The 194934-nt window shown below is 47.0% G+C and carries 170 protein-coding genes and 1 pseudogene (1 of these 171 running past the window's edge); 92 read left to right on the forward strand and 79 right to left on the reverse strand.

Annotated elements, in window-relative coordinates; translation table 11 throughout:
- The 11 genes from GZ78_RS10885 to GZ78_RS10935 form a co-directional block, all read left to right on the forward strand.
- Nucleotides 1–2147: the 3' portion of an autotransporter domain-containing protein gene (locus tag GZ78_RS10885; RefSeq protein ID WP_034835358.1), read on the forward strand. It extends 2365 nt beyond the left edge of the window; only the last 2147 of its 4512 coding nucleotides appear in the window; its start codon lies off the left edge, out of view; its stop codon occupies nucleotides 2145–2147.
- Between the two features lie 76 nt (nucleotides 2148–2223).
- A complete protein-coding gene (locus GZ78_RS10890; RefSeq protein ID WP_034835360.1) occupies nucleotides 2224–3744 on the forward strand; it encodes a hypothetical protein in 1521 nt (506 codons plus the stop codon).
- Between the two features lie 179 nt (nucleotides 3745–3923).
- Nucleotides 3924–4706 (forward strand): DUF3450 domain-containing protein, encoded by a 783-nt coding sequence (locus GZ78_RS10895; protein ID WP_051786057.1) that lies wholly within the window; start codon nucleotides 3924–3926, stop codon nucleotides 4704–4706.
- The gene (locus GZ78_RS10900) at nucleotides 4703–6127 is read left to right on the forward strand and encodes a MotA/TolQ/ExbB proton channel family protein (protein ID WP_051786058.1); all 1425 of its coding nucleotides are present in this window, start codon (nucleotides 4703–4705) and stop codon (nucleotides 6125–6127) included. Before GZ78_RS10895 ends, GZ78_RS10900 begins: the two co-directional genes overlap by 4 nt.
- 19 nt (nucleotides 6128–6146) lie before the next feature.
- Complete coding sequence (locus tag GZ78_RS10905) at nucleotides 6147–6782, forward strand: MotA/TolQ/ExbB proton channel family protein (protein ID WP_051786059.1); 636 nt, start codon at nucleotides 6147–6149, stop codon at nucleotides 6780–6782.
- Nucleotides 6783–6794: 12 nt separating this feature from the next.
- The gene (locus GZ78_RS10910; RefSeq protein ID WP_034835361.1) at nucleotides 6795–7208 is read left to right on the forward strand and encodes an ExbD/TolR family protein; all 414 of its coding nucleotides are present in this window, start codon (nucleotides 6795–6797) and stop codon (nucleotides 7206–7208) included.
- A gap of 1 nt (nucleotide 7209) precedes the next feature.
- Nucleotides 7210–7890: an energy transducer TonB gene (locus GZ78_RS10915; protein WP_051786060.1), complete on the forward strand. Its 681-nt coding sequence runs from the start codon at nucleotides 7210–7212 to the stop codon at nucleotides 7888–7890.
- Nucleotides 7883–9097 (forward strand): tetratricopeptide repeat protein, encoded by a 1215-nt coding sequence (locus tag GZ78_RS10920; protein ID WP_034835363.1) that lies wholly within the window; start codon nucleotides 7883–7885, stop codon nucleotides 9095–9097. Before GZ78_RS10915 ends, GZ78_RS10920 begins: the two co-directional genes overlap by 8 nt.
- 152 nt (nucleotides 9098–9249) lie before the next feature.
- Nucleotides 9250–10527, forward strand: coding sequence for a hypothetical protein (locus tag GZ78_RS10925; protein WP_034835365.1), 1278 nt, complete (start codon nucleotides 9250–9252; stop codon nucleotides 10525–10527).
- 3 nt (nucleotides 10528–10530) lie between these two features.
- Entirely contained in the window at nucleotides 10531–11325 is a 795-nt protein-coding gene (locus GZ78_RS10930; protein WP_034835366.1) for a hypothetical protein, read from the forward strand.
- Nucleotides 11326–11769: 444 nt separating this feature from the next.
- Nucleotides 11770–13557, forward strand: coding sequence for a lipoxygenase family protein (locus tag GZ78_RS10935; RefSeq protein WP_034835369.1), 1788 nt, complete (start codon nucleotides 11770–11772; stop codon nucleotides 13555–13557).
- A 37-nt stretch (nucleotides 13558–13594) separates the two neighbouring features.
- Here GZ78_RS10935 and rnr read toward each other — a convergent pair whose 3' ends face one another.
- Nucleotides 13595–16117 (reverse strand): ribonuclease R, encoded by a 2523-nt coding sequence (gene rnr, locus GZ78_RS10940; RefSeq protein ID WP_034835371.1) that lies wholly within the window; start codon nucleotides 16115–16117, stop codon nucleotides 13595–13597.
- A 407-nt stretch (nucleotides 16118–16524) separates the two neighbouring features.
- Between rnr and GZ78_RS10945 the strand changes: the two genes are divergently transcribed.
- Entirely contained in the window at nucleotides 16525–17196 is a 672-nt protein-coding gene (locus tag GZ78_RS10945) for an OmpW/AlkL family protein (RefSeq protein WP_034835373.1), read from the forward strand.
- A gap of 41 nt (nucleotides 17197–17237) precedes the next feature.
- Here GZ78_RS10945 and GZ78_RS10950 read toward each other — a convergent pair whose 3' ends face one another.
- The 8 genes from GZ78_RS10950 to miaA all read right to left on the reverse strand — a co-directional run bounded on the left by GZ78_RS10950 (nucleotide 17238) and on the right by miaA (nucleotide 26213).
- Entirely contained in the window at nucleotides 17238–18530 is a 1293-nt protein-coding gene (locus tag GZ78_RS10950; protein WP_034836459.1) for an adenylosuccinate synthase, read from the reverse strand.
- Nucleotides 18531–18630: 100 nt separating this feature from the next.
- Entirely contained in the window at nucleotides 18631–19839 is a 1209-nt protein-coding gene (locus GZ78_RS10955) for an ATP phosphoribosyltransferase regulatory subunit (RefSeq protein WP_456236226.1), read from the reverse strand.
- A 275-nt stretch (nucleotides 19840–20114) separates the two neighbouring features.
- Entirely contained in the window at nucleotides 20115–20300 is a 186-nt protein-coding gene (locus GZ78_RS10960) for a DUF2065 domain-containing protein (protein ID WP_034835375.1), read from the reverse strand.
- Nucleotides 20301–20542: 242 nt separating this feature from the next.
- Nucleotides 20543–21421, reverse strand: coding sequence for a protease modulator HflC (hflC, locus tag GZ78_RS10965; RefSeq protein WP_034835377.1), 879 nt, complete (start codon nucleotides 21419–21421; stop codon nucleotides 20543–20545).
- The gene (gene hflK / locus GZ78_RS10970) at nucleotides 21418–22596 is read right to left on the reverse strand and encodes an FtsH protease activity modulator HflK (RefSeq protein WP_034836465.1); all 1179 of its coding nucleotides are present in this window, start codon (nucleotides 22594–22596) and stop codon (nucleotides 21418–21420) included. The genes hflC and hflK overlap by 4 nt, the downstream gene beginning before the upstream one ends.
- Nucleotides 22597–23025: 429 nt before the next feature.
- Nucleotides 23026–24315, reverse strand: a complete 1290-nt coding sequence (gene hflX / locus GZ78_RS10975; RefSeq protein WP_034835379.1) for a ribosome rescue GTPase HflX — start codon at nucleotides 24313–24315, stop codon at nucleotides 23026–23028.
- A 374-nt stretch (nucleotides 24316–24689) separates the two neighbouring features.
- Nucleotides 24690–24947 (reverse strand): RNA chaperone Hfq, encoded by a 258-nt coding sequence (gene hfq / locus GZ78_RS10980; RefSeq protein WP_034836467.1) that lies wholly within the window; start codon nucleotides 24945–24947, stop codon nucleotides 24690–24692.
- Nucleotides 24948–25241: 294 nt separating this feature from the next.
- Nucleotides 25242–26213, reverse strand: coding sequence for a tRNA (adenosine(37)-N6)-dimethylallyltransferase MiaA (gene miaA, locus GZ78_RS10985; RefSeq protein WP_051786062.1), 972 nt, complete (start codon nucleotides 26211–26213; stop codon nucleotides 25242–25244).
- Between the two features lie 340 nt (nucleotides 26214–26553).
- Between miaA and GZ78_RS10990 the strand changes: the two genes are divergently transcribed.
- Together GZ78_RS10990 and GZ78_RS10995 are read left to right on the forward strand one after the other, a co-directional pair.
- The gene (locus tag GZ78_RS10990; protein ID WP_034835380.1) at nucleotides 26554–27054 is read left to right on the forward strand and encodes an autotransporter domain-containing protein; all 501 of its coding nucleotides are present in this window, start codon (nucleotides 26554–26556) and stop codon (nucleotides 27052–27054) included.
- An 82-nt stretch (nucleotides 27055–27136) separates the two neighbouring features.
- Complete coding sequence (locus GZ78_RS10995) at nucleotides 27137–29017, forward strand: autotransporter domain-containing protein (RefSeq protein ID WP_081869792.1); 1881 nt, start codon at nucleotides 27137–27139, stop codon at nucleotides 29015–29017.
- Nucleotides 29018–29055: 38 nt separating this feature from the next.
- Here GZ78_RS10995 and GZ78_RS27405 read toward each other — a convergent pair whose 3' ends face one another.
- Nucleotides 29056–29712: a TetR/AcrR family transcriptional regulator gene (locus GZ78_RS27405; protein WP_051786063.1), complete on the reverse strand. Its 657-nt coding sequence runs from the start codon at nucleotides 29710–29712 to the stop codon at nucleotides 29056–29058.
- A 361-nt stretch (nucleotides 29713–30073) separates the two neighbouring features.
- Between GZ78_RS27405 and GZ78_RS11005 the strand changes: the two genes are divergently transcribed.
- Nucleotides 30074–31471, forward strand: a complete 1398-nt coding sequence (locus GZ78_RS11005) for an MBL fold metallo-hydrolase (protein WP_034835383.1) — start codon at nucleotides 30074–30076, stop codon at nucleotides 31469–31471.
- Nucleotides 31472–31529: 58 nt separating this feature from the next.
- On the opposite strand, the gene mutL is transcribed toward GZ78_RS11005, so the two are convergent.
- The 6 genes from mutL to GZ78_RS11035 all read right to left on the reverse strand — a co-directional run bounded on the left by mutL (nucleotide 31530) and on the right by GZ78_RS11035 (nucleotide 39195).
- Nucleotides 31530–33470: a DNA mismatch repair endonuclease MutL gene (mutL, locus tag GZ78_RS11010; protein WP_034835385.1), complete on the reverse strand. Its 1941-nt coding sequence runs from the start codon at nucleotides 33468–33470 to the stop codon at nucleotides 31530–31532.
- Between the two features lie 104 nt (nucleotides 33471–33574).
- Nucleotides 33575–34576, reverse strand: coding sequence for a hypothetical protein (locus GZ78_RS11015; RefSeq protein WP_161787362.1), 1002 nt, complete (start codon nucleotides 34574–34576; stop codon nucleotides 33575–33577).
- Nucleotides 34577–34922: 346 nt separating this feature from the next.
- Nucleotides 34923–36329: an N-acetylmuramoyl-L-alanine amidase family protein gene (locus tag GZ78_RS11020; RefSeq protein ID WP_081869793.1), complete on the reverse strand. Its 1407-nt coding sequence runs from the start codon at nucleotides 36327–36329 to the stop codon at nucleotides 34923–34925.
- Nucleotides 36314–36805: a tRNA (adenosine(37)-N6)-threonylcarbamoyltransferase complex ATPase subunit type 1 TsaE gene (tsaE, locus tag GZ78_RS11025; RefSeq protein ID WP_034835387.1), complete on the reverse strand. Its 492-nt coding sequence runs from the start codon at nucleotides 36803–36805 to the stop codon at nucleotides 36314–36316. The genes GZ78_RS11020 and tsaE overlap by 16 nt, the downstream gene beginning before the upstream one ends.
- Nucleotides 36806–36858: 53 nt before the next feature.
- Nucleotides 36859–38394, reverse strand: coding sequence for a bifunctional ADP-dependent NAD(P)H-hydrate dehydratase/NAD(P)H-hydrate epimerase (locus tag GZ78_RS11030; RefSeq protein WP_034835388.1), 1536 nt, complete (start codon nucleotides 38392–38394; stop codon nucleotides 36859–36861).
- A 228-nt stretch (nucleotides 38395–38622) separates the two neighbouring features.
- Nucleotides 38623–39195: a hypothetical protein gene (locus tag GZ78_RS11035; protein ID WP_051786064.1), complete on the reverse strand. Its 573-nt coding sequence runs from the start codon at nucleotides 39193–39195 to the stop codon at nucleotides 38623–38625.
- A 556-nt stretch (nucleotides 39196–39751) separates the two neighbouring features.
- Here GZ78_RS11035 and queG point away from each other — a divergent pair.
- Nucleotides 39752–40843: a tRNA epoxyqueuosine(34) reductase QueG gene (gene queG / locus GZ78_RS11040; RefSeq protein WP_034835389.1), complete on the forward strand. Its 1092-nt coding sequence runs from the start codon at nucleotides 39752–39754 to the stop codon at nucleotides 40841–40843.
- Here queG and GZ78_RS29435 read toward each other — a convergent pair.
- Nucleotides 40840–40989 (reverse strand): hypothetical protein, encoded by a 150-nt coding sequence (locus GZ78_RS29435; protein WP_161787363.1) that lies wholly within the window; start codon nucleotides 40987–40989, stop codon nucleotides 40840–40842. The genes queG and GZ78_RS29435 overlap by 4 nt on opposite strands.
- Nucleotides 40990–41279: 290 nt before the next feature.
- On the opposite strand from GZ78_RS29435, the gene GZ78_RS11045 reads away from it, so the two are divergent.
- Nucleotides 41280–41666, forward strand: a complete 387-nt coding sequence (locus GZ78_RS11045) for a YybH family protein (protein ID WP_034835391.1) — start codon at nucleotides 41280–41282, stop codon at nucleotides 41664–41666.
- A 38-nt stretch (nucleotides 41667–41704) separates the two neighbouring features.
- On the opposite strand, the gene GZ78_RS11050 is transcribed toward GZ78_RS11045, so the two are convergent.
- Nucleotides 41705–43060: a DEAD/DEAH box helicase gene (locus GZ78_RS11050; protein WP_051786145.1), complete on the reverse strand. Its 1356-nt coding sequence runs from the start codon at nucleotides 43058–43060 to the stop codon at nucleotides 41705–41707.
- 283 nt (nucleotides 43061–43343) lie between these two features.
- On the opposite strand from GZ78_RS11050, the gene GZ78_RS11055 reads away from it, so the two are divergent.
- On the forward strand, nucleotides 43344–43868 hold the full coding sequence (locus tag GZ78_RS11055; RefSeq protein WP_034835393.1) for a P-loop NTPase family protein: 525 nt from the start codon (nucleotides 43344–43346) through the stop codon (nucleotides 43866–43868).
- A 44-nt stretch (nucleotides 43869–43912) separates the two neighbouring features.
- Here GZ78_RS11055 and GZ78_RS11060 read toward each other — a convergent pair whose 3' ends face one another.
- The 4 genes from GZ78_RS11060 to orn form a co-directional block, all read right to left on the reverse strand.
- Nucleotides 43913–44161, reverse strand: a complete 249-nt coding sequence (locus GZ78_RS11060) for a DUF2442 domain-containing protein (RefSeq protein WP_034835394.1) — start codon at nucleotides 44159–44161, stop codon at nucleotides 43913–43915.
- Nucleotides 44142–44459, reverse strand: coding sequence for a DUF4160 domain-containing protein (locus tag GZ78_RS11065; protein WP_034835396.1), 318 nt, complete (start codon nucleotides 44457–44459; stop codon nucleotides 44142–44144). Before GZ78_RS11065 ends, GZ78_RS11060 begins: the two co-directional genes overlap by 20 nt.
- A 134-nt stretch (nucleotides 44460–44593) precedes the next feature.
- Nucleotides 44594–46672 carry a prolyl oligopeptidase family serine peptidase gene (locus tag GZ78_RS11070; protein ID WP_081869794.1) on the reverse strand — a complete coding sequence of 693 codons (2079 nt, stop codon included), beginning with the start codon at nucleotides 46670–46672 and terminating at the stop codon, nucleotides 44594–44596.
- 196 nt (nucleotides 46673–46868) lie between these two features.
- Nucleotides 46869–47411, reverse strand: a complete 543-nt coding sequence (gene orn, locus GZ78_RS11075) for an oligoribonuclease (RefSeq protein ID WP_034836483.1) — start codon at nucleotides 47409–47411, stop codon at nucleotides 46869–46871.
- A gap of 403 nt (nucleotides 47412–47814) precedes the next feature.
- Here orn and rsgA point away from each other — a divergent pair, with 403 nt between their 5' ends.
- Genes rsgA through GZ78_RS11095 form a run of 4 tightly spaced genes read left to right on the forward strand, consistent with a single transcriptional unit; the run spans nucleotide 47815 to nucleotide 50509 of the window.
- On the forward strand, nucleotides 47815–48834 hold the full coding sequence (rsgA, locus tag GZ78_RS11080) for a small ribosomal subunit biogenesis GTPase RsgA (RefSeq protein ID WP_034835397.1): 1020 nt from the start codon (nucleotides 47815–47817) through the stop codon (nucleotides 48832–48834).
- Nucleotides 48835–48878: 44 nt separating this feature from the next.
- Nucleotides 48879–49199, forward strand: coding sequence for a M81 family metallopeptidase (locus GZ78_RS11085; RefSeq protein ID WP_034835399.1), 321 nt, complete (start codon nucleotides 48879–48881; stop codon nucleotides 49197–49199).
- 38 nt (nucleotides 49200–49237) lie between these two features.
- Nucleotides 49238–49648 carry an MlrC C-terminal domain-containing protein gene (locus tag GZ78_RS11090; RefSeq protein ID WP_152558662.1) on the forward strand — a complete coding sequence of 137 codons (411 nt, stop codon included), beginning with the start codon at nucleotides 49238–49240 and terminating at the stop codon, nucleotides 49646–49648.
- 48 nt (nucleotides 49649–49696) lie between these two features.
- The gene (locus tag GZ78_RS11095; RefSeq protein ID WP_034835402.1) at nucleotides 49697–50509 is read left to right on the forward strand and encodes a sulfurtransferase; all 813 of its coding nucleotides are present in this window, start codon (nucleotides 49697–49699) and stop codon (nucleotides 50507–50509) included.
- A 31-nt stretch (nucleotides 50510–50540) separates the two neighbouring features.
- Here GZ78_RS11095 and GZ78_RS11100 read toward each other — a convergent pair whose 3' ends face one another.
- Nucleotides 50541–51035 (reverse strand): hypothetical protein, encoded by a 495-nt coding sequence (locus tag GZ78_RS11100; RefSeq protein WP_152558663.1) that lies wholly within the window; start codon nucleotides 51033–51035, stop codon nucleotides 50541–50543.
- A gap of 155 nt (nucleotides 51036–51190) precedes the next feature.
- Between GZ78_RS11100 and asd the strand changes: the two genes are divergently transcribed.
- The 9 genes from asd to GZ78_RS11145 all read left to right on the forward strand — a co-directional run bounded on the left by asd (nucleotide 51191) and on the right by GZ78_RS11145 (nucleotide 60762).
- Entirely contained in the window at nucleotides 51191–52051 is an 861-nt protein-coding gene (gene asd, locus GZ78_RS11105; RefSeq protein WP_034835405.1) for an archaetidylserine decarboxylase, read from the forward strand.
- A gap of 64 nt (nucleotides 52052–52115) precedes the next feature.
- Nucleotides 52116–52682: a lipid-binding SYLF domain-containing protein gene (locus GZ78_RS11110; RefSeq protein ID WP_034835407.1), complete on the forward strand. Its 567-nt coding sequence runs from the start codon at nucleotides 52116–52118 to the stop codon at nucleotides 52680–52682.
- A 36-nt stretch (nucleotides 52683–52718) separates the two neighbouring features.
- Nucleotides 52719–53672, forward strand: coding sequence for a glutathione synthase (gene gshB / locus GZ78_RS11115; protein WP_034835411.1), 954 nt, complete (start codon nucleotides 52719–52721; stop codon nucleotides 53670–53672).
- A gap of 526 nt (nucleotides 53673–54198) precedes the next feature.
- Nucleotides 54199–55065, forward strand: a complete 867-nt coding sequence (locus GZ78_RS11120) for an energy transducer TonB (RefSeq protein WP_051786146.1) — start codon at nucleotides 54199–54201, stop codon at nucleotides 55063–55065.
- A gap of 70 nt (nucleotides 55066–55135) precedes the next feature.
- Nucleotides 55136–55708 carry a YqgE/AlgH family protein gene (locus GZ78_RS11125; protein WP_034835412.1) on the forward strand — a complete coding sequence of 191 codons (573 nt, stop codon included), beginning with the start codon at nucleotides 55136–55138 and terminating at the stop codon, nucleotides 55706–55708.
- Nucleotides 55709–55735: 27 nt separating this feature from the next.
- Nucleotides 55736–56176, forward strand: coding sequence for a Holliday junction resolvase RuvX (gene ruvX, locus GZ78_RS11130; RefSeq protein ID WP_034835414.1), 441 nt, complete (start codon nucleotides 55736–55738; stop codon nucleotides 56174–56176).
- Entirely contained in the window at nucleotides 56154–57011 is an 858-nt protein-coding gene (locus GZ78_RS11135) for a hypothetical protein (RefSeq protein ID WP_034835415.1), read from the forward strand. The genes ruvX and GZ78_RS11135 overlap by 23 nt, the downstream gene beginning before the upstream one ends.
- Nucleotides 57012–57417: 406 nt before the next feature.
- Nucleotides 57418–58620 carry an ISL3 family transposase gene (locus GZ78_RS11140; protein WP_081869796.1) on the forward strand — a complete coding sequence of 401 codons (1203 nt, stop codon included), beginning with the start codon at nucleotides 57418–57420 and terminating at the stop codon, nucleotides 58618–58620.
- A 219-nt stretch (nucleotides 58621–58839) separates the two neighbouring features.
- Nucleotides 58840–60762 carry a hypothetical protein gene (locus GZ78_RS11145; protein ID WP_034835419.1) on the forward strand — a complete coding sequence of 641 codons (1923 nt, stop codon included), beginning with the start codon at nucleotides 58840–58842 and terminating at the stop codon, nucleotides 60760–60762.
- Between the two features lie 14 nt (nucleotides 60763–60776).
- On the opposite strand, the gene GZ78_RS28875 is transcribed toward GZ78_RS11145, so the two are convergent.
- The 3 genes from GZ78_RS28875 to GZ78_RS11155 all read right to left on the reverse strand — a co-directional run bounded on the left by GZ78_RS28875 (nucleotide 60777) and on the right by GZ78_RS11155 (nucleotide 63426).
- The gene (locus tag GZ78_RS28875) at nucleotides 60777–60980 is read right to left on the reverse strand and encodes a hypothetical protein (RefSeq protein ID WP_152558664.1); all 204 of its coding nucleotides are present in this window, start codon (nucleotides 60978–60980) and stop codon (nucleotides 60777–60779) included.
- A gap of 248 nt (nucleotides 60981–61228) precedes the next feature.
- Nucleotides 61229–62365, reverse strand: coding sequence for a PilT/PilU family type 4a pilus ATPase (locus GZ78_RS11150; RefSeq protein WP_034835421.1), 1137 nt, complete (start codon nucleotides 62363–62365; stop codon nucleotides 61229–61231).
- Nucleotides 62366–62391: 26 nt separating this feature from the next.
- Nucleotides 62392–63426: a type IV pilus twitching motility protein PilT gene (locus tag GZ78_RS11155; RefSeq protein WP_034835423.1), complete on the reverse strand. Its 1035-nt coding sequence runs from the start codon at nucleotides 63424–63426 to the stop codon at nucleotides 62392–62394.
- A 188-nt stretch (nucleotides 63427–63614) separates the two neighbouring features.
- Here GZ78_RS11155 and GZ78_RS11160 point away from each other — a divergent pair, with 188 nt between their 5' ends.
- The 6 genes from GZ78_RS11160 (at nucleotide 63615) to GZ78_RS11185 (ending at nucleotide 71737) form a co-directional block, all read left to right on the forward strand.
- Nucleotides 63615–64316: a YggS family pyridoxal phosphate-dependent enzyme gene (locus tag GZ78_RS11160; protein WP_034835425.1), complete on the forward strand. Its 702-nt coding sequence runs from the start codon at nucleotides 63615–63617 to the stop codon at nucleotides 64314–64316.
- A gap of 2 nt (nucleotides 64317–64318) precedes the next feature.
- On the forward strand, nucleotides 64319–65143 hold the full coding sequence (proC, locus tag GZ78_RS11165; protein ID WP_034835426.1) for a pyrroline-5-carboxylate reductase: 825 nt from the start codon (nucleotides 64319–64321) through the stop codon (nucleotides 65141–65143).
- A 165-nt stretch (nucleotides 65144–65308) separates the two neighbouring features.
- Entirely contained in the window at nucleotides 65309–65860 is a 552-nt protein-coding gene (locus GZ78_RS11170) for a YggT family protein (protein WP_034835428.1), read from the forward strand.
- A gap of 61 nt (nucleotides 65861–65921) precedes the next feature.
- Nucleotides 65922–68393, forward strand: a complete 2472-nt coding sequence (locus GZ78_RS11175; protein WP_034835429.1) for a hypothetical protein — start codon at nucleotides 65922–65924, stop codon at nucleotides 68391–68393.
- A gap of 20 nt (nucleotides 68394–68413) precedes the next feature.
- Nucleotides 68414–70366, forward strand: a complete 1953-nt coding sequence (locus GZ78_RS11180) for an anthrax toxin-like adenylyl cyclase domain-containing protein (protein WP_034835431.1) — start codon at nucleotides 68414–68416, stop codon at nucleotides 70364–70366.
- Between the two features lie 42 nt (nucleotides 70367–70408).
- Nucleotides 70409–71737, forward strand: coding sequence for a pentapeptide repeat-containing protein (locus GZ78_RS11185; RefSeq protein WP_034835432.1), 1329 nt, complete (start codon nucleotides 70409–70411; stop codon nucleotides 71735–71737).
- Nucleotides 71738–71842: 105 nt separating this feature from the next.
- Here the strand turns inward: GZ78_RS11185 and GZ78_RS11190 are convergent, their stop codons facing one another.
- The gene (locus GZ78_RS11190) at nucleotides 71843–73933 is read right to left on the reverse strand and encodes a dihydrolipoyllysine-residue acetyltransferase (RefSeq protein WP_034835434.1); all 2091 of its coding nucleotides are present in this window, start codon (nucleotides 73931–73933) and stop codon (nucleotides 71843–71845) included.
- 142 nt (nucleotides 73934–74075) lie between these two features.
- Nucleotides 74076–76733 (reverse strand): pyruvate dehydrogenase (acetyl-transferring), homodimeric type, encoded by a 2658-nt coding sequence (gene aceE / locus GZ78_RS11195; RefSeq protein ID WP_034835436.1) that lies wholly within the window; start codon nucleotides 76731–76733, stop codon nucleotides 74076–74078.
- A 1104-nt stretch (nucleotides 76734–77837) separates the two neighbouring features.
- Here aceE and GZ78_RS11200 point away from each other — a divergent pair.
- The 6 genes from GZ78_RS11200 to GZ78_RS11230 all read left to right on the forward strand — a co-directional run bounded on the left by GZ78_RS11200 (nucleotide 77838) and on the right by GZ78_RS11230 (nucleotide 85268).
- Nucleotides 77838–78326, forward strand: coding sequence for a hypothetical protein (locus GZ78_RS11200; RefSeq protein ID WP_034835438.1), 489 nt, complete (start codon nucleotides 77838–77840; stop codon nucleotides 78324–78326).
- 105 nt (nucleotides 78327–78431) lie between these two features.
- Nucleotides 78432–80024 (forward strand): ankyrin repeat domain-containing protein, encoded by a 1593-nt coding sequence (locus GZ78_RS27410; protein ID WP_051786065.1) that lies wholly within the window; start codon nucleotides 78432–78434, stop codon nucleotides 80022–80024.
- Nucleotides 80021–80344, forward strand: coding sequence for a hypothetical protein (locus GZ78_RS11210; RefSeq protein ID WP_051786066.1), 324 nt, complete (start codon nucleotides 80021–80023; stop codon nucleotides 80342–80344). The genes GZ78_RS27410 and GZ78_RS11210 overlap by 4 nt, the downstream gene beginning before the upstream one ends.
- Before the next feature lie 43 nt (nucleotides 80345–80387).
- Entirely contained in the window at nucleotides 80388–80870 is a 483-nt protein-coding gene (locus GZ78_RS11215; RefSeq protein ID WP_034835440.1) for a hypothetical protein, read from the forward strand.
- Nucleotides 80836–83763 (forward strand): bifunctional [glutamate--ammonia ligase]-adenylyl-L-tyrosine phosphorylase/[glutamate--ammonia-ligase] adenylyltransferase, encoded by a 2928-nt coding sequence (glnE, locus tag GZ78_RS11220; protein WP_051786067.1) that lies wholly within the window; start codon nucleotides 80836–80838, stop codon nucleotides 83761–83763. The genes GZ78_RS11215 and glnE overlap by 35 nt, the downstream gene beginning before the upstream one ends.
- 569 nt (nucleotides 83764–84332) lie before the next feature.
- Nucleotides 84333–85268 (forward strand): branched-chain amino acid transaminase, encoded by a 936-nt coding sequence (locus GZ78_RS11230; protein WP_034835450.1) that lies wholly within the window; start codon nucleotides 84333–84335, stop codon nucleotides 85266–85268.
- 75 nt (nucleotides 85269–85343) lie between these two features.
- Here GZ78_RS11230 and GZ78_RS11235 read toward each other — a convergent pair whose 3' ends face one another.
- Both GZ78_RS11235 and GZ78_RS11240 read right to left on the reverse strand, forming a co-directional pair.
- Nucleotides 85344–85826, reverse strand: coding sequence for a hypothetical protein (locus GZ78_RS11235; protein ID WP_152558665.1), 483 nt, complete (start codon nucleotides 85824–85826; stop codon nucleotides 85344–85346).
- A 56-nt stretch (nucleotides 85827–85882) separates the two neighbouring features.
- Nucleotides 85883–87202 carry an LVIVD repeat-containing protein gene (locus GZ78_RS11240; RefSeq protein ID WP_152558666.1) on the reverse strand — a complete coding sequence of 440 codons (1320 nt, stop codon included), beginning with the start codon at nucleotides 87200–87202 and terminating at the stop codon, nucleotides 85883–85885.
- Nucleotides 87203–87625: 423 nt separating this feature from the next.
- Here GZ78_RS11240 and waaF point away from each other — a divergent pair, with 423 nt between their 5' ends.
- Genes waaF through GZ78_RS11280 form a run of 8 tightly spaced genes read left to right on the forward strand, consistent with a single transcriptional unit; the run spans nucleotide 87626 to nucleotide 95049 of the window.
- Entirely contained in the window at nucleotides 87626–88669 is a 1044-nt protein-coding gene (gene waaF, locus GZ78_RS11245; RefSeq protein WP_034835456.1) for a lipopolysaccharide heptosyltransferase II, read from the forward strand.
- 2 nt (nucleotides 88670–88671) lie between these two features.
- The gene (waaC, locus tag GZ78_RS11250; RefSeq protein WP_236631531.1) at nucleotides 88672–89673 is read left to right on the forward strand and encodes a lipopolysaccharide heptosyltransferase I; all 1002 of its coding nucleotides are present in this window, start codon (nucleotides 88672–88674) and stop codon (nucleotides 89671–89673) included.
- The gene (locus GZ78_RS11255; protein WP_034835459.1) at nucleotides 89670–90812 is read left to right on the forward strand and encodes a glycosyltransferase family 4 protein; all 1143 of its coding nucleotides are present in this window, start codon (nucleotides 89670–89672) and stop codon (nucleotides 90810–90812) included. The genes waaC and GZ78_RS11255 overlap by 4 nt, the downstream gene beginning before the upstream one ends.
- A gap of 41 nt (nucleotides 90813–90853) precedes the next feature.
- Nucleotides 90854–91567, forward strand: coding sequence for a glycosyltransferase family 32 protein (locus GZ78_RS11260; protein ID WP_051786068.1), 714 nt, complete (start codon nucleotides 90854–90856; stop codon nucleotides 91565–91567).
- A 33-nt stretch (nucleotides 91568–91600) separates the two neighbouring features.
- Nucleotides 91601–92410, forward strand: a complete 810-nt coding sequence (gene rfaP / locus GZ78_RS11265; RefSeq protein ID WP_034835461.1) for a lipopolysaccharide core heptose(I) kinase RfaP — start codon at nucleotides 91601–91603, stop codon at nucleotides 92408–92410.
- Nucleotides 92411–92425: 15 nt separating this feature from the next.
- Complete coding sequence (locus tag GZ78_RS11270; protein WP_201772702.1) at nucleotides 92426–93190, forward strand: lipopolysaccharide kinase InaA family protein; 765 nt, start codon at nucleotides 92426–92428, stop codon at nucleotides 93188–93190.
- Nucleotide 93191: 1 nt separating this feature from the next.
- Nucleotides 93192–94121 carry a lipopolysaccharide kinase InaA family protein gene (locus GZ78_RS11275; RefSeq protein WP_034835462.1) on the forward strand — a complete coding sequence of 310 codons (930 nt, stop codon included), beginning with the start codon at nucleotides 93192–93194 and terminating at the stop codon, nucleotides 94119–94121.
- The gene (locus tag GZ78_RS11280) at nucleotides 94114–95049 is read left to right on the forward strand and encodes a glycosyltransferase family 2 protein (RefSeq protein WP_034835464.1); all 936 of its coding nucleotides are present in this window, start codon (nucleotides 94114–94116) and stop codon (nucleotides 95047–95049) included. Before GZ78_RS11275 ends, GZ78_RS11280 begins: the two co-directional genes overlap by 8 nt.
- Before the next feature lie 223 nt (nucleotides 95050–95272).
- On the opposite strand, the gene GZ78_RS11290 is transcribed toward GZ78_RS11280, so the two are convergent.
- The 4 genes from GZ78_RS11290 to GZ78_RS11310 form a co-directional block, all read right to left on the reverse strand.
- A complete protein-coding gene (locus GZ78_RS11290) occupies nucleotides 95273–95530 on the reverse strand; it encodes a PIG-L family deacetylase (RefSeq protein ID WP_034835466.1) in 258 nt (85 codons plus the stop codon).
- Entirely contained in the window at nucleotides 95502–96068 is a 567-nt protein-coding gene (locus tag GZ78_RS11295; protein WP_034835468.1) for a hypothetical protein, read from the reverse strand. Before GZ78_RS11295 ends, GZ78_RS11290 begins: the two co-directional genes overlap by 29 nt.
- 404 nt (nucleotides 96069–96472) lie before the next feature.
- Nucleotides 96473–97600 carry a glycosyltransferase gene (locus tag GZ78_RS11305; RefSeq protein ID WP_034835471.1) on the reverse strand — a complete coding sequence of 376 codons (1128 nt, stop codon included), beginning with the start codon at nucleotides 97598–97600 and terminating at the stop codon, nucleotides 96473–96475.
- A 46-nt stretch (nucleotides 97601–97646) separates the two neighbouring features.
- Nucleotides 97647–98498, reverse strand: a complete 852-nt coding sequence (locus GZ78_RS11310; RefSeq protein WP_034835476.1) for a glycosyltransferase family 2 protein — start codon at nucleotides 98496–98498, stop codon at nucleotides 97647–97649.
- 222 nt (nucleotides 98499–98720) lie between these two features.
- On the opposite strand from GZ78_RS11310, the gene GZ78_RS11315 reads away from it, so the two are divergent.
- The 4 genes from GZ78_RS11315 (at nucleotide 98721) to GZ78_RS11330 (ending at nucleotide 102301) form a co-directional block, all read left to right on the forward strand.
- Nucleotides 98721–99968, forward strand: a complete 1248-nt coding sequence (locus GZ78_RS11315) for an O-antigen ligase family protein (RefSeq protein WP_034835477.1) — start codon at nucleotides 98721–98723, stop codon at nucleotides 99966–99968.
- A complete protein-coding gene (gene rfbB / locus GZ78_RS11320; protein ID WP_034835478.1) occupies nucleotides 99965–101032 on the forward strand; it encodes a dTDP-glucose 4,6-dehydratase in 1068 nt (355 codons plus the stop codon). The genes GZ78_RS11315 and rfbB overlap by 4 nt, the downstream gene beginning before the upstream one ends.
- 1 nt (nucleotide 101033) lies before the next feature.
- Nucleotides 101034–101900, forward strand: coding sequence for a glucose-1-phosphate thymidylyltransferase RfbA (gene rfbA / locus GZ78_RS11325; protein ID WP_034835479.1), 867 nt, complete (start codon nucleotides 101034–101036; stop codon nucleotides 101898–101900).
- 161 nt (nucleotides 101901–102061) lie between these two features.
- Nucleotides 102062–102301, forward strand: coding sequence for an acyl carrier protein (locus GZ78_RS11330; RefSeq protein WP_034836500.1), 240 nt, complete (start codon nucleotides 102062–102064; stop codon nucleotides 102299–102301).
- A 27-nt stretch (nucleotides 102302–102328) separates the two neighbouring features.
- Here GZ78_RS11330 and GZ78_RS11335 read toward each other — a convergent pair whose 3' ends face one another.
- The 3 genes from GZ78_RS11335 to GZ78_RS11345 are packed head-to-tail and all read right to left on the reverse strand — an operon-like array spanning nucleotide 102329 to nucleotide 105992.
- The gene (locus tag GZ78_RS11335) at nucleotides 102329–103183 is read right to left on the reverse strand and encodes a GNAT family protein (RefSeq protein ID WP_034835480.1); all 855 of its coding nucleotides are present in this window, start codon (nucleotides 103181–103183) and stop codon (nucleotides 102329–102331) included.
- On the reverse strand, nucleotides 103183–104409 hold the full coding sequence (locus GZ78_RS11340) for a pyridoxal-dependent decarboxylase, exosortase A system-associated (RefSeq protein WP_034835482.1): 1227 nt from the start codon (nucleotides 104407–104409) through the stop codon (nucleotides 103183–103185). Before GZ78_RS11340 ends, GZ78_RS11335 begins: the two co-directional genes overlap by 1 nt.
- Nucleotides 104406–105992: an acyl-CoA ligase (AMP-forming), exosortase A system-associated gene (locus GZ78_RS11345; RefSeq protein WP_034835483.1), complete on the reverse strand. Its 1587-nt coding sequence runs from the start codon at nucleotides 105990–105992 to the stop codon at nucleotides 104406–104408. The genes GZ78_RS11340 and GZ78_RS11345 overlap by 4 nt, the downstream gene beginning before the upstream one ends.
- Before the next feature lie 517 nt (nucleotides 105993–106509).
- On the opposite strand from GZ78_RS11345, the gene GZ78_RS11350 reads away from it, so the two are divergent.
- A complete protein-coding gene (locus GZ78_RS11350; protein ID WP_236631532.1) occupies nucleotides 106510–107019 on the forward strand; it encodes a lipopolysaccharide kinase InaA family protein in 510 nt (169 codons plus the stop codon).
- A gap of 25 nt (nucleotides 107020–107044) precedes the next feature.
- On the opposite strand, the gene GZ78_RS11355 is transcribed toward GZ78_RS11350, so the two are convergent.
- From GZ78_RS11355 to argH, 4 genes are all read right to left on the reverse strand, one after another.
- The gene (locus GZ78_RS11355; RefSeq protein ID WP_034835487.1) at nucleotides 107045–108052 is read right to left on the reverse strand and encodes a glycosyltransferase family 2 protein; all 1008 of its coding nucleotides are present in this window, start codon (nucleotides 108050–108052) and stop codon (nucleotides 107045–107047) included.
- Nucleotides 108053–108286: 234 nt separating this feature from the next.
- Nucleotides 108287–108589 carry a capsular polysaccharide export protein, LipB/KpsS family gene (locus GZ78_RS11360; RefSeq protein WP_236631533.1) on the reverse strand — a complete coding sequence of 101 codons (303 nt, stop codon included), beginning with the start codon at nucleotides 108587–108589 and terminating at the stop codon, nucleotides 108287–108289.
- Nucleotides 108590–108614: 25 nt separating this feature from the next.
- Entirely contained in the window at nucleotides 108615–109436 is an 822-nt protein-coding gene (locus GZ78_RS11365) for a hypothetical protein (RefSeq protein ID WP_034835490.1), read from the reverse strand.
- 144 nt (nucleotides 109437–109580) lie between these two features.
- On the reverse strand, nucleotides 109581–110966 hold the full coding sequence (gene argH / locus GZ78_RS11370) for an argininosuccinate lyase (protein WP_034835491.1): 1386 nt from the start codon (nucleotides 110964–110966) through the stop codon (nucleotides 109581–109583).
- 258 nt (nucleotides 110967–111224) lie between these two features.
- On the opposite strand from argH, the gene GZ78_RS11375 reads away from it, so the two are divergent.
- The 8 genes from GZ78_RS11375 (at nucleotide 111225) to trmB (ending at nucleotide 119119) form a co-directional block, all read left to right on the forward strand.
- The gene (locus GZ78_RS11375; protein WP_152558668.1) at nucleotides 111225–112325 is read left to right on the forward strand and encodes a sensor histidine kinase; all 1101 of its coding nucleotides are present in this window, start codon (nucleotides 111225–111227) and stop codon (nucleotides 112323–112325) included.
- The gene (locus GZ78_RS11380; RefSeq protein ID WP_034835493.1) at nucleotides 112303–113037 is read left to right on the forward strand and encodes a LytR/AlgR family response regulator transcription factor; all 735 of its coding nucleotides are present in this window, start codon (nucleotides 112303–112305) and stop codon (nucleotides 113035–113037) included. Before GZ78_RS11375 ends, GZ78_RS11380 begins: the two co-directional genes overlap by 23 nt.
- A 362-nt stretch (nucleotides 113038–113399) precedes the next feature.
- Nucleotides 113400–114320, forward strand: coding sequence for a hydroxymethylbilane synthase (gene hemC / locus GZ78_RS11385; RefSeq protein ID WP_034835495.1), 921 nt, complete (start codon nucleotides 113400–113402; stop codon nucleotides 114318–114320).
- Nucleotides 114321–114362: 42 nt separating this feature from the next.
- On the forward strand, nucleotides 114363–115151 hold the full coding sequence (locus GZ78_RS11390; protein WP_034835496.1) for a uroporphyrinogen-III synthase: 789 nt from the start codon (nucleotides 114363–114365) through the stop codon (nucleotides 115149–115151).
- Nucleotides 115148–116551: a uroporphyrinogen-III C-methyltransferase gene (locus GZ78_RS11395; protein WP_034835498.1), complete on the forward strand. Its 1404-nt coding sequence runs from the start codon at nucleotides 115148–115150 to the stop codon at nucleotides 116549–116551. The genes GZ78_RS11390 and GZ78_RS11395 overlap by 4 nt, the downstream gene beginning before the upstream one ends.
- Nucleotides 116548–117795: a heme biosynthesis HemY N-terminal domain-containing protein gene (locus GZ78_RS11400; RefSeq protein ID WP_034835501.1), complete on the forward strand. Its 1248-nt coding sequence runs from the start codon at nucleotides 116548–116550 to the stop codon at nucleotides 117793–117795. Before GZ78_RS11395 ends, GZ78_RS11400 begins: the two co-directional genes overlap by 4 nt.
- Before the next feature lie 90 nt (nucleotides 117796–117885).
- A complete protein-coding gene (locus GZ78_RS11405) occupies nucleotides 117886–118266 on the forward strand; it encodes a DUF423 domain-containing protein (protein ID WP_034835503.1) in 381 nt (126 codons plus the stop codon).
- Nucleotides 118267–118399: 133 nt separating this feature from the next.
- Nucleotides 118400–119119 carry a tRNA (guanosine(46)-N7)-methyltransferase TrmB gene (trmB, locus tag GZ78_RS11410; RefSeq protein ID WP_034835506.1) on the forward strand — a complete coding sequence of 240 codons (720 nt, stop codon included), beginning with the start codon at nucleotides 118400–118402 and terminating at the stop codon, nucleotides 119117–119119.
- Between the two features lie 56 nt (nucleotides 119120–119175).
- On the opposite strand, the gene GZ78_RS11415 is transcribed toward trmB, so the two are convergent.
- The 7 genes from GZ78_RS11415 to GZ78_RS11450 form a co-directional block, all read right to left on the reverse strand.
- Nucleotides 119176–119505 (reverse strand): DUF3392 family protein, encoded by a 330-nt coding sequence (locus GZ78_RS11415; RefSeq protein WP_034835508.1) that lies wholly within the window; start codon nucleotides 119503–119505, stop codon nucleotides 119176–119178.
- A gap of 83 nt (nucleotides 119506–119588) precedes the next feature.
- On the reverse strand, nucleotides 119589–120722 hold the full coding sequence (gene hemW, locus GZ78_RS11420; protein WP_081869799.1) for a radical SAM family heme chaperone HemW: 1134 nt from the start codon (nucleotides 120720–120722) through the stop codon (nucleotides 119589–119591).
- Nucleotides 120723–120874: 152 nt separating this feature from the next.
- Entirely contained in the window at nucleotides 120875–121483 is a 609-nt protein-coding gene (locus tag GZ78_RS11425; protein ID WP_034835514.1) for an XTP/dITP diphosphatase, read from the reverse strand.
- Nucleotides 121480–122073 carry a DUF4426 domain-containing protein gene (locus GZ78_RS11430; protein ID WP_051786071.1) on the reverse strand — a complete coding sequence of 198 codons (594 nt, stop codon included), beginning with the start codon at nucleotides 122071–122073 and terminating at the stop codon, nucleotides 121480–121482. The genes GZ78_RS11425 and GZ78_RS11430 overlap by 4 nt, the downstream gene beginning before the upstream one ends.
- Nucleotides 122074–122079: 6 nt before the next feature.
- Entirely contained in the window at nucleotides 122080–122682 is a 603-nt protein-coding gene (metW, locus tag GZ78_RS11435) for a methionine biosynthesis protein MetW (protein WP_034835517.1), read from the reverse strand.
- The gene (gene metX, locus GZ78_RS11440; RefSeq protein ID WP_034835519.1) at nucleotides 122683–123840 is read right to left on the reverse strand and encodes a homoserine O-succinyltransferase MetX; all 1158 of its coding nucleotides are present in this window, start codon (nucleotides 123838–123840) and stop codon (nucleotides 122683–122685) included. It lies immediately after the preceding gene.
- A 627-nt stretch (nucleotides 123841–124467) separates the two neighbouring features.
- Nucleotides 124468–124695, reverse strand: coding sequence for a hypothetical protein (locus tag GZ78_RS11450; protein WP_034835524.1), 228 nt, complete (start codon nucleotides 124693–124695; stop codon nucleotides 124468–124470).
- Nucleotides 124696–125240: 545 nt separating this feature from the next.
- On the opposite strand from GZ78_RS11450, the gene GZ78_RS11455 reads away from it, so the two are divergent.
- Nucleotides 125241–125474, forward strand: coding sequence for a cell division protein ZapB (locus GZ78_RS11455; RefSeq protein WP_034836518.1), 234 nt, complete (start codon nucleotides 125241–125243; stop codon nucleotides 125472–125474).
- A 41-nt stretch (nucleotides 125475–125515) separates the two neighbouring features.
- Entirely contained in the window at nucleotides 125516–125638 is a 123-nt protein-coding gene (locus GZ78_RS30650; protein WP_269078758.1) for a hypothetical protein, read from the forward strand.
- A gap of 56 nt (nucleotides 125639–125694) precedes the next feature.
- Here GZ78_RS30650 and GZ78_RS11460 read toward each other — a convergent pair whose 3' ends face one another.
- Nucleotides 125695–127605 carry an ATP-binding cassette domain-containing protein gene (locus GZ78_RS11460; RefSeq protein ID WP_330217606.1) on the reverse strand — a complete coding sequence of 637 codons (1911 nt, stop codon included), beginning with the start codon at nucleotides 127603–127605 and terminating at the stop codon, nucleotides 125695–125697.
- A gap of 280 nt (nucleotides 127606–127885) precedes the next feature.
- A complete protein-coding gene (locus GZ78_RS11465) occupies nucleotides 127886–128416 on the reverse strand; it encodes a hypothetical protein (protein ID WP_034835525.1) in 531 nt (176 codons plus the stop codon).
- 422 nt (nucleotides 128417–128838) lie between these two features.
- On the opposite strand from GZ78_RS11465, the gene GZ78_RS11470 reads away from it, so the two are divergent.
- Complete coding sequence (locus GZ78_RS11470) at nucleotides 128839–129525, forward strand: FKBP-type peptidyl-prolyl cis-trans isomerase (protein ID WP_034835526.1); 687 nt, start codon at nucleotides 128839–128841, stop codon at nucleotides 129523–129525.
- A 74-nt stretch (nucleotides 129526–129599) separates the two neighbouring features.
- Here GZ78_RS11470 and GZ78_RS11475 read toward each other — a convergent pair whose 3' ends face one another.
- Both GZ78_RS11475 and gshA read right to left on the reverse strand, forming a co-directional pair.
- Nucleotides 129600–130070, reverse strand: a complete 471-nt coding sequence (locus GZ78_RS11475) for an Rsd/AlgQ family anti-sigma factor (protein ID WP_034835529.1) — start codon at nucleotides 130068–130070, stop codon at nucleotides 129600–129602.
- A gap of 536 nt (nucleotides 130071–130606) precedes the next feature.
- Nucleotides 130607–132181, reverse strand: a complete 1575-nt coding sequence (gshA, locus tag GZ78_RS11480) for a glutamate--cysteine ligase (RefSeq protein WP_034835532.1) — start codon at nucleotides 132179–132181, stop codon at nucleotides 130607–130609.
- 505 nt (nucleotides 132182–132686) lie between these two features.
- Here gshA and GZ78_RS27415 point away from each other — a divergent pair.
- The gene (locus tag GZ78_RS27415) at nucleotides 132687–133061 is read left to right on the forward strand and encodes a BLUF domain-containing protein (RefSeq protein ID WP_081869800.1); all 375 of its coding nucleotides are present in this window, start codon (nucleotides 132687–132689) and stop codon (nucleotides 133059–133061) included.
- Between the two features lie 35 nt (nucleotides 133062–133096).
- Here GZ78_RS27415 and GZ78_RS11490 read toward each other — a convergent pair whose 3' ends face one another.
- Nucleotides 133097–135436 (reverse strand): Tex family protein, encoded by a 2340-nt coding sequence (locus GZ78_RS11490; protein WP_034835535.1) that lies wholly within the window; start codon nucleotides 135434–135436, stop codon nucleotides 133097–133099.
- A gap of 224 nt (nucleotides 135437–135660) precedes the next feature.
- A pseudogene (locus tag GZ78_RS30280) lies at nucleotides 135661–136005 on the reverse strand (DUF6506 family protein).
- Nucleotides 136006–136235: 230 nt separating this feature from the next.
- Between GZ78_RS30280 and GZ78_RS11500 the strand changes: the two are divergent.
- Both GZ78_RS11500 and GZ78_RS11505 read left to right on the forward strand, forming a co-directional pair.
- On the forward strand, nucleotides 136236–137516 hold the full coding sequence (locus tag GZ78_RS11500; RefSeq protein WP_034835539.1) for a neutral/alkaline non-lysosomal ceramidase N-terminal domain-containing protein: 1281 nt from the start codon (nucleotides 136236–136238) through the stop codon (nucleotides 137514–137516).
- 15 nt (nucleotides 137517–137531) lie between these two features.
- Complete coding sequence (locus GZ78_RS11505; protein WP_034835542.1) at nucleotides 137532–137711, forward strand: oxidoreductase-like domain-containing protein; 180 nt, start codon at nucleotides 137532–137534, stop codon at nucleotides 137709–137711.
- A 219-nt stretch (nucleotides 137712–137930) separates the two neighbouring features.
- Here GZ78_RS11505 and pckA read toward each other — a convergent pair whose 3' ends face one another.
- Together pckA and hslO are read right to left on the reverse strand one after the other, a co-directional pair.
- Entirely contained in the window at nucleotides 137931–139559 is a 1629-nt protein-coding gene (pckA, locus tag GZ78_RS11510) for a phosphoenolpyruvate carboxykinase (ATP) (RefSeq protein ID WP_051786073.1), read from the reverse strand.
- A 392-nt stretch (nucleotides 139560–139951) separates the two neighbouring features.
- Nucleotides 139952–140875, reverse strand: coding sequence for an Hsp33 family molecular chaperone HslO (hslO, locus tag GZ78_RS11515; protein WP_081869801.1), 924 nt, complete (start codon nucleotides 140873–140875; stop codon nucleotides 139952–139954).
- Between the two features lie 293 nt (nucleotides 140876–141168).
- Between hslO and GZ78_RS11520 the strand changes: the two genes are divergently transcribed.
- Nucleotides 141169–142734, forward strand: a complete 1566-nt coding sequence (locus GZ78_RS11520; RefSeq protein ID WP_034835546.1) for a hypothetical protein — start codon at nucleotides 141169–141171, stop codon at nucleotides 142732–142734.
- A 23-nt stretch (nucleotides 142735–142757) separates the two neighbouring features.
- Nucleotides 142758–144464, forward strand: coding sequence for a hypothetical protein (locus GZ78_RS11525; RefSeq protein ID WP_034835549.1), 1707 nt, complete (start codon nucleotides 142758–142760; stop codon nucleotides 144462–144464).
- 4 nt (nucleotides 144465–144468) lie between these two features.
- Here GZ78_RS11525 and ptsP read toward each other — a convergent pair whose 3' ends face one another.
- A complete protein-coding gene (gene ptsP, locus GZ78_RS11530; RefSeq protein WP_034835552.1) occupies nucleotides 144469–146982 on the reverse strand; it encodes a phosphoenolpyruvate--protein phosphotransferase in 2514 nt (837 codons plus the stop codon).
- Between the two features lie 132 nt (nucleotides 146983–147114).
- Between ptsP and GZ78_RS29440 the strand changes: the two genes are divergently transcribed.
- Nucleotides 147115–147255, forward strand: coding sequence for a hypothetical protein (locus tag GZ78_RS29440; RefSeq protein ID WP_161787365.1), 141 nt, complete (start codon nucleotides 147115–147117; stop codon nucleotides 147253–147255).
- A gap of 61 nt (nucleotides 147256–147316) precedes the next feature.
- On the opposite strand, the gene GZ78_RS11535 is transcribed toward GZ78_RS29440, so the two are convergent.
- Both GZ78_RS11535 and GZ78_RS11540 read right to left on the reverse strand, forming a co-directional pair.
- A complete protein-coding gene (locus GZ78_RS11535) occupies nucleotides 147317–147619 on the reverse strand; it encodes a PTS fructose transporter subunit IIB (RefSeq protein ID WP_034835555.1) in 303 nt (100 codons plus the stop codon).
- 425 nt (nucleotides 147620–148044) lie between these two features.
- Entirely contained in the window at nucleotides 148045–149415 is a 1371-nt protein-coding gene (locus GZ78_RS11540) for a TolC family outer membrane protein (RefSeq protein ID WP_161787366.1), read from the reverse strand.
- A 590-nt stretch (nucleotides 149416–150005) separates the two neighbouring features.
- On the opposite strand from GZ78_RS11540, the gene pilG reads away from it, so the two are divergent.
- From pilG to GZ78_RS11575, 6 genes are all read left to right on the forward strand, one after another.
- Entirely contained in the window at nucleotides 150006–150365 is a 360-nt protein-coding gene (gene pilG, locus GZ78_RS11545; protein WP_034836532.1) for a twitching motility response regulator PilG, read from the forward strand.
- Nucleotides 150366–150603: 238 nt separating this feature from the next.
- The gene (pilH, locus tag GZ78_RS11555) at nucleotides 150604–150978 is read left to right on the forward strand and encodes a twitching motility response regulator PilH (protein ID WP_034835560.1); all 375 of its coding nucleotides are present in this window, start codon (nucleotides 150604–150606) and stop codon (nucleotides 150976–150978) included.
- On the forward strand, nucleotides 150975–151520 hold the full coding sequence (locus tag GZ78_RS11560; RefSeq protein ID WP_034835563.1) for a chemotaxis protein CheW: 546 nt from the start codon (nucleotides 150975–150977) through the stop codon (nucleotides 151518–151520). Before pilH ends, GZ78_RS11560 begins: the two co-directional genes overlap by 4 nt.
- A gap of 257 nt (nucleotides 151521–151777) precedes the next feature.
- Nucleotides 151778–153862, forward strand: a complete 2085-nt coding sequence (locus GZ78_RS11565) for a methyl-accepting chemotaxis protein (RefSeq protein ID WP_034835565.1) — start codon at nucleotides 151778–151780, stop codon at nucleotides 153860–153862.
- 316 nt (nucleotides 153863–154178) lie between these two features.
- Complete coding sequence (locus GZ78_RS11570) at nucleotides 154179–160379, forward strand: hybrid sensor histidine kinase/response regulator (RefSeq protein ID WP_034835567.1); 6201 nt, start codon at nucleotides 154179–154181, stop codon at nucleotides 160377–160379.
- A gap of 16 nt (nucleotides 160380–160395) precedes the next feature.
- Complete coding sequence (locus GZ78_RS11575; protein ID WP_034835570.1) at nucleotides 160396–160881, forward strand: chemotaxis protein CheW; 486 nt, start codon at nucleotides 160396–160398, stop codon at nucleotides 160879–160881.
- A gap of 341 nt (nucleotides 160882–161222) precedes the next feature.
- On the opposite strand, the gene GZ78_RS11580 is transcribed toward GZ78_RS11575, so the two are convergent.
- The gene (locus GZ78_RS11580; RefSeq protein ID WP_034835571.1) at nucleotides 161223–161948 is read right to left on the reverse strand and encodes a 16S rRNA (uracil(1498)-N(3))-methyltransferase; all 726 of its coding nucleotides are present in this window, start codon (nucleotides 161946–161948) and stop codon (nucleotides 161223–161225) included.
- A 438-nt stretch (nucleotides 161949–162386) separates the two neighbouring features.
- Here GZ78_RS11580 and GZ78_RS11585 point away from each other — a divergent pair, with 438 nt between their 5' ends.
- Nucleotides 162387–162752 (forward strand): hypothetical protein, encoded by a 366-nt coding sequence (locus GZ78_RS11585; RefSeq protein ID WP_034835573.1) that lies wholly within the window; start codon nucleotides 162387–162389, stop codon nucleotides 162750–162752.
- Nucleotides 162753–162813: 61 nt separating this feature from the next.
- Here the strand turns inward: GZ78_RS11585 and metF are convergent, their stop codons facing one another.
- The 4 genes from metF to GZ78_RS11605 form a co-directional block, all read right to left on the reverse strand.
- Nucleotides 162814–163665 carry a methylenetetrahydrofolate reductase [NAD(P)H] gene (gene metF, locus GZ78_RS11590; RefSeq protein WP_034835575.1) on the reverse strand — a complete coding sequence of 284 codons (852 nt, stop codon included), beginning with the start codon at nucleotides 163663–163665 and terminating at the stop codon, nucleotides 162814–162816.
- A gap of 425 nt (nucleotides 163666–164090) precedes the next feature.
- Nucleotides 164091–165488, reverse strand: coding sequence for an adenosylhomocysteinase (gene ahcY, locus GZ78_RS11595; protein WP_034835578.1), 1398 nt, complete (start codon nucleotides 165486–165488; stop codon nucleotides 164091–164093).
- A 112-nt stretch (nucleotides 165489–165600) separates the two neighbouring features.
- Nucleotides 165601–167289, reverse strand: coding sequence for a T3SS effector HopA1 family protein (locus GZ78_RS11600; RefSeq protein WP_034835581.1), 1689 nt, complete (start codon nucleotides 167287–167289; stop codon nucleotides 165601–165603).
- 91 nt (nucleotides 167290–167380) lie between these two features.
- Nucleotides 167381–167575: a DUF4250 domain-containing protein gene (locus tag GZ78_RS11605; RefSeq protein WP_236631534.1), complete on the reverse strand. Its 195-nt coding sequence runs from the start codon at nucleotides 167573–167575 to the stop codon at nucleotides 167381–167383.
- Between the two features lie 225 nt (nucleotides 167576–167800).
- Here GZ78_RS11605 and GZ78_RS11610 point away from each other — a divergent pair, with 225 nt between their 5' ends.
- The 4 genes from GZ78_RS11610 to GZ78_RS11625 are packed head-to-tail and all read left to right on the forward strand — an operon-like array spanning nucleotide 167801 to nucleotide 170176.
- Nucleotides 167801–168055: a BufA1 family periplasmic bufferin-type metallophore gene (locus GZ78_RS11610; protein ID WP_034835587.1), complete on the forward strand. Its 255-nt coding sequence runs from the start codon at nucleotides 167801–167803 to the stop codon at nucleotides 168053–168055.
- A gap of 23 nt (nucleotides 168056–168078) precedes the next feature.
- On the forward strand, nucleotides 168079–168891 hold the full coding sequence (gene bufB, locus GZ78_RS11615; protein WP_152558699.1) for an MNIO family bufferin maturase: 813 nt from the start codon (nucleotides 168079–168081) through the stop codon (nucleotides 168889–168891).
- Nucleotides 168888–169646, forward strand: a complete 759-nt coding sequence (locus tag GZ78_RS11620) for an HvfC/BufC N-terminal domain-containing protein (protein ID WP_034835590.1) — start codon at nucleotides 168888–168890, stop codon at nucleotides 169644–169646. The genes bufB and GZ78_RS11620 overlap by 4 nt, the downstream gene beginning before the upstream one ends.
- A gap of 56 nt (nucleotides 169647–169702) precedes the next feature.
- Nucleotides 169703–170176: a DoxX family protein gene (locus tag GZ78_RS11625; protein WP_051786075.1), complete on the forward strand. Its 474-nt coding sequence runs from the start codon at nucleotides 169703–169705 to the stop codon at nucleotides 170174–170176.
- Between the two features lie 62 nt (nucleotides 170177–170238).
- On the opposite strand, the gene GZ78_RS11630 is transcribed toward GZ78_RS11625, so the two are convergent.
- The 3 genes from GZ78_RS11630 to GZ78_RS11640 form a co-directional block, all read right to left on the reverse strand.
- Entirely contained in the window at nucleotides 170239–171504 is a 1266-nt protein-coding gene (locus GZ78_RS11630; protein WP_034835593.1) for a hypothetical protein, read from the reverse strand.
- A 224-nt stretch (nucleotides 171505–171728) separates the two neighbouring features.
- Complete coding sequence (gene metK / locus GZ78_RS11635; RefSeq protein WP_034835596.1) at nucleotides 171729–172892, reverse strand: methionine adenosyltransferase; 1164 nt, start codon at nucleotides 172890–172892, stop codon at nucleotides 171729–171731.
- 46 nt (nucleotides 172893–172938) lie between these two features.
- Nucleotides 172939–173907 (reverse strand): ArsR/SmtB family transcription factor, encoded by a 969-nt coding sequence (locus GZ78_RS11640; protein ID WP_034835599.1) that lies wholly within the window; start codon nucleotides 173905–173907, stop codon nucleotides 172939–172941.
- A gap of 372 nt (nucleotides 173908–174279) precedes the next feature.
- Between GZ78_RS11640 and GZ78_RS11645 the strand changes: the two genes are divergently transcribed.
- Nucleotides 174280–174642: a hypothetical protein gene (locus tag GZ78_RS11645; protein WP_034835602.1), complete on the forward strand. Its 363-nt coding sequence runs from the start codon at nucleotides 174280–174282 to the stop codon at nucleotides 174640–174642.
- Between the two features lie 30 nt (nucleotides 174643–174672).
- On the opposite strand, the gene GZ78_RS29980 is transcribed toward GZ78_RS11645, so the two are convergent.
- The 3 genes from GZ78_RS29980 to tnpA form a co-directional block, all read right to left on the reverse strand.
- Nucleotides 174673–174909, reverse strand: coding sequence for a hypothetical protein (locus tag GZ78_RS29980; RefSeq protein WP_201772703.1), 237 nt, complete (start codon nucleotides 174907–174909; stop codon nucleotides 174673–174675).
- A 276-nt stretch (nucleotides 174910–175185) separates the two neighbouring features.
- Nucleotides 175186–176250, reverse strand: coding sequence for a DUF3541 domain-containing protein (locus GZ78_RS11655; protein WP_034835608.1), 1065 nt, complete (start codon nucleotides 176248–176250; stop codon nucleotides 175186–175188).
- A gap of 213 nt (nucleotides 176251–176463) precedes the next feature.
- Nucleotides 176464–176898, reverse strand: a complete 435-nt coding sequence (gene tnpA / locus GZ78_RS11660) for an IS200/IS605 family transposase (protein WP_034833922.1) — start codon at nucleotides 176896–176898, stop codon at nucleotides 176464–176466.
- Nucleotides 176899–177341: 443 nt separating this feature from the next.
- Between tnpA and GZ78_RS11665 the strand changes: the two genes are divergently transcribed.
- Both GZ78_RS11665 and GZ78_RS11670 read left to right on the forward strand, forming a co-directional pair.
- Nucleotides 177342–178397, forward strand: a complete 1056-nt coding sequence (locus tag GZ78_RS11665) for a sterol desaturase family protein (RefSeq protein ID WP_034835611.1) — start codon at nucleotides 177342–177344, stop codon at nucleotides 178395–178397.
- Entirely contained in the window at nucleotides 178394–179512 is a 1119-nt protein-coding gene (locus tag GZ78_RS11670) for an acyltransferase family protein (RefSeq protein ID WP_034835614.1), read from the forward strand. The genes GZ78_RS11665 and GZ78_RS11670 overlap by 4 nt, the downstream gene beginning before the upstream one ends.
- 59 nt (nucleotides 179513–179571) lie before the next feature.
- Here GZ78_RS11670 and GZ78_RS11675 read toward each other — a convergent pair whose 3' ends face one another.
- The 8 genes from GZ78_RS11675 to GZ78_RS11705 form a co-directional block, all read right to left on the reverse strand.
- Entirely contained in the window at nucleotides 179572–180186 is a 615-nt protein-coding gene (locus GZ78_RS11675; RefSeq protein ID WP_330217607.1) for a tripartite tricarboxylate transporter permease, read from the reverse strand.
- A complete protein-coding gene (locus tag GZ78_RS30790) occupies nucleotides 180183–180596 on the reverse strand; it encodes a tripartite tricarboxylate transporter permease (RefSeq protein ID WP_330217608.1) in 414 nt (137 codons plus the stop codon). Before GZ78_RS30790 ends, GZ78_RS11675 begins: the two co-directional genes overlap by 4 nt.
- A 15-nt stretch (nucleotides 180597–180611) precedes the next feature.
- Entirely contained in the window at nucleotides 180612–181043 is a 432-nt protein-coding gene (locus GZ78_RS11680; protein WP_034835617.1) for a tripartite tricarboxylate transporter TctB family protein, read from the reverse strand.
- A 254-nt stretch (nucleotides 181044–181297) separates the two neighbouring features.
- Nucleotides 181298–183415, reverse strand: a complete 2118-nt coding sequence (locus GZ78_RS29445; protein WP_034835620.1) for a hypothetical protein — start codon at nucleotides 183413–183415, stop codon at nucleotides 181298–181300.
- Between the two features lie 316 nt (nucleotides 183416–183731).
- On the reverse strand, nucleotides 183732–184265 hold the full coding sequence (locus GZ78_RS11690) for a DUF1800 family protein (protein WP_034835623.1): 534 nt from the start codon (nucleotides 184263–184265) through the stop codon (nucleotides 183732–183734).
- Nucleotides 184266–184652: 387 nt separating this feature from the next.
- On the reverse strand, nucleotides 184653–185669 hold the full coding sequence (locus GZ78_RS11695) for a type I glyceraldehyde-3-phosphate dehydrogenase (protein ID WP_034835626.1): 1017 nt from the start codon (nucleotides 185667–185669) through the stop codon (nucleotides 184653–184655).
- Between the two features lie 144 nt (nucleotides 185670–185813).
- Nucleotides 185814–187130, reverse strand: a complete 1317-nt coding sequence (locus GZ78_RS11700; protein ID WP_051786076.1) for a Bcr/CflA family multidrug efflux MFS transporter — start codon at nucleotides 187128–187130, stop codon at nucleotides 185814–185816.
- A gap of 311 nt (nucleotides 187131–187441) precedes the next feature.
- Nucleotides 187442–188212 carry an AraC family transcriptional regulator gene (locus GZ78_RS11705; protein ID WP_051786077.1) on the reverse strand — a complete coding sequence of 257 codons (771 nt, stop codon included), beginning with the start codon at nucleotides 188210–188212 and terminating at the stop codon, nucleotides 187442–187444.
- A gap of 92 nt (nucleotides 188213–188304) precedes the next feature.
- Between GZ78_RS11705 and GZ78_RS11710 the strand changes: the two genes are divergently transcribed.
- Both GZ78_RS11710 and GZ78_RS11715 read left to right on the forward strand, forming a co-directional pair.
- A complete protein-coding gene (locus GZ78_RS11710) occupies nucleotides 188305–189498 on the forward strand; it encodes a multidrug effflux MFS transporter (protein WP_034836547.1) in 1194 nt (397 codons plus the stop codon).
- Nucleotides 189499–190149 (forward strand): thiopurine S-methyltransferase, encoded by a 651-nt coding sequence (locus tag GZ78_RS11715; RefSeq protein ID WP_034835629.1) that lies wholly within the window; start codon nucleotides 189499–189501, stop codon nucleotides 190147–190149.
- A gap of 539 nt (nucleotides 190150–190688) precedes the next feature.
- On the opposite strand, the gene tkt is transcribed toward GZ78_RS11715, so the two are convergent.
- Entirely contained in the window at nucleotides 190689–192686 is a 1998-nt protein-coding gene (tkt, locus tag GZ78_RS11725) for a transketolase (protein WP_034835634.1), read from the reverse strand.
- Between the two features lie 441 nt (nucleotides 192687–193127).
- Here tkt and GZ78_RS27420 point away from each other — a divergent pair, with 441 nt between their 5' ends.
- The 3 genes from GZ78_RS27420 to GZ78_RS30970 form a co-directional block, all read left to right on the forward strand.
- Entirely contained in the window at nucleotides 193128–193946 is an 819-nt protein-coding gene (locus GZ78_RS27420) for a DUF547 domain-containing protein (protein ID WP_051786079.1), read from the forward strand.
- Between the two features lie 223 nt (nucleotides 193947–194169).
- Nucleotides 194170–194781, forward strand: a complete 612-nt coding sequence (locus GZ78_RS11735) for a hypothetical protein (protein ID WP_034835636.1) — start codon at nucleotides 194170–194172, stop codon at nucleotides 194779–194781.
- 59 nt (nucleotides 194782–194840) lie between these two features.
- Nucleotides 194841–194934 (forward strand): helix-turn-helix domain-containing protein (locus GZ78_RS30970; protein ID WP_152558700.1); only part of this gene is annotated, 94 nt, incomplete at its 3' end.

Raw genomic sequence — 194934 nt, forward strand, 5'->3', positions numbered from 1 at the left:
AGCCAAGATCGCCAGAGATGTCTGATACGGACTGGGGAGCTGGTTTTTCCCGCTGGGTTGTGGGTAACTCAGCCTGGATTGCTCCGGCTAACAAGGTTCTGGTCAGGGGGATGATTGCCTGGTATACCGCTTCAAGCGCCTATTACGGACTGTTAAGCTGGTATGAAGGCAGTCAGGAAAACTATTCAAAAACACAAGCCGAGGAGGCCTTGACAGCCGCTCTAAGTGATGACAACCTGGCTCTTTATGGCACAACACCCGCTCCACAACCCAAACCCGCTGTAAACAGTGTGGATTCCTTGAGGGTTAATCAGACATCCGAAGAAGCCCCGGTATGCCTGGCTCCCCAAACCCCCCCTAATGACAAACACAATTTTCATGAGTTTATTCTGAAGCGCCCTCCTGTTTCAGAAGTAAAACCAGTGACGCCACCACCTATCAACACAAACGACACTTGCCCAGCAACAGAAATAAAACCCGAAACGCCCCAGAAAATGGATCAACAGTCTTTACCGGTTACATTGAACAACCCAGACAAAGTGAACTCGAAAAGGACAGATGGCTTTACCGAAAAGTTTGACTTCAAAAAGTATGCCGACTCATTCCGAAAACCCGCTTTTTCTAAACCAGTAGCACCTCCGCCTGTAAAACACACGAAGCTGGAAAGGCCTGAGGCTTCCGATGGGTTCAGCCAAAAATTCGACTATAAAGTTTATGCTGATTCTTTCCGCCCACCCGAATGCCCGGCACCTGCGAGCATTAATACGGAGACAGTGTCGAATACAACTCAGCTTCATCCAGCCTCTGTCAGCCAGCCCGAAGATGTTCAAGGCTTTACCAAAAAGTTCGACTTTAAGGCTTATGCCGACTCTTTCCGGCAACCCACAAGCCCTGTACTGCCTGATTCAGAAGCTGACGAGAACCAGCAACTTGAACCTGCTAAGGCTCAGGAAGAGAGTTTGAATAGCGAACACGAAAGTGACCCCGAGCTTTCAGAACCTGAAGAGAACCCGGAAGAGTTACCCGAACAGAACGAAGAGCAGGCTCCAGAAAATGACCCTGAACCAGCGCCTGATGAGCCACAGTCAGAAGAACCACAAGTCGCACCCACTTTTGATCATCAAGCCCTACACCAACAAAGTATGCGTGATCGCAGTCATTCCATACAGTCGATGAATTCAGTGACTGGTCTCTTCACCTTGTCTTTCATGTCTGGAGTCTGGGACTCCTGCCATGCTATCTGGAACCAACATGCCTCTGAGGAACCTCTTGCACCGGAGTTCACTCATTTGTCCGGCTTTTCTTATGGCGACATGACGCTGGCGTCTAATGATCAGACAGGTCAGTGGTACACTTTTTTGCAAGGACACAGCCAATCAGGCTCTCATGAATCGACTCATTGGCAGGGCAGTACATTCTCCTGGGGAACTCTGGGTTTTATCAACGATAACTGGTTGGCCGGCTTGATGGTTTCCCGACAACGGGTCTCTATAAATCTTGATGTCAAAGGCGACTCAGTAAAGACAGAAGCCACCCAGTTCAGCTTGCTTTCATCCTTTCAACATTCTGCCTGGCGCCATAACTTGATGCTCGGACTGGGCTGGCCTGAATACCGTGTTAAAAGCCCGATCACCGGTGAAGATGACTTCCAAACCTTACAATGGCAGGGATACGCTTCCACAGGCTACCAGATTAAGCCGGGCTGGTTTAGCGACACTTTCAGTATTGAACCTCGCATTGAGATACTGAAAATCTGGAACAAGCCGACTCAACACAGCTTGAATATTGATCAGGATTCATCAGCATCCAATCTGAAATCAAACTCAGGGGCTGAGGTCTATCAACTGGGTGTTCAACTGGAGCTTCTGCTCCCTGGCATCAGCCAACAACAGCAATGGTTACTTTACGCTGGACGCCAACACGTCAGGGGCAGTGCTGAATTGAGCTATGAGCTGGTAGAAAGCTCAACCCTTGCCGAAACCCACAACAAGATCAGCAGCAAAGAGCAGGTTGATTACACTATTCTTGCAGCCAGCTTCCGCCATGAGCTCAGCAATGTTTTATCCATCAGCTTCAAGATCAACGGTCAATGGAGTCATGCTGGCAGCAACAGTGGTTTGAATTTGAATTTCACCCGCTCATTTTAAGATCAAAAAACCGGCAAGCAGCTGATCTTTAACTATGCTCTTTTGCTTGATTATAAAAAAAGAGCCGTCATCAATCATGAATAAAAAACATTGGTTTCTTGCCAGCAGTTTCGCAATTCTGACTCAATCAGCAGCCGGCTTAACGCCTCTGTTTCTGGAGCTTAAATTTCCAATTTGGTCACCGGCACTGAAATTTATTGAAGATCACAGGCTGCTTCAACTCAAAAAACCTGTGCCTTATCTGGACGCTTTAAACCACTCCTTTTTTATGCTCCCGATCCAGAGTGATTCACCTCTCTATATTCTGTTCAATGAAGACGCTGCCCCAAACACAGAAGAATGGAACATCAATCAATTTCTCACCCAAATGAATCAGAGCGATACAATCGTTCAAGCTCTGGAAGAACTCTTTGCGAGCCATTCAGACAGCCATCTTGATGCTATCTGCGAGATTATGCAGTTATTAGGTGCTCAGCCTCATACAGCCCAGTATCTGAACACTCTCAGCTTTAATATCAACACCCAGATACTGACCCATGCACTGCATCAAACCAATATCATCAAGCTTCTTCAAGCACTTTTAGACGGCTCTGATACCGGATGGCAAAACCTGATTTTAAACCTGGATGCCGCCGCCCAGCTATTGCACCTGGCATCACAACTGGTTGATCCACAGGTGCAAACAGTCTTGATCAATAGCATCGCAAGCCACCTTAACAGTGAGCACCTGTACGACTACATCAACAAACAAAAAGTGGTGGGCTTCCTATACCTCATCCACCACACTCTGGAGTTTTGGCCCATTAACGATGTTGACCCTTATGATCCAGTTTTTATGTCCAGCGCCGAGATTATTCTGGATTATTTACAAACCAGAAGCACCATATCCAGGTTTGGCCCTGTGCATGATATGCTCAACCTTCCAGCCAGCTTTGCCCGTATTTTTGCTTTTCGACCCGAGATAGTCGGTATTTATTATCAGGCTTTTGGGCAATGGGACTTTGACCCCAGGGCTTTGTATCAAGCTATGGCATTTTTTAAAGATGCTTTCATGGGTCATCCAGCCCAGATGAATAATGCCTCTCATTTATGCCTGTTGCGCTTCATTCAATTTTTCAAAAATCCTGAGCTTATGAGGATATTGACTCGACTCGCTGCTATTTCCCTCTATCAACCTATCATCTTTCAACTCTACCCAGTCTTTGCTCGATCAGCAGAAGAAGTGAGCAGCTGGTTAATAAACCCTCAAACTCCCCAACTGGCAATCGTTGGTATCTCTTTGCTGCACGTTACCAGTGCGAATATCTATCAGATACCCTCAACAAATAGGCGTTCAATGGCTTATTCTGTTATATCCACGATGGTCACACAGGCATTATCTGAAATTTATTCCGATGATACATTGCCCGATATTATTCACCATACCACCGCATTAATTCTGGATGTCTTTCCCGAGCTACAAACCTTGGATACTCCCGAAGCGTTATCGGAGCACCTCAACTCACTCATTCAGACGAACGAATTTAACCTGAGTCAGGTTATGAATTATCTGGAGATACCCGAGCTGGGTAAAAATGAGGCAAACACTCAACAATAAGTGAATATTGTCCACTATTGTTGAAATTTTTTTGAAATAAATGTGAAAAGTAAACATCATATAAATACAACATAATGCTCGCAGTAGAAGCCTTGTAAGAAATGAACATTTATTTCCCCCTTGGCTAGTGCAGTTCATAGACGCCTGTAGCGAATAATTAACAGCCCATAACAGTACTAATGAATAAAAATAAATGTTTATGGCATGTCGGACTCTTCCTTGCCGCCAGTATTTCAGGGAACGTTTTGGCATCCACTATTGATGATGTTACCCGTACCGGTCAGGATCGCATCCAGTCCGGCCAAAAAGCCCAGCAGCAGATAGAATCGATTGATAATCAGATCACATCTCTGGAAACAGAATACCTTCACCTCAGCAAGATTACAGAAGGTATCAAGACCTACAATTCCGTCCTCAAGCAACAGCTGGACAATCAGACGGCAGAAATAGCGGATATTCAGAACTCCATTGAAAATGCCGCCGAGATTGAACGACAGATCATTCCTTTAATTGATCGCATGATCGCTGCACTGGACTCTTTTGTCACACTGGACACGCCCTTTCTGCCTGAAGAACGGCTGCAGCGTGTCGAGTCCCTGAAAACCTTGCTGGGTCGTCCTGATGTTTCGACCGCAGAGAAGCTACGAAAAGTCTTTGAAGCCTACCAGGAAGAAAATAAATACGGTCGAACGATCGAAGCTTATCGTGGCCAACTGGAACTGGATGGTTCAGCTCGCGATGTCGACTTTTTAAGAGTGGGTCGGGTGGCTTTACTGTATCAAACGGCTTCAGGTGATCAGATGGGTGCCTGGAATGCGGCAACCAAGCAGTGGCAAAGCCTTGAAGCCTCTGACTACCAGCGTCATCTCAGTCAGGGTCTGAAAATGGCCCGAAAACAGACGGCTCCGGACCTGCTGTCTATCCCGGTTTTTAATGTTGATACCCAAGGAGAAGCCCAATGAGATTCATCAAGGCTATACTCCTCAGCGCAGTATTTATTCCTTCAGTGTTATCCGCCAATGAGCCGGTCACTCTGGACGCTCTGCTGGAACAAATTAAAAAAGGCAGTATTGAAGATCAGGCACTGCACAAAACCAGACTGGCTGACTTCAGAAAAACCAGAGCTGAGCAACAACAAAAGCTCAACAGCCTCCAACAGGAAAAAACCAGACTGGATCAGGTCAGTCAGGACTATGAACAGCAATACGAGCAAAACAGTCAGGCACTGGACGAACTGAACGAAGCTCTGTCCCTGAAACTGGGCACCATGAAAGAACTGTTTGGTGTGCTGCAGCAAACAGCCAATGAAAGTCGCTCCCAGTTCAATGGTTCTATTACCCAGGTTCAATACCCTGAGCGGGACCTCTTTCTGGAAGCCTTTTCTGAAAACATGGGCAAAGCCACCCGTCTTCCCGACTTACAGGATATAGAGCGACTATGGTTTGAGCTCCAACAGGAAATGACTGAATCCGGTAAGGTCGTGCGCTTCCAGGCTCAGGTCACCAATACTTCAGGAGAGATAGAACAGACAGACGTGACCCGAGTAGGTCTGTTTAATGTCGTCAGCCATGATAAATACCTGCAGTACATTGCCGAAACAGGCCGACTGATTGAGCTGCCACGCCAGCCACAAGGCCGCTATCTTGACTCAGTTGCAAAGCTGAATAGCTTTTCTAACAACACTGATAATACGACACCCATCACTTTTTCTCTGGACCCAACCAGAGGACAACTGTTGTCCATGCTGGTCAATGTGCCAGGACTGCAGGAACGTATTGAACAGGGTGGTATCGTGGGCTATGTCATTCTGGCTCTGGGATTACTGGCACTCCTTGTGACTCTGGAACGCCTGATGACGCTTGGGCTGATGGGAAGCAATATCAGGAAACAGATCAAGAACCCAGGCACCCACGGCAACAACCCACTGGGAAGAATTCTGGCATGCTATGAGAAGAATCGCTCTGCAGACCCCGAAACACTGGAATTAAAAATCGGCGAAGCCTTGATGAAAGAGGTGCCCGCCATACAGAAACGTCTGACCCTTCTTAAAGTGATTGCCGTTATCTCTCCCCTTCTGGGATTGCTGGGAACCGTTACCGGAATGATTGTCACCTTTCAGGCCCTCACTCTGTTTGGAACCGGTGACCCACGACTCATGGCTGGAGGTATCTCCCAGGCACTGGTAACCACTGTTCTGGGTCTGGCTGTAGCCATCCCAACCATGCTGCTGCACTCTCTGGTCTCCAGCAAAGCCAAAGTCCTGTCCCAAATTCTGGAAGAACAGGCAGTCGGTATTATTGCCGAGCAGGCGGGCAAGGTTCAGTCAGCACCTGAAACGACTGTTACCAGCCGTCCGAAAACCCCGGCTGAAGCCATAGCCTGATATCAGTGGGGAACAAGGAATGGAACAGATACTGATTTCGATCCGGGACTTTCTGGAGCTGGGGGGCACGGTTTTGACCGTCATTGCCGTGGTCACAGGAGTGCTCTGGATACTGGTTCTGGAAAGAATCTACTACCTGAAATTCCACCATCCAAAAATGGTGAAAAAAGCACTGACACTCTGGCAGGCTCAGGACCACAGCGAACCCTGGTTTACTCAAGCGTCTGCGGCCCAGGATAAAAATATTTCGAAAGCCACCTATGAAAATGACAAAAAAACGAAATATTTTTTCCAACAAAAGCTAAAACGAAGACTGATGTCTCTGGTCAACCTTAAATTGGAACGCAACCTTGCCTTGATCAAAACCCTCATTGCAGTCTGCCCTCTTTTGGGACTGCTTGGCACGGTTACAGGGATGCTGGAAGTGTTCGAAGTAATGTCTTTCACAGGTACAGGCAATGCCCGGGCCATGGCGTCTGGCGTGTCAAAAGCGACAGTGCCAACTATGGCCGGAATGGTCACGGCCCTGTCAGGCATTCTGATCATTACCTGGTTGCTGCGCACAGCGCAGAAAGAAAAACGGCTGCTGAATGAACGCATGCTCAACCAGGCACAAAGCCCTCAGTCCATAACAACAAAGCCCCTTTCTGTTTAGGAGATCCATACAATGAGAAAATTTTCCTGGCAGGAAGGCATGGGTGATGAGGAGTTGAATATTGATGTCACTCCCATGCTGGATGTGGTGTTTATTCTGTTGATCTTTTTTATCGTCACTGCCAGCTTCGTCAAGGAAGCTGGCATAGACGTCAATCGCCCACAGGCATCGACGGCCACACAACAGGACAATGCCAGCATTTTAGTGGCATTAACTGATGACAACAGTATATGGATTGATGGCAGAAAAATTGAGCAGCATGCCCTGAGAGCCAATATTGAGAGACTTCACGCTGAGAACCCTAAAGGTTCAGTGGTTATTCAGGCCGACAAGGATTCCCGCAATGAATTATTGATCGCAGTGATGGACTCTGCCAGAGCAGTAGGCGTCAGTAATGTCGCTATTGCTACCGTTGAGGGTGAATGACGTGAGTTCTGAAACCTTAATAGATATAGAGCAGAGCTTTCGGGAGCCGCTGTTAACAAAACGACTCTTCACGGTCGCTATTCCCGGTGTTGTGATCACTCTGGCTCTGTGCTGGGGAATGAAGGCTCTCATTGACCTGCCCTCTGGGAATACTGAAGCCCAGCCCTATGGTGATGTTCTGGACTTTGTCCGGGTCAAACCTAAAGAGGAGCCGGTAAAAAAGAAAAAGCGCCCTGCCAAACCGGAAACACCAGAAGCTCCTCCACCACCACCCGCAATGCCACAAGTCAGCACCGATGCTCCGGTTCTGGAAAAAATCGCTACTGGCCGCCCTTCTATCAACCCTGCCATCAATATGGATGGACTGGGCTTTAATCTGGGCAATCTTCAGGAAGGCGAGTACCTGCCTATTGTAAAAGTCGCTCCTATCTATCCGGAACGGGCCGTCAATCGAGGTATTCAGGGTTTTTGTACGGTGGAATACACCGTAACCCGGGAAGGAACGGTTAAAGATGTTCAAGTAGTCGAGTCACTTTGCGACAGCTGGTTGTTCCAAAAGCCATCCATCAATGCGGCTAAACGTTTCCGATACCAGCCAAAAGTAGTGGGCGGAAAAACTCAGGAAGTGAAAGGCGTTAGAAACCGCTTCACCTATCTCATTCAGGGAGGCGACAATGGTTAAGTTTTCCACACTCCGCAATACTCTGGCTTGCCTGGCTCTGGCTGCTTCAATGGAGCTACATGCTACGGCCATGTCTGAATCCGTTTATCGGGCATTAGAAAGTATTCGTGATCAGGTCAATCAAACCCAGTATCAGGAAGCCCAAACTGAGCTGCAATTACTTTTAAAAGACAATAGCCGACTGTCCTCCTACGAGAAGGCTCAAATCTGGAACCTGACAGGCTATACCTTCTATCTACAGGACAACTATCCCAAAGCAGTCAATGCTTATAAGGAAGTCCTGAAACAGGAAGACCTTCCCGATGCACTCAAACTCAGCACCGGAAGAACCCTGGCTCAACTCTGGTTCAGCACCGGAAAATATCAAGAAGCTCTCCAGCAAGCCATAGCTGTCACGGCCAACCAAAAGACCCAGGATACCGGCCTGAATGTTCTGATGGCTCACTGCCTTTACCAGCTAAAAGACTACCAAGAGTCTGCCAAGATGATTCAGTCAACCATTAGCGCTTCAGATAAGCCAGAAGAAGGTTGGTATCAGCTGCTGCGGGCCAACTATCAGACACTGGAAGATTATCCAGCTGTGGAAAAAGTGCTGGAAGAGATGGTGGCACGCTATCCGAAGAAGGAATATCTGCTGGCTCTTTCCGCCATATACAGTCAACTGGAGAAGCCCAAAAAACAACTGGTACTCCTTGAAGGTGTCTTTGAATCGGGTCAGTTAGACAGCGCCCCCCATCTCAAAGCACTAGGCACACTGCTACTCCAACAAAACCTTCCAATAAAATCTGCACAGGTGCTGTCCCGGGGTTTGAAAGCAGGCTACATGGAGTCATCTCTTGATAATCTGAAACTGTTGGCACAAGCCTGGTTACAAGCCCGAGAAGATGAGAAAGCGCTTCAAACTTTGAAGAAAGCAGTCATTCTTGATAACAGCGGTAAGTCTTCACTACTGATAGCTCAGCTGCATCTTCGATCCCAACAGTGGCCACAAGCAGAACAGGCTTTAAAAACCGCTCTTTCAAAAGAGCTGGATGATAAAGCCTCTGCTCAACTGATGCTGGGTATGACCTTGTTCAACCAGAAAAAGTATCAGGATGCTGTGGCCTCACTGGAGGCCGCTTCCAACCATAAAAAGACACGGACTTCTGCTCTACAGTGGTTGGACTATACCCGTGCAGAGATAGAGCGCAGTAAGGCTGAGATATGAAGTCGTCATAAAGTAAAGATGCTTTAAAAGACTTCTGCCTTTTTGATAGGATCGGACGCATTCATTTAAGGACAACAATATAAAAGGGAGTTTTAAGTATGGGAGCCTCACACCCTCTACTTTCACAGGCGTGTAATGGTTAGTCCGACTTTATGCTATTCGACAAAGACACTAATGGTGCCTGTGGTAGAAAAGTCTATGTAGCTTCTCACCTCGCTGGAAAGTTTGCCGAGCTGGTCAGTAATGATTCCAAAGGCCAACAAATCATTCATGGTATTAAACAGCTGAAATCTACTGCTGGTGGAATTTCATCCATGTCAGCCGCTGACGATGCCAGTGTTCACATGAGTGCTATTGGTTCAGTTCAGATCACTTACTTTATTCAACAAGCTATGCGTTATGGTGATCTTAGTGGTGTGATGATTACTGATATTTCTTCAGGCGACTTTGGGGATGATAAAGTACCTGGCGCATACCACATCAAATACAGTAAAAAGAGTGAGCGTTGGACAACCGATCATATTCAAGACCCGGAGCCATCCATTTCTACTAAAAAAGTAGCTATAAATGGAGTTTGTCCCAGATTTGAGGACACAGCAATACGAGTAATGCCGGAGATGGTAGAGAAGGCTTATGGAGATGCAAAGGACACTGGCTATACATTGATGTATCACCCCGAGAAATCATGTAAACAAGGTCGTTTATGGATAACACCTGACCAAAAAAAAACCAACTTCAACGTAGCTAGCTTAACTTTGGCAAAACTACTAAAAGATGCCCAACAAAGAAATAAAGAAACTCAATGGGTCATTCACGGTAGCGGCTGCCAGCTTTTTAAATCAGCTCTCTCTTCTTTAAAGGGACACTCCCTTGACAAAGTAGAAGTATTATTTGCAGCTCCTACCAAAGCATCTCTTGAAGAACTTCTACCCATGATACGCCATGCAGGAATAAGTCTTCATAAAGATATAGTAAAAGTAAATGGAGATGACTGGACAAGTGTTTCCAACCGACTATTAAGAAAAGGCTTCCAAAAAGAGCTGCAAGAATTTGGTGAAGAGTACAGCGAAAAGCTCGCAGTTATTCGAGAGCAGGTTGCTCAAGATAGAGTAACATTCAATGGTTTTGTTACCAGTGCCTTCAAAAATTCATTCGCAATAGCAGGTGGCTTTGCTGCAGGACAAGCTGTAAACCCTTCGATAGGTGGACTAACTGGAAGTGGCGTAGCTGGTGCTGTACTAGCCTATCCTGCAATGAAGCAAAAAGCTAAAAAAGTACGAAATATAATGGGAAATCTAACCACCAACCCCGATCTTAACCCTCACTTACATCCTTTCAAGAGCGCTCATGAGTTTAATGCGCACGTAGCTACTCAGAATGGGGGACATGCGAAATCATTCTTAGCAGTTGTAAAGAGTCTATGGAGTTAATGTATGTTAGGCATTTGGTTTCGACGTCTTTTTTCCACGCCACTCAAGCCTGCAGGGCAACCTAACTTCCAGAGTGCGCCAGAACAACAATTCGACTTATCAGGCACAAAGTTAATATTTCGAAACCCTCCACAGACGACAGCAGTTCCAAGAAAAATCTGGCCTGAATCACTTAATCTCTATACTCCAAGCAGGTTTAACGAATGGCCCGATGGAAAGGGTTCTACTACAACTTTATTCGAAAATGGTTGGTCTTACTTCGATCAACCTTGGGGTTTCGGAGACATTGGGGGCATAGCTGTTCAAATTATTATTCAAAGGCTCACTCCAAAATACAGGGAGATCGATTCTTTGTTCAAAAAGCAGGAGGCTATCAAATTAATTCTTAATAATTCAGAAGAATTCAGGGGGACACAGAACCAGCAGCTCATGGATGATTATGAGCTTCGCAGAAAAGAGATGCCATTCCTTGAACCACCTACTCTAGTTGTTTATCCAAAAACAGATGATGACTTAGTAGAGTTTAGGGTCAACAACCATTTCTGGCTTGTCAGTCAAGAGTCTGGGGGTATAAAAGGTAGCTGGACCCGAGATTACCACCTCCCTATAGGAGACCGACATATGTTGGTGATATCTATGAGAGCTACAAGCTATGGAGAATTCTACAGCGATAAACACAACGTCCCCCAGGAATGTGAAAAAACAGTCAAAGCATTCATGGAAAATGTTCATGTAGAGCTTTCGGATGAAGCAAAGCGGCAAAAAGAAGAAGCTCTCCGTCGGCTTGATCATCATTAAATCATTAATTTGATATATTAGACTGAAAATATGGTCATACCGAGAAGGAGCAATAGCTCCTTAATCAGGAAGACAAAATCAGAATAAAACATCATTTTATCTGAGTCACGGCACCTCTCTGGCTCTTAACTTTTTAGATATGTGACTACCCCTTCATAATCCACGCTCTATTCTTTTCTGTCGTGATACCCCCTGCTTTGGCGGTACAAGCCTGAGCATTCTTTTGTTTCTTACCTGGTGGGTCGAATCTATGCACTCTTTACTCAGAGTTGTTAGTAGTTCAACCATTGTCCTGCTATACCTTCTTACCCCCCCTGCCTGGGCGGGTCCCAAAGTAGCCAAAATTGTTGATACCCATCGTCCGGAAGAGCACGCATACAACCTCCCGAGACCAGAAAAGAAAACGATCCACCGTATTGCAACCCACCAGTCTCGCGTCGTTCAATGTCGATCCCCAGCTTGCCACAGCAGGACGATCCAAAAACCACAGAAATGCGTAAACGAATGCTTACCCGCGAGAGAAAGCAGTATCAATGGAGTTATGACCTTGAGTCACTGAAAGGCATCCCAGCCTTAAAAGAAACGCCCTACGAAGTACAACCGAATGGCCGCTGGCATAAAGAAGTGGTCAAAACGGTAGCCAAATTAGGTGCCAATGCAGCGGCTAATGGCGTCGCGTCTTACTTTGCGGGAGAAGGAGAGGAAGACCAACTGGACGAAGACGGCGTACCCACGTCCTTTCGTGAAGAAGTCTTAATGGATATCGTTGGTTTTTTGACCGATGTATTAAGTGATGAATCAGCCAGGCACTCAAGAAAACTGGACGAATACGATCAACTCTTCAGCATTATCTCCAAGCCAACAAGCAGCAGTATTTTTCATTCTGACCGGTACTTCGCTCAGCTGAGACTGGCAGGCCCAAACCCCATGCTGATAACTCTTATCCATGAATTACCCAGCAAACTGGCAGTCACTGAGGTTGGTTTTCAACAGGCACTAAAGTATGCAGACACTTTATCCACAGCGCTGTCTGAAAAGCGGGTATTTATTGTCGACTATCACGAGCTACTGCCCCTGGCTAAACATCCCAATGATGCAGTCAGGCAAGTCTTTGCCCCCATAGCACTTTTTTGCCTGACGCCAGATAGAAAGGACCTTTTGCCGGTAGCGATCCAATATGGACAGGATCCAGAAAAAACCAAAGTGGTCTATGTCGAAAGTAATCGTAGTGCACCAGGCTACTGGCCTTGGCAAGCAGCAAAAACGATTGTTCAGGTCGCTGATACCAATCATCATGAAATTCTTGTTCATCTCGGTCGCGCTCATCTGGTCGCAGAAGCTATTTCCGTCGCAGTCCATCGAGACCTGGCCCCTATACACCCTCTCTACAAGCTATTGATCACGCATTTCGAAGGGACTCACACAATCAATGCTCTGGCTGCTGCCACCCTGATCAATAAGGATGGCATCATTGACAATATTTTTGGCGCTAAGATCGAGTGGATACAGCATCTGGTTGCCATGGATCGACATAAGTTCGACTTTACGTCCAACATGTTGCCTGAAAACCTTAAACTCAGAGGTGTAGACACGCTGTCTGTATTACCGGATTACCCATACCGTGATGACGGTTTGTTAGTCTGGAAAGCCATTCAGGAGTGGGTCAATGAATACATTACTCTCTATTATTTTTCTGATGCAGATGTGTTCGGAGATAAGGAACTGGGCAGTCTACTGGAAACACTGGAGCTGAATGGCCAGCTCAGAAATCTGCCAGCTGTCTCTACCCGAGAAGCCTTGGGAGACTTTTTGACTATGGTTATTTTTACGACATCGGCTCAACATGCAGCAGTTAACTTTCCTCAGAAAGACCACATGACATACGCGCCTTCTACCAGCGGTGCCGTCTGGGGGAATAACACCGAACAGGTAGAAAGTCAGGAAGACTGGCTAGGTATGCTCCCACCCAAAGAGGTAGCCAGAAGACAGTTCAATGTTCTATATGCTCTGGGCGATATCCGTCATACACAACTGGGTGATTATTACGATAACAAAGAGCCTTATGCTCTTATTTTTCAGGATCCACGAGTCACAGAAGCAGGCGGCCTGCTGGAGAGATTCAGAGAAAAACTGAAGAATATCGAGTCCGTTATCAATAAGCGGAATGCAAAGAGATCGCTGGTATACCCTTACCTGCTTCCCAGCCAGATTCCCCAGAGCATCAATATCTGATTTATGATGACTTGAAAGGAGGGCTATATGCCCTCCTTTATTTTGCCTTTCTCTTTCTTGGTTGCTTGCTGGCCGGTTTGCTTGCAGCAGGCTTTGCTGAAGGCTTATTACTTGCTGATGGCTTTCCGGTTTTTTTCTGAGCGGTTTTGGCCTTGTCCTTCTGCTTGCGGGCAGGCTTTCTCTTTTTGTCCGATTTTTTACCTGACTCTTCAGACTTGGCAGCATCCATCAAGGCTTTTTTCGCGGCCCTGCTTTTAGCCACGCTGGCCAGTTGCTTTCCACCCTTGCCAGGGCTTTTTCTCGATTTACGTGCGCGAGGTTTGAGCGAAGCACCTGTGGATAACTCAAAGTCTATTTTCTGATCATCCAGATTGACACTGGCAACTCTCACTTCAATATCATCGCCCAGACGATAACTTTTTCCGGTTCTTTCACCGACCAGACGGTGATGAACAGGGTCGTAGTGGTAATAGTCACCAGGCAAACCGGTAACGTGAACCAGACCTTCGACAAAAATATCATCCAGCGCAACAAACAGACCAAACCCAGTGACGGATGCAATCACCCCCGAGAATGTCTGCCCTATATGCTGCTGCATATATTCACACTTCAGCCAGTCCATAGCATCACGGGTAGCTTCGTCTGCTCGGCGCTCAGTGGCTGAACAGTGTTCACCCATAGCCAGCACTTCGTTGCCATCATAGGGATAGATGGTCTTCTTATTCATCTCCTTTGCACCAACACGAGTGACATGTCGTGTTTCTACAGCAGAGCGAACAATATGACGAATAGCCCTATGCACCAGCAGATCGGGATAACGTCGAATCGGCGAGGTAAAATGCGCATACTCATCAAAGGCCAAACCAAAGTGCCCTTGATTATCAGAGGTATAAACAGCCTGACTCATGGAGCGCAGAACAACGGTCTGGATCACTTTGTAATCAGGCCTCTCTTTCACAGACTCAAGTAGCGCCTGAAAATGAGCGGGTTTTAGTTTACCTGCAGGAAGTGACAACCCCAGACTGGCAATAAAGCTGTTCAGATTAAGCCGCTTTTCCATCGTCGGCCCTTCGTGCACCCTGTAAAGTCCTGGAATTTTGTGCTTATCCAGAAACTTCGCAGCACATACATTCGCACAGAGCATGCACTCCTCAATGAGCTTATGAGCATCATTACGAGCAGCTGGAATAATCTTTTCAATCTTTCGGTTACGACCAAATACGATCTGGGTTTCAACCGTTTCAAAATCAATAGTCCCTCTTTCAGAACGAATGCTCTTCAGAACCTTGAAAAGGCCATAAAGATCTTCAATATGAGGGACCAGAGCTTTTCTTTCCTGTCGTAAGGCCTTGCCCTCATCACTGAGAGGCTTTGACAGCATTTCCCAGACCTGGGTATAGGTCAGTCGGGCATGGGAGCGAATCAGGCCCTCAAAGAACTTGTAACCGGAAATTTTACCATTGGCGCTGATGGTCATTTCGCAGACCATGGCCAAACGATCCACTTCAGGATTCAGAGAGCAGAGACCGTTAGACAGCACTTCCGGCAACATGGGAATAACATGCCCCGGGAAGTACACAGAAGTGCCCCGGTTATAGGCTTCCTTGTCCAGCGCAGTGCCTGGCTTCACATAGTGAGAGACATCAGCAATGGCAACAAATAAACGCCAGCCGCCGCTTTTCTTTGTTTCGCAGTAGACTGCATCATCAAAGTCACGGGCATCTTCACCATCAATAGTGACAAATGGAGTCTCTCTCAGATCAACCCGGTTACTCTTATCTCGTTCTGTCACTTCTGGTTTGAACTTTGCCACCTGCTCTTCAACTTCAGGTGGCCACTCGTGGGGAATGTTGTGAGTGCGCACAGCGACATCCACTTCCATGCCCGCATCCTGCCGTTCACCCAGAACCTCCTTGATCAGACCTAATGGCTGAATTCGCCTTCCCGGCTGTTCAAGAATTTCAACCAGAACATATTGCCCGTGACTGGGCATCAAAGGACCCGGTTTGATATGAATCTCACGATCAATTCTGGAGTTTTCCGGTACCACAAAAACATTGTCGTGTTCCATATAGAAACGGCCTACCAGCTGAGTGGTATTACGCTCTATGACTTCAACAATCTGGCCTTCTTTGCGTCCCTTGCGATCAACACCTGTTTCGCGAATGACAGCACGGTCACCATCAAAAGCCTTTCGCATTTCACGCCAGGAGAGGTAATAGTCTTCCCCACCTTCATCAGGAATAAGAAAGCCAAAGCCGTCCTTATTACCCTGAATACGCCCTTTCACCAGATCCATTTTACTCAGCAGGCCGTAAGCTCCCTTTCGGGTTTCCAGCAGCTGTCCGTCACGGATCATGGCTTTGAGGCGGAATAGGAGGGCTTCCTGTTGCTCAGGAATCGTCACTCCCAACTCACGACACAATACTTTATGGTTCGCCGGAGCCCCCCGCTTTTCCAGGGTTTCCATAATAAACAGACGACTGGGAATAGGATTGTCGTAGCGGGCCGCTTCGTCAGAAGCCTGGGAGTCCAGCTCTTTCCACCCTTTTTTGGGCATGGGGTCTATCAACCTCTCGGTGTTCTTAACATGTCTATCGGTACATAGCAGTGTAACCCGATATGGGAAATAAGCGCTGCATCTTTGTCCAGGAGTCTGGCTGAGAATAGCGGTCGAGAATAAAATTCAGTAGAACGAGGCCATTTTTTCGATGAATTTGTGCGAATAGTGGCCTATTCAATCAAATTCATCGGAAAAATGGGCCGTTCTTTCTGGATTTTAGGCCGACCTGTCTATTCTCGGTCAGACTCCTAGTATGCCCACAGTTTCAACTGAATTCCTACCGCATATGTACTGGGACTCGAGGGAGTGCTTTGATTCAGATCAATATTTTATCACTCATAATTAATTAAAATATTAACAATCAAAAAGAAAAACCCTTCTACACCCACACATAAAGGACCATCATGAACAGAAACGTTCTCTCATTGGCTATTGCTGCAGCTGTTGCTGTTTCTGCTACATCTGCCCAGGCTTATGAGGCCGGAGACTTTATTTTCCGAGGCGGAATCGCCAGCGTTCAGACCGATGTCGACAGTGGAGGCCTGAAAACCAACGGAGTTGAGGACAAAAATGCGACGGTTGATGTCGATAATGACACTCAGCTGGGTCTCTCCTTCACTTACATGCTATCGGATAAATTTGGCGTTGAGCTGTTAGCCGCGACACCGTTTCAGCACACTCTAACCGGTAAGGGAAACCTGGCCGCACTGGGAGACATTGCTGAAGTTAAACATCTGCCACCAACAGTAAGTTTGCAATACTACCCAATGGATAAAAACTCCAAGTTCCAGCCTTATCTGGGCCTTGGTTTGAATTACACCGTTTTCTTCAGTGAAGATTTTAAAGGCGCAGCCGGTGATAGTTTCAGGGATCTGGAGCTGGACAGCTCAATGGGTCTGAGTGGACAGTTGGGCTTTGACTATCGCCTGAACGAAAACTGGGCCATCAATGCCGCAGTCTGGTATATGGATATCAATACCACAGCCAAGTTCAAGGATAGTGACGGCAATCGCTACAAGCTGGATGCAGAACTGGATCCACTGGTTTATATGGCCGGTGTTTCTTACAAGTTCTGATAAAAGGAAATCCCCGCCAGTGATCCTGGCGGGGTAACGGATCAACCGAAAGGCTGTTCCAGAATAATCGTTTCTACACGATCCGGGCCGGTAGAAACAATGTGGATAGGTGTTCCCACTACTTCTTCCAGACGACGGATGTAGGCACGGGCATTCTCAGGCAGATCATCCAGATTCCTGGCTCCGAAAGTAGATTCACTCCAGCCCGCTACTTCTTCGTAAACCGGTTGAATTTCTTCATACTCTTCAGCATCCACAGGGGTCGTGATGGACTCACCCTGAGCATTCTTGTAGCCAATACAGATCTTGATGGCTTCCAGACCATCCAGAACGTCCAGCTTGGTCAGGCAAAGACCTGACACAGAGTTGATCTGAACAGCCTGACGCAGTGCAATGGCATCAAACCAACCGCAACGACGTGGACGGCCGGTTGTCGCACCAAACTCGTTACCTTTCTTGGCAAGGTGCATACCTACATCGTCAAACAGTTCGGTCGGGAAAGGACCGGAACCAACACGAGTCGTGTACGCTTTGGTAATACCCAGCACGTAGTCCAGATACAGAGGACCAAAACCACTACCGGTGGATACGCCACCAGCCGTTGTATTGGAAGATGTCACGAACGGATAGGTACCGTGATCAATATCCAGCAGAGAGCCCTGAGCACCTTCAAACAGGATATTGTCGCCCTTACCGTGATGCTCATGAACCTTGTCGGTGACACGCTCGATCATCGGTTTGATCTGCTCACCCATGGCCAGAGCTTCATCCAGAGTTTTCTGGAAATCAACCGTATCAGCCTTGTAGAAATGCTCCAGAGCAAAGTTATGGTATTCCATCACTTCTTTCAGCTTCTGGGCAAAACGCTCCGGGTGCAGAAGATCAGCTACACGTAGGCCACGACGAGCGACCTTATCTTCATAGGCAGGGCCAATACCACGACCTGTGGTACCGATTTTCTCCTTGCCGCGAGCAACTTCACGAGCCTGATCAAGGGCAACGTGATAAGGAAGAATCAGCGGACAGGATGGGCTGATACGCAGACGTTCGCGCACAGGAACGCCGCCTTCTTCCAGCTTGTGAATCTCTTTCAGCAGTGCCTCAGGAGACAGTACTACGCCATTACCGATGTAGCATACGACACCTTCACGGAGAATACCTGAAGGAATCAGGTGCAGAACGGTTTTTTCACCGTCAATCACCAGTGTATGGCCGGCGTTATGGCCGCCCTGGAAGCGCACAACCGCCTCAGCCTGCTCAGTCAGCAGATCAACGATTTTGCCCTTACCTTCGTCACCCCATTGAGTGCCCAGTACGACAACAGTCTTACCCATGGTAAACGGTCTCTTACTTTCTAAAATAAACAGACATGACAAAGTGCGGCTCCAGAGTTTTTCTGAGCCGACTCTCATGCATCTGTGACAGGCCGGAGGGTTATACTACAACCCATTCTCCGTCACGGCAGACCAGCTGCCGGTCGCAACCCGTGCCCGCAGCGTCTGTCTCTTGTTCAGGCAGTTGGCAAACTACCCGTTGTCCCTGGCGACGCAACTTCTGCACAACGGCAGGATCAGCATCAACAGGGGCAAATATTGTCATTCGTTCTTCACTGGTTTGAGCTTTCAGATCCAGAAGAGCCTTCAGCTCAATTAATGTTTTCAGATCTGTACTGAAACCAGTCGCAGGACGAGCTCTACCAAAGACTCGTCCTATGCCGTCGTATCGACCCCCTTTGGCTATTGCCTGTCCCTGTCCGGGGACATAAGCAGCAAATACGACGCCTGTATGATAGTTATAGCCGCGCAGCTCACCTATATCGAGATAGAGGTTAGCTGACGGGTAAAGCTCAGCCACTTTGCCAGCAATCATTTCGAGCTGGTCGAGCGCTTTAAAAACAGCTTCTGGCGCTTCTTTTAATAACGCACGGGCTTCACCAATGACACTGGCATTGCCCGCCAGAGACGTCAGCGCTTTAAACATGTTTGCAGTACCTGAAGCTACCTGCCAGTCGGCTAACAGTTCAGACACTTCGCACGCTGCTTTTCTTTGCAGGGCATCAAAGAGCTTTTGCTCCTGATCTTCACTCAGCTCGGCGTACTCCACCAGTGAGCGATAGATCTGAACATGCCCCAGATCCAGGTTAGGTGATTCAATACCCACTGCAGCAAGCGTTTCCAGCATCAGGGATATGACTTCTATGTCACTCTCTACACCGGCATGCCCATACAGTTCAGCACCCAGCTGAATGGGAGACCTTGAAGCCCCCAGAGAGGCAGGACGAGTATGAAAAACACTGCCCACATAGCAAAGTCTTACTGGACCTTTGTCTTTCAGGGTATGAGCATCGATTCTTGCCACCGCAGGGGTTGTATCCGCTCTTAACCCCATGGTGCGACCTGTGAGTTGATCCGTCACTTTGAACGTTTGCAACTCTAGATCATGACCTACGCCTGCTGTCAGCGACTCCATAAACTCCAGATGAGGAGGAATCACCAGTTCATAGCCCCAGCGATCGAATAAATCCAGCATCTCACGACGCAACATTTCTGCCTGGCGTGCTCTGGGTGCCAGAATTTCTTCAATACCATCTGGCAACAACCAGCGATCTGCGACGGTCATAACAGCCCTCTTTTTTTCGCTCATAGAGACTGCTTCAAAAGTAGCCTCTCACCACTATTGCTCACAACGAAAGAAAAATATTTGGCGTCACTTTTACTATGAAAATACATCGCTATCAGACCCGTAATCATTTTCATGTTTCGGGGCGAGCTGCATTTCCCGCTCATGGCTGTTTATACAGCGAATATTCCATGAACAGTTTTTCATTCCCATAGGGAGGAAAAACTGATTTCAGCTGCCCACAGCTATATCCCTGAGCAACAGTAAAGCCAAATATTTTTCCCGATCAATTCACGCTACTACGTGAGCATACTCAGAATAATGAGTCCCACCAACATGCTGCCAAAGCCTGCAAGACGCAGCTGTCGATTATCAATCTCTGACAATTTTGTGACCATATTTCGCCAGCGCTGGGGGTACATAAAAGGCACAACGCCTTCCAATATCAGCATCAGGCTGAAGGCTATGCCCAAATATTGCAACATATCCACAGAATGACTCCGTTATGCACTTAGCTCAAACAGGCCCACAAAAAAACCGGGCAGAACCCGGTTTGCGGTATCATACCACTGGCTGAAGCAGAGTTCACGACCAGCTGTCGATTATTTATCAGTTTCTGGCCAACCACTTGAAATAGCTACTCTGCCTCAGTTTATCTAAATTGCTTCAGAGCAATGCCCAGCAAAAAAATGCCACCTTAAAGGTGGCATTTTCGGGTTTTGACAGGTTACTTCTTACTACCTGACTTATTGTTCAGGTAGTTAAAGAAGTCGCTGTCAGGCTCCAGCAACAGGATATCACCCGTACTGTTGAAGGATTCTTCATAAGCCTTAAGACTACGGGTAAAGGCATAGAACTCAGGGTCCTGGCGGTAAGCTTTGGCATACACGTCAGCAGCCGTCGCATCACCATCACCTCGGACAATCTCAGATTCTTTATAAGCATCTGCCTGAATAATACGCTGCTCACGATCGGCGTTAGCACGGATACCTTCAGCCATTTCCTGACCTTTGGAACGGTACTCCTGCGCCTCTTTCTCACGCTCGGAAGACATACGCTCAAATACGGAGTCACTCACCTGAGGAGGTAAATCAACCCGTTTAACACGCACATCAACCACGGTGACACCCAGCTCTTCTTTGGCCACTTTATCCAGATTACCGGTGAGGTCATTCATCAGTCGGTCACGCTGACCTGAAACCACCTCGTTCAGTGTCAAAGCACCAAACTTGTTTCTCATTCTGGACTCAGCACGCTGAGACAGCAGAGTATTGGCACGGAAGATATCACCGGCTGTAGCCTTGTAGAACTTGGCTACATCAGCAATACGCCACTTAATGTAGGAATCTACAATGACTGCCTTTTGCTCCAGTGTCAGGAAACGCTCGGAGGGCACTTCCAGATGCTGAAGACGAGCATCAAAGATGCGAACGTTATCCACAAACGGGAATTTGAAGTGAAGACCCGGTTTCAGGTCATCACCCACCAACTGTCCAAATCGGAGCTGGACAGCACGTTCACGCTCGTTAATGACAAACAGGCTACCCCAGGCGAGTATCAGAACGACCAGGCCAACGATAAGGGCTGTAAAACCTTTCTGACTCATCGTCCAACCCTCCCGCTGCTACGTGCACTGTTCACTCGTTTATTTAGCTCCTCTGCAACCCGGTTGCTGATATCTGACAAATCCTGACTGCTCAAATCTGTAGACTGTCCGGAAGGCATGGATGACTTACCCTGAGTCAGACGATCCAGAGGCAGATACATCATGTTATTACCTCCCTTGACGTCTACCAGTACCTTACTGGTGTTACTGAGAACAGTTTGTACGGTATCGATGTACAGACGCTCACGGGTCACATCAGGAGCACGATGATATTCTGTCAACAGCTTGGTGAAACGTTCAGCCTCACCTTCAGCTCTGGCTACGGTTTCGTCACGATAAGCATTGGCTTCCTCAATAGTCCGCTGAGCTTTACCACGAGCTTCCGGGATTACTTTGTTAGCGTATGCTTCTGCCTTGTTCTTGGCACGCTGCTCGTCTTCACGGGCACGGATCACGTCATCAAAAGCTGCCTGAACCTCTTTGGGAGGCTGGGCACTTTCAATGTTGACCTTACCAATACGCAGGCCTGTTCCATAGTTGTCCTGGTAATCCTGAAGTCGCTTACGGACTTCCTGCCCCATAACCTCACGGCCCTGAGTCAGTACCTGGTACATTTCAGAGCTGCCGACCACATGACGCAGAGCACTCTGAGTAGCCTGCTCAAGACTCATCAGAGGCTTGGCAACATTCAGAACATACTTTTGAACATCATCAATGTTGTACTGGACCGACATGGACACTTCTACAATGTTCTCATCTTCCGTCAACATCTGCTGTCGCAGGTTATAGGTACGAAGCTCTGTTACCTTTTCCTGATATTTGCTTTCTATTGGTGGGAAGTACATGTGCAGACCGGGTCCAACGGTCTCCGTATATACTCCGAAGCGCAGAATAACGGCACGCTCTTTCTCATCGACGGTGTAAACCGCATTCCAGAGATAAGCGACAATGGCTAGCACAATAATTCCGATGAACATTCCAGAAAAGGAACCAGAATCATTGTTACCACCTGAACTGCCTCCACTCTTGCCGCCACCGAACATAGAGTTCAGCTTATCCTGCAGCTTGCGAAATGCATCATCCAGGTCAGGCGGCCCTTGATTTTTACCACCGCCTTTATTATTTCCACTACCCCATGGATCCTGGCTGTTTCCACCCGGCTCGTTCCAGGCCATATATGTCTCCGTAGAGTCAGTAACGAATTCACTGCCCAGCTGGTGCGTCAGGACTTGCATCGTCCAAACTGGCTCTGTGAGCAAACTATTTACTGTAAAGCCAGAACCTTACCATCAGGCATAGCTCTTTTTTTACAGTAGCTAAATGACAATCCATAAGGCGATCGGCCAGACAGATCAATGAACGTGACCTTGCCCGGCCAGGCGTAGTGCCGCTATCAGAGTGCCCCAGCCAACCCATAAAACAAAGGTATGACAAGGACAGGAAATATTCAGCACTTTTCAGGCACCACGACTTTCGGCGACGGACTAAGGCTAATTATGTCGTTCTAGGCCAGATTGTAGAGTTTGGATAGCAGGAAGTGCAAGCTCATATTAGTAATCTCCACATCTTCCTGGCACAGGAATAGTCATCAAACCGGTGCAAACCTACCCTTCTCTCAGGCAATCTGCCTGCAATCCTTCCTGTTTAGCGACCCGCTCAAAGTCACTTCTGGGCATACGAATATCAAGCAGCAGCTCACCATTATCAGAATACTCTTCTGACTGGATTGCTCCTAAACGGTACAAACGTGCTCTAACCTTTCCCTGAGCAGCCTGCAGTTGCAAGCGCCCCTGAACCATATCATCGCCCAGCAGCTCGGTAATCGCCTGTTCAATGAGTTCCAGACCCGCACCGGTTTTGGCCGAAACCCAAACTCTTTCAGGCAGACCATTATCGTCACGCTGAATCTTTGGCACAACTTCAGCCAACAGATCGATCTTGTTGTAGATCTGTAATGTTGGCACGTCATTGGCATCAATTTCTTTAAGGACCTCATGGACCTCTTTGATATTTTCCAGACGTTCAGGGTCGTGGGCATCAATCACATGCAACAACAAGTCAGCCTGACGGGTTTCTTCCAGCGTCGCTCTGAAAGCCTCTACCAGCTTATGCGGCAAGTGACGGATAAATCCAACGGTATCGGCCAGAATAACAGGCCCCAGATCAGCAAGGTCCAGTCTGCGCAACGTAGGGTCCAATGTTGCAAACAACTGATCCTGAGCATAAACATCTGACTGGGTCATGCTATTGAACAAGGTCGACTTGCCAGCATTGGTATAGCCTACAAGAGAGACCTGTGGCACCTCAGCACGCTTTCGAGAACGACGTCCCTGCTCACGCTGTTTACGCACTTTTTGCAATCTACGGGTGATGCTCTTAATTCTCGCCCGGAGCAATCTACGGTCTGTTTCCAGCTGGGTTTCACCCGGCCCCCGAAGACCAATACCGCCTTTTTGTCTTTCAAGGTGAGTCCAGCCACGAATCAACCGGGTACTCATGTATTCCAGCTGGGCTAACTCGACCTGCAACTTACCTTCAAAGGTTCTGGCACGCTGGGCAAAAATATCCAGTATCAGCCCGGTACGGTCGATGACCCGACACTCCAGCTCTTTCTCAAGGTTTCTGGCCTGACTGGGAGACAGAGCATGATTCACCAAAACCACTTCGGCTTTGTGCTGTAAAACAGACTGACGAATTTCTTCTACTTTGCCAGGACCGACAAAATAACGGGGAGAGGGAGATCGGACATTCACTGTGATAAATGCGAGGGTTTCAATTCCTGCAGAACGGACCAGCTCCATAAATTCCTGCGGATCTTCCCGTTCCTTGTCTTCACTCATATCCGGATGAACAAGGATTGCACTTTCACCACCTTCATGGCGCTCAAAAAACAAACAGAACTCCTGAAATTATTCTCTTCCGCGATGGTATAACCATGAAAATATAAGACACCGGTATTTTAAATATCAGCAGTGCACAGTATTTTTCTTTCGCTAGGGGTCAATAACCATGAACAGGCGTCGCTCTTGAATGATTCAGCCTTTGGCGGCATGCAGCAGGACGACACATTTTCTCATGGCTGCTAACTGTCACTGTACTTCATATACAGAACAGGATGATATCGGAACGGTCTGAATAGATTGCCGAAAACAGACTACCGGTGGTTTAACAGTATACTGCCCGGTTCTTATTCTACACAGCTGTTTTTCATAAAACTCATAAACGCCAAAAGGCGCTATAAAGCGCCTTTCAGTCAACCAGCAAAAAATTATTCCTGCTCGTCGTGCTCGGCCATACCTTCCTGACCCTGCATTGGCAGGCGTACCGGACGGCTTGGCACTACAGTGGATACTGCGTGCTTGTAAACCATCTGGCTAACAGTGTTTTTCAGAAGGATTACGAACTGATCGAAAGATTCGATCTGCCCCTGGAGTTTAATGCCGTTTACCAGATATATGGAAACTGGCACGCGCTCTTTACGCAGCACATTAAGGTAAGGGTCTTGTAGAGAATGCCCTTTTGACATTTCTGTACTCCTTATTAATTCTCGGATTTTGAATAGCCTTTGTTCACTTCTAGGTGGGCTATTCGTTTGACCGGCAGCGCCAGTACCTGATTGTTCAATCTGTGTACAGCCCAGAAATTTAGCTGGGCAACAGTAAGCGATGCCCCGCACTGCCATCAATAGGTAATACTAGCTACTCATGCCGGACCTGCAGAAACTATTGCAGGTGCTTACGTACCAGTCTTTTCCAATGCTTTAAACCAATACAAAGCCGAGGTCAGGAGACTCGTACAGAAATCACTCGCTTATTATCCCTTATATATGGACGGGATTCAGCCATTTCAAGGCATCTTCTACCCTGTTTTCTGACAAGCTGTCCAGCCAGTGGACATCCGACCAGCTTCTTAACCAGGTCAACTGCCGCTTGGCCAGTTGTCGGGTAGCGATCACACCTCTTTCCACCATGGTGGAATAGTCCATCTCTCCTTCAAGATACCCCCAAACCTGGCGATAACCAACTGCCCTGATGGAAGGCAGTGAAATATCCAGGTCACCCCGTTCATAGAGGGCTTTCACTTCATCGATAAAGTGTCCGTCCAGCATCTGTTTGAAGCGCGTTTCAATCCTTTGGTGAAGGACTGCGCGGTCTTTGGGGGCAATGGCCAAGTTCACGACATTATAGGGTAAACGACTGGATTCCTGCTCTTGATGCCAGAGTGAAAGTGCCCTGCCTGTCGCATGGTAGACTTCCAGAGCCCTTTGCAGCCGCTGGGTATCTGTTGGCTTGATACGAGCAGCCGCCACAGGATCAACCGTTTTCAGCTCTTCATGAAGTGCATGCCAGCCTTCGGACTGAGCTCTATTCATCAGAGCTTCTCTGATCTCAGGGTCAGCTGCTGGCAAGGTAGCTAACCCGTCTCGAAGCGCCTTGAAATAGAGCATGGTACCTCCCACAAGCAGAGGTATATTTCCCCTATTAGTAATTTCCGTCATTTCCCTGAGAGCGTCCACACGAAAGTCTGCCGCTGAGTAAGGTTCGGAAGGATCCCGAATATCAATCAGTCGGTGTGGGACACGTGCCAACTCTTCTGCCGTGGGCTTGGCGGTCCCGATATCCATACCTTTGTAGACCAGAGCGGAATCAACGCTGATCAGCTCACAAGGCAACTTCTCTGCCAGCTGAATAGCCAGATCCGTTTTGCCGGATGCCGTGGGCCCCATCAGAAAAATAGCCGGTGGCAGTTTTTCTTCAGAAAGGTCTGTCTGTGTATTCGGATCGGATGCCATAACCAGAAAAATAAAGCATTATTAGAAAAAACGGGGGCTGAGTGTACCTGAAGCGTTCCCGGGATCAAAAGCGATAGACTGAAAACCAGAAAAATAGTTCCTTAGCCAACTGAATTTTAATCCCATAGATAAACGACAGAGGGTATCTGGAACTGTACAAAAACAGTCTGCTATTGAGCCCATTGCAAAACCCCTTTGAGCCAATACCTCATTGGCATCTCTCGATAATGCCCATAATCTGATTTTTTTGACCATACTTACTGCTGTTTGATCTGAGCACTCAGACACTCCATCTTCCTTTTACTCTCATACAGAGAGTCCTATTCAGTATGAGTCAATCATGAAACATCTTTCGCCCTTCAAAACTTCCGGTTTAAAGGCACTGACCCTGGCCATTACCGGTGCAATGACTACCGCTGCTCTAGCCTCTCACCCTCTTTATAAGTCTGTTTACAGCTTTGGAGACAGTTTGTCAGACACGGGCAACCCGGGCCCTAGCCTGACTGAAGCCAGTATTGCCACGAAAATCAACATCAAGGCACAGAGTTCTGGTGGCAGCGCTTTTGCCAACATCACCCGCGAACGTTTCTTTTCTGACCTGACGGTAAACTACCTGAATCTCGACCATCACAATAAACGTGGATTTAACCTGAGCTCACAACAGCGCAGGGAAAGCAGCTCAACCAGCGGCAAACTCTATGGAGCTGTTCTGGATGCCGGACATGCACTATACGACGACGGTTTAATAAAAGCAGACCCCATTGTTACAGGCAGTTATCAGCTCGCCAAAGCCAACGACCATGAAACCGATTACCAGATGATTCAACTGGGCATTTCCTAGTCCTATAAGCCCCTTTCCGGACTTTCTGGTATTCACTGAGTAAAACACCCAGCAAAAATGTTAATGCAAACAAAGGTTTATCATGAAATCTTTTTCTTCTTTCAAGCCCTCTTTGCCAAAAGCTATTTCAGCAGCATTGCTCTCCATAATGATATCCCAGGCTCATTCGGATGAGCTTTTCAGTCAGATCTTCGGGTTTGGAGACAGTCTTTCTGATATCGGAAACCTCAAGGCACCTGTCATGGGAATGGAAGTACCCCTTATTTTTACCGATAAGACCGTCACATTTCAGAACGTATCCAGCACTTTAAAGCTTAACCTTCGCCCTTCAGTGGATGGTGGTAATGACTACGCCGTAGCGGGCAATACCAGCAAAGAGATCCTGTTATCCGTTACGTCTGATACCCCCTACACTCCGAATGCCAACCAAGCCTTCATTCAGGCTCAAAAACAAAATACCTTTTTCATGAAATACCAGGGACAGGCGGATAGGAAAGCTCTCTACCTACTAATGGGCGGTGGCAATGATGTAAAAGATATCGTTAACAAATCACGAACACCGCTCCATGCCGCCCAGAATCTCATCGAAAGCGCCAATGCTCTTCACAACTTTGGTGCCCGCTATATCATTATAACGAATGTACCCGATGTTGGAGAAACACCGGGAGGCGAAAATCTGCTCAAGGACTCCAGAGCTCAGCTGAATCTGGCCAGCAATCAAATAAACAGCGCCTTACTCAATAATCTCCATAAATCCCAGGCTAATATGCTTTTCCTGAACCTGAATGGACTGGTTAAAGAAGTATCCCAAAATCCGGCTTCTTTCGGCTTCGTTGATTTACCCCCGCAAAATGTTCCAATTACCTGCATGGTTAACAAAGACCCTGGCGTTCCCTGCGTAGCTCCCTCCAACGGGTCTGCCAGAATCATTACTGGCGATGCACAGAAGTCCGTTTACTGGGACGGATTTCACGGCACCAGTGTCATGAATAGAATTGCCAGCGACTACATTCTGCAGGCGATCAGAGGGGCCACCGAAATAGGCAGCCTCCCAAGAATTGCGGATTCTCATTCAACGACTCTGGACAACAGTATTTTTAATGAAATGGCACAACATCGCTGGCAAGAACTGGAGCCTGGTACTTTGTCATTCTTTGGCGGCGGAGCCGGAGTAGAAAATCAGATTTATGATGCTGTTGATAATAAAACCAATGACAGCAAGGGCTATTTCATCCATGCAGGTCTTCACTACCAGCTGACTGAAGGACTCAAGCTGGGTGCGGCCCTGCAAGGAGCTGAAACCCGGCACGAACCGGAACAGTCCAACTATAAAACCGACAGCGTCGGTGGCAGTCTTTTTGTCAGCTATCAACGGGAAAGATTCTTTTCCAACGCCGCAGTGAACTATCTTGATCTCGATTACAAAAATAAGCGCGGCTTCCATTTAGGTGCTCATACTCGTAAAGAAAGCAGCTCCACTTCAGGCAAACTCTATGGTTTAACACTGGATGCTGGCTATGCGCTCTATGACAACGGACAACTCAAAGCAGGCCCCATTGTTTCGGCCAGCTACCACAAATCATCAACCGATGGCTTTACCGAGTCCGGAGATAACCAGACCGCTATGGTATTCGGGGATCAGGAGCTGGATTTCAAGAATGCTGCAGCAGGCGTTTTTCTGGATGCCATTAACGACAAAACACGTTTAGGTATCCAGATTGATTACAACAAAGACCTCAATAACGATGATCTGAGAACAATCAATCTACAACAGAAAGGCATTTCCCGTATGGCTTACTTACCAGCAGATATCAGCAACAACGATGCTTTGCGAATGAAAGTTAGATTAGGACACAACTTGACACCTGAAGTGGAAGTTTACGGCAGCTATCAGGTCAGCAAGGCGGATGACTATCAGACTGATTATCAGGCCTTGCAACTGGGAATATCCTGGTCTCTCTAAAACCAGACCGCTCAAGAATGGCAGGATCTGGTCTGAGATCAGTGTTCAAGAAGTTCTCTTAACTCTGCTGACGGCTGTTTCGTCAGCAGAGCTTCTACACTCTCAACCAGATCCTGAATGAACAGGTCATTATTCACACCTGCTGGCAGTTTTTTTCCAAACTCGGATATCTGGGCATAGTTAGCCAGCCCATTAAACAATGTTGAGAGAATGACGACTGTACGGGTAAATAATAAAGGCTCAGGCAGCTCCAATCCGGCTTTCCTCATAAACTTCCACAGTCGCTCAGATGAAAAGTGGTTGGCAATATCATCCTGATGCAGATAGGGAAATTTTCTATCGCCAAACAGCTGGGCCGTGATCCTGATGTAACTAAGCCCTCCTTTGGCACTCAACCGGTTCGCCAGCGGGATAACAATAGCCCTGGCAATATCCTTTCCAGATACCGACCGTTGCTTCTCAAACTCATCGAGCATCTTGTTTCTGTCTTCATCGATACAGAACAGATGCTTGTGGATAATCGCTTCTATCAACTCTTTCTTGCCACCGAAATGATATTGCAGTGCCGAGCGATTCTTCTGACCCGCTTTATGATTAATCTCAGTCAGGGTGACGTTTTCAACCCCTTTGGTAGCAAACAGCTTTTCGGCAATGGCGATAATACGCGCCTTGGTCGCAGCGGTATCCTGACGCATGGGCAACTCCTTTTTATCCAGACTACTATAGACGTGTATTACAGAACCGCAGCGGCCTGATCATCAGAACTGAAAACAAAGCAATAATGGCTGCATTTTCAAATCGAAAGCCGAAGTTTACACCCAGAAGCCAAATCCACTAAACGATAAAGTCGAACAGCAAAATGCCACTGACTGCAAACGTAACGGCTGAACAGATGTTTACAACTAATATCATATTTTGTATGGTTCAACCTAATATTTAAGTCTTAACTCTTAAGTTCAAGCATGAAGACGTTGTACATGCCAGGCGGTCTTGAGGACAGAAGGGACATTGATAACCAACCCTTTACCTAAAAAGCCAAGCAGATGGAAAATAAGAATGAAAAAGACATTACGTGCTGTTCTGATGGCAGGCGTTGCCGTTGGACTGGCAGGCTGCGGATCAGATGAACCCACCACAACATCCCAGGTAAAAGCAGAAGGCGAGACAAAAGAGCCTATTTACCAACCCCATGACTGGCAGCCAAAAACAAGAGATTTGGATGGCTTTGGCAGGGAGTACACCGATGCCATCAAAATAGTCGATGGCATTTATCAGGCTCGAGGGACTGCCAATGCAGTCATGGTTGAAACGGATGAAGGAAACATTCTGATTGATACCGGTCTGGCAGGTCGTCCTCTGCAGGAAAATACTCTGGCCGACAAGCTTAACCGGGTGAATGGTAAGCCTTTCTCGCATATTGTCCTGACACACGCTCACGCTGATCACTATTCCGGTATTAAAGAATTTGCCAACGATGATACTGAAGTCATTGTTCAAAGAGAGTTTCTGTTCAATCAGCAATACCTGAAAGATCTTATTCCTCATGTTATGCCAAAGAACAAACTGTTCTTCCCTAACGACATTCCGGACCTGCCTGACTTTGGTGGACTGACCACCAAGTTGATTCAGAAAGCCTACCCGATTGTGGAGCCGGAAACCGTTATTGACAGCGAGCCTTATGAGTTCACTACCGGAGGTCAGAAGTTCGTCGTATACCATACGCCTGGTGCAGAAGGTTACGACAACGTCTCTGTCTGGATGCCTGAACGAAAAATCCTGTTTACCGGTGACGTATTCGGTCACATGTTTGGTATGTGGCCAAACCTGACTACGATACGGGGTGAGCGGGCACGCTTTACTCGTCCTTATGTAGAGTCATTAAACCTGATGCTGGAGCTGGAACCGGAAATGATCATTCCCAGTCATTTCTATCCTGTACAAGGTAAGGAGTACATCAAGGAAACCATCACCCGCACCCGTGATGCCGTTCAGTATGTGGACGATGCTGTTATTGAAGGCATGAATGCCGGTAAAGATGTTTATACCCTGATGGAAGAGATTAAGCTGCCAGAAGAACTCTATCTGTTCGAAGCTCATGGCAAGCTGTCCTGGGGCGTTAAAAGTATCTGGGAGGCCTACACAGGCTGGTTCAAAATGGAAACCGCTAATGAAATGTACAGTGTTCCCATGCAAGCCACATACCCGGAGCTGATTGAACTGGTAGGCAGTACTGGCCCTATCATTAATAAAGCTCAATCCAACCTGGACTCAGGTGAACTGGAAAAAGCGCTCTATTTCATTGAAATGGTAGAAGCCGTTGAGCCCGAAAATGCCCAGAATAAAAAGCTCAAGTACGATGTTCTTGTCGCTATGAAAGAGCGAGCTAATGATATTAATCACTATGAAACCATGTTCCTGAACGATCTGGTTACTAGAGCGAAAGCTGCTCTATAAGCCTTCTCAGAGCACTGATGGCAGCTGTGATCCACAACAGCTGCCATTCACCCTGATTTTATCGTCCTCTCAAAAACAACTTATCCAACTGATCCAGTGTCAGCAAAGTCCAGGTCGGCCTGCCATGATTACATTGCCCACTGCGCTCTGTTCGCTCCATATCACGAAGCAATGCATTCATCTCTTCGATTGAAAGACGACGATTGGCTCTTACAGAGCCATGGCATGCCATTGTTGCTAAAACTTCATTGATCTGACTTTCTACACGATCACTGCCACCGTGCTGCATCAAATCAGAAAGAACATCACGAACCAGCTTTTCTACGTCGGCATTGTGAAGCATGACGGGTACTTGTCGGACCAGAAGCGTTTCTGGCCCCATACGCTCCAGAGCCAGCCCAAGCTTTTTGAAATACTCCGAGTTTTCTTCTGCACAGGTCGCCTCACGATCACTGACGGCAATGGACTTGGGCACCAGCAGTGGCTGAGCTTTGACCCCATCAGCATGCCATGAGACCTTCATTCGCTCATAAGTAATGCGTTCATGGGCTGCGTGCATATCAACCAGAATCATGCCCTGCTCATTTTCAGAAAGAATGAAAATACCTTTCAACTGGGCGATGGCAAAACCCAATGGCGGTATATCCGCCGTCTGCTCAGGTAAATTAACGGGTGCAGCTTGCATAACGGATACATCATTGACAGCTAACGACTGACCTTCCTGAACTGACGCCTGTTCTGACGCGCCAGAAGCATACAGCGAGCTGTATGCTTGCATCTGTTTCTGAACCTGACCAGGCTCAGGTGTTTCTCTCACCAGTCTGGCTCCGGAGCCGGCTGAAGACGATCCAGACGCATTTTCAAAAGAATAGGAGGTCGTGGCAGGCACCGATGACAAGTGCATGCTTTCCTGGTTTTTGAACTCTCCACCTTCAATACCCGACGCCCGTGTTTGTGGCTGTGAAGACAATGCCCCGGAAGGCAGCTGATCTTCTGGCGACACCTCACCTAAAGCACGGTGTAATGTACTGAAGAGGAAATTATGTACGGTGCGGCCATCTCTGAATCTAACTTCATGCTTGGTTGGGTGTACGTTGACATCGACCAGAGCTGGGTCCAGATCGAGATACAAGACAAATGTTGGATGTCTACCGCCGTATAACACATCACGATAAGCCTGACGAACAGCATGGGCTACCAGTCTGTCCCTGATAACCCGACCGTTTACAAAGAAATACTGCAGATCAGCGCTGGATCGAGAAAAAGTCGGTAATCCAACCCAGCCCCAGAGTTTCAGCCCTGATACTTCAACATCAACAATAACCGAGTTTTCTATAAACTTTGGTCCACACAATGAGGCCACTCTGCGATCTTTCTCTGCCTGAGTATTGCAAGGTCTCAACTGATGGATGCTGCGCTGGTTATGCCTGAGACTAAACCCCGCATCGAACCTGGAGAGAGCCAATCGCTTAACCACCTCTTCAAGATGTGAAAACTCTGTTTTTTCAGTTCTCAGAAATTTACGGCGGGCTGGCGTATTGAAGAAAAGATCTTTCACTTCAATCGTGGTACCCACCGGATGGGGGGCCGGATTCACAACAGCCTCCATATCTCGCCCTTCGGTACGAACCTGCCAGCCAGATTCCTGCCCTTCAGTATGAGAGGTGAGTGTTAGACGAGAGACAGAACTGATGGATGCCAGAGCCTCTCCCCTGAACCCCAGAGTCCCCACGCCTTCCAGATCTTCCAGTTCAGAGATCTTGCTGGTTGCATGCCGTGACAAGGCCAAAGCCAGATCATCTTTGGCAATACCGTGACCGTCATCACGAATTCGGATCAGTTTGGCTCCACCGCTTTCCACCTCAACATTGACTCTTTTTGCCCCGGCATCAAGACTGTTTTCCAGCAGCTCTTTAACAACCGATGCAGGGCGCTCAACCACTTCACCAGCAGCAATCTGGTTAGCAAGGCGGGTATCGAGTAAACGAATAGGTTTCATAGAAGAAGCTAAATCAGTCCAGTCTTATGAGAATTGAAGAGTTGCCAGAAAGACTATCAGTGTCTCTCTGCTTTTGCCAAGTATGGGCAAGCCATTAACTTGCGCTAATACCCCAGCAAACTATACACCAGAGTTGGAGCCCAACTCATTGTCAGATCAACCAGTGCCGGAGCTGCGTTACGGTCATAGTAAAGAGCCGACATCTCGTTCTTGAAATCCTTGAGCCGCCACAGAGTCAGCATGGCAGGTATAAACTGACAACCAGGAATGGTGTAGCCCAATAATGTCAGAGCCGGAAGTAAAGGACTGGCTGAACCACACAATTTAGCCACCTGAAGAATGCGTCGGCCGAGATTTTCACTGACTTCATAATGTACCCTGTCTTTCATGACGCCTTTCAGTAACTGCTGCAGTTGATCTATTTTTTCCTCTGAGACAATCTGGGTAGCAGCCCCTTTCACCTTTCCCCCTGCCGGAGCCAGAATATCAGCTGACTTGACCAGAAACTCCCAGACTTTATTTTCAAGTTCAGGAACGGGTAAACCGGTAGTTAAATCAACCGCCGGTGATTCTGCAGACACTTCCTCCAGCTTCATTTCTTTTGACAAGGCTTCCAGCTCTTTTGCCAACTTTCGTTGCTCTTCTTGAGCTTCAATTTCTTTTTGTATTTCTTTCTGTTTCCAGACTTGCTCTGGCACTAGTTGCTGTCGCCTGAAACGCGGACGGTTTTCTACCGGTGGCTGCTGAGGCCTCCGTATGGAAGGACCAGGCGGAGCTATTGCAGACTGATCTCTCCTGACCACCTGTTCACAAATTTCAGGCATCAGCTCAATCAGAGTTTCCGCCTGTTTTTTTCTCTTGGGAACATATCCCAGTGTTGAGTAATGGATCAGGAGAGAAGCGATATCTTCCAGCCAACCCAGTAGTCCCTTTGAAGACGGCTGAACAGCAGAGTCAGGTACTGGGCATTCTGTAATGATCTCATACGATTCCAGTAAATCAGACAGGTCGACTTCCGGCGCTTCAAGCGCTGGAGAAGAAATAGAAAAGTTCTCAAATTCAGCAATAGATCGATTATCCAACTTTTTAACGGAATCGCTAAACACGCGGTTTTCAGGTCGGCAGATCCTGTTATCCTGGTTGAAGAGACGTTCTGATCTGACATGGGGAGACAGCTCATCATTTAATGAGCTGGTTGAACTGACTGGCAATGGATTGACTGAAGCCCCCACATGCATGGCCATTCCCCCGTGAATTTATTTCCACATAACGACACTGTATGGGAAAACCCTCAGGATGGGACTGACCAGACTGTCAGCACATCTGACAATGAAGGACCTTCTAATGCAAATGGTTATAAATACTCCGTTCATCCTGAGCTTGTCGAAGGATGCTGGTCATGCACTTCGACAGGCTCAGTGCGAACGGTATGGGATATAACACTTGTCTGCACTAGTTCGGAATAACCAGCACCTGCCCGGTTCTGATCCGATCAGAGCGGCTGATCTTGTTGGCTGTTTTCAATGAGCTCAGACTGATACCAAAACGACTGGCAATCTCTGACAGGGTGTCCCCTGCCTGGATCACGTACTGATCTGGACGAGTGTTTACCTTACCGTCTGCTTTGAGTTTCGCCAGCAAGGTGCCCGGTGGCGGCTTTTTCACAAAATAGCTTTTTACACCTTTGTGAATTTGTCGCGCCAGAGCACGCTGATGGTTACGGGTTTTCAACTTCCGACCTTCTTTAGGGTTGGATATAAAACCTGTTTCAACCAGAATCGAAGGGATATCGGGCGACTTCAGAACCACAAAAGCAGCCTGCTCTACCTGTTTTTTATGCAGCCTGTTGATGGTACCAATATTTTTCAACACCTTATCTCCCACTTCCAGACTGGAAGACAGTGTTGATGTCATGGACAAATCCAGTAAGACGCCCGCCAGAACATCGTCTTTATCACTCAGAGAAATCCCACCTTCACCACCAATCTGATCGGATGAGTTTTCTCTCTGGGCCAGCCACCGAGCCGTCTCTGAAGTTGCGCCACCTCGAGACAGGGCAAACACAGAAGCACCGTTCGCCCTTCGATCCGTAAAGGCGTCGGCGTGGATAGAGATAAACAAGTCTGCTCCCGACTTTCGGGCAACACTTGTGCGTTCACGCAGTGGGATGTAGTAATCTCCGGTTCTCACCAGCACAGGTTTAAAACCAGGCTCTTTTTTCAACAAGGCCGCAAGGTCTTTGGCAATGTTCAGAGTCACCGATTTTTCATGTCCTCCGCCATAGGCCAGAGCTCCCGGGTCTTCACCACCATGGCCAGCATCAATTGCCACAACAATGTCTCTTCTGGAAGAAGGCTGACTGGGCTGCTTGATAGGGGTTACCGCTTTCTTCTGACCATCAAAGAGATCAACAACAAGACGATAGCCGTAAGTCGCATTAGGCTTCAGCAGAAAGCTTTTACTGGTGACCTTATTCTTAAGATCCAGGACTATGCGTAAATCCTTGTTATTTCGAACACCGTATCGAATTTTACTGATCGGCGTAGTACTGAGGCTGGGGGTGCCAACAGTGGCAGGCTTTCGAGTGCCACGAATATCAAGCACAAGCCTTTGGGGGTTCTCCAAAAAAAACTGCGAATGAGCAACTTCGTCAGATACATCAAATACCAACCGGGTTTTATCCGGCGAACGCCAGACACGAATATCATTCACCTGAGTCGCAAACAGATGCAGTGGAAGCAGCAAAAGCGCGGCAAAAAGAAAAACAGATCGACGAACAGCCGCTCTCGGCTTTGATCGTTCGGTGTCTGTTGACCTGAAATTGCTATGACTGAACCACGTCTTTATCCCTGACGACATTCTCCCTCCTGCCGTCCCAGCAGCTGTTTCAGCATCACCTTCCCACGCTCAGTCCCCGCTTTAATCAGGGCTTTACGTCCGGGTAGGTTGTAATCCAGTTGTACTTCCAGATCCGCATCGGGCAGAGCGCCTTCACCTTTACATGGCCATTCAATCAAGCACAGGCAGTCTTCCTCGAAGTAATCCCGCCCCCCGATAAATTCGAGTTCTTCAGGATCCGCCAGTCGATACAGATCAAAGTGATAGATTTGCTGACCATCAACACTATATGGCTCGACCAATGTATAAGTAGGACTTTTAACGGCACCCTGATGGCCGAGGCTATGCAAAATACCCCGGCATAGAGTGGTCTTTCCGGCTCCCAGATTTCCCACCAGATAAATGACGGCATGACCGCCGCTGACTTCAGCCAGTTCCCTACCCAGCTGCACCATTTCCTGCTCATTATTAATTAGCAGCTCAATCCTGCCTTCCATACACTCTCTATTACGTTGACTGGAACTGACACCAGTTCAGTATTCATGACTTTCTACAGCTCAAAGCTGTTTGCTATTCTGTTCAGCTGGCTTCTTATATGAGGAACTGTTTCCAACGCCAGCATGCCTCGTTCACCCTGCTGCTTTGCCAGAAGATCGGCTCCGGTTGCATGCAACCAAACGCCCAGCGCGGCAGCATCATTACTTTTTATTCCTTGGGCAGAAAGAGCCGCAATCACCCCACTCAGCACGTCCCCCATACCTGCAACAGCCATCCCGGGATTACCGTCGGAACACAGACTTACGATCTGACCATCATAAATCAGAGTGCCTGCGCCCTTTAATACGACTGTTGCATCGTATTTATTGAATAATTCTTTTACAGCCTGTATCCGGTCAGCATTGATCGTTGAAATTTGGGTATTCAGTAATCGTGATGCTTCACCAGGATGAGGCGTTAGAATCATCGGGCACTTTCGATCTTTTAGCAATGCAGGATCTTCCGAGATAATATTGAGGCCATCGGCATCTACCACAATAGGACACTCGGATTTTAGTACTTCAGTGAGTAACTCCCGGGTCCATGAATCTCTTCCCAATCCAGGCCCTACAACCACTAAATCTTTGCCTTCCATTAATAAACGAAGGTCTTTCGCACCTGAAACTGCCGACGCCATCAATTCTGGTCGACGGGCTGCCAGAGCCAATAGATGTTCTTGACGAGTGGCCACCGTGACTCGGCCAGCCCCACAATACAATGCTGCTTCTGCCGACATAATGGCAGCTCCCGGCATGCCATGATTCCCTCCCACCACCATAACATGCCCATTGTCGCCTTTGTGTAAATCTCTGGCCCGAGGCTGAACCCAGCCACTCAGTCTATTTTCTGACAGCCGTATAACTTCACTGGGGACTGCATCATAAACGGCTTTCGGCACATCAAGATCGGTAAACTCAACGTGCCCGGACAGCTCTTTTCCCCTACCTGTAAGAAGGCCTGCCTTCATACCAATAAAAGTCACTGTCACATTTGCTTTTATAGCGGTTCCCAGAGCAACGCCTCTATCAGCACAAAGACCGGATGGAATATCAAGTGCCAGAACCGGTCGTTCTGATTCATTGATACGTATAATAACCTCGCGGTAATTCCCTGTGACTTCTCTTGCTAATCCGGTGCCTAACATGGCATCTACAAGAACATCTCCAAACAGCTGGGTTTTGGGTGTATATGATTCAACTTCAACGTCTTCCGCCAGACATGCCTCGTAGGCTGACCGGGCATCCCCTGACAATTTATCTGGAGAGGACAAGGCACACACAGAAACCTTAATACCGCGTTTGGCAGCCAACATGGCTACCAGATAGCCATCACCACCATTATTACCGCTACCACAAAAAACTTGCAGACAATGGCCGTCCAGAAGATCAGGCCAGTGATTCATCAAAGATCGGAAAGCTGTCCGGGCAGCCCGAATCATCAATTCAAAACTCTTAATCTGAAAATCATTGATTGCCGTGTAATCAAGCTTACGGACTTGCCCGGCAGTATAAATCCGATCTTCTGGTGCGATTGGGTCGCTTTTCTGCATCAGCTTTTACCTCTATTAAAAAGCTTACCTGCAATAGCGCTGATCGAACAGCCAAAGTCAGTGGGAAAGGATAGATCGAGGTGTCAGGAGATGCACGTTTTCTGACAATAGAGAAATGGCTGAAAGACACTGTAATCGTGTTTTTCAGTTATAGGAATCCACTGCCTTCTGAATCGAAAGCCTTGAATGTACTCTAAGACGGCTGAAACAGCCTGGGTTATCGTTAACTCAGGCCACCTGTACGTCCCGGATATTCTCCAGACGAGAAACGATTGACTGTTTAAGGTCTTCACGCTTGAAAGGCGACAGTCCCTTGAGGCGGGTTACATCCAACATGTGAAGATGAAGCAGGGGAGCTCTTTTGTTGAACTCTCGCAGATCTCCTGTCGTCACAATAGGGACAAAATACTTACCGGGGTAACGGTTTTCATACGCCTTGGCAAACAGTTCAATGCCTCTTTCAGCAAGGACGGGTTTAGTTTTACGCCCTTTGCTTTTGGGTAGAGCGACATGCAACTCTTCCCTACCGAGGATTTCACCAGGAATAACAAAGATACCGGAAGCTCGGGTAGCATCCTGCTCTATTTCAAAGAAGGTGTCATGATGAGCATGCTGGTTGGGTAGAACCACCAGTTTTTCCTTGTTATAGGTGCTCCAAAACACATCATAGTTGGTGTAAATCTGTGAAGTTCCAGGACTATAAACCGCAAAGACTGTTCTCAATGAATCAAAAAAGTCTGCGGCTTTTTTCTTTTCGTTAAAATGCGAAATATCCCAAACTACGCTACTGGCACTTTCCATTTGCACTGCCTCTAGCTAAATACCTACATTAAGCGGAGAGAATTATAATAATCTGATCCAGGTTTTTCTGACACAAAAATCGGATTTATGACTTACTTCTCAAGCTTTTTTATTTTAGTACTGCAAATTGTTCATTTAATCATGATTTACAGGTACAGGAGCACTTACTTTATCGTTTTTTAGGAAGCCTCACAAAGAGGCACTTCGCCCAAACTGACATGTTTTTCTGGCTACGATCCACTGGTTTTGTTGTAACATCTGCTATATCGCCACCAAAAACACTGCCTCGATAGCTCTACCAATCCACGAAACGGCTCTGTACCAAGACTTCTTTAGCCCGATATCCACTCGTCAGTTTTACTGCCACAACATCGATGACTTTGGATTAAGAAAGATTCAATAATTTCTTATTTTTAGATAATTCAATCGACTTAGCATCATACACTTGTCTCCAAATTTACCAAACCTCAAATTCATTAGGGGGCGTTCTCAAGAATGGGTGTGTTAGAATGCTTGCCTACACTCATAGATTCTTTCCCGGCAGCAACAGATTAACGTGTCCAACACCAATACCTCCCCTGAAAGCCTTGATTATCAAAAACTGGCTGACGATATTCGCCTCTGGGCCAGAGAATTAGGTTTCCAGGCTGTGGGAATTACTGAAGCCCGAATTCCAGAACAGGACAAGAAGCACTTTCAGGAATGGCTGGATCAGGGCCTTCATGGTGATCTGGAGTATATGGAGCGACATAAGGAACTAAGGTGCCATCCAGAGAAGCTCCATGAGGGGGTCATTCGGATCATTTCTGCCAGAATGGATTACCTTCCTGCTGAAACAGAAACCATAAAAATTCTCCAGGAGCCCGAAAAAGCCTACATCTCACGATACGCTCTGGGACGTGATTACCATAAACTGATTCGCAAGCGACTCACTCGGCTGGGTAAAAAAATAGAAGAGGTGACTGGAGAGCACGGTTACCGGGCTTTTGTGGACAGCGCTCCCGTTATGGAGAGGCCACTCGCTCAGCAAGCGGGCCTGGGGTGGATGGGCAAACACTCACTAATCATTAACCGTCAGGCAGGTTCTTTCTTCTTTCTGGGAGAGCTGTTTACTAATTTACCCCTGCCTACCGATGATCCCTATGACAAAAATCATTGCGGTCGTTGCAGTGCCTGCATAGATATCTGCCCTACCAGCGCCATTGTCGAACCTTTCAAGGTCGATGCCCGAAAATGCATTTCCTATTTAACCATTGAAAACAGCGGCCCTATTCCTGTGGAGTTACGCAGTAAAATGGGGAACAGGGTATTTGGCTGCGATGACTGTCAGCTGACCTGCCCCTGGAATCGATTTGCCAAACATACTCAGGAAAGCGACTTTCAGCCTCGTCATCATCTGGATAACAGCGACCTTGCTGATCTGTTTCTGTGGACTGAAGAAGAATTTCTGGAACGAACGGCAGGCTCACCTATTCGGCGAGCAGGCTTTGAATGCTGGTTGAGGAACCTGGCGGTAGGCCTGGGAAATGCCCCAACAACCGAGAAAGTACTGGCCGCTCTTCACCAGCGTAAGGACTACCCTTCAGAACTGGTAAAAGAACATGTGGACTGGGCTCTTAAGCAGCACAGCCCACAAAGAGACAATTAAATCTGCAGACCCGGAATCGTGCGATGATCCAGATCACTGGTTGATGCTTCGGTATTCAACTCAGTCGCCATAAACGTATCAGTACGTTCAAAGGCATTCAGGTAATCCGCTGTTTGCTCAGGATAGCGCTTCCCAAAGTCAGCCATAAGGGTCTGATAGCCTTCCAATGAGCATGGCAAGCTGGACATAAGACCAAGACGAAATGACGAGTAATGGCTAGCTATTGCGAGGAATTCCAATACTGGAATTGTGTTCAGTTTGCCAGCGCAATAGCGTAGTTAGAATATGTGATGGGTATAAGCACCATAATAAGCAGCGTCTGAACAGACAGAGTTGATACACATCAAAGAACTAAAGCCAGCTTCGGTTATCCACACACCGACACATGGACTACCCTTAGGAGCTACTGAGCCGATGATTCCAAAGGTTTTGAGCCATGTCTGTAAAGTTATCGGGTGATTCACTCACCCCCTTTCTTCACCTTGTTAAACAATACGATCACTACATTCAGAATAAAGACGTCCATGGCATCATGTCGCTATTTGTAACGGATGATGAGCCCCACAGTTTTGGTTTACATGTCAATTTGAATGAAAGGGAGACCCTGAGAAAGAGGTTCACTGAATATTTTAACTCCAGCGAACCTTTTGAAGCCGACATGGGAGAGCCTGATGTTTACCAGTTTGGCGAAGCCGCCTGCCTCTGCATGATATTACATGTCAAAGGCTCTGAAGAGACTCGCATCCGGGTCACTGTTTTTCTGGAGAATCATTCTGGGCAATGGCTGATCCGACATCAGCATATTTCGCAGTCCCCCATTTAGTCATTGATAGCCAGTCTATCGGTATGACTGGCCACTCTCTATGAATCTGAACTTTTTGGTCTGGGCTTCCTTCGCCTTGGCTTTTGACCCCCTTCCCTCTTTTCCGTTGTCGGTTTGCCTTTTGCAGAAGTTGTTGGTTTATGCCCTCTGGAAACCTCCCCGGAGCGCTGACCATCATGATGCTCAACCTTAGGCTGCTTTAGCTTTTTAGGTTTCTTGCGTTTGGGAGGACGTGTATCCAGTTTGGATTCAGGTAAAGCATTGACTGGCTTGAAACCAGGAATGATCTCTCTATCAATAACCTGCCGAGTCAACTTTTCAATGGCCACCAGCTCTTTCAATTCGTCTGCACACACCAGAGAAACGGCCTGCCCGGTTGCACCCGCTCGACCTGTTCGTCCAATTCTATGAACATAGTCTTCAGCTACATTTGGCAGGTCAAAGTTAACGACTTGCGGCAACTGGTCAATATCCAGCCCCCGAGCAGCGATATCAGTAGCGACCAGAATCCGAATTTTGCCACTTTTAAATTCAGCCAGAGCTTTGGTCCGGGCATTCTGACTCTTATTGCCATGAATCGCTGCGGCCTGAATCCCCTTGTCTTCGAGGTGCCGTGTCAGACGGTTTGCACCATGCTTGGTGCGAGTAAACACCAGCACCTGATTCCAGTTATTCTCTTTGATCAACTGAGTCAGCAAAGCCGCTTTTTTGCTTTTATCCACAGGACAGACGCATTGATCTACCGACTTAGCGGTGGCGTTTCTGGGAGTGACTGAAATTTCTACAGGCGAACGCACCAAGCCTTTAGCCAGGTTGCGAATGTCGTCCGAGAAAGTGGCTGAAAACAGCAAGCTTTGTCTGCTCTTGGGCAGGACCGCCAGAATTTTGCGAATATCGTGAATAAAGCCCATGTCCAGCATGCGGTCTGCTTCATCCAGTACCAGCACTTCCAACTGCTTGAACTTCACCGCATTCTGGTTATAAAGATCCAGTAGTCGGCCGGGCGTTGCCACCAGCACATCCACACCTCTTCTCAGCTTCATCATCTGAGGGTTGATCTTTACCCCCCCAAATACCACGGTTGACCGGAGAGGAAGATGGCGACTGTAGGTCTCTACACTATCTGCTACCTGGGCAGCGAGTTCTCGCGTGGGCGTCAGGATTAATGCCCGAACCTGATTAGGCTGAACACGTGGTCCTTTCGACAGTTTTTCCAGTAATGGCAGGGTAAAACCTGCAGTTTTTCCAGTACCGGTCTGCGCAGCTGCCATGACATCATGGCCTTCAAGCACTGCGGGGATAGCCTGCAATTGGATCGGCGAAGGAGTGTCATATCCCTGTTCTGCAACAGCTTGAAGGATGGGAGCTGATAACCCCAGCGAGTCAAAACTCATGAAACATTCTCGGTTGGCGTCATTCAGCAGAACGGAGCTGAAGACATGGAGGGGTGGGCAGCTTACAGTATCTGCCTGATTGAAGCTATCAGACTGATATTGCCTCAAGTACCAGGGTAAACAAACATACTACTTTGGATTAAAGTATAAATAGGTACAATAGTGCACATCATATCAAGGACGACTCAACTGCTCTGACGGAGAATCCTGGCAACGACTGGCACCCCGTTTATGTCTCTGCCTTAAACTACCTTCGAGCAAAGCTCCAAGCCTGAATAGTACAATGAAAATAAATATCATAGGCACCAGTGGCAGCGGTAAATCAACACTGGCTAAACAAGTTGCTGAGAAACTCTCTATCCCTCATATTGAAATCGATAGCTTGTTTTGGGGGCCAGACTGGACTCCGGTTGAAGAGCAGATCTTTCTGGACCGACTCAAAACAGCGTTAGATCAACCTGCCTGGGTTATGGATGGGAATTACACAAAAACCTATGATCTCAGATTTCAGCAAACCGATATGATTATCTGGATAGACTTTTCTCTGGCCAGAACGCTCTTGCAAGCCTTAAGGCGAGCTATTTTCAGAATTATTTCAGGCAAAGAGCTTTGGCAAGATACCGGTAATGTAGAGACGCTTGGAAAGCTCTTCAGTAAAGACTCTATCCTGCTATGGACATTGAAGACTCATAAGACAAACCGGATCAAGTATCAGAATCTAATGCAAGATGAACATTATTCACACATCCAGTTTATACATCTGCGTAGCTCCAGAGAAATAAAGCAATTTCTGACGGAGCTAGATTGAGAACCTGCTCTCATCCATGAAATATACAGAGAAGGCCTCCCACACTATCTAATGTGATTTTTATACAAATCCTCTACAGGAAATATCATCGTGTAATCATCCCAGTTGATATTTCCATCAACAATTTCAAATGTCAGAAAGCCAGATTCTGATTTGTACTTCTCATAGTCTGGATGCCCATCAGAAAAAATAAATGGGGCAAAATCTACTATTTGCTTATGGCCATCCGAGAACTCAATCTCAAGAATATGACTCTTGATGTGTATGGCAGCCTTAACCGATACGTTTAACATTTTTCACCTTTTTGGTAATAATCTGGGAAGTGATGGACTTTTTCATAACAAAGAAGTCAACCCACTTCTCCACGATATCTTTCGCGTAAGAATGAACAAACTCTTCAAACTTTTTTCTCTTCTTTCCTTCAAGTCCAGGCCCTTTATCCTTAAGCTTAATCTCTCGGATCACACCATCAAATAAAATGATTTCAGCTTTGGTTTCCCTACCTCCAAATGTACCATGAACATGTATTGGCTCATGTTCATTGCTGTAGAAGAAAATAGTGATTCCAAGATAGGTGAATAACTTAGGCATTTTTAAAACTCCTTTTTATTTTTCCTACCGCACCTACCCCTCTCCACGATCCTTGTATAGGCACCTACTTGCCAGTGCCATTAGAGAAAGCAAAAAATAGGGACTCAGATCATTAGCCTGAGCCCTATATTTCATCAAACCAAAGATTTTATTCCCATATTGAACAGCGCAAAGCCAAACATATCTGCATATTCTTCAATCAACTTACTGGTGGGTTTACCCGCCCCATGACCCGCATCGGTTTCAATACGAATCAGAGTGGGATTCTGCCCAGACTGCTTTGACTGAAGCTCAGCTGCAAACTTGAAAGAATGAGCCGGTACTACCCGATCGTCGTGATCACCGGTAGTTACCATCGTGGCCGGATACTCTACCCCTTCCCGGATATTATGCAGAGGCGAATAGCCAAGAAGGTACTCGAACATTTCAGTATTATCTTCAGAGGTACCATAGTCGTATGCCCAACCTGCTCCAGAGGTGAACTTGTGATAGCGCAGCATGTCCAGAACACCCACAGCAGGCAAGGCAACCTTGAACAGATCCGGTCTCTGGGTCATACAGGCTCCCACAAGCAATCCGCCATTAGACCCCCCAAAAATAGCCAGCTGATCGCTGGATGTATACTTTTCATCGATCAGGTATTCAGCTGCAGCAATAAAGTCGTCAAACACATTTTGTTTCTGAAGTTTGGTACCCGCCAAATGCCAATGCTTGCCATACTCTCCGCCCCCTCTCATGTTTGCCACCGCATAAACACCGCCTAGCGACAACCAGGCGGCTATGGTTGAACTGTAGTAAGGAGTAAGACTGACATTAAAACCACCATAGCCGTATAAAAGAGTGGGAGTACTACTATCCAGCTTTAGATCTTTGTGATGATTGATTGTCATCGGGACTTTTGTGCCGTCTTTGGAGGTATAAAAAACCTGCCTGCTAACGTATTGATCACTGTCAAAAGCACACTCAGGTATTTTGTATACTGAAGACTCACCACTGACCGGATCCAGAGCATAGACCCTGCCCGGAGTCTTAAAATTAGAAAAGCTGTAAAAAAGCGTTTTCTGTTTGCTCTTTCCGGTGAATCCTTCTGCAGTACCCTGGTCTGGAAGACTGATCTCACGAATCAGCTGGCCTTCAATATTGTACTGAAGCACTTTTGAAACAGCGTCCACCATATAATGGGCAAAGATAAATCCTGAGCCGTAACAAGCATCCAGTGTATGTTCAGTTTCAGGAATCAGATCTTCCCAGTTTTCTTCCTGTGGATGATCCAAAGCGGCTTTGACGACTCGCTGATTAGGGCTATTCCTGTTGGTCAGGAGATACAAAAACTGTTCATCGCTGTGAAGTAATTCGGTATCAGACTCCAGATGACCCACTATTGTGACCAACGTTGAATCTTTATCGGATAGATCTTTCACATAAAGCCGGTTGCCAGAGGTAGACTCCTGGGCACTCACCAATAGATAACGACCATCTTCTGTAACATCGCCACCGACATAACGATGCTTTTCAGAGTCCGCAGCACCAAAGATCACTTGATCATCAGCCTGCGAAGTTCCCAGCTTGTGAAAGTACAGCTTATGCTGATCGGTTTTGGCAGTCAGTTCACTGCCTTCCGGCTTATCGTAGGAGGAATAGAAAAAGCCATCATCACCTAACCAGTTGACATCACTGAACTTAATATCGGTTAACGGCGGCTCGAGAAATTCACCTGATTCACAATCAATCACATGAATGGTGGTCCAATCACTACCAGCTTCGGATTTCTGGAAAGATGCCAGCTTGCCAGACTTTGAAAAGGTGATGCCGGCAAGAGCAGTGGTTCCGTCTTCACTGAAAGTATTTGGGTCCAGAAAGACCTTTGGCTCACTGCCTTCCTTTTGGCGATAGAGTACAAACTGATTCTGCAACCCTTCATTCCTGAAAAAGTAGGTCACTCCACCTTCCACAAAAGGGGTCAGCACTTTCTCAAAATCCATCAGCTCTTTCAGCGTTGACTGAATCTTGTCCCGGTAGGGAATCTGCTCAAGGTAAGTCTGTGTCGTCTTGTTTTGGACCTTGACCCATTCCGCCGTCTCTTCACTGAGATCATCTTCCAGCCAGCGGTATGGATCACTGACTTCAGCACCAAAATAATGATCAACAGTGTCGTCTTTTCGAGTCTGGGGATAAGCCAAACTGCTCTTTGACTTGTCACGGGATATTGTCATGGTATGACCTTTAAGATGTTTTTATTGTCAGTGCTGCGGTAACAGCTGAATGCTTGAAAGAAACATTATAGAGAGAAGGGGTTAAAGTCTATTTTGAAGAAGGGTTAGCCGATCATGGAAAAGAACAGCCACACCTTTCAGAGTGACTGCCTTGACTGTTTTTCTAAAAATATTTCAGAAAAGGTAAATTAGCTATTCAGGATTGAATAAAGTGCTGACGGTAGAAGCGTAATTCTTCTATAGATTCACGGATATCTTCCAGCGCCAGATGCGTGCCTTTCTTGGTGAATTGATCAAGAATTTCTGGTTTCCACCTTCTTGCCAACTCTTTAAGTGTACTGACATCCAGATTCCGATAATGGAAGAAGCTGTGAAGATCCAGCATATAACGGTTCAGAAAACGACGATCCTGCCCAATACTGTTTCCACACATGGGAGATGCCCCCACGTCAGAATATTGCCTGAGAAACTCCAGAGTCATCTGCTCTGCTTCAGTCAGACTGATCCTGCTCTCACGAACTCTTTGGGTCAGCCCTGTTTCTCCGTGGGTTTTGATGCACCACTCGTTCATATTCTCCAGAACGGCATCACTCTGGTGCACAGCAATCACCGGACCTTCAGCAATAAAGTTCAGCTGACCATCTGTGACAATCGTCGCAATTTCCAGAATTTGGTCATGTTCAGGATCAAGACCCGTCATTTCCAGGTCGATCCAGACAAGGTTGTCCGCTTTAGCCATCAAGCACCCGATTTCATTAGAGAGATGCGCCAGCCCGGCTGCAGTGATACGTTCCGAGGCTTTCGATTTCCAGTGTACTTTTACCTGAAACCGCCCTGAATCCAATCCTTTGACATTCTCATAGAAAAAATAATTGCAAATGAAGAAAGCCATGGCTGACTTATTAAGTTTAACCGATCATAATCCCTCCGTGAAATCTACTCTCGCTCCCAACTGACCGCATGGCGGCTCAACATCCATCGGTATCTTCTGCCTACCCAGACTAAGTCATGAAATTTTTTAATTATTTCAGCTAGTTGCAGTTAGAATTGTAGGTATCAGCGAGATAAGGGCTATTCTTGGCAATTTACCATGAACAAGCCAGAATCCTATTCAGCAGACCAGGTAAAACCTTGAGCAAAGCATGAGTAAGCGCAAACTAACGCGCAAACAGAAGTGGCGCATAGAAAAAGTTCAGCAGGAACGTATTGCCCGGGCCCAAAAGAAGGAGCAGCTCATTGAGCAAGAACTTCAAGACGATAGTCTTGGCTCCGAACAACAAGGCCTGATCATTGCCCACTATGGTGCAACACTGGATATCGAGGCCATCGGTCAGCCTGGTGTTATCCGTCGTTGCCACCTCAGAACCAACCTCCCGCCACTGGTTACAGGGGATAAAGTGGTATGGCGCCCGTCTCTCAAGGATGACACCGGTGTAGTCGTAGCACTTGAAGAGCGTTACAGCCTGCTAACCCGCCCTGATAATCATGGTCGTATCAAGCCTGTAGCTGCCAATATTGATTACATTGTGCTGGTGATTGCGCCTATCCCCATGCCTCACCTCAACCTGATTGATCGTTATCTTGTAGCGGCTGAAACAGTCGGCATTGAGCCTGTACTGTTGCTGAATAAGACAGACCTTCTTAATGACGAAGGCATGGAAATGCTGAACGATATGCTATCGATTTATGAGGATATTGGTTATCGGGTGCTGAGAGCTTCTACGCGCACGGCAGATGGTCTTGCTCCTCTCAAAAACTTTCTGGATGAACATATCAGTGTTTTTGTCGGTCAGAGTGGTGTGGGCAAATCATCACTGGTGAATGTGTTGTTACCCGGAGTCGATACCCGTGTTGGCGACCTTTCAGAAACCACCGGTAAGGGCATGCATACAACCACAGCAGCCAAACTGTTTCACTTTCCAGCAGGTGGCATGCTGATCGACTCCCCGGGTATCCGCGAATTCGGTCTCTGGCATATTGATGCTCAAGCGGTTCTGGAAGGCTTCAGAGAATTCAGACCTTACCTGGGTTATTGTCGATTCAGAGACTGTAAACACGAGAAAGAGCCGGGCTGTGCCTTGAAAGAAGCTCTGGAAAACGGTGAAATTCTGGAAGAGCGAATGTTTAGTTACAAACAGATTTTAGACTCACTGGAATCCTGACTGGTCTATTCTCATCTTCGCACGTTGATCGACAGGACGAGAGGATGAGAATTTTTGCCGGTGGCATTATTACAGAAACCAATACGTTCTCACCCGTACCGACTGGCTACGAAGACTTTATTTCATCGAATGAACAGGATCAGGACTTGCCCAATGAGTGCCTGATCATGCGTCACCTGCAAACAGCCGCACAACAACGGCAATGGGAAATCACCCCGTCATTTATAGCTGTTGCTGAACCAGGAGGCGTAACAACCCGCCAGGCTTACGAGCAACTTCGGGATAATCTTCTGGAAGATCTCCGTCAGGCACTACCGGTTGATATATACCCATTGGATTTCAAGATGCTACTAGGCGACAAGTGAGCGAAGCCCTGTGAGCCTACAAGTAGTAGGTGATCAGGGTGAGCGAACGCTGGCAACAACGTAGCATCTTGAAAGGCGATGGGTATATTCCCAACATGGTACAGCGTTTTCCACAATCGGGCGGAACCGCTATCCCTGTTCCCTGTGGTGACAGTGTCTGTTTGAAGTCCCAGGGTATTTATATCGTTGTAAACAGTATAAGAACCCAAGTTTTCCATCCTGAAGTTTTTACACATTTTGGGCTCTCACTGGAAACACTAGCCATTGTGGTTGTGAAATCCATTTTCCATTTTCATGCCGGCTTTGCTCCGGTATCAGCCTCGATTTTCTTAATGAGCCCTCCCGGCGCTTTAAACATGAACTTCACAGAGATCCCGTATACCAAGCCGGATCTGAACAAATTCCCCTGGCAGGACACCCCGACTCTCCCCTACCCATCACTCCTTTGATGACTTATGCTTTCACTCCATCTGATGAGCCATGAACGAAGAAGATAAATGAACCCGATTGAAGATCTTCCGCTGATCCTAGAAGCCGATCAATTAGTCCCCCTCCTGGGACATGAGGAGCTGTTGATAGTCGACCTGTGCAATCCACGGCTGTATAGCCAGACCCACGTTCCCGGTGCTGTTAATGTTGCTCCACAAAGTATGGTTTCAGGTATTCAGCCTGCTGCAGGAAAGCTTCCTTCGGTTGAGCAACTGGAGCAAATGCTCTCGAACATTGGCTACAGCGAAAATAAACACATCGTTGTATATGATGACGAAGGCGGAGGCTGGGCCGGGCGTTTTATCTGGACTCTGGATGTTATTGGTCACAAGAAGTGCAGCTATCTGAATGGTGGTGCACACGTTTTGCTGAAAGAAAAAAAACCAACCGAGAGCACGATTAATCACCCTGAGCCTACCCAGGTCAATATCCAGATTGATGACTCTTTTATTGCCAGCAAAGATTTCATTATTGACTCACTGAAAGATTCAGACACCGTGATCTGGGATGCCCGTTCAGCTGCTGAGTACCATGGGGAAAAAGTTTTCTCTCAAAGGGGTGGTCATATCCCTGGTGCCGTGAACCTTGAATGGACATTGGCAATGGACCATGACCGTAATCTCAGAATTCGCAGCGACATCGCCAACGTTCTTGAACAACTGGGCATCACTCAGAATAAAAACGTGATTACCCACTGCCAGAGCCACCATCGTTCTGGCTTTACCTATCTGGTGGGCAAGTCTCTTGGCTTATCCATCAAAGCTTACGATGGTTCCTGGTCAGAATGGGGCAACCTGCCAGACACTCCAATCGAAAGCTGAAGGTTTCAGCCATGAAGCCGTCATTGTTGTTTCATGGCTTGGTCAGGCAATCAATAGGAAGGGACTCCATGGCAACATCAACAGGCTTGCCATTGGCCTCCAACAGCATAGCGAACGGAACACTGGTAAATTGCCTGTTAACTATCTGACAGGTCGATCTGGGCCGAATTAACACAACGGTCAGCCTGCCATCTCTATCTATAACCTCTTTGACGCTGACATACGCTCCACCAGTGGTAGTGACAAAGCTAACATTGGCTGCCACCAGCGTGTATCCCTGATCGAGATAAGACTGTATCTCATCAGGCATCGGATTCCCCGGAAACTGCTCAAACCAGTGAATCAGGCTCTCAACCACCCAAAGCTGCCGCTTTTTCCCCCACACTCTCTGTCGGTCAGCTTCAGCTCTCTTCAATATTTTTACTGCTGACTGAGGCTCGATAACACGATAGCTCGCGCCTGAAGCTATTACCGATCCAGACCCAGGCAATAAAAAGACGATGATCCAAACAGCAATAGGCTTCATGACACTCCTCATGACACTCTCCCTGTCATCACTGAAAAAGCCGCACCGTTTAATCATAGACAATGAAACAAGCCGTCTTTCTCAGAGCTTACTTGTGAGATTATGTCTGCATCATTACAATCCAACATCACTCAAAAACAGGATGAATCCTGACTGTGAAAGAACGATTATTCGCTTTTATCCAATATATCCTGCCGCACCACCTTGTTTCACGGGCGGTATACTGCTTTGTTGAGAGCACCTGTCCCAGGTTCAAGAATGCCCTGATCCGTCGCATCATCAAACAATATGATGTTGATATGAGCGAAGCTGAGCGTGAAAACCCTGAAGACTACCTCCACTTTAACGATTTCTTCACCCGATCTCTGAAAGAAGGCATGCGCCCTCTGCCAGAAGACAACAACCTGATTGTCAGCCCTGCTGATGGCGAGGTCAGCCAGCTGGGTGACATCCAGGATGGCAGAGTCTTCCAGGCCAAAGGGCACGATTACAGCCTGATTGAACTGCTGGGTGGAGACAGTGAGCTTGGTCAGGAATTCATGGGGGGCAAGTTCGCTACGATCTATCTTTCGCCTCGTGACTACCACCGGGTTCATATTCCTTTTGGCGGCACCCTTCGCAAAATGATTCACGTACCGGGTCGTTTGTTTTCAGTTAATCAGGGAACGGTTGAAAACATTCCCAACCTGTTTGCCCGTAACGAACGCGTAGTGGCAATTTATGACACAGAGCGTGGCCCCATGGCTGTAATCATGGTGGGTGCCATGATTGTTGCCAGTATTGAAACCGTCTGGGCTGGACTGGTCACCCCTGTCAGAAAGAAGGTACGCACCTTTTACTACGGAGAAGATTCAGCCGAACATATCTCGCTGAACCGGGGTGATGAAATGGGCCGCTTCAAGATGGGATCCACAGCCATTGTTCTCTTTGGCAAAGATCAGATTGACTGGCTTGAGCAATTCGAAGCCGGGTCTAAAATCAAGATGGGGCAGGCACTGGCCTCACCTGTAAAGTAAGCTTACCAGGCTCCTATGCAGGTAGTTAACCACTGCCTGCCAGTTCTTTTCCAAGGAGCCATTCATGCAGTCTCTCCGCATTATCCCTCTGATACTTGTTCTTTTTCTTTCTGGTTGTTCCGGTATCCAGGGAAAGTCTAAACAGGATAAGCAGGCCTACATAAACTCCATGCGATCTGAAACTCTGGCCATGCTGTTCAGAGCCAAACCCAGTACAGAAGCACAGTTGAAAAACGCTGCCGGTTATGCTGTTTTCAGCAACATCAACAGTAACATTATTTTTCTCAGTGCTGGCAGTGGCTATGGCGTAGTAAGAGACAACGACGATGATTCAGATACCTATATGAGAATGGCCAGCGCAGGCATTGGACCCGGACTGGGTATCAAGGACTTCAGAGCAGTCGTTATTTTTGAAAATCATAATTCTCTGGGAAAGTTTATTAAAGATGGCTGGGACTTTACCGGCCAGGCCGATGCCGCAGCAAAATCAGGCGACAAGGGTGGTGAATTGATTGGTGGTGTAGCCAACGCCAACCTGGGGATTACTGTCTACCAGCTGACAGAGAGTGGTCTTGTTGCTCAAGCTACCTTGCAGGGAACCAAATACTGGGTCGATGAAGGGCTCAATTAAGGATACACTGCGAGTTTTGATCGGCTCGGACTAGTAATGACTATTAAACTTGGCGTCGTGATGGACCCTATCGAGTCCATTGAATACAAAAAGGACAGTACTCTGGCGATGCTGGTCGCAGCCCAGAAAAAAGGCTGGGAGCTGTTTTATATGCAGCAGGAAGACCTGTATCAGTCAGAGGGTGTCGCTTATGGCAGTATGCGTCCGTTGCAGGCTCGCTACAATCCGGAAGATTTTTACTCTCTCGGAGAAAGAGAAGAACAGCCTCTGAGCTCTCTGAATGTCATTCTGATGCGTAAAGACCCTCCTTTTGATATGGAGTTTATTTACAGCACTTATCTGCTTGAACAGGCAGAAGCCAGCGGAACACTGGTAGTGAACAAACCTCAGAGTATTCGTGACTGCAACGAGAAAATGTTTGCAACCCTGTTCCCTCAGTGCACACCTCCGGTCATGGTAGCCCGAAGCGCAAAACATCTGAAAGCCTTTGCAGAAAAGCATGGTGATGTGGTGCTCAAACCGCTGGACGGTATGGGAGGATCATCCATTTTCAGAACTCACCCTGACGATCAGAACTTCAGCGTAATTATTGAAACCCTGACCCAGCATGGCCAGCAGCAGGCCATGATTCAAAAGTACATTCCAGAGATTACTGCGGGTGACAAACGAATCCTCCTGATCGATGGAGAACCTGTCCCCTATGCTCTGGCTCGCATTCCCGCAGAAGGTGAATTACGAGGAAATCTGGCAGCAGGTGGAAGTGGTGTAGGCCAGGAGCTGACAGAAAAGGATTACTGGATCGCTAAACAAGTAGCCCCTGTTCTGAAAGAAAAAGGCCTGCTGTTTGTGGGACTGGACGTCATCGGTGAATATCTTACCGAGATCAATGTCACTTCTCCCACCTGTATACGACAACTGGATGACCAGTTTGGTATCAGCATTGGTGACATGCTAATGGATAAAATCGAAGAGAAACTATCTGTTCAATAACCGACTATGACAGCGCCTGCCAACGACTGAATGGAAAGGCGCTGTTGCAGTACTGCAACATGAAAAACATTTCAGCCTCTGAAGATGCAGCAATTTTTGAACAGATGGCTGCTCCACACTGGAAATAAGTTCCCAAATCCTGCAAGGAATACTTGCGCGCCCTATGTTCATTGATGACAATGCGAGTGAGGCTGACCTGTAATAGGTAGCTTGGCCTATACCCATTGGATTTCAAGATGCTACCAGGCGACAAGTGAGCGAAGCCCTGTGAGCCTACAAGTAGTAGGTGATCAGGGTGAGCGAACGCTGGCAACAACGTAGCATCTTGAAAGGCAATGGGTATAAAGCTCAGAAAGAACGGCCCTCTTTTCACTTAATGTGTTTAAATAGATCAACTATTCACTCGCATGAAGTGAAAAAATGACTCGCTCTGCTGAGCTTAATGCTCAAGCGCAATTCCTGGCCCGCCTCCAGGGAGATCAACAATAAGATCCAGGATGCAGTATTCAAGAGGCCCGCTCCGTCAATGACGACCGTTTCTTCCGCCGACCGTTTAGGCTTTACCCTTTTCATGGCAGCCGCTATTCATGCCGTGACTGTGCTCGGTCTGTCTTTTGGACTTGAAGACAAGGCCCCACCGCCTAAAACACTTGAAGTGACCCTGGCAACCTACAAAAGCCAGACAAAGCCGGAAGATGCAGAATATCTGGCTCAACTGAATCAGCAAGGTAGTGGTACGCTTGAGAAGAAAGCGACACCGACTACCGATCGTAAAACAGATATCCAGGACAACAAAATCAATGAGGTTGAGCTTCAGCCTCAGGAAGCTGCCGCTCCTAAAACACAAGCTAAGAAGACACCACAGGTCGTCACTCGAGCTGAGAGCAAAAAGAAGGTTCAGGACAGTGAAGAGATCAACCAGCCTACCCCTGAACAGTCTAAAGAAGCAGAGCCTCGTAAACATATAGACTTACGTCAGGAGATTGCGAGCCTTGAGGCGCAGCTCAGTGACCAGCGTCAGGAATATGCCAAGCGCCCCCGCGTCAAAAGGCTCACAGCAGCATCCACCATGCTCGAACCAGGTGCGGCTTATAAGAATGCCTGGCGCCAGAAAGTGGAGCGCATTGGCAACCTGAATTACCCTGCACAAGCCCGGCAACAGAAGCTTTATGGAGAGCTTCGTCTGATGGTAGCCATTAACCGTGATGGAACGCTGTCTACTGTCGAGATCTTGAAGTCTTCCGGTTACAACGTTCTGGATGATGCTGCAATTAGAATCGTCAGACTCGCTGCTCCCTATGCACCTTTCACTGATGATTTGAGAGATTATGATATGGTGGAAATCATTCGTACCTGGCGCTTTGAAAAAGGCGATAGACTCTTCAGCCAGTAACGCGCTCAAAGCCTGCCGTAATTTAGTGCTTTATTTGCTATCGGGGCAATTTGCCCCGATACTCCCCCCTATGAGCAGTGAAACCTTCCAAAGCCTCAGAAACCACTTCCTGATCGCTATGCCCCGCATGGCTGATTCATCTTTTGCTGGTACCCTGACTCTGATTTGCGAGCACAGTCCCGGTGGTGCCTTGGGCATCATTGTTAATCGCCCTACGGAACTGACTCTCGGTGAGATTTTCAGCCAGGTAGGCATCAGGGAAGCGGACGAGTGCTTTCTCAGTCCCGACGCCGTATATTCTGGAGGGCCTGTAGCCGTTGAGCGGGGGTTTGTACTTCACTCTGGCCCCGACCATTGGGAGTCCAGTCTGGAAATCAGCCAGGGCCTACAGTTAGCCACTTCAACGGATATCCTGCTCGCCATGGCACGGGATGAAGGCCCAGATGATTCACTGGTTGCCCTGGGCTATGCCGGTTGGGGCAGTGGTCAACTTGAGAAGGAGTTATCAGATAACACCTGGCTCACCTGTAAAGCCCACCAACAAATTATTTTCGAGACACCTTTCCAGCGACGCCTGGATGCTGCCGCCGAATCACTGGGCGTCGATCTGCGACTGCTCTCCGGTCAGGTAGGCCACGCATAACTCTGCTGTAACAACATTAAAGAAAGTATGACTGATAAAAAACTGAATACCGTAATGGGTTTTGACTTTGGCACGCGGAACATTGGCGTAGCCGTGGGTCAGGCGGTTACCCGTACAGCATCCGCTTTATCTCCCATCAAAGCACGAGACGGTATTCCTAACTGGAATGATGTAACCGCTCTGCTGGAAGAATGGAAACCTGATGCTGTCGTTGTGGGTATCCCCCTGAATATGGACGGCACCGAGTCCCAGATGTCAATGCGAGCCAGAAAATTTGGAAAACGCCTGCATGGTCGTTACAACCTGCCTTTCTATGAAGCTGATGAGCGTCTAAGCTCTTTTGAAGCCAAAGACTGGGCAAACAAGTTGGGGCATAGTGGGCACTATGGTTCTAATCCGGTCGATGGTATGGCAGCACAAATCATACTGGAAGGCTGGATGAACGATGAGAATAACCCGGTGCTCTAGCGACGCATTTTCTTCTGTATTTGCAAGAAACTCTTACTTATGGCTGTTCATTCTGACATTGGGCATTCTATCCCCGGAATCTCAGGCCAGAGAGAAGGACATCATCCACCCACTTTGCTTTGAGCCCTTCGCCAGTCTGGAAAAAGCGACTCAGTCGTCGGGTAAAAAAACCATCAACCTTGATGACTGTCTGAATAAATACATCAAGTACCCTTTCAAAGAACCTGCCCCTTGGCAGGCTCTTTTTGAAAAAAATGATCAGCCAAAAGATAACAATGAGATCGACTTACCGACTCTCTCCAGTTACAAGTTCATTGGCCAGATGGAAAACCAGCAAGTTCTGATGAGCTATTCTGCCAACTACGGTGGCAGCGGTACTTTCAGTCACGCCTTTCTGGTAGACGGTATTTCCCTGCAAAAACAGGTTCCCAATAACAATACATTAACTCAAACGTTATTTGTTGAAGGCGGCGACCGTTGCTTTGGAAGTATTGAACAGCTGTCAATTGTTTCTCCGCAAATGTTCAAGGTTCGTCGCAAAATGACGCCCAGAGCGCTTGTGGGGTACGGGATGGGTGCGGATTATGCAGAAAGAGTGACAAAGGGACTGTCTGATTGTGCTCTGTGTTGTATAGGCAGTTACGAGGAGCAGGTCGATCTTAAGGGTAACAAGGAACTGGTCAATGTCATTTTACTTCCAAGAGAAATGCGTGAAACGGATACCGAGCAGGAACGCTGCCTGAACCGCCTCACGAAAGCAGATACCCATACCGATATCATCTCTAAAGAAAACTTAAAAACCCTTCAACAGAATTACATTGACCGATGTCTTTAAATCTTCGAGACGTCTTATACCCATTGAATTTCAAGATGCTACTAGGCGACAAGTGAGCGAAGCCCTGTGAGCCTACAAGAAGCCCTGTGAGCCTACAAGAAGCCCTGTGAGCCTACAAGTAGTAGGTGATCATGGTGAGCGAACGCTGGCAACAACGTAGCATCTTGAAAGGCGATGGGTATATTTCAGCCTACCTATAGCTGTAGCCTTACTGCACAAGAATTTCTAGAGGTACTCTCTGAATGAATAAAAGCAGTGCCGCCCACTATCGGAACACTTGTATTATTTATGCCCAATTTTTTACGGGGCTTTCGCAGGTTGGCTGATGAAAAGTGAAGGGTTGCAACAGAAATAACCTTCAGGGAATGATTGATTTGAATGGATCAACACTTCTGAAGGATCAGCCATGTGTGCAACACCCTCACTTCGTCCTATGTTCGCATTTTCTGGTTGGGTAATCGACCGTATTGATATTGATTGGGATACCTCTGAAGCATTCGTGTACCTGCACAGAGATGGTCGTATACAGCAGTTCAAATGCAGCCAGTGTCACTGGTCTATGGGCAAGATGCGCGAGAGTGACAGAAGCGTTCAAGACCTGCCGTTAGGGACGATCAAGGTTAATCTGTTATTTACTGCCTATCAGGGACGATGCTCAAACTGCAATCACATCGAAACCGTGACGATTCCGGGCCTTGCACCTAAATCTCAAGCTACAGAGCGTCTGAAACAACATGTCAGTCACTTATGCCGTTACATGCCCAGCGACAAAGTGCCTGAATTCATTGCTATATCCCACGACACAGCCAGACGCTGGGATAAAATGGTGCTGATGAAAACCCTTCCAGCTCCTCAACTGGATGGCATACGAGCATTGCTGATTGATGAAAAATCGATAGGCAAAGGCCATCACTATTTAACCGTTGTTCTTAATGCCGACACGGGTGAAACCCTCTTTCTGGGTGAAGGCAAGCGAAAAGCAACACTGGATCGCTTTCTGAGTGGCCTAACCCTGGAGCAAAGAGCTTGTATTCAATGTGCTGGAATAGATCGCGGAGGCAGCTACAAGGCATCGGCCAAAGAGCACTTGCCGGATGCCGATATTATCCACGACAAATTCCATATAATTGCCAACTACAACGAAGTTATCGACAAAATTCGGCGAAGGGAATGGCGACAAGCTGAGGAGGAAGACAAACCCTTCATTAAAGGCCAGCGATTCAATTTGTTTATGAATGTAGAAAACCTGACTCCAAAGCGTGAAACCAGCCTGCATGAACTTCTGTCTATGAACGAAGGCCTGTATCAAGCCTACATCCTGAAAGATATACTTAGGCAGCTATGGACGTATACCTATAAAGCCTGTGCCAGCAAGTTCCTGGATAAGTGGATTGAATTAGCCAAAGAGACTGGTATTGATGAGCTAAAACGCTTTGCGAAAGGGCTGGACAGAGCGAGAGAAGGGTTGCTGTCCTACTGCCAGCACCGTATAACCAGTGCGAAGATAGAAGCGTTCAATGGCGTCATCAAACGAATTGTCTACAAAGCGTGTGGCTACAATGACCTTGAATATCTTGATCTAAAAATTCGGCAGGAGGCACTGAAATGATCAGCCAACCTGCGAAAGAGCCAATAGTTGTGCATTTTCATAAATATAAACTAGAATTTTCAATGACTAGTTAAAGACATTATCTTGCTAGATGATGAATGTGTTACAAATGCTTGTAAGCACTCTGTTGCAATACAGATTCGCAGGAAGCCGAGCCTAAGAACGATAATATGAAAGGATCAAAAACGCCTTGCAAGTCTATTTATTGAGGCTTTCAAAATGTTTTTTCAATCTCCGTCAAAGCGATCTGCACTAGCAGCATTGCTTTTTTATTGCCAATCCATTGCTTATCTCTCCATATCAGCGAATAGTTATGCCAGTCCAGATTACGACCCAGTATTATGGTCTGACAAAACTAACAGCCCATTGACGTTATTCCTGAGTCAGAACAACCGGAAAAGAAATCTCTGTCGAATCGTTTTTGAAGATGATGATGACAATACTCTGTATGCGCATGGCGATGTTGTTGAAGCTCAAGATGGCAATTACTGCCTTGCCTTAATCCCGAGCTCCATTACCCATAAACTAAAGAATGAGTTTAATACTAAAGTCATCCCCTCAGCTGTGATTTTTGAGGAGGATTTTGTACCTCTGAATATCCCCCAGAGTAATTATTCACTCTATACTGTCGCAAGCTACAGCTACGAAGTTTTACAAATCTTCCCAAAAAATACTGTTATGGCTGCCTATTTACTTAGTGAAGAAGAGCTGACCAAATTATTTTCTACAGGGAAAACTCAAGAGCATCTGCCTGCGACCGGAATAGATTCATCTCAAGATATTGGTGTCAATAATTTTCACATTAAAAGATTATCGCTTCGTCAACCTCAGCGATATTTTGAAGCCTTATTACAGCCCTTTTATAACGGCAGTGCTTATTATGATAATCTCTGTCCTTCCGGAACTAGTGCCAGAGGGCTAGAAGACTATCAGCTACAACAAGATGGAGGATCCCCCAAATTTGAGTGCTCAGCCTGCCCCGACAACACTTACCGCTATGGACACCCAAAGCCTGAGAACAGTGACACAGAGCAACAGAACGCCATTCCCGTCAGTAGTTATTACACACCCAATTCCTATTGCTGGAGTTTTCATGAACCTCCTGTGGAATGTTCAATATATAACTGCCTTGAACCCGGCTCGTGCTCCCTCCCCTTTTCAGTTACTCAAAATCACACGAAACAACACGACACTGTTTGCGGCTGCGCGGAGGGTACTCCGTTCTACGAGATCGCACCAATCAAGATTGACAAAACATTCAACATTACCGAAGACTCTATCGAGCTGGTTGATGCGGAAACTATCTCAGCCAATTATCAGACATCTGATTTCTTGTGCATAGCCGCAACATACCCCTGTCTGGCAGAGACTGACGACCCGAACGGAACGCCTGGCTTTCTCGTGAAAATACAAGATGCTCACAAACTCTGTTATTATTTCAGCCACACTAATGGCACACATATCGAAGCCGCTGAGCCACTTTCTATTGATCAACAATATCTTGAACCTCAGGCTTTGGGGAGTTGCATCAACCCCCTTAACTCACAACCTGATAATTCTGAGCTTATCCAGAAATCTTCTGTCGCCTACACACTTAATTCTGAGTTTATCCAGAAAGCTTCTGTCGCCTACACACTTAATTCTGAGTTTATCCAGAAATCTTCTGTCGCCTACACATTGTCTGAATACTCTGAACCCACCATCGATGCCACATTAATCACTGGCTCCACACCAACCGTCAGTCCCACTGTCCCCCTTCAGGCCACCCCCTCTCAGAGCGCTTTCTTCGGCACGAGTATCGAGACTGAAGACAATACAGACCCGATGATGCTGGTAATAATAGGCATATCAGCATGTTCAGCGGCTGCCATCGTAGGGTTAACTACCACAGTCGTGATCTTGCTAGTAATGAATAGAACCAACAAAAAAACAATAATAGGACTTTCACAAAAGGTTACTTTCTTGACATCTCAACTCCAAGAGTCTCAAAAACATCCACCGGAAGCTCTGCCAGATAACACCCTAAATCCATCTTATAACCAACATTCATTATCTCCCGAAAATCCAATTCATTACGACTATATACTTCATAAGGGAACTTCAGGTGCGTCCGAAAATCCACTATATGAAACCGTACGATAGTACTCGAAACCCATTTATTTGTCGTGTTCATCGGCTGAGAGAGGGCTCAGAACAAGGCGCAACCGTGCAGGAATATCAACATCTTTCAATCGGTTGGAACGCAGTAATGAGACCTCTCTCAGTCGCCCGGAGGGTGCCCCATAAAGCGGCCAACTGCTCCTGCGTTGCTCTAGCTCCTGCATCCATGCAGTCGTGACTGGGTTAGTCTTGATTGACATAGGAAAGCTATGCCTGCACAAGACTGCCTTGCATCTGACCGCTTTATGGGGCACTGAACCGGACAAACAAATGGGTTTCGAGTACTAGGAGGCTGACCGAGAATAGCGTCCGAGCATAAAATTCAGTAGAACGAGTCAGCTTTTTCACTGGATTTGTGCGAATAGTTGACCTATTTAAGCAAATTCAGTGGAAAAGATGGCCGTTCTTTCTGGATTTTAGGCCGAGCTGTCTATTCTCGGTCAGCCTCCTAGAACTTATGATAAATTTCCTCATGCTGCAGACTGAGCTTGTCTGCCATCTCGGTCAGATGCTCACCGTCAGCTTCTGACCCGAGCTTAATCAGAAGGCGCAGATCGTTAGGTGAATCTGCATGCGCCAGGGCTTCCTCATAAGTTATCTCACCATTGTTGTATAACTCAAAGAGCGCTTGGTCAAAGGTCTGCATGCCCAGTTCTCTGGACTTCCTCATAATTTCTTTCAATTCATGAACATCACCATTGCGGATCATATCCTGAACCAAAGGTGTAGTGAGCAAAATTTCTACAGCAGCCCTTCGACCTTTACCTTCGCGAGCCCTCACCAATTGCTGAGCAACAATACCTTTCAGGTTCAGGGAAAGATCCATCCAGATTTGGGCATGACGATCAGCCGGAAAGAAATGAATAATTCTTTCCAGAGCCTGGTTGGCGTTGTTGGCATGCAGCGTTGCCAAACAAAGGTGACCGGTTTCTGCAAACGCCATGGCATATTCCATGGTTTCCCGGGTGCGAATCTCACCAATCATGATGACATCAGGAGCCTGACGCAGAGTGTTTTTCAAAGCAACACCATAGGACTCTGTATCGATGCCGACTTCACGCTGGGTAACGATAGAATTACGATGCTGATGGATGAATTCTATCGGATCCTCAATACTGATAATGTGACCGGATGCATGCTCATTGCGATGACCCACCATCGCTGCGAGAGAGGTAGACTTACCCGCCCCCGTGGCTCCGACAAAAATCACCAGCCCCCGCTTGGTCATGGACAGATCCTTGATCACCCTTGGTAACTGAAGCTGATCCAATGATGGAATTTCTGTCTCAATCCTTCGCAGTACCATGCCTGCAAGATTTCGCTGATAAAAAGCACTGACACGAAAACGGCCTATGCGAGAAGCTGATATTGCAAAGTTACATTCATGTTCCCGATCAAATTCAGCTTTCTGATCTTCATCCATAACTCCATACACAATATCCCGTGTCATGGCCGGAGTCAGAGGCTCCTTACTGACAGGTACAACCCTGCCATTGATTTTAAAACTGGGGGGAAAACCAGCAGTAATAAACAGGTCAGAGGCCTTCTTGTCGACCATGACTTTCAATAAACGATTGATATCCATAGTTTTATATCTACAGTGTCACGACCTTAAAAATTATCCGGATCTCTGGCTTTTTCCTGAGCCACTTCTTTGGCCACTACGCCTTTTCTCACCAACTCATGAAGGCACTGGTCAAGCGTCTGCATACCCAGCGAACCACCCGTCTGGATCGCGGAATACATCTGGGCAATCTTGTCTTCACGGATCAGGTTTCGGATAGCAGAGGTACCCACCATGATCTCGTGAGCGGCTACACGCCCACCACCGTTTTTCTTGAGAAGGGTTTGAGAAATAACCGCCTGCAGAGATTCTGAAAGCATGGAGCGAACCATGGCTTTTTCTGCCCCGGGAAACACATCCACCACACGGTCAATCGTTTTAGCTGCCGAGGTGGTGTGCAAGGTACCAAACACCAGGTGACCGGTTTCTGCTGCAGTGAGAGCAAGACGAATAGTTTCCAGATCTCGCATCTCACCCACCAGAATAATGTCGGGGTCTTCACGAAGTGCTGAGCGGAGTGCATCACTGAAACTGTGAGTATCCCTGTGCACTTCCCTCTGGTTCACCAGACACTTTTTCGAGGTATGAACAAACTCAATGGGGTCTTCGATGGTCAGGATGTGCTCGTACTTGGTGTCATTGATGTAGTCTATCATTGCCGCCAGACTGGTACTCTTACCGGAACCTGTTGGTCCGGTTACCAGTACCAAACCACGGGCTTTCATGGCAATATCCTTGAATACCTGCCCCATACCCAAATCTTCCATAGAGAGGACTTTACTGGGAATGGTACGAAATACTGCACCGGATCCACGACTTTGATTGAAGGCATTAACACGAAAACGAGCGACTCCCGGCACCTCAAAAGAAAAGTCAGTTTCCAGCTTCTCTTCGTAATCTTTGCGCTGTTTGTCGTTCATGATGTCATAGATCAAGCCGTGAACTTGCTTGTGATCCATGGCTGGCAGGTTAATACGGCGAATATCCCCATCAATACGAATCATGGGTGGAAGGCCAGATGAGATGTGAAGATCCGAAGCGCCTTGCTTATAACTGAAGGCCAGCAGCTCGGTTATGTCCATGAATTTCCCCCTGAAACCCGGACGCAGGTAAAATAGACCGGGACATCTTCTTATTTTCGACCGAAACAGCCATGAGCCAAATTTTTCAGCTCAGCCTGCGTCATGAAAATTGCTGCAAAGCGAGCATGAGCTGAATTTTTCAAGGTAAATAGCAGTTTCTACTTATTAACGCACTACTGTACAGTCTGATGACCTTATTAAAAAGTCAATTCGACCAGGTTTTTGAAAGAATTCATGAAGCTGAACGAGCCAACGGCCGGGAAGGTCTAGTGAAACTTCTGGCCGTCAGTAAAACCAAACCCGCCGAGATGGTATCCGAAGCATGGCAGCTGGGTCAGAGAGATTTTGGCGAGAACTATTTGCAGGAGGCTGTGGATAAAATCACCCGACTGAGCGAGCTGGACGGATTGGTCTGGCACTTTATCGGACCTATCCAGTCGAACAAGACCCGTGAGATTGCCACCCACTTTCACTGGGTTCACAGTGTTGATCGACTAAAAATAGCCAAACGCCTGAATGATCAGCGTCCTGACGACCTTCCTCCCCTGAATATCTGCCTGCAGGTGAATATCAGTGATGAAGAGAGCAAGTCCGGAGCGACTCTGTCAGAACTGCCTGAACTGGTAGCGTCTATATCTCAGTTATCGAGGCTCCAGCTGCGCGGGTTAATGGCCATACCAGCACCAGAAGAAGACGCGCTTAAACAGCGAGTTCCTTTTAAAAAGCTGGCAGATACCCTTGAATCTCTCAACCGTGAGCACCATCTAAATATGGACACATTATCCATGGGAATGACAGGAGATCTGGAGGCAGCCATTGCTGAAGGAGCCACCATGGTTCGCATTGGTACAGCTCTTTTTGGGGCTCGAGATTACTCATCAAGGAATTAAGAATGACCGACAAGACCATTGCATTCATCGGTGCTGGCAATATGGCCACCAGCATCATGGGTGGATTGATAGAGCATGGCTGGCCCAAAGACAGAATATTCGCTTCCTGCCGAACGGAAGAAAGTGCCAGAAAACGTTCAGACGAGCTCGGTATTCACACTTCTACCAGCAACCTGAAAGCTGCAGCAAAAGCCGCTATTGTGGTGCTGGCCGTTAAACCTCAGATGATGAGATCTGTTCTGACCGAATTGGCTCCTGCTTTACAGAAGCAGAAACCTTTCATCATTTCTGTAGCGGCGGGCATCCGCCTGAAAAGCCTGGATGACTGGAGTGGTGGCGGACTGCCGATTGTTCGCAGTATGCCTAACACCCCTTCATTACTGCATTGCGGCGCTACAGGCCTTTTTGCCAATACGCGGGTAAATGATGCTCTGAAAGCGACTGCTAATGAGATTTTTGAGCCGATTGGTATTCTTCAGTGGCTGGAAAGAGAAGAGCAGGTCGATACCATTACAGCCTTGTCAGGCTCAGGCCCTGCTTACTTTTTCCTGTTTATGGAAGCGATGACAGAAGCCGGAGTCAAGCTCGGGCTGGATCATGAAACGGCCGAACGCTTTTCATTGCAAACCGCTCTGGGAGCTGCAAACATGGCGGTACAGAGTGATGTTGATGCTGCTGAGCTGCGCAGAAGAGTGACCTCTCCTGGCGGCACCACTGAACAGGCATTAAAAACCTTCCGTCAGGAAGGCTTTGAAGAAGTGGTTTACAAAGCGGTTAAGGCGGCAAAAGACCGAGGGGCCGAGCTGGCGGAACAGCTGGCTGACTAGCCACTCATACAAGAGGCTGTATTTCCCGCATCATGAAGTTTCATAGTAAACTGGTTGGGATATAGAGCACAGCCTCATAAGCCACCACGCTTTCCCGGCTTGTCAGCTTTTACTTAACATTCATGTTATTTTTCGTTCATGACTGCTTAAACACGAAGGATTTTTATGTCAGCACTCTCATCCAGCCTCGTCTTTCTGATACAGACCCTGGGAGGTCTGTACATCATGGCTGTTCTGCTGCGCTTTCTGCTTCAGTTGGTTAAAGCAGACTTTTACAACCCGATCTCCCAAGCCATTGTTAAAGTGACCTCACCATTACTGAATCCTCTCAGAAAAGTGATTCCGGGAATGGGTGGTCTGGACTTGGCTTCTCTGACGCTCGCCCTGATACTGCAAATTCTCCTGGTCTATGTACTCTTTATGGTTCAGGGCTTTTCTGCTGCAGCTATTCCTTTGCCTCAGGTATTGATTGTCAGCCTTAAAGAACTGGTCAATGAATTATTAAATATCTACATGTTCAGTCTGATCGTCATCGCAATCGCTAGCTGGGTAGCTCCAGGCAGCTACAACCCGGGTCTGATGCTTCTACACCAGCTGACAGAGCCTCTCAGTAGCCGTATCAGAAAAGTCATTCCACCTCTGGGAGGCCTCGACTTTTCTTTAATGGTACTGGTTCTGGTGATTATTACTCTAAAGAACTTTGTTGCTGCCCTATAACCTCTCCGCTCCGGTGCTATAGTTTTCCTGTATAACCTCTTTCGTTTTTCAGGGAATTATCATGGCACCGGATGCTCGTTTCAGCTGTAGCCTGTCACGCTGTTTTCTGGCTTTTCTTTTTCTAACCGTCTTTCCAGCTGTTCAATCAGATCAGTCTCTGATTGATGAAAGCACTGAATTGTCTTTTAAGTATGAATTTGATGATCAGAAACTGGAAGCCGGTCATGAACTTCACCTCGAAGGTTTCAACCAGTCAGATTCTGCTCTGATCCTCATCATCAGGATTGATAATGAGGCTTCCAATAGTTATAGAACCCGATTCAACCGGGAATTCAGTATTCAACCGGGGCCTTTTTCTCTCTCCATTCCTGTTACTGCATTGAAAACTTCGGGCAACCACCCTCTTCCACAGCCTTATTCCAAAATGATCATTTTCATTGCAGGGAATTCAGACGGTGTCGTACTGAACAAAGCCTTCTTCAAACAGCCACCTCCACCTGAAAAAAATGTTCTGGCTCTCGATTTTGGCCTGATGGACAGCCCTGTTTTTCCCGGATTTGAACTCATTCTCCCAGATGACCGAAGGATAAAAGGCGATTTACGTGCCCGAAACCGCCCTTCAGGGGACCCTCTTATTCAGGATGGATTCGAAGGCATTCAGAGCTTGACCCTTCCCTGGCCAAACGGCACCTGGAAACTCAGCCTCTGGACTCAGGAACAGGGTGAGTGGGAATATTTACCCCACCACTTGAGAAAGAAAATCATTGCTGAAAACAACATACTGACAGATCAGAGCCTTACGCCTGAGCAGTGGGTCAGTGAATATTATCTTGAGGGTATGAAAAAAGAAGCCATCATTGATGGTGATCTCTGGGCTCTGATTGGAGAAAGAAGAAGCGGATTTCTCCAAACCACCATTAAAATTTCAGATGAACAATTGAACCTGTTTCTGGAAGGAGACAAAACCGCACAGTTTCTTTCCGGACTGGTACTTGAGCCTGTCGATGGCCAGTTTGCTACCAAAGTTGAAGAAAACAGGAAAGCTCGGCTACTTTCTCAATGGCCCGTTTCAATACCTGAATACCATGCTCCGGAAGCATTGGAAATTAAGGACATTTCAACAGGATCTTTCGAGCCATCAGAACAGCTCAATACCTACCCAGCTCCAAGAGGCTCCCAGCTTAACCTGACTTTTCAGATTCAAAGCCCTGTAGATGATGCCTCTCCCGTCATCGCTATTGCCCAACCCAGAAAGGCCAATGGTAAAAAAATAACCGTTAGCAAACGATATGGCCACTGGCGCTTTGAACGCCCTCAACCGAATGCAACATCACTGATTGCCAGCGACAGTCTTCTGCGCGGGGATATGGAATCCTTAACCCTATCTTCCAAACTGCCAAGAAAGATTCACCTGCAGGTCAGCATTCCCTCTGATGCCGAGCCCGGGGTTTACTCAGGCAGTATTCAGTTATTCAGCAAAACCGCCTTACTGGTTCAGGATTACAACATCCAGGTACTCCCCTTTGACCTGCCAAGACTGGAAAAACCCGTCGGGCTCTATCTGGAACCTGCTCCTTTCTACCAATGGTTTGAAGAGTTACAACGCTGGCAACCTTTTTCAACAGCCTGTGACCTTTCTCTACTGGCCACGATGGGATTCACCAATGTAGCTCCGGCACTGGATACTCCCAATACAAGAAATTCCAGAAAAAGCTTCATCCGACAACTGGCTCAACTTCGACGCTTCGGATTTGACCAATCAATTCTCGCCTACGCCCCTCTGAAACGTTTGCTGGTTGCCCAATCTCAGGAAGAGGCCATCAAGTCCCTGACACAAGTCAAAATGCTCCTGAGTCAAAGCCAACTGCCAGAGCCTTATTGGTCAATTTATGACGAACCTGTACCGGAGAAAACACCAGAGATAATCAACACGGCCCGACAAATCCATAACCAAACACTGGAAATGAAAACGGCGGGACACCTGAATAATCCTGGACAGGCTGACCTGATCGAAGCCACTGACCTTGCCATCATCAACCATGGCTTTGGCGTTAGTAAAGATTCGATTACGGCTATGAGAAACAATCGGGAAGTCTGGTTGTACAACATGCCCAACCCAAGACTGGCAGCCGGATTCTATCTATGGAAGTCCGGTGCTGATGGTTACCTGCAATGGCATGGCCGTATGCCTACAGCAGATCCTTTTGACCCCACGGACGGTCGTGAAGGGGATGTAATTTATATGTACCCCTGGGCAGGCAGCTGCCCGTCCACCATGACCATTCACCAACGCCTGTTAGATCTTCAGGAAGCGGTAACGGACTTGCGTTGGATGCAATGGCTGGAAGCCAGAGCCACAAAGGATACCAAAGCACAGGAATTACTGGATCAAATCAGTAGACAAATACCTGGTCAATGGAAAGCTGCAGAGAAGAGCCTTTCTAACAAGGAAGTACTTAAGATCCGGCAACTGATCCTTGAATACGCACAAGACAAACCACAAAAAGAAAAAGATACCCCTTCAGACCAGTAACGACAAAGGAGTGCAGGATCATGAAAATAGGTCCGGGCCATCATCAGGTTGACGCCTCCTCAGACAGGTCTTCACTGAAGACCTCATCCAATGAAGCCTCTGCGTCCTACCAATTCAAGCCGGTTCATTCAGGGCCTGGCCACAAAAAGATTCCAGCTCCCTCTGGTGACTTAGACAGCAAAGATCTGGGCCAATACTCTATCAAACCAGAATCGGGCACTGCCAAGTTGCTCGACCTTGAAGATTTTGCTGAACCTGAACCGACTCTTATTGTGGGCTTGGAAATGGTCAATGCTCATCCAAAACAAGGCCTGCCCCGCGATTACTTAACTCGATTTATGAAATCCTGTTCCAAGAGACAAATGCCATTTTTCAGCCGCTTTGTTGAACCTGTCAGCAAGTCTCTGATAGCCAGAGCATGGCCAACCAAGAACTACATGATCAAAACGAAAAGCGCCAATAGTGGTCTACCCGCCGGCACCATTCCCAGCGACCAGAAATACAGTAAGAAAGCGGGAGATCCCAAAAAAGTTGCCCGTTTGAATCAATTGACCCAGAAATGCCTTAAAAGCACCTGGAAAGATGGCCGCAGAGTCGCCGTCAGCATCCCCCTAAAGCTCGACTTTGAACGTATCGAGGAGCTTGAATCACAGGGATATGTTTTTGATCGAGAAGAGATGAGGGATGAGCAGGGCAAGTTACTCGCTCTTCGTTTCAAAGCGTTTGAAGGCAATAACCCGAAAGGCAAAATCCAGATTCAGGAAGCCTGGCTCGAAGAGGATGACGAATGGGCTATTTACGAGGGTCCTGACAGGAAGAGCTCCATCGAGGTTCTGGCCAAACCTTCAGAAAAAGAAGGTGCAAAAGCGCTTCCTTATACAGCCGACGTCGATCCATTACTGGAAGCTTTCCCGCTTTCAGACCTTGATCTTGGAGGCAAAGACAAACTACCACTGCCTCTCATTTCTGATGTGATAGTGCGTAAGCAGGTAGAAACTTACAAAAATCGCCTCAAGTCTCAATTTATGGAAGACACAATCACCGCCGAACAATTTGTGATGAAACTCAGTCACTACCATGATCTGGAGAAAGAGCTGCTTAAAGACTTTTTCACCGGGATCACTGCTGATGGAGAACATTTCGAAAAAGAAGACCCTGAGATGGGTAATGTGACCCAGAGAACACGAAATATGGTCTCTCACTACAAAAGAGAGTTACAAACACAAGAAGACGTTGTTCACCACAATGTTGATGCTCACAGTCTGGCCACTGACGAATCCGCTAATTATCCGGTTACCGCCTTCTTCCCAGAAAGTATGGGGATACACGATGGTATCTGCATGATCTTCAACGAACAGCAGCTTCTGGACGTCATGTTTGAATTGATGGAAGCAGGGTATGAACCTGAGAAGAACTTGCTCTGGGGTAAAACACGAGCCCGACGCCCTTCATTCAATCAGGCCCTCCATCATCTGGAAGGAAAAACCCTCTCACAACAACAAAAAGACAAGCAGTTGGGAGAAGAAATCGAGAAATATTGGGATTCAGGCATCTCATCTGAAAGCAATGAGCTGGAAGAAGAAGTGATGGACTTCCTGTTACAAGCTTCAGTTCAACAACAAACTGAAATCGAAATGGCTATGCGAAAACTGTCTCTATCGAGTCAGGGCAGTGAGGGCAACCTTAGCAGCTCCGACTCTGCTATCGAGCTTGATAGTGATGACGATCTAATTAGTTCCGACTCGGCCATCAGCTTAGAGAGTGAAGATGAAGAACTCTCTATCTCTACATCATCCCTGAGAAGCACAAAACATCGTCCTTCCCTCGATAGCATCAGTGAAGAAAACGATCCTGGATACGGTTCGGACAGTGAGCCTGAAGATCTGCATGATAATTTAACACGCGAACAGCTGAGAGCGAGGGAAAACCTCAGGTCATCGGGTCAATCAGGCCAGGAAATCAGCGACGAATAATTCGAATTTCAGGAGTTAATAAAAACTCAGAGAGAACTTTTCATGTCACATCCAACAGGGCCTACACCACCTGGTCAACGACCACAGAATGATTATGTCACATTTTCTCCCAGGTCCGGCTCTAGTGAAAATGCGTCCAATGAAAAAGTAGGCCAACTGAGCGGTATGCAGGTCAAGACTGCAGATGTAGAAAAAAAGATTCCGGAAAAAAGGTCTGAGGAGGCTAAAGCACCTCACAAGCATCTGGCAGAACGAGACGTTGTAGAAGCGAAAGGTTCTCGCTTTCCCAGACTGCAAAAATTATTGATAAGTCTGAAAAAGTGGGCAACTAAACATCATATCTATACCCCAAAATTTGAAGCCAAAGCTTTGTCAGCCGAACAGCTTGGGAGCTCTCTAAAGCAATGGCAAAGTAATCCTAAAGTGCAACAGATGCTGGCTGGCAGTCAAAACGTACTGGATATGAGTGGCTTAAGGTTATCCACAGGTTTCCCTGAGAACACAAAACTGAGCAGTTTCTTCTCTGATGACTCTGGACAAGTGAGATTACCCGTCGTTCTCAAACATGTTGATTTTTCAGGCGCCGACTTAAGTGATCTGGACCTCACAGATGTCATCTTCGAAGAGTGTGATTTCAGTCATGCAACGCTCAATCGCACTAAGATGGGAAATGCTGCCTGTACTCGCTGCAATTTCGACAGTGCCGATATGAAAGGTCTCATAGCTAACAACCTGACACTGGGTGACTGCAGGCTGAATCACACAAAAATGGGAGGCGCCAGAATGACTGACTGTGTTGCCTATGGCTGTAAAGTGGACAGTCATACTGATCTGACAGCTGCCATTATCAACGATAGTGATATTCGAGGTATAGATGTCGGCACCGCAAACTTTTCGCAGGCTCGAATGACCAAAACCAGAATCAATCAGTTAGCTTTAGGGCATACCTTAGCCGGAGCAACTCTGGATACCGTTAAGTATGGCTCCGTTGTATTACCCACAGATATCGGAGGAGTAAACACCCTGACACTGAGAAACATGAAGCTTCATTTGGGAGTGGGTCGAGGTGATGCCAACATGCAGGATCCTGTGGGTAAAATGTATCACTGTCATTTCGAGAACTGTGACGTAAAGCTGCATGGTTATCACTATATTGCCAGGGACTGCACCTTCAATGACTGTGATCACCTTAGCCTGCAGGTCGGCGAACGTTCAATAATTGAAGGCTGCACATTCACTAGTAATAAAGGGATGGAAACATCCAAGTTAGGCTACAGCTCTTCCTTTTCTGACAATATCGTTAGCGACTGTAACTTTCCTTCTCAACTTCTTGAGCATGTCAGGCAGAAAACAGGCAACACAGGGATATAACTCTGAATGGATAAAGCCATTCTCTGGATATAGACCAGCCCTGACCATAAAAAAGCCCGCTACTGTATTCCAGTAGCGGGCTTTTTATTCACCGGAGTGTTGGGATTACAACAGCAGACGACGAATGTCTGCCAGCAGGCTACCCAGCATGGTAGTGAAACGAGCCGCATCAGCACCATTAACTACACGATGATCGTAAGACAGTGACAATGGGCACATCAGGCGCGCATCAAAGTCTTTGCCATTCCAGACAGGCTTCATGGATGCCTTGGAGATACCCAGAATAGCCACTTCAGGCGCATTCACGATTGGGGTAAAGGCAGTGCCACCGACTGAACCCAGGCTGGAGATGGTGAAACAACCGCCTTGCATTTCTGCAGGCTTCAGCTTCTTGTCACGGGCCTTGCCAGCCAGCTCGATGCATTCTCTGGACAGATCCCAGATACCTTTCTGATCAACATTCTTGATGACAGGTACCAACAGACCGTCTGGCGTATCTACGGCTACACCAATGTTGATGTACTTTTTGTAGATAACAGACTCGCCGTCTTCACTCAGGGAAGAACAGAAGATGGGCATCTCTTTCAGTACATAAGCGACAGCCTTCAGGAAGAACGGCAGCGGAGTCAGCTTGGTGCCCTGAACTTCCGCCAGCGCCTTGTTGGCCTTACGGAAAGCTTCCAGTTCAGTGATATCAGCTTCATCAAACTGGGTCACGTGAGGCACGTTCAACCAGGAGCGCTGGAAGTTCTGAGCCGCAACTTTACGCAGACGGTTCAGAGCCTTTTCTTCGATCTCACCCCACTTGGCATAATCCTGCGCCGGTACCGGAGGAATACCTGCCCCACCGGTTGCAGCTTGAGGCTTGTTCGCTTCTGCCAACTTGGCCTTAACAAAGGCTTGCACGTCTTCTTTCAGAATACGGCTGCGTGGACCAGTGCCTTTTACAAGCTCCAGGTTTACGCCAAATTCGCGGGCAAGTCTGCGAACTGCAGGGCCTGCGTGGAAGTTACGATTAGCTTTTTCCAGTTCAACCAGATTCTTGGCAGGTGCCGGGGCCGCAGGAGCTTTGGCAGCCGGAGCTGGAGCTGGTGCAGCGGCTTGTGGTGCCGGAGCAGGTGCAGCAGCACCGCCCTTGGTCTCAACCTTAACAATCAGGTGACCCTGACTCAGCTTGTCACCTTCTTTAACGCAGATCTCTTTGACGGGCACGTCTTCTGCACCAATATCAGGAACAGTCACTTCCTGAACACCACCAGCAACAGGTGCAGCTACCGGAGCAGGTGCAGCAGCACCGCCCTTGGTCTCAACCTTAACAATCAGGTGACCCTGACTCAGCTTGTCACCTTCTTTAACGCAGATCTCTTTGACTACGCCAGAGAAAGGAGAAGGTACTTCCATCGTCGCCTTGTCAGACTCCAGAACAATCAGGGAGTCTTCTTCAGCAACCTCATCACCTACCGCTATGCAGATTTCGATGACGGGCACGTCTTCTGCACCAATATCAGGAACAGTCACTTCCTGAACACCACCAGCAACAGGTGCAGCTACCGGAGCAGGTGCAGCTGTCGGTGCCGGAGCAGCAGCTTGTGGCGCTTGAGCCTGAGGCGCAGCAGCAGCCACTCCACCGGTCGTTTCAACGCGAACCACCAGGTCACCCTGATTCATCTCGTCGCCTTCTTTAACGCAGATCTCTTTCACTACGCCAGAGAAAGGAGAAGGCACTTCCATCGTCGCCTTGTCAGATTCCAGAACCACCAGAGAATCTTCTTCAGAGATCACGTCACCTACGGCAACACAAATCTCGATCACAGGCACATTTTCAGCACCAATATCAGGAATCAGCACTTCCTGAATACTGCTGGCTGCAGCTGCCACAGGAGCAGCAGGCGCAACTGGCGCAGGGGCTGATGCCGGCTGTGTAACCGGGGCTGGGGCTGGAGCCGCTTCTACAGCAGTACCGGCTGCAGCCATTTTCAGCATGTCATCACCTTCAGACACACTGTCGCCTACCTTCAGCATGATCTCAGTGATCTTGCCATCACGTGGAGCAGGCACTTCCATGGATGCCTTGTCAGACTCCAGAACAATCAGGGAGTCATCGGCAGAAACGGAGTCGCCGGGAGCAACGCAGATTTCAATAACCTCTGCACTGCCACTGCCGATGTCCGGGACCTTGATAATTTCATCGCTCATTCGGGATAACCTTATGTCGTAAAAAACACTTTACCGCGCAGCTTTCCATATCTGAAGATGGCGCAAAAATGTTTTCCTCTCGCTATGTGCATTGTGCATGTCATCCGGCGCCACTCTCATCGTGGCGCCGGACTGCATAAAATCAGCAGTACAGTGGGTTAGCTTTGTCGCCGTCAATGTTGAACTTCTTCATGGCGTCTTTCAGTACAGACGCTTCCAGTTCACCATCTTTAACCAGACCGTACAGAGCAGCAATGACAACAAAGTAGCGATCCACTTCGAAGAACTCACGCAGCTTCCCACGGGTATCGGAGCGACCGAAACCATCAGTACCCAAGGCAATAAAGGTACCAGGTACGAACTCACGGATCTGGTCAGAGTAAATCTTCATGTAGTCTGAGGCAGCAACGACTGGCCCTTTACGGCCTGCCAGTTTTTGCTCTACCCAGCCTACCTGCTTCTCAGCATCAGGATTCAACATATTGTAACGAGCTGCCGCCATACCATCACGACGTAGCTCATTGAAGCTTGTAGCACTCCAGATGTCAGACTCAATACCGAAGTCATCACGCAGGATGTCGGCTGCTGCACGTACTTCCTCAAGAATAGTGCCACAACCCATCAGCTGAACTTTCAGGCCATCGTTCTTGGAGTTTTCCTCGAAGCAGTACAGCCCCTTAACAATGCCTTCGATAACGTCATTGCCTTCTGGCATGGCGGGCATCTTGTAGCTGTCGTTCATGGTGGTGATGTAGTACCAGACGCTTTCATTGTCGCCGTACATGCGACGCAGACCGTCTTGAATAATCACCGCCAGCTCGTAACCGTAAGACGGATCGTAGCTTATGCAGTTTGGAACAGTAGAAGCCAGAATGTGACTGTGGCCGTCCTGATGCTGCAAGCCTTCACCATTCAGAGACGTACGGCCAGAAGTAGCCCCGATCAGGAAGCCGCGAGCCTGTATGTCACCTGCAGCCCAAGCCAGATCACCCGTACGCTGGAAACCAAACATGGAGTAGAAGGCATAGAAAGGAATCATCGGTACGTTATTGTTGCTGTATGACGTTGCAGCAGCAATCCAGGCAGCATGGGCGCCTGCTTCGTTAATTCCTTCTTCCAGAATCTGGCCTTGCTTGGATTCTTTGTAGAACATCACCTGATCGGAATCAACTGGCTCATACTTCTGACCTTCTGCAGAGTAGATGCCCAGCTGGCGGAACATACCTTCCATACCAAAAGTACGAGCTTCGTCAGGAATAATTGGCACAATGTGCTTACCAATTTTTTTGTCTTTCGCCAAAGCAGCCAGAACACGAACGTAAGCCATAGTGGTAGAGATTTCGCGCTCGCCACTGCCTTTCAGAACAGCTTCAAAAGCAGTCAGCTCAGGAATCTCCAGCTGTACTTCAGACTGCTGACGACGCTGAGGAATGAAGCCACCCAGTTTTTCACGATGCTTGCGCATGTAAACCATTTCCGGGCTGTCTTCTGCTGGCTTGAAGTAAGGCAGGCTGGCCAGATCTTCGTCTTTGATTGGCAGGTCAAAACGATCACGGAACTGCTTCAGATCATCGATAGGCAATTTCTTAACGTTGTGACTGACGTTGGACGCTTCACCGGTGGTACCTGTACCGTAGCCTTTAACAGTCTTGGCCAGAATAATAGTCGGTTTGTCCGTTGTATTTACAGCCGCGTGGTATGCAGCATAAACCTTATAGGGATCGTGACCACCACGGTTCAGACGCCAGATGTCGTCGTCTGACAGATGCTCTACCATCTTTTTGGTTTCAGGATAACGACCGAAGAAGTTTTCGCGAGTCCAGCCGCCACCTTTGGCTTTACAGTTCTGATAGTCGCCGTCTACGGCTTCATCCATCAGTTTCTGCAGCATGCCATCTTTGTCCTGGGCAAACAGTTGATCCCAATGACGTCCCCAGGTCACCTTGATAACGTTCCAGCCAGCACCCCGGAATACACCTTCCAGTTCCTGCATGATCTTGCCGTTACCACGAACCGGTCCGTCCAGACGCTGAAGGTTGCAGTTAACAACAAAGACCAGGTTATCCAGCTTTTCACGACCAGCCAGAGAAATGGCACCGGTGGACTCCGGCTCATCCATTTCACCGTCACCCAGAAAAGCCCAAACCTTACGGTTCTGCTCTGGCGCCAAACCCCGGTTGATCAGGTACTTCATGAAGCGCGCCTGATAGATGGCCTGCAGAGGACCCAGGCCCATAGATACGGTCGGGAACTGCCAGAAGTCGGGCATCAGATGTGGATGCGGGTATGAAGACAGACCTTTGCCTTCTACTTCCTGACGAAATCCATCCAGCTGTTCTTCACTCAGACGGCCTTCCAGGAAAGCACGGGAGTAAATACCCGGTGCAGTATGACCCTGGTAGTAAACCAGATCACCTTCACGGTTGTTGTCGTATCCGTGGAAGAAGTAGTTATAACCAATGTCATACAGAGTGGCACTGGAGGCAAAGGAAGAGATATGGCCGCCCAGAGAGCTGTCTTTCTGGTTGGCACGCATTACCATTGCCAGCGCGTTCCAACGAACCAAGGAACGGATTCTGCGTTCCATGAACAGGTCACCCGGCATTCTCGCTTCTTTTTCAGGCGGAATGGTGTTGCGATAAGGGGTAGTAATCGCATAGGGCAGCTGGGTACCTTTCGCCCTGGCATGCTGAGAAAGACGAGTCATCAGGTAATGAGCTCTGTCTTCTCCTTCTTTTTCCAGTACGGAATCCAGGGCTTCCAGCCACTCCTGGGTTTCGATGGGATCGATGTCGTGCATATAGTTTGCTCCGAGAATTGAGCGCTGTGATCGGTTCGAAAAGAGGCATCAACTGAATGGGTCATCTACCGGCTGATGAGTCCTTCCCTTTCGATTCCCCAGACAAAAGCACACTATGGTTATACAGTCCTGAGTTGGAAATACCGTCTCATTCTGTCCTACAAAAACGCCACAACCTTTCATATGACGGCATTTTCATAGAAACACCAGTGAAATTCTGTTTGTCAGGATAGTCGAGGCTTACCTCTGATGGACTGCTTTTTTCAGCCCTGGTCATCAGTGAAAACCAATGATCGAACGACGTGAGCCTCAGGAGTCCGGACAAAGGCAGACAACTCAGCCTAAATTCCAATAAAACGGTTAGATTACTCAATGAATTTGATTAATCTGAATCGCTTTACTGAACTCTATGCTCGCGCACTATCTTTGTCGTGGCTCCCAGCGCCAAACTGTTATCCAATGTTAACTGTCTGAGCCTTCAACCAAACTCCACACCCAGGAGGGTGATGAGTGAAATTGTTCACCATAAGCCTTTGCAAATAAAGGGGTCTTTTGCAGCTCTTGAGCAGCCCTGAGCACATACAGCCCTGAGCCCGAACAGTGCCAGGCATTCTTTGCAATGAATTTGAGTGGGGCAAGCCTCAGCCTGAAACAAATCCAATGAAAAATCTGCCCTGTCTGTTGGAGCTTAATGTTCGACCACCATCGCCATCAGGCTTCCAGCCGGGTGATCGCGCCCGGGTGGATTTTTAACTTGGTGAGAAGAAGACAGAGTTTAAACCTTCAAAAAATTGATATCGATCAATTTTGTAATTGAACTACAAGATAAGCAAAATCCGCAATGAGTACCAGTACTTAGGTGTAGTAAAGTTACAAAAATATATCAAAAGCTGCTACAAAATCACATACCTCGATGAAATCTGCTTACAAACCCTTCAAAGGACAAGAAAAAACACTGCCAGCGCATACCCTCATAACAATTTCCGCCCTGATTCTCACCTCGCCTTTACGAAATAAGAATTCTTCAGAAAGAGACTGTCTGTTCGGTTTTTTAACTATAATTGGCCGCCAAACCGAGGTTCTTACCAATTTTTTAGGTATTTTATGGCTACCACTCCTGCTTTTTCTTCAGTTTTGCGGAGTACACCATACTGCCTGTATCTGTTCCTGACATTCATCTTCATCTCATTCAACCTCTGGGCAGACAGTCATGGCAGCGTTATTAACAGCAGCCCCCTTTCCGGATATTTGCACAGCACAAACCAAATTTGCGAGGCCTCTGCCGATCATCCCGCCCTTGAGCATTTTCAGGAAAACAGCCATTACTTACTTCCTCCTACAAAAAAAGATTCAAAAAAGGAAGGGCTCTGTTTTGGTATGGCCTGCGCCTATCTCCAGGCCGCCCTGTCAGAACCGGACAGCCGCCCAACGTTCAGCCAGCGGCTCCAGATCTGTAGCCGACCAACCGAAACAGGCTGGCAGTATAACAACCATCACTGGGACAGCCTTGAAGCCGCAGCGACCGAAGCGGTATCTCAATATAACCGGTTCAGGATGACCCTGGGTTTACCCGACAGCACGGAATCTCTCTAGGCTTTTTCTGAGCAGTCACCCGAACTGGCTGAGCTGATCAATATTCACACCTGGGTCAGATGGCTCTATCAGGTACAAAAGCGTCAGCAGGGGTGTCCAGCCGTTGTGGATGAAGCTGACACCCACGAAGCCGAACGCAATTTGAAAATGACTCAGGCCTGGCCGGTGGCAACAACACGGGCCAGCATGAAAGGGTGGCTCAGGGAGCTCTCAAAATTACCTACACCTTCTCACTATCTTCTGACTACCGGACGCCATGCTATCGCCCTGAGCGTTGAGGAAGAGCACCTTTTGCTGTTCGATCAGAACAATCCCTGCTACTTTCTCCAGGTTAAACGATCTTCCCCGGATGACATAGCCGAAGCCCTGTTTAATGCGCTGCTGCCACCACTGAGCTGCGAAAACGTCCATATTTCGGGTGAATATGCGAAAGTGGAATGCGGAACATTTAAAAGTCGACCGCCTTCCAAGCAAGACGAACCCCGGAACGTCAACCCTCACAGTTTTCTTAAAGCCTTCCAGACTGACGCCGTTTTTACGGTTCAGGCAGCCTTCTCCCACGGTGCTCCACAACAATCTCTGGACGAAGCGGATGAGAATCTGGAATGGCTGAGTGCACGCATTGACCAGGCCTTTCCTTCGCCCGTCGATGCAGCCGACGCCCTGGGGGTAACCCGCTTGCACCTGGCCAGCCGTTCCGGCAACCGTGACGTCGTTGAACATTTGTTGAGCATGGGCGCTAACCCCAATGCGGTGACGGAGGATGGCATAACGGCCCTGACTCTTGCCAGAAGTCGAGACCACCAGGATATTGTCCAGCTGCTGGAAGAAAAAGGCGCGATAGAACAGGTTATTGAAAAGGGGCATTCATTTCAGCCTGAACTCTATCAACGGTACTCTCCGCCAATGGAACGCGAGGTGCCGGACAACCTTCAGGACTACCACGCCCAGGAACGGCAGAGAGGCTTGCACTTACCGGGCGACTCACCGTCTGCCCAGAATAGTTTTAACCAACATTGCACAGCAGGTGACTGTGGGCTAAGTTCACCTGTCATTGGCGACAGTCCCCGTGGATTCCGTTTTCGCAAGGCTTTGGGCTCTATAGGCCGTGGAGAAGATCCTGTATCCCGGTTTGTAGACAGGGTAGAACAGGTTCAGGACAACGTTGTCAAACTGGTCACCGAACGACACCCGACGCTTGCAGCCATATCCATCGTCTCAAAACAGGTGGCTGGTGAGTGGGTTGCAGAGCAGGTAGACTTGCTGGACAGGGCGACCGGGAGGGTTGTCGTTGACAGCTGGAACAACCTGGACCCAAACCTGAGGGATGAGCTGAACGGGCTGCTGAAGGTGGCTTCGGTAGTGCCGGGTGGTAAGGGGTTGACAATAATAAAGTGGACTCCTCATGCTTATAAACACTTTCCTCCTGGCAACAAAAAATGGAGTCAGATAATTGATTCCACAAGAAATGGCCCTGCCAAATACAAACCTGAAACTCAAATAGAAGAACTTGAACGAAGTGTCTGGAAAAGCGGAAAAAAAGTTTCCAACGGAAAAAATTGGAAAATTCAAGAATTTGAGCACGAAATTGGAGCAAGCAGAGGTAAGTCAAGCCGCTGGATCAGAGTTGAGAACTCAGGTGATACCATACACGGCCACCCCATAACCAGAGAAGAATACCAAAGGCTGGAAAAATGACTCCACAGAGCTTCCTCACGACTAAGGATTTTTACCCAGGAACTATCGAGTTTTTTGATTGTGATATTAATCCTGAAATAAGCTTAGATGAGCAGTTAGACTCTCTTAAGGAAGACATGTGTCAAGTTCGCTATGGCAATAATCTAATATTGGATTTCGGGTGGTATCCTTCTTTTAGCGCACCTGGTTGCTTTCAGATCAGAGTGATCAAGAACTACAACTGGGAAGACCCCATCTTAACCAAAGAAGCAAGAAACTTGGTCAGCCTCAAGCAAATGATAATTGATGCTGTAAAATTAATATGCAAATTAAATGAGTGATTCAGCTGTACACATTTATACGAACTAAATAGACCGAATAGGAATGATGAAGGCCTCAACATCCCGATTTACAGACAGGGTAGAACAGGTTCAGGACAATGTGGTCAAACTGGTCACCGAACGACACCCGACGCTTGTAGCCATATCCATCGTCTCAAAACAGGTGGCTGGTGAGTGGGTTGCAGAGCAGGTAGACTTGCTGGACAGGGCTACCGGGAGGGTTGTCGTTGACAGCTGGAACAACCTGGACCCAAACCTGAGGGATGAGCTGAACGGACTGCTGAAGGTGGCTTCGGTAGTGCCAGTGATGCCTGCCGGGGTAGGCTTGCGTGTTATTACCGGAAGGGGGAAATACCTGCAGGATACGCTCGCTAAAGCAAAACCCAACGCCCGACACCTTCTCTATCAGGCTATTGCCTCGTTCCTGTACTCTCACTTTCACGGTAAACTAATCCTCTATACACGTTCCCGCCTATGGAGAGCTTCCACTCATGGAGTTGCCTGGTCACAACCTTGGGCTAATTAACAGTCCTGCATCGGTTAAAACAATTATCAATAACCAGTGGGACGAGTTTGTGGACACCTGCCGGACGAAAAATCTGACCGACAGGCCTGACACACTCTCCTCCGAATTTCTCTCACAACTCTTCAAAACCTGGGCAGGCAGTGACTTTGCTTTTGAGCAATGCCTGAAACACCCGGATCTGGTATTCAAACTTCATCAGAATCAGGATTTATTGCGATTCCCCAAACCCAGCCGGCATCAAAATGCACTCTATAAACTGATTCAGGAAACGCTCAACGAAAACGACCTGATGCACAAGCTCAGGGTTTACAGAAATCGCGAAATGGTCAGAATCATTTGGCGTGATCTTAACCGCTTATGCACCATGCAAGAAACGACACTTGATTTATCGGCAATGGCCGACGCCTGTGTTGATCAGTCACTGGGCTGGCTCTATGAAGACGCTTGCAAAACATTGGGGACACCCATGGGGTCCGCCTACGGGGCGGTTCCACAACCCCAAAAAATGGTGGTACTCGGCATGGGCAAGCTGGGTGCACACGAACTAAACCTTTCCTCTGACATTGACCTGATGTTCACCTATCCCCATAAAGGTGAAACGGTAGGTGGCACACGCACTTTAGATAACCAGGAGTTTTTCATCAGGCTTGGTCAACGACTGATCAAAGTACTGGACAGCCAAACGGTCGACGGTTTTGTTTTCAGGGTAGATATGCGACTCAGGCCTTACGGTACCAGTGGCGCTCTGGCCATGAGCTTTTCTGCAATGGAGCAGTATTATCAGGATCAGGGGAGAGACTGGGAACGCTACGCCATGATCAAAGCCAGAGCGATTGCCGGAGACATCAACGAAGGTCAGAACCTGCTCAACACGCTCAAACCATTTACTTACAGGCGATATATCGATTTCAGCGCCATTTCTGCCCTGAGGGATATGAAAGCCCTGATTCAGAGAGAAATAAAACGCAGAGGAATGCAAAGCAATATCAAGTTAGGGCCCGGCGGTATTCGAGAGATCGAATTCATTGCCCAATCCTTTCAGCTCATCCATGGTGGTCGTGATCGAAGCCTTCAGGAAAAAGCGTTGCTGACCGTCCTTACACGCCTCTCACCTCACCATTTACCTGCGGAGGTCACCAAAGAACTGCACGAGGCGTATGTATACCTCAGGAATATAGAGCATGCTATTCAGGCACTGCAGGATAGACAAACTCAGGACTTACCAACAGATCCCATACAACAAGACCGGATTGCTTTTAGCATGGGTCATGAGGACTGGCCCGCGCTGATGTCTTCACTGGACCACTACAGGAAACAGGTCGCCCATCACTTTGATCATGTAGTTTCAGCACCTGAAGAATCTAAAAATCAGCAGCACACCATTCAGGAACAATGGAAACTGTTATGGCAGAACAGCCTGACTGAAGACGAAGAATTAAAACAGTTTCAGGAAAACCACTTTTCTGAAGCTGAAGAGTCCAGGCGACTCTTGTTAGCACTTAGAGATGGTAAAGCCATTACCAGAGTTCGACGCCAGAGCCGGGAGCGGCTCGATAACTTCATGCCATTGCTGCTGGAATATATAACCCATAGCAAGCAGCCAGATTTAGCTCTGGCACGCATCCTTCCATTGATTGAAGGCGTTGTGCGCCGGACCGCCTACCTTGTTCTGCTAATGGAAAACCCCAAAGCACTGGGACACCTGATCAGCCTCTGTACTGCCAGTCCCTGGATCGCAGATCAAATATCTCGACATCCCGCTTTATTGGACGAGTTTCTTGATATCGGAGACCTGTATAATCCGCCAGAAAAAGCCGAACTGGAACATGATCTCAGACAACAGCTGACTCATATCCCCGAGGACGATCTGGAAGCCCAGATGGAAGCCCTGCGCTACTTCAAGATGTCACATCTTCTGAAAGTCGCTGCCGCTCAGGTCGCAGGTACTTTGCCACTGATGAAAGAAAGTGATTACCTGACCTGGATTGCCGAAGCTCTATTAGATCAGGTCGTGGGCCTCGCATGGAAAACTATAATTGAACGTCACGGACACCCTGTTGGTGAAGATGGCTCCCTATGCGAGCCTGGTTTTATTGTCATTGGCTATGGCAAACTCGGTGGTATAGAGCTCAGCCCAGGCTCCGATCTGGACCTGGTATTTGTGCATAATGGCGCGACCAACAAGGAAACAGACGGCCTCCGACCCATTGAAAGCTCAACGTTCTATACCCGTCTGGGCCAGAGAATCATACACATACTCACTACTCATACGCCTTCTGGAAGGCTTTATGAAGTGGATATGCGACTGCGCCCTTCAGGTGCATCAGGCATGCTGGTCAGCTCTCTGGCCTCTTTTGAAAAGTATCAGCGCAATGAAGCCTGGACCTGGGAGCATCAGGCTCTGGTTCGAGCCAGAGCTGTGGCAGGCGATAAACACCTGACCACTCAATTTGAAGCGCTTCGAAAAAGTATTCTGGCCATTGAAAGAGACCCGGTCAGCTTAAAGAAAGATGTCGTTCAAATGCGCCAGAAGATGCAAGAACATCTGACAAAGTCCCGGCAAGACAAGCAGGGGCAACCACTTTTCCATTTGAAACACGATCGTGGTGGTATTGTTGATATCGAATTTTTGATGCAATACGCAGTATTAGCCCATTCCCACGCCCATCCGGAGGTTGCCCACTTTCCAGACAACATTCGAATCTCCGAGTCTCTGGAAAAAGCAGGTTACCTTACTCATGAAGAAGGTAACGAGCTAAGAGAAGCTTACAAAGTGCTCAGAAAAGCGGCTCACTCAAAAGCTTTGCAAAATGAGCAACCTTTTGTTGAAACACTTTTGGTCGAACCCTTTACTCAGCATGTTGAAGCGCTCTGGCAGCAATGGATGGAATGATTCTTCCGGCACAGATATCAACCAGGTATCAATGCAGGCAGAGCGGTTTGGAATCAGTAGCAAAATATGATCCAATACTCTCCTGTCTGCAGATAACCGAAGTGCCAACAGCCCATAGTGCCAACAGCCCATAGAGAGCAGACAGAACCATGGCCGCCCAATCCAAAGCGGCCTGCCGGCCAGGACTGAGACCCGCCCAGCCGAGCAGTCACATCCCTGAAGTCCGGGAGCGCCCCATTGGCTATGCTCTATCTGACTTCTGAAAACAAGTCGGGATTGTTCTCGGACATCATTTGAACTGATGTCCAAAACAGCCATGAGCGAAGAAAATCATTTCGTCACCCAAAGGGATGAAAGACATTTTCACTATAAACAGCCATGAGCGGGAAATGCAGCTCACCCCGAAACATGAAAATGGCTGCAGGGTCTGAGAGAGCTGTATTTTCATAGAAAACAGGGTCTTCAACAAGATCACAATACCGCCATGAGAAAACAAGGCTGCCCATTTGATAATGAAAATTGCAGCATTCTTATGGTTAAAATAACTGGATTGCACCGGGAGTTTTCGCATGTCCTTCGCCGATAGAGATGGCGTTATTTGGTTTGATGGCAAGCTGGTTCCATGGCGAGAAGCACAAACCCACGTTCTGACCCATACCCTGCACTACGGCATGGGCGTCTTTGAAGGTGTCCGCGCCTACAACACAGACGCAGGTCCCGCGATTTTCCGACTGGAAGAGCACACTGATCGACTGTTTAGAAGTGCTCACATTCTGGGAATGACCATCCCATACTCCCGTGAAGAGCTGATAGAAGCCCAAAAGACGGTAGTCCGTGAAAACGGTTTGGACAGTGCCTACCTCCGCCCTATGTGTTTCCTGGGCTCTGAAGGTATGGGGCTGCGCGCCGAAGGTCTGAAAGTTCACTGCATTATTGCTGCATGGGACTGGCCATCTTACATGGACCCTGACGCCAAAGAAAAAGGCATTAAGATCCGCACCTCTTCCTATACTCGTCACCATGTCAACATTACCATGTGTAAGGCAAAGGCCAATGGTAATTACATGAACTCCATGCTGGCACTTCGTGAGGCTCTGGACAGTGGCTGCGAAGAAGCCCTGCTACTGGATAATGAAGGTTACGTGGCCGAAGGCAGCGGTGAAAACATCTTTATTGTGAAAGAAGATGGCATTCTCTACACGCCAGAGCTGACCTCCTGCCTGGAAGGTATCACCCGTGACACGATCATCCGGTTTGCCCAGGACCTGGGGCTGGAAGTGAAAGAAAAACGCATCACCCGTGACGAAGTCTATATTGCCAAAGAAGCGTTCTTCACAGGCACTGCCGCCGAGGTACTGCCCATTCGCGAACACGATGGACGCACCATCGGCAATGGTCAGCGAGGCCCAATCACTGAACAATTACAAACCATGTACTTTGACCAGGTGACAGGCAAGCGTGAAGTCTATCCAGAATGGCAGGCCCATGTAAATCAGGCTGGCTGACCAAGGCTTGATCGCTACACAACCCCAATGACACTTCCATCGTTATTCTCTCGAAGTGTCATTGGGGCACTCACTTCATTTTTCTTCTTTCAAGAATACGTATGAATCAACGTCGTTGGTTCCATACAGCTGCGACCCCTGGAACTGGAAGGTCAGCACAACATTACTGTCATCCGAGTGGTGGTCTGATATTGATACCTTGAACTTGGTGCCATCCCGGCTCAAGGTCATCGTATTTGAAAAAGAGTGACCATCGCATGAAGGCAGCAAATCCTTGCAGGCTTGAACCTTCTTGGGAACATTACTTTTCTCGGTAGGATCAGAGAGTGTTATTTCAACATTATTGGGATCATCTTTCGTGGTACCAATGTCCATATCAATCTTACAGTGGCAATCAAGATGACCCAGGTCCTCTGTCGACTGCAGCGACTCATAGGTTCCATCCCACTTGCCCTGAAAGGGCTCACTGCTGGCATTTCCGGGATCAGCATTCGTCTGGGCCCAGCTTGCAGCCACCAATGCACAGACAGAAGTTCTTTTTAAGATGCTCAACAACATAGCAGCCTCCACTCATGGGTAAGCTTGATGGGATTAATTGAAAACACGATGCTGGATTAATCAGCGGTCAACTGAAGAATAGCCATGTTTGAGTCTGTAGCCCCGAAAATGTACGCATAAGCAGACTTATCATCATGGCTTTTGATCATCATGGCATAAGGGTGATTGATCACCTGCCCATGGTCGTCAGCAATCTTGGGGATAACTTTGATCAATTCAGGCTTTTTAGGGTCAGTCACATCCACTATGCCTAAAGTGCCAGGTACCGCTTCTTGTGGGAGGAAGGCAAAGTTATTCCATAACTTGACCCGATTCGCCTTGCTCAACTCAGGCTTGACCACCCGCGCTATTTCGACAGGATTAGCAGGTTCTGCCAGATCAAACACCAGCAAACCACCGGGACTTCCCCAGCCAGCGGAATAGAGCAGGTTATTATATTCATCACGGGGTTCGATCATCGATACCATTTGATCATAATCCTTGTCATCCAGACTCTTAACTACTTTTAACTGCTTATGCCCAATCTGACTCAGATCGACCACAACCAGTTTTGAGCCGTGGAATGCGCCACAATAGGCATAGTGATCATGAATATAAATCCCCTCTGCACCCTCGCCGTCAGGCAAGGGACTAAAGCCCAGATCGACTTCAGCGATTTTGTCCGGATGTTCTGGATCAGTAATATCAATGGCAATAAGGCTGTGCCTTTGTGGCGAAGTCACCAATGCATACTGTTTATCATCCGTGACATAAACTTTGACATGCAGTAGCTGCATAAAAGGAATGGAGATAAACCCGCCAATACTAAGGTTGCCCTTTTCAACCGGCTTGGCCGGATCTGAAACATCCAGAAGATGCACTGTTCCCGTATAAATAGAAAGGACGATCAATATATCTTTATATTTATCCTGCCCTTCCATGACGTTCTTCAGGTAAGGCCAGGCCACAAACTGGCTATTTGTTGAGTTGCCGACCGTTATGGCCAAAGGTGTACCTGCTGTTGGTAACTCAACATTATCCAGAGACTCTGGCTTCCAGCTGGAGAGGCGCTTGGGCTCTTCAGGCTTGGAGAGGTCAAAGATACTTAAACGACCATGATTACCCAATTCATCACTGCCTCTTGAAGTGGTAAAGAGCAGATTGGGATGATCAGAATAGCTTTTTGCCCGCGTCACATAGTTGGTATTGTCCTGATCCTGAATAATTTTCAGGACTTTGACATCGACATTCCGGGCATAGCTTTGATGACTACTCACAACCAGCCCAAGGGTGAGCGTCATCAACCCCCATATTCGGAACACCCCATGATGCTTTAATACCTTGAATAAATAATGAAACTTGAGGAAAACCGTTTGGCAGTTCAGTGAGATATTCACATCAGTTGCCTCCAGCTAGGGAAGAGAAAAATGGCCAGCTTAGTATAGCGTCTTGAAAGTGGGTGATCGGAAAGAAAGAAGCACACTAGTACCAATATAACTTCAACAATTTTTGTCGACGTCAATCCAGCAGGGTGTCCATTTCGCTGGACTCCAAGCATCATTACATGTACAACCCCTCAGAGATCAGTAGGTAGATTGTGGCGATACGGCATTGGCGTATAATCTTCACCATACCTACTGTATGGAAAGGCTTGGCCCATAACGCTTTGAGTAAGTTATAGCCAAGTGTTTAAAACTGAACGCTTTCCAAACAACATAACTCTGCAATCGGTGACAGCTTGCTCTCACTGAGGGCGGTAGCGTGCCAAAATTTTAAGCAGCCACCCTCAAAAAGTGGCTGGAAACAGGAACTGCTGCAACGTGAAGTACTTGATTGTCGGTCCCTCCTGGGTGGGGGATATGGTGATGGCCCAGACCTTGTTCATTGCCCTGAAACGACAACATCCGGATGCCATCATTGATGTTCTGGCCCCGGCATGGAGCCGCCCTATTATTGAGCGGATGCCTGAAGTTCGTAGCGGGATAGATATGCCTGTAGGACACGGCAGTCTGAATCTTGGTGTGCGCAGTAAAATAGCCAAAAACCTTAAAGCTGAAGGTTATGATAGAGCCATTCTTCTGCCTAACTCATTGAAGTCAGCCCTGATTCCTTTCCTTGCCGGAATTCCCGTAAGAACCGGTTGGCGGGGAGAAATGAGATACGGGCTGCTCAATGACCTGAGAGTTTTAGATAAAGCACAATACCCTCTGATGGTTGAGCGCTTTATTGCTCTGGCTTACCCGGATAAATCCCCCTTACCATCACCTCTCCCAAAGCCATCACTGAATGTAGAAAGCGATAATGTTGTCAATGCATTACATCGCTATCAACTTTCTAAAGATTTACCCATCCTTGCTCTTTGTCCTGGTGCTGAATTCGGCCCTTCAAAACAGTGGCCAGCCGGTTATTACGGTGAAGTGGCTTTGACAATGATCCAGAAGGGCTGGCAAATATGGCTATTCGGTTCAGAAAAAGATCAGCCTGTAACAAATGAAATCATGGGATATCTACCCAGGAACTTGCAGGAACGCTGCTTTAATCTCGCGGGGCAAACCACTCTGGCCGATGCCGTTGACCTGATGTCTCAGGCCAGCGCGGTGGTTTCAAATGATTCTGGTCTTATGCATATTGCCGCAGCGCTTTCCCGACCATTAGTTGCTGTTTATGGCTCAACCACTGCTGCTCATACTCCTCCCATGAATGACAACAGTGAAACTCTCTGGCTGGGACTGGATTGCAGCCCTTGTTTCAAACGTGAATGCCCACTGGAACACCTTAACTGCATGAAAAAGCTGGGACCGGAAATGGTGTTGGATGCCCTGGAACGTTTGTCTGGTGAACAGACTCTGGAGATTCAGGGTTGAGAGTGCTTATTGTTAAGACTACTTCTATGGGAGATGTTATTCATACTCTTCCCGCCCTCACCGATGCAGCTGCAGCTATCCCGGGCATTCGTTTTGACTGGGTAGTAGAAGAAGGATTTGCAGAAATCCCCCGCTGGCACCCTGCCGTTGATAAAGTCATACCAGTAGCCGTACGTCGGTGGCGAAAATCGATCCTGAATACAGTGCGATCAGGAGAATGGCGCAGATTTCGAAAAGACCTTAAGGCCCGAGAATATGATGCAGTCATTGATGCTCAGGGCTTGCTGAAAAGCGCTCTGATTACCCGCATGGCAAAAGGTCCAAAATACGGGCTGGATAGAAACTCTGCCCGTGAGCCTGTCTCAGCAAAGCTCTACGATCACCCAAAAACAGTTCCTTGGGGACAACATGCAGTAGAACGTGTCCGACAACTGTTTGCTCAAGCTTTAAACTATGAGCTGCCAGAGCAACCTGGACAATTTCTGCTCGACAAATCCAGATTTGATAATGACATGGTAAACAACAAACCCTATATCATGTTTATCCACGGCACTACTTGGCCTACGAAGCACTGGCCAGAGGCCTACTGGTGTCAACTTGCCCAAAAAGCGGAAGCGGCAGGGCTTCATATTGTCATTCCATGGGGCAGTGAAAAAGAGAAAGAGCGCGCAAACTGTATCGCTAAAAGTTCAAACAGCATCGAAGTGTTACCCAGACTCAGTCTGGCAGGTATTGCTGGTGTCATAGCCAATGCCAAAGCGGTTGTTGCAGTAGATACAGGATTAGGCCATTTGACAGCAGCTCTGGAAACACCTGCCGTTTCTCTTTACGGGCCTACTAATCCAGATCTTGTGGGTGCCTATGGAAAATCTCAGGTTCACTTGACCGTCAACCAATGTCCTAAGAGCCAGCTTCCGAAAGCAGACCCTGAAATCTTCACTCCTATGACACCGGATTATGTCTGGTCTTACCTGGAGAATATTCTTCAGGAGGGATCCTCATGACTCTGGCTTTTGCCCTGTATAAATACTTCCCTTTTGGTGGGTTACAAAGGGACTTTTTAAGAATTGCGCTCGAATGCCAGAAAAGAGGACACAATATCCTCGTTTTCACTACCAGCTGGCAGGGTGATCAGCCTGATGGCTTTGATATCCGCTTTCTGGAAGTAAGTGGCAACTCAAATCATGTCCGGATGCTGAATTTTCAACAACAAATCAGCAGTACTTTAAAGAATCAGCCAAAAGTAGCCCTGGTAGGATTTAATAAACTGCCAGGACTGGATATCTATTATGCGGCAGATACCTGTTATCTAGATAAAGCTCAATCGAAAGGCTGGTTATACCGACTGACATCACGCTTTCGTTATTACAAAGCATTTGAAGAAGCCGTATTCTCTCAACAAAGCCATACTGTCTCCCTCCTGATATCAGCCTTGCAAAAGCCTGTTTTCCAGCAGTATTACCACACCCCTGACGAACGCATTCATTTGCTTCCCCCCGGCATCTCAAGAGATAGATGCCGACCTGATAATGCTGAAGCAATAAGAATGGATTTCAGAAAAGAGTTTGGACTCACGAATGAGGATAAACTGATCTTGATGGTAGGCTCTGGATTCAGAACCAAAGGTTTAGACCGGGCTATCAAGGCTGTCGCCTCACTACCGAGCTCTTTGAAACAAAAAACCCGGTTCTTTGTAATCGGTCAGGACAAACAAAAACCCTTTGCCTCCCTGGCCAGGCAGGCAGGTATTCAAAATCAGTTGCATTTTTTTGCCGGTCGCGACGATGTTCCCCGCTTCCTGTTAGGTGCCGACTTGCTGATTCATCCTGCTTATAACGAAAATACCGGCACCGTCCTTCTTGAAGCTCTGGTAGCAGGATTACCTGTACTAACTACCGATGTTTGTGGCTATGCGCACTATATCAATGACGCCAATTCTGGAACTGTAGTACAAAGCCCTTTTGCACAAGAGGCTCTTAATCAGTCTTTGTCCACAATGCTTACTTCGAAGACTTGGCAAGCATGGCAAAATAACGCCATCGCATTCAGTCATCAAGAAGATCTGTACAGCATGCCAGAACGTGCTACCGATATCATTATTGAACAAGCTCAACAAAAATCTGACCATGCTTCTTTTCTATGAACCTTCCAACCTAAAGACAATAGGAGTCAAAATGTGTGAGTATGCACACTAAAAAGATTCATTACTGCTGGTTTGGCGGGCCCCTCCCAAAACAAGAACAAGCCTTTATTAAAGAGTGGCAGACTGCCTTTCCTGATTATGAAGTCATCCATTGGAATGAAGACAACATTCCCAGAGGTCATCCATATCTTGAAAGCATGCTAAAAAACTGCCAATGGGCCTTTCTTGCTGATTACGTCCGCCTTTATGCTCTCTACCATCACGGTGGTATCTATTTCGATACAGATATTGAAGTTAAACAGAATTTTGAACACGAACTGCAAGACGATACCAGCTGTCTGTTTGGATTTGAATCCGACGAAACCCATCGCAGGTGCTACGTAGGAACTGCAGTGATTGCTGCAAAAAAACAAGATCCTTTCATCAAAATTTTTATGGATCAGTATGATATAGGGCTCGCCAAACGAGTCCTCCGAAAGGACCACCTAACTGGCCCTAAGTTACTGACCCGATTATTACAGGCAAAAGGGCTTAACAGGGCTACGACCCAGAAGATTGACGGGATAAAACTGCTCAACAGGGCGTTAATGTACCCGGATCAGAGCAGTCCTTATGAGACTGAGCATTGTTACACCATCCATCATGAAGCAGGTTCCTGGGTACTCCCTTCAAGTACAAGGTCCCTCAAAGAAAAGTTTTTCAAAAAAAAGAGAAAGCTTTCTGACTGGTTCGACAATTCCTTCAAATCCCGCTGATGACTTTTCCCCGGATACTGAATTCCAAGCCTTATGCTTTACCTTAGAGATGATTTTAAAAAAGCCTGGCAGGGTAAAGACCCGCAAACACTGTTGGAAACAATGGATGGCGAGGTCTACAGAGCCCTTGAAGCTCGACGCACTTTTCGATTTGAACTGAACGGTAAAGGCTACTTTGCCAAAGTTCATGGTGGCGTGGGCTGGTATGAAATTCTGGAAAACTTTCTGCACCTGCGTAAACCCGTTCTGGGTGCCCGGCATGAATGGGAAGCTCTGAACAAACTCCATGAGGTTGGCATTGATACCATGACGCCCGTGGCTTACGGAGAAACCGGTAATAACCCTGCCACTTTGCGCTCTTTTCTGGTGACAGAGGAGCTTGCGGATATGGTGACTCTGGAAGATTTTTGTGAGCAATGGAAGAACCATCCGCCCTCTTTTCGATTGAAGCAAGCCATCACTTTGAAGTTGGCTGAAATCAGCAAAAAACTCCATGACCATGGCATCAATCATCGTGATTACTATCTCTGTCACTTCATGATGCCCAACACTGACACCCCTGACCCAGAATGCCTGAAATTCTATTTGATCGACCTTCATCGCGCTCAAATCCGGGATGAGATACCCGACCGTTGGCGATTAAAGGACCTTTCGGGCCTGTATTTTTCAGCCATGGATTACGGCATCACACGGAATGATATTTTTCGTTTTCTAAAAGCCTATACCGGGCTGCCTCTTAGAGACACATTAAAAAAGCACAACACCATACTCGAACAAATTGAAAGAAAAGCAGTAAAACTGTACCAACGAATGGAACGCAAAGCGGGACAAGGCGGCTATTAAGCCTCAAAAATAAACATGCAAATACCTTTTTTGATGTCGTCCAGTTGGACGCTGATAGAGTCCTATAAGAATACCCCTGTCGGTAAAGCTGTCTCTACATTAGAAAGCACCTTTGCCATGGAGGGGGTAGAGATTACCCGGGATATCATCAGTTCCATGAGCCGCACCCAGATCGATGGTAAAGGATACTATCTAAAGCGATATACCGGAGGAGGCAAAAACCTTCGCCGGTACATTGGCAGAAGTCGTATTCGGGGAGAATGGGAAAGCATGCTGTTTTTCCATGAAAACGGTATTCCAGCGGCAAAAGTGGTCGCGTTTGGGCAAGATATTCAGTGGGGCATCATGACTCGTGGTGCCTTGGTCACAGAAGAAGCGCCAAACACTCTGGATCTTCGCCAAATGGTCAGGGACAGTATCCCCTGGCTGAAAGACAGAAACTGGATAGCAAAGGTCATTGAACAACTGGCTCCAGCGGTCAAAACCATGCACAGTCAGAGCTTTATTCATACCGACTTGAAATGGCGCAATATCCTGGTCACCCAGGAAAAAAACCCGGAGATCTGCTTCATTGATTGCCCTGCCGGACAGAAAGTTCTGCCTTTTTTTATTGAACGGGGCATTATTAAAGACCTCGCTTGTCTTGATAAGATGGGTAAACAACACCTCTCACGCACTCAGCGTCTGAAGTTTTATTTACTCTATTGCGGTGGCCAGTTGAAGCCAAGTGACAAGGTGCGTATCCGGAAGATTCTGAACTTTTTTGAAGGCAGAGAATAATATGCCTGACGCATTCCTTCAAAAATGGCAAACACTGAACACCCATCAAGACAGATCCGCCTTCATTCATCAGGCTCTTTCTGACAAAGAATCACCCAATAGCTTTGCCAGACTTATGCCAAAGTTTGATCGCCTGCTTGAAGAGAATCAGGCGCCACCTGAACTGCTCAATGCAGTACAGCGTGTTCGTAAGCAGCAAGAGCTAAAGCTGGAAGACTGTCTGAAGCCTAGACGGGGGTTTACCTGCCAAAAAAGCTGGGACCAGCTGGTCATTACTGACCAGAGAGATGAGTGCCCGGAGCTTTCAAATATCATCAATCATCCAGACACCTTCATTCAGCAAGGCAAGATTATAAAGTCAGGAAAAGCAACGACTGTTGCTATTATTTCATCCGGTCAAAAGCAGTATTTCATCAAAAGGTACAACCCCAAAGGCTTTCTTTATAGCCTGACCCGTAGCCTGATTCCGTCACGAGCAGCAGTGACCTGGCATGCTGCTCAGCTATTGGAAAGTATTGGAATTCCTACGGCACGACCGGTAGCTTTGCTGGAAAAACGCTGGGGGCCCTTTAAGCAAACCAGTTATGTAATCCATGAGTACATAGACAGTATTCATGCCATGAAATACTTTGCAGAAGGGGCAAATCCCCAACCAGAATGGAAAGAGGCTGCAAAAGAAATCAGTGATATTCTTTATACACTAAAGCGTTCAATGATCATTCATGGCGACCTGAAAGCCCATAATTTCATTATCCAAAATCATCATGCTTACTTGATTGACCTTGACTCATTACAATCTTTTCAATCAGTTAGCCATTTTTCCAAAAAACGTTCTAAAGACTTGGAACGTTTTCAGCGAAACTGGAACGAAGAGCCTGAAATAAAATTACTATTTTCAAGACTAGATAAAGAGCTTCGTGATTATGCATGAGAGAAAAAAACCTAGTGAGAAGCCTCTTTTCAGTATAATTATTCCGGCTTATAACTATGCACACACACTTGAAAGAGCTATTCGATCCGTATTAAATCAAAACTCAAACAAATTTGAGCTACTAGTAATCAATGATGGTTCTAAAGATAACACTACTGAGACTCTAAAGGGATTACAAAAAAAATTAACTGATACATTTCGAGTCATTAATCAATGCAATAAAGGTCAGTCTGCTGTCAGAAATTTGGGTATAAAGGAAACTTCTGGTGAATATCTTATATTTCTAGATGCAGATGATGAGCTAGCAGAAAATGCGCTAAAAAATCTCGAGACATTTATCAAAGAACACAAAAATACTGATGTTATCATCGGTGCACACATTTCAGTAACACCAGAAGGAATACAGCGATACCGACCTAGGCTCCCTTTACCACTAGACCCAGAAGAAAGATTTAAGAAGTACTTGATTAAAGATGAGATTCCCGTTTCTCACGGAGCATCAATGATGCATCGTCGTGTATTTGATCAATACGAGTACCCGGAACACTTTCGATGTGTTGAGGACATTCCTGTGTTTGCTTATGTGCTAGCCAATTTTAATTGCCTAGCACTTAACAAGCCAATAGCTAAAATACACAAACATTCAGCTAGTATGAGACATAATGTAGACAGAGATCTATCTATTGGACTTGAGCTTGTCGATGAAATATTTTCAAATGGTAGGATTCCAGAGAACATGATGAAGTACAAATCAAGTTATACTGTACTACGCCTATTATCTCTATCTAGATCTCTATATGCAGCAGGCAGATATAACGAATCCATCTCTTACTATTGCAATGCAATTAAATTGTCACCTTCAGCCCTACTACACTTGTCGTCCCTAAGAAAAGCCATCCGTTCAGTAATATATTATATATTCAAGTAACACCTAGTGTAGAAGCTTATAAAAGAATATTTCATTAGCTCTAACTGACTTCCTAAAAAACTCATCCTCCCCATAGTCAGGTTGATAAGAGCTTTTTGAAGACGCTTTCTCAACCACTTCTTGAATCGAACAGGCCTTCTAAGATCATGATTCATCTCAAGCGCCATAATCTTATCTTTTTGTTCTGCTTCATTCAGGGTGTATGAGAACACACCTGAGAGCTTCACTGTATCCCCTGTGACTGGGGGCAAAGACACAAGTGATCCGGAAGGCCGAATGGATGCATATTGGTATTTGAAAGATGGTTAGCATAAAACATAACAAATACATCAGTATGCCCACTCTTAATAATCGCCTCACGGACAGCCATAGTACTGTATTGGTGATCCTGATGAGCATCAACATGGATATGAGGCGTTACCACATAATCCGGTCGAAAATGGTCAACGATTTCAGCCAGATCGTCTACTGGCTGAGTCATGGCTGTCTGAAGCTAATTTGAAGTGGTTAAACTCCCTGGAAGTTCTGGAATCTGCAACCCCTGCATACTCGGAAGTCACAACCGTCTCAGGGCTATCATGCATTTTCTTCAGGTGCTCGCAAAAATAACCAAGCTGAATCACCCGGTCACTTTTTAGCCCTGCCCACTGGGGGATCGTAATACTGTCCCAGGCTCGTACTCTGCCTTTCAAAATAGAAGCCTGCTTTCTATCACGAATATAACGATCAAATGCTTCTGGCTCTGCTTCTCCCGCAGTAATCGTAACCACAAGACTGTCTGTATTCTTGTAAAGACCAAAAGCAGCGATTTCAGCATCATCAGCATGAGGGGAGATGTAAAGAACTTTCTTTCCGGCTAATTCTGGCTTTTTAAAAGCAATTAGTTCAGCCCCTTCTTTGGTGAAATGACAATGCCTTCCTCTCAGACTTAATGTTTCTTCACCTTTAAGCATTTCTATAGCAGGGGTTAAATTGATATACCGGTAACCTTTACAGCCACGCTCAAAAAAATTGAACATGTCTCTGTGCAACTGACAGTATTCTGAGAGCTGGATCAAAGAGCTTTCCAGAAAGCCTTGCCCTGACTTTAATCTTGAGAAAAACACTAAACTCCTCAGATCTCAATGTTTCAGGCAACAGCAATACAGGACCATCAAAAATAGCTTTCTGACAGTCTTTATCACTCACTTTCCACTTATAGTCACAGCACCGGCGATAATAGATATGATCTGCAAACAGCGTCTCATGCAGAATATACGTAATGAAGAAAAAAACGATCCAGAGCAAACTGGGATACAGATAAATTCCTGCGCCCAATATAGTGACCACTGACTGTAAGAATACTTAACAGTTTTAGAGCCCTGAATAACGATTTCATCTTCTAATTTATCCAGTATTTAGGTGCATTGTTTATAGCTGAGCTTTACTGCATAAGCATCTTATCCATCAGGTCACGATAGGCTTCCCGGAAATCAGCAATATTATGCCTTTCACAAAGTGCCTCATATAGCTGTTGACCTTGCTCTTCCAGAGCTTCAGCTGGACTGGAAAGATAATACCCCATCGCCTCAGCCAGGCTCTTTGAGTCACCTACTTTACATATTTGCCCCAGACCCTGGATATAAGGCTTGATAGTATCAATATCAGAACCAATGACAGGTAAAGCCCCAGACATACCTTCCAAGAGAGCAAGCGGTAAGCCTTCCGTGAACGAAGGCAGAGTAAATACATCAAATGCTCTGACATATTTAATGGCCTCTTCTCTTTTTCCCAAGAGAAAAACACTGTCTTGCAAGCCAAGCCGAGCAATCTGTTGTCTAAGATTTTGCTCTTCTTCACCCCACCCAATAATAGCCACTGCAGCGTTAGGGTATTGCCGGATAATGTCAGACAGCGCATCAATCATCACAGCATGACCTTTTATCTCTACCAACCGTCCTATGGTACCAAAGATAAAGCGATCTTCAGGCAGCCCAAGCTCTGACCTTGCCTGCTCCCTGCTCAATTGAATGGAAACGGCCTGGTCAATATCAATGGCATTATTGATCGCCAGAGTGTTTTGCTCATTCATGCTGCCAGTCGTGCTGATGAGATAACTCTTGACTGGCTTAGAGACACCGACAAAGCACCAACGTTCATCAATCAGCCTGTTGACCAGCTTTTGCCGATAGGAACGATCGTAATCACCAAACCCATGAGCAATACTTATAAAAGCTTTGGTTTCCAGCTTTTTAGTCAGGTTAAGCATGATATGAGTGGGCTTAAATCGATGACATATTATGCCGTCAAAATGATTATCCCGACAAAAACGAAACAGTTTTCGTATAGCAAACCAGCGACGAATACCTTTTAATTGCTTGCTATTAAAGTCGAAATAGACGGAGCGCCCGGCAGCACTGACCGCCTGACCATCTTCCGGCTTCCCTTTCAGAAAAGCGGTTGTAATTTCATACTGGTCGGCAGGCAGTGCCTTAATGATTTGTTCCGCCAGATCAGAGGACATGACGTTATAACTATTTTGAAGCTGTAAAATCTGCTTCCTGTCACTCACTGTGATAGGCCTCCGGACTCTATAACCTGATTAACCCAGCCAGGGATTACCTCCCAACCAAGAGTTTAAAAATTCCCCTGAAGGTTTTACCACAGTAAGCACTAAGGGGAATCATTGAGAGGATTTTTCTGGCAAGCTGTTTATCTGACTTTGCGGCCATTAACAAATAACTGTGCAAAGTTCGCTGCCTCATTTGTTCATATTGCGGGTGGTCAGAAAAACAGTCATAAGTAGCCAGCACTGCATCAAGCATAAGCTCAAGATTCTTATAAGTATTAGTATCGTGTATACGATAATAGGCGAGAACATCATTGAGCATACCTATCTGATAGCCCATAGAGGCGATCTTGAACTCAATGTACAAATCTTCCAAACGAATATCTGGATTGAAGCCCTCTGCTTCAAGCAACACCTTTTTCCTGAACATTAGAGTAGGTGCAGGCACTCCTTTTTCGCGATTCATATAAATATCATCAAAACCTAACACTCGTGCCGGGTAGATTTTCTGCACCTTATGAAGCTGACTCTGTCCATCTATGCAAAGTATATTCCCTCCGCTGATACCCAGTTGAGGAGACAACTTCATATAGCTGGCCTGTTTTTCGAGCCGATCCAGCATCATAATATCATCAGATCCGAAAGGAGCTATAAACTCGCCGGATGCCAGACTCACCGCCTTATTGAGCGTTTTAGCCAGCCCCATATTATCTTGCACGATAAACTGAAACTTATGCTTTTTCTGTAAAGCCTGAATAACCTCAACACTGTTATCCGTTGAGCCATCATCAATCACGATCAGCTCGAAATCCTGAAAAGTTTGCCTGACTACACTCTCAATCGATTGAGCTATGTATTGAGCATGATTGTAAGACGCTATGATGACAGATACTGATGGCATTTTTCTGTTTTACTCGAACTTCGAAGCATCATCATTGTATCATACAGTCTTGCCTCTAACAGAAAGGCCACGCACTGCTGTGCCAAAACAATTTCTGAAGAGCCTTTGCACATTAGAATATGGTGCAGACTTAAACTTTACCTGTCACTGACTACTATACTCTCTTGCTTGGTTAATTATTAACACCCTCTAATGATTGCTTCTCGAATAGACAATAACCTGGTGCGGTTCATACTCCCGCTAGGGCTTCTCATCCAGATATCTGGTATTCACTGGCTTGGCCGTGGGGCTGATATCAGCCAAACCTACACCTGGTTACTGTTTCCTGCACTGGTTTGCTTTCTGCTTAACATTAAAAGTCTTAGAGACTGGCGGCCGGATTGGCAAGAAATATGTATTGCAGGCTTCCTTATTACGGCTCTTGCATCCTGGTGGTGGAGTCCATCTGAGAAACCCTGGATAGATGTGCTGAAAAAATGCCTGTACATATCTATGTACCTCTACGCACTGGTCCGGTTGTCTCAAAAAGGGCGCTTGCTCGAAAAGACACTGGTTGCCTCTGCCATTATTGCTGTACTGGGAGCAGCTGTTGCCCTGATCAATCAATACGTAATTCAGGATCACAGTTTAAGCTACCGATCCTACAGAATATCCAGCATGGGGATCGCCCGGTTTGGCGATATGGGCAACCCTATACCTGCAGGCATTTACTTTGGTGCTATTGCAGCCCTGCTCTTCAGCTGGACCTGTACAACTTTGCTTAAGCCATGGCAGTTGATCCTTTCCATAACAGGTGTATGCACTCTACTGCTTTATGTTCTTATGACGGGTTCCAGAGGCCCACAGCTGGCAACAGCAGTAGCATTTCTCGCTGCATGCCTCGTCATTAGAAACAAACGAACCAAGCTGTTTCTGGGTTTAGGTCTGATTACAGCCATCATTGGCCTGTATCTTTTCCAGGAAAGTTTTTTCGAAATCAACAAAGATTCCACCCTTAACGGACGAGTTCCCATCTGGCTGTCGACCTTAAAGCACATCTCTGATAGCCCATGGATTGGTCACGGGCTGGGCTATAAAATGTCCAATCTTTGGCAAGGAACTCACTTTATCTATGCCCACAATTACTATCTACAGTCCGCCCTAAATTACGGACTTCTGGGTTTTTCTTTATTTGCCGGCATCATTGGCTCCACTTTGTTCTTGATAAGAAAACATTGGCACAACACACTGATAAAAATCAGCTTCTTTCTTCTCATTTACGGAATGACCTGTATGTTGACGGAAATATCCCGCCTTATCATCATTCCAGATGAAGCCTGGCTGATTTTCTGGCTACCTGTTGGTTTAGTGGTCGGAGCAAAATACCGATCAGACAACAATACCCGGTACAAGAGCGTTCATACGGCTGAATACAGCGTATCTCAAAATATTAAAACTGCATCGACTGAAAAAAAGGCCTTCAACAAATGAAAATCATGATCACCGGAGGAGCCGGATTTATTGGTGCAGCCTTGGTGAGGCATATCATTCGCCATACCGAGCATCAAGTGATCAACGTTGACAAGTTGACCTACGCAGGGAATCTTGATTCATTAGCTGAAACCGTTGAAAGTCCTCGCCATAACTTTCATCAGATTGATATCTGCCAGACTCAAGCCATTGAAGAACTGCTGGCCCATTACCAGCCTGACGCCATTATGCACCTTGCTGCTGAGTCTCACGTGGATCGCTCCATTGATGGCCCTGCAGACTTTATTCAAACGAATATTGTAGGCACATTCACCCTGCTGGAAGCAGCCAGAAAATACTGGCTCGGACTATCAAAAGAGGCCAGAGAGCATTTCAGATTTCACCACATCTCTACTGATGAGGTGTACGGCGATTTAGGCGATACAGGTCTCTTTACGGAGCAATCCCCCTACGAACCAAGCTCTCCCTACTCAGCCTCCAAAGCCTCCTCTGACCACCTGGTACGGGCCTGGCAGAGAACCTATGGACTCCCGATACTGATTACTAACTGTTCGAATAATTATGGACATTACCAGTTCCCAGAGAAGCTAATTCCTTTAGTGATCCTCAATGCTTTGGAAGGAAAGCCTCTGCCTGTGTATGGTGAGGGGCAACAGGTTAGAGACTGGCTCCATGTTGACGACCATGCTCGTGCACTTCTTAAAGTTCTGGAAGAAGGAAAAGTAGGCGAAACCTACAATATCGGCGGACATAATGAGCGTCAAAACATTCAAGTTGTTGAGGCTATCTGCTCTTTACTTGACGAGCTTCATCCAGAAAAAAAAGATGGTATCAGCAGCTATTCAGAACTCATCACATTTGTAAAAGATCGTCCGGGACATGATGTTCGTTATGCGATTGATGCCAGCAAAATAGCCAGAGAGCTGGGCTGGACTCCGGAAGAAACCTTTGAATCCGGTATTCGCAAGACGGTCATCTGGTATCTGGAGAACCAACCTTGGTGTCAGGCTTTACAATCTGGCAGCTACCAGCGGCAACGTTTAGGTACAGGGAGCGCACCATAGTATGAAAGGGATTATCCTTGCAGGCGGGTCTGGTACACGCCTTTACCCAGTCACTCAGGCTGTATCCAAGCAGTTAACTCCTGTTTATGACAAGCCCATGATCTATTACCCTCTCAGCACGCTCATGCTGGCGGGTATCAGAGAGATTCTTGTCATCACGACACCTGAAGATCAGATTCAATTCCAGCGTCTTTTAGGCGATGGAAAGCAATGGGGATGCTCTATCCAGTATGCTGTGCAACCATCTCCCGACGGCCTGGCACAAGCTTTTATTATTGGTTCCGAATTTCTAGGTAACGATCCCTGTGCTTTGGTGTTGGGGGACAACCTGTTTTTTGGTGACAAGCTCGCAGGTATGATGCAACAGGCTGTTCAGCGCAGCAATGACTGCGCCACTGTCTTCGCCTACCCTGTTCAAGATCCAGAGCGCTATGGTGTTGTTGAGTTCGATGATGAAGGCACCGCTATATCTATTCAGGAAAAGCCCGCTCACCCAAAGTCACGGTACGCTGTGACAGGGCTGTATTTCTATGACAATCAAGTCATTGATATTGCAAAAGAAGTACGCCCTTCTGAGCGAGGAGAACTGGAAATAACATCAGTAAACCAGATGTACCTGGAGCAACAAAAGCTTAAAGTCGAAGTGATGGGTAGAGGTATGGCCTGGCTCGACACAGGTACCCACGACGCTCTTCTTGAAGCTAGCCACTTTGTACAAACCATTGAGAAACGTCAGGGCTTAAAGATTGCAGCCCTGGAAGAAATTGCGTGGCGAAATGGCTGGATTAACGACTCAGAGTTCCAAGAGCAGGCCACTGGCCTTCTAAAAAGTGGTTACGGTCGATACTTGCTTTCTCTACTGGACTGAAAGTCTATTTTTATCAGGCATGTTAATCCACTGATCATGATTGGCATGCCAATATCCGTGGCTTGATGCTAACTCTGAAACTCTATAAAGTTGCGCGACAGATTTATTTGTACAGCTTGTTCATGGGCCAAGCTCCAGTTCAACAGTACCAGGAAACATACATGGCAAAGATTGACGAACTCAAAACGATACTGGCGGAAGTGCTGGAAATAGATACCCAAGCCTTTGATGAAGAGACCCCACTTTTGGGTGACCTTCCTGAGTTTGACTCTATGGCCGTGGTAGGAGTGATTACAGCAATGGAAGAGTCTTTTGGCATCAGCGTAGCCGATGATGATATTGATGCTACTATCTTCGAGACTGTTGGTAGCTTGCTGAACTATATCAACCAGACTTCCTGAATTATCGGTTATTCTGAACATCCTCCTTCAGGGTGTTGCCAGTACTACGAGTTCTGAATAGCTGGCATTCACCCTTTCGGCAGGAATGCTTCCTTTGTACTGTTTAGGCTGAGGAAAGTGCTTCAAACGAGAAAGTAACAGCTTTTTACCTTCAAGAAATCGCTCATCCACCTGCAGGCTCTTAACATCAATTTCTTTGCAGAGACGCCACCGAACCTGAGCTATTGACTCTCTGAACAGCTCAATGTCTCCTACTCTTTGTATATGTCCTCGCCCTAGACGACGAAAGCCTAATAAATAACAGATACAATCTTCTTTCTTAATCACACACTGCCAAACGTCCAGAGAAGCATGGTCATCAAAACTCTGACGCTCCTGCTCACTTAATAAGCTCCTAACTTGTTCGGGTTCTGTGATCAACTCAACATTACTCATAAAAGCAGGGAATGGATAAATAACTCTTGCCGCAGTATCAAGATCTTTAAAGCCCAGCTTTTTATAAACAGCGTAGGCTTCTGGAGAAGAAGTCAGACTGGTCAACACCACTGTTTTTTGACGTAAAAAAGGCATTAATAACATCATTGAGGCACTGCGATATTCTTCCTCAACAATCCAGGCGGTTAGATTACAAACAACCTGACTTTGGTTCCCACTCATTGTTTCGGAACAAATCCCACCCAGAAAACCCACAATCTTTTCGCCTGTGTCGAGCACATAGCCTGGTGACCCATTTTCTTGCTCCCACAGATTGGTAAAAAGCCTTTTCCAAATAGCTTTGGTAAAGCGTGTGTTATTCAGCTGCTGCAACAATGGATAGACTTGATCAAAGTCTTCAGCAACCGCCGCCCTCACTTTGGCTTTTGGTAAATCTGAAGCCGGCATTACACCAACAGCTCCCTAACGTATGGGTGGCTGAGAAAACCCTGAGGGCTGGCTGTTGCTCCGTAAGCACCCGACTGGAATACGACGACAAGATCGCCTACTTCAGCAATAGGTAGATCAAGCTTTGCCCCGACAATATCCAGTGGTGTACATAAAGGCCCTACAATCTCGACCTGTTCTTTTTCTTCGCTATCAACCCGATTAGCGATCAATACCGGATAGTTCTTTCGAATCACCTGGCCAAAATTACCTGAATTTGACAAGTGATGATGCAGACCTCCATCAGTCATCAGAAAAGTCTGTCCCCGGGACTCTTTTTTATCGGTAATCTGACAAAAATAGTAGCCAGCCTCACCAACCAGATATCGCCCCAGCTCCATCACTATCTCGGAATTCTTAAAACATCCGGTACGGGCAAGCATCAGTTCTTTAAGGTGCTCAGCAACAACAGCAACATCAAGGCTCTGTTCACCAGGGAAATAAGGAATACCTAACCCCCCTCCTATATTGACATGCCGTACAGGGACTGGGGCTAGTTCGCAAAGTCGTTCGGCTAATTCAAATGTTTTATCATGTGCATCGATCAAAGCCTCTGGCTTGAGATTCTGAGACCCAGAGAAAATATGAAAGCCATAAAAGTCTACTTTACCTGTATCCAACCCAGCTAAAACTTCAGGCATTAACTCGGCATCAATACCAAATTGCTTTGGGCCTCCGGCCATTTTCATTCCAGAAGACTTAAGCTCAAAATCAGGGTTAACCCGAAAAGCCACTCTTGGCTTAATTCCAAGTTCCTCAGAGAGCTCATACAGCCTTTCCAGCTCCAAACAGGATTCAACATTGATGACTATATTGGCAGCAACTGCGGACTTAAGTTCTTCGACTCTTTTTGCAGGCCCGGCAAAACTGATGGCTTCAGGATCAATACCTGAACCAATAGCAACCATCAACTCCTTCTGTGAAGCTACATCCAGGCCATCCACAAGAGCAGCCATATGCTGAACAACAGCAGGCATAGGATTAGCTTTGATAGCGTAATGCAGCTTCAACTCAGAAGGCATCATTGAGCGGAGAGTCTCTACACGCTTAGTAAGAAATTTCCTGTCGTATATATAGCAGGGTGTGCCTCCGGCCATGGTCACCAATTGACCAGCAGAACGTCCCGCCACCTGCAGAACATTGTCTTTCACTGTAATTCTTTTTAGACGATCATGCTCCTTGCTCATTCATTTTCTCCGGATACAAACAGATTTCCATACTCTGAAGCCAGTGCTTTTCGGTCTATTTTACCATTAGGATTTCTGGCTAGAGCATTTTGGGTAACGACTCTGGAAGGCACCATATAAGACGGCATATACTTCTGAAAATGTTTGATAACTACTTTTTCTTCGAACGGCTCATCATTGACAGGCACAACAATCAGAACAATTGCCTGACCCAGACGATGATGGGGGACACCAATAGCCACTACTTCTGAGACCAGCCCAGAAGCGTACAATAATTCTTCAAGCTCACTGGGACTCACTCGATAGCCCGAAGTCTTGATCATGTCATCCTTACGCCCTACAAAATAGAGATACCCTTCTTCATCCTGGGTCACAATATCTCCTGACCAAACCGCCAGCTCTGATGTTGGAATTTCCTGAATGGATAAAGGTGCGGGTTTGAAGCGCTCTGCTGTTCGTTCAATATCGTTCCAGTAACCCAAGGCCACCAGACTTCCCCTATGAACCAGCTCTCCCGGTTCATGAGCCTTACATGGCTGCCCATTCTCATTAATGACCAACAACTCAGCATTAGGAATCGCTTTTCCCATGGAATTCGGACGAGCATCAATCTCTTCTGGTGGAAGATAGCTGGATCGAAAAGCTTCTGTAAGGCCATACATTAAATAAGGCGATGCTGCCGGTATTTTATTTCGAAGAGCAGTCAGTGTTGACGTTGGCATGGCTCCCCCCGAATTAGTGAAATACCTCAGGCACGCAGCAGCTTCTTCAGGCCAATTCATTTCAGAGAGTTGCACCCACAGAGGCGGAACCAGAGCCAAACCTGTAATTTTTTGCTGAGCCACCTGCTTGATAATATCAGTGGGCAAGAGATATTCCAGCAGATAACAACTGGCACCAGAGGCAAAAGCGGTGGTCAACTGACTGAAACCGTAGTCAAAGCTGAATGGCAGTACACAGAGAAGCTTGTCTTGCTCGTTGTTCTCAAGATACTCAGCAACACTATGAGCACCTGCAACCATATTTCGATGGGACAGTATTACCCCTTTGGGTTTACCCGTACTGCCTGAGGTGTAGAGAATAGCTGCCATATCCATATCTATAGCCGCTGACTCGTCCCAAAGCGACGCTTCCATAAGGAAATCTGTCCAGTTTGTAACCAGGCTGGTTCTTTCTTCTTCTGAGTGCCCATCCACCAAAATGACATGATATAGATCAGGGCAGTCTTGCAGGCTGCCTTCCACTTGCTTATAACGAGCTTTATTAGTAATCAGGATTTTGGCTTTGCAGTCTGTCAGAATATGGAGAACCTGAGGTGCCTTTAAAACCGGGTTAACCGGAACCATGACACCGCCAGCCGCCGTTGCTCCAAAGTAACTGAAAACAGCTTCAGCCGTTTTTGGCAAATAAACAGCTACTCTCTCAGACCGTAACAAGCCCAAGCTTTGTAGGCCTGCCGCTACACTTTTCACATGTAGGGCAACCGAAGCGTAATCATAGCACTGAGATTTCACTCCCAGAGCCTGGGATAGAGGTCTTTTCTCAGCCTGATCAAACAGCAAATGGTGTAACAGCTGGCTCATGCAGGAATCCGTAAATACCGATACTGACCCGCTATTGTATCAAACATCATTTCACCATGTAGCTACAAAGTACCAACATGCATATTCTTGCCGAAACAGTCATGTTCAAGAAAACATAGACCTTCAGGAGCAATATTAGAGCTCTGCCAGCATTACCTGCTCATAGTAAAAAGCGCTTGCAATTTTACCTGAACACTGGATTAATCGTCGATCCATCAGATGGTTTGAATTTTAATCATTCCTCGCCATCTACTACCTCCAGACTCACGAAACCCTGAAAGAAAACAGCCGTTCTATGCAGCATAATTTTGAGCCCGATGTATCCCAACTTGAAAAAAACATTCTTCCTGAGAATTGGGAATGGATCCGTTGCTCCAAACAGGCAAAAATGGCGCGATATAAAAGTGACCCTGTTTGCTATTTCAAGGAATTTATCCCTAAAAGTCAGCTGGAAGTCATTAAATCAAAATTCAGGGGTAGCCGATGTGAAATCTGGGTAGAACAGGCAAAAGTGGCTATGAATGCAGGCTTTGATGTACCAGAAATTTTAGCCTATGGCATTCTTCAGAATAAACATCACTATCTGATCACTGCTTCAGGGCCTGATGGGGCTGCTTCAGACTATCTGATCAAGAAGCCAGACAACAATGAGACAAAGAGACAGCAATGGATAAAAGCCTTCGGTGAATATATTGGCCAAATGCATAAAGCAGGCATTGTTCATGGCGACTTACGTGCTGGAAACATTCTAATGGAACCCAGTTCCCCCCCCCATTTTGTCATGATTGATATTGAACGAAACAGCCATCATAAGATTGTGCCCCTTTCACTTGTCAGAAAGAATCTGGTACAGCTGATAAAGAGAATATCTTTCAAAGATTTTACAGCAAAAGACCGAGTCTTGTTTTTCAAACATTATAACCAAAGCTATAACCGATTTGATAAAAAAGATCAGAAGAAACTCGCAATCGAAGTCATAAATCTTGTAAAAAAACAAAACCTTTGGGGTGGAAACCAGAATATATAGCGGTATTCCACCCAGTGCTTTTGTCTTAACCGATCACTTTTATAGGTATTTTATAGTGCCTACATACCATCTTAGCGATTAAAACATTAAGGGAAAGCCTACTCAGACTTCCGTCAACCCAAAGCTCAGTTGTTTTAGTATATGGCCTTTTTTTACCACGAATGACAGAGCGGTTGAGAAAGCTAATAATTCGACTTAGACGAAGCTGCCGATATTCAAATCGTTTATTGGGTATAAGTGACTTTTCATCGTTTGAAAAGAAAGAAACCCTTCCTCCTTTAAGACAAATATCGTAACACTTTTCGCCCGTTATACCATGAGTCGAGAGACTTAAATCTTTTGTAAGAAACATTATCTTTCTAGTCGATTCTGGATACATATTTCTGAAGATAGGGGCATTCCTCTCTTCCAGTTTAACTCTCTGCTCTGTAGGAAAAGATTTTGACCCTGCATGATGAAGAACGGACTTAATACATACACCAGTATAACATCCCCCTTTATTAAGCTCACGACCTAAAGCTGCATCTTCAAAATACCCTTTACCAAAAACAGAATTAAAACCACCAACATTTAAAAAGGCATTCTTCCTGATTAAAAATGCATATCCTGAAAGCATGAAAGTTTTTACAACATGGTGGTGATTTTCATATTTATTAAAACTATCGACATCGAAAGGAAACATGGGATTCAAGGCCATAAGGCCTGACAAATTCTCCATAGATTTAATGAGTGGGCCAAGGAAATCATTTTGGGCTAATGTATCCGAATTCAAGACAAGCACCAACTCTTTTTCAGAAAACTCGAACCCTCTGTTTACATTGGCACCATAACCCAGATTTTCCTCATTCCTCACCAGCATGATCTCAGGATTAATAAGTGACTCCAGATACTTTCTGGTTTCATCTCCTGAGCAGTCGTCCATAATGATAATTTTATTCACATGATGAATCACATGCTTATACAACGATTCAATACACGCCTTGGTGAAATCCAAAGCATTGTACACAGGAATAATTACATCGACTTTTTGCATAGAAATGCCATTAATTTTATCATTTAATTATCCTTAAAGACGCTATAAATCCATATATAGAGGCTGATTATAATGCATACCCGCTGCTTTCTAATCATGAAAAATGTTGCTCTCTGTTAAAACGCATCGTATTTTTCCATTTTCACCAACTCTGTACATTTTAACCATCAGAGAAGCCTTTAATGATATAAAAAAGGTTACTTAACTCTAACAAGTAAATTAAAATTGATCTATTTACAAGAAACCATCCTCTCGTATTTCAACCAATCTTTCTTCAAGCTTATTAAAGTGTTTTAAGTTAGGCTTAGTCCACAGACCAGGAATAGAATATACATTTTCCAAATAGCCTAAAAAAGACCTTCTTAACTCCTCATTCACAACCCATTCATCCAAACAATTTACTAACGATGCCAATTCAACTTCTGAATCCGCATGATTAACTAAACCGTCAATATTATAAAAAGCATCTCCTATCGTAATAACCTTTTTCCCATAAATAAGGGCTTCAATACCAACCGTTGAATTAATTGTCACCACTGCCTCAGCTTTCCTTATCAACCACTCAGTGCTTAAGTTGTTTAAAAAAAAAACAATTATCCGTTTGATCGTCTTCTAGCTCTTTATATTCGAATGGACTTGAGGGGTGCTCTTTAAACACGAATTTTATACTTTTATCATCAAGTATTTTATGAGTCCTCAAGGCAACAACAAATAGATCCTTCATGTTTTTCACCCACTTGGAGTGATTAATAATTTGCGAATCACTATCAACCTGAAATGGAAAGAAGACATACTTACCTTCCAGCTTCTTGCTAGAACCAATTCTTTCAACACCCTCAATTTGATTTCTTAAAGACAACCCTTCTTCTCTTTCAATATTAAAACCAAAACAATTACTTTTATAAAAACCACTTTCTCTTGGAACTGAATTATTAAAGTTAACACCTTTTCCGTCTGCAACTGTTGTTCTTGGGATAATACCATTTTCCATATAGGCAACAGATACACCCATCAATTTAGCCACTTCCGACACCAACCTTTGTGTCATCCGGCTGCCGTTCCAAATTACAACCAGGCTGTATCCGCCAGAATTAATCAAATTAAATATTCTCAGAGCACTCAAAAAACAATTAAACTTGTATTTTTCCGCTCTAACTCTCGATATCTTCTCCTTTCCACGCATGATGCTTTTATATTTAATCTTGAAGTCAATTATTTCCCCAAGGTCAAGACGTAATGCTAATTTAATGAACTTGAAGTCTGGCCCAGGAAGACCCTGTCCAAATCGAAATACTTCACACTGAAGATTACTGGAGACATTTTCAGAAATTGACTGATAATACTCATCCAGTCGATGGCTGGTCGAATAAAGCAGTACCTTCATAATCACTACTCAATTGCCTTCAAAGACATAGCGAATAAAGCAGATGGCGCCTATCAATGAAGGCGCCAGACCATGAAAGTATAAGATGATTTACGAGAAAGCTAACTATAAGCGACAGATATCACATAAAGACCTGTCAAAAACTTACGATTCCTCCCCTCGTGCAGCCTTAACAGCCAGCCTCACCTGATTGGGAGCAGTCCCTCCGATATGATCCCGAGCAGCTACAGAACCCTGTAAAGTCAGTACGTCAAACACATCTTCTTTAATTGTGTCTGAGAATACTGCCAGTTCTTCCAGGCTCATCTCTGACAGGTCTTTTTTCTCTGCAAGACCGTAGGCCACTGCTTTGCCTACTACTTCATGGGCATTACGGAAAGGCATTCCCTGCCTTACCAGGTAGTCTGCCAGATCAGTAGCTGTGCTGAATCCACGCCGGGCAGCTTCTTCCATACTGTCCTTCTTCGATTCTATATGTGGAATCATGTCAGCAAAAGCACGCAGGCAGTCTTTGAGAGTATCCACTGTATCAAACAAGGGTTCCTTGTCTTCCTGGTTATCCTTGTTGTAAGCCAAAGGCTGCGACTTCATCAAAGTCAGAAGACTGATCAGATGTCCATTAACTCTTCCTGTCTTCCCTCTAACCAGTTCTGGCACGTCCGGGTTTTTCTTCTGAGGCATAATAGATGAGCCGGTGCAGAAACGGTCAGGTAGATCGATAAAATCAAACTGGGCCGACGTCCACAATACCAGCTCTTCTGACATACGCGACAGGTGAGTCATAATCAATGCGCCCACTGAACAGAACTCTATTGCAAAATCCCTGTCGCTTACAGAGTCGAGCGAATTTCTGGTTGGACGATCAAAACCCAGCGATTTTGCGGTAAATTCACGATCAATAGGGTAAGTAGTCCCCGCCAGTGCTGCAGCTCCCAAAGGAGATACATTTACTCTTTTCCTGCAATCTTGCAGACGCTCACTGTCTCTTACCAGCATCTCATACCAAGCCATCAGATGATGCCCAAACGTCACTGGTTGTGCGGTTTGCAGGTGGGTAAACCCTGGCATAATAGTGTCTGCTTCTCGCTCAGCGAGATCCACCAACCCCGTCTGAAGTCTCTTCAGTTCAGCTCCCAGTTGATCAATCTCTTCCCGAAGCCATAAACGAATATCGGTAGCCACCTGATCATTTCTTGAGCGCCCAGTATGCAGTTTCTTACCCGCATCACCAATCCTGTCGGTCAATCTGGCTTCAATATTCATATGAATATCTTCCAGCTCGATAGACCAGTCAATTTTGTCGTTTTCTATATCTTCCAGAATACCTTCAAGACCACCAACAATTGCAGACAGTTCATCCTGGCTCAGGATACCTGACTTCTGCAGCATACGCGCATGAGCAACCGAACCTTCAATATCGTGACGATACAGACGGCGATCAAAGTCTATCGAGGCTGTAAATCGTGCGACAAACGCATCCACACCTTCGCTAAACCTTCCGCCCCATTGCTGATTGCTGCTATCAGACATTATCTACCTCTTATCTCATCTGGTTGCGCAGACAAACTTCTTTCAGTCTGCAAGCGTCATTATTCTGATTTTTCTGGCCAGCCTGTGGATGACTGAAGCTGGCTACGGCATTATAGGGGGAACCGGGTTACTTTAGATAGCTCACCCAAACCATAGAATAATTATGCAAAATAACTAAATTTTTATAAATATTCAAACAACAAGAAGCTGTGCCTTCGTTTTCTGGTCAGCTCCCTTATTTAAACAGGACGTTTCCTTTTGCCATTTAAAGTGACCATGACCAAAGATGAAGATGACTTTTTCCTGCCGGACTTATGCTCTCCCGGCGCGGTCTTTATGCTGGTATTGGTCTCTGAGCTATTTGTCCTGATTCAGGTACTCGCTCTGCCTGGCCCCGGGGACCTTGACTGGAACCGACTGGCCATGACCTCCATGTTTGTACAATGGATATCTCTGGTGTCAGGTGCCGTTCTTTGTCGGCTAAGACCAATCCTGTCGGATAAGAAACTGGTCGTTATTGTCAGCAGTTGCCTGGGGGTTGTAGGCACAATCACCCTGATATTCACTCTGGCAGCTCAATGGTTTCTTTGGCGCGATGCTTTTATAGATACTTATCCTGAGTGGACCCAACTGGTCAGACACATCACCGTTTCTCTGATCATCACCGCTATGTTGTTGCGTTACTTCTATGTTCAGCAGGAAGCCAAAAAGGAACAGAAAGCGAGCCACGCAGCCCGCTTTGAAGCTCTGCAGGCCAGAATCCGCCCACATTTCCTGTTCAATAGCATGAACATCATCGCCAGCCTGATACATATTGATCAGGACAAGGCAGAACAGGCCGTAGAAGATTTGTCAGATCTTTTTAGATCCAGCCTTCAGGATCACGGTAATAGCATTGCCCTGAGCCGTGAAATCGAGCTCTGTCAGCGATATTTGAGAATTGAACAGCACAGACTGGGAAGCCGTCTGCAAACCCAGTGGAATATTGAGTTAATCCCTGAAGATGTTCACATTCCACCGCTAACATTACAGCCCATTGTTGAAAATGCGGTTTATCATGGCATCCAGCCGCTGGAAAAAGGTGGCACTGTGAGTGTAGATATTGCCAGGAGCAACGATAACATCATTATCAGAGTACGAAACCCGGTTCATAGTGCCCCTTCCAGCTTTGCAAAAGGGGCCCAGGGAAATCAGTTAGCTCTGGAAAACATCCGCTCCAGACTGAACATGCTTTTTGGCAACAAAGCCAGTGTAGAAGCTCAGCTGTTTGAAGGTGAGAGTGGACATACTCAGGAGTTTGAAACATTGATCACTTATCCTTACGGTGGCGATAACCATGAACATACTGATCACCGATGATGAGCCGCTGGCAAGAGACCGCCTGCGCCACCTGCTGGGACGATTGGAGGGCTTTCAGGCTCTGGAGTACGATGCAGGGAATGGTATAGAAGCTCTGGAGCTTTGTCGTAAGTACCAGCCAGATATTGTCCTGATGGATATCCGCATGCCGGTTATGGGCGGGCTGGAAGCCGCTGCTCATATCAGCAAGCTTGAACGTCCACCGGCAGTGATTTTCTGTACAGCTTATGACACTCATGCCATTGAAGCTTTTCAGGTTCAGGCTGTGGGTTATTTGTTAAAACCGGTAAAGCTAGAAGACCTCCAGCAAGCCCTGAGCGGTGCAGCTAAAGTAAATCGACTGCAACTGGCCAGCTTGAGAGACGAGCTTAATGATAATTCCCGAAGCCATATTGCAGCCAAAACTCTCAAAGGGATAGAGCTCGTCCCGCTGGACGATATTTCCTACTTTATGGCTGACAGTAAATACGTCACCGTCTATCACAAGAATGGTGAAGTTCTCATAGACGACCCCTTGAAAGATCTGGAATCAGAATTCAATTCAAGATTCGTAAGAATTCACAGGAATGCTTTGGTAGCCAGAAAGGCAATAGAAAGAATGACTCGTGACGAACAGGGTCACTACTTTATTCAACTCAGTGGTGTTGAAGAGCCTCTTTCGGTTAGCCGTCGACATGTCCCCTTGATGAAAAAATTCATGCAGTCGCTCTAGGAGCCTGGCCAAGAGTGCCAGACTAAGCCTTCCCAAAGAAATGCTTTTCCTGTCTGATGTGGAAAAGTATTTCTATCCCACCCTATTGCTCCCTCCTTTCGCTTTCCAACAGTGCGGTGATTTTTCACGTTAAATGTTGGTCACACTTACAGACTATCGTATTATCCCAAACACTGAATCTCGTCAGTTATAAGTGAATTTGTATACTGGCTTTATCCTGGTATGGAGCAGACAACTCCACAGGAATCTGATCGAGAATAGTGCTTGAGCTTAACGTTCAGCAGCACTGAGCTGTCTATTCTCAATCAGGTTCCCAATGCAATTCAGCAACCGTTGTCCTTTTTATTATTGAAAACCTCTTCATGAAAACCGTCCGCATCGCTACAAGAAAAAGTGCCCTGGCCCTCTGGCAGGCTGAATACGTAAAAGAGCGTCTGGAGCACTTTCATCCGGGTATCCAGGTGGAACTGGTTAAAATGACCAGTAAGGGAGACCGGATTCTGGATGCCCCCCTCGCCAAAATTGGTGGCAAGGGTCTGTTTGTCAAAGAGCTGGAAACCGCCATGCTGGAGAACAGGGCCGATATAGCCGTGCACTCCATGAAAGATGTTCCCATGGAATTTCCCGAAGGGCTTGAACTGGGGGTTATCTGTCCTCGTGAAAACCCGCTGGATGCTTTTGTTTCCAATACTTACAACCATCTGGACCAACTTCCTGAAGGCGCTATCGTAGGCACCTCCAGCCTTCGCCGCCAATGCCAGATACTGGCCAAAAGACCGGATCTGAAAATTGAGTTCCTGCGAGGCAATGTCAATACACGCCTGGTCAAACTGGATGAAGGTCAGTATGACGCCATTATTCTTGCCGCAGCCGGATTAATACGGCTGGGCATGGAAGAGCGGATTAAAACAACGCTGCCATCAGAGCTGAGCCTGCCGGCTGCAGGTCAGGGTGCAGTCGGCATAGAGATTCGCACCAACGATGATGCAATCAAACAACTCTTAGCGCCACTGCACCACGAAGAGACCGCCATACGGGTTCTGGCAGAAAGAGCTATGAACCGAAAGCTGAATGGCGGCTGTCAGGTACCAATTGGCTGCTATTCCGAGCTGGTTGATGGTCAACTCTTCATCCGTGGACTCGTAGGCCAGCCCGATGGCAAGTTATTGCTGAGTGCAAAAGTCTATTGTGCTCCTTCAGAAGGAGAAAAAGGCGGCATCCAGCTAGCGGAATCCCTGTTAGAGCAAGGTGCAGACCGTATTCTCTCTGAGTTGCTGCATTAACATGAGCCATGCCATGATTAACAGCCATGAGGCAAAGTTCGAGTGACACTGTCAGGAAGTGATATCAGGGCTCTGGTCACGCGCCCACAGGAGCTGGCTGAGCCACTGGTTACCATGATTCAACAGCTGGGCGGCGGCGCGTGGTCTTTGCCCATGATTCATATTCAGCCCATGGCAGAAAATCAGACGCTTCGAAACCAGGTACTGCAACTGGATCAATACAGCAAAATCATTGTCATCAGCCAAAACGCTGCAAGGCTTGGTCTGGAACATATAGAGAATTACTGGCCACAGATGCCTTTAAAGATGACTTGGTATGCTGTGGGTTCAAAAACACTTCAGTGGCTTAAAAGTTATGATATTGAGGCTACCTGCCCAGAAATATCTATAGAGAAAAATAAGTCAGCGGACAGCGAAGCTCTGTTGCAGCTGGAAGGCCTGCAGCAGGTCAGTGGTGAGAAAATTCTGATTCTGAAGGGAAAGGGTGGCAGAGAGCTGCTTGAGACTACCCTCAGAAATCGGGGAGCCCAGGTGGATTGCCTGGAGCTATATGAGCGTCAGAAACCGGATTATCCGGAAAATTGTCTGAACAGACTGATCAAAGAGCATGCTATCAATGTCATACTGACCAGCAGTGGCGAGATTTTGGCCAATACCGCGGACTACCTTTCTCCGGCATTAAGTCAGGAGTGTTGCCTGGTAGTCCCCAGCGAAAGAATTGCCAGAATGCCAGAAGCTCAAGCATTCAAAAGGGTCTATACCGCCCAGGGCGCCGACAATCACGCCATGATCTCGGTATTGAACCTGATTAACAGCGAAGGGTTAACGTGAGCAAGAAAGATCAGAACTCCAGGAAACTCGAGCAAACCGAACTGAAAGAACCGGCAAAGCCTATAGAGCCCTCTAAAAAAGAGGCCGCCAAACCGGCTTCAACAGGCTCCAGAAAACAGCCTCAAAAGTCAGCTCCAAAATCAGGACAAGGGCTGACTATCCTGGCCTTGCTGATTGCCATCATTGCACTGGGATTGAGTGGTTATATTGGTTGGCGTGCGATGCCGCTGGAGCAGAAACAACCGGCTCTGATAGAAGGGCAGGAGCAACAGCAAACCCAGATTGCCCGGCTACAGGCAAGACTGACTGAAGTTAACCGTGAGCTTTCTCCGATTAACACCGGACTCAATGAACTGGAAGATCGAAGTAAACGCTTGCTCAGTCGAACCGATAAACTGACCAGGAGTCTGCAGGAAGTTTCTGGCACCAGTCAGGAAGGCTGGAAGCTGGCAGAAGTCGAATATTTACTCAGGCTTGCCAACCAGCGTCTATTGATGTCCTCTGATACCAAAGCAGCGAAGGCTCTGCTCAACAGTGCCGACCAAATACTGCTTGAGCTGGACAACTATAACCTCTATTCCATGCGGGAAGCTCTGGCAGAAGATATTGCATCACTCAATAATCTTCCGGACTTCGACCAGGAAGGTCTGTACCTGAAACTTGAAGCACTCACCCGCCAAGTCTATCAACTCCCCCTGATGGAGAAAGAAACCCTTCAGGCTCCTTTCGAGAAGGCATCAGAAGCATCCAAGCCCTCTTCAACAGACAGCTCTAACTGGCAGACCATAGCCCTCTCAATGCTTAACAACACCTGGGAAAGCTTTGTCAGCCTGTTCAGGTTCACACCTGATCGTGAGCAAACCGTCACATCACTGTTATCACCTGAGGAAAACATTCTGATTCGTCAGAATCTTCAGCTGATGTTGGAACAAGCCAAACTGGCCGCACTTTCCAGAGATCAGGCTATATACAACAGCAGCCTTCAACAAGCTTCTGACTGGATAGAAAAATACTTCTCTCTGGCCGGGCCAAAAGCAACGGCATTATTAGACGAACTGAAATCACTGGGCGCCATCACGGTTAAGCCTGCCACAACAAATATCAGCCGCGCTTTGGACTTACTCAAGTCTCGCCAGGTAGCAGAGCCCCTTAAAAGTGAGCAGGCCTCTTCTGTGAAGAAGGCTGCACCGACAGAAAATAGTCAGCCCGTTCAGACAAGCCCTGTCAGCGAAGCATCTCCAGTTACAAAAGAGTCTGCGGCACAAGACCAGATAGAAAGCCCACAGACCTCCTCTGAGAGCCTTCAGCCACAAGATAACGCTCAATCACTGAACGAGCAAAACAACAACTCTCAGCCCTCTGAAGCGCCTGCAGAATCAGCAGAGGAGCCTCAGGCATGAAGAGCTTTATAATCTTCCTGGTGATATTAGGCATTACCTTTGGCTTGGCTAACGCCATGGTCAGTGACAATGGCTATGTGCTGATCTCTTACAACACAGCGACTTTTGAAAGTACTTTGTGGGGGTTATTTCTACTCATAGGGCTTGCCATAGGCGCTGTCTGGCTGGTCTGGATCATCCTCAAACTGATCTTTGGCATCACGGGTTTTATCTACCCAATGACGCCCACTGCCAAAGAGAGACAAGCTCGGAAAATGACAACTCGTGGCTTTGTTGAGTTTACCCAGGGACACTGGAAAAAAGCAGAGCGGATGCTGTCTCAAGCCGCTGATTATGGCAGCTCACCGTTGCTGAACTATCTGGCTGCGGCCAGAGCTGCTCATGAAAACGGCGACCTTGAAGCTTCTGCTGAATACCTTCGACGTGCCGATCACAAGGAGCCTGGCGCCGAGCTGGCAATAGGGATTACCCAGGCTCAGCTGCAGCTGGCATCAGGTCAGTTAGAGCAGGCATTAGCTACCCTGACAAAACTGCACAAACAGGTTCCACGGCATGCCTACGTCTTGAAAATGCTGAAGCAGTCCTATAGCCGTCTAAATGATTGGCAGTCGCTTGCAGCTCTGCTGCCCAAACTAAAAAAACAGAAAGTCGTTTCCGATGAAGAGTTTCGCACTATTGAGCTTCAGTGTTTTGAAGCACTCTTCAAGCAGGCTTTTAACAATGGTCGTAGTTTCACCTCATTGGACCAGAGAATAAAACCTGCCGCTCAAGTCTGGAACAGCCTGTCGTCTAGTCAAAAACGCCATTCCGCCATGATATACCGTTATGGAAAGTGTCTGACCGACCTGGGAGCGGAAGACAAGGCCGAGGCTTTGCTTCGCGATAACCTGAACAAGCATTACAGCAGCGACATTGTTCTGCTGTACGGAAAGATCAAAGGCAAGGATCTGAGCAAACAACTGCATTTTGCGGAAGCCATGCTAAATGAAAGACCAAACGACGCTGATTTATTACTGACTCTGGGTCGCCTTGCTTTGCGAAACGAACTCTGGGGTAAAGCCAGAGAATACTTTGAAGCCAGCCTGAGACTCAGCAAGCGTATTGACACTTATAACGAGTTAGGACGCCTGCTGGCTCATATGGAAGATCACGAGAGCAGCTCTTTGTTCTTCCAGGAAGGTCTTCGTTTGGCAGCCGGCAGTGTGGTTGACCTCCCTCTTCCAGGTAGCCATACACGACTTTAAATAAATAATTTTAAGCGGCAGTTGAGTCCAGATACCCCTTCAGTGTCTGGACTTATTCTCATCAACAGCCTTCTAATCTGAATAGCCACTATGACTCGATTTTATCTGTTATCTGGGGCCCTTGGCGGGCTTCTGTCTGTCGCTCTGGGAGCTTTTGGGGCTCATGCGCTGAAAGCACAGTTGTCAGAGCGCTATCTCGAAGTCTGGGGTACCGCAACGGATTACCAGCTCTATCACAGCCTGGCTCTGGTTTTGGTTGCTGTTCTTTCAATACTGTTCAAAGACTCCAGAAAACTGAGATGGAGCGCCAGGCTGTTCTTGACGGGCATCATCCTTTTTTCCGGCAGCCTCTATATTCTCGCTATCACCGGAATTAGCTGGCTGGGCGCCATTACACCGCTGGGTGGCGTTTCGTTAATGCTGGGCTGGCTTTTTCTAGCCATCTTCTCAGTGACAGAAATTTCAGATTAGGTGAGCCCCTGGGACCAGGTTAGACACAAGAAAAATAGCAACCACCCCTATGTAAAACCGACGAGTTGCTATTTTCAAATGCATCATCAATCGGTATCGTACGACCCATTTTTAATTCAGATGATATGCCTTCATGAGTGACTCTGTTGTCGACGAAGCCCTTGAACACCCCCCGATAGTAAAGAGAGAAATCAAAAGTTTTGTCCTGCGCGCAGGCCGTATGACCACAGGACAGCGCCGTGGCTGGGATGAATGCTGGGACAAATGGGGCCTTCAAAAAGAAGACGGTCCCTTAAACATCAGCGAGGCATTCGGTCGAGAGGCGCCTGTTGTTCTGGAAATCGGATACGGCATGGGTCTGTCACTGGTCGCTATGGCTGAGGCCGAAAGCGACAAAAACTTTATCGGTATCGAAGTTCACCGCCCGGGTGTTGGCTGCCTGCTTAACGAATGTCAGTTGGCTGGCGTCAATAATGTTCGCAGTTATTGCGACGATGCTGTTGAAGTCCTGCGCGACTGCATAGCTGATGGCAGCCTCTCCAGGGTTCAGGTTTATTTCCCTGATCCCTGGCACAAAAAGCGTCATCAAAAGCGTCGTTTGATCCAGCCTAAATTTATTGAAGCGATCAAACCCAAGCTGGCTATGGGTGGAGTCATTCACCTGGCTACAGATTGGGAAAACTATGCTGAGCAGATGATGGAAGTGATGACTGCAGCTAAAGGTTTTAACAATCAGGAAGGTGAAGGCCAGTACTCACCAAGACCTGATTTCAGACCTCTGACCAAGTTCGAAAAACGTGGTCACCGGTTGGGCCATGGTGTATGGGATCTACTGTTTGAAAGAACGGAATAAACTCTACACCCCGTTCAAATGAGCAAAAGGCTTTAGAAAGTCTTTTGCTCGTCTCCTTAACGCCCCAGCTTTTCTGCCAGCATCCCCACACAAAAGCCTATAACCAGTAACACAGGCGCCAGAGTGTAATTATTAAAGTAACCCAGGAGATTTTCCAGCCAGTGGGGAACAAAGTAAAAAACAGCCCCAAACAAGGCAAGATTCACGACGGCTCTGGCAGGAATTCTCAGTACTGCATGAAGGCGATTTAGCCAACTGCTGCTCCATGAAGCAATAAATCGGCCTGAAAACACCACAGCAACCGCTGTCAAAGCCATAGCCAAGAGATCAAGATGATCCCGGGCCAGTTTTGACAGAAAGATAATCCCGTCTGTTATCCACTCCATAGGTTCCCCTTAATCGTAAAAATCTTTCATCTCTGCTGTTTCACAGCAGATAGCGAAAAATGGTTTCTACGGCTTATGGTTGCTCAGGAGAAAATCTCCAGTAAGTTATTCAAAAACAACCTTCCCTGCTTCGTTGGCTGTAGACGATCAGGTTCCAGTAAGCCTTTCTGAATGGCTTGCCGACACTGAGATTCTATATCAGAAAACATCATCCCTGTTCTCTCTTGAAACAGCGAAATATCAACACCCTGATTCAGTCGCAGGACATTCATCATAAACTCAATCGGCAGATCATTCACATCCAGCACTCTACTGCCAGCCTCATAAGGCTTATCCTTTGCCAGATAATCAGAAGGCACCCGGGTTTTCCAGTTTCGATAAATTTTGCCAGACTCTTGCTCAGTGATCTTGCCATGAGCTCCAGCACCAATTCCAATATAATCACCAAACTGCCAATAATTAAGATTATGTCTTGCCTGCTTTCCCGGCTGACTATAAGCAGAAATCTCATACTGGCGATAACCCGCATTGTCTAACAGGTCCCACCCCTCTTCCTGAATAGACCAAAGCGTATCATCCTCAGGCAAAATCGGTGTTTTTGAATAAAAAACAGTATTGGGTTCAATAGTGAGCTGATACCAGGAAATATGGGTAGGGTTCAGTGCAATCGCTTTCTGAAGATCCATGAGACCATCGTTGATACTCTGGTCCGGTAATCCATGCATCAGATCAATATTGAAATTGTCAAAGCCCATACCCCTTAGAGATTCAATCGCCTTGCACGCTTCATCCGAGCTATGAATACGACCTAATGCCTTAAGCTTTTCATCTTGAAAGCTCTGAACCCCCAATGAAAGTCGGTTGATTCCAGCTTTTCGGTAATCTCTGAAACGATCATGCTCATAGGTGCCAGGATTAGCTTCCATGGTGATCTCAATATGTGGGGAGAAACGAATCCTCTTTTCCAGTTCTGAGAGAAAACGATCAAAACCTTTGGCCGACATCAGGCTGGGAGTACCACCACCAAAGAAAATCGTATGAAGCTCTCTCCCCTGGATTGTAGTGACTTCACTGTCAAAATCTTCCAGCAAGGCATCAACATAAGCCTCTTCAGGAATGCCGCCACTGAGGGCGTGGGAATTAAAGTCACAATAAGGACACTTTTTCACGCACCAGGGAATGTGCACATAAAGGCTCAGGGGAGGGAGTTCGGGCATATAGGGAGTCAAGCCAAATGATTGAGGCAGCCAGATGACAGAACCGACTGCAGAATGAAAAAGTAAAAATGCTTCCAGGAGCCTGTCGAAGGGCGCTGGTCATGCACTTCGGCAGGCTCAGTGCGAAAAACACTTGGCTGTAGCAGCTTCTATCAGGAACGTTGCTTTAACTGTTCCAACAGAAGCGCCATGGCTTTAGCCCGATGACTCACACTGTTCTTCTGTTCACGACTCAGCTCAGCCGCAGCACAGTTCTGATCAGGCACATAAAAGAGGGGATCATAACCAAACCCCTGATCACCAGAAGGTTTGTCCAGAATATAACCCTCCCAGCTGCCATGACAAATCAGAGGTGTAGGATCTTTTGCATGACGCATAAAAACCAGAACACTGTGAAAGCGAGCAGTACGTTGCTCTCTCGGCAACCCTTCCAGTCTTTGCAATAGCTTCTGGTTATTTTCCTGATCCGTTGCCTCTTCACCGGCAAAGCGTGCTGAGTATATGCCTGGCTGACCATTCAGGGCATCCACTTCAATACCAGAATCATCAGCAATGGCGGCAAGGCCAGAAATTTCTGCCGCATTTCTGGCCTTGATCAAAGCATTTTCTACAAAAGTCAGTCCTGTTTCCTCAACGGAATCTACATTAAACTCACTTTGTGGCAGCACTTCAAAATCAAGCCCTGAGAGCATTTGCTGAAGCTCTCTTAACTTGCCTTTATTCCCACTGGCCAATACGACTTTTTTTTCGAGTGACTTCACTTGCCATCCTCGTAGAATGTCTGGCTGAATTGAACGGTCTGACTCAAACTGGAGCCTTCAGGTTGCACCTTGACGCTGAATTTTAGCATTTCCTCATGACTGAACCGGAAGCCCGCCAGATAATAAATAGCATCACCTTCTTTGATTTCTTTGAATTTCAGAGCAGACTGCTGACCGAGCAGGTTGACAGTTTTCCCTTCAAAAGTGGCTTTTACTGCCTTACCTTCTGCACTGTTCTTAACATTTCTAACGGCAATGTTAACCAGACCATTTTTTGGCCCTCGTTCAAGGTCATACGTTTTGGCGATATCGGGCTGAATAAATGTACTGGGGAATGCACTGTAGAACACTTCGTAATCGCCAAACCGGACCGGTTTGTCATTCATGACCCGAGCCTCTGGAACCGGAGCTGCATGAGCGACAGAAATAACAGAAAAAGCCAGCAGAAAACTGAACAGCCTTGAGCGAATAGAAATAGTTTGCGAGTCTCTTGAATAGGACAAGCAATGAATCAAACTATTTTTCACGGTCAATGCTCCGTTTCCCATATAACGTTTTAACAATAAACCGGCCAGCGCAATGCTTTTCATGAGAATTCACTCCCCTCGGGTCAGGTGATAGATAGCAACTTCTCCCATCAGATTGGGAAACAAGTGAGTTCTCCAACCTCCCCTGTTGGCGTTATCCGTCACCATTCGATTAATGATCTTCAGCTTTTTCTGACGACAAAGATCTTCAAAATCCTTAAACGTACAGAAGTGTATATTAGGCGTGTCATACCAGGTGTAAGGCATAAATCTGGACACAGGCATTCTGCCTTTGGTGGCCAGATGCCAGCGGCACCGCCAATGACCAAAGTTTGGGAAGGTAACGATACATTCACGACCTACTCTCAGCATTTCATCCAGAGCCAAATGCGGAAATTGCAGAGCCTGCAGAGCTTGAGCCATCACAACAGTATCAAAACTCTGGTCTTCAAAGTTTCCCAACCCCTGATCAATATTTTGCTCAAGAACACTCACACCCTTCTCAATACAATTCTGGATATTCTGGGGGTTAATCTCCAAACCATACCCCCTGACCTGCTTGTCTTTACTCAAATCAGCCAGCAGAGTGCCGTCGCCACAGGCCAGATCCAGGATGTGGCTGCCCTGGTCAATCCAGTCACTGATGATGGCAAAATCAACACGAGTACTCATTCAGACAGAAGCCTCCTTGCACTCGTCGGCGACTCGTTTCATATAGCCGGCAACAGCATTGACATATCGGGGAATGTTCATCAGGAAAGCATCGTGCCCCTGAGGTGCATCCACTTCCATATAAGAGACCTGTTTACCTGCTTTCAGAAGTGCGTCTGTAATCTCTCTGGAACGCTCTGGAGAGAATCGCCAGTCCGTAGTGAAAGAGACCAGCAGAAAGCGCGCTTGAGCCGGAGACAGCGCCTGAGAGAGGTCATCATTAAATTGACGAGCCGGATCAAAGTAATCCAGCGCCCGGGTCATCAACAGATAGGTGTTGGCATCAAAACTACCAGAGAAGTTTTCTGCTTGATAACGCAGATAACTCTCTACCTGAAACTGAACCCCGTAATCAAAACTGAACTCTTCATTCTTGAGTTCACGTCCGAACTTCTGTCCCATGGCATCATCAGAAAGATAAGTGATATGCCCTACCATTCTTGCCAACCCCAAGCCACTTTTTGGAAGTGTACCTTGTTCAAGATACTGGCCGCCCCGGAAGTTTTCATCAGACATAATGGCCTGACGAGCGACTTCATTGAATGCAATATTCTGTGCAGAAAGTTTGGAAGCAGAAGCAACCACAATAGCATGTCTCAACCGGTCAGGATAAGCCATGGACCAATAAAGGGTCTGCATGCCACCAAGACTGCCTCCAACGACAGCAGCCCATTGTTCGATACCCAGATGATCAGCAAGCCTCACCTGGCTATCAACCCAGTCTTCCACAGTTACGATGGGAAAATCTGAACCATAGAGTTTGCCCGTTACCGGGTTACTGCTGGTAGGGCCGGTGCTGCCATGACAGCCCCCGAGGTTATTCAGACTGACAATAAAAAAGTGATCGGTATCCAGTGGTTTGCCCGGACCAATAAAGTTATCCCACCAACCTGGCTTTCTATCCTCCATAGAATGGTAGCCTGCTGCATGGTGGTGGCCACTGAGAGCATGGCAAATCAAAACACCATTATTTTTTTCGGTATTCAGTTCACCATAGGTTTCAATTACCAGGTCATATTCATTCAGTGTCTGACCACAACTTAACTGCAGGGGCTGATCAAAATGAACCGTTGTCGGTTCAACCAGGCCCACCGAGTCAGCGGGAATAGTGTCTGGCATAATTACTTATCTATCACTTGTTACCGTGAAACACTTTTCACCCTGTTGAGTGATGAAAAATTGTTCTTCTGCTCATGGTGGTTTCCACGGATTACCCATCGGCATGCAGGATCATCAGAAAACCAGGAACCCACAAGCTTAAGCGCTTGAGCATAAGTCTGAAGGTTCTCCGGGTATACGTTACCCCAGGAGGCTGTCGGACTTAAGACAAATTCGGTCTAAAGTCCGACAGACTCCCAGCCACAGCATCATACTGACAATACCTGTGGCAGTTTTCTGGATAATGGCCCAGCCCCTGATCATCAGACTGATCACACTCAGTCTGGAAGCCCGATCTGCATTTACATTCGGAACGGGGGAGTGTATCGATTTGGCAGATAGTTGTCAGTATGCAGCAAGATATCAAAAGGGGCTGATCCAACAAACCCCCCCCAATACATCGATTCTATCGTTTGGACCTTTCATACAGGAATCGTGGATGATAGAAACGATTCTTGCCCATAGGGAAAATCATTGGCTCATTCTTGGCCGCATACTACGTAATAAGAAATGCTTTATTGATCTCTTTTTCCGAAAAAAAAAGAATCATTGAATGTAAATACTGAGTCGTGATTTCAGGTTTTACATTTATCGAGTGTGCAGAAAACAACGATCAAGAGCCAGCTCAGTCAACGCTAGCAAATGGCTTAGAAAGACACCTTCAACCTGACGTGAAGAAAAATAAAGATGCTGATCCTGAATGTATTCGTCCACACTTTGATTGCAGGTCAGGGAGATATAAAAAGCCCTCATAGCCTCATCCTCAACATTGAGGATAGAGACAATCGTTGCGGAGGGTATTGTCGTTTCGCTCATGCAAAACTCCTTGAGGCATTCCACCTCATACACAGGTGATACAAGTGTCCTGTGCAATTCAGAAGAGCATCAAGGTTTCCGGTCGGCATTTAATAGAGTTCTGACGAGCCATTTTTACAGCCCTGTTGTCCAAAAAACGCCTTCGGTGATCTGATTTTTGAATAGAACCCGCAGCAAAAAACAATTGGCCGCAACAGGTATTTGATTAGTATCAAACAGTCAAATTCAGTATCCGATGCCCGTCGTTTTTTAAGTCACTTCAGAAGCCATAACAATGGTCACTGAAATAAACCCATAAAAATTCGCTTACCACTCACTCTCTTTTGTAATTACTTCGCAAGTATAGCCTGCATATACGTAACTTATCTGAACTTAGCCTGAACTATGTGCTATCGTAGAGCTCAGTGCAAAAGCCACTCTGAACCTTTGCAGAAGCTTGCCAGATTAATGCTTTATGAAAATCTATCGGAGAGCATGGCGGGTAGCGGTTGGTTGCAGGCAGGCTGATTTCGTCCGAACTATTTCCTGGTGATAAAGTAACAGTTATGTCCATTGAATCCTTAGGTCAACTGGAAGCCAAACTTCAGAATCTTATCGACAAACTTGAGCTCACTCGAATGGAGCTTGAGGAACTGCGTTCATCAAACACTCGTCTTGAAGATGAAAATTCTCATCTGAAACAGGAGCTAAGCTCTTGGAGTGACAGAGTTGGAGCTCTGCTCGGCAAGCTCGATAGCGTATCTGACGAAGCTGAAGAAGTCGCATACGAGCAAGCATAACGGTCATTTTCACATTTACGACCCATGTCTTCAGGAGTGTAATGTCTGCTTTCATCGCACCAGGCAATGAGAAAGCCAGAAAGCCTATGACGGCTTATAGCGCATTACCTCTCACATACAGAGACACTCCTGAACTTTACCGCCTGATCACTCTCAGGCGGTAACCATCAATCGCAGTTCATCACTAAAATTGTAAAGTGATATATAAACTCATAATGGTTTATTCACTTTCCATTTCTTCAAGTTTTTCCAATGCTTCCATCCACTCTTCTTCGATATCGCCGATGGCCATTTTGTATTGCGTTTGTTGATCCAGCAAAGCTTTTAAACGCTCTTTTGCAGAATGCTCATAAAGCTCTGGATTCGCCAGTTCAGACTCTATATCAACCAATAAAGACTGCTGCTTCTCGAGTTTTTTCTCCAAAGACTCGACTTTCTTTTTCATCGGTCTGAGTTGCTTGCGACGCTCGGCATCCAGGCGTTTCTGCTCTTTTCTGGCTTGTGCAGAGTTTGAAGACTGGAGTGTTTCAGAAGCTGGTTCTGACTTTTCTTCCTGCCGCTGTTGAGTCAGCCAGACACTATAGTCTTCCAGATCACCTTCAAACGCTTCCACCCTGCCACCATGAACCAGGAAAAGATCATCCGTAGTGCTGCGCAGGAGATTACGATCGTGCGACACCAGAATCATAGCGCCTTCAAACGTCTGTAGAGCCATCGTCAGAGCGTGACGCATATCAAGATCAAGATGGTTGGTCGGTTCATCAAGCAATAACAGGTTGGGCTTATGCCAGGCGACGATAGCCAAAGCCAGCCTTGCCTGTTCTCCACCAGAAAAACCTTCGATCTTTTCCAGCGCTTTGTCACCATGAAAGCCAAAACCACCCAGAAAGTTTCTTAACTCCTGCTCTCTTGCTTCAGGCGACAATCGTTGTAGATGAAGCAGTGGGCTGGCGTCTGCATCCAATTTTTCCAGCTGATGTTGAGCAAAATACCCAATTTTCAGATGCTCACCGTCATGCCGCTCTCCCGCCACAAGAGGAAGTTCACCTGCCAGTGTCCGGATTAATGTTGATTTACCAGCACCATTAGCCCCCAGCAAACCTATACGACTGCCGGGCAGAATGTTCAGCTTCATCTTGATCATAGCGTTGCCTTCATACCCCAGCTCTGCTTTATCCAGAGTCAATAAGGGCGAAGACATTTTGTCGGGATCAGGAAAACTGAAACTGAAAGGGGAATCCACATGCGCCGGAGCAATTTCTTCCAGCCTGGCCAACGCTTTTAATCGACTTTGAGCCTGCTTGGCTTTAGTCGCCTTGGCACGAAATCGTTCAACAAACTTTTCCATGTGTGCACGTTGCTTTTGTTGTTTTTCAAAAGCAGCCTGCTGTTGCTGAAGACGTTCTGAACGCATACGTTCGAAAGCAGAATAGTTGCCTCGGTAGGTATTCAGCTTCTGATGTTCAATATGAATGGTGACATCAATCACCTCATCCAGAAAATCACGGTCGTGAGAAATAATAATCAGCGTACCCTGATAACGCTTCAGAAAGCTTTCCAGCCAGACAATGGCATCCAGATCAAGGTGGTTAGTAGGCTCGTCCAGAAACAGTAAGTCAGAGGGACACATCAGAGTACGTGCCAAATTCAGCCGCATTCTCCAACCACCGGAGAAATCTTTTACGCTGCGCTCGATTTGTTCATGGGAAAATCCAAGACCATGCAGTAATTGTTCTGCACGCGAACGCGCAGTATAACCATCAGCCTGCAGCAACTTTTCATGAAGTTCAGCAAGCTTGCCATGCTCTTCATCGCGTTCAGCCTGCTCAATCGCTTTTTCTATTTTTCGAAGTATTTCATCGCCATCCAGCACATAATCCACAGCTTTCTGATCAAGGGCCAGTACTTCCTGGGCCATATGGGCAATCCCTCGGCCAGGATCGATGCTGATATCACCCTTATCCGGTTGAAAGACACCCATAATCAGCGCCAGCAAACTCGACTTGCCGCACCCATTGGCACCGACCAGTCCGACATGCTGGCCGTGATGAATCATTGCACTGGTTTCTTCCAGCAAAACCTTGCCAGAACGCAATAAACTGACTGAATTCAAATTAATCATGGCGCGCATTATAAACACTGTTTCACTGGCATTCCTACGGGAATATCAGACACGAATAGATTCAGGGTTCAGGAAGCACAATGGAGTGAATAAGCAGTAGACGAATCAGGATATTTTCAGGGTCTGGGAATATAGTGGTAACTCAGCTTGTACACCTTCCCTAGACAGAAAAAGTGGCAACTGGAAGATTGCCACAAGGAAGTACTCGCTGATAGCGGGCGAGAGGGAGACAGGTATTTGGAATTATTGCAGGAGAGGATACCCCCTCCTGCAGAGACTGCTAGAGCGATTAACGCTTCGCTTTCTTCTTAGCTAGAGCCTTTTTAGCAGCAGCCTTGGGAGCTGGAGCTTTTTTCTTAGCTACAGCTTTCTTGGCAGCCGCTTTACGGACTGGGGCTTTTTTCTTAGCAGGCGCCTTTTTCTTGGCAGTGGCTTTTTTCGCTACAGGTTTCTTTTTAGCAGCTGCCTTCTTAGCGGGTGCTTTTTTCTTGGCAGTTGTTTTCTTAGCGGTAGTCTTTTTCTTAGCCGGTGCCTTTTTCTTGGCTACTGTCTTTTTAGCGGTCGCTTTTTTAGCAGGCGCTTTTTTCTTGGCGGGTGCTTTCTTCTTGGGAGTGGCTTTAGCTTTAGCCTTTGCTTTCTTCAAAGACTCTTTAGCCTTATCCAGTTTTTTCTTAAGAGCTTCAATTTCTTTTTCTAGCGTCTTAACTGGATCTACCTTGCGGGTAGTCTTCTTAACTGCAGTTTTTTTAGCTGCTGGTTTTTTAGCTGCTGGTTTTTTAACAGCCTTCTTAACGGCTGGTTTCCTTTTAGCTACAGGCATTTGTCATCCCTCGTCATTGCCTTTAGAAGTACTTCTATATAAAAGCTGAATAATTTATATCCAGTTTTAATTAGAAAAATAGAGTGCTTATCACACGACTGCAAATTTTTTTATACATTTTTTTTATATAAGATGAAATTATTTCTTCAAAAAAAACTTGTCGTATTTAATTTTATTTTTTAGAAAAGTCATTTTACCCTTAAATTTAAGGCCTTTTTGTAAAACTGCTACTTCTGAACACTTGCTATCTCTTAACGTTTGCACAAAGATGGATTATTACCTGTGCTAAAAAAAAATTTGACTCATCTGTGTCGAGCTAACACAAACAACCATGAGCCGGAAATACAGCTCAAACCGGAATATGAAAATAGTGACTGCAAAGTCTGAGTGAGCTGAATTTTCATAGTAAATAGAGAGACCCCATGAGACTAAAAGTGCTTGCTGGCATCGCCCTGATGTCCTATTCCCTGCAATCAGTTGCTGCTTTGGATACGAAAGCAGACAAGCTCAGCTATAGCCTGGGTGCGATTTTGGCTGAGCAACTCAAGCAGTTCGAGAGCATTAACGCAGACGCATTGTCTCAGGGTATCAAAGATACTCTTGAGAACAAACCTCTCGCTCTGGACAAGCAAGAAATGTTTAAGCTGATTGAAACAGCTCGTCAGGAACAACTCACTGATGAAGCTAAAAAGAACCTTGAAAAAGGTCAGGCCTTCCTGAAAGAGAATGCAAAAAAGCCCGGCATAAATACACTGGAAAGTGGCCTTCAATACAAAGTAATAAAAAATGGTCAAGGTGTTAAACCGCAGGAAAACAGTGAAGTGACTGTCAATTACGAAGGACGCCTTCTGGATAACAAAGTCTTCGATAGTTCTTACAACAGAAATCAGCCTGCAACCTTCAAGCTGAATCAGGTTATCAAAGGCTGGACAGAAGGCCTGAAACAGATGTCAGAGGGTTCTGTCTGGGAACTCTACATTCCTGCTGATCTTGCCTATGGACCCGGAGGCATTCCCGGAAGAATAGGGCCAAACGAAATGCTGACTTTCAAAGTTGAGCTGCTGAGTGTGAAAAAAGACTCACTGGGAAAAGAAGAGAAAAAGAAGTAAACAACCCGTCATAGACTGAGCTGTTTCCTTCATACTGCTGGCAGATATCCATGCTATCTGCCACTTCTGCAGCATTACTGCGAAGAGAGCAATTCTCTGTGGGATTCGTGTAGCACTTCAATCATTTGATCTTCCAGAGAAAACCTTTCCTCCAGTGCTTCACCCAGGTCGGAGAGGTGGGTCTGTAGCATGGCAACACTGCTGACGGACTCACAACCGTCGTTAAAATCCAGACAAATCTGTGTATTTTTTTCCAGTCTGGGCAGAATAGATTGAGCCATTTCTACTCCCCCATCATTAAATTCCATACCTTCCTGAACCAGTTGTTCATAGACTTCAAAATGCCCAGCTGAAACATAATCAACCAGGATCTGGCACATTTCTTTCAATTTATTTGCAACAGGCCTTTTATCATCGTGAAATTGATTCACTCCATTGATTGAGCAGTAAAGAACAATCAGTTCCTGCCGCTCGTTAAGCCAGCGATCAATAATTTGTGATACGCCACCCCAACGTTCTCTGGCCGTTTTGCACCCCTCCAGCATGACAATTCCTCTTCGTTTGGATCTCATCTACTCGAAACGGGATCACTTTCTCGCCGCTTGAAATGGCGACTCAGTTGCTAGGTTATGACAGTGGATTTTTTGCGGCAAGGGGTAATTTCAATTTACTGTAAATTTCGATATTGATTATATTTGGACACTCGCACTAAAAGTCGTTTTTTTCAGGGTTTTAACCGTTTTTTAATTCTAATACGGATAAGAAAGGAAGCTTTGATTAAAAAAGATTATTTAAAAAAGAAGCAAAAAAGACAGATTATCGTCTCAATCCGGCTAATTTCAATTGCATTCAAAAACCTGAAAGCAAACCTTTTACCTGCTTCCATACTAAAAAAAACCAATAAGACCTCTTTAAATCAAGCTTTACTTTCTATTTAAAAAAGCCAAGCAACCCAGAATTTCACCCAATATAGAAAATAAAAATATACTCAGGCTCTGGGAAGAGCTCTTCTAAAAACCTCAGCAGGTTCCAGTAGGAATAGACCCACTCTCAAGAACCTGCCCATGAGATTTAATTTCAATTACTCTGACTCAAAGTAATGTTTCAAAAATTCATCAAAGTCAGTGGTATCTAATGCTTTCAGATGCTCCTGGTCTGCTCTTGACTCAGCAGCTATTCGTCCGAAATACTCCAGTCTTTCAGGCTGAATTTCCTGTTGACTGAAGTAGTGAGAATGTATTTCTGATTGCTTAAGCATCCAGTCGATATAACTGTCTCCACTGCTTTTCAGTGCCTGCAAAATTTTTGCTGATGGCGTACTTTCTGAATCCAGTAACTTCTCTCTTTGCTGCTCCAGAGACTCTGAGAACAGGCTCGAATCATTGGCTTGATCGAGCATTTCAGCAACCGGAACCATTTTGTCGATCAACCGAAGTCCCCAGTGAGTGAGAACGACCGGGCCTTGTTCATCATTTAACTCCAATCCCGGACGCCTTCCTTCTGAAACCGTTCGAGCAAAGTTTTCAGTCACTCTTTGGCATTCTTCATGATCAATTTCAGGGCTATCCATCAGTGCTACAAAGACCAGAAAAACATCCAGAAAAGCAGCATCAACCGATGACAAACCCAGAGGCTCCAGAGGATTGATGTCCATACAGCGCACTTCTACATACTCAACGCCATATTTCGATAATGCGGTCAGAGGCTTTTCACCCCGCTTGGCAATTCGCTTGGGCCGAATGTTGCTGTAATACTCATTTTCAATCTGGAGCAGATTGGTATTCAGCTGTAGATAACGATCCTGATTTTTGAGCCCAATCGCTTCATAAGGCTCATAAGGTGTTTTAATCGCTGCTGAAAGACTGGAGACGTACTCTCCCAATGTGTTGTAACAAATACTTAAAGAAGACTGCGCGTTATTGGTATAACCAAGATCACTCATTCTCAGTGAGGTTGCCCAAGGCATATAGAGCGTATCCTCATCGAGCTGGTCGAGAGTCTCGCTGGGCGCTTCCTGAGTAAAAAAGCTTTTACTCACCGCAGGAGACGCTCCGAATAAATACATCAGTAGCCAGGAATAACGGCGAAAATTTCTAATTAAGGCCAGGTAGGACTCTGACTGGAAATCTTCCAGCGAGTGATCCATTGACTCAGCATCAGACAGTAACTGCCAGAGCGACTCGGGCAATGAAAAGTTATAGTGAATTCCGGCAATAGTTTGCATGGCCTTACCATATCGATGAGCCAGACCTTCACGATAAATATACTTCATCTTGCCTGGATTGGAGTCACCGTAACGGGCAATAGGAATACTTTGCTCACCTTCCAGAAAAGCCGGCATACTGCCTGCCCAGAGCGCTTCACCGTCAAGGTTTCTACAGGTATAACTGTGCAGCTCTTCAAGAAACTTCATGACATCTTCTACCTTGCAATAAACCGGAGTAATGAACTCCAGCAAGGCTTCCGAGTAATCGGTCGTAATATAGGGATGCGTCAGAGTCTTGCCCAGCACTTCCGGATGAGAAAGCTGTGACAGGCGTGCGTCAGCCGATACCCGCAACCCTTCCCTTTCGATTCCGTGTCGTATACCACTGAACAGGTTTTGGTTGGACGACTGCTGAAGTAGTTGCAGACGACTCTCATACTGGCTAGTCAAAATACAATTCCAATCCAGGTGCGTTTTTTCGAGATAAACCTTTTGCTCTGTCGCCCTTCAAATTTGAGGGCAGTGAAAAGGCTTGTCTTCGCTCATGGCTGTTGTGTGAAATATCTGTAAGCGAGCAAAAAATGTTTGCAATCGCTAAAGGCTATAAACATGTCTTGAGGCGGACTATATAACGTTAGAATCTACCTTGCACCTATCGAGATAGATTCATTCTGAAAAGACTCTTTACAAATCAATGGTTCTTTATCCCATATCACCATCGGTGCAAATGAATTCAAACTATTCAGAAGACCTGCCTGAACATCAGCATTTCATTCTGACAATCACAGACCTCAAGCATCCCGAAGTCGTTTGAACTTTAGCGAACACTGCCGATGAAATCATTCACAAAGCTCACAAATACCCATTGCTCAAAAACCACTTAAAGGGAGCCCGGCCATTATGGAAAACACGCTTTTCTGTATGGTTTATACCAGCACAGCTTCTGAGCTTTTCGATGAAGATGCCTTGGAGAAACTACTCAGTGTGGCAAGAGAGAATAATAAAAAAACAGACCATCACAGGGATGCTGCTATACAGTGAGGGCGTTTTCATCCAGGCTCTGGAAGGAGAAAAACAGCAGGTTGCAGCACTTTATAAAGTCATTGCCAAAGACCCAAGACACTTCGGCGTCATCATGTTAAACCAGTCTTTTATTGAGACTCGTCAGTTTCCTGAATGGCAGATGGGATTTAAAAAAACCAGCCGAAAGAAACTGGCAGAAAGCAGTAGCTTCACAGACTTTCTGAGCCCGGATTTTGATACCCGGCTCTTGCAGAAACAACCTTCAATAACCATGAAATTGTTTCTGTCCTTTCGCAAAAACATATAAAAGAGGCTGCCCGCAAAGACAGCCTCTCGATCAGCTTACTTTCTCAGCTTTTTAGCATTGGCAAACAGATCAGCAAATGAGCCTCCGGCAGACTCTTTTTTACCCTGATTACTGCTTTTTTTACCGCCACGGTTCTGCTGTGGTTTTCCAGCACCAGAACGTTCCCCTCTGGGCTGCTGTCTTGCCTGAGCCACTTCTTCAGCTTTGTCACTCATACGCATTGAGAGACCAATACGCTTGCGCTGGACGTCTACTTCCATCACTTTTACCTTGACGATATCACCTGCCTTAACCACTTCAGCCGGATCTTTCACAAAGGTATTAGACAGGGCCGAAATATGCACCAGACCGTCCTGATGTACGCCGACATCAACAAAAGCACCAAAGTTGGTGACGTTGGTGACAACACCTTCCAGCTCCATGTTCAGCTTCAGGTCACTGATCTTAACAACACCTTCCTGAAATTCCGGAGCCTTGAATTCAGGTCTGGGATCTCGCCCTGGCTTATCCAGTTCTGAAATAATGTCAGTGACTGTTGGCAGTCCAAAGGTTTCATCTGTGAAACTTTTTGGATCCAGAGATCTGAGGAACAGAGAGTCGCCAATCAGGCCATGAACCGCACGCTCGGACTGGCTGGCAATTTTTTCCACGACAGGATAAGACTCCGGGTGAACTCCAGAAGCATCCAGAGGATTTGCACCATTCATGACACGAAGGAAGCCCGCTGCCTGTTCAAAAGCTTTAGGTCCAAAGCGATCCACTTTCATAAGTGTTTCACGATCTGAAAACACACCGTTCTGATCACGAAATGCAACAATGTTATCTGCCAGCGTTCTGTTCAAACCGGAAACACGAGTCAACAGGGCACTGGACGCGGTATTTACATCAACACCTACCGCGTTTACACAGTCTTCTACTACTGCTTCCAGAGAACGTGACAACTGAGTTTGGCTGACATCATGCTGATACTGACCTACACCAATCGCTTTTGGTTCAATCTTCACCAATTCAGCCAGTGGATCCTGAAGACGACGGGCAATAGATACCGCGCCTCGGATAGAAACATCGAGATTAGGGAATTCACGCGCCGCAAGCTCAGAGGCAGAATAAACCGATGCGCCGGCTTCACTGACGACAATTTTGGTCAGACCCAGTTTTGGATAAGCTCGCATGAGCTCAGCAACAAGACGATCGGTTTCACGGGACGCTGTACCATTACCAATACTGACCAGCTCTACACCGTGTGTCAGACAGAGCGTTGCCAGTGTTCCCAAAGATTCTTTCCATTGACGTTGAGGAGCATGTGGAAAAATAGTCGTATACTCTACCAGCTTCCCGGTACCATCAACCACCGCCACTTTCGTTCCCGTACGAAGACCCGGATCCAGTCCCAGAGTAGGACGCAGGCCTGCCGGTGCAGCCAAAAGAAGATCTTTCAGGTTTTTAGCAAAGACTTTGATCGCTTCTTCCTCTGCACTTTCACGTACACGAGTCATCAGATCAGTTTCCAGCTGGGTCAGGAGTTTGACTCTCCAGGTCCAGCGCACAACATCTTTAAGCCATTTGTCTGCAGCTCTTCCCTGATCAGAGATTTTCCAATGATCAGCAATCACTTTTTCGCAGGGGTGCGTTTCCAGACGAGATTCTGGCTCATTATCCAGACGGATATTGGATTGAAGAACACCCTCATTTCGACCACGGAAAATAGCCAGGGCACGATGAGAAGGTACCTGCCTGATGGGCTCATCATGCTCGAAATAATCTCTGAATTTCGCGCCTTCTTCTTCTTTGCCTTCTACACCATGACTGGAAAGAATACCCTCACCCCAGAGCATATCTCTGAGTTTACCCAGCAGCTCTGCGTCTTCACTGAACCTTTCCATCAGGATATACCGGGCACCTTCCAGTGCTGCTTTAATGTCAGCAACACCTTTTTCAGCATTCACAAAGTCTGCTGCAACAGCTTCCGGATCAGTGTCAGGCTCATTAAACAATCGATCAGCCAGCGGCTCCAGACCTGCTTCAATAGCAATCTGGCCCTTGGTGCGGCGCTTGGGCTTATAAGGAAGATAAAGATCTTCAAGGCGGGTTTTAGTGTCCGCAGCACGAATGTCCTTTTCCAGTTCAGGCGTCAGTTTTTCCTGCTCCCGAATGCTGTTCAGAACCGTATCACGACGCTCTTCCAGCTCACGAAGATACCTGAGACGCTCTTCAAGAGAACGCAGTTGGGTATCATCAAGAGCACCGGTAGCCTCTTTACGATAACGAGCTATAAAAGGGACTGTAGCGCCATCATCCAGCAGTGCAACTGCACTGGTGACCTGCGCCGGACGAACATTCAGCTCTTCGGCGATACGCTGAAAGATGATCTCCATAAAACCCACTCAATGTTAGATTTGAATTTATCGAATACGGTGCAAAAAATCACACCTGTGGAGCAGACTGGTAGGTGATTATATGAAAAACCTGAAAAACAGTACCTGCTCCCGGAAGTTGTGACCCTAAATATCCAGTCACTTCCCGAATCCAGAAGGCGAATTATAACGGATGGTACCGAGTTGTCTTGCGTTCTGTGCAGATAGCCTGCCTCTGCAATCATTCACTTCATCAAATCTGCCAGCTGCTGACGATACTGAGGACCATAATAGACACCACCTACTGGCACTTTTCCTCCAAGATGCTCAGACAGTTTATAAGCCCATTCAGACCCAAAGCCACCGTACAGCTAAATCATCTGAAAGCCTTCTGCCACCAGCTCTTCAGCCACTCTCAGAACCTGTTCTTTATGAGCCATATCAATGCCGACCGCTTTGAACTGACAATCCCCCTTTCCTGTTACCACAGTATTCTCCTGAGGTGAAAAATCGGGTGAAAGAAAAATAAATGCAAAAGAATGAAAATGCTTAATATTCGACCTTTTCTGAAGATAAAGCCAAACTAAGATGGCATTCTCGGCAACACTCTATACCCTTTGGATTTCAAGATGCTACCAGGCGACAAGTGAGCGAAGCCCTGTGAGCCTACAACTAGTTGGTGATCAGGGCTGGCAACAACGTAGCATCTTGAAAGGCGATGGGTATATAAAGATGGACGTTAATAGCGGGTTATGCATGACTAAAATAGCTTTTTTTCAGAATCGGAACGACTCCGTTTTCTACTGTTAGAAAACATCCAATGAACATGAAAATAAATCGAACAATACTTTTTATCCTGTCTCTGACCCTCACTGCTTCTTCCTGCTGGGCCTGGATAGCTGGCTTTAGCAGCGAAACATTAGTCACTCACCAGGATCTGGCCGACAAACAAACCCTCTACCTGGCAGGGTATGGAATATTGGGAAACCGTGAAGCCACGGGGATTCATGATGATGTGTCTGCACGCTCACTCTATCTGAGTGATAGCAATAACTCAGTCCTGATCATCAGTCTGGATGCCGTCGGATTTAGCCAGAAACTAGGCAAGCGGCTACGAAAAGCACTTTCCGAAGAGCTGGAAATACCGAGTAAAAATATCCTGCTCACCGCCACTCACACCCATAGCAGTATTGACTTACAAGGCCTCTGGGGCAGCCTGGAAGAAGAGCAGGCTAGCGTCATTACAAAAAGAATCGTGAAGTCTGGAAAATCAGCCGTTGCCAACGCCAGATCCGCAAAGTTGATGTTAGGATTATCCGATCAGGGAAAAGGGTATAACCGTCGTTTAAAAAGTAACGAGATCGTATCTCAAGTACTTTCTCTGAATATCACTGAAAAGAATGGCAACCCCATTGCGATGCTTTTTTCATTCGGTTCCCACCCTGTTGCTCTTGACGACAATAACCTTGAGATCACATCAGACTGGGTAGGCTTCTCTCGTGATCAAATAGAAAAAGAATTAGGAACCCGGGCTATTTTCATCAATGGCTCCCTGGGAGATGTAATGCCATCTCTTGATGGTAAACCCAGTAACAAACGCACTTTTGAGTTCGCAAAAGAGTACGGTGAAAGTATTGCCCGGGCTGTTATTCAGGCTGATAAGAACGCCCGGGAGCTGAACAGCCATTTGGCTTACTGTACAGAGTATATTCCTTTGGAAGTAGACAACCTCAAAATAATAACCCTGACCAAAACAGTAAGGAATGGCACCATCGACTGGTCTTCACTGACCGACACGTCATTAAACACAAGAACATCGGTGCTGATTCTTGACAGACTTGTGATAATGTCAGTGCCCGGCGAGCCCGTGACTCAAATGAGTCAGCAGTTGATGGCAAAAGCCCCCCTCTTTGATCGTGCACTGTTCAGCCTGACTCATGACAGTCTGGGTTACCTGATCCCTGAAGAGGATGTGGGTAGAAAAGACGGATACGAAGAAATGTTCAACCTTAACAGAAGCTTCGGAACTCACGTATCCAACTCCATAGATCGATTGCTCAATCAATGTCTGGGTAAACAACGAACAATAAGCACAAACTGACCACTGGAAGGAATTATGCCAGACATACAAAAACCGGAACGCCCTGCGGACGATGATTGCTGTGGGGGAGGCTGCTGCCCATGCGTTTGGGATTACTACCACGATCAGCTTGAACTCTGGCTGGAACAGGAAGGCAAGACACCTTTGGAAACCACTCAAAAGCAACAGGAAGAAAGTGACACCCTATACCGGTAAGCCGCTCAGAAAACACAGCAGGAAGTGTTGAAGACTCACAATTACAGCATCCAGCCGTTTACCGCACCAGTGTTTCAGAAATTGAAAGTTTCAGTGAATATGAAATAAGACGACAAAGGATATTGATCGAATGGCAGGAAATCTGAAAAAGACCAAAATAAAAAAACTGCCATACAACAGTGATCAACCATCCTTGTTACACGGCAGTTATTGCTTACATTAATCCAGCGAAGGGCCTGCGGCTATCAGCGCCTTACCTTCATCTGTATCCGTAAACTTGTTGAAGTTGGCAATAAAGCGATCAGCCAGATCACGTGCCTTACCACTCCATTCTTCTTTATCTTCGTAAGTATCCTGAGGATTCAGAATACCGTCTTCCACGCCTTCAACCTGAGTCGGAACGTGCAGACCAAAGTAAGGAACCGTAGCAGTTTCTGCTTCATCAATACTGCCATCAAGAATCGCATCAATGATGGCACGAGTCGCCTTGATGGAGATACGTTTGCCAGTACCATTCCAACCCGTGTTAACCAGATAGGCCGTTGCACCGTTGGCTTCCATCTTCTTAACCAGCTCTTCTGCGTACTTGGTTGGATGCAAGCTCAAGAATGCTGCGCCAAAGCAGGAAGAAAATGTTGGTGTTGGCTCAGTAACCCCACGCTCAGTACCCGCAAGCTTCGCTGTGAAACCAGACAGAAAGTGGTATTTGGTCTGCTCAGGCGTCAACTTGGATACCGGAGGCAGAACACCAAAAGCATCAGCTGTCAGAAAAATAACTTTCTTGGCATGACCTGCTTTTGAAACCGGCTTAACAATGTTTTCAATATGCTCAATCGGGTAGGAAACACGTGTATTCTCGGTTTTGGAACCATCGGCAAAATCGATAGAGCCATCTTCAAGAACCGTAACATTTTCCAGTAGTGCATCACGACGAATAGCGTTGTAGATGTCCGGCTCATTTTCCTTGCTCAGATTGATGGTCTTGGCATAACAACCGCCTTCAAAGTTGAAGACACCATCATCATCCCAGCCGTGCTCATCATCACCAATCAGAGCCCGCTTTGGATCTGCAGAAAGCGTTGTTTTACCTGTACCAGACAATCCGAAGAATACCGCAACATCACCCTCTTTCCCGACATTCGCAGAGCAGTGCATGGAAGCAATACCTTTCAGGGGCAGAAGGTAGTTCATAATAGAGAACATACCTTTCTTCATTTCGCCACCGTACCAGGTACCACCAATAATCTGCACACGCTCAGTCAGGTTAAAGGCTACGAAATTCTCGGAGTTCAGCCCCTGCTCTTTCCAGTTTGGATTAGTGCACTTCGCACCATTCATTACCACAAAGTCAGGCTCAAACCCTTTCAGCTCCGCCTCAGAAGGACGAATAAACATGTTCTTAACGAAATGAGCCTGCCAGGCAACCTCAGTAATAAAACGAACACTCAACCGGGTTTCTTCGTTGGCTCCACAAAAACCATCAACCACAAACAGTCGCTTGCCAGAAAGTTGTTGAGAAACGAGACCTTTCAGATCAGTCCAGACTTCCTGTGTGATCGCTTTGTTGTCATTCTTGCCCTGGTCAGACCACCACAGGGTATCGCGGGTAGTATCATCTTTTACGATGTACTTATCTTTGGGGGAACGGCCGGTAAAAATGCCTGTATCAACTGAAACAGCCCCCAGTCCGGTCACCACGCCTTTCTCATAACCTTCCAGCTCAGGACGTGTTTCCTCTTCAAATAGAAGCTCGTAGGACGGATTGTAAACAATTTCCGCTACATCTCTGATACCAAGGCTGGCCAGAGCTTCGTTGTTTAGCTCAATATCTGCGCTAACTTCTGCCATTTAGAGCTCTCCTAAGCTTCCAGAAAGTTATTATGTTTGTATTTGTGATTCTATGATAAGCGGTGTAGTGGCGCCTATGATAGGGGATATATTGGCCCAGATAAACGCATAAGTGGCCTATTTATCCGTAAAAGTTTGACTCCTGCCATGTCTCGCAGACTTTAATGCCAAACCACTGTCTGATTCTTAACAGTAGAAATCAAAAACAAAACAGAGCAAACATACTAAAACACAATGAAAAAGAAATTATCAGGTTGCAGAAGCGAGCAGATTGTCAGAGATCAATAGAAAGGGGATTTAGCGAGAGAGTCTACGGCCAGAAGCCTGTCGATATTATGCTCGAAAGCATAAGCCGACAGGTTCCTGGAGCTGTAGTGATTTTGTTTTATGGCTCAGTGCGTCTTGGGTTGATTACCCTGAAAAATCTCGGAGACATCCTGTGCAGTAAAAATATAGGTCTGACTACAAAACTGACAACCCATCTCGATTGTTCCGAGATCAGCCACCATAGATTCAGCTTCTTCCTGACCCAAGCTGGCCAGTATTTTAGCGCTGCGCGGGCGTGAACAGTTACAATTAAAAGCTACGGCTTCACGATCAAATACCCGAACTTCCTCTTCATGAAAGAGGCGAAGCAACAGAGATTCGTGCTCCAGCTCAAGCATCTCTGCTTCAGTCACGGTATCAGCCAGCATGGTCATACGACTCCATGATTCCTGGCGTTCAACTGCTTCTGTTTCAATACTTTCTGGCAGCGCCTGAAGCAGAATGCCAGCCCCCTGCACACCATTACTGGCTAGCCAGAAACGGGTGGACAGCTGCTCAGACTGCTTGAAGTATGCATTCAAACCTTCTGCCAGAGTTTCATGATGCAAAGGCACAATACCCTGATAACGGTTACCTTTGTGAGGATCAACAGTCAGCACCAATTGCCCTTGACCCAGAAGACCTGACAGACCTTTGGCAGCCAGCTTGTCCGTACTCTCTTCATCCCAGCGTGCCAAAGCACGGAATGTCTTCTGGTCGGTGCATTCCACCATTAACAGGGACAGAGGTCCATCACCCTTGGCCTGCAAACTCAGGATGCCTTCAAATTTCAAAGTCGAGCTGAGCAGAACTGCAGCAGCCACCAACTCACCCAGCAATGCCTTAACATTAACCGGATAATCATGTGCCGCCAGAGACTCGGTCAGGCTATCGCTTAAAGAGACAATCTCGCCACGGAGGTCGGCGTTCTCAAATATAAATCTCTGAGCACAGTCTTTCTGGCTCACGGCGTTTGAATCATCGTTCAAGGCGGTATTTTGTTTACTCATCAACGGCTCTACTATTTCTTTCGCTAATGCCTGCTCAGCTTCATAAGTAGAGAGCTGATGGCTTTTCCAGCCTGTGCTGCCAGGCTCTGCCAGAGGCCTGCGAACGGTGCCGGGTTCATGAAAACGGCAAGTATAGCGATTTTATGTCTTCATCTCATTTGTTGCTTTTACTGACCGATAATAAGGCAATGAGTTAAATAGCCATGAGCTAAGAAAAATATTTCACGTCACTTCCACCCATGAAGGATGACGTAGCAATATGCTTTTACGGTCAATTAATTCGGGAAAAAGTCATGTCAACAGGCGGCGGAAACATACCCCCTTCAGGAGCTCCGGGATCACATATTCCAGGTGTCACTTCGCCTCACCAACCTCCTCCCCCACCAGGCAAAGGAGGGATCACACCGCACACTGCATCCAATGCACTCCCGGGTGGCCAAAGCGCAGCACCAGACATTCCAATTGGCCAGCGAAACACTATACCTACAACAGCCACACCCCAGGTCAACTCAGCTAAAGTATTCGAGAATCAGTTTCATCAGGTACTGTCTTTTCAAGCTCAGTATGATTTCCTGAACTTCATCCCTAATCTTGAACAACGCCTTCAGGATCCTTCACAGTTCAAGGATGACCTGCCTTTTGAAATTGTTTATGTCAAAGATGGCAAGACGACATCCATTCTACCGCCAGACCCCGAAATGCCAGTCGAATCAGAAGAGGCTGGCAAGCTTAGAACTGCTCTGAGAGAAAAGCTGTCTGTTATTAATCAGAAGAATGGCCCTGAAGAAAGACAGGCACTTAGAGAGCAAATAGAAAGCGCCAGAGCTGAGTTAGGTCAACTGAGTAAAGCCATCCAAGAGGCTGGCGGAACGGTTCCTACTCCTCCTGTTCCACAAATCACTCTTGTGATCGATGAAAATCAGTTCACTGCCCGAACTCCTGCGAGAAAGTTTAACCCCAATGAAACACCCCGCAAACAAGGCAATGAGGGTCAGTTTCTGTTGATTCCAAAAACTCCCTCCAAACGAATGCCTCCTCCGGTTACCAAAAGGCCTGCTAATCCTTTACAGGAAGAAGGATCAAAGCCAACTGAAATACCATCACAACCTCACCCCTCTGCTCCTGGGCATCTAAAGCCTATAGAAACCCAGCTGCCAGTTAACAATAAAGGTCAATTCTCAGATGTTTACCTGTTAAAGGATTCTGAGGCTGAGTTTGGAAAAACGGGAAATATAGCCTCGGTGAATGCAGGTTCCACAGATCTGACGTTTGGCAAACAAGCCGCTGGAATTAATGCCCAGTTTGGAGCGTTCTTCACAGATCCTCAGCAAGCTGCCATAGCACAGGCACAGAGCGATTTTCTGACAGACTCCGCCGAGCAAGGCTACCTGGGGTTCGTAACGGCTGACGACAAGTTCACTGACAACACGCCTCTGGAAACGATATATGGCCACGTCAGTGGAGAACCTGATAATCAGGGCACTGTCCTCGTCAGCGTTTTCAGAGAGGGGCATTGTCCGGCAGGCATCAAGAAAAATCGTGCCATGGTTTATGTCATTCCTCCAGATGGAAAATCGGATCGCTATGACGATAAGGATGAATTTCTAAAAGATATAAAACTGACTGCCAAGAATCTTTTAGCTACTCAAAATAAATATAATCAGCATGCTGTTGAAAGAGGTCTACCTACACTACCTGTAGTACGCACCTGTGCCTTTGGTGGAGGCATTTACTGTCATCCAGACTCTGATCAAGAGGAAGTCGCCCAGGCTATTCGAGCTGGCATCAAAGACTACTTTGATGCAATCAATCCTGAAGAAAATACGATTAAAGAAGTTCAGTACGAACATGGCGTCTGAGAACGTCTCAATGGAAGCATACTATGAGCATACCTCCTTCCAACTCCAATAAGCCTCCCGTTCATGGACCCGTTCCACCAGCAGGACCGGGAAAGCAGTCAGGTGACCAAACAACACCTGCGATTCCCAAAGGTGACTCACAGACACCAAAACAGTCGCTGGCTGATCGAAAAGCATCAAAAACATCGCCAACACCCTTCACAATACCCTCTCCCAAAACACCGGAAGAAGCTAAAAACAATTACATCCAACAAAGCTTCAGGGTAGAAGCCCTTGAAACCCGCACCACTCTGGCTATCTTTGCAGCAGGGTTGAGCCGACATATTGCTTCAGGCAACCCTAACAGTGCGGGGGCCCCGATTCTGGTCATTCATGTTGGGAGTAACGGCAAGATGACGAACATCATCCCTGCCGATGAAGGAATGAGAGATCTGGAACAATCAAAAGCGCTAAGGGCATCACTGACAAAAACTTTTGACGAAGTCAGCAAATATTACTCTCCTGAGAACAAAGCCGCCCTGCAGAAAGATCTCAACGAAGCCAAACGTGAACTGGAAACCTGTAAACAAACATTATTAGACATGAAACAGGCTCTGCCCCGGCCCGATTTAGCCGGTCGCGGTATTCACATAGACATTCCAACATTAGGCCAGCCGCCGAAGCTTTCTGAGCCTTTTCCTCCATCCAGACCCGATAGCCACCCACCGGGTCCCTATGCTCTGCCTCCCAGACCACCTGTGACACAATCGCCTGACGATGAAGATCTGATAGATCTGCAAGATTTCCCCCCGCCGCCTCCGGCTCCCCCTGTATCAAAAGAAAACAGGGAGCCACAGATTAATGACCCAACCATCAGTACGCTTCAGATTCATAGAGCTGATTTTTATCAAGGCGACACAGGCCCCAGAGACTTCGACTCATCAGGCGACAAAGCCATTCTTCTGAGGCAGGGCAACCCTCTCAAGAATGAAGCTTTTGTTGGCACTCCCCTTGCCTTGCTCCCTGACCAAGAAGATCATGACTATCAGGGGTCAGCCCACTCAGCAAGAAAAGCATTACTGTTTCCGCTGCTCATGAACTTCATGAGAAAGCATCAGCACCCATCCGCCATATCCTTTCCAAAAGAAGCGGTTTACGCCTATCAGGTGGGGTTGGCTGCCACTCTGCCAAATACTGCCAAAACCCTGGAAGGGTATGGCAGCGATACCGAAAGAAAACGCTGTCAGGAACTGCTAACTGAGCTGGAAAGTGTCCACCCTGCGGTAGCTGAACTGATAGCAAGAGATATTACTGGCAGCCAAAAGACCAGCCCTTCAATAGATACCAGAAAGTCAAAAGCAGCACTATACGACACTCTCACTGCAGCGATAGTCAGAGATATTGAAAGGCTGGAGATGAGCCGATTCAATAACAAAATAGATGTTGAGGAGCTTGAGATTTATCAGAGACTTGAACAGTCCATGCCCGAAGATGAGTGGGATCAACATGCATTTGAGATCTCTCAGGACCTGGCTCGTCTTTGCCATTGCTGGACACAAGGCCTTAATGATCAAAACGAACTGACTAATGACGTCACGATTTACATAGGCGGCGCACCCAGAGAGTTTGATGACAGCAGTGCTCTCACTCTACCTCCTTCTGACCCCGGCGCTTTCAAGCAACAAAAAGAATGGATGCTCGGATACGAGCATCTGAAAAGTCTTTATGAATGGGACGATTCCTGGGTGTAATTTTTCACCCTTGTATTTCGAGATGTTTTTCAAGGAAATTAGCCAGCGCTTCAGGATCAGGAGAAGATTTGATTTGATTTAAAAACGCTTCATTCACCAGCTTGCGCGCCAGTTCCGCCAATACTTTCATATGATCACTATGGCTCCCAGACTCTCTCACTGCCAGCAGAAACACAGTATCGACGGGCTTTCCATCAACCGACTTCCATTCAATGGGTTTCTTCAGTCTCAATACTCCAGCGGAGTGGCTGTAAACCAGATCTGATTGGCAGTGAGGGATGGCCATACCATTTCCAAGAGCGGTGGAATAAACCGCTTCACGTTTCCAGACAGCCTCTTCAAGCAAACGGCTGTCTGATATACGACTGTCCAGAAAAAGCATATCCACCAACTCTTTCACAGCTTCTTCCTTGGATAAACAGTCAAAATCCAGATTCATGATGGTTGTACTGAATACAGGACGAGGGGCCAGATCATTGTGAGACTGTTTCAATAGCAGGCTCACCTGATCCATATCCTCACAGTTGACTGACTGATCCAGAAGGTCCCTGCAGAGAGTGCTGTTTAGATGATTGATCTTTTCTTTTACAGCAGGTATCAGTGGGGCTGGCAGGCTGATCTCATCCAGACCCAAACCCACCAGCAAAGGGAGAGTGTCAGTATCTGCAGCCATCTCGCCACAAAGCCCAACCCATTTTTTATAGCGGTGAGCCTCTTTGACCGTATTTCTAAGAAACCTCAAAAAAGACGGATGAAGGTAATGATAAAGATTGCCTACCTTATCATTGCCTCGGTCAGCCGCTAGAAAGTACTGTGCCAGGTCGTTACTGCCAATGCTAAAGAAATCCACATATTGAGCCAGCTGGTCAATAATCAGGCAAACAGATGGTACCTCCAGCATAATACCCAGCTGGATAGATCCATAATGCTCCCCGGATTGCTTTAATTCTTCTTCTACTTCTTGAATCACCTCCCTGACCCACTTTACCTCGGCAACACAACTGATCATTGGAATCATAAGACCCACCGGACCATGAACAGCCGCTTTGAGGACAGCAAAAACCTGCGCTTTAAACAGGTCGAGAAACTCCGGATAAAGCCTGACGGCCCGATACCCGAGAAACGGATTCTGCTCTTCCGCCAGATTGAAGTAGTCCACAGGTTTATCGGCCCCGACATCAATCGTCCTGATCACAACAGGCCGCCCTTCGGCCTCCCTGATCACTGCGGTATAAGCTGCCACTTGCTCTGCTGAAGAAGGCGCCTGCGCTCGCTCCATAAACATCATTTCAGTTCTGAATAAGCCAATACCTTCTGCACCGGATCGAAAAGCCAGCTCGGCATCTTCCTGACCAATAATGTTTGCACCCACCTCGAGTCTTTGCCCGTCCACCGTTTTTGCTTCAGTATGAACAAAAGGTTCGCAACGGACGCTCAATGCATGATGTCGTTTTTCTTCCTGCTGATAATACCTGAGTACTTTCAAAGGAGGGTTAGCAATCAAAATGCCAAGACCCGCATCCAGCACAACCTCGCGGGCCTGCTTCATCAGCACCTGGGCACCTTCAACCCCCACCAGAACAGGAATACCCCGGGCCTGTGCCAGCAATACCGTGTGGGAAGCTTTACCACCACTCTCCAGAACCAACCCTTTCAGATGACTTTTATCCAGCCCCATGAATTGGCTGGGGGTCAGATTATCGGCCAGGCAAATACTGCTTCTTTGTAATTTATCAGGACTAAACAGCCTTCCAGAACCATAAGAAAGGCGCAAAATCTGATCACAGAGATCACGAATATCAATCACCCGATCTCTGAGATAACTGTTCTCAGAACTTTCCAGAGCATTGGCAAAATGCTCCAGGGTTGCTTCAATACTTTCGGAAACAGAAAGGCCATTATCGACGTGGTCAAGAAGACGAGCTTTGAAATCAGGATCACTTGCCAGCTGCTGATGCGCTTTTAATACTTCTCTCTCGGCCACCAACTCGGCTTTTCCGACGGCTGCCTGCAATTCATCCTGAACCTGTTCAATAGCTCCCAGTAACCTCAACCGTTCACCGGTCACACCGGCATAAACCGCACGGTCCTCAATAGGCAGAAAACGATACTCTTTGAGACAAACAGGCTCTCCTATTGCCCAGCCTTCCCCAGTGGCCTGACCACGACAATATTCCATTTCCAGTATTCTGAGCGACGGAGGTAACACACCGGAGTTTTTAATGGCTGGTAACAACTCATCACAACCAGGGAGCTGTTTGAAAATAAATGCCTTAATTTTCCTGAATGCTTCTACCGCATCAGAGCCAGAAATTTTTATCCTGCAGACATCCCGATAAGCAATGTCTGCAGCAATAAGGGAGAGAGGACTTTTAAGATTGGCCTTCCTGCCACTGCGAAGATTTTCCAACTCCATGGTCGCTTCAAAAACAGCCGCCTCCTTGACCAGATAACTCACAGGTCTGGCGTGTAAGCCATTCAGCAATTCACAGGTAAAAATAAATTCCTTACAACTCATTACCCCGGGGCCCTCAGTATTGTCATTGTTGTCTGCCCTTATCAAGATTCCACGGTTACAGTCTCAGCATTGCCTAAAAACTGCTTCAACAACGGGGCGTGATGAAACAATCTAACGGTCAGAAAAGCTGCCATGTTTTCAACTATCTTGAATGGGAATGCAGCCTCACCCCTGAACCAGAAAAGTAATGGCCAGCGAGATAAAAGCATTTGCATGGAAAATGTCTACACCTCAACACTCAAGCTTCAGGATGCTCTGGTGCCGCCTACCTAAACAAAACGAACGTACTTATCTGCAATGATCTATGCCCGAACAATAACATCAGCCACCCGTCTCACCCCTGACCCAATTGAGCCATCACCGCTTCCGGATTCCGAATAGCTTCAGACACAGGCACCTTGATCACCCTCAGGTCCCTGAAACGCTCCTCTCCATCTACCGCAATATCCACAGCCAGGAGCGCAACATCCGCTTCTTCTACATCCTCAATGGTGATTTCGTTCTCAATACCCATAGCCCCCTGAGTTTCTACCTTGATGTCATGTCCCTGATTAAGCGCGGCTTCGGTGAGTTTCTCGGCAGCCATATAGGTATGAGCAATACCGGTCGGGCAGGCAGTTACAACGACTATTTTCATTTATTGACCCTCTGGAACCACTTTTGCCAGTGGAACAGCCCAATTTGTTCACAGTAAATAAGCCCTTCCCTACTGTTTTATTGTTAGTAGCAGGAAGAGCGCTCAGCTTTCCGATGCTTATAGCAGGCTGTTTGACCCAATAAGGCTAGTAGAAGATTTCAGGTGAGGGAAATTATTGATCAGGACTTCTAGTAGGAGGCTGACCGAGAATAAACAGTCCGGCCTAAAATCCAGAAAGAACGGCCATCTTTTCCAATGAATTTGCTTAAATAGGTCAACTATTCGCACAAATTCAGTGAAAAAGCTGACTCGTTCTACTGAATTTTATGCTCGGACGCTATTCTCGGTCAGCCTCCTAGGGGAATCGTTAGACCAAATCAGCACCAGAGCACTTGGCGACTCTGGTGCCTCATAACGGGACTCAGTTATTCTTGCTCCTGCCAGTCTACTGGCAAGACAATATCAAGTCTTTCCAGCAGCTCTCCAGTAGCAGCAACAATCCGGTAGCGAGAGAAAGCTTCCTGATAGATCGCACTGGTCAGACTGCGACTGGACTGAAATAACTCATTTTCACTGTCCAGCAGATCCAGCAGAGTTCGTTTACCAATGTTGAACTGCTCTCGATAGGCTTTGACGGTTTTTTTGCTGGAGTCTTCATGCTGTCGAAGATATTGCTTTTGCTCACCAATAAACTCATGGGCTGACCAGGCCAGCCTCAAGGTCTCTTCAACATTGCGCAGCATTCTGTCTCGTTGGGCTCTGCTCTCTTCTGTCCTGTAGGCACTTTCTTTGGAACGCGCCTTGTCAGAGCCACCACGAAACAAGTTATAACGAAGCCTCAGCATGGCAGTAGTATCTTCATGGGTGCCCAGCTGACCATCGGCGTTATTTCTCCAGCTTTTATCGATCTCTATATCCAGAGTCGGGAAATAACTGCTTTCAGTGGCAGATGCTTGTGATTCAGAGGCTTTAATATCCTGCTCTGTAGCGAGAATACCCGGGTGTCTGCTGACACTGGCCTGAAGCGCATGCTCAAAGCTCTCGTGAATCGCCAGTTTATAGGAGCCAGGCTGTTCCAGCTCACCAGGCATGGTGCCAACCAGGCTGTAATACTCACTCTCAGCATCCATTAGATTGTTACGGGCATTGATCACATTAGCCGTGGCTCTGGCTACCCGCCCCTTGATCTGGTCAAGGTCGGAACTTCTGGCAACACCCTGTCGAGCGCGTTGGGCAATTTGCTTAAGGATGGAATCGTGGACTTCCAGATTCTCCTCAGCCAATTCTAAAAGATCCTTTCTCTCCAATACCTTCAGATAGACATCGGTAATCTGCAGAGTCAAATCCTGTAAAGTATTCCTCAGTCGCAGGTACTCTGCGGCGGCACTGTGGCGAGCCTGATCCACGCTGCTGCTGGTATTAAAGCCCGAGAATAGATTCTGACGTATCGAAAAAGAAGCTTCCTTGCGGGTAAAGCTCTTATCACCCAATGCTTCATTCGGTTGATCATCGGGGTAACTCTTCTTCTGGCTACCAATACCTGTAGTGACATCGACAGAGGGCCACCAGCCCCCCCAGGCCACATCAATGCTCTCAGTAGCGGCCCGGTATCGGTTCAAGCTGGCCTGAGCCTGAGGATGACTGGCCAGAGCCTTGTTGACCACCTCATTCAAGGTTTCAGCCATTAGGTAGCTGCTAAATACTGAGCTGCCAGCCAGAGTACCAGCCAGCAGCCAAAAACGGGAAAGCCGAGATAACGGCGTTTTCCTTAAAGACGATATCGGATTGAATTTCATGAGCATCCCTGTCAGCCATAGAGTTCAGTTGGATTATTTCCCGATACATCGGCGCCCAAAGATGTGGCTTTAGTCAAATATCCCTCAATTTGTCGGGCTATTGACCCACTCATCGTCTGGCTATTCACCGACGAACTGTGTTAAAAAGATTTGGGAGTCTGACTGAAATAATGGCATTTCAGAATGGACATAAGAAAATGCACGAATACTGAAAACAATCGATTTTTCTCAACATCAGATCTGACCCGGAATAGCCATAACATGGCATGTCATCGTTCTATGAGTGAACAACATGTCACTAAAACGGTGTTCACAGATCTGAAAAAAGCTTTGAGTCATCATTGCTCTTCCTCTCAATCAGCATTGAGAAGGGTATGAACAAACCGCCATGAGCGGAAAGTACTGACCATCCATAAACAAAAGAAGATCAGTATTTTCATGGCAGATATAATAAAAAAACACCTGAAATCGAAGGATCATGTTTCAGGTGATCAGAGTGTATGGACAAAAGCATGAACAGCTATGAGTCAAACGCTGCATCGCCTTCAAGTCAAAATGGTGGTGCTGTCACCCTGAATCACCTGAAAGTGATGGTGATCGATGACAGCAAGACTATTCGCAGAACCGCAGAGACACTCCTGAAAAAAGAAGGCTGTGAAGTTGTGACGGCCACCGATGGTTTTGATGCGCTGGCAAAAATTGCTGATAACCAGCCCAACATTATTTTTGTCGATATCATGATGCCACGACTGGATGGCTATCAGACCTGCGCATTGATCAAAAACAATAATTCTTACCGAAAAACCCCAGTTATCATGCTATCCAGCAAGGATGGACTCTTTGATCGTGCAAAGGGACGGGTCGTCGGATCAGATCATTACCTGACCAAACCTTTCAGCAAGGATGAATTGCTGGGGGCCATCAGGAATTACTGTCCGGCAGTAGCTTAATAAGAGTTTGACAAGAAAAGTGTGAAAAGATCTGGTATAAACATGTACTGCGCTTTCAAACCTCTTGTTCTGGCGGGAATCTGATAACTTTGAGAAGAAGTACCCTCTGGCAGAGCACGAAAATACCTCCATTCCAGCGATGAAAACACGGTATTTTCGTGGTAAGGAAAGCGGCTGATAACAATGAAAAAAAGCTTGGCCCTGAGGATTTGGGCAAAAGCAGTAACAGGGGATAATAATGGCAAACATTCTCATTGTTGATGACTCACCCACTGAGTTGTACCAGTTGAAAGCCATGCTGGAAAAGCACGGACACAGTGTGCTGACTGCAGAAAATGGCGCCGATGGTGTAGCACTTTGCCGGGCAGAGCATCCCGATGCAGTATTAATGGATATTGTCATGCCGGGTCTGAATGGTTTTCAGGCTACACGTCAATTGTCTAAAGGTAATGATACCTCCCATATTCCGGTTGTGATTGTCACTACCAAAGATCAGGAAACTGACAGGGTCTGGGGTATGAGGCAGGGTGCGAAAGACTATCTGACCAAACCCATCCGTGAAGAAACCCTGCTCAAGACACTGGGCAATGTTCTGGAAACCGAATCTGCATGAGTACCGCTCACACAAGCCCTTTTGAGGCATTGGTGGAGCTGGATGCCAGGATCAGCCAGAATGCTTTTGAGCCGCCTGAAAAGCAAACCCGGGTTGAATCGTGGAATGGCGTTGGCTTCACACTGAATGACCAGCAGTTTGCAGTACAAATTGGTGAGGTTACGGAAATTCTACCCGTTCCATCCACCACACCTTTGCCCGGTGTACATCCATGGGCAAAAGGTGTATCAAACGTACGCGGACGTTTACTTCCTATCATAGATCTGGGAGAGTTTCTGGGTAAGACTCGAGACAATCGCGAGTCTGCCAACCGGATTATGATTGTCGAACAGGGAGAACTATCTGTCGGCTTAATTGTTGATGAAGTACAAGGCATGGTGCATTTTTCCACCAGCCAGTTCTCTGATGCAGTGCCCGACCAACTGTTTGATGAAGTAAAACCGTTTACTGTTGGCCAATATCATCAAGATAAAGATTACTTGGTGTTTAACACACAGCTGCTGGTGAATGACTCTCGCTTTCTCAAAGCAGCCAAAGAGTAATCAATCTTGAGCTGAAAAAGCTCAGGGTAAAAAATGTCGCTTTCTTTGCATACAAGAATAAAGAACGGTTGGGCGGCATTTTTATTATCAGTCATGATCAAAAGATGCTTTTTATCTCTCAGGTGATGACAAGCTTGAGTGCCAGAAACACTCTTCCTTCATTTCTGATGAAAAAAGAGGATTCACGGTAAAAAGTTATCCCAATAAAAACAATCAAAAAAGCGAGCATTCCGAAGAAGTCACCGGGGACCATAATAATGAAAGGCAATACAGCAACCAACGCCCAGGGAGCAGGGGCAAGCCGAGCCATTCTGGCCTCGATTATCCTGTTAATACTCTCCCTATCCGTCATCACTGGCTCATTTATCTTTATCAGCCAGCAAAGTGAACTTGATCAACAACACCTGACTGATGCCGGCGAGCTCAGGGTGCTCTCTCAGAGGATAGCCACCAGTGCTACCGAGGCTTCTGCTGGTAAAGAAGAAGCCTTTGCTCTGTTGCGGGAAGCCCGGAACGAGTTCGATGAGCGTTTTACCTCTCTGAAAAGCTCCAAGCTTTCCGTTGCTCCGTTTCTGAGCCCCGGTGACAATAATGCTACTGCTCAGATAGAGACACTGGATGCTGCCTGGTCGGAACTGAAAGTCGAAGCGGATAACATTCTGGCCGCAGAAGAAACCGTACTGACCCTGCACGAAGTTGCAAAAACACTGGGTGAAACGGTTCCTCAGTTGCAGGTGGAATACGACGAGGTTGTTGAGATTCTCCTTGAGAATGGCGCTCCAAATGATCAGATCGCCCTGGCACAACGCCAACCCTGGCTCGCAGAACGTATTATTCGTAGCGTCTCCAAAGTACTGGAAGGGGGTGAAGACTCCATCATGGCGGCAGACAGCTTTGGTCGTGATGCCAAGCTTTTTGGTCGTGTACTGAACGGTATGCTGGAAGGTAACCTGGCCATGCGTATCAGTCAGGTCACCGATGAAGAAGCCATTGATCGTCTGGCCGAGATTTCTGACCTGTTCGGCTTTGTAGAAGGCAGCGTTGACGAGATCCTGGAGACCTCCCCGGAACTGTTCCAGGTGCGTGCTGCTTCTGACCAGATTTTTACTGACTCTCAGCAATTACTGCAACAGACTTCTATTCTCGTAGACACTTTTGAAAGCCTGACTGACCAGCGTCTGGTCAACAATACGGTGATCAGTATTGCGGGTGTCATTGCCCTGCTGTCTCTGCTTATGATTGCTCTGACCATTGTAAGAGATACTCGCCAGAGTCTGGCTGAAACTGCCGCCCAGAACGAAGCCAACCAGGCTGCGATTCTGCGTCTTCTGGATGAAATGGCTGACCTCGCAGACGGTGACCTGACTGTACAGGCGACAGTAACCGAAGACTTTACCGGCGCTATCGCAGACTCCATCAACTTCTCGATCGAGCAGCTCCGTGCTCTGGTAAACACCATCAACCAGACAGCGGTAGAAGTAGATACTTCAGCCCAGGAAACCCAGAGTACTGCAAAAGAGCTGGCCGAAGCTGCAGACTACCAGGCAGAGGAAATCAACTTTGCCACCCAAGCGGTCAATGACATGACCGAATCTATGAACATGGTATCCGCTAACGCCTCCGAGTCAGCTCACGTAGCAGAAAGGTCGGTAGAAATTGCAACCAGTGGTGGTCAGGTCGTACGAAACACCATTGAAGGCATGGACACCATTCGTGAACAGATTCAGGACACTTCAAAACGGATCAAGCGTCTGGGTGAATCTTCCCAGGAAATCGGTGACATCATCGCTCTGATCAACGACATTGCCGACCAGACCAACATTCTATCTCTGAACGCCGCTATCCAGGCCTCTATGGCGGGTGAAGCGGGCCGGGGCTTCGCAGTAGTTGCGGATGAGGTACAGCGTCTTGCGGAACGTGTTTCGGGTGCAACCAAGCAGATTGAAGCACTGGTATCCACCATCCAGACGGATACCAACGAAGCGGTTATCTCCATGGAACAAACCACTTCTGAGGTAGTTAATGGTGCCAGACTGGCACAGGATGCCGGTGTAGCTCTGGAAGAAATTGAGAAAGTATCCAGTAACCTCGCCAGTCTGATCAGCAACATTTCCGACACAGCGAAGAAACAGACAGGCTCTGCAGAACAGATTTCCCTGCGTATGACCACTATCCGGGATATCACCACCCGTACGGCGTCCAGTACAACAGCGACAGCCGGCTCGGTAGGTAACCTGGCGGAAATGGCTCTGGAAATGCGTCAGTCTGTATCTGGTTTTCGCCTGCCTTCCGTTGGCCAAGAGGCCGCAAATACAACGCAGGAAGATGAAATCACAGTCTGATCGTTCTGACAGAGGCTGGCACATCCAGCTTCTGTCAGGTTAATACCCGACAGTGAAAGCTATAAGCCTAAAGTGCTGCCTTTATCTTGATCCGGTAGCCTGCTTCGCTTCTGACCAAACTCATCAGAAGCCACGCTGACAGCATTTTCACAAAACTGCCATGAACTACAAAGGCCAGATAAACGACAACAAATTGGCACTTTCATGGCATACCGCCTTGAGCGGCTGAAGCAGTTTTTCACGATAAAGATTAGAGAACTGACGTATTTTTATTCCAGCAGCATGGGTTGCTGGCACGGAATAGCGGGGGCCGTCAATGGCTGAACAACAGGATTATGCTGGCCTGGACTGGGTTAAGGAAGAGATTGAGCAAACGCTCGTTCAAGCCCGCCAGGCATTGGAAAAATACCAGGAAGAGCCAGGCAACCCAACCCATATCAATGCCGGGCAAAGTGCATTTACCCAGGTTCATGGTGCACTTAAGATGTTGCAACATGAAGGCGCAACCCATTTAAGTCTGGAAATGAACAGACTGACTGAAGCATTACTCAGTCAACGTGTACCCGACATCAGAATGGCCCTGGAAATCCTGATGCAGGCTACCTTGCAGCTGCCAGGTTATATTCAACAGACTCTTAACAGTGGCGTCGATCGTCCACTGTCGCTTCTACCTCTGATCAACGAACTCAGACAGTTACGCGGTGAAGACTCACTGCCAGAAGCCACTTTTTTCTTTCCAGACACCACCTCTCTGATTGATCCTGTCGAGCCTCCACAACTGGAGAGTCTTGAAAAAACGGGTCTGGTGCCATTACTGAGAAAAATACGGCAAAAGTATCAGCTAACGCTGGCCGGCTATCTGCGTGATCAGAATCGTGCCCAGCAAATTAAGGTACTGGCCAAGCTGTTTTCCAAACTCCAGGACCTCTCCTGGGGAGCGCCGCTTTCCCCTCTCTGGGAAGCCAGTGTTGCACTGACCGAAGGACTGGATAATCAGTCAATTGAACAAAATATACATGTTACCAACCTGCTTCGAGAACTGGATGGCCAGATCCGTCTGTTTATTAAGCAGGGCGCTCCCTTCATCAACACTCATCCCAATGATGAACTGTTTCGGGGGCTCCTCTATTATATTGCTTCCTCGGAAGGTCAGGAGGGTTTCACTGGCGCACTGAAAGCCCGATACAAACTGGAAGAAGTTCTTCACCAGGCTCAAGCAGATGTCTCTGACATTCTGACCAGTGTAGATGCTACAACACCGGTTGTTGAGGCATTGAACTATGAGCTGACAGGTATTAAGGAAGCCCTGGACCTGTATCTGCTCTCTACCGACCCCGATCCCCTGGTTCTGGAAAATCAGCTACCCATTATTCAACAAGTGGCTGATACCCTGACCATTCTGGGAATGGAAGATCTGAGAACCCGCCTGAAACAGAAAAAAGAATTGATTCAGACGGTGATCAATACAGGACAGAATGCTGAAGAGCATCTGATGGAAGTAGCGGGCACAATTCTCGATCTTGAAGCCGCACTGTCCAGATACGCTGCAGGTGAAAGCCTGGAAACAGGCGACAGCTCACCTTTGCTGGAAGAGGTGTATCAGGCTGTTATCAAAGAGGCTCGTCACTATCTTGAGCAAACCAAGGATGCCATTGTCGACTTTGTTGACAGTCATCATCACCCCGACTTCCTGAACCAGATTCCCGAGCTACTTCATAAGGTTCAGGGTGGCTTGTCCATGACCCCTCTGACCCGTGCTGCCGATCTGGTCAGAGTCTGCTCTGAACATATCAAGAGAGAGTGGATAGAGAATAATAAAACGCCTGAAAAAATGGAACTCGAGCAGCTGGCAGATGCGGTTACCAGTATTGAGTATTATCTGGAAAGACTCAGCGACAAGAGCCAGGAAGAGCATGAAGCGATTCTGGATGTTGCAGAAGAAAGCCTGTCAGCTTTGCGTGTCCCCGAAACCGAGCCAGCTGAAAGTGTTTCTGAACTGGCTACAGACACCCCAGAGCAGGAAGAAAACGCGCTCGAGCTGGAGCTTGATGAACAAAGCTTCCTGGACGGCTCAGTGCCTGTCGCCCTGAATGAAGATAAGATCCAGAGTTCAGTAGAAACAGAGAATCTGGCAGCTCAGGCTTCTGTCACACTGACCAATAGACCTATAGAAGTCAGCCCTTACGATGTAGTTCAGTTTGAATTCACAACATCCAGCAGTGTTGAAGCTGAATCACCCTCAGCCACGCCACAACCCCCTGAACCCGAACAAGTCATAGCTCCCGTAGTTGAAGACACGACAGCAGAAGAAGAAAGCATCATTGACGATGAACTGCTGGAAGTCTTTATTGAAGAGGCCGGTGAAGTTCAGGAGCAACTTGCTGAAAGTGTGCCTGCCTGGGCCAATAATCAGGATGCTGACGGGACCCTGAAAGATGTCCGAAGAGCCTTTCATACATTGAAGGGCAGTGGACGAATGGTAGATGCCAACGTTGTTGGCGAACTGGCCTGGTCCATCGAAAACATGCTAAATCGACTGATCGACGGAACGGTTCAGAATAGCCCTGAACTAAGAAGCCTGATCAGCCGGGTTACCGATATGTTGCCGGGGCTGATTTCTGATTTTGCAGAGCAGAATCAGGTGCTGACTCATGAAGTTCTGGTCTGCATGGAGCAGGCAGACGCCTTGTCCAAGGGTGAGAAATACACCATTGAGGACGAGGAAAACGCTATTGATGACGCCATTGTCAGCAACTCAGATATCGACTTCGAACTGACAGAAGAACCTGACGCCGAAGCAGCACAGCTGGCAATAGTAGAAGAGTTATCAAAACCAGCGCCTGAACTGGAACTTGCAACAGAATCTCATGTTGGTTCTGAAGAACCAACCACGCAGGTTGCTTACGACATTCAGCTGCTCAATGTATTCCTGGGGGAATCAAGAACACACCTGGACGTTGTACAGTCATTTGTTGATCAGGTGAAAATTCAGGGTGGCAAGCGCCAGATCAGTGATCAGGTGCAACGCTCTTTGCATACCATGAAGGGCATTGCCCTGATGGCAGAAATTGCTCCTCTGGCTGAGATCATTGTTGCTCTTGAAAAGAACATCAAAGATTTCAGAGCACACCTGATTCCGGCCGATGACCGGGTTATCAGTATGCTGGAAAAAGGCCTTGAGTTAATCAAAGATGGTCTTGAGCAACTGACCTTATCTCCCAAACAGCCAATACTGGATTCTGAAAACTACCTGTCATGGCTGGAAGCCCTTCATGCCCAGCTCATAACTGAACAGCACAAGGCTCAGTCGACCAATAGAAAATACACCGGTGGCCAGGACACCAATCTGTTTGCTCACAGTGATCTGGGTCTGTTGTTGGATGCCGACGAGTATCTTTCTACCTGGCGCAACACTCTGCCCAAGAACGAGCTGGCTCTGTTCCAGAAAGAGCTGACGATACTGGCAGAACGCTCGGGCGAAGCACGCCTGACATCGCTGGCAGAACTCTGCGATGTTCTGCTGGACGTAATGAACTATCTGGACAAACACGAAACAATATTGCCCGGAGTATTGGCTGCACCGCTGTCCAACGGCTTTGAAGCCATGGTCGACATGATGAACCAGGTGGCAGCACAGCAGACACCGGTTCCACCACAGTCTGTATTTACGGAGCTCAGGGAATCACTTGAGACCTTGCTGACGGCTGAAGCCAAACCTGAGATTTCTCTGGCTGTTGGCCTCGAATCTCATCAGGCTGACCCCGTCGCTGAAATTATTGAAATTGACGAAGTTGTTCTGGAGTCTTCATCCGAAGAGCCTGTCCTTGCAAGCGAAGAGTTGGATGAGATTATTCTGGAGTCTTTGCCAGAAGCACCTGCTTTTGAAGCACCGCTCGAGGCTGAACCAGAAGCATTAATAGATGAAGAAGTGGTTCTGGAGACTCCAGCCCCCGATCCAGTTCCTGTTCTGAACGTTGAAGTAGAAGAGCATGACCTGGAACTGATTGAACTCTTCCTGGAAGAAGCCACCGACCTGGCTGAAGATTGTCATCATGCTCTGGAAGACTGGCTGAATCATCGTCAAAACCTGGCACCACTGACGGATCTGCAACGCTCCCTTCACACGCTCAAGGGCAGCGCACGAATGGCTGATCAGCCCGAGCTTGGCGACCTCAGTCACGCCATTGAAGATATATACAGTGCTATTGCCAGTGGCAGAAGTTCTGCAGAAAAAGCCCCCGTACACTTGCTGCAGACGGCTCATGACCAGATTGACCAGATGCTGGTTGCTTTAAAAAACCAGCAACCTCAGAAGTCTGTTACACCTCTGGTAGAGCAACTGGAGCAGTGGTCGCTCAATAATGACTGCGAAGCAGAACTGCCACCTCTGGCCAGAGCTGACAGCCCTGTTGAGATCCTTCCTGACTATTTATCAGGCAAAGTTAAAAGAGAATCAGACACAGCCAGCGTCCAGCCTGCAGAAATTGCAGTAGATGATACCCTGGTGATTGCTGACGACAATCTCAAAACAGACGTTATCACAGAAGCAGAAAACAGCCCCTCTTCTGCTCCAGAATTTATCGTAGAAGCGCCTGCGCCTGCGCCTGCTCCTGCTCCTGCTCCTGCTCCTGCCACCACACGCATAGAAACACCAGTCACCAACAGCGCTGTCCCAATGCTGTCCAAAGGCAACGAAATGATTCGTGTGCCTGCACAGCTTCTGGAGTCACTGATCAATCTGTCTGGTGAGTCCAGTATTAATCGTGGTCGTATCGAACAGCAGATTCAGGACATCAGTAACACCCTGGAAGAGATGGACAGCACCATCGACCGGGTTAAAGAACAGCTGCGTCGTCTGGATACTGAAACACAGGCCCAGATTATTTCTACCTTCGAGGAAGAGCATGGCAGCAACCCTGAGTTTGATCCGCTGGAAATGGACCAGTATTCAGAGCTGACTCAGCTGTCCCGCTCTCTTGTAGAGTCTGCAACTGACCTTAAAGACCTTAAGGAAGGTATTCAGGATAAAAACCGCGATGCAGAAACCCTGCTGCTTCAGCAATCCCGAACTCTGATAGAGCTTCAGGAAAAACTGATGCAGGCCCGAATGGTTTCCTTCAGCCGTCTGCTTCCTCGTCTGCGTAAGATTACCCGTCAGCTGTCTACTGAACTGGGCAAGCCCGTTAACCTGAATGTCAGTAATGCTGAAGGTGAAATGGACCGAACCATGCTCGAACGGATTCTGGCACCGCTGGAGCACCTGCTTCGAAATGCTATTGACCATGGTATTGAACCCTCAGTGCATGATCGACTGGCACTAGGCAAACCAGAGGCAGGCAGCCTGACACTTGCCATTACCCGGGATGGTGCCGACATTGTTGTCGAACTGAGCGACGATGGCAGAGGTATTAACCTTCAGGCAGTTCATGCCAAGGCGCTGGAGAAACACCTGATCACTCCGGAAGATGAATTGACCGATCAGGAGATTGCTCAGCTCACTCTGGAAGCAGGCTTCAGTACCACCGAATCTGTGACTCAGATTTCTGGACGAGGCGTGGGTCTGGATGTTGTTAATACCGAAATACGTCAGATGGGTGGCAGCATCCAGATTGACAGCGAGGCTGACAAAGGAACTTCTTTCAAGCTCCGACTGCCATTTACCCTGTCAGTAAATCGCGCCCTGATGATTCAGGTAGCGGACAGTCTCTATGCCCTGCCCATGCAGTCCATTGATGGTATCACTGTAGTCGCACCACACGTTCTGACCGACTGCTACCAGAACAATACTCCTCTGGAGTACGGTGGCATAGATCACCAGCTTATGTTCCTGGGTGAGCTTCTGGGGGACGCTAACCCCAAAATACAACCAGAGCAGTGCCCGGTAGTCATCATTGAGCGTGGGGGGAAAAACCTGGCCCTGCATGTGGATGAAATTATTGGCGGTCGTGAAATCTTTACCAAGAGTCTGGGTCCACAGTTTGCGGGCCTGACCGGTGTCAACGGTGCCACCATTCTTGGTGACGGCCGTGTTGCCATCATTATCGACCCGGCAACACTGGTACGCAGACATCGCATCGAGCAGCACTATGTAGAGCTGACCAACCAGATGGAAGAAGAAACAGAATCCGTTCAGCGAGTTCTGGTAGTGGATGACTCGGTCACCGTACGAAAAGTAACTACACGTCTGCTTGAACGTAACGGCTATCTGGTTGAGAGTGCAAGGGATGGCGTAGAAGCCATGGCGAAGCTTGCTGAAAGCAGTTACGACATCATGTTGCTGGATATTGAAATGCCCAAAATGGATGGTTATGAAGTGGCCAGTGCCGTGCGTAATGACAGCAAGCTGAAGTCTCTTCCGATCATCATGATAACCTCCCGAACCGGTGAGAAGCATAAAGCCAGAGCCTTTAGCCTGGGTGTCAATGAGTATCTGGGCAAACCTTTCCAGGAAGCAGCATTACTGGCATCCATCGGACAATTGATCGGAGTCAAAGCTGGCGCTGGTTCACAACAATGATTAGAGGAGTAGCATAATGGCGGGCAGTTCTGAACAGGCAGAGAGCGGAAGCCTGAAGTCTCGCTTGATCCCAATGCAGCAGAAGCCACTTTTGCTGCCCGCTTCCTGTATTGCCGATGTGGTGGACTACAGCCGTCCATCCGGTGGCAATATGGAAAACCGATGGTACTTGGGTGAAATTGAATGGCGAGGTCAAACTATTCCGTTGATTTCCTTTGAGCGGATCAACGGAGGTCGATTTGCAGACTTTTCTGCAACGGCGAGAATTGCCGTAATGCACAGCGTCACTGGCAATGAGCAACTGCCTTTCTACGGCATTGTCATTCAGGGTATCCCCCAAGAGATGGAAGTACTGGCTGGAGATATACGGCCAATGCCAGAAACGGAAAGTACGACAGGTGCAGCTGAAACATCCAGAGTAATCGTCAGGGAAATTCCTGCGGCTATACCCGACCTTTCACAACTGGAACAGAAACTGGTTGAACTGGAAGGTCAATACTAGGAGGCTGAGAGAGGGCTCAGAACAAGGCGCAACCGTGCAGGAATATCAACATCTTTCAATCGGTTGGAACGCGCTAATGAGCCCTCTCTCAGTCGCCCGGAGGGTGCCCCATAAAGCGGCCATCACGGCAACTGCTCCTGCGTTGCTCTAGCTCCTGCATCTTCGAGTACAAGGAGTCTATCGGACTTATGCTTTCGAGCATGAACTTCAGTAGAACAAGTCAAATTTTTCTATGGATTCGTGCGAATAGTTGACCTATTTAATCGAATTCATCGAAAAATTGAGCCCTTCTTTCTGGAATTTAGGCCAAAACTGCCTTAAGTCCGACAGGACTCCTGGAATCAGATATCACCCCAAAGATACTGCATTAGGCTAACAGCTGTCACAGGCGCAGTTTCAGTTCTCAAAACCCTTGGGCCCAGTGCTAAAGCATGAAAACCGGAAGACTCTGCCTGGGTAATCTCTTCTCCAGTCAACCCGCCTTCAGGACCAATCAACAGCGAGACCGTTGCAGGTTGGTTGAACCCCTCTAGCTTTTTATCCGTTCGGTGATGAAGCACAAATTTTAGATCTGAGGTTTGCTTCTCCATCCAGTCAGCAACATTCTCAGGTGGGTGAATGACTGGTACTCTGTTCAGGCCACACTGTTCACAGGCACTAATGGCCACCTGTTGCCAGTGCCTGATTCGCTTTTCCTGGCGTTCTGCGTTCAGCTTCACTTCACAGCGCTCTGAAAAAAGGGGTGTTATCTCAGTAACGCCCATCTCAGTGGCTTTCTGAATAGCGTAATCCATTCGCTCGCCTCTACTCAGACTCTGTCCCAGATGAATTTTCAAAGGAGATTCTGTGATCAGGGCGACTTCTGCATCCAGAGCAACCGTCACTGTTTTCTTTGATACCATCTGAATAGTCCCCTGCCATGAAGATCCCTTGCCGTTAAACAGGATAAGAGACTCTTCAGGCTTCATTCGAAGTACTTTACCAACATGGTTGGCAGCACTGTCTGTTAATTCTACGATCTGATCTTTGATCAGCGGCTGATCGGTATAGATTCGAGGGTTTCTCATGATGTTCTCATGGAAAAGCCTAGGATTCCTGAAGGACCAGTAACCCTATCGCTCTTCTTTTTAAATAACATTGAATTATGAAAGAATTATACCCAAGCACTCACGATATGGCAGGATTCACTGTTTAGTTCAACCGCTCAGGTTCGGACACTTCAACAACTGAACAACACGACAATCGCCCATTAGAGTAGTATCGGGAGACACTATTGGAGACATTTGCAACTGAACTCAATGACCCTATCACCGTGATGGTGTCATATCATATTAAGCCAGATCAGGAAGACGCCTTTAAACAATGGATTTCTGGTATTACGCAAACTGCAGCTACCTTTAAAGGTCACCAAGGGGTAAAGGTCACCAGGGGGTAAAGGTCACCAGGGGGCCTATTTTTTCAGATCGCCAGACCGGACCTCTAAGCAGTACATTGCATATACAGCGGTGTTCCGATTTGACCATCACTCAAATCTGGTTGCCTGGGAAGAGTCAGAAGAGCGTCAAAACTGGCTGACTCAACTCCAGCCCTTGCTGGAAAAGAAGCTTCAGTACAAAAAAAATGAGGGGATGGAACTCTGGTTTGATTTACCAGACATCCCACCAAAAACGATCCCTCGCTACAAAATGGCTATGGTCACTCTGCTGGCGGTTTACCCACTGTTTGACACTATACTCCTTTCTGCCCTTGATGCTGCCCGCAGGAATACCCACTTTCATAACCATTCTCATCAGCTGTATTTGTACCTGCATACTGATGACATGGTTCGTTATGCCATTTATGACCCGAATCTTTTCTTCCTGGCTGTTTAAGGATGCTTAAAAAATTGGAAAGGGAGCTAATGCGATCAGAAGCACTCTGATCGCATAATCATCAGACCAGCTTAAGGTTCTGACAAATAGTTCTGGATGGAGCAGCCTGATTCAAGGCATAAAAATGCAGCCCCGGAACACCCTGTTCGATCAGTCTTTCGCACAGGCTGGTAATGACTTCTTCACCAAACTTTTTGATGCTTTCAATATCATCACCATACGCTTCCAGCTGCTTGCGAATCCAGCGTGGAATTTCTGCACCACAGGCATCAGAGAAACGAGCCAAACGGGTGTAGTTGGTGATCGGCATAATGCCTGGAATAATCGGCAGATCAACACCTAAATCGGCGGCCCGATCAACAAAGTGGAAGTAGCTGTCAGCATTAAAAAAATACTGGGTAATAGCCGAGCTGGCACCTGCATCAACCTTGCGTTTGAAATTGGCCAGATCTGTTTCAAAGCTTTGCGCCTGAGGATGAGCCTCGGGATAAGCAGCGACCTCAAGGTGAAAGTAATCACCAGTTTCTGCTCTGATAAACTCCACCAGTTCATTGGCATACTGCAATTCACCGTTTGAACGCCCCATACCGGATGGCAAGTCGCCACGCAGAGCAACAATACGATTAATTCCCTGACGCTTATATTGTTCCAGCAGGGCCTTCAACTGAGTTTTGCTGTCACCCACACAGGACAAATGAGGAGCTGTAGAAACATCTGTGCAGCTGCGAACACTCAGTACCGTATCCAGCGTTCTGTCACGGGTTGAGCCACCGGCACCATAGGTCACAGAGAAAAATTCAGGTTGGCATTTGGAGAGCTCAATGGCTGTCTGATCCAGCTTTTTGGCCCCTTCTTCCGTTTTAGTCGGAAAAAACTCAAAGCTGATTGGCAGCTTTTTTTCGTTACTTGTCATCGTTATCTCAGAGCCTTCATCACTGTGCTATCACTCATGGTTACAACGGTTTAAACCATGATGGTTTCATTCTGGAGTGATGAAAATCCTTCCCCATCCTCAAGGCATTTAAATCGGCATGAAAGCCTGCACAAAGGTACAGGCTTTCAGCCAAGCGTTATACCCCATACCGTTCGCACTGAGCTTGTCGAAGTGCATGACCAGCATCCTACGAGAAGCTCAGGATGAACGGAGTATGCATGAGCATTAACGCCTGGGCTCCCAGGAGCCTGACCGAGAATAGACAGCCCGGCCTAAAACCCAGAAAGAACGGCCATCTTTTCCACTGAATTTGCTTAAATAGGTCAACTATTCGCACAAATCCAGTGAAAAAGCTGACTCGTTCTACTGAGTTTTATGCTCGGACGCTATTCTCGGTCAGGCTCCTAGTACTTGTACTCGTCAGCTTTGAATGGACCTTCAACAGCGACATTAATGTAATCAGCCTGTTGACCTGTCAACTGAGTAATGACCCCGCCAAAACCCTGAACCATGTAGCTTGCTACTTCTTCATCCAGCTTCTTGGGCAGAACGCTCACGTATAGATTCTCAGACTTTTCAGCTTGAGACAGGTTTGCAAAACCTTCTTCGTACAAATGAATCTGCGCCAGAACCTGGTTGGCAAATGAACCATCCATAATTCGAGATGGGTGCCCAGTAGCATTACCCAGATTGACCAGACGACCTTCAGAGAGCAGTATCAGATGATCATTACTGCCCTTGTCACGCCAGATCTTGTGAACCTGAGGTTTAATTTCTTCCCACTCCCATGATTCCCTCATGAAAGCTGTATCAATCTCAGTATCAAAGTGGCCGATGTTGCAGACAACACAGCTGCTCTTCAAGGCTATCAGCATCTCACGGTCGCACACATGTACGTTACCGGTTGTCGTGACCAGCAGGTCAGTGGTACCCAGCAACTCTTTGTTGATGCTGCCAGCGGTACCATCGTTGACACCGTTAATGTAAGGAGAGACCACTTCAAAGCCGTCCATGCAAGCCTGCATGGCACAGATTGGATCAATCTCGGTCACTTTAACGATCATGCCTTCCTGACGCAGGGAAGCCGCTGAGCCTTTACCCACATCACCATAACCAATGACCAGAGCTTTTTTACCGGCCAGCAGATGGTCAGTTCCGCGCTTGATCGCATCGTTTAATGAGTGACGGCAGCCGTATTTATTGTCGTTCTTGCTCTTGGTAACGGCATCGTTAACATTGATTGCCGGTACTTTCAGCGTGCCTTTTTCCAACATTTCCACCAGGCGATGAACCCCTGTGGTGGTCTCTTCAGAAATGCCGTGAATGTTATCCAGAATCTCAGGATACTTATCATGCAGCATCAGAGTCAGGTCACCACCGTCGTCCAGGATCATGTTGGAATCCCAAGGCTGACCACCTTCTGTCAGAATGGTCTGTTCAATACACCACCAGAACTCTTCATCTGTTTCACCTTTCCAGGCAAACACTGGAATACCGGCAGCAGCAATAGCTGCAGCAGCGTGATCCTGAGTAGAGAAAATATTACAAGAAGACCAGCGTACCTCTGCTCCCAGGTCGATCAGGGTTTCAATCAGAACAGCGGTCTGGATGGTCATATGGATACAGCCCATGACCTTTGCCCCTTTTAAAGGCTGCTGATCACGGTACTTCTGGCGGATAGCCATCAAGGCGGGCATTTCACCCTCTGCGATCTGAATTTCGCGGCGGCCCCATTCGGCCAGGGAAATGTCGGCAACCCGATAGTCAGTGAAGCTCTCAACAGCTGCAGGAGTAGCGCTCATGGGTATGATCCTGTTATGCGTACTTACCGAAAGATTATGTGAAGTCTAACAGCCGCATAAATCTATATCAATTTTTTTTGATATAGATTTTTAATAAGTATTCAGTCGTCAATTACAACAGCTTTGCCGGGTTTTCCGGGTTCACGCCCATTACTTGTAAGGCCTCGGAAAGATTTTCAAGAAAATAGCCTGATTCGATTGTTTTTCGAAAGCCCATCGCAACAGCAGCCCCTCTGGAAGTATCAAATGAGTCCCTGCTATTGAGTGCTTCCGAATAAAAAATACCCTCTGAGCACTTTTCCATCACAGGAATACAGGCATTCTCCTGCACAGAACCTTTCAAGCAATCTGCCAGTCTTTCCACACATTGCTGAACACTTCCCGGGCCGGATTGCACATACAGTGCGGCAGCAGTGCCTGATCGTTTAATCGTTTCTGGTGAGCTAAAAATCAGGAAGGCTGGCTTCTGCTCCTGCTTCAGACGTTCCAGTTCAGCCAGCAACGATTCAGACGATTTAACGGTATTTTCAGGAGAGAGACAAAGTGTCAAAACGGCCCAAGGGCTCGATTCAGCCCCTCTGACGCCATCCGCTCTGGATACTTTCAGAAACCTGACAGCAGCCTCATTGGAGACCCCCAAACTGGGTTCAGACAAGGGTCTCATGCCATAACCCAACCTTTGCACCCTGAGATCCGGTTGCCCCTGCAACTGCTCGAACAGTTTTTTAAGGACCCTTTCACTTTCTCGAGTCATCTCTGGCGGGGAAGTGTTTCGACCAAACAGACCACGGCACTCCAGTTCAATATCCGCCAGCTGAACGGTCGGTTCCTTGTCACGGGCCAGCTTTGAGACAATTTCCATAAAATCGTTGGTTCTGGCCAGCCTTGCCGGGTTCTCCGGATCATAGCCAGATAGCAACAGTTCTTCATTCAGAATCCGGGTCAAATCCAGGTCGGAGTTGTGACGGCAGCGTCTCAACGCCCTGCAGATTACCTTGTTTCGTGAATTGCCATGACTCCCTGAATCGCCTTCTTTTCGCTCACTGTAAGCAATTCCGGTATAAATGCGTTCCATGCCAAAAGGCGTATGTTCCAGTCGAAATCCTTTTGGAATTTTCTCATCAACAGCCTGTGCCAACGCCATGACTTGATCCGGGCTGAAAGTACAATAGACCACAAGACAGTCGGTTGTTTTTCCCAACCTCGAAAGCGCTTGAATCTTTGTCTTTCTGATCAGCTCAGACCAGGGAGCCTGATGCATCATTTCAACCAGCACTTCTATGACCTCTTTCACCTTGTCAGGATGCAAGTTCAGAGTCAGACGACTTCCATCGCCAGTCCCTTCATCAGGCAAATCCTGAAAAGCAAAGAAATACTGAGTCTCTCGAAAGTTAGGGGAATCAAGCATAGAGGCTACGCCAACGTTAAACTCTCTCATTGAAACACGCAGCAAGTCATATTTTTTTTCCAACCTGACAATAGTTCCCAGAAGCATCCTGGCATCAGTATTCGTTAAGGGTCTGGGTGCCTGCTTCGGACAGTCGCGCCGATACAGATCTCGTACACAGGTTTGAGTACTTTTTTCAGAGTTGAGACTCATTCTCGCAGCTTCTTCTGCCCAGTGCTGAAGCGCTTTTCTTGCGGGTCCCTGAACATGGGAAATATGGCGCTGATTAATAATACCCTGCTGCACCTCACCCTGAGTCGTTTGGGGTCTGGTTTCATCAATCTCCTTGCTGTCAGAAGGAGGATCAATCGCATCGCCAAGACGATGTGATGAAGGTGGAGGAGTGGGATCCATGGCTGCCTGTTTACCCAGTGAGATATTTTGATTGTCGGCAGACGGGCGGGCTTGTTTATCAGAGAGAAAGCCTGTCCATGGCTAATAATCCTCAATCATGGGTGAACTGATTATTCTCAATCTGATAATGGTAATGAATCTGCTTCATCATTCGCTCAATCTGTTTAATAGGCAGATCAAGATCATCGGACAGCTGCTCCAGGTTTTTGCAACTCAATCGCAGCCTCTCATTGGCAATACTGAGCAGAATATGAGGCTCCAGCTTTTCGGCGTGTTCAATTTCCACAGAGAATTTCCTCTCGTCAATCATGATGACACGGGTAGCAAACGACAAAAATAAAAATAGCACTGTTCTCCAAAAAATATAACTACAACGAAATCAAACGGTTGTCATCAAGCTGACAGTAATTAAAAAAATTCTGAATCCAAATGAATCAAGAAGGCGTATCTTATTTTGCAGACAGTGAAGTCTGCCCAACAACAAACATAAAAAATTCAAAGGATTCCCTCCATGAAAAACTCAACCAAATTACTCGTCGCTTCTGCTCTGGGTTCTGTTCTGGCTATGTCTACTGCAGGTACTGCTCATGCGGCCAAGTCCGGTATGGAAAAGTGCTATGGCGTAGCGAAGGCAGGTAAAAATGACTGTGGAACAGATAAGCACAGCTGTGCAGCCCAGGCCAAAACCGACGGTGACAAAACCGAGTGGATTTATGTCCCAAAAGGCACCTGTGACAAACTGGTAGGTGGCAGCCTGAAAAAATGAGCCAGAGCCCTGACATTAGACCGATGTCTGTAGGTATCGGTCTAAGGGAAGTGCATTTCAGCCAGGTTCTGGAGCAGCAGCCCCATATGCCCTGGTTGGAGGCTATGACAGATAACTTCCTGTTCCCTACCCGCGAAAGAGAAACCTTGCTGACCATCAGGGAACATTACCCCATGACCCTGCATGGAGTGGGTATGTCACTGGGCTCCAGTGATCCTTTGAACAGGGAATATCTGTCCCGGGTCAAACAACTCAGGGATGACCTGGAGCCTGCCTGGCTTTCCGATCACTTATGCTGGACATCCATCGCGGGCACTTATCTGCATGAGCTGATGCCTCTTCCCTATACGGAAGAAGCCATAGGTCACATAGCGGAGCGAATCATGAAGGTGCAGGATTTTCTGGGAGAACAGATTCTGGTCGAGAATGTCTCCAGTTATATCCGATTCCATCATTCACAACTCAGTGAAGCCGAATTCTTTGCTGCCGTGCTGGAAAAAGCAGACTGTTATGCCCTGCTGGACGTTAACAATATCTATGTGAATGCCTGTAATCATGATTATGACCCACTGAACTTTCTGGCTACGGTCCCACCGGAACGTGTTAAAGAAATTCACCTTGGCGGTCATACCGAAACGGATCAGGGTTTTTTATTGGACACCCATGGCAGTGCCATTGCTGAGCCGGTCTGGAAATTATATGAGCAGTGTCTGCAATTGACAGGAGAGATTCCCACCCTGATTGAATGGGATACCGATATTCCTTCCTGGCAGAGTTTGGATGAGCAGGCAAAGCGAGCGGAAAATCTGATCGCTGACTTGGGTAAGGCATCATGAAACTGGAGCAACTGCAAAATGAGATGCTGAACTGGATTCAGTCCAATACATCTGAGCCAGCTCCGGACTGTATTCAAGCAGCCTGTGCCCTGACACCAGAGCAGGGTCTGAACGTTTATCGCAACAGTATCCATGAAGTCACCATCAGGGCTTTGAAACTGACCTTCCCCGTTACCCATCGATTACTGGGTGAAGAATGTTTTCGAGGTACTCTGAGCCAATACATTCGCCACGCGGATTTTTCCGACCATTCACTGGAAAACGTCGGCCAGGATCTTCATGAATACGTCGCCCGACTTCCAGAACTTGAACAATTGGTCTATCTACCCGACCTGATTCTTCTTGAACTGAGAATTCACCAATGTGAATTGCAACCAGAGTCGCCATCGATGAGTCTGGATGAAATACAAACTGCGATTCAGCAAGGTACTGCCAGTCAATTTCATTTGCCAACCCATGCCACACTGCTGACCAGTGATTATCCGGTACTGGACATCTGGCAAATGCATCAAGAATTCGATGAGCCCGAAATGAATCTGGATGATTACTTTCCCTCCCGGATTCTCATTGATCAACACAATCATCAGGCTACCTGCTTTGCTTTGAGCCAAGAACAATTTGAGCTGCTGTCGACTTTGTCAGAGCAACCTGACCTGGAAAAGTGTTGTGAACTGCTGTCTTCACGAGGACAGGAAAACTGCCTTTCGGCCTTTTCCAGCTGCATAGAGCAAGGGTTTATCAACAAAGTCAGCTGACCGAATACAGGCCAGAGGCTAAGCCAGTTTAAAATAACAAAAGGAAGGAAGCATTCATGATGAAAATCCAGACAGCACAAGAATATTTAGCCATTATCCGAATGCCTTTACAGCAACTACTGCCATTAGGCCTTCGCTTGTGGGTGGCTAATGTATTTTTCTTTGCAGGTCTCAATAAATACCAGAGCTGGGACACTACGATGATGCTGTTTGAATACGAATATGCAGTGCCTTATCTGGCACCTGACATAGCCGCATGGCTGGGTACTTTTGGTGAACTCTTCTTCCCTGTTCTTCTCGTGCTCGGACTCGGCGGCCCTATTGCAGCCATATCATTGTTTTTCGTTAATCTGATTGCAGTCTTATCGTATCCAGACATCAGCGCTGCCGGTATGCAACAACATTATCTCTGGGGCTTGATGCTGATGGTGCTTGCAGTATACGGCAATGGGCAGATTACTTTGGATCGTATCATTCAGAAGCTCTACATTGATAAGTTATACGCGAAATTGAACACAGGAAGAGTGTAAGACTTTTCTTGTTACACATCACTTAAGCAGGGGGCTATTTTAGCCCCCTTTCCGTATAGTGCTTACTTTGCTTGTTGCCCCTGAATCTGCTGCTGCAACCAGGTCGTAATTTCCATAGCGCCCTTTATATCTCCAGCCTCCAATCTGCCTTGAACCACATTGCTAAAGTCACCTCTGTCAAACGCTTCTTGCTCCAGAGCTTGAGCTTTTGTTTTCCATTCTTTGATAACGTCAGGCAGTGACCTGAGCTTTTGTTCCAGCTCTTTTTTCTCTTTTTTAAGCTTCTTGATTGTAACATTAAGGCTTTCTATTCCCTTAGACTTCCTTTCTCTGCAGGCTTGTGCTGAAAACCTATTTTTACTGTTTCTACGCCACTTTTTCATAGCGGCTACATCCACATCATCCAATCCGTTGACTGAAAGCAAGGTATCGAATTCTTTAACATCCATATCACTCAACATGTCTTTTGTTAGTTGCCTACCGATGATCTGAGCGCTTATCGGGCAACTTCTCGCAGCCTCATCAGCAATCAGTTTTTCCGCAACCTCTTCCACATTTTTGTTACTACAAGTCGCTGACTTGGGACTCTTTGAATGACACGCTTTCACTATAGGCCCTGGCTCCTGAATTTCTTCCTCAGGAGTTTCTGGAATTGGAGTTGGAGTTGGAGTTGGAGTTGGAGTTGGAATTGGAGTTGGAGTTGGAATTGGAGTTAGAGCGACAGGCATCTGAGGCTGAGGAATCATGGGAAGCTCCCCTGAAATCAAACTACCCATCTGATCAGGATTATTCACCAGCAGTTTAATCACCTCTTCAGTTAATTCAACACTTTCACTTCCCGACTGCTGACTGGTACCACCACTCAATTCTTCACACAATATCCCTGAAGAAGTATTCAACAATCCCATCGCCCTCATCTCCTGTTCAGAATCCGTTGTTACAGTGGAGAGAGGAAGTGCAGGCACAGGTTCACTGCCTATTAATCCAGCAAGAAAATCGTCTAGGCCCTCATCAAGATCAAAACTGAAAAGATCACCGCCACTTTCATTTGTAAACACTGGCGTCGTCAACGATTCTCCACTATCGGCATTGAATCCAGACAACATAGGATCTGCAGAAGACACAACTGATATAGGACTATTGAGTGAAATAGAAGAGGCAGGTGGTCTGACCTGAACAGGGTCCTGACCTTGTTGAACATGAGCTGTTGGCTGCGCGCCCGTGACAGAAGAACTATTAAACTGCCCCACGAATGCTTGACCTGCCGTTGTCAGAGCAGGCTCTGGAGCAAACAAGTCATTGCCATCCTTTGTAAACGAAATATCCATAGTTACGTCCCTGTCACTGTTGATTGAAACCTATCGCCATCCTTTGCATCAGGCGTTTTCAGAATCCTTTAATGAGGAATACTTTATTTCTAGAGTTCAGAAGTTCTGAAAGGTTCAAGACAGAGTTGTCAGTATGACTGACAGAATCGTTTGATGAGCTTCAGTGGGAGGACACGGATAAAAAAGGCTGCACATGGCAGCCTTTAAGCAGAGATCGGTATCAATTACAGACCTGCAGCGGTTCTCAGGGCGTCAGCCTTGTCGGTACGCTCCCAGGAAAACTCTTCCTCTTCACGACCGAAGTGACCGTACGCTGCAGTCGCTCTGTAAATAGGACGCTTCAGATCCAACATATCCACCAGACCCTTTGGACGCAGATCGAAATGCTCACGCACCAGTTCTTCAATTCTGGCATCAGCAATCTTGCCGGTACCAAAAGTATCGATAGAGATAGAAGTCGGCTCAGCTACGCCAATCGCGTATGAAACCTGAATTTCACATTTGTCGGCCAGGCCCGCTGCCACTACGTTCTTGGCTACGTAACGGCCAGCGTAAGCGGCTGAACGGTCAACTTTTGATGGATCTTTACCAGAGAAAGCACCGCCTCCGTGACGAGCCATACCACCGTATGTATCTACGATGATTTTACGTCCGGTCAGACCACAGTCACCCACAGGACCACCGATGACGAAAATACCGGTTGGGTTAATGTGATACTGGGTGTCTTCATGCAACCATTCTGCAGGCAGAACCGGCTTGATCACCTTTTCCAGAATTTCTTTCTGCAGCTCTTCCTGAGAAATTTCCGGGTTATGCTGGGTAGACAGAACGACAGCATCAACACTTATCACCTTGCCTTCACTGTCGTAACGCATGGTAACCTGACTTTTAGCATCCGGGCGCAACCAGGGCAGAGTGCCATTTTTACGCAGTTCAGCCTGACGCTTCACCAGCTCGTGAGAGTAATAAATAGGAGCAGGCATCAATACAGGGGTTTCATTGGTGGCATACCCGAACATCAGTCCCTGGTCGCCAGCACCCTGTTCACGTGCATCTGTTTCATCAACACCTACAGCGATATCCGGGGACTGCTTACCAATGGCATTTAATACTGCCACGCATTCGCCATCAAAGCCCAGGTCGCCATGATTGTAACCGATGTCAGTGACAACGTTACGCACCAGATCTTCAATATCGACGTAAGTGTCGGTACGTACTTCACCCGCCACGATGACCATGCCGGTTTTCACCATGGTTTCAACCGCAACACGAGCTTCTGGATCATCCTTGAGGATGGCATCCAGAATAGCGTCGGAAATCTGATCGGCAATCTTGTCCGGATGACCCTCGGAAACCGACTCGGAGGTGAACAGAGTGTAATCTGCCATAGTCGTTTTTCGCCTCTTCCTCTTTATCTAATTCTCTTTCGAGCGTTCAGTTCAGGGTTTTGAAAAAACGCCTGACCTGAATCTGAAAACCATTACGTAGCCCCAGATACTGGGACTCACCTATTTCCAGGCCAGAATCCTGTGCCCAACCATCCAGGTCATCGACACTGAACCCAAGCCATAAATCGCCACAGGATTCTCGTACCCAATCCTGATCGTGACTGCTGAGCTCGCTGACCAGCAAACTGCCACCTGATTTCAACAACCTTGAAACCCAGGTGAAGATAACGAAAGGGGTTGCTACATGGTGCAACACCATATTAGCCACTATGCAGTCAAACTGTCCTTCCAGAGCATTCAGGGTTTCAATTTCCCCATGAATGAACTCGACGTTTTCCAGGCCTCGATCTTTTACCCTCTGCTGACTGATGGCCAGCATTTCTCCGGAATTGTCCACAGCATAGACTCGCTGAAAATTCTCACTCAGCGTTTCCAGAAAATCTCCTTCGCCCGGACCGAGCTCCAACACTCGCTGACGGTCAGGCAACTCCGTTTTTTCCAAAACATCCGCGACACATCGGGCATAAAGATCATGATCAGCAATTAATTCCTGATGCTGACGAAACTGATCCACATTCCTGGCAAAAAACGCCATAGACTGTTCAGCCCTCTGACCCCTCACCTTGACCAGGCGATTCATCAGGGAAGGCGACAACGACAATGTGTCGACAGCTGAAAAAAGAGAGCGCATGACATCACTGCTGATCCCTTCCTGAGGAGGTAGAGACCGACGGTAAAAGACGGTATTGCCTTCCTTGCGGGTACTCACAAGTCCGGCCAGGGAGAGAACCTTGAGGTGATGACTCATGGCAGGCTGACGCATATCGAAGAGGCTGCTAAGTTCCAGCACTCCAAAAGAGTCTGTGCTCAGAACTCTTAATATCTCAAGCCTCAGTACATCGCCATACGCTTTTCCCAAAGCGGCCAGCTGCTCGACTGATCCTGATTCCGACACGCAAAGCTCCTTACCGCTGCATCGTTGTCTTCTGGCAAGCGGCCAGAAGGGTTCTACTCCGTCTATCTAAGGCCGAAGTCTAGCAAGCACCACAAGGTATATCAAAACTTTTTGATATAGATAATTATACGTGTCAGGTTCATTCAACTAATTTGTACACACGTACAGCAATCGTTAACATAGCGCAGCCTGCCTGATCAGGTGTCTGCAGCCATGAATGAGAAATTTCGTTCGCGCTGAAATATGAGCCTGGCTACAGAGCCTGGTAGCGCTTTATTTTCATGAAAAACTCAGTCATGAGCCGGGAATAAATCCGAACTCTTTCACTATCAAGAACGTCAATGGATCAAGAACGTCTGGAAAGCAATTACCATGAGCAGTACGTGGGCTTTGCATCGATTGATCCCCATGGGCATTCAACCAAGAATCATGATCACTTTAATGATCCTTGGAGTGCTGCAAATCGGTATTACCGGCATGGCTGGAATGTTTTATATCAAAGAACAGCTGGAGAACCAGCTTGCTGAAAAAAACCTCGAGCAGGCCAAAACCCTCGCACTTATTCCCTCGGTAAGGCAGGCTGTAGAAGAAGGTGACTCCGCCACTCTGCAAAAGCTGGTGACCGAGATGCACAAGGTGCTGGGCGCCAGTTTTGTAGCCATTGGTGACGAAAGAGGTGTTCGTCTGGCCCATCGTCTGGAAAATCGGTATTGGCCTGCCCATGGTCGGTGGTGATAATGAGTTAGCGCTCAAACACGGCCAGTCTTACATCTCTTCTGCTTTTGGCAGCATGGGCAACCTGGTCGACAACGCCTTTGATGCAACGACTAAAAATAAGCACAGCAATAAAACCATCTTCCTTTCAATGACAGATATAGGTAGTGCTGTATTAAAATAACTGGCGTAATAATCTTGTGCTTTCTTTAGAAGTTTCTCCATGTAGCCGGAAACATCCGGATGCTTTGCTGCCACCTGATCATTGGCGAGCTGACCGATCATCATGTGGCCCAGCTCATGCCAGGCTGTGCGTTGATTGAACAGAATAATACCAGCCCATAGCCGCCTGCACGCAGGTATCAGTTTGGGTTAAGGTTTCCCAACATACTTAAGCCTTTTTGGCAGTGAATGAACTTTCAGAAATCAGAAAGTGATGTTTCATTGGGAAAAGTAGGTGAGGGAATCCTGTGATGCCAGAAGATATTAAAACATCGTTAAGAAAGGAGCTGTGACTTCCCATCGAAATTGAAGAGAAGCCACTGCATTTAATTAACAAACTGATTAATCTTTTTTTATCAGACCATAAGGAAGGCTTTTAAATAACTCAGGCCGTTGCTGGATATTCACCGTGCTGTTAACGCCCTGCCAGTCCAGCAACATAATGGCCAGAACATTCCTGTGCTCACCATAAGTCAATTCGAAACCACCATCTTTAGAAGGAATCATACCTTCTTTCGGATCTATCGAAGCCTGGATATGTTTTCTAACTTTCTCAAGAGCCGGATCATTATCAAGACCTGCTAGCAGAAAAGTAATACCTACTTCAGCTATAACATCCTCTTTGGCACGATTTAAGAGGGTATCAATATTGTTGCGGAAATAATCATAGATCCACTGAAAATTTTCTTCTTTCACACTGTGTTGATAATACTCTGAAGCACCAAAGATGATGTGAGTAAGGCCATACAACTTATTGTTATATTGCTGTTCGCTTAATTCAGGATCTTTTGAGTCAGGATAAGTTTGACGAAAAGATTGACTGAAAGCCTCTGTAACATCCTGCTCTCCCAGCTGCTTCAACCAGTAAACGTGATTAGCCATTTGACCAGCCCAAGCTTCAATCATCTGGGGATCTGTGACATAACGCTTAAAGTCATACCGCTTGAAAATAGCATGCAGTTTCTCATCATTCTTATGCTTGAGACCATACTCATCGGCCCTTGCCATGGATCCCAGCAGTCCCACCGCCAGATAAACATACTCAGGATTCTTTTTCAGGGCTGCGCGTCTCAGAATTTCCCGTTCAGGATCGGTATCCTGGTAGTTCTCGCTACGTTGCAGGGAGTAAGCTTTAATCTGCTCATCGGTATACATTTCATTGGCTGAAGTATTCAGCTGACTCGCCACTCTGGCCAAGTCCACCCAGATCGCTGTTTTGAACTTTGGATCCGGGTTCTGTCGGTACATGCGCAGACCATAGTGAGCCATCTTGAAATAGGAAATGCTGTAAAGCTCTGATTCATAGGTTTTACGAATCAGATCCGCATCATCCTTATAGCTGTTAGCAAAGGCATTGGCTGAAGCAAGGCTCAGAAGTATGAGCAGACGAACAAGATGTTTTATCACTGTATTTTTCTCAGTACATCAGGATCATGGAAATGCTGCAGAGGCAATGAATCAGCTAAAAATTTGATTCCTTACTCCAAACAAAAAGCAGCGTACGACACAAAGTAAATGATCCACGTTCATAGAACGTGGTTTTGCTTTATGCCCCCTAAAAGGGGGCTAATACCGCCAGCCTTCAGAGAAGGCTGGTGAGAGTTGTCCCAAGATTGAAAATTATTTCCTGAAATCTATCTCCTGCTGGAGACGCTCTCTTTTCTCCTGATACTTCACATATTTGCGTATCATTTCTGCATCAACACCAACGGTATCAACACAATATCCCTTAGCCCAAAAGTGATTGCCCCAATATGGCCTCTTCTTCAAATACGGGAATTTCGAAAACAGCCTCAGAGCCGTACGACCCTTCACCGTTCCCAAAAGCGTTGAAATCGAAACCTTCGGAGGTACCTTCACCAGCAAATGTACATGGTCATTTTGGATGTTCAGCTCAACTACCGTACAACCAAGCTGACTACAAAATACCTGAATGCTGTTGTGAACATCAGCTTTTACAGCTCCGGTTAAGACACGAAACCGATACTTTGGTACCCAAACTATGTGGTATTGGCAATGCCAGATGACATGCGTTAACTTCTCAAATCTACTCATGTTACTTCCTATCTCTAGTAGTTGTGGGGACAACTCAGAGATAAGGAGTAGCATGGGTAGTTCATGGCAGGCGGAGCCAACCATTCATGACCACGTCCATAGGACGTGGATTTTCACGATGCATTAAAATAAAAATTATTCTACGAGACAGAAATTATAATCAGTCACTCGCCTCAGCGTTGTACGTACTTTCACGGTAATAACTAAACAAGCCAGCCCATTAGAAAAATAAATAAAAACACTTACAGCCATGACATTAACACTTAGCTCATTTGTCTTAACTTTTTAGACCTAACTGATTATTATCTCAACGGTGCTTATTTAAGAAATCTCCTTAATAAAAGCAGTAAACAGAACAATTCAATTAATGTATTCACTTTAAGAACCTTCCACAAAATAAGAGTGAATACCTGTGCATAAAACAGTACATCAGGAGTAGTAACATGCCTGAAGCGCTAATAGGCTTCCTGGATGGCGTAGTACCTGCATGGCTCTACGATATTCTTTTCACCACCACAAATAACCTTTACAACGGTATTACCGCTCCTCTTTTTGCTAAAAGCCGGATCAATATCAGCTTCCTGTTTATTTCCGCTTTGTTCGCAATTTTTTCATATGTTTATTATTCGAGGAGAGATAATAAGGAACGCTCAGTTCGTGGTTTCTTCAGCTTTCTTACGCCCAAAGATGTTTACTTAAGTAATTCAGCACTGGTAGATTTAAAAATATATCTGGGCAATAAAATAGTGAGTGGCCTTCTCTCTCCTCTTAAAGTACTACTTTCTTCTGCAACAGTTGCCGCGCTGGTAAATTACTTACTATCCAGTCAACTGACATCGCCCAACTGGTCTGAAGGGCCATACGGCCTTTATCTGTTCGCACTGATATATTTACTGGTCTACGACTTTGCTTATTACGTAGCTCATACTGCCGCTCATAAATACCCGGTTCTCTGGGAAATTCATGCCCTGCACCACTCGCCGAAAGTGATGAACCCTCTTACTCTGTTCCGGGTACATCCTCTCAACTTTTTGTTTGCTGGCCTGATAAAAAGTTCTGTCAGTGGGGTACTGATCGGAATTCTACTGTTCCTGTTCCTTGGATCTGTGGATATCTTCAAGATTTTTGGCATGAACTTCATCTTCTTTATTTTTACCTTTGCCGCATCCAACCTGCGACACTCTCATATCTGGCTCTCCTGGGGTCATGTACTGAATCATATTTTCATCAGTCCTGCCCATCACCAGATTCACCACAGCTCACGTATGAAGCATTGGGGTAAAAACAACGGGCAGATCTTCGCCTTCTGGGACTGGATGTTCGGCACACTGGTACTTCCTACTGAAGATTTAAGAGACAAGCTGGTGTTTGGCCTGACGCCCAACGATCCTGACCCTCATGTCGATCTGAAAACAGCCTACATGGGCCCTCTGAAGAATATCTTCAAGATTGTCCGCGAGCGCTTTTCAAAGCAGCCGCTTGTAGATCGTCCAGTATGAATAAGCGAGTATCACTCTACCTGGATCTGCTGCGCTTTGGCGCAGCATTCATTGTCATGTTGTCGCATATTGCCATAGAGCGAACCTCGGGAGGGGTATGGCAATGGGTTCGAGACCTGCACATTGGCAGTGACAGCGTCATCGTATTCTTTGTACTTTCCGGTTACGTTATTGCCTATGTCGTAGACCAGAAAAAAGAAGATAAAACCAGCTACATGATCAACCGTCTTTCACGACTGTACTCTGTAGTCATACCAGCCCTTCTGTTGACGATGCTTGTGGACTGGCTGGGTATCCTGCTGGCGCCCGACTTCTACGAAACATTCTGGTACATCCCCTTCAGTAACCTAGAGCGCTTCTTTGCCAGCTTCTTCTACATCAATCAAATCTGGACCATCAATATCAGACCTTTCAGTAATGGCCCCTTCTGGTCACTGAGCTATGAGTTCTGGTATTACATGATGTTTTTTACGATATTCTACTTCCAGGGAGCTAAACGTATTCTGTTGACGGCTTTAGTGCTAGCTATCATGGGCATCAAGCTTTGGTTGATGGCTCCTATCTGGTTGATGGGAGTTTGGACATACCGTAAAAGCAAGACAATTGAACAGTCCAAGTCCATGGCCTGGTTTATGTTCCTCAGCCCGATTGCCATCTATGCACTGATCAAATACTTTGGTATCAGTGCGACATTACTGGAATGGACCCGCAGTACTCTAGGGTCTGATGTCGTGTATAAATGGCTAAGATTCTCAGATGAATTCATTATCAGCTACGTTTATATGATTCTGGTCTCCATGCATTTCCTGGGACTGGTAACAGTAGCCAAAGATAATCTCGCCTGGCTGGAACGCTGGCAAAAGCCTATTCGTTATTGGGCAGGACTGACGTTCTCCCTGTATCTTTTCCACTACCCGCTGATGAATTTCTTCACGGCAGTCCTTCCCGGGGAAATCACCTCGGTATGGCGACACCTGGCAATGGTGGTGGGCATTATGATCGTCACTGTGGTCGTTGGCAGTGCTACGGAAAGGCATAAATACAAGGTCAGAGACCTGTTCCTGTGGTTGTGGAACCGAATCAGTTCCCAACGATCAAAGGTACAAGTAGCCTGATCGAAAAAAGCCTCCAGTCGATATTCAACAGGAGGCTTTTTTATTGCAGCAGAGACCGTTTAAGCAGCTGCTTCGACCGTTTCAGGCTTTCTTCTGAAGGCCTGAATAACCGGCACCAGCAGTACAGCTACCGCAATAGAGATAATCACCAGAGTGATAGGGCGCTCCCACAGGAAACTGAGGGAACCGTCGCTGATCATTAATGCACGACGCAGATTGTCTTCCATCATCCCACCCAGAATAAACCCGAGAATCATGGGAGCCATTGGAAAACTCAGCAGCTTCAGTACCAAGGCGATAACAGCAAACAGCACCATCATCTGGATATCAAAGGTATTAAAACTGATCAGGTAAACACCAGTCAGAGAGAAGAACAGCACCAGCGGTGTCAGAATCTGACGTGGCATGTTCAGCAATTTGGCCATGTAGGGAATCAATGGCAGATTCAGAATCAGCAGCACCAGATTACCCAGATACATGGAAATGATTACTGACCAGAATACCTCAGGCTGCTCAACAAACAGTCTTGGTCCTGGCTGAACACCATAGGATATCAAGGCACCCAGCAAAATAGCGGTAGTACCTGAGCCAGGAATACCCAGTGTCAGCAGAGGTACAAAAGAGCCTGTACAAGCGGCATTGTTTGCGGTTTCCGGCCCTGCCAGACCTTTCAAACCGCCTTTACCAAAGCCCAGCTTTTTTTTGCAGAAGCCAGATTTCGCTCCATGCCATAAGCCAGGAAAGAAGCAATAGTGGCACCCGCACCGGGCAACACACCGGTAAAGAAGCCCAGAATGGAAGAACGAGCGACAGTAGGTACTACTTCTTTCACTTCCTCCTTACTGAGCTTCAAGCTTCCCATCTGACCCAGTTGATCACCACTGAGACCTCCCTTATCCGGCCTGAAAACTGACATTAAAGCCTCAGCCAGCGCGAAAGTGGCCATGGCTAATAACAGGAAGTCGATGCCATCGATCAGATCCATTTTGCCAAAGGTGAAAGGTACCGGCAAAACAACCAATAATGACATAGAGCAGGTTGTTCCAAGCCATTGCCGTAGCCAAACCGGCGGTAATTCCTTCAAACATGGTTTATCTCCTTAGACAAACAGCTCACCGGGGGCCAGATAAATACCCAGTACCTTTGCGAGCAGGAACCAGGGCCCAATCGCTACCGGCAACGAAGCAAGCAACAACACTTTTATACGACGTTCACCCAACAGCCAGTAACCACCCAGCAGGAACAGGGTGGTGGAAATCAAAAAGCCCAGAGGCTTCAGAGCTACACCAAACAGGCTCATTAAAACCAGCAAAGCCAGAGTGACTTTCCTGCCAGGTCCTGTGAAGCTTTCTATCGGTGACTGGGCTTCATTATCTGGAAGAATCAGCATCAACAGAGCCACGATGAAACCAATGACGCTGAGAAAAATCGGTAAGGTTCTGGAGGTAAAGGGTTCATCCATACTCCAGGGCTGAAGAGGAATCTGATAGGCGTTGTAGCCGTAAACCAGGGCTAAAATAAGAAACAGCAGTGCCCCTACCCTGGTAGCAGTCTTGTATTCTTCATGGGGAAGTCAGGATTCTAAAATGGTTTATTTTGATCATCATTTCACCCACAAGCGATGAAACAATTCTCTACATTGATCGCTATTTGATAGTGCCCGGACCCGCCGGGCACTATCAATCAAACAGGGACAGGCACTTTCCGCCTATTCCGGATTTTTAACCGGACAGCAGTGTGTTTTTCTCTGGTTTTCTCCCACAGCAAATTCAAACCGTTCCTGAATCAGTTTTCTATCAGCCCCAATTCAAAACCATCCGAGTGGGAACCTTTATCGGTACTCATCATCAGATCGACGGCATAGGCAGTTGCTCCCGAAAAAATGTAGCAGGCAACTTTTAATGCGCGGTGCTTTCGTCCCGTTGCATGGTAACCTGCACAAGAAGCTACCGTGGCTGCCGTCCAAAGTGCAATTCCAGTGGCTGCCAGTACCGGTGTAGTGATAATGACAGGCGTTAAATCCTGTTCTCCGAAGCCTGATATCTCTGGGGTAGCTAAAGGAATGACTGAGGGAGAGACTGAGGGAGAGACTAATTCTTGCCATGCAGAGCGGGTCATCGCCAGATAAGTTTGTGTTGAAATCTTTACAATGCCCGGCGACGTTGTACGGGTAGTCACTGTCTGCAAAAAAGCTGTTGAGCGGCTACTACTACTGCTACTACTGCTACTACTGCTACTACTGCTGCTACTGCTGCTACTGCTACTGGATGTTATTTGCGGGTTTATTTTTGAAGAAGTAGTACTGACCATGGCTGAGCTCGAACTTGAAGAATAAGGTGCTGCCTGAGAGGTTTCTGTCGGCTCTGTAGGCGGAACCAGTGGAGTACACAGCGGTGCCGTTATTAATGCCGGATCATACTCAGGCAGTGGCGGGAAATAAGCGGCTTTGTTATCGGCACTGCCACTGTAGTAGGCGCGCTTGGAATAAGCGGTATCGAGAAAAACAACATTCTCCAGAGAGGTATCAGGCTTTTCACTGCTGCCCGACAAGTCGATATTTCCTATCTCTAACAGCCCGTGGCGAAGCGTTTGAACATCCACTGTCCGGCAATTTGACTGATAAGTCTCTCCAGAAAAAACAAGATTGCACAGCTCGGCAGCTTGTAAAGGAAGCTGGAGGTGACACTCATTGCCTGAGACTTTTTGTCCGTTACTGTTATGAAAGATATGTTTACTCTCAATGGCAACATGCAATGCACTGTGTTTTTCGCCAAGAGAAAAGCTAATCTCATGATCAGGCAGTGTATTCCAGGTGACATTGGTTTCCAGCAACACCGACTGGCGGGGTAAATAGATGGAATGTTTTTCATCGGTCAGCCACTGAAGATTCTCAAGATAAAGATTTTTGCCCGGGACGATAGGCTCACCAGAGAAACGAATGACCGGGTCAGGCCTGTGCGGGCTTAACATACCGATAATGGCATGAGAAACCCCATCGGGAATGCTCTTGCGAACATCATGATTCAGTTCATAGTACAGCGGAAGCGTTTCAGTATTGGGCACTGTACCACTGCCAGAGCCACTTTCAGAATCATTTTCAGAACCATTTTCATAGCCGCTAGAGACTGCCGGAGTATCATCATGATCCGGAACCCCCAGAATAATCAGCGTGTTTTTATTTTCGGTCAGTATGGCGGAAAAGTCCTGGTTCTCATATGCCACGACAATCTGCTGAAATGTTTCAGATGTTCTTGCGGGTTGAAACTCAAATGGAATGGGCTGCCCGGGGTTTGCCCGTGCAGCTTCTATCGCCTGAAAAAGTGCTGGCCGATGATCACCGCCTGTGCATAACTGGGCATCCGCCATGGCAAATTGTTCGTTCTCCCCCGATTCCAGCAAGTGAAATAGCGGAAAGTAAGAAAAACACACATACTCGTAAACGGCCTCTACTTTTCTAGTGTAACGACGGCCTTCGAGAACTTCAATAGAGTTAGGGAACGATCTGGGACTCTTGTGACCAGAAAATCCAGTATCGCTATCATACTCCGCTAATAACCTGCTGGAGATAATATAAGACTGCAGTGTGTGACCTTGAGGGCTATACCTGCTATACCGTACAGAGACAAAAGCCTTATTACGACTATGCTGGGGAACCCAATAATGCATTAGCATATGATACCCGAGCCATCGCTTGTTGGAGTCTTCTGTCACCTGACAATAATCGTGGCACTGGTCAGTTTTTTTCAAAACATACTTGTAAAAATAGCCAGGAGCATAGACATAATCGGCACCAATGAGTGCATCTGTCTGGTTGATGTGGCACCCATTAGCACCATAGCCATACTGAAAGCTGATGCATACTAAAAAAACGACAATCGCCTTCAGTTTAATCGGATAATTCATATTTTCTTGATGACTAGTTTATTTGTACAAATAAAAAGCGGGCTTTAAGTACTCGAGCTTCCGATGCTTTTTTACGAAAAATTATGCCATGAGGAAAGCCTGGGATAGTAAAGGTATCTAACGCTAATGCTCACGGATAGTTTCGCCCTTGGAATCCATAGTAAAGACTGCACTGGGCGCTACGTCCAGTGTCAAAAAGTCTCAAAAAACCTTCATCTGATAACGAGATAATCATAAGATAAATATACCCATCGCCTTTCAAGATGCTACGTTGTTGCCAGCGTTCGCTCACCCTGATCACCCACTACTTGTAGGCTCACAGGGCTTCGCTCACTTGTCGCCTAGTAGCATCTTGAAATCCAATGGGTATAGAAGTTTTCAATATTGGGAAAATATCTGCATAACTACCAAAAGCATGACGATAAAAAATATCGTAATAGTTGGCTAACGCCACTGACTCGAGATCTAACTGAGAGTTCTGGGAAACCACCAGAACTTCACTCAAGGCTTGGGCTATTCGGTGTCGCAGCAGGCTGTCACTATCATAGCTGGCCGACAGAACCTGATTCCACCATCCCATTTGAAAGTACCACTCATAGGGGAGCGCCGGATCGTTTCCGTCACTATTGATCGCTCTTTCCCCGTGGGTTTCCTTCAATTTTTTTCGAAAAAAATTCCAAATCTCGGTTGTCTTGAACTCATATCCTTCCTTGATATTGACGGATGACTGCAGCTGCTGATCCAGCCACTGTTCTTTGCCAAGTCGATAGACATGGTCAATGGTTTTCTTGCTTGCGCCAAGAGTAGACTGCATCAGAAAACGTGAAAGGTCGTTTTTATTATCAACCAAACTCTACATCTCCCTTTGTACCTTCAGGCATTGATACTTTTTACAGGGCGATTCACAAAAGAATATTTTGACACATTAACGTCTCGAAATATTAGATAGATATCGAAGAAGTGTGTCAACCTGTGAAGAATGAATTTATGGTTTCAGCTTGGTGATAGATTGTGGTAGATAATCATAGATTAATCAATGCTGTTTCGAACCCTGAACCAGTGCTTGATGATGGGCAAGGTGCTTTTGACGGTGGAGCTCCCGCTACGGAAAAACAGGTGCTTAATAATAGAGTGGCGGCTATGAGAAATTGCCCGAAAAGTGAAAGCATAATCTGCTTTTAATCCTCTTATTCTGATTAATTTCAGAACGAGAATAGACGCTTGTTTAGCAGCCTGCTCAGGCGTTCAGGCGTAACCAGTAACTGGCTACATCCAACATCCGGTTAGAAAAGCCCCACTCATTATCAAACCAGCAGAGCAGCTTGATCAGTTTTCCTGAAGTGACTTTGGTCTGGGTTCCGTCGACAACGCATGAACGGGCATCATGGTTAAAGTCTACCGAAGCATGTGGTTCGTTGGAGAAGCCCAGAATACCTTCCAGACGGCCATGAGTCGCGCGTTCCAGAATCTGGTTAACTTCCGCTTCGGTTGTTTCCTGTTTGACATGAATACAGAGATCCATACAGGAAACATTAATGGTCGGAACCCTGACTGAATTGGCTTTGAAGCAACCCTGGAGTTCAGGGAGTAGTCTGTCTATTCCTTTGGCCAGACCCGTATCGACCGGAATGATGGACTGAAGTGCACTGCGAGTCAGCCTGAGATCACTTTTATGATAAGCATCGATGACCGGCTGATCGTTCATAGCTGAGTGAATAGTCGTGATACTTCCGTACTCAATCCCGAGCGCATCATTCAATGTTTTAATGACAGGAACAATACAGTTAGTCGTACAGGACGCACTGGACACAATCCGCTGATCGCGGTTGAGATCTTGCTCATTGATACCGTAAACAATAGTGGCATCGACATCAGGCTGGGCAGGCTGTGAAAAAAGCAGCTTTCGGGCTCCGCGTTCGATGTGTTGCTCTGCTAACTGTCTTTCATTGAAGGAGCCTGAGCATTCCAGCAACAGGTCTATATCGAGGCTTTTCCAGTCGATGCTTTCAGGCTGGGCTTCATGGAGAAGCTGAATCTGATCATCTGCCACTATAAGCTGATTTTCTGCCGACTGAACCTTGGCGGGAAAGCGACCGTGGGTCGTGTCATATCGGGTCAGGTAGGTCAGGGTGTCCTGATCAGACAGTTCGTTAATAGCCACGACCTGCAAGTCTTTGCGATAACCATTTTCGTAAAGAGCGCGAAGTACGCACTGGCCAATACGACCGTATCCGTTGATGGCTATTCGAAACATAGTCTTGTTGTCAGATCCGCTACTACTAAAGTGAGCCCGTATTATAAGCGTGAATGGGATCTGAATGCTTATAGCCTGTAAAAATATTTTGCCCCGGATCTTAACGGCTAATGCGAGGCAAAATGCTTTTACAAAGTGTCTCTATCAGGCAGAGGCGTTGGCTTCAGAGGTGGAAATACCTTCTGGGGTCTGTTCATCCAGAGGGATACCCTGATTCTTAACCAACAAAAGGGATAGTACAGAGAGCAAACCACAAACCGCCATAACAGTAGCCATTGGGATAGCCGTACCATTATGAAACAGGCCCACCACCGCAGAAGATAGACCGCCTATGGAGAATCTCAGTGCACCTGCCATAGCGTTGGCGGTACCTGCAGACTTTGGAAAGTGTGAAAGAGACAGGGCATTGGAGTTAGGGCCTGTCAGACCAATGCAGCTGATGTAAATCACGATAGGGATCATCAGTCCTACCAACCCGCCAATCTCAAACTTTGCGGTAGCCAGCATCACAATAGAGCTGATAGCGGCAAGAATGCTACCCGTTTTCAGAATAGAGAACAGCTGCAGGCGACCGATCAAACGGATATTGATCATATTCATGGCCATCATGGCAATAATATTGACGGCAAACAGCAGGCCATAACTTTCAGGCTTAACGCCATATAGCTCGATATAAACGTAGGGCGAGCCAGCAATAAACGCGAACATACCACCAAAGAAAAATGCATGACTCAGTATGCACCCCATGGCTTCGCGGTTTTTCAGGACGGACAGGTAAGTCATGCACAGCTGGCTGGCGGGAATAACCAGTTTTCTGTCGTCTGGCAGGGTTTCCGGTACTTTGTAAACAGCCAGTACCAAAGCCAGTGCAGAAAGTATGGCCAGAAAAATGAACAGACTCTCCCAGCCCATAAATTTCAGGATCTGACCACCCAGCAGAGGTGCAATCAGAGGGGCAACAGTCATGACCATTAAAATAGACGACATTACCTTTGCGCTTTCCTGACGGGGGAAAAGATCCCGAACCATTGCGGGAATCGTCACCATAACGGCGGCACCGGCAAAGGCTTGAAGAATTCGAACAATAATGAGCTGAAGGCCGGTTTCACAGAGTGCTGCCAGAATATTGGTTATCAGAAAAGCGATCAGACCTGGAAACATTATTTTTCTGCGACCAAAGCGGTCAGAAAGTGGTCCGTACAATAGTTGGCCAAGCGCAAAGCCAATGGTGTAGGCACTGAGGGTGTACTGGATGATACTCAGGGGCTCTCCCATCTCCTGTGCAATAGCAGGAATGGCAGGCAGATAAAGGTCTATAGCCAAAGGGCCAAGAGTCGTCAGGGCGCCGAGTGTCAGTATGAAAAGTAGCTTGTCGCGGCTATTTTTTATTGAAATGCCCTGTTTATTGTCTACTTGTCTGGGCATTTCTGGCTCAGGGCTGCTTTCAATATTAATGGTCATGGTACTTCCTTGAATCAAACGGATTAGTCACTGAAACTGATTGGAATTCTCTGCCCGTTATGGGCATTGGTGTTATGTTCCTTCTGTTGGATTTTCGCAGGGGCGAAGTTGTGACACAGCTGTCACAGAGTTGAGGGATAAAAAAACAGGTTTACTGTCGTATACAGAAGAGACGACTAGTTTAAATCTTATTGGTATTAAAAAATATGGCAAATAGGCGAATTTGTAATAAGTTTGAATGGCAGGTTTGATAGGTAGTTGATGAACAAAACTTCGTTCGCTGTATTGCAGGAAATCTTGAGCAGTGAGTTCTACTGAGGGTATTTTCCGGGTGTAGCACCAGACTGTTTTCGAAAGAACTGCACAAATGCGCTATCACTGGAAAATCCCAGTAGTTGTCCTGTTTGTGAAACCGACTTTCCTGTTCCCAGAAAGCGAATGGCATGAATAACCCGTAGCCGCTGTTTCCAGGCCTGAAATGTCATCCCCGTTTCCTTTTTGAACAGGCGTGTTAGCGTTTTGACGCTGGCTCCGCATTGTTCCGCATAAAGTGACAGTTCTTTATGGCAGGCAGGGTTTAGCAGGTAGTCTTCAACAATTATTCTCAGTCGTTTATCTCCGGGCGTGGGGATAAACAGGGAATGGGCTTCAGGTGCAGAAAGCTCAGAGATTAAAACATTGACCAACTGCATTTCAGGTGGCTTCAACGTTTCTTCCAAGGACCAGGACGTGACTCTGGTAATCAGCTCCTTTAGCAATGGATTGACGTCAATCACTTTTTCCCGGTTCGGGAGGTGGCTAAAGTAGTCACAGTCAAAGTAAAGAGAGCGGTAGTGTGTTTTGCCCGACATGGTGGCTCTGTGCATCACTCCCGGTGGAATCCAGACCGCGCTGGTCGGAGGCAGTATGCAGACTTTTTCGTCAAAGCGAATGCTCATGCAACCTTTGACAGCATAAAGCAGTTGAGCTCTCCGGTGACTGTGCAGACCTGAGTCGTGTTTACCATGATTAATGGCCAGGCCTACGACGGGTTGAGAACACTCATCGGGATCAAACAGTTCAGACTCGGTGATAAGGGGCAAGGTTGTCCTCTCTGATACATTTTTTGTCTGATTGATTATAACTCGACCATTCAGAACTCTCTAAAGTAGTGGCTTTTCGAAGTGGGATTGCTATGAGAGCGCATCATCCAGGCATTTTATTGATTCTATTGTTGCTGACTTTTCCACAGTTCAGCGAGACGGTTTATGCGCCGGTACTACCCGGAGTGTCAGAAGCTTTTTCGGTATCGAGTAATCTGGCTCAGTTAACCATGAGTCTCTATTTTGGAGGCTTTGCCATGGGGGTTCTTTGCTGGGGATATCTGGCAGACCGGATGGGTAGGCGAAACTCCATGATCGCAGGTCTGGTCATTTATGGACTATCTGCCCTTATGGCTGTTGTTTCCGAGAATTTCTGGGAGTTTCTGGTGGCTCGTATTGCGCTGGCTTTTGGTGCCAGTGCAGGCTCTGTTGTGGTTCAGACAATGATTCGTGACTGCTATGAAGGTAAAGAGCTGGCGAGATTCTTCTCTCTGGTAGGGGTGGCCCTTTCGTTATCTCCAACTCTTGGACCTGCTTTAGGGGGGATGTTGGCAGAGAGCAGTGGGTTAAATGGTGTTCTTTTTGCACTGGTGAGTTTGGCCGTTCTGTTGCTGATATGGACGCTGGTAAAACTGCCTGAAACTCAACACGTTCAATCTGGCAATAACCAGAGTCGCCTTTCAATATTAGCGCTTTCAGGGAAGATGATGGGTGATCGTCGTATTATCTGCTCAGTTGTGCTGGTCGCAGGCATGAATATTCTGTTGTTTGGATATTACACTATGGGGCCATTTGTCATAGCAAAAATGGGCTTTTCTCAGCAGGTGTTCGGGTTTTCAGGGATCTTGATGGCTTTGGGGACAGCCATCGGAGCTTTGCTTAATCGCTCGTTGATTCAGCGAGTCAGTATTGAAAAACTGATTCTATGGGGCTGTATGCTGGCTTTGACCGGCAGTTGCCTGCAATGGCTGGTCAGCGCCATTGATGTCGGATCTCAGAAGATTCACCTTGTATTGTTTTTATTGCCGCTGCTCCTTATTGTGACTGGGTTTGGACTGACAATACCAAACGTTCTGGGAACGGCTCTGGTTGACTATAAAGCTCAACTGGGTACTGCAGGAGCATTACTGGGCTTATTCTATTATCTGGTGATCATGGCAGGGCTGGGAGCATTGAGTGCATGGTACCTGGATGAGCTCTGGTATATGCCTGTTAACTTTGTAGCTATCAGTAGTTTGTTAGTGCTAATGGCTAAATTCAGATCATACACGGCTGAGAGGACATAAATGAACAATCCTGACTGGGTTACACGCTGGAAAGAAGGACGTATTGGTTTCCACAGGCCAGAGTTCAACGAGTCACTATTGAAGTTCTGGCCGCAATTGGATGTGTCACAAACCCAGTCAGTTCTGGTTCCTCTCTGTGGAAAAAGCCTGGATATGATCTGGCTCAGACAGCAGGGGTTAGAAGTCGTTGGTACAGAATTGGTGGAAATGGCAGTGGCGTCTTTCTATCAGGAGCAAAACCTGCAACCTGAAGTAAAAGATTTTCAGACATACCGGCATTGGCAAGCCGACGATATCCATATCCTTGAAGGTGATTTTTTTGCACTGCCGGAGAACTCTCTGCAAAGTCCTGTTTTTTACGATCGCGCTGCTCTGATTGCAGTGCCTTCAGCGATGAGAAAGCAATATGTTGATCAGTTGCTAAGGGCTGCTCCCAATCTTCAGGAAGGTTTATTGATTACTGTGGAATATGATCAGGATCTGGTGCAAGGACCTCCGTTTTCAGTTGAAGAGGATGAGGTTAGAACGCTTTTTTCGCCCTGGTTTGAGGTCATTAAACTGGATGCTCACAGTTCATTTGCTTCAACCAGTTTGAAGGAAAAAGGGGTGAATGAGTTGGTTGAAGTGGTCTATAAACTGGTTCGAAAATAACCAGATGTATGTTTCAAAACATCAATCTGGCAGGCGTCCTCTGCCAGATTTCAAGTTGGAAATAAAAAAACTATTTCAAGGGCAGACTGCTAACAAATAACTTAAATTGAAATGAAGCAAGTGCCTTTTTCTCATCCAATTTTCCCTGGAACAAGAAAATCCATCTCACCGAAACGAAGTTGAAGGAAGACCGCTCTGAACCTGGGGCTGAAAAGCTTGGAAAACCTGAAGAAAAAGTGGCTGATAGCAGTAAAGAAGGTACTCCCCAACCAAACTGTTGCCAGACATTGTGTGGATGGGGTTCTTCAAAAGAAGGTGGCAGCAATGGAAGAGGCCACTCAGATTTTGGTGAAGAAAAGTCTCTCGTTGATCATATTTTAGAGCATTCGATTAAAAGCCGAGTTCATCAAAATAGGCCATCCAGAGTTGTTTCCTGGTAGTAAAATGGGCATAAAAAAACGGCAGGTGATATCAATCATCTGCCGTTTTTTTAGTAGCTTTAAAAGCCAGTCAGGGAGTTGGACTCCCTGTTGTTGCTATCAGTCCAGAATTTCTTCTGCCGCAGCAACAATATTTTCTACGGTGAAGCCGAAGTATGGGAAGAGGTCACCGGCAGGTGCAGACTCACCGAAGGTGGTCATGCCGATTACGCGTCCATCCAGACCTACGTACTTGTACCAGAAGTCAGCCGCTGCAGCTTCGATAGCGATACGGGCTGGTACTTCCAGAGGCAGTACGCTTTGCTTGTATTCAGCATCCTGAGCGTCAAATACGTCCGTAGATGGCATGGATACAACACGTACCTTGTGACCCTGTTCAGTCAGAGTTGCTTCTGCCTTCATGGCCAGTTCAACTTCAGAACCGGTAGCGATCAGAATCAGATCCGCTGTGCCTTCACAGTCTTTCAGCACGTAGCCACCGCGAGCGATGTCAGCCACCTGTTGGTCTTCACGGTGCATGCATGGCAGACCCTGACGGGAGAAGATCAGCGCACTTGGGCCGTCCTGACGCTCAATGGAGTGTTTCCAGGCTACTGCAGATTCTACGGTGTCACATGGACGCCATGCGTTAACGTTTGGTGTCAGGCGCAGGCTGGCAATCTGTTCTACAGGCTGGTGGGTTGGACCATCTTCACCCAGACCAATAGAATCGTGTGTGTAGACCTGGATAGCGCGTTGCTTCATCAGAGCAGCCATACGAACAGCGTTGCAGGCGTATTCCATGAATACCAGGAAGGTAGCGCCGTAAGGTACAAAACCACCGTGTAGAGCAATACCGTTCATCATGGCTGTCATGCCAAATTCACGTACGCCGTAGAACACGTAGTTGCCATCAGCGTCAGCGGGCTTAACGCCTTTGGAGCCGCTCCACAGAGTCAGGTTAGAACCTGCCAGGTCAGCTGAGCCGCCCAGAAGTTCTGGCAGTAGAGGACCGTAGGCATTCAGGCTGTTTTGAGACGCTTTACGGCTGGCAATTTTTTCGCCTTCTACCTGACAGGTCTTGATGTACTCATCAGCCTTGGTAGAGAAGTCTGCTGGCAATTCACCTTTCTGACGGCGAACATATTCAGCAGCCAGCTCTGGGTAAGCAGCCTGGTAAGCGGCAAACTTTTCATTCCATGCTGTTTCTTTAGCGGTACCCGCTTCTTTGGCATTCCACTCGGCATAGATGTCTTGCGGGATTTCAAATGAACCGTGTTTCCAGCCCAGACGCTCACGAGTCAGTTTGATCTCTTCGTCGCCCAGAGGAGCACCGTGACAGTCTCCCTTACCTTCTTTATTGGGAGAACCAAAACCAATGATGGTCTTGCAGCAGATCAGGGTAGGTTTGGTGGTTTCAGCACGGGCTGCTTCAATGGCTGCACGAATGGCTTCTGGGTCATGGCCGTCCACGTTTGGAACAACATGCCAGTTGTAGGATTCAAAACGCTTAACAGTATCGTCAGTGAACCAGCCTTCTACTTCGCCATCAATAGAGATGCCGTTGTCATCGTAGAATGCAACCAGTTTACCCAGTTCCAGAGTGCCTGCCAAAGAGCTGACTTCATGGGAAATGCCTTCCATCATGCAGCCATCGCCCAGGAACACATAGGTATTGTGATCAACAATATCGTGACCTTCACGGTTGAACTGTGCTGCCAGTGTTTTTTCAGCAACAGCCATACCTACGGCATTGGCAATACCCTGACCCAGAGGTCCGGTAGTGGTTTCAATGCCAGGAGCGTAACCGTACTCAGGGTGGCCCGCGGTCTTGGAGTGCAGTTGGCGGAAGTTTTTGATGTCTTCAATAGACAGGTCATAACCGCTCAGGTGCAGCAGAGAATAAAGCAGCATGGAACCGTGACCGTTGGACAGCACAAAGCGGTCGCGGTCAGCCCACTCCGGATTAGCCGGGTTGTGATTCAGATAATCACGCCACAGTACTTCAGCAATATCAGCCATGCCCATTGGGGCTCCGGGGTGTCCGGATTTGGCTTTCTGTACAGCGTCCATACTCAGGGCGCGGATGGCGTTGGCTAGCTCACGACGTGAGGACATAGGAATCAGGGCTCCGAAGATCCAGTCAGTTTAGAATAGGCGCATATTCTAATGCCTTCAGTCGGAAACTGAAATCGCTATCTATGACTATCCTTAATCCTCTGAAGATTTCACTTATAAACCGGGCTTTATTATGGTGGCATTGTGGCTGCTGGTAGCGTTCTCCGTCGGTCTTTTGCTGATCAGTTTAAAGCACGTTCGTTCAGTACGAAGCTTTTCTGTGTTCGCGCTGGAACGCGGCTCTTTTAGTATTGATCTGGGATGGTGAGCCTGCCAGTTGTCGTTTTTTCGCTAGACAGTTATACAAAAAATATGCAGATCGATTTTAAGCAAGAGTATTCTGAATGACATTCAATGCAAAAAAGGCGCTAGTGTCCTGAAACTGCAACTATTTATTCGTCGTATATTGGATTAGAACAAAAACAATACGATGGAATAATAATGCTGCTAAATGATGGAACTGCTTCGAACAGAAAGCCCGATGAGTGTTGCCTCTCTATTGATATCAGCCGGCATATCCAGGTACTTTCCAATGCGTTCTATGATGAACAACAACATACATTTGATTATGAGCGTTGCAGAAATTCGCAGGAATACTACCGCGCAGTGCTGTTTTCGAGACACCTGAAGCACTTTGATCCTTTTATTCTCACTGCAGATCAAGACCGATTGGCTTTCTGGTTAAACGTTTACAATCTGCTTTTACTGCACAGTGTTTGTTTTTCCGGGATCAGTAGCAGTCTCTGGGAGGTAAAAGGCTTCTATCAGGATCACACCTATAATATTGGTGGGTATCTTCTCAGTCTGGATGATATTGAGCACGGTATTCTTCGGAAAAATGCCAGACAACCCAACAGTATCAGTCGCACCTTTAAAAGAAGTGACCCTCGTCGAAGCCTGGTTCTGTCACAGCTTGATCCTCGTCTTCATATGGGGCTTTATTCGGCCTGCTTTTCTTCGCCTGCACTCAGGGCTTTCTCTCCAGATTCCGTGGAACGGTCTCTGTCCGATGCAACGCGAAATTTCCTTAAGCGCGAAGTGACTTTGAGTGATGACTCCCGGCTACTTTATCTGCCTCCCTTATTTAAATGGTATCAGGCGGATTTTGATGATCAGGGCGCTATAAACTTTCTGGTCAGTTGGCACCCGGATCGGGGGTTGGTTCAGAAACTGCTTCAGAACAATAATGCGAAAAAGACGTTCAATCGTTATGACTGGCAACTGAATCGAGCCGGTCAGCAGCAGACCGTTTTTGCTTGAAGACTGGTGGTCAAATCTGGGGAGTTGGCAATATTCAGGAGGATTTCTGTCTAAAATGAATCTCTAATTATTAATAGAACAGGGTAGGAGCGTGATCCATTGTGCTGCAGGTGGTGGAAGGCATTTTCTGTTTTTGGCTTTATGGTTGCACATCGTTCCTGCCTTTGGGGGCGAGCATGTGTTTACCCTGTATAGTTCTTCGGCGAGTAGTAACTGGTCACCAATGTCTACAATCATTGTCAATATTGAAGCCCGCATGGGCTCGGTGGTTAGTCGCCCCATAGACACCTCTCTAACAACATCCTCTGTTTATGAGCAATGGCCGCAGGCTGTCCGGCGAGAAATTAAATCTCCAGTTGCCCGGTGTCCTGACAAAAAACAAAAAAGCTTCTTTGAACGAATGATAGGAGACGAGTTCGAAATATCGTATAGCGTGAGAGCAATGGGAGGAGTAAAAAAGATTACCTTCCATAAAAATGGCGTACAAGACTGTGTTATAGAGATTCAAAACGATGCCTGGAGTTTATCATTGAAGCTTCATGAAAGTCTTCGCTGTCATCTGGGACAGAGTGAGCTTTATGGAGAAATGCAGGTGTTGGAAGAGTCTTCTGAAAAACTTCAGAGTCAGTTGCAAGATGCCCCTATTGGTCCCAAATTGTTACTGGCTCAAAGAATGTCAGATCTCACACTGGATCTGGTAGATCAGACCGATCAAATTGATGATGCCCAGTGCCAGAAAGAGGCTACCGCCACCGGGTATTTTGATCTTTTATTCAGTACAGATTGTCGATGGAAAGTCACTCTGTTGAGTCGAGGGGGGATGATTCAGGGCTAGTACGAGGCTCTACGGTAGCCCAAGCAAGAAGCACAAAAGGATGCTGGAGACTCTGAAAGATGTTGCTGGCACACAAGATTGAGCTGAGGCCAACCGAACAACAGGCAGAGTATCTTGATCGAGCTTGCGGCTCACGTCGTCATGCCTTTAACC

The organism is Endozoicomonas numazuensis (assembly GCF_000722635.1).
Lineage (GTDB): Bacteria > Pseudomonadota > Gammaproteobacteria > Pseudomonadales > Endozoicomonadaceae > Endozoicomonas_A > Endozoicomonas_A numazuensis.

Excerpts from the sequence above, each read along its gene's own strand:
- GZ78_RS11310 (WP_034835476.1), bottom strand. The coding sequence starts at position 98,498 with ATGCCATCAGTATCTGTCATCATAGCGTCTTACAATCATGCTCAATAC.
- GZ78_RS11465 (WP_034835525.1), bottom strand. The coding sequence starts at position 128,416 with ATGCCTGTAGCTAAAAGGAAACCAGCCGTTAAGAAGGCTGTTAAAAAA.
- GZ78_RS11520 (WP_034835546.1), top strand. The coding sequence starts at position 141,169 with ATGTCAACAGGCGGCGGAAACATACCCCCTTCAGGAGCTCCGGGATCA.
- GZ78_RS11275 (WP_034835462.1), top strand. The coding sequence starts at position 93,192 with ATGCCTGACGCATTCCTTCAAAAATGGCAAACACTGAACACCCATCAA.
- trmB (WP_034835506.1), top strand. The coding sequence starts at position 118,400 with ATGAGTGACTCTGTTGTCGACGAAGCCCTTGAACACCCCCCGATAGTA.
- GZ78_RS11415 (WP_034835508.1), bottom strand. The coding sequence starts at position 119,505 with ATGGAGTGGATAACAGACGGGATTATCTTTCTGTCAAAACTGGCCCGG.
- hslO (WP_081869801.1), bottom strand. The coding sequence starts at position 140,875 with ATGAGTAAACAAAATACCGCCTTGAACGATGATTCAAACGCCGTGAGC.
- miaA (WP_051786062.1), bottom strand. The coding sequence starts at position 26,213 with ATGGCATCCGATCCGAATACACAGACAGACCTTTCTGAAGAAAAACTG.
- pilH (WP_034835560.1), top strand. The coding sequence starts at position 150,604 with ATGGCAAACATTCTCATTGTTGATGACTCACCCACTGAGTTGTACCAG.
- GZ78_RS11355 (WP_034835487.1), bottom strand. The coding sequence starts at position 108,052 with ATGCAAAAAGTCGATGTAATTATTCCTGTGTACAATGCTTTGGATTTC.
- hemW (WP_081869799.1), bottom strand. The coding sequence starts at position 120,722 with ATGCCCGAACTCCCTCCCCTGAGCCTTTATGTGCACATTCCCTGGTGC.
- aceE (WP_034835436.1), bottom strand. The coding sequence starts at position 76,733 with ATGCACGACATCGATCCCATCGAAACCCAGGAGTGGCTGGAAGCCCTG.
- GZ78_RS27420 (WP_051786079.1), top strand. The coding sequence starts at position 193,128 with ATGCTGCTAAATGATGGAACTGCTTCGAACAGAAAGCCCGATGAGTGT.
- rfbB (WP_034835478.1), top strand. The coding sequence starts at position 99,965 with ATGAAAATCATGATCACCGGAGGAGCCGGATTTATTGGTGCAGCCTTG.
- tkt (WP_034835634.1), bottom strand. The coding sequence starts at position 192,686 with ATGTCCTCACGTCGTGAGCTAGCCAACGCCATCCGCGCCCTGAGTATG.
- GZ78_RS11125 (WP_034835412.1), top strand. The coding sequence starts at position 55,136 with ATGAGCAGTGAAACCTTCCAAAGCCTCAGAAACCACTTCCTGATCGCT.
- metK (WP_034835596.1), bottom strand. The coding sequence starts at position 172,892 with ATGGCAGATTACACTCTGTTCACCTCCGAGTCGGTTTCCGAGGGTCAT.
- GZ78_RS11580 (WP_034835571.1), bottom strand. The coding sequence starts at position 161,948 with ATGAGAAACCCTCGAATCTATACCGATCAGCCGCTGATCAAAGATCAG.
- GZ78_RS11060 (WP_034835394.1), bottom strand. The coding sequence starts at position 44,161 with ATGTTAAACGTATCGGTTAAGGCTGCCATACACATCAAGAGTCATATT.
- GZ78_RS11180 (WP_034835431.1), top strand. The coding sequence starts at position 68,414 with ATGAAAATAGGTCCGGGCCATCATCAGGTTGACGCCTCCTCAGACAGG.
- GZ78_RS11400 (WP_034835501.1), top strand. The coding sequence starts at position 116,548 with ATGAAGAGCTTTATAATCTTCCTGGTGATATTAGGCATTACCTTTGGC.
- GZ78_RS11575 (WP_034835570.1), top strand. The coding sequence starts at position 160,396 with ATGGCGGGCAGTTCTGAACAGGCAGAGAGCGGAAGCCTGAAGTCTCGC.
- GZ78_RS27415 (WP_081869800.1), top strand. The coding sequence starts at position 132,687 with ATGAAGATGCCTTGGAGAAACTACTCAGTGTGGCAAGAGAGAATAATA.
- GZ78_RS11020 (WP_081869793.1), bottom strand. The coding sequence starts at position 36,329 with ATGTCGTCAGGGATAAAGACGTGGTTCAGTCATAGCAATTTCAGGTCA.
- GZ78_RS11210 (WP_051786066.1), top strand. The coding sequence starts at position 80,021 with ATGACTCCACAGAGCTTCCTCACGACTAAGGATTTTTACCCAGGAACT.
- rnr (WP_034835371.1), bottom strand. The coding sequence starts at position 16,117 with ATGCCCAAAAAAGGGTGGAAAGAGCTGGACTCCCAGGCTTCTGACGAA.
- GZ78_RS11630 (WP_034835593.1), bottom strand. The coding sequence starts at position 171,504 with ATGGATATTTCGTTTACAAAGGATGGCAATGACTTGTTTGCTCCAGAG.
- GZ78_RS10895 (WP_051786057.1), top strand. The coding sequence starts at position 3,924 with ATGAATAAAAATAAATGTTTATGGCATGTCGGACTCTTCCTTGCCGCC.
- GZ78_RS11110 (WP_034835407.1), top strand. The coding sequence starts at position 52,116 with ATGCAGTCTCTCCGCATTATCCCTCTGATACTTGTTCTTTTTCTTTCT.
- GZ78_RS11700 (WP_051786076.1), bottom strand. The coding sequence starts at position 187,130 with ATGACCATTAATATTGAAAGCAGCCCTGAGCCAGAAATGCCCAGACAA.
- GZ78_RS29445 (WP_034835620.1), bottom strand. The coding sequence starts at position 183,415 with ATGAATTATCCGATTAAACTGAAGGCGATTGTCGTTTTTTTAGTATGC.
- metW (WP_034835517.1), bottom strand. The coding sequence starts at position 122,682 with ATGAGTACTCGTGTTGATTTTGCCATCATCAGTGACTGGATTGACCAG.
- GZ78_RS11335 (WP_034835480.1), bottom strand. The coding sequence starts at position 103,183 with ATGCCGGCTTCAGATTTACCAAAAGCCAAAGTGAGGGCGGCGGTTGCT.
- GZ78_RS11340 (WP_034835482.1), bottom strand. The coding sequence starts at position 104,409 with ATGAGCAAGGAGCATGATCGTCTAAAAAGAATTACAGTGAAAGACAAT.
- GZ78_RS11715 (WP_034835629.1), top strand. The coding sequence starts at position 189,499 with ATGAACAATCCTGACTGGGTTACACGCTGGAAAGAAGGACGTATTGGT.
- GZ78_RS10945 (WP_034835373.1), top strand. The coding sequence starts at position 16,525 with ATGAACAGAAACGTTCTCTCATTGGCTATTGCTGCAGCTGTTGCTGTT.
- GZ78_RS11645 (WP_034835602.1), top strand. The coding sequence starts at position 174,280 with ATGAGCAGTACGTGGGCTTTGCATCGATTGATCCCCATGGGCATTCAA.
- GZ78_RS11185 (WP_034835432.1), top strand. The coding sequence starts at position 70,409 with ATGTCACATCCAACAGGGCCTACACCACCTGGTCAACGACCACAGAAT.
- GZ78_RS28875 (WP_152558664.1), bottom strand. The coding sequence starts at position 60,980 with ATGTCAATCAAGACTAACCCAGTCACGACTGCATGGATGCAGGAGCTA.
- GZ78_RS11540 (WP_161787366.1), bottom strand. The coding sequence starts at position 149,415 with ATGAAATTCAATCCGATATCGTCTTTAAGGAAAACGCCGTTATCTCGG.
- GZ78_RS11430 (WP_051786071.1), bottom strand. The coding sequence starts at position 122,073 with ATGAAAAGCATTGCGCTGGCCGGTTTATTGTTAAAACGTTATATGGGA.
- GZ78_RS29440 (WP_161787365.1), top strand. The coding sequence starts at position 147,115 with ATGTTTTCAACTATCTTGAATGGGAATGCAGCCTCACCCCTGAACCAG.
- rfbA (WP_034835479.1), top strand. The coding sequence starts at position 101,034 with ATGAAAGGGATTATCCTTGCAGGCGGGTCTGGTACACGCCTTTACCCA.
- GZ78_RS10990 (WP_034835380.1), top strand. The coding sequence starts at position 26,554 with ATGAAACATCTTTCGCCCTTCAAAACTTCCGGTTTAAAGGCACTGACC.
- GZ78_RS11100 (WP_152558663.1), bottom strand. The coding sequence starts at position 51,035 with ATGAAGCCTATTGCTGTTTGGATCATCGTCTTTTTATTGCCTGGGTCT.
- hfq (WP_034836467.1), bottom strand. The coding sequence starts at position 24,947 with ATGTCAAAAGGGCATTCTCTACAAGACCCTTACCTTAATGTGCTGCGT.
- GZ78_RS10995 (WP_081869792.1), top strand. The coding sequence starts at position 27,137 with ATGAAATCTTTTTCTTCTTTCAAGCCCTCTTTGCCAAAAGCTATTTCA.
- metF (WP_034835575.1), bottom strand. The coding sequence starts at position 163,665 with ATGACAAGTAACGAAAAAAAGCTGCCAATCAGCTTTGAGTTTTTTCCG.
- GZ78_RS11280 (WP_034835464.1), top strand. The coding sequence starts at position 94,114 with ATGCATGAGAGAAAAAAACCTAGTGAGAAGCCTCTTTTCAGTATAATT.
- GZ78_RS11215 (WP_034835440.1), top strand. The coding sequence starts at position 80,388 with ATGATGAAGGCCTCAACATCCCGATTTACAGACAGGGTAGAACAGGTT.
- GZ78_RS10955 (WP_456236226.1), bottom strand. The coding sequence starts at position 19,839 with ATGAGCGAAAAAAAGAGGGCTGTTATGACCGTCGCAGATCGCTGGTTG.
- GZ78_RS11230 (WP_034835450.1), top strand. The coding sequence starts at position 84,333 with ATGTCCTTCGCCGATAGAGATGGCGTTATTTGGTTTGATGGCAAGCTG.
- GZ78_RS11560 (WP_034835563.1), top strand. The coding sequence starts at position 150,975 with ATGAGTACCGCTCACACAAGCCCTTTTGAGGCATTGGTGGAGCTGGAT.
- GZ78_RS11345 (WP_034835483.1), bottom strand. The coding sequence starts at position 105,992 with ATGAGCCAGCTGTTACACCATTTGCTGTTTGATCAGGCTGAGAAAAGA.
- GZ78_RS11045 (WP_034835391.1), top strand. The coding sequence starts at position 41,280 with ATGTCTGTAAAGTTATCGGGTGATTCACTCACCCCCTTTCTTCACCTT.
- GZ78_RS11290 (WP_034835466.1), bottom strand. The coding sequence starts at position 95,530 with ATGACTCAGCCAGTAGACGATCTGGCTGAAATCGTTGACCATTTTCGA.
- GZ78_RS30650 (WP_269078758.1), top strand. The coding sequence starts at position 125,516 with ATGTCTGCTTTCATCGCACCAGGCAATGAGAAAGCCAGAAAGCCTATG.
- GZ78_RS11350 (WP_236631532.1), top strand. The coding sequence starts at position 106,510 with ATGAATGCAGGCTTTGATGTACCAGAAATTTTAGCCTATGGCATTCTT.
- GZ78_RS10890 (WP_034835360.1), top strand. The coding sequence starts at position 2,224 with ATGAATAAAAAACATTGGTTTCTTGCCAGCAGTTTCGCAATTCTGACT.
- GZ78_RS29435 (WP_161787363.1), bottom strand. The coding sequence starts at position 40,989 with ATGGCTGACTTTGGGAAGCGCTATCCTGAGCAAACAGCGGATTACCTG.
- GZ78_RS11065 (WP_034835396.1), bottom strand. The coding sequence starts at position 44,459 with ATGCCTAAGTTATTCACCTATCTTGGAATCACTATTTTCTTCTACAGC.
- GZ78_RS11455 (WP_034836518.1), top strand. The coding sequence starts at position 125,241 with ATGTCCATTGAATCCTTAGGTCAACTGGAAGCCAAACTTCAGAATCTT.
- GZ78_RS11450 (WP_034835524.1), bottom strand. The coding sequence starts at position 124,695 with ATGAGCGAAACGACAATACCCTCCGCAACGATTGTCTCTATCCTCAAT.
- pckA (WP_051786073.1), bottom strand. The coding sequence starts at position 139,559 with ATGGCAGAAGTTAGCGCAGATATTGAGCTAAACAACGAAGCTCTGGCC.
- GZ78_RS11735 (WP_034835636.1), top strand. The coding sequence starts at position 194,170 with ATGTCTACAATCATTGTCAATATTGAAGCCCGCATGGGCTCGGTGGTT.
- GZ78_RS11070 (WP_081869794.1), bottom strand. The coding sequence starts at position 46,672 with ATGACAATATCCCGTGACAAGTCAAAGAGCAGTTTGGCTTATCCCCAG.
- GZ78_RS11200 (WP_034835438.1), top strand. The coding sequence starts at position 77,838 with ATGGCTACCACTCCTGCTTTTTCTTCAGTTTTGCGGAGTACACCATAC.
- GZ78_RS11625 (WP_051786075.1), top strand. The coding sequence starts at position 169,703 with ATGATGAAAATCCAGACAGCACAAGAATATTTAGCCATTATCCGAATG.
- GZ78_RS11405 (WP_034835503.1), top strand. The coding sequence starts at position 117,886 with ATGACTCGATTTTATCTGTTATCTGGGGCCCTTGGCGGGCTTCTGTCT.
- bufB (WP_152558699.1), top strand. The coding sequence starts at position 168,079 with ATGTCTGTAGGTATCGGTCTAAGGGAAGTGCATTTCAGCCAGGTTCTG.
- GZ78_RS11695 (WP_034835626.1), bottom strand. The coding sequence starts at position 185,669 with ATGTTTCGAATAGCCATCAACGGATACGGTCGTATTGGCCAGTGCGTA.
- GZ78_RS11160 (WP_034835425.1), top strand. The coding sequence starts at position 63,615 with ATGACCTTATTAAAAAGTCAATTCGACCAGGTTTTTGAAAGAATTCAT.
- GZ78_RS11610 (WP_034835587.1), top strand. The coding sequence starts at position 167,801 with ATGAAAAACTCAACCAAATTACTCGTCGCTTCTGCTCTGGGTTCTGTT.
- GZ78_RS11085 (WP_034835399.1), top strand. The coding sequence starts at position 48,879 with ATGAGAATTTTTGCCGGTGGCATTATTACAGAAACCAATACGTTCTCA.
- pilG (WP_034836532.1), top strand. The coding sequence starts at position 150,006 with ATGGTGATCGATGACAGCAAGACTATTCGCAGAACCGCAGAGACACTC.
- GZ78_RS11140 (WP_081869796.1), top strand. The coding sequence starts at position 57,418 with ATGTGTGCAACACCCTCACTTCGTCCTATGTTCGCATTTTCTGGTTGG.
- GZ78_RS11365 (WP_034835490.1), bottom strand. The coding sequence starts at position 109,436 with ATGAAGGTACTGCTTTATTCGACCAGCCATCGACTGGATGAGTATTAT.
- GZ78_RS11710 (WP_034836547.1), top strand. The coding sequence starts at position 188,305 with ATGAGAGCGCATCATCCAGGCATTTTATTGATTCTATTGTTGCTGACT.
- GZ78_RS11525 (WP_034835549.1), top strand. The coding sequence starts at position 142,758 with ATGAGCATACCTCCTTCCAACTCCAATAAGCCTCCCGTTCATGGACCC.
- GZ78_RS10930 (WP_034835366.1), top strand. The coding sequence starts at position 10,531 with ATGTTAGGCATTTGGTTTCGACGTCTTTTTTCCACGCCACTCAAGCCT.
- GZ78_RS11505 (WP_034835542.1), top strand. The coding sequence starts at position 137,532 with ATGCCAGACATACAAAAACCGGAACGCCCTGCGGACGATGATTGCTGT.
- GZ78_RS11460 (WP_330217606.1), bottom strand. The coding sequence starts at position 127,605 with ATGCGCGCCATGATTAATTTGAATTCAGTCAGTTTATTGCGTTCTGGC.
- ptsP (WP_034835552.1), bottom strand. The coding sequence starts at position 146,982 with ATGAGTTGTAAGGAATTTATTTTTACCTGTGAATTGCTGAATGGCTTA.
- glnE (WP_051786067.1), top strand. The coding sequence starts at position 80,836 with ATGGAGTTGCCTGGTCACAACCTTGGGCTAATTAACAGTCCTGCATCG.
- tnpA (WP_034833922.1), bottom strand. The coding sequence starts at position 176,898 with ATGAGTAGATTTGAGAAGTTAACGCATGTCATCTGGCATTGCCAATAC.
- metX (WP_034835519.1), bottom strand. The coding sequence starts at position 123,840 with ATGCCAGACACTATTCCCGCTGACTCGGTGGGCCTGGTTGAACCGACA.
- GZ78_RS11005 (WP_034835383.1), top strand. The coding sequence starts at position 30,074 with ATGAAAAAGACATTACGTGCTGTTCTGATGGCAGGCGTTGCCGTTGGA.
- GZ78_RS11135 (WP_034835415.1), top strand. The coding sequence starts at position 56,154 with ATGAGAATAACCCGGTGCTCTAGCGACGCATTTTCTTCTGTATTTGCA.
- GZ78_RS11175 (WP_034835429.1), top strand. The coding sequence starts at position 65,922 with ATGGCACCGGATGCTCGTTTCAGCTGTAGCCTGTCACGCTGTTTTCTG.
- GZ78_RS10900 (WP_051786058.1), top strand. The coding sequence starts at position 4,703 with ATGAGATTCATCAAGGCTATACTCCTCAGCGCAGTATTTATTCCTTCA.
- GZ78_RS11380 (WP_034835493.1), top strand. The coding sequence starts at position 112,303 with ATGAACATACTGATCACCGATGATGAGCCGCTGGCAAGAGACCGCCTG.
- mutL (WP_034835385.1), bottom strand. The coding sequence starts at position 33,470 with ATGAAACCTATTCGTTTACTCGATACCCGCCTTGCTAACCAGATTGCT.
- GZ78_RS10935 (WP_034835369.1), top strand. The coding sequence starts at position 11,770 with ATGTCGATCCCCAGCTTGCCACAGCAGGACGATCCAAAAACCACAGAA.
- GZ78_RS11500 (WP_034835539.1), top strand. The coding sequence starts at position 136,236 with ATGAACATGAAAATAAATCGAACAATACTTTTTATCCTGTCTCTGACC.
- GZ78_RS11490 (WP_034835535.1), bottom strand. The coding sequence starts at position 135,436 with ATGGAGATCATCTTTCAGCGTATCGCCGAAGAGCTGAATGTTCGTCCG.
- GZ78_RS11095 (WP_034835402.1), top strand. The coding sequence starts at position 49,697 with ATGAACCCGATTGAAGATCTTCCGCTGATCCTAGAAGCCGATCAATTA.
- GZ78_RS10950 (WP_034836459.1), bottom strand. The coding sequence starts at position 18,530 with ATGGGTAAGACTGTTGTCGTACTGGGCACTCAATGGGGTGACGAAGGT.
- argH (WP_034835491.1), bottom strand. The coding sequence starts at position 110,966 with ATGTCTGATAGCAGCAATCAGCAATGGGGCGGAAGGTTTAGCGAAGGT.
- gshB (WP_034835411.1), top strand. The coding sequence starts at position 52,719 with ATGACTATTAAACTTGGCGTCGTGATGGACCCTATCGAGTCCATTGAA.
- GZ78_RS11050 (WP_051786145.1), bottom strand. The coding sequence starts at position 43,060 with ATGAGTTTTGACTCGCTGGGGTTATCAGCTCCCATCCTTCAAGCTGTT.
- GZ78_RS11475 (WP_034835529.1), bottom strand. The coding sequence starts at position 130,070 with ATGCTGGAGGGGTGCAAAACGGCCAGAGAACGTTGGGGTGGCGTATCA.
- orn (WP_034836483.1), bottom strand. The coding sequence starts at position 47,411 with ATGGCTAAAGCGGACAACCTTGTCTGGATCGACCTGGAAATGACGGGT.
- GZ78_RS11120 (WP_051786146.1), top strand. The coding sequence starts at position 54,199 with ATGACGACCGTTTCTTCCGCCGACCGTTTAGGCTTTACCCTTTTCATG.
- GZ78_RS11570 (WP_034835567.1), top strand. The coding sequence starts at position 154,179 with ATGGCTGAACAACAGGATTATGCTGGCCTGGACTGGGTTAAGGAAGAG.
- GZ78_RS11035 (WP_051786064.1), bottom strand. The coding sequence starts at position 39,195 with ATGGAAAGTGCCAGTAGCGTAGTTTGGGATATTTCGCATTTTAACGAA.
- GZ78_RS27405 (WP_051786063.1), bottom strand. The coding sequence starts at position 29,712 with ATGCGTCAGGATACCGCTGCGACCAAGGCGCGTATTATCGCCATTGCC.
- GZ78_RS11535 (WP_034835555.1), bottom strand. The coding sequence starts at position 147,619 with ATGAAAATAGTCGTTGTAACTGCCTGCCCGACCGGTATTGCTCATACC.
- GZ78_RS11600 (WP_034835581.1), bottom strand. The coding sequence starts at position 167,289 with ATGGATCCCACTCCTCCACCTTCATCACATCGTCTTGGCGATGCGATT.
- GZ78_RS11620 (WP_034835590.1), top strand. The coding sequence starts at position 168,888 with ATGAAACTGGAGCAACTGCAAAATGAGATGCTGAACTGGATTCAGTCC.
- GZ78_RS11145 (WP_034835419.1), top strand. The coding sequence starts at position 58,840 with ATGTTTTTTCAATCTCCGTCAAAGCGATCTGCACTAGCAGCATTGCTT.
- hflC (WP_034835377.1), bottom strand. The coding sequence starts at position 21,421 with ATGAGTCAGAAAGGTTTTACAGCCCTTATCGTTGGCCTGGTCGTTCTG.
- tsaE (WP_034835387.1), bottom strand. The coding sequence starts at position 36,805 with ATGGAAGGCAGGATTGAGCTGCTAATTAATAATGAGCAGGAAATGGTG.
- GZ78_RS11150 (WP_034835421.1), bottom strand. The coding sequence starts at position 62,365 with ATGGATATCAATCGTTTATTGAAAGTCATGGTCGACAAGAAGGCCTCT.
- GZ78_RS11255 (WP_034835459.1), top strand. The coding sequence starts at position 89,670 with ATGACTCTGGCTTTTGCCCTGTATAAATACTTCCCTTTTGGTGGGTTA.
- GZ78_RS10960 (WP_034835375.1), bottom strand. The coding sequence starts at position 20,300 with ATGTTGCAATATTTGGGCATAGCCTTCAGCCTGATGCTGATATTGGAA.
- GZ78_RS11155 (WP_034835423.1), bottom strand. The coding sequence starts at position 63,426 with ATGGACATAACCGAGCTGCTGGCCTTCAGTTATAAGCAAGGCGCTTCG.
- hemC (WP_034835495.1), top strand. The coding sequence starts at position 113,400 with ATGAAAACCGTCCGCATCGCTACAAGAAAAAGTGCCCTGGCCCTCTGG.
- GZ78_RS10920 (WP_034835363.1), top strand. The coding sequence starts at position 7,883 with ATGGTTAAGTTTTCCACACTCCGCAATACTCTGGCTTGCCTGGCTCTG.
- GZ78_RS11670 (WP_034835614.1), top strand. The coding sequence starts at position 178,394 with ATGAATAAGCGAGTATCACTCTACCTGGATCTGCTGCGCTTTGGCGCA.
- GZ78_RS11235 (WP_152558665.1), bottom strand. The coding sequence starts at position 85,826 with ATGTTGTTGAGCATCTTAAAAAGAACTTCTGTCTGTGCATTGGTGGCT.
- GZ78_RS11260 (WP_051786068.1), top strand. The coding sequence starts at position 90,854 with ATGCACACTAAAAAGATTCATTACTGCTGGTTTGGCGGGCCCCTCCCA.
- GZ78_RS11190 (WP_034835434.1), bottom strand. The coding sequence starts at position 73,933 with ATGAGCGATGAAATTATCAAGGTCCCGGACATCGGCAGTGGCAGTGCA.
- hflK (WP_034836465.1), bottom strand. The coding sequence starts at position 22,596 with ATGGCCTGGAACGAGCCGGGTGGAAACAGCCAGGATCCATGGGGTAGT.
- ahcY (WP_034835578.1), bottom strand. The coding sequence starts at position 165,488 with ATGAGCGCTACTCCTGCAGCTGTTGAGAGCTTCACTGACTATCGGGTT.
- rfaP (WP_034835461.1), top strand. The coding sequence starts at position 91,601 with ATGCTTTACCTTAGAGATGATTTTAAAAAAGCCTGGCAGGGTAAAGAC.
- GZ78_RS11170 (WP_034835428.1), top strand. The coding sequence starts at position 65,309 with ATGTCAGCACTCTCATCCAGCCTCGTCTTTCTGATACAGACCCTGGGA.
- rsgA (WP_034835397.1), top strand. The coding sequence starts at position 47,815 with ATGAGTAAGCGCAAACTAACGCGCAAACAGAAGTGGCGCATAGAAAAA.
- GZ78_RS29980 (WP_201772703.1), bottom strand. The coding sequence starts at position 174,909 with ATGATGATCGGTCAGCTCGCCAATGATCAGGTGGCAGCAAAGCATCCG.
- GZ78_RS11665 (WP_034835611.1), top strand. The coding sequence starts at position 177,342 with ATGCCTGAAGCGCTAATAGGCTTCCTGGATGGCGTAGTACCTGCATGG.
- GZ78_RS11030 (WP_034835388.1), bottom strand. The coding sequence starts at position 38,394 with ATGCAGAAAAGCGACCCAATCGCACCAGAAGATCGGATTTATACTGCC.
- GZ78_RS11470 (WP_034835526.1), top strand. The coding sequence starts at position 128,839 with ATGAGACTAAAAGTGCTTGCTGGCATCGCCCTGATGTCCTATTCCCTG.
- GZ78_RS10910 (WP_034835361.1), top strand. The coding sequence starts at position 6,795 with ATGAGAAAATTTTCCTGGCAGGAAGGCATGGGTGATGAGGAGTTGAAT.
- GZ78_RS10925 (WP_034835365.1), top strand. The coding sequence starts at position 9,250 with ATGCTATTCGACAAAGACACTAATGGTGCCTGTGGTAGAAAAGTCTAT.
- GZ78_RS11270 (WP_201772702.1), top strand. The coding sequence starts at position 92,426 with ATGCAAATACCTTTTTTGATGTCGTCCAGTTGGACGCTGATAGAGTCC.
- GZ78_RS11055 (WP_034835393.1), top strand. The coding sequence starts at position 43,344 with ATGAAAATAAATATCATAGGCACCAGTGGCAGCGGTAAATCAACACTG.
- proC (WP_034835426.1), top strand. The coding sequence starts at position 64,319 with ATGACCGACAAGACCATTGCATTCATCGGTGCTGGCAATATGGCCACC.
- GZ78_RS11565 (WP_034835565.1), top strand. The coding sequence starts at position 151,778 with ATGAAAGGCAATACAGCAACCAACGCCCAGGGAGCAGGGGCAAGCCGA.
- ruvX (WP_034835414.1), top strand. The coding sequence starts at position 55,736 with ATGACTGATAAAAAACTGAATACCGTAATGGGTTTTGACTTTGGCACG.
- GZ78_RS11295 (WP_034835468.1), bottom strand. The coding sequence starts at position 96,068 with ATGTTCAATTTTTTTGAGCGTGGCTGTAAAGGTTACCGGTATATCAAT.
- GZ78_RS11330 (WP_034836500.1), top strand. The coding sequence starts at position 102,062 with ATGGCAAAGATTGACGAACTCAAAACGATACTGGCGGAAGTGCTGGAA.
- GZ78_RS10905 (WP_051786059.1), top strand. The coding sequence starts at position 6,147 with ATGGAACAGATACTGATTTCGATCCGGGACTTTCTGGAGCTGGGGGGC.